Raw genomic sequence first — 173619 nt, 5'->3', positions numbered from 1 at the left:
GGCGCATCCACACACGCTATGATCGCTGCGCGCATGCCTTCATGTCAGCAATATGCATCGCCGCAACCGTCATCTTCTGGCTCAATCAATGAGTCCTGACCCTAAGGTAGAGGCAGGCGACCATCATGCAATCAGCAGGCGGCGGCACATTCGATGGTCCAGCAGTAGCCGAGTCACCTCCCCCATTCCACCAACCCCCGCCCCCGCTCGACCAACGCCTGTCTCCCGCTTGCATTCCGGCGTAATCTCCGGTTCAAGCGCTCCCAGCTAAGCACGGGGCAATTGCGCCGCATCCGCGGGCGCTTGCCTTCAACTTTCGGGAGACACCATGAAAGCCCCTATCCTGGCCACCACCGGCCTCGCACTGATCCTCGCCGGCTGCTCCACCTATGCGCAGGAGGCTCCGCAGGCCGAAGCCAGCGCGCCTGCCGCAACCGCAATTCCGCAGGCCACCGGCTATTTCGCGCAGCCGAGCGACCTGCCGATGCTCGCGCCCGACTTTACCAAGATCGCGGACAGCGACTACCTGCCCGCCTTCGAGCAGGCGATGGCGATCCACAAGGCGGAGGTCGAGGCGATCAAGGCCGACACTTCCGCGCCCACGTTCGAGAACACCATCGTCGCGCTCGAGACCTCGGGCCAGATGCTGAACCGCGTCGCGGCGGTGTTCTTCGCGCTGTCGGGGGCCAACACCAACGATACGCTCGACGCGGTCGATGCCGAGATCGGCCCCAAGCTCGCCGCGCATTCGGACTCGATCACGCTCGACCCGGTGCTCTTCGCGCGGGTCAAGGCGGTGTACGACAAGCGCGCCGCCATGACGATGACGCCGGAAGACGCCAAGCTGCTCGAGGAAACCTATGACGGCATGGTCCACGCCGGCGCGCTGCTGACCGATGCGCAGAAGGATCAGGTCAAGGCGATCAACACCGAGCTTTCCTCGCTCACCACCGAATTCGGCCAGAAGGTGCGGCAAGCGACTGTCGACAACGCGCTGGTGGTCGACACCCGCGGCGAGCTCGCCGGGCTGAGCGACAGCGAAATCGATGCCGCTGCCAAGCTCGCGACCGACAAGGGCATGCCGGGCAAGTTCGCCCTCGCCTTGCAGAACACCACCCAGCAGCCCGCGCTCCCCAGCCTCGAGAACCGCGCCACGCGCGAAAAACTGTTCACGCTGAGCCACGACCGTGCGGTGATGGGCGACAAGAACGACACCCGCGTGCTGCTCGCCAAGATCGCCACGCTGCGCGCGCGCAAGGCCGCGCTGTTCGGCGCGCCAGACTGGGCGACCTACGCCATGTGGGACCGGATGGCGAAGAACCCGAAGACCGCGCTCGACTTCATGGAGGCGATGGTCCCCGCGCTGGCCGAAACCCAGCGCCGCGAAGCCGCGCTGCTGAACACCAAGATCGAGGAAGAGGGCGGCGATTTCGAGGTCAAGCCGTGGGACTGGTATCGCTACGCCGAGATGGTCCGCAAGGAGAAGTACGACCTCGACGAAAATGCGGTGAAGCCCTATTTCGAGATCAACCGCGTGCTGGAAGACGGCGTGTTCTACGCCGCCAACCAGCTTTATGGCCTGAGCTTCAAGAAGCGCACCGACCTGCCGGTGTATCATCCCGACGTGACCACCTATACTGTGTACGACCGCGACGGCAGCGAGCTCGGCATCTTCTATTTCGATCCCTACCAGCGGCCGAGCAAGCGTGGCGGGGCGTGGATGTCGAACTTCGTCGACCAGAGCCATCTGTATGGCACCAAGCCGGTGATCTACAACGTGCTCAACATCCCCAAGGCGGCCGACGGCGAGCCGCAGCTGGTCGCCTTCGACCAGGTCGAAACGATGTTCCACGAATTCGGCCATGCGCTGCACGGCTTCTTCGCCGACCAGAAATACGCTTCGCTCTCGGGTACTGCGACGGCGCGCGACTTCGTCGAATATCCGAGCCAGGTCAACGAGATGTGGGCGACCTATCCCTCGGTGCTGCAGAACTATGCCAAGCATTACCAGACCGGCGAGACCATCCCGATGGAGCTGGTGACCAAGTTCCAGCAGGCGGCGAAGTTCAACCAGGGTTACGACTTCGGCGAGGTGGTCGAAGCCGCGCTGCTCGACATGAAGTGGCACGCGCTCACGCCGGCACAAGCCGCCGCGATCGACACGCCTGAGGAAGTCGACGCGTTCGAGCGCAAGTCGCTCGAGGAGCTGGGGCTGGAGATCGACCTGGTGCCGCCGCGCTATCGCAGCAGCTATTTCAACCACATCTTCTCCGACCCGGCGGGCTACAGCTCGGGGTATTACTCGTACCTGTGGACCGAGATGCTCGACCGCGACAGCCGCAAGTGGTTCATGGACAACGGCGGGCTGACCCGTGCCAACGGCGACCACTACCGCGCCACCGTGCTCAGCCGCGGCGGGACGATGGACTATTTCGACATGTTCCAGAAGTTCGCCGGGCGCAGACCCGACGTCGGCCCGATGCTCAAAGCGCGCGGGCTGACAGATGGCGGCGAGTAAGCCTTAGCCAATCGAGCAAGGAAGGCCGGGAGCAATCCCGGCCTTTTTTGTGAGTTAGCGGGTCACGAGCGCGCGGCGACCGGGCTTGCCGATCCACTCGGCATCGACCTGCCACACTGCGCGCAACAGGTCCGGCGTCAGCGCAGCCGCCGGCGCGCTGTCCGCCACCACCCGACCGCGATCGAGCACCACGACGCGCTGCGCATGGTTCATCGCCAGCGCGAGGTCGTGCACCACGACCACCACCCCGGCCCCGCTCGCCGCCTGCGCCGCAAGCTGCGCGAGCAGCCGCGCCTGATGCGCGAGATCGAGCGCGGCGAAGGGCTCGTCGGCGAGTATCCAGCGCGGGTCCCCGGCAATCACCCGGGCAAGCAGCGCCCGCGCGCGCTCGCCGCCCGACAGCTGCGACACCGGGCGCTCGGCCAGCGCTTCCAGATCGAGCGCGGCCAGCGCCGCTTCGACCTGCGCGTTGCCGCGATCGCGATGCGGCAGGCGGCCCAGCGCGACGAGGCTGCGCACCGCAACATCCCACGCGATCTCGGCATCCTGCGGCAGGTAGCCGATCGCCTTCGCCCGCTCGCGCGGGTGGAGTGTGTCGAGCGCCTCGCCTTCCAGCATCACCCTCCCCGCCTCGGGCCGCAGCAGGCCTGCGAGCACCTGCAGCAGCGTCGACTTGCCCGCGCCGTTGGGTCCGCAGATCGCTGTGATGCAGGCCGGTTCGATCGCCGTCGACACATCGCGCAGTCGCGTACCGATGGTGATGCCCTCCGCGCGCAGCATCACGCCAACCCCCGCCGCATCCGCAGCAGCAGCCAGAGGAAGAACGGCGCGCCGATCAGGCTGAGCGCGATACCCAGCCGCAGCTCGGTGACCAGCGGCAGCACGCGCACCACGCTGTCCGCCACCAGCACCAGCAATGCGCCAGCGAGCGCGCTCGGCAGCAGCAGCTGCGACGGTCGGCGGTCGGTCAGCGGGCGCACGAGGTGCGGCACGATCAGTCCGACGAAGCCGATGATTCCCGCCACCGCGACCCCGCTCCCCACGGTGAGCCCGATCCCGCCGATCAGCATCCACAGCACTCTCCGCTCGTCCATACCCAGCGAGCGCGCGGCGCTATCTCCGAGGATAAGCGCGTCGAGATCGCGCCCGAGCAGCGCCAGCAGGCCGATCCCGGCCAGCGTCAGCGGCGCAGCCACCCCCACGTCGCACCAGCTGCGGTCGGTCAGCGCACCCATCAGCCAGCCAACGATCTCGCTCATCGCGAAGGCATTGGGTGCCATCGAAATCGCGAGGCTGGTGAGCGTTCCGGCGAGGCTGGCGATCATCAGTCCGGCGAGCGTGAACAGCGCGATGCCCTTGGGCCCATTGGCGGTCCGCCCCGCGATCAGCGCCAGTAGCGCCATCGCCCCGCCCGCGCCGATCAGTGCCATCAGCGGCAGTGCCCAGGCGCTGGCGGCATAGCCCAGCCAGAAGCTCGCCACCGCCCCCAGCGCCGCGCCCGGCGCGATGCCGAACAGCCCCGGATCGGCCAGCGGATTGCGCAAATAGCCCTGCATCGCCGCCCCCGCCGCCCCCAGCCCCGCGCCGATCACCAGCGCCAGCACGCTGCGCGGCAGCCGCAGCTCGGCGAGGATCAGCGCGGCGTTGGGGGTGCTGGCGGGGTCGATCCACACGCGGCCTGCAAGCAGCGAAAGCGGGAAGGCTACGGCGATCAGGCCGAGGAGGATGAGCGTGGCGCGGGTCATGTCCTTCGAGACGCTCCCTCGGCTTTCAGCCTCGGTCGCTCCTCAGGATGAGCGGCGTTGACTGAATCCAACCGCTCGTCCTGAGGAGGGTGCGAGGACGCAGTTCGAGCGCCCGTCTCGAAGGATCGGCGCACCTCCCTCAGCCGGTCCATCGCGCGGATGATCGTCGGGCCGCCGCAATAGAGCAGCGCGGGATCGAGCCGTTCGACCCTCATGCCCGGCAACGAAGCAAGCGCCGGATGCTGCTGCGAGCGTTCCTGCCCGGCAACCAGCAGCAGATGCGGCGGGCTGGCGAGCACCTGCTCGAGCGAAAGGTAATCCGCCTGCCCCATGCCGATCGCCGCGCTATGGCTGGCGAAGCCCGCTCGGCGCAGCAGTTCGCTGACGAGCGCGCCATCGCCCGGCACGATACCGCCGGGTTGCCACAGGACGGCAGAAACAGGCGGCGAGCCACTCCTGGGTTCTGCCGCCTGTTCGATCCGCTGCGCGAGGCGCTCGGCCTGCTCCGGCTTGCCCGCCAGCGCGCCGATCGCCCGCACTTGTGCCACGCTGTCGTCGACGGTCGAAGCGATGCCGAAGGTTTCCACCCGCACGTCCAGATCCTCGAAGGCCTTGCGCGTGGCAGGGGCGAGGAAGCTGCTCGCCACCACAATATCCGGATCGAGCGCGAGGACCTCCTCCACCGTCCCGCCGGTGGCACGGAAGTGGCGCGCCTGTGCCAAGTCCATCGACGTCGCGGACGGGTCCTGGCTGTAGTGCGATATCGCTAGCAGCTGCTCGGGACCGGCGATCTCCGCCAGCACCGCATCGGTGCAGGGGTTGAGGCTGACGATGGTGGGGTGTTCGGACGTCGCCTCTTCTTTGGCAGAGGACACGCTGCATCCAGCCAGGGTCATTGCCGCGAAAGCGTGGATCCAGAGTGCGAGCAGTGCGCAGGTCACCCTGGATCCCCGCCTGCGCGGGGACGACATGGCAATGGGGCCGAGCACTAGAGCCCCGTCCTGATCCCCACGAACACCCCGCGTCCCGGCGAGGCGTAGCCTGCGGCGGTCTGGTACCCTGCGTCGGTGACGTTCTCGATCCGCGCGAAGATATCGAGCGTGCGCTGCGTATCCTCGTCGATCATCAGCAATGGCTTCGTCGCGCGGACGTCGATCACCACGTAATCGTCGAGCGGCACGGTATTGGCGGCATTGTCGAATGCGTCGGAAACGAAGCGCATCTCCGCGCCCAGCGTCGGGGTGAATTCCGAACCCGGATCGAATTCGACGTCGGCGGACAGCGTCAGCGCGTGATCCGGGCGGCGCGCCAGCACCTTACCGCGGTTCGCCGATCCCGCGGTGCGGTTCTCGGTATCGATGAAGGCATAGGCGGCGCGCAATTGCAGCACCTCGCCCAGCGTCTTGCCTGCTTCGAGCTCGAACCCCTGCGCGCGTGTACGCCCGACATTGTCATAGGTGCCGAAGGGGCGATCGGTGCAGATGCCGCCCGTCACGCCGAAGCAGGAGACGAAATCGATCAGATTCTCGTTGTCCCGCCGGAACAGGGTGATGCCTACATAATCGAGCCATGCCCGACCGCTGTAGGTCAGGCCGATATCAAAGCTCGTGCTCCTCTCGGGCCGCAGCGTCTCGTTGCCGAAATCGCTGAACAGCTGGAACAGGGTCGGCGCCTTGAAGCCTTCGCCCACGCTGGCCTTCAGGCGCAGGTCGTCGGCCACTTCATAGCTCAGGTCCGCACCGAAGCTGGTCGCACTGCCGAACCGGGCATGATCGTCGAACCGCGCCCCGGCATGGGCGGACAGTCCGCCGAATTCGATCCCAAGCTGGGTGTAGGCCCCGAAGATGCGCGTGTCGTTCCCGGCATCGAACAGCGTCCGGTATTCGAGCCACTCGTGCTCGGCCCCGAAATTGACCAGCAGCGGGCCGATCGGGCGCCATTCGCCCTTGACATCGATCCGGTCGGATCGCCCGTCGCTGGTGAAGCTCGGCCCGAAAGCGGGATCGACATTGTCGCGCGCGGTGTCGGCGAATGAGTAGGTCGCGCGGACGAATAGCGGGCCATTGTCGTAGGTTGCGCCTGCTGCGGCGGAGAGCTGGCGGGTGTCCTGGTATTCTGCCGTGTCGGCCAAGGCGAAGGCGGGGGCCGGGAAACCATCCAGCTCCAGCCGCCCTTCGGCATAGCGCGCCTGCGTGAAGAGTTCGAGCGCGTAGGACAGGTAGAGCCTGCCCTGCCCGTTGACCGCCCACTGCTCGAATCCGTCGGCCTCGGTGCCGTTTGCCGCCGCCGAAAAGCCGTCGGTGGTGAAGTAGCTGCCAGAAAGGCCGACGAAGCCGGTATCGCCCGACAGGCCTCCGCTGACCGCAAGGCTGACGGTATCGCGCGCGCCATATTCGGCACTGGCAGAAAGCGCGCTCGACGCCCTGGTCGAGGCAACCAGCACCCCGCCGATTGCGTCCGACCCCCATACCGTGCTGTTCGATCCGCGCAGCAGCTCGACCTTCTCTAGATTGCCGGTGAGCAGGTTTCCGAAATCGAACCCGCCCCCGGGCGCCGCCGGATCGGATAGACGCACGCCGTCGATCAGGGTGAGCAACTGCTCTGCCTCCGCACCGCGCACGCGCACGCCGGTAAAGCTCCCCGTGCCGCCATTGCGGGCGATGGTCACCCCCGGCGCACGCTGGAGCACGCGAGTGAGATCGGCTCCCTGCACTGCGGCGATTTCTTCAGGGCCGAAGACGGTGACGGATTGCCCGGTATCCTCCACTTCGATCCGCGTGCCGGTAGCAGTTACGGTGATCTCCGCTTCGTTGATCCGGGTGCCATTGCAAAGGCAGAACTGCTCGTCCTCAACAGCATCCTGTGCCCAGCCAGGGCCAGCAATCGCCGCAAAGGAAACACCTATAAACAGATATTTACGCATCAAACCTCCTGTCACAAGCGAAGTCGCTCATGACGGAAGCGAGCGCCACGCATTCGGCGCTCTCCCATCTGCCCCCGGTGCACCCCGCCCGCTGGCTCGAACGACCGTCACCGGCAGGTCTCCTGGCTCCCGGATCGCTGGTCTGGCCCCGCCTTCCCGCCCGCCCAGATGGCGCGCAGTGGCGTATCGGAGCCGACCTCCCCGGTCACAGTTGCGGGGGCAGCGCAGGTATCGCACCTGCTTCCCTCTTAGGCCCGCCTGCGCGGGCACCCATGACGTGACTGAGCGCATAACCGCCCGTCCAGCTTTCCGCAAGTGCACCGGCGCTTAACCGATCCTTGACCATGCGGCTTAACCGCCGTTTGCGGCCTGTGCCGCTAAGGGACGGCCCCGAGCGAAAGCATCGCGCGATGTGAGGTTTCGCGATACGCGCTGCTAGCGCGCCGGGTTGCTCGGCGGAACCACCGAAGGATGCCCTTGACCCGAACCCCTGCCTCGATCTGCAAGCCCGCCCAGCCGCACCGCGGTCGGCGCATTCTTGCGCTGGCGGCGGCAGTCGCGGTCCCGGCCTTTGCCGCTCCGGGCGACTGGAGCCCATTTCGCGATAGCACCGCAGAATCCGCGCTGGCCGGCAGCGCCAAGGCGATGCCGTTCGAAACCGCAGGCGAGAGTTTCCCCGGGTCGGCGTTCTACTATCTCGAGGACGAGCCGCAACTGGCATATGACTTCGAACAGCGCGAGACGCCGCTGTTCGACATTTCCGGCACCGGCGATCTGGCCGCGTCAGAGGAACTGATCGCAAGCCGCGCCGGGCCTGCTGCGCGCGCCTTCATGGGCGGCGGCAGCGGGATGGACCGCGCCCGTGCGCTCCAGTGCATGACGCAGGCAATCTACTACGAGGCGGCGAGTGAGGCGATCGGCGGGCAGCGCGCGGTGGCGCAGGTTGTGCTCAACCGCGTCGCGCACCCGAGCTACCCCAACAGCGTATGCGGCGTGGTGTTCCAGGGCAGCGAGCGGGTGACTGGCTGCCAGTTCAGCTTCACCTGCGACGGATCGCTGGCGCGTCGGCCAAGCGCGGCGGCATGGGCGCGCGCGCGGATGGTCGCTGCCGATGCGCTGGCCGGGCAGGTCTATGCCCCGGTCGGCCTCGCAACGCACTACCACACGATCTGGATCTATCCCTATTGGGCACCCAGCCTCGATCCCGTCGGCACGATCGGTGCGCACCGCTTCTATCGCTGGAAGGGCAATGCCGGGAAGCCGGGAGCGTTCATCTCGGCCTATTCGGGCAACGAGCCTGTGGCGGCGCCCAAGCCGCGCAGCGCCAGCGCATCGGCGAGCGACCCGGCGGACCCGATTTCGCTCGCCCGCACCTTCGAGGAAGCCAGGGCCAAGGCCGAAGCCGAGGCACGCAAGGCCGGCATCCCGCCGCGCGCGGCGGCCCCCGCCTATGCGCCTGCCGTCCAGCAGCGCGGCGGCGACCGGGTGTTCACCGCAGAGAACCTGCCCGACGCCAGCGGCGTCAAGCCCGAATATGCCAATTCGGGCCGCTGGATCAACGAGCCGGGCAAGCCTGCAAGCGGGAATGGCAACACCGGCCAATAGGTTAACCGGCGTGAAACCTTGAAATCACACCAAGGCTTAGGCGCAGGCGGGTAGTCAGGCTGCAACACCTCTTCCCCAGCTGCAGGAGTCTTCATTGATGACGGTCCACTTCGCCGCCGCCCGTTCTCCGCTTCGCTCACCGGTGGCGCGTATCCTCGCCCGTCGCCCGCTCGGCGCGGCGGCGAATGACAATGGCGAGGCGGGACTGAGCGACAATCTGCTCCATGCAGCGCTGCGCCACTTTGCCGAGCATGGTCTTCGCGCTGCGCAGGTCGCGCGCAAGGAAGCCGAAAACGCCTTCTTCGCAGGCGACAGCGAAAGTTACCAGTGGTGGCTCGGCGTTTGCCGCACGCTCGACCGTCGCATGGCGGAAGAATGCGCCCGCAGCGACAAACCCCGGATCGCCTGAACCCCTGCCCTGCTCTCCGACCCTGACCCCGTTGCATTTCGCGCGCGGCTAGGCACAAAATCATGGATTGTCATCGGCTTGCCGAACCAAGGGTTTGGTAAGTTTCGCGTTAACCGGACGCGAACCTATTCGCACTAGTCCGGGCACATGGCACGAAAGGCTCTTGCCGGGAGGATGCTGCGCAGCCTCTCGCGTCTTTGGCGAGACGATGCGCAGACCGAACAGGTCCGGCGCATTCTCGTGCGCACCCTCTATACCCAGCCCGCCAGCCTCGCGATCGGGGCCTTCAACGGGGTCGTATCCACGCTGCTTGTCGCGATGCTGAGCGGTTCGCAGGCGCTCTCGATCTGCTGCGGCGTGCTGACGATGATCGCCATCGCCAGAGTCACCGCAGCCGTCGGCCTTTCGCCCGATGACGAATTGCAAAGCACCAAGCGGCTCGAACTGATCTACGAGGCCGGGGCGTTCAGCTACGCATTCCTGCTCGGCCTGATCGCCGCGCTGACGCTGCTGCTCGAAGTCGGAGCGGAGCTCGAAGTGCTGATGATGGCTAATGCGATGTGTTACGGTGTCGGCATCTGCGCCCGCAATGCCGGCCGGCCCACCATCGCGCTGGGCCAACTGACGCTCGTAACGCTCCCGATCCTTGTCGCCTGCATCTACATCGCCTCGTTGCCCTACCTCTTCCTTGCCGTGACCATGATCCTGCTGCTGCCGGCAATGGCGTCGATCACCCTCAACGTGTTCAAGGTGCTGCGCGATTCGATTGCAGCGGCGGAAGCGAGCCAGCTTATGGCAGAGCAGATGCGGACCCTGGCGCGCACCGACGTCGTGACCGGACTGATCAACCGGGCAGGCCTCAACCAGGATATCGTCGACAAGATGATGGCCCTGCCCGACGGCCAGACGCTGGCGCTGTTCTGGATGGACCTCGACCGGTTCAAGGAAGTCAATGACCTGCTCGGCCATCCGGTAGGCGACAGGGTCCTGCTGGAAACCGCAAACCGGCTCAAGGAAGTCGTGCCGCCCGGTGCCACCGTCGCCCGGTTCGGCGGCGACGAGTTCATCGTCATCGCCGAGGTCGAGGACCGCAAGGCGAGCGAACGTCTCGCGAGCGAGATCCATGCCGAGATCATGCGGCCGATGCGGATCAATGGCGAAAGGATGGAGGTCGGTGCCTCGATCGGTGTCGCGCTGATGCCCGAAGACGGGATCGATGCCGACACTTTGATGCAGAGCGCCGATCTTGCACTCTACCATGCCAAGGTCAATGGACGGAAGCAGACCCGCTTCTATGACGCGACCATGAGCCGCGATCTGGTGCGCCGCCGCGAGATCGAGGCCGAGCTCCGCGCGGCCATCCTAAAGGACGAGCTGTCGATCTTCTTCCAGCCGATCGTCGATCTCGAAACCGGCAAGATCCGCTCTTTCGAGGCGCTGGTCCGTTGGTTCCACCCGCGCAAGGGCGAACTGAAACCCGACGAATTCATCCCGGTGGCCGAGGAAACCGGGGTGATCGTAACGCTTGGCAACTGGATCACCGCGCGCGCCGCCAAAGCCGCAGCCCAGTGGCCGGATGACGTGACGCTGGCGGTCAATCTATCGCCGTTGCAGATTCGTGCGCCCGGCGCCTCGCTCGGTATCCTCAACGCATTGCGCGAAGCCAAGCTGCCGCCACACCGGCTCGAACTCGAAGTGACCGAGAGCCTGTTCCTCGACGATCATGCTGCGACCGAAGCCTTCATTGCCGACCTTACCGAAGCGGGCGTGAAGTTCGCGCTCGACGATTTCGGGACCGGCTATTCCTCGCTCGCCTACATTCACAAATATCCCTTCAGCAAGGTCAAGATCGACCGCAGCTTCGTGTCCGGACCCGATGTCGGGGCCAAGAGCGATGCGATCATCCGCGCGGTGGCCGAACTCGGCTCCAAGCTGGAAATGGATATCGTGGCGGAAGGGATCGAGACGATCGAACAGGTCCGCGTCGTGCGCGAGGCGGGTTGTACGCTCGGCCAAGGCTACCATTTCAGCCGCGCGGTGCCGGATTATCTCGCCACCATGCTACTGGCGCAGGAACGGAGTGACGGGGACGAGCAGCGCGCGACGGCATGACGGATTTCCACTGCAGTCCGGTGACTGAACAACACCTCGCCTCCCGCTTATTGCAATTGCGAACTATTATCAGATATAGTTGACAAGTCGGTGCTTTTGCCGGTTGCAATCGCCTCGACTCAGGCCTAGTCCGCTTCCCATCACCGGGCGCGGCTTCCTCGCGGGATGCGGGCGTGCGCCTTTCCGGTTCGGCATTGCGGTCCCGCGCGATTGGAAGGACGGATTTCCCATGGCCAAGAACACTGGACGCAAGAAGATCGCGCTGATCGGCGCCGGCAATATCGGCGGCTCGCTCGCCCACCTCGCGGCATTGAAGGGGCTGGGCGACATCGTCCTGTTCGACGTGGTCGAGGGCGTGCCGCAGGGCAAGGCGCTCGACCTCAGCCAGTGCGGCCCGGTAGAAGGCTTCGACGCGAAGATCACCGGCTCGAACGACTATGCAGATATCGCCGGTGCGGACGTCGTGATCGTCACCGCAGGCGTCGCGCGCAAGCCCGGCATGAGCCGCGACGACCTGCTCGGCATCAACCTCAAGGTGATGAAGGCGGTCGGCGAAGGCATCAAGGCCAACTGCCCCGACGCCTTCGTGATCTGCATCACCAACCCGCTCGACGCGATGGTCTGGGCGCTGCGCGAATTCTCCGGCCTGCCGCACAACAAAGTCGTCGGCATGGCAGGCGTGCTCGACAGCGCGCGCTTCGCGACCTTCCTCGCATGGGAATTCGGTGTCAGCGTGAAGGACGTCAACGCCTTCGTGCTCGGTGGCCATGGCGATACCATGGTGCCGGTTCTGAGCTACTCCACCATCAGCGGCATCCCGGTGCATGACCTCGCCAAGATCAAGGGTGTCGACGCCGGTCGTCTGGATGAAATCGTCAAGCGCACCCGCGGCGGCGGCGGCGAGATCGTCGCCCTGCTCGGTACCGGCTCGGCCTATTACGCGCCCGCCACCAGCGCGATCGCCATGGCCGAAGCCTATCTCGGCGACCAGAAGCGTATCCTGCCTTGTGCGGCCTATGTCGAAGGCAAATACGGCCTCGACGGGCTCTATGTCGGCGTGCCCTGCGTGATCGGCAAGGACGGCATCGAAGAGGTTATCGAGATCGAACTGTCGGACGAGGAGAAGAGCAACCTCAAGGTCTCGACCGACGCGGTCGAGGAACTGCTGGTGGCGTGCAAGGGGCTGGATGGCAGCCTTGCGTAACTGGCTTGCCCTTGTTGCTCTTTGCGCTGTGGCCGCCCCGGCCACGGCGCAGGACAACGATGCCGCTGCGCAGCTCGAAGCGGCCATGTCCGCGCACTCGAACGTGGCCGACCTGCTCGATGCCGTGAAAGACTGCACCGCCGAGACAGTCGGTGCGCAGAACCCCGGCGCAGACGCGCTCAAAGCGAAGGGCTGGGCCAAGCTGACTGACAAGCAGCTTAATCTCGAACGCAGTGACCCGGCCTCGCGCAGCCTCGCCTATGTCCGGCGTAACGTTTCGCTGTTCGTGACACGGCATCCGGGCGGCACGACCTGCCGGATACTGGCGTTTCTCGATACGGACACGGACCGTTCCGGCCTGACGACGGGTTTGCAGCAGGACTTGGGCTTTTCTGTGATGACGCGGTCGAGCAAGTTCGCCCTCAGAAATCCCACCGTCAGCGAGGATATGCTCGCTCAGTTCTATGAGACGAAAGCGCATCTGGTCCGGGTCAAATTCGAACCTGAAAGCGCCGCGCTCGGTGTGAACATCGTCGTGGGCCCAAACCTTTAGATTTCAATTCAGCCGATTTTTAGTGTTCATGCTCCGGAGACAATCATGTCCATCCTCGTAAACAAAGACACCAAGGTCATCACCCAGGGGATGACCGGTGAAACCGGCACTCTCCACGCCGGCGCTCTCGGTTGACATGAATCCGAGGCGATCCTATTTTACACATATCCTGTGTAAATGTGGGCACGAACCATGACCAAGAACATTACCCTGGCGGTTGATGCAGACCTTCTGGCACGATTTCGCGTGCTCGCGGCCGAGCGCAAGACGACGGTGAATGCACTGGTGCGCCAGCATATGGCTGAAGCCGTTGGGCTGGAAGCGCGGCGCAGCGCAGCAATCGCCCGGATGCTCGAGCTGGGCAATCAGAGTACTGCGCAAATCGATATGAGCAAGTGGGACCGCGAATCCAGCTATGCTCGCGGCAGCAAGGCATAGACTGTGGCGGAACGCTTTCTCGATACCAACGTCCTGCTTTATGCAGCAGCGCAGCAGGCGGCGGCAGCCGATTCGGGCAAACACCAGCAGGCACTCAACCTGATTGGCGAAGGTGGCTTTGCGATCTCGGCGCAGGTTCTTCAGGAATTTTACGTCAATGCGACCAGGCTCAAGCCGCAGCCGCTGCACCCGTCCGAAGCCAAGGAGTGGGTTGATCTGCTCGGCGCGCTCGAGTGTGTCGCGGTCGATCACCGGCTCGTCAGTGAGGGCGTCCAGATTTCGCAGCTCTATCAGACTTCCTACTGGGACGGCGCGATCATCGCCGCCGCCCATGCCGCAGGTGCAACTGCACTTTACAGCGAAGACCTAAATCACGGCCAGGTCTACGGCGACGTAACAGTCATCAATCCCTTTAAATCCTCAACGCATTGATCGGCAGAAAACTATGTCCATCCTCGTAAACAAAGACACCAAGGTCATCACCCAGGGGATGACCGGTGAAACCGGCACGTTCCACACCCAGCAGGCGCTCGTCTATGGCACACAGATGGTTGCGGGTGTGACGCCGGGCAAAGGCGGCACGACGCATATCGACCTGCCGGTCTACGACACCGTGGCCGAAGCGAAGCACGCCACCGGCGCGACCGCGACCTGCATTTATGTGCCGCCACCTTTCGCCGCGGACTCGATCCTCGAAGCGATCGATGCGGAGATGGAACTGATCGTCACGATCACCGAAGGCATCCCGGTGCTCGACATGGTGCGTGTCAAGCGCGCGCTCTCGGGCTCGAAGTCGCGGCTGATCGGCCCCAACTGCCCCGGCGTGCTGACCCCCGGCGAATGCAAGATCGGCATCATGCCGGGTTCGATCTTCAAGCAGGGTTCGGTCGGCGTCGTCTCGCGTTCGGGAACGCTGACCTATGAAGCCGTCCACCAGACCACCATGGTCGGTCTCGGCCAAACCACCGCGGTCGGGATCGGCGGCGACCCGGTCAACGGCACAAACTTCATCGACGTGCTCGAGCTGTTCCTCGCCGACGACGAAACCAAGTCGATCATCATGATCGGCGAAATCGGCGGCAGCGCGGAAGAAGAAGCCGCCGAATTCATCGCCCACAAGGCAAGGCAGGGCATTTCGAAGCCGATGGTCGGCTTTATCGCCGGGCGTACCGCCCCTCCGGGCCGCCGCATGGGCCACGCCGGCGCAATCGTCAGCGGCGGCCAGGGCGGCGCGGAAGACAAGATCGCGGCGATGGAAAAGGCCGGCATTCGCGTCTCCCCCTCCCCCAGCGAGCTCGGCACCACGCTCGACGCGCTGCTCAAAGAACTGGCGTAACCCCCCAACCTCTCCTCCCCTGGAAGGCCTGACATGGGCAACGAACACCACACCTTCATCCCCGAGCTGATGGACCAGGAAGGCCCGCAGCCCGGCCCGAGCTGGGCCAACCCCGGCTGGCTGGCCTCGGTCGCGGACAGCGAGGCGGATCTGACCGCCGCGCTCGACCCGACCACGATGAAGCTCGCGGTCGAGAAGGCTGCAGCCTCTGCTGGCAAGGCGATGAGCCGCGCCGATATCGAGGTTGCGGCGGGCGATTCAATCCGCGCCATGCTGCTGGTGCGCCTCTATCGCGTGCGCGGCCACCTAGCGGCAAATCTCGACCCGCTCGGCCTGTCGCACCGCAAGGAGCCGGAAGATCTCCAGCTCGCATGGCACGGTTTCGCCGGGCAGGAGGCCAAGGAGGTCTATGTCGGCGGCGTGTTCGGTTACGAATGGGTCAGTCTCGGCGAGCTCTACCGCGTGCTGCGGCAGACCTATTGCGGCCACGTCGGCCTCGAATACATGCATATCTCGGACACCGAGGAACGCCGGTTCCTGCAGGAACGCTTCGAGACTCCGGAAGAGACGATCCGCTTCACCCCCGAAGGCAAAAAGGCGATCCTGCAGGCGGTGATCCGCGGCGAGGAATACGAGAACTTCCTCGGCAGGAAATACGTCGGCACCAAGCGCTTCGGCCTCGACGGCGGCGAAGCGATGATCCCCGCGCTCGAAGCGGTGATCAAGTACGGCGGCGCGAACGGCGTGCGCGAGATCATTTACGGCATGGCGCATCGCGGGCGATTGAACGTGCTCGCCAATGTGATGCACAAACCCTACCGAGTGATCTTCCACGAATTTTCTGGCGGTAGTGCCAACCCCGACGATGTCGGCGGATCGGGCGACGTGAAATACCACCTCGGCACCAGCACCGACCGCGAATTCGACGGGATTTCGGTGCATATGAGCCTCGTCCCCAACCCCTCGCATCTCGAGACGGTCGATCCGGTGGTTCTCGGCAAGGCGCGAGCGCAGCAGGCAATCCGCGACGATCTCGACGATCACGCGCAAGTGCTGCCGGTGCTGATCCACGGCGATGCAGCTTTCGCCGGACAGGGCGTGGTGTGGGAAAGCCTCAGCCTCACCGGCATCAACGGCTACAACACCGGCGGCTGCCTGCATTTCATCATCAACAACCAGATCGGCTTCACCACCGCGCCCAAGTTCTCGCGCGGGTCGCCCTATCCGTCCGATGTGGCGAAAGGCGTCCAGGCACCGATCGTCCACGTGAACGGCGACGATCCCGAAGCGGTGACCTTCGCCTGCAAGCTGGCGGTCGATTACCGCCAGACCTTCAAGCGCGACATCGTGATCGACATGTGGTGCTATCGCCGCTTCGGCCACAACGAGGGCGACGAACCCAAGTTCACCCAGCCGGTGATGTACAACGCGATCGGCAAGCACAAGAAGGTCAGCTATCTCTACGCCGACAAGCTGATCGGGGAAGGCGTGATCGAGCCGGGCACCGCGCCGCAGTTGCGCGAGGAATTCGCCGCCCATCTGCAGGAGGAATTCGACGCGGCGAAGAGCTACAAGCCCAACCATGCCGACTGGTTCGGCGGGCGCTGGGCTGGGCTCAACAAGCCTGCCGATCCCGAACACGCGCGGCGCAACGTCGATACCGCGATCCCCAAAAAGCTGTTCGACAGCCTCGGCCGCACGCTCACAACGGTGCCCGCAGACCTGACAATCCACAAGACGCTCGGCCGCGTGCTCGATGCCAAGCGCGAGATGTTCGACAGCGGCACCGGCTTCGACTGGGCAACCGCCGAAGCGCTCGCTTTCGGCAGCCTCGTGTCCGAAGGCTACGGGGTGCGCCTCTCGGGCCAGGATTCGGGGCGCGGCACCTTCAGCCAGCGCCACGCCTGCTGGATCGACCAGACCACCGAGCGCAAGTACATCCCGCTGTGCCAGCTGCCGCATGGCAAGTTCGAGGTATACGACAGCCCGCTGAGCGAATACGGCGTGCTCGGGTTCGAATACGGCTTCGCGATGGCTGACCCCAAGACGCTGGTGCTGTGGGAAGCGCAGTTCGGTGATTTCGCCAACGGCGCCCAGATCATCATCGACCAGTATATCGCCGCCGCCGAAGCCAAGTGGCTGCGCGCCAACGGCCTCGTGCTGCTGCTGCCGCATGGCTACGAGGGACAGGGGCCGGAACACAGTTCGGCGCGCCTCGAACGTTTCCTGCAGTTGTGCGCGAACGACAATATCCAGGTGCTCAACATCACCACCCCGGCGAACTACTTCCACGTGCTCCGCCGGCAGATGCTGCGCCCGTTCCGCAAGCCGATGGTCATAATGACCCCCAAGTCGCTGCTGCGCCACCCGCGCGCGAAGAGCGATGCGGCGGAGTTCCAGGGCGATCATCACTTCATGCGGATCAAGTCCGACACGACCGACATCGCGGACGAAAAGGTCCGCCGCCTCGTGCTGTGTTCGGGCAAGGTCGCCTACGACCTGATCGAAAGGCGCGACGCGGAAGGGATCGACGATGTGTCAATCGTCCGCATCGAGCAGCTCTACCCCTTCCCAGGCGAGGCGCTCGCGGCCCGGCTCGCGAAAATGACCGGTCTCGAACAGGTCGTCTGGTGTCAGGAAGAACCGAAGAACAATGGCGCGTGGTTCTTCGTCGAGAGCCAGATCGAACAATCGCTGGCCGATGCCGGGCATGGGGGGATGCGCCCGCGCTATGCCGGTCGCGATGCCTCGGCTTCGCCCGCCACCGGGCTCGCCAGCCGTCACGCCGAACAGCAGGAAGCACTCGTCGCCGATGCGCTCGGGATTGCCGGCACCCCTACCCCATCAAGCAAAAAGAAGGCCTGAGGAACCAGTTATGGCCACCGAAATCAAAGTCCCCGCACTCGGCGAGTCGGTTACCGAAGGTACCATCGGCGAATGGCTCAAGCAGCCGGGCGATACCGTCGCGGTCGACGAACCCATCGTCAGCCTTGAGACTGACAAGGTTGCGGTCGAAGTCCCCTCGCCGGTTGCAGGCGTTGTCGGTGAACTGCGCGCAGCGGTCGGCGACACAGTCGAAGTCGGCGCTGTGATCGCGACGGTCGAGGACGGCGTTGCCGCCGGCGAAGCCACCAAGGTCGAACCGCGCGAGGCTCCGGCCCCGGCTCCCGCCGCGCCCGAAAGCGGTGACGGCGCGCAGACGCTAAGCCCCGCGGTGCGCCGTGCGGTGCTCGAACACGGGGTCGATCCCTCGACCATCAAGGGCAGCGGCAAGGACGGTCGCCTGACCAAGGAAGACGTCGTCGCCGCTGCCAAGGCCAAGAGCGCCAGCCCTGCCCCCGCCGCGACGGCCGAAACCTCCCCGGCACCTGCCCCCGCTGAAACAGGCGGCGCGCGGCGCGAGGAACGGGTCAAGATGACGCGGATGCGCCAGACCATCGCCAAGCGGCTGAAGGGCGCGCAGGAAAACGCCGCACTGCTGACCACTTTCAACGATGTCGACATGTCGGCGGTGATCGAGGCGCGCGAAAAGTACAAGGACCTGTTCGCCAAGAAGCACGATATCCGCCTCGGGTTCATGGGCTTTTTCGCCAAGGCGAGCTGCCTTGCACTGAAGGACGTTCCGAGCGTCAACGCCTATATCGAGGACGACGAGATCGTCTATCACGACTATGTCGATATCTCGGTCGCGGTCTCGGCCCCCAATGGCCTCGTCGTGCCCGTGATCCGCGATGCACAGGACAAGGGCTTTGCAAGGATCGAGAAGGACATCGCCGATTTCGGCAAGCGGGCCAAGGACGGCACGCTGACGATGGACGACATGAAGGGCGGCACCTTCACCATTTCCAACGGCGGGGTGTTCGGATCGCTCATGTCGACCCCGATCATCAACCCGCCGCAGAGCGCGGTGCTCGGCCTGCACCGGATCGAGGACAGGCCGGTGGTGCGCGACGGCGAGATCGTCATCCGCCCGATGATGTATATCGCATTGAGCTACGACCACCGACTGATCGACGGACGCGAAGCGGTCACCGCACTCAAGATCATCAAGGAAGCGATCGAGGATCCAACCCGGATGCTGATCGATCTGTAAGGGAGCAAGGACATGACCCGTACCCTTTTCATTGCTATCGCACCCATCGCCCTGCTCGCCGGTTGCAGCGCTGCGGAAGAAGCCGGCAACGAGGCCTTCGACACCAACTTTCTGAGTTCGTGCAAGAGCTCCGGCTCGGCATCGGGCGCGCCGCAGGAAGTCATCGACAGCTATTGCGGCTGCGCGCTCGACAAGATCAACGAGCAATATTCGGGCAGCGAGAAGCTCAACCTCTCACCCGAGAATGTGCAACCAATCATGGCCCAATGCCTCGCCGAGGTGCAGAAGAATGGCTGATTACGATTACGACGTCCTTGTTATCGGTGCCGGTCCCGGCGGCTATGTCGCGGCGATCCGCGCGGCGCAGCTGGGGCTGAAGACCGCCTGTGCGGAAGGCCGGGATACGCTCGGCGGCACGTGCCTCAACGTCGGCTGTATCCCGTCGAAGGCGATGCTCCATGCGTCGGAGTATTTCGATGCGGCGGCCAACGGCACCATGGCGAGTATGGGCATCGACGTTAGCCCCAAGCTCAATCTCGAGAAGATGCACGGCCAGCGCCTCGACGCGGTCGATGGCCTGACCAAGGGCATCGAGTTCCTGTTCAAGAAGAACAAGGTCGACTGGAAGAAGGGTTACGCCAGCTTCGTTGATGCGCACACGGTAAAGGTCGGCGACGAAACCGTCACGGCGAAAGACATCGTCATCGCCACCGGTTCGTCGGTCACCCCGTTACCGGGGGTCGAGGTCGACAACGACAAGCAGGTGGTGGTCGACTCCACCGGTGCGCTGGAACTCAAGGCTGTGCCCAAGAAGATGGTCGTGATCGGCGGCGGCGTGATCGGGCTGGAGCTTGGCTCGGTCTGGCGGCGGCTCGGTGCGGAAGTCATCTGCGTCGAATTCCTCGACCAGATCCTGCCAGGCATGGACGGCGATGTGCGCAAGGAAGCGAACCGCATCTTCAAGAAACAGGGCATCGAATTCAGGCTTTCCACCAAGGTCACCGGTGTGACGGTCAAGGGCAAGAAAGCGACTCTCACTCTCGAACCGGCGGCAGGTGGTGCCAGCGAAACGCTCGAAGCCGATTGCGTGCTCGTCTCGATCGGTCGCCGCCCCAACACCGACGGGCTGGGCCTCGAGAACATCGGTCTCGCCACCAACCAGCGCGGCCAGATCGAGACGGATCATGAATTCCGCACCAGCGTGGCGGGCGTGCGCGCGATTGGCGACGTGATTCCCGGCCCGATGCTGGCGCACAAGGCCGAGGATGAAGGCATCGCCGTGGCAGAATGGATCGCGGGCGAGACCGGCATCGTGAACCACGATGTCATCCCCAGCGTGGTCTACACCCTGCCGGAAATCGCCGGGGTCGGCCTGACCACCGAGCAGGCGATCGAAAAGGCGGGCGGCGACAAGGCCAAGGTCAAGGTCAGCAAGTTCCCCATGGCCGCCAACAGCCGCGCCAAGACCAACCACGAGCCCGACGGCTTCGTGAAGGTCATCGCCGACGCCGAAACCGACCGCGTGCTGGGCGTCTGGGCGATTGCCACCGTGGCCGGAACGATGATCGCGGAGGCCTGCGTGGCAATGGAATTCGGCGCGACGAGCGAGGACATCGCTTACACCTGCCATGCCCACCCGACCCACGCCGAGGCGCTGAAAGAAGCAGCGATGGGCGTGCGGGGCAAGCCGATCCACATTTGATGCGGGCGCGGTGAACGGGATCGCCAGCGGCCGGGGAATCTGCGCCGGTGTGCTGGCGTTGCCGGTTGCGGCATTGCTTGCGTTTCTTGCGCTGGCGGGTGCGCCCGGGCAATATCTGCTGACCGATGCGGTCGCACTGGGCATTGCGCTGGCATGGATTGCCCTCGGGCGCATGCCGCAATCGGACCTCGCCGCGCGCATTCTCCTCGGCGCGCTTATACTCCTGCTGTTCGTTCCTCTGCTCACCGGCCCCCAGATCAACGGCATCGCCCGCTGGCTGCCGCTGGGGCCGGTCCAGCTGCATGCCGGAATGCTGGCGTTCCCCGCCATCGCGGTGCTCGCCGCGCGCGAGCCGCGCTGGGCACCAGCGATCCTGCTCGCCGCGCTTGCCGCAGCCCTGCTCCAGCCGGACGGCGGGACCGCCTTTGCAATCACCTTTTCTGCCGTGGGTCTCTACCATGTGACCGGCAACTGGCGAGTCGCCGTGGTGTGCATCGTCGCCTTCTTTGCGGCGCTGGTGGCAACGATCAATGGCGAGCTGGCCCCGCAGGAATTCGTCGAGCGGGTGTTCCAGACCGCCTTTGCTATCCAGCCGATCATCGCGCTCACCCTCGCGCTTGCGCTCGCGGCTTCCTTTGCGCTGATGCTTTTCGCCATCCCTCATAACCGGCCCGCGCGCTTTGCGCTGGCTGGCGCCTTGTTCGGCTTCTTCATCATAGCGCTGATGAACACCTATCCCTTCCCGTTGATCGGCCACGGTGCCGCCTCTATCCTCGGCTTCGGCTTCGCCTTGGGCCTCGTTCGAAAGGAAGCGCCATGACCCCTCGCCCGTTCCACCTCGCCTTTCCGGTCCACGATCTGGACCGGGCACGGCATTTCTGGGGCGAGATCATGGGCTGCCCCGAAGGGCGGCACAGCGAGCGCTGGATCGACTTCGATTTTTGCGGGCACCAGATCGTGGCGCATCTCGCGCCCGACAGCGGCGACCGCACCAGCAACCCGGTCGATGGCAAGGAGGTGCCGGTGCCGCACTTCGGCATCATCCTCGAAATGGATGACTGGAAGGCGCTGGCAAAGCGGCTGACCGATGCGGGGGTGGCGTTCCAGATCGAGCCGCATATCCGTTTCGAGGGCCAGGTCGGCGAGCAGGCGACGATGTTCTTCCGCGACCCGAGCGGCAATGCGATCGAGATGAAGGCCTTTGCCGACGATGCGATGATCTTCGCGCAGGAATAGCTTGCCTCTCGCCCACCGCGTGGCACTCTGCCGCGTAAGGGGAGAGGACCATGGCATATCCGAAACTGACCGACGAGCCGGGTGCGCTCGAAGTCGCTGCACAGCTGCGCGACGGCGCGCTGTCGCCGCTCGAAGCGGTCGATGCGGCGATCGCGCGGATCGAAGCGCTCGATGGGCCGCTCAATGCGGTGGTGGTGCGCGATTTCGACCGTGCGCGCGACATCGCGAAGGCGATGGACGGGCTCGATATCCGTGCCGACCAGCCGCTGTTCGGCGTGCCGATGACGGTCAAGGAGAGCTTCAACGTCGCCGGCCTGCCGACCACCTTCGGCCATCTCGAGTACAAGGACAATATGGCGGCGAGCGATTCAACCGTCGTCGCAAAACTCCGGCGCGCAGGCGCAATCATTCTCGGCAAGACCAACGTTCCGCCCGATCTGGCCGACCTGCAGAGCAACAACCCGGTCTATGGCCGGACCAACAACCCGCACGATCCCACACGCGTCGCGGGGGGCTCTTCGGGCGGATCGGCGGTCGCACTGGCGAGCGGGATGGTGCCTGCTGAATACGGCAGCGACATCGGCAGTTCGATCCGCAACCCGGCGCATTTCAATGGCGTTTTCGGCCACAAGCCGAGCTTCGGCCTCGTGTCGCGGCGGGGGCATGCGCATCCGGCGGCGGGCGGGCAGGATGTCCACGATGGGCCGCTGTCGGTGACCGGGCCGCTGGCGCGCAGCGCGGACGATCTCGCAATGCTGCTCGAAGTGACCGCGACACTACCGCTCGGTCGGAAAGGCAAGAGGCTCGATCAATGCCGCTTTCTCGCCGTGCTGGAACATCCGGTGAGTGAAGTGGACCAGGCGGTACTCGGGCCGATCGAGGGTGCGATTTCGGCGCTGGAGGCTGCGGGCGCAAAGGTCGATCGGGCGAGCGATCTCGTGCCCGATCTCGCCGAACAACACGCCAACTACCTGCGCCTGCTCAATGTCGCGATGGCGCGCGGGCGGCCTGCGCCGGGCGGCGAGCCGATGCTGGTGTCCGACTATTACCTGCTGCTCGATACACAGGCGCGCAACCGCTACGCCTGGGCGCGGCTGTTTGAACGCTACGACTTCGTGCTGGCCCCGCCGCTGCCCTTTCTCGCCTACAAGCACGATGCCACGCCGCTGGCGCAGCGCAAGATCGCCATCAACGGCGCGGAGCACGACTTCGCCGATGCGCTGGCGTGGGCCGGGATCGCGACCTTCCCCGACCTCCCCTCCACCGTGGTCCCCGTCGGGGGCACCGACGGCCTGCCGTGCGGGATCCAGGTGATGGGGCCGATGTGGGGCGACTACGACTGCATTGCCGCCGCCGGGGGGATTGCCCGCATCCTGCACGGCGGCTAGGCGCGCGCGCATGGCAAAACAGAGCATGATGCAGCGCTTCGCCAAGTGGCATATCTGGCTCGGCTGGCTGGTCGGGGCGCCGATCCTGATGTGGCTGGTGACCGGCCTGTTCATGGTCGCCAAGCCGATCGAGGAGGTGCGCGGCAACCATCTGCGCGTCGAGGCGAAAGAGCAGGCGCTCAGCCTGCCCGGCGGCGCGGCTCCGACCACCGGGCCGATCCGCGAGATGCGCGCCTTTATGCAGCACGGCCGGGCGATAAGCCGGGTCGAGATGATGGATGGTTCAGTCCGGCGCTACGACCTTGCGACAGGAGAACGGATTGCGCCGCTCGATGCGCTCGCCGCGCGCAGCATTGCGGAGACGGAAATCAAGGGCGGCGACCGGGTGGCGAGCGTCACCCTGTTCGAAGCCGATGAGGTTCCGTTCGATTTCCGCAAGCCGATGCCGGTGTGGCAGGTGGTGCTGGAGGACGGGGCGCATGTCTATATCGGGCGCGACACGGGCGAGATCGAGGCGGTGCGCACCCGCTGGTGGCGCGCCTTCGATGTCATGTGGGGCCTCCACATCATGGACCTGCAGACCCGCGAGGATACGTCGCACCCGATCCTGATCCTGTTCGCCTTCCTCGGCTCCATCGGCGCACTGATCGGCTGTGTCCTGATGTTCCGCCGGCGCAAGGCGCGCGCTGCTACCGGTGCCTGAGGCAGTACTCACCCCGGTGCTCGACTGGCTCGACATCCTCGGGGTGGCGATCTTCGCGCTGTCGGGCGCGCTGCTCGCCGCAAAGGAGCGGCAGACCTTCGTCACCATGGGCTTCTTCGCGCTGGTCACCGGCGTCGGCGGAGGCACGGTGCGCGACCTGCTGATCGACGCGCCGGTGTTCTGGATCAGCGACCCGTGGATCGCGGCGGTCTGCCTCGGCACCGCGCTGATCGCGTGGATCACTCCCACGCGCTGGTGGGAGGGCAAGCTGCTCGACTATGCCGACGGGGTCGGGCTGACCGCCTATGCCGTGCTCGGCAGTGCGAAGGCGCTGAGTTACGGGGTACAGCCGGTCCCGGCGATCCTGATGGGGATCATCACCGGCACCGTGGGCGGGATCATCCGCGACGTGGTCGCCGGGCGTCCCTCGATCATCATGCGGCCCGAGCTATATGTCACCGCCGCCGCGTTGTCGGCCAGCCTGTGTGTCGCCGGAAGCGTTACCGAACTGCCGAACTGGGCCGTGTGGAGCGTCGCGACGCTGGCGGGACTAGCCCTGCGCAGCGCCGCGATCCGCTACAATCTCGCGCTCCCTTCATACCGCGAAGGGCGCAAGGGGCTGGAGATCGACGAGGGCTGAGCGGTCCTAATAGCCGTCGTAACCGTCGCCGCTTTCATACTCGCCTTCGACCGGCCCACCGGGATAGGCGGGCTGCGCGTCGTCCGCGCGATAGTCGGTCCGCTCTGCCCGGCGGCGGGCTTCGGCGTATTCCTCGTCGCTCCATTGGCCGTCCTCGGCCTGACCTGCGGAGGCTTGGTCGCCCGAGTAATAGACATCGGCAATGCGCCCGTTCTGGTCGATGCGGCATTCAAAGCCATCGCCATTGTAAAGGCGGCCCGAAACGACCCAGCCGTCACCGGTGCGCGCAACATTGCCGACTTCGTCGACCCTTACGTCACGCTCGATTTCGGCCAGGCACATGTCGACCGCGCGGTCGATGCTCGCACCGCCGTTGCTCGAGCGGTAGCTGTTCTCGCGGTTCTCGCGATAGCGATAGTCGTCACGCGTCCGATCGCGGCGGTCGTTGTCGTCCGAAGCAGCGCTGGCGATAGCCGCGATACCGCCGAGGATCAGCACACCTGCGAGGATGTCCCCTCCGTCGATCCGGTCGCGGTGCCGCCAGCGGCGATGCCGCTCGACATTTGTGCCATCGGCGTCCCACTGGGCGACGTTTGCCTGCGCAACACGGCTCTTGCCATACGAAACCGGCAGATCGGCGGCGAGCACAGGGCTGACAGCCATTGCAAGAGACGCCACAAGGGCAGCGCCGGCCGAAACTCTCTTGATGCGGATCATGATCAATCCCCCGTCACGGAGCGAGGGCTCGCTCCGACTTTGCAAGGGCTAGGCGGCCCAGGATTTATTGGTCCTGAACCGCCCTTCCCCGTTGCGATACCCGAAGGGCATCAGCGATCAGCGCAGGCCGCGAATGCCGCTATAGCTGAGATCGACCACCCGGCTACGCTCGAAGTCGCAAGTGAAGCGGCCGCTGTCGTTGTTGTAGCCGCGATCGTAATTGCCGTAGCGGTCATAACGATCGTAGCGGTTGTACTGGCGGTTGTACGAACCCCAGCCACGCGTATCATCGACCACCAGGCGGCCCTTCACTTCATAGCCGCGGCGCTTGGAGTCGACATCGCGGATCTCGGTGACATTCGCGTTGCGATAGCCGGCGCGGCGCGCGTCGTTCTCGACCGCCGCGACGCAGCGCTCCACCGCAGTGCGCGGGTTGTCGTAGCCGTTGTAATAGCCGCCGTTGTTGTAGCCGCCATTGTAATAGCCGCCGCCGCGATAGCCGTTGCGGTCGCGATTGTTGCCCGACGAGAGGATCGCGGCGATCCCGCCGATGATGATCGCACCGGCAATCACATCGCCGGCATCGATGCCGCGATCGCGGTCGCGGTCGCGGGCGACGGCGGGGGTTGCGGAAGCCAGCACCATCGCACCTGCGGCGACGGTCCCGGCAAGAGCTTTGGACAGGGTTTTCATGACTGACGTTCCTTGCATTCGGCCGGTGCACTTCGCTCCGACTACGATGCCTTTCTAAGGGAACGTCACTGCCCCGAAGCTGAATTGCTGCGACAGCGAATGTTCATGAAAACGATCATTTTCCTGAACATCGCAATATGTTGGATAGATTACCGAATTGCGAACCGAACGCCTTCGGTAGCTGCAAAACCTGTCATTCAGAGAGGCTCGCGAGCACGTCCCGCGTGAACGCAGCAATATCGAATCGCGCGCCGACCGGATCCTCGCCGCGACGCACGATCACCACGTCGCGACTCGGCACGATCACCACATATTGCCCGCGATTTCCGAAGGCGGCGAAAGTGTCGGGCGGCACGCCTTCGGACTTGTTGAGCAACCAGAACCCCGCGCCATAGCCGAACGCGCCCTCGGGCTGTGGGCCGGAGGGGGCGGAGACGTACTCGACCCAGCCTTCCGGGAGGATCCGGGTGCCGTCGAGCAGCTCGCCATCGTCGAGATAGAGCTGGCCGAACTTCGCCAGATCGCGCGCAGTGGTCCACACCTGGCTGGAGAGGATGTAGTTCCCCTGCCAATCCGTCTCGGCGACGGTGTGATCCATCCCGAGCGCCTCGAACAGCGCAGCGGGGGGGTGCGCCGCGAAGGTCCCTTCGATGGCCTGCACTGCCGCCAGCGTGTCGTTGTTGGCATAGCGATAGGTAGTGCCGGGGCGGTGGATCAGCGGCCAATCGAGCGCCACCTCGTCGACCGCTGCTCCGCCCCAATAGAGCGGATCGGTCCGGTTCCCCGGCGTGTCCGAATAGCGACCCGACGCCATGCGCAGCGCGTTGTCGATCGAAATCGCCCGACGCGGATCGTCGTCGCCTGCCCCCAGATAGGACGAGGCATAAACCTCCGCCTCCCCGCGGTGGACCGCCGCGCCGACCAGCGTTGCGGCGATGCTCTTGGCCACCGACCATGTGCGTTGCGGGGTCGAGGCATTGAATCCGGCGGCGTATTGTTCGGCCACGCCATCCCCGCGCTTCACCAGCACGGCGGTCGTTCGCGTGCCCACTCCGTAGCTGTCGCCAAAGGCGCCTTCGAAGGGAACCGAGAGCTTGCGCGAAAGGTAAAGGCCAACTCGTTCGCTCCCCCAACCACCGAAGATTTCGGGCTGATCGCCAAACTCGCTTCGCGTGTCAGGCATAGCATCCTCGGGCGCGACAGCCCACGGCTGCGTGAATCCAAGCGGCTGCGCGTAACAGCCGCGTCCTTCCTCGTAGGTTGCGACGCGCGGCTGCACATTGCCTTCGGCCCAGGTCACATGCACGCTGCGGAGTTGCCGTCCGGCTGGATCGTGCAAGATCTGGTACTCGAGATCGGGCACGATCGCGTCGAGCGGCGGCTGGATGCCGGTGAGTTCCCACTGCTCGACACTTTCGGGGGTGCGGGTCGTCCCGTTTGCTTGCGCGTTGGCGATGGCGCTGCACAGCATCATTGCCTTGTAGCCCGCCGCCAGCGCGCGGTCGTATCGGGCATCGAGCTGTTCCTGTTCGCTCTGGGCAAGCACAGGAGCGGAAGCGAAGAGCAGCGCAGCGGCTGCGAGAGGGCGAGCGATCATGCGCGCGAGTTAGGCCGCCTTCGCGAGCGGTGTCAAAGCCTCGCTGGCGCAGCCGTGGACTTCCTCCAGCGTGTGGACGATGCCGAGCTTCGCCATGTCGGCCTCGAACTCGTGGAGCCCAAGCATCCCGGCGCAGACATGCGCGCCCGGTTCCGGCGCCCATCCATCGCGAAACCGGCGTATCATCGCCAGCGCTGCCAGCACAGGCACGTTTGGCCCGCGATTGGCGTCGGCCCGCAGGGTCCAGCGCGCCTCGATCGGTCGCCCTGCCCCGTCTTCGCCGCGCGCAAGCACCGTCATTGCTCCTTTGTCCGAGCCGAAGGGCAGGAACAGGCGCGAGACCGCCAGCATCGCCTTGGCGAAAGGCCGCAAGCTCGCGAGCCAGCCAAGCCGCACCGGTTGCGCGCACAGGGCCAGCCCGCAATGCAGGATGCCGAGCTCGAGCCCCGCAAAGAACTCGGCCGAGCGGCGCGGGCGATAGCGCCGGACCAGAAGGTCCTGTTCGGGCGTATCGCACACGCTCGCCCAGCGCCTGCCGATGCCGACGATCTCCTCCCGGTGAGTCATGCCCCACCCCGGCACCTCCTGCCAACCGCCCTCGCGGAACACGCGCACGGGCTTGCCGACATAGGACAGGATCGCCTCGACCACCGACAGCCCGCGCGGTGCTCGGTTGCCGGGGTAGATGCCTATCCGGATATCGTCGATCCCGCGCCAGCCGGAAGTCATCCGGTCGAGCACCGCATGGCTCAGCGCCGGGATCGAGCTGGCCCCCGTAACCAGCGACACGCCGCAACGCTTCGCAGCATCGTCGAACGCTGGGAAGTCGGCCACGAACTGCCGCCCGTCGGCGAGGTCGACATAGGGCGTTTTCGAGGCCAGCGCGGCGACGATCACCTGCGCCTGGCTCGCCTGGAAGGGCCCCGCTGCATCGATCACCAGATCGAACGGCGCGAGGTGTTTGGGGTCGACGGCGTTGCGGTCGAGTTGCAGGACCGCCGGGCGTGGTGCGAGCCCGGCCGCGACCGCTTCCAGCTTCGCCACGGTCCGCCCCGCCAGTGTCAGTTCAACCCCCGGCTCGTCCGCCGCGAGCCGGGCCAGCCGGCTGCCGAACACGCCGCTGCCGCCGATGATAAGGACGCGAAACGGGTCACTCATCGCAAAACTCCGCATGTTGGATCACCAGCGCCCCGAACAGCGGGTGGTCGAGCCTCAGATCGAAGGCGAAGCGCCCATGCCCGAGGTCGCGGTGCGTCACCGTGGTGCGCCCCGGCCCCAACCAGTGGGGGATGCGCATCCGCCTTCTGCCGAGCCGGAGGAAATAGTGATCGCTGCGAAACACCAGAGCGGTCGGGTCCGCCTCGACCCGCAGAGCCATTCCGATGCCGCGCCCGAGATACTCCTCCAGCCCGGTCGGGCCGGAAAACTGCTTGGCGCTGTTGATCGTCTGCGGAAAGCCGCTGTCGCGCGCATAGATCCGCGTCCAACATTGTCCGCCGCTGGGCACATGCTCGCTGACATTGACCAGCGCGGCCTGCCTGCCGCCACTTTCCAGCGGTAGCGGCGCACCAATCAGACGGCAGACATGCGCCAGCCACCATCCCAACCGCGAGTGGCGCGTTTCGAGCACCTCGCCGCGATAGACGGCACATTGCCCTGCACCGAGGCGCTTGGCGAAACGGGCTTGCACCCTAGCGGGCAACCGCGCCCAGTCCATCTCTCCGACAAGCCGGCGAAATCGCAGGTCAATGGTGTCCGGATCGCGAAGGATCTCCCCAGGTGGGGGTGCCAGCTGCAACCTTGCCAATTTCGCGCCCATGCCCCGCTCCTGTGCTTGCGGATCTACCGAGTTTCGCGCGCCCGACTATTATTTCTGTCAAAACAGAAATTAGGCTCATGGCTTTGGCAGTCAAGCAAAAAAAGGGCCGCGGGGTTTCCCCTGCGGCCCAATTTGCATCGGCTAGCCGAAGTCGCTCAGGCGTCTTCGTATTCGTCGTCGTTCTGCACCGGGCCCGAATCCTGGCCCTTGGCATCGACATCGCGGTCGACCAGCTCGATCACCGCCATCGGCGCCGCGTCGCTTCCGCGATAGCCGGCCTTGATGATCCGGGTGTAGCCGCCTTCACGGTCGGCGTAGCGATCGGCCAGTACGTCGAACAGCTTCTTGAGCTGGGTCTCGTCCTGCAGCTTCGACATGGCGAGGCGGCGGTTCGACAGGCCGCCACGCTTCGCCAGCGAGATCAGCTTCTCGACATAGGGGCGCAGTTCCTTGGCCTTCGGAACCGTGGTCATGATCTGCTCGTGCTTGATCAGCGAAGCAGCCATGTTGCGGAACAGGGCGTTGCGATGGCCGGTCTTGCGACCGAGTTTGCGCTGTCTGATACCGTGACGCATAATTCATTCCTTCGTTCGAAAAGGGCCCGTGTGAGGTAGCCCAATGCTGGTCGAACACGGGGCCGACCTTCCCTTTCCGTCATCCCGGCGAAAGCCAGGATCGCTTCCCGCTTGCGTTCTGCCTGCGGCAGGCGGACCCAGCTTGCGCTGGGACGACGCAATTCATCAGCCGAGAAGTTCCTGTTCGAGCTTCTTGGCCATTTCCTCGATGTTTTCCGGCGGCCAGCCGGGGATGTCCATGCCGAGGCGCAGGCCCATGCTCGAAAGCACTTCCTTGATTTCGTTGAGCGACTTGCGGCCGAAGTTCGGCGTGCGCAGCATCTCGGCTTCGGTCTTCTGGACCAGGTCGCCGATGTAGATGATGTTGTCGTTCTTGAGGCAGTTGGCCGAACGGACCGATAGTTCCAGCTCGTCGACCTTCTTGAGGAGGTAGCGGTTGAGCTGATTGGCGTCGTCTTCCTGCGGAGCGACCGCCTGGCCGATCATCGCCGAAGTCGGCTGCGGAACGCCGTCTTCGAAGTGGACGAACAGGGTCAGCTGGTCCTGCAGAATGCGCGCGGCATAGGCCACGGCATCTTCCGGCGTCACCGTGCCGTCGGTTTCCACCGTCAGGCTCAGCTTGTCGAAATCAAGCTCCTGCCCGACGCGGGCGTTTTCGACCTTGTGGCTCACCTGCTTGATCGGCGAATAAAGCGAGTCGACCGGAATCAGGCCGATCGGCGCGTCGATCGGGCGGTTCTGCACCGCGGGAACGTAACCCTTGCCGACGTCGGCGGTCAGTTCCATGTTAAAATTCGCGCCTTCGTCGAGGTGGCAGATCACCAGATCCTTGTTCATCACCTCGATATCGCCCGAAACGGCGATATCACCGGCCTTCACTTCGGCCGGGCCAGTGGCGGAAAGCTGGAGGCGCTTGGGGCCCTCGCCTTCCATCTTGAGCGCGATCTGCTTCACGTTGAGCACGATGTCGGTCACGTCTTCGCGCACGCCGGCGAGCGAGCTGAATTCGTGCAGCACGTTCTCGATCCGGATCGAGGTGATCGCGGCACCCTGCAGCGACGACAGCAGAACGCGGCGCAGCGCATTGCCCAGCGTCAGGCCGTAGCCGCGCTCGAGCGGCTCCGCGACGAAGGTGGCCTTGCGCGACTTGTCGCTGCCGTCCTTCAGTTCGAGAGCGTTGGGCTTCTTGAGTTCCTGCCAGTTCTTGGTGTTGACGGCCATGGATATCCCCTGGGGTTCAAATGCGTTTGGGACCGGCGCCGGATGGCGTCCGATCCCTGGAAGGTCGGCGGCGGGACCGGGCCCAGCCGCCGGGCAGGCAATCAGACGCGGCGGCGCTTCGAGGGCCGGACCCCGTTGTGCGGGATCGGCGTGACGTCGCGGATCGAAGTGATCGTGAAGCCGACGGCCTGAAGCGCGCGGAGTGCGCTTTCGCGGCCCGAGCCGGGGCCCTTGACCTCGACTTCGAGCGTCCGGACGCCGTGTTCGGCGGCCTTCTTGCCTGCGTCGTCGGCTGCGACCTGGGCAGCATAGGGAGTCGACTTGCGGCTGCCCTTGAAGCCCATCATCCCGGCGCTGGACCAGCTGATCGCGTTGCCCTGTGCGTCGGTGATGGTGATCATGGTGTTGTTGAAGCTGGCGTTTACGTGCGCGACACCGCTCGTGATGTTTTTCTTGTCGCGCCGCCTGATACGGCCGGGTTCGCGTGCCATGGTATCGGTATCCTGTTCTTAAGAAGTGGGTGGAAGCGAAGCTGCGAGAGTTCGCTTACTTCTTCTTGCCGGCGATCGGCTTGGCCTTGCCCTTGCGGGTGCGGGCGTTTGTGTGGGTGCGCTGGCCGCGAACGGGCAGGCCGTTCCGGTGGCGCAGGCCACGATAGGACCTGAGGTCCATCAGCCGCTTGATGTTCATCGCGGTTTCACGGCGAAGGTCACCTTCGACCATGTGGTCGGCGTCGATCGCTTCGCGGATCTGCACGACTTCGGAGTCGGTCAGGTCCTGCATCCGGCGGGCATGATCGATGCCCAGCTTGTCGGCGATCTCGACGGCCTTGGTGCGGCCGATACCGTGAATGTAGGTGAGCGCGATGATAACGCGCTTGTTGGTGGGGAGGTTTACCCCGGCAATACGAGCCACTTACTTCTCCATGCTCCACAGGGATCCGGGCAGGTGCCCTTCCCTATCTCATCGCTCAAACAATCGGCAGCTCCGGCAAGGCCTTACGGCAAAAAGCCCGGATGGCGCGCATAGTGGCTGCCGCCTGCCGGACCCGTCCGAAACTGTCGAATGAGCGGCGCGCTTACGGTGATTCGCCGCCTGCGTCAACCGTCTAAGCGCACACAACCAGCGACGCCGCCCATATGGGTAGCGAGCCGGTGGTTGCCAAGGGTTTTACACCAGCTTTTGCGCTTGTCAAAACCCCGGTCGCATCACCGGCTCCCCATCCCCTCAGCGTGTCAGACGACCCCGAAGGCCAGCATCGCATCAGCGACTTTCTTGAAGCCAGCGATATTCGCGCCTTTCACATAGTCGATATAATCGCCGTCGCGCTTGCCGTATTCCTCGCAGCGCGCGTGGATGCCGGCCATGATGTCCTTGAGCATCTGCTGGAGTTCTTCCTCCTTCCACGACCGGCGCTCGGAGTTCTGGCTCATTTCGAGGCCCGAAACCGCGACCCCGCCGGCGTTCGATGCCTTGCCCGGCGCGTAAAGCAGCTTGGCATCGCGGAAGACGTGCACCCCTTCGAGGTCGGTCGGCATATTCGCCCCTTCGCTCACCGCGATACAGCCATTGGCCACCAACTGGCGGGCATCCTCGCCGAGCAACTCGTTCTGCGTGGCGCAAGGCAGCGCGACATCGCATTTGACGCCCCAGGGAGTCTTGCCTTCGTGGAACGTCGCGCCCTTGAACTCGTCGACATAATCACTGATCCGTCCGCGACGATGGGTCTTGTGCGCCTTTACCCAGTCGATCTTCTCCTGGGTGATCCCGTCGGGATCGTGGATGAATCCGCCAGAATCCGACAGGGTCAGCACCTTGCCGCCCAGCTGGACGATCTTTTCCGCCGCATGGGTCGCGACGTTGCCCGAGCCCGAAATCACTGCGGTCTTGCCGTGCAGATCCTGGTCCCTCGTCGCGAGCATGTTTTCGAGGAAATAGACCGCGCCATAACCGGTCGCTTCGGTGCGGATCAGCGAGCCGCCCCACTCCAGACCCTTGCCGGTCAATACGCCGGTGAAGTTGTTGGTGATGCGCTTGTACTGACCGAACATGTAGCCGATCTCGCGCCCGCCGACGCCGATGTCGCCCGCCGGCACGTCGATGTCGGCGCCGATGTGGCGATAGAGTTCGGTCATGAAGCTCTGGCAGAAGCGCATGATCTCGCGCACGCTCTTGCCCTTGGGGTTGAAATTCGATCCGCCCTTGCCCCCGCCCATCGGCAGGCCGGTCAGCGCGTTCTTGAAGGTCTGCTCGAAAGCGAGGAACTTGAGCACGCTTTCGGTCACGCTGGGGTGGAAGCGGATCCCGCCCTTGTAGGGGCCGATCGCGTTGTTGTTCTGCACCCGCCAGCCGCGCTGCACGCGGATGTTGCCGGCATCGTCCTCCCAGCACACGCGGAAGCTGACCACCCGGTCGGGCTCGGCGATGCGGCGCAGGATCTGCGCTTCGTGATACTGTTCCTTGTCCTCGATGAACTCGAAGATGTCTTCGGCCACTTCCTGCACGGCCTGGACGAATTCGGGTTGATGCGGATTGCGCTTGTTCACGCCTTCCATGAAGCGCGGCAAGTCAACGTGACGGTCGTATACGGATGCCAAAGTCGTCCCCTCCTAGATAAGCAGGTGGACATCATGTCCGTGCCCGCTGAAAAATCGGCGACCGCTCACGGGCGAAATGTCTGGGCCAGCCCCGACTCACGCTCTCGCTATGGCGCGCACCCTAGCGACGAATCGCAGCGCGCCAAGCCCTTGTTTTGGGGCTCGAGCTATTCGATGTCGCCGAAAGCCTCGTCGACCGAAATCCGGTCAGACTTATCCTCCGCTTCCGGCACTTCCCCGACCGGCTTCTCGCCGTCCGCATCCTTGGCCTCGGCCCCGTCGCTCTTTTCCTCGACCTCGTCGTCCGGCTTGTCTTCGGGCATATCGACCCGTCCCAGTCCCTCGGCGAGATGGTCGAGCTGCTGGCTCATCACCCCGTCTACCGCCTTGGCAATTACCGGGGTTTCAAACCGCATGAACCCGCCGACGGCGTATTCGAATGCGATCAGCGTCCCCTTGTCGGTCTTCGACAGCGCGATCGTCAGCACACCGTCCACCGGTTCGCTCTGCAACGGGCCGAGCCCGCCACGCATCCGCAGCACGAGATCGGGCGTCGCATTGAGCACCACCATGTGCTGGACGCTGCCGTCGAGTCCGATGCTGGTCTTGCTGTCTTCGGCCGGGATGCGCTCGCAGAAGCAGCCGCCGCCCTGCGGTACAATCGACATATTGGCCGCATCGCCCGACCAGGTGTGGGCATCGTCCCACCAATCGCCGGGCGATATCAGCTTGAGCCAGGTCGTGCGCAGGTCCGCCTTGACCACCGCGACATCGCGGGTGACGAAAGCCCCTTCGCGTTCGGAAACGACCTTGGCGGTGGCGGGCGCAGCGAATGCTGCAGCTGCAGAGGCGGCTGCGAGAACGAGTTTTTTCATGACGATCCCTTTCACCCGCGCTCTATCCCATGGTCGGGCGGACTTGCAAAGGGGCTGCGGGTCAGGATGCGAGGATCGCGTCGATCGCGTCGCCAACCTCGTCGATCAAGGCCATGCCATCGACCCGGGTGACGATCCCACGCGCTTCGTAGAGCGGCAGGATCGGCGCGGTCTTGGCACGGTATTCGGCCATCCGGTTGCGTACGGTTTCCTCGTTGTCGTCGGGGCGGCGCTTGAACTCGGTCACGCCGCAATTGTCGCACACGCCCTCGACCGTCGGCGGATTGGCGGTGTCGTGATAAAGCGCGCCGCAATTCGCGCAGGAAAAGCGCCCGGTGATGCGTTCGACCAGCGCGTCTTCATCGACTTCGAGCTCGATCACATGGTCGAGCTTGCGGCCGTGCTGGCCGAGGATTTCGTCGAGCGAGTGCGCTTGCGCCTCGGTCCGCGGATAACCGTCGAAGATTGCGCCGACACTCTCGCCCATCGCGGCCAGCTCGTCGCTGATCAGGGCCGACACGATTGCGTCCGACACCAGATCGCCGCGCTCCATCACCGCCTTGGCTTCGAGCCCGACCGGTGTCTGCGCCTTGACCGCCGCGCGTAACATGTCGCCGGTGGAAAGCTGCTTCATCGTGTGCCGTTCGACCAGGTTCGCCGACTGTGTACCTTTGCCTGCACCCGGCGGACCCAACAGGATGATATTCACGGCTTGCTCCCCAACCCTTACCTGTCGCGCAATCAGCGCATCCGGCCCTTCAATTTGGCTTTCTTGATCAGGTCGCCATACTGGTGGGCCAGCAAATGCGACTGGATCTGGCTGATGGTATCCACCGTCACGTTCACCACGATCAGCAGGCTGGTACCGCCGAGGAAGATCGGGATGCTCAGTTCGGCGATGACATACTCGGGCAGGATACACACGATCGTGAGGTAGATCGCCCCGATCACGGTGATGCGCGTGAGCACGTAATCGAGATATTCTGCGGTGCGCTTGCCCGGCCGGATACCCGGAATGAAGCCGCCATTCTTCTTCAGGTTATCGGCTGTCTCTTCCGGATTGAACACCACGGCGGTGTAGAAGAAACAGAAGAAGATGATCCCGATGCCATACAGCAAGAGATAGAGCGGCTGGCCGTGGCCAAGATACTGCAGCACCTGCTGCAGGATCGCCCCGCCGCCGCTGTTGGTATCGATCGAGTTACCTGCGAACTGGGTGATCGTCAGCGGCAGCAGCAGCAGCGAGCTGGCGAAGATCGGCGGGATCACGCCGGCGGTGTTGAGCTTGAGCGGCAGGTGCGAGCGGTCGGCCTGCATCATGCCGCGCGCGCTCGCGCGCTTGGGATACTGGATCAGCAAGCGGCGCTGCGCGCGCTCCATGAAGCAGATGACCAGGATCAGCCCGACGATCATCAGCAGGAAGCCGACGAGGATGCCGGCATTGAGCTGGCCGCCGCGGCCCTGTTCGAAGATGTTGGTGGCAAAGGTCGGGAACTGCGCGACGATGCCTGCCATGATGATCAGCGACACGCCATTGCCGATGCCCCGGCTGGTGATCTGCTCGCCGAGCCATAGCAGGAACATGGTCCCGCCGACGAGGCTGATGACGGCTCCGGCGCGGAACATGTAACCCGGGTCGACAACCGCTTGCAGCCCGCTCGAAGCCGCGAAACTCTCGAGACCGGCCGCGAGGAACCAGCCCTGGATCGCGCACAGGAACACCGTACCGTAGCGGGTATACTGGTTGAGCTTCTGCCGCCCCGAGGCGCCTTCCTTCTTCAGCGCGCCCAAAGTCGGGTGGAGTGATGCAGCCAGCTGCACCACGATCGACGCGGTGATGTAGGGCATCACGCCCAGCGCGATCAGGCTCATCCGCTCGAGGCTGCCACCGGTGAAGGTGTTGAACATGTCGAGGATGCCGCCGCGCGCCTGACCGGTCAGGTCCTGGAGCGCCAGCGGGTTGATGCCCGGCAGCGGCACGAAGCTGAGGAAGCGGAACACGATCAGCGCACCGATGGTGAACCAGATACGGTTCTTCAGCTCGGTCGCTTTGGAGAAGTTTGCGAAGCTCAAAGTGCTTGCAATGTTGTCGGCGCGTGATGCCATCGGAACGTTCGATACCCTAGGATTGCGCCGGTCCCTCCCGGCTCAGGAAGGATAGATAGGGAGCGGAGGGTACGATGTCGAACCCCCGCCCCCCGTTTTTGTCGATTACTTGGCCTTGGCTGCCTTGTTGGCGGCAGCGCGGGCGGCCTTCTTTTCGTGCTCGGGCGCGCCGCGATCGATCACCTCGACCGAACCGCCGGCCTTTTCGACCGCTTCGATCGCGCCCTTCGAGGCACCGGCGACGACGAACTTGACCTTGGCGGTCAGTTCACCCTTGGCCAGCAGGCGCACGCCGTCCTTGCCGCCACGGGCGAGGCCCGCAGCTTTGAGCGCGGCGTGGTCGACGTCCTTCTTGGCGTCGAGCTTCTTCGCGTCGATGAACTTCTGGATCATGCCCAGGTTCACTTCGGCATAGTCCTTGCCGAACGGGTTGTTGAAGCCGCGCTTCGGCAGGCGCATGTGGAGCGGCATCTGGCCGCCTTCGAAGCCCTTGATAGAGACGCCTTCGCGGCTCTTCTGGCCCTTCTGGCCGCGTCCGCCGGTCTTGCCCTTGCCCGAGCCAATGCCCCGGGCAATCCGCATGCGACCCTTGCGGGCGCCTTCGTTGTCACGAATGTCGTTCAGTTTCATGTTCTTGCACTCGCTGTAGTTGACCCCCGTGAAAACGGAGGCCCAGTTGCTATGCCCAAGGACGCTCGCGCTCGTCGCCCTGGATTCCCGCCTTCGCGAGAATGACGGGGAAGGACGAACTCCCTCCCGCCACAGTCAATCAGTCGACGATCGCCACCAGATGAGGGACCTTGGCGATCGCGCCGCGCACTTCGGGGGTGTCCTGGCGGGTCACCACCTTGTGCATCTTGTTGAGGCCCAGCCCGATCAGGATCTTGCGCTGGCTCTCGGGGCGGCGGATCGGCGAACCGATCTGCTTATAGGTGATGGTTTTCTGCTCGGCCATCTGTCTTACTCCGCAATCGCGGCAGCGTCGGCTTCCGCCTCGGCTTCGCTCGCGCCACCACGGCCGAGAAGGTCGGCGACCTTCTTGCCGCGACGCTGGGCGACCGACTTCGGCGAAGTCTGGTCCTGCAAAGCGTCGAAAGTGGCGCGGATCATGTTGTAGGGGTTCGACGTACCGACCGACTTGGTCACCACGTCGGCTACGCCCAGGCTCTCGAACACGGCGCGCATCGGACCGCCAGCGATGATGCCGGTACCCGGAGGCGCACTGCGCACGGTGACCTTGCCGGCGCCGAAGCGGCCATTGCCGTCATGGTGCAGCGTACGGCCTTCCTTGAGCGGAACGCGGATCATCTTCTTGCGCGCGGCTGCGGTTGCCTTGGTGATGGCTTCCGGCACTTCGCGCGCCTTGCCATGGCCGAAGCCGACCCGGCCCGAGCCGTCGCCCACCACGACCAGCGCTGCGAAGCCGAAGCGCTTGCCGCCCTTCACCGTCTTCGAGACGCGGTTGATGTGGACGAGCTTCTCGATGATGCCGTCGTCTTCTTCCTCGCGCTTGCCGCGACGATCGTCACGGCCGCCACGACCACGCCCGCGGCCGCCTTCGCCACGCTCGCCGCCACGGCCACCGCGGCCACGGCGCGGCTCGCTCGGATCGCCCGATCCGGCCGACTGCGTCTCGGCAGCTTCCGAAGGGGTCTCGGCAACCGCCGGGGTTTCGACAGCGGGGGCCGCCTCGGCGGCTGCTGCTTCAACCTTGGCTTCGGTCGCTTCGACTTCTGCCGGAACTGCGGTCGCCGCTTCGGCTTCCGGGTTCTGGTTTTCGGTGTTTTCGTTCTCGGGCATCATCAGAACTCCAGCCCGCCTTCGCGGGCGGCATCGGCCAGCGCCTTGACGCGGCCATGGAACAGGAACCCGCCGCGATCGAACACGACAGAGGTTACGCCGGCCTTCTTGGCGGCAGCGGCGATGTCCTTGCCGACCTGGGTCGCAGCATCGACATTGGCACCCGACGCCTTGCCACCAAGCGTCGAGGCGGCAGCGACAGTGCGGCCGTCCTTGTCGTTGATGATCTGGGCATAGATGTGCTTGCCGGTCCGGTGGATCGAAAGGCGCGGCTTGCCACCAGCGCGGCTCTTGAGAGCGGTGCGGACGCGGCGGCGGCGGCGTTCAAAGAGAGAAAGCTTTGCCATCTTACTTCTTCTTCCCTTCCTTGCGGAAGATATACTCGCCGCGATAGGCGATGCCCTTGCCCTTGTACGGCTCGGGCTTGCGCCAGCGGCGGATCTCGGCGGCGAACTGGCCGACGGCCTGTTTGTCGATGCCCGAGATTTCGATCGTGGTCTGGTCCGGGGTCTTCACCTCGAGGCCTTCGGGCACATCGAGATCGACATCATGCGAATAGCCGAGCTGAAGCTTGAGCTTCTTGCCCTGCGCATTCGCACGGTAACCGACGCCCTTGATGTCGAGCACCTTGGAGAAACCGTCGGTGACGCCTTCGACCAGGTTCGAGACCAGCGTACGCTGCATGCCCCAGTGGTTGCGGGCGGCGCGCGTGTCGTTGGCCGGCTTGACCGAGATGACGCCGTCTTCGAGCTTGTACTCGATCAGGTCGCTGAGCCCGAGCGAGAGAGTGCCCTTGGGCCCCTTCACCAACAGGGTGCGATCTTCGATCTTGGCCTCGACCCCGCTCGGGATCGCGACCGGAACTTTTCCGATGCGGCTCATCAGAACACCTCCGCCAGCACTTCGCCGCCGACGTTCTGGGTGCGCGCTTCGGCATCCGAAAGCACGCCCTTCGGCGTCGAGACGATGGTGATGCCGAGGCCATTGCGCACTACCGGCAGTTCCTTGGAACCCGAGTAGACGCGGCGGCCAGGCTTGGAGACGCGGGCAACGTGCTTGATTGCAGGTTCGCCTTCGAAATACTTCAGTTCGATCCGCAGCGCGGGGTGCTTGCCCGAAGCGTCTTCGCTGAAGCCACGGATGTAGCCTTCGCGCTGGAGCACTTCGAGAACATTTGCACGCAGCTTGCTGGCGGGCGAGAGGACGCTGTCCTTCTTCGCGCGCTGGCCGTTGCGGATACGGGTGAGCATATCACCCAGGGGATCGGTCAAAGCCATCTATCGATTCCTCACCAGCTCGACTTGGTCAGGCCCGGGATCATGCCCCGGGTGCCAAGCTGACGCAGTTCGATACGGTTGATACCGAACTTGCGATAATAGCCGCGCGGGCGGCCGGTGGTGGCGCAGCGGTTGCGCACGCGGGTGGGATTCCCGTTGCGCGGGATCTCCGCCATCTTCAGGCGCGCGATCAGACGCTCGCCCTCGTCGAGCGATTCGTCATCGGCAATCGCCTTCAGCTTGGCGTATTTCGCCGCGTACTTCAGAACCAGCTTCTTGCGACGCTCGTTCTTGTTGATGGAACTCAGTTTCGCCATTGGACTTAAGCTCTCTTCCTAGCGGCGGCTCACGCCGCCTCCTTCTCTGCGGCTTCATCGGCCGGGAACGGGAAACCGAACAGGCGCAGCAATTCGCGTGCTTCCTCGTCGGTCTTCGCGGTGGTGGTGACGATGATGTCCATGCCACGCACCTTGTCGATCTTGTCGTAGCTGATCTCGGGGAAGATGATCTGCTCCTTGATACCCATGGCATAGTTGCCACGGCCATCGAACGACTTGGGGTTCAGGCCACGAAAGTCGCGAATGCGCGGCATCGCAACCGTCACCAGACGATCGAGGAATTCGAACATGCGTTCACGGCGCAGGTTGACCTTGCAACCGATCGGCATGCCGTCGCGCAGCTTGAACTGGGCGATAGATTTCTTGGCCTTGGTGATGACCGGCTTCTGGCCGGCGATCAGCGCCATTTCCTCGGCGGCCGTCTGGACCTTCTTCTTGTCCTGGCTGGCTTCGCCCACGCCCATGTTGAGCGTGATCTTCTCCAGCTTCGGGACCTGGAGACGGTTCGTGTAGCCGAACTTCTCGGTCATCGCCTTGACGATCTCGTCGTCGTAGCGCTTCTTCATGCGAGGCGTGTAATCAGCCATCGATGGTCTCCCCGGACTTGACCGCAACGCGGACCTTCTTGCCGTCCTTCTGTTCGAAACGGACGCGGGTCGGCTTGCCATCCTTCGGATCTGCCACGGCCACCTTCGAGATGTGCATCGGCGCGGCGAAGCGATCGATGCCACCCTGCGGGTTGCCCTGGGTCGGCTTGCGGTGACGGGTCGCGACGTTGACGCCTTCGACCACGACCTTGGCATCCTTCGGCATGACCTTGGTCACGGTGCCGGTCTTACCCTTGTCCTTGCCGGACAGGACGACGACGCTGTCACCCTTCTTGATCTTCGCGGCAGCCATCACAGCACCTCCGGAGCGAGCGAAATGATCTTCATGAAGCCGCGCCCGCGCAGCTCGCGAACCACCGGGCCGAAGATACGGGTGCCGATCGGCTCCTCGTTCTTGTTGACCAGCACGGCTGCGTTGCTGTCGAAGCGGATCACGCTGCCATCGGGACGACGGACGTCCTTCTTGGTGCGCACGATCACCGCGCGGTGAACGTCGCCCTTCTTCACGCGGGCGCGCGGCTGGGCTTCCTTGACGGAAACCACGATCACGTCGCCGACGGACGCAGTCCGGCGCTTTGACCCGCCCAGCACCTTGATGCACTGGACGCGCTTTGCGCCGCTGTTGTCCGCGACGTCGAGATTGGATTGCATCTGGATCATCGATCCGGTTCCTTCTCACTGGCTTGCCGAGACGCCCAGATCACCTGGTGCCCGGCAGTTCCTAATCGCTTGCTTCAGTTACCCGCGGCCTGGACATCGAGGTCGGCTTCGACAGCCACGCCCTTCGATGCCTGCACACGGTCGATGACGGCCCAGGTCTTGGTCTTGGAGATCGGTTTGGTCTCCTCGATCCGGACTGTGTCGCCCACGGTGTATTCGTTCTTCTCGTCGTGCGCGTGATACTTCTTCGAACGGCGGATGATCTTCCCGTAAAGCGGGTGCTTCACCTTGCGTTCGACCTTCACGGTCACGGTCTTGTCGGTCTTGTCGGAGGTGACGGTCCCGATCAGGATACGTTTCGGCATCGTATGCTCCTTAAGCCTTGGCAGAAGCCGCAGCGCGCTCGGTCTGCAGAGTCTTGATCTGCGCAATCGAGCGGCGGACTTGCCTGATCCGCGCCGGGGCTTCCAACTGGTTGGTCGCCGCCTGGAAGCGGAGGTTGAACTGTTCGCGCTTCAGTTCGACGAGCTGCTCCGAAAGCTGATCGTCGGTCTTGGTGCGGAGGTCTTCCACGGTGGTCTTGTTCTTCTGGGCCATCTATCAGCCCTCCAGGTGCGAGGTGTCGCCGAGACGGGCAACGACCTTGGTCTTGATGGGAAGCTTCATCGCGGCGCGCTCGAACGCGGTCGCGGCGACCGGACCCGGCACACCGTCGAGTTCGAACAGGATGCGGCCCGGCTTGACCCGTGCAGCCCAATATTCGATCGAGCCCTTGCCCTTGCCCTGACGGACTTCGGCCGGCTTCTTCGACACAGGCACGTCGGGGAACACGCGGATCCACAGGCGGCCCTGGCGCTTGATGGCGCGGGTGATCGCACGGCGGGCGGCCTCGATCTGGCGGGCGGTGATCCGCTCCGGCTCGAGCGCCTTGAGACCGTACGAGCCGAAGTTCAGCGTCGTGCCGCCCTTCGCGTCGCCCTTGATCCGGCCCTTGAAAGCCTTGCGGAACTTGGTTTTCTTCGGTTGCAGCATGGTTCTTTCCTAATCCTGCAATCAGCGCGCCGGACGGACGCCGGAAGTTTGCGCTTCCATCATCAGTCGGTCTTGCGCGGTCGGATCATGCGCGAGGATTTCGCCCTTGAAGATCCAGCACTTGATGCCGATGATGCCATAGGCAGTCAGCGCTTCGGCTTCGGCGTAATCGACGTTCGCACGCAGCGTGTGGAGCGGAACGCGGCCTTCGCGGTACCATTCGACGCGGGCGATTTCAGCGCCGCCGAGACGGCCGCCGCAGACGATCTTGATGCCTTCGGCGCCAAGACGCAGGGCCGACTGCACCGCGCGCTTCATCGCACGACGGAACGCAACGCGGCGGATCAACTGGTCCGCGATGCCCTGGGCGACGAGCTTGGCGTCGATTTCCGGCTTGCGGATCTCGACGATGTTCAGCTTCACTTCGCTGTCGGTCATCGAAGCCAGCTTCGAACGCAGCTTCTCGATGTCCGCGCCCTTCTTGCCGATGATCACGCCGGGGCGTGCGGCATAGATGGACACGCGGCACAGCTTGGCCGGGCGCTCGATCACCACCTTGGAAATCGCTGCCTGGGGCAGGCTTTCCATGATGTACTTGCGGATCGTAATGTCTTCCTTGAGCAGCTTGGCATAGTCGCGCCCTTCGGCGTACCAGCGGCTGTCCCAGGTGCGGTTGATCTGCAGGCGCAGACCGATCGGATTGCTCTTCTGACCCATCTTACGCCTCTTCCTGCTCGCGCACCACGATCCGCAGCCGACTGAACGGCTTGAGGATGCGGGTCGACTTGCCGCGACCGCGCACGTGGAAACGCTTCATGGTAATCGACTTGCCGACCGAAGCTTCCGCCACGACCAGTGCGTCGACATCCAGATTGTGGTTGTTCTCCGCATTGGCGATCGCCGACGCGAGGACCTTGCTGGCGTCCCTCGCCATCGCCTTCTTGGAGAAGGACAGGATGTTCAGCGCGTCCTCGGCCTTCTTGCCGCGGATCAGTGCGGCCACGAGGTTCAGCTTCTGCGCCGAACCACGGATCGTGGTGCCGACGGCCAGCGCCTCGTTTTCGCCGACGCGACGGGGAGATTTTGCCTTGCCCATTACCGCTTGCCCTTCTTGTCGGCGACGTGACCCGGGAAGAACCGCGTCGGTGCGAATTCGCCGAGCTTGTGGCCGACCATCTCTTCCGAGACGGAGACCGGGATGAATTTGTGGCCGTTGTAGACGTTGAACGTCAGGCCGACGAATTGCGGCAGAATCGTCGAACGGCGCGACCAGGTCTTGATCGGCTTGGTGTTGTTCGTTTCCTGCGCGTCTTCTGCCTTCTTCAGCAGGCTGAGTTCGACGAACGGACCTTTCCAGACGGAGCGTGCCATGTCCGGTTACCTCTTCTTCTTCGCGTGACGCGAACGGATGATCATCTTGTCGGTCGCCTTGTTGTTGCGGGTCCGAGCGCCCTTGGTCGGCTTGCCCCATGGCGTGACCGGGTGACGGCCGCCCGAGGTCTTGCCTTCACCACCGCCGTGCGGGTGATCGACCGGGTTCTTGGCCACACCGCGGGTCAGCGGGCGGCGGCCCTTCCAGCGGGTGCGACCGGCTTTGCCGAAGTTCTGGTTCTGGTTGTCGGGGTTCGACACCGCGCCAACCGTACCCATGCAATCGGCGCGCAGGTAACGCTGCTCGCCGCTGTTGAGGCGCACGATCACCATCCCGCGGTCGCGACCGACGAGCTGGACGTAGGCGCCGGCCGAACGGGCGATCTGGCCGCCCTTGCCCGGCTTCATTTCGACGTTGTGGCAGATCGTGCCGACCGGCATCTGCCCCAGCAACATCGCGTTGCCCGGCTTGGTGTCGGTCTTCTCGCCTGCGATCACCTTGTCGCCGACAGCGAGACGCTGCGGGGCGATGATGTAGGCCAGTTCATCGTCGGCATACTTGATGAGCGCGATGAAGGCCGTGCGGTTGGGATCGTATTCGATCCGTTCCACGGTGCCTTCGACGTCCCACTTCCGGCGCTTGAAGTCGATGAAGCGGTACTTCTGCTTGTGACCGCCGGCGATGCCACGCGAAGTGACATGACCCTTGTTGTTGCGGCCACCGGTCTTGCGCTTGCCTTCGGTCAGCGACTTGACCGGCTTGCCCTTGTACAGGCCGGACTTGTCGACGAGGATCAGGCCGCGGCGCGCCGGGCTGGTCGGTTTGTAATTCTTGAGTGCCATGATCTATTCCTGCCCTCAGAGACCGCTGGTGACGTCGATCGAGTCACCCTCGGCCAGCGTTACGACCGCCTTCTTGAGGTCGGTGCGCTTGTAGGGCTTGCCCTTCCAGCGCTTGGTCTTGCCTTTCACCACGATCGTGTTCACGCCAGTGACCTTGACGCCGAACAGCGCTTCGACCGCATCCTTGATCTGCGGCTTGGTCGCGTCGTTCGCCACCTTGAACACCACGGCGTTGTGCTCCGACGCCAGAGTGCTCTTTTCCGTGATGTGCGGCGCAACGATCACGTCATAGTGACGCGCGTCGATTTCCTGCTTCTTAGCCATTGAAACGGGCCTCCAGCTTTTCCACCGCGTCCTTCGTCAGGACCAGCGTGTCGTGCTTCAGGATGTCGTATACGTTGGCGCCCGTCGCCGGCATGACGTTGATGCCGGGCAGGTTGCTCGAAGCCTTCTTGAAACCTTCGTTCACTGCGTCGCCATCGATGAAGAGCACCTTGCCGCTCCAGCCGTTCTTGCCGAAGGTCGCTGCGAGCGCCTTGGTCTTGGCATCCGTGAGCTCGAGGCTGTCGACGACGATCAGGCCGTCCTTCGCCTTGCTCGACAGGGCCATCTTGAGGCCGAGCGCACGGATCTTCTTGTTGAGCGACGGATTGAAGTCGCGCTTGCGGGCACCGTGGGCCTTGCCGCCACCGATGAAGATCGGAGCTGCACGGTCACCGTGACGCGCACCGCCGCCACCCTTCTGGCGACCGAACTTCTTGCCGGTGCGGGCAACGTCGGCACGTTCGCGGGTCGGACGGGCCGTCGCGCGGCGCTTTTCGAGCTGCCACGTGACGACGCGGTGCAGGATATCGGCGCGCGGCTCGACACCGAACACGGCATCGTTGAGCTCGACATCACCGGCGGCCTTGCCGTCGATTTTCTGGACCTTGACCTTCACGATCAGGACTCCTTGCTCTCACCGTCGGTCGCGGCATCGGCCTGACCTTCGGTGGTGGTTTCGACTTCGGCGCCCGCTTCCTGGGTCTTCAGCAGTTCTTCCTGCTGAGCTGCATCGACCTGCTCATGCACTTCGTGCTCGGCAGCAGCTTCGACGAGACCGGGAGCGGCTTCCTCATGCTCGGGAGCGGTGCTCTTCTTCTCGAGGATCGCGCCGGGGAACGGCACGCCTTCGGGAAGCGGCAGTTTGACCGCATCGCGCACGACGAGCCAGGCGTTCTTGTGACCGGGCACCGAGCCCTTCACGAAGATCAGGCCGCGGGTCGCGTCGGTACGGACGACTTCGAGGTTTTGCTGGGTGCGCTGACGGTCACCCATATGGCCGGCCATCTTCTTGTTCTTGAAGACCTTGCCCGGATCCTGGTTCTGACCGGTCGAGCCGTGGGCGCGGTGGCTGATCGAGACACCGTGCGACGCGCGCATGCCCCCGAAACCCCAGCGCTTCATCGCACCGGCAAAACCCTTGCCCTGCGTGTGGCCGGTGATGTCGACCTTCTGGCCGGCGACGAAATGCTCTGCCGAGATGGTCGAACCGACCGGCATCAGCCCGTCTTCGTCCGACACGCGGAATTCCGCGACCTTCATCTTCAGCGGCACTTCAGCCTTGGCGAAATGTTCGCGTTGCGGCTTGTTGACATTCTTCTGCTTGGCCACGCCCGAACCGACCTGCAGCGCGAAGTAACCATCGCGGTCTGCGGTGCGGTGGGACACGACCTGGCAATCTTCCAGGGCGAGGACGGTCACGGGAACGTGACGTCCATCTTCCTGAAACAGGCGGGTCATCCCGACTTTCTTTGCGATCACGCCGGTGCGCATCGTCAAAACTCCTAACACAGAGGCACAACGGGCCCATCCCGAGGTGCTTGCCAGCCCAGTTTTAGATGCGTCGCCCCGTCCGGGCTGAATGCTCGTGCAGCCGGAATGGCTGCCTGAGCGAGACGGGGGACGCAGACCCGGATCAGATCCGGCGGTATCCCAAGTTTTGAAAACCCGGAGGTTTTCGAAACGCAGCCCTCGCAAAAGCGGGGGCCTGGTGCCGCCAGTGGCGGACTTGAAATCTTGCCCGGCGGTTTAACGTCCAACCAGGAGGACGGCGATCCCAGCCTTCGCTGGGATGACGAAATTAAGCCAGCTTAATCTCGACGTTCACGCCCGCAGCGAGATCGAGCTTCATCAGCGCGTCCACGGTCTGGGCGTTGGGCTGCACGATATCGAGCAGCCGCTTGTAGGTGCGCACCTCGAACTGCTCGCGCGACTTCTTGTCGATGTGCGGGCCACGGTTCACGGTGAACTTCTCGATCCTCGTCGGCATCGGAATGGGACCCCGGATCAGCGCGCCGGTGCGGCGAGCGGTGTCTGCGATTTCGCCAGTTGCCTGGTCGAGAACGCGGTGATCGAACGCCTTGAGGCGAATGCGAATGTTCTGGGCTTCCATGTCCGTATACCGATGAGAAAGAGCAAACAAAAATCAGCCGCCCCGCCCCCTCCCGTCTCCGAGGGAGAGCGGGGCTGCTGACCGATTTTTTTCCGAAGCTAGTCCGGCCAGGGGAGCGAATCCCCTTGCTTGGCCGGCCCTATATTACTTCGTGATCTTGCTGACAACCCCCGAACCGACGGTGCGGCCACCTTCGCGGATTGCGAAGCGCAGACCTTCGTCCATCGCGATCGGAGCGATCAGCTTGACCGAGATCGTGACGTTGTCGCCCGGCATGACCATTTCGGTGCCCTCGGGGAGGATCACTTCACCGGTCACGTCGGTGGTGCGGAAGTAGAACTGCGGGCGGTAGTTGGCGAAGAACGGCGTGTGACGGCCGCCTTCGTCCTTCGACAGCACGTAGACTTCGGCGCTGAATTCGGTGTGCGGCGTAACCGAACCCGGCTTCGCGAGCACCTGGCCACGCTCGACGTCTTCACGCGCGATACCGCGAATGAGCGCGCCGACGTTGTCGCCCGCTTCACCGCGGTCGAGCAGCTTGCGGAACATTTCGACGCCGGTAACGGTCGTCTTCTGGGTGTCCTTGATGCCGATGATTTCGACTTCGTCGCCGACGTTCACAACGCCGGTTTCGATGCGGCCGGTCACAACCGTACCGCGACCCGAGATCGAGAACACGTCTTCGATCGGCATCAGGAAGTTCTTGTCGACCGGACGGTCGGGCTGCGGAATGTAGTCATCGACAGCCTTCATCAGTTCCATGATCGAGTTGGCGCCGATAGCCTCGTCGCGGCCTTCCAGCGCGGCAAGCGCCGAACCCTTGACCACCGGAATGTCGTCACCCGGGAAGTCATACATCGAAAGCAGCTCGCGGATTTCGAGTTCGACGAGCTCGAGCAGCTCTTCGTCGTCGACCTGGTCGACCTTGTTCATGTAGACGACCAGTGCGGGAACGCCGACCTGGCGCGCAAGCAGGATGTGCTCGCGGGTCTGCGGCATCGGGCCGTCAGCTGCGTTCACGACCAGGATCGCGCCGTCCATCTGGGCAGCACCGGTGATCATGTTCTTCACGTAGTCGGCGTGGCCCGGGCAATCGACGTGCGCATAGTGGCGCGCGTCGGTTTCATATTCGACGTGTGCGGTCGAAATGGTGATGCCGCGCTCGCGCTCTTCCGGAGCCTTGTCGATGTTGGCGAAATCCACGGCTTCGCCGCCGTGTGCTTCGGCCATAACCTTGGTGATCGCCGCAGTCAGCGTGGTCTTGCCATGGTCGACGTGACCGATGGTGCCGATGTTGCAGTGCGGCTTGTTCCGCTCGAATTTTGCCTTTGCCATTTTTCGGGTAACCTTCTCGTGTTCAATTCAATAAATGTGGGATCAGGGGGAGGCACCCGCTGAATCAGGCGCCGCCCCTAGACTCATCGCCTGCCTTAGGCAAGCTTCTCCTTGACTTCGGCCGCCACATTCGCCGGAACTTCGTCGTAGTGGCTGAACTGCATCGTGTACTGCGCGCGGCCCTGGGTGAACGAGCGCAGTTCGTTGACGTAGCCGAACATGTTGGCCAGCGGCACCATCGCCTCGACCGCCTGGGCATTACCGCGCGTGTCGGTGCCCTGGATCTGGCCACGACGGCTGTTGATGTCGCCGATGACGTCGCCAAGGTAATCCTCGGGAGTCACCACCTCGACCTTCATGATCGGTTCGAGCAGCTTGATACCGGCCTTCTGCGCGGCTTCGCGCATCGCACCGCGACCGGCGATCTCGAACGCGATCGCGCTCGAGTCGACGTCGTGGTACTTGCCGTCGATCAGACGGATGCCGAAGTCGATGATCGGGAAGCCGACCAGGTAACCGCTCTCGGCCTGCTCGCGCATGCCCTTTTCGATCGCCGGGATGTATTCGCGCGGGATGTTGCCGCCCTTGATCTGGTCGTCGAACGCGATGCCCGCGCCGCGCTCACCGGGGGTGACCACGACTTTGACTTCGCCGAACTGACCCGAACCACCCGATTGCTTCTTGTGGGTGTAGGTCACTTCGACTTCGCGTGCGAGATATTCGCGGTACGCCACCTGCGGTGCACCGACGTTGGCCTCGACCTTGAACTCGCGCTTCATCCGGTCGACCAGGATGTCGAGGTGGAGCTCGCCCATGCCCTTGATGATCGTCTGACCCGATTCGTGGTCGGTCGAAACGCGGAACGAGGGATCCTCGGCGGCCAGGCGGTTGAGGGCAACGCCCATCTTCTCCTGGTCGGCCTTGGTCTTGGGTTCCACCGACAATTCGATCACCGGCTCGGGGAATTCCATCCGCTCGAGAATGATCGGATGCGCCATATCGCACAGCGTGTCGCCGGTGGTGGTGTCCTTCATGCCCGCCAGAGCGACGATATCGCCGGCAAATGCCTCATCGATGTCTTCGCGGTTGTTGGAATGCATCAGCAGCATGCGGCCGATCTTTTCCTTCTTGTCCTTCACCGAGTTCAGGACCTGGCCCTTGGCCAGCTTGCCCGAATAGATGCGAGTGAAGGTCAGCGAGCCGACAAACGGATCGTTCATGATCTTGAACGCGAGCGCGGCAAACGGCTCGTCGTCCGACGACGGACGGGTTTCCTCGACATCGCTGTCGGGCAGCACGCCCTTGATCGCGGGAACGTCGAGCGGCGACGGCATGTAGTCGACCACTGCGTCGAGCAGCGGCTGCACGCCCTTGTTCTTGAACGCCGAACCGCACAGCACCGGAACGAACGCGCGCTCCATCGTGCCTTTGCGGATCAGTTTCTTGAGCGTTGCCGCATCGGGCGCTTCGCCGGTCTCAAGATAGGCTTCCATCGCGTCGTCGTCCTGCTCGACGGCAGTCTCGACCAGCTTTTCGCGATATTCGGCAGCCTTGTCGGCAAGGTCGGCGGGGATATCGATGAACTCGTACTTCGCGCCGAGGTCTTCCGCCTGCCACACGATGCCGCGCATGTTGACGAGATCGACCACACCCTTGAGGTCGCTCTCCGCGCCGATCGGGAGATAAAGGACCAGCGGGGTCGCGCCGAGGCGGTCGATGATCGACTGGACGCAGTAATAGAAGTCTGCGCCGGTGCGGTCGAGCTTGTTGATGAAGCACATCCGCGGCACGCCGTACTTGTCGGCCTGGCGCCACACGGTTTCGGACTGCGGCTCCACACCGGCGACGCCGTCGAACACGGCCACGGCACCGTCGAGCACGCGCAAGCTGCGTTCGACTTCGATGGTGAAGTCGACGTGGCCGGGGGTGTCGATGATGTTGATGCGGTGCTTCGGCTGGTCCGCGCGCAGCGCTTCGGGGTCCGAGCGCGGATCCATCGCCGGGTCTTCGGCGGTCCAGAAGGTGGTGGTCGCCGCCGAGGTGATGGTGATCCCGCGTTCCTGCTCCTGCTCCATCCAGTCCATCGTCGCGGCGCCGTCATGGACTTCGCCGATCTTGTAGGACTTGCCGGTGTAATAGAGGATACGCTCGGTCGTGGTGGTCTTGCCGGCATCGATGTGCGCCATGATGCCGATATTGCGGTACCGCTCCAGCGGGTATTCGCGGGCCATGTTCAATTCCTCAGTGTGCGGGGTGGGCGAAACGCTCGCGCCCCATATGGTGCGTAATGTGACCGGTTAAAGACGGCCCGCCCCGCAAGCGAGGCAGGCCGCCTGTCCCCATCTTACCAGCGGTAGTGGCTGAACGCGCGGTTGGCGTCGGCCATGCGGTGCGTGTCTTCGCGCTTCTTGACCGCGTTGCCGCGGTTGTTGGCCGCATCCATCAGCTCGCCCGACAGGCGGGCGGCCATGGTGGTTTCGGCGCGGCCGCGCGCGGCGGTGATCAGCCAGCGGATCGCCAGCGCCTGGGCGCGCTCGGTGCGCACCTCGACCGGCACCTGGTAGGTCGCACCGCCGACACGGCGGCTGCGGACTTCGACCTGCGGCTTCACATTGTTCAGCGCATCGTGGAACAGCTGGATCGGATCGGCCTTGGCCTTGGCCTCGACGGTTTCGAGCGCGCCATAGACGATGCGTTCGGCAACCGACTTCTTCCCGTCGAGCATGAGGTTGTTCATGAACTTCGACAGCACCTGATCACCGAACTTGGGATCAGGCAGGATTTCCCGCTTCTCGGGACGACGACGACGTGACATAATTCGTAACTCCTTCGGAGTGGCCGCTCACATCCGTGAGCGTCCTTGCGGCTCCGGCCCGCTCCCCCACCCGGCCACCCAAATCCTACCTTCGCAGGGGTAGCCGGGTGGGGGAACGTGCCAGATCCGCGCCTAACCCATCATTTGGGCCGCTTGGCGCCGTATTTCGAACGGCTCTTGCGGCGGTCCTTCACACCCTGCGTGTCGAGCACGCCGCGCAGCACGTGGTAACGCACGCCCGGCAAGTCGCGCACACGGCCGCCGCGGATCAGCACGACGCTGTGTTCCTGCAGGTTGTGGCCTTCGCCCGGGATGTAGGAAATGACTTCGCGCTGGTTGGTCAGGCGGACCTTGGCAACCTTGCGCAGAGCGGAGTTCGGTTTCTTCGGCGTCGTGGTATAGACGCGGGTGCAGACACCGCGCTTCTGCGGGTTCTGCTCCATCGCAGGGACCTTGGACTTGGCCTTCTGCGGAACGCGGCCCTTGCGGACCAGCTGGTTGATCGTTGGCATCGAGTCTCTTTCTCTTCACCGTATGTGTGGCATCACGATGCAGGGTGGAGAGATTGAAGGTCGTGCTGCCGTCATCCCCGCGGAGGCGGGGACCCAGCGAGAAAAAGGAACCGCCGAAGGCGGCAACCTCGCACGAGCCTGAAACACTCCACCCGGCACGAACACCGGGTTACTTTGACGGCTGCCACCGAAGGTTCCGCCCCACCCCGCTCATCCTGAGGAGCCCGAAGCCGGAGGCAGAGGGCGTCTCGAAGGACCGGAGCGAACAGGCGCAACCCCAATAGAAAAGAGCCACATCGCATCAGCGACTGGCCCCCGGGACATGACCGGCAATGTTCAGCTCTATTGACCGAGGAGGAAGCAAGCTGCCCCTTCGGCTGGCGCGCCCTTAGGGGGATTCGCCCGGGGGGTCAAGGGCATCTTGCGGCGCTGAAGACAGCTGGCGCAGGTGTTCGGCAACAGCCAAATCGAGGTTCTGGTAGAGGTAAGGTCCGACGTGGTACTGCGTTACGTTGCCGAGGCTTATTCCCGGCAAGGAGGCACCCCCACCCTCGGTGGCAGCCGCGTGCAGCGCGCCGCCTTCATCCTCCCACGATTCGACCACCGGATCGGCCGATTCTCCGGCATAGCGGCCATATATGATCGTCTCGGTCCTTCCTGCGGCACCTTCGTCGGCCGGATCTTCGCGAGTCTTGCGCAATCGGCGGACTTCCTCGGCATAACGCGAAACCTTGGCAAAATGGTCGTCGCGCTCGGCGGCGTTCCCTGCGATGCCGGCTTTCATTACCGCAACCTGATGTGCGTGTAGCAATTCGTTGAGGTCCATCGCCGTTTCCTTGTTTTCACTTTGCGTCCCGGACGCACCTTTTGTCGATGCATCCGGGCGCAACTTCACGGATCAGCCCTGTTGTTGGGCGGCCTGTTCCTTCTGGCCCTGCTCCATCTGGCGCAGGTTTACCGCATGTGCTGCGGAACCGTCGACCTGCTTGGTCTCGTATTCCCAGCGCTGTCCGGACTTGGGCTCAGCGCCTTCCATCTGGAGGTCCGCCTTGGCAAAGTTCAGGGCATCACCGCCCTTTTCGGGAGTGATCGTCCCGCTGCCCTTGCCGTTGTCATAGTTCTTGATCTTGCCGAAATGGGCCATGATGGTTGTCCTTCTGTGTCGCGCAGGCGACCGGTAGCGGCCGCTTGTGCGCGGTGACTAAAAGGCGAAATGGAAAGAAGGGAGGGCAACTGGCCCTCGGGACCGTCGATCGCGACTGGTAGCTGATCCTGAGGTGGGGATGATCGCCCATTTTACAATGCCGCTTGCCTGCTGATGAGACGAACGGAACGTGGGCGCACATCCCCTTGCCCTGTGCTATTAGCTGAGCCGACAGCATGGACCCCGGCACGCGCCCCCTCCCCCCGGTCATCCACACCGCGCTCGCGGACGGGCAGCCGGTGTGCCTGCGCCGGATCAGGCCCGACTGGGTGAACGAGCGGCTGCTCGACGTCGACAGCGATACGCACCTCGCGTGGGGCGCAATCGCCGGCAGCCACACGGCGGGCGAGCGGCCCCCATGCGGACAAACGCGCTGCGACGGGGAGGCGATCGGCGCGGTCCACGCCTTCCGCCGCGAGGACGACCCGGACTGCGCCGAGTTCTCGGTCGCGGTGCTCGACGAGTGGCACAACCGGGGCGTCGGCCGCCTGCTAACCGCGACGCTCCTGCTGGAGGCGCAGGCCGAGGGCATCACCGAATTCCACGTCGACACGCTGGGCGAAAACCGCGGCGCAATCGCGTTTGCGCAAAGCCTGGGCGCGACGCCGAGCGGCGGCGACGGCCTGACGCGCAGTTTCACGCTGGAGGTGGAAGAAGCGCTGCGGCGGCTGCGGGAGGTGGGGGAGCCGGAGGGGCTAAGGGCGGTGTTTGGGGGGTGATCGGGATTGGGGCGTTCAAGCAATTCTGTTTGTTAGGGGCTGCGGCACTCGACCCAATCGCGGCATAATGACAGGGTTACATTGACGGCAGCTTCCGAACGATTCACCCCGCCCCGCTCATCCTGAGGAGCCCGAAGCCGAAGGCAGTGGGCGTCTCGAAGGACCGGAGTGAACAGGCCCAACCCCAATAGAAGAGAACCACATCGCATCAGTGACTGGCCACCGAGACATAGCCGGCAATGTTCAGCTCTATTGACCGAGGTGGACCATGCGCGTCGCTTCGATTGGCGCGACCTCAGGGGGATTCGGGTGGGGGGGGTTCAAGTGTTGCCGAGATGCGCACACGGGTGTGGACGTCATCAACCATGTCTACTTGAATGACCGTCGATTTTTCACGATAAGCCCTTCAGTGGACGTTCTTAGGGTAATGGGGGCATCAGCGACTAGCTTGGGGAAATCTAGTCTCACTCGAATCATCGCAAATCAGCCGCTTGCAAGCGCGCTCGTTGCCGGATTCCTGATTCAAATTTTCACGATAGTATTAACGCCGTGGGATAAAATGCCACCCATACAAATTGGCGTGATACTGTTTGTTTTCTTAACATTATTGTCAGTATCGATTCACATCTATAGATACTCATCATTGCTTGATCGTCTAAAAGTCGCTCACGTTCGTCGCATTTTCGCTAAAGACTATCTTTCTGGCGGACGAATAGGTCGCCAATACCAATATCTCGTTTTAAAAGGACTCCGATCAGCGAGACAGCTCCTCGGGGAACCAGGTAACTCTAGATCCAACTGGACAACCTATTCCTTTGATCGCTGCATCGCCATTGCATTGATTTACCCCTTACTGAGCGCGCTGATCGCATGGTGTGTCGATAGTCAGTCAATAGGTAGCCTTGGCAAGGCTCTCGGCCTTCCAATCGACGCTCCACTATGGAAAAGACTGATCTTTATCTTAACTCTGGCGCTACCCGCTTTGTTAGCACTACTTAAACCGCCGAAGCATGATAACCGAAGAACGGCTCAGACCACCGATTCAAAATCATCACGTGATCCAAGGCATCTAACAAATGAAGAACTTGAAGAAAGAGCCGAGACTTTAGTTCAAATATTCGCGGTCTTTTTCATAATCTGCATTGAAATTCTAATATTTACTGCAGTTTTGGGGTTCAGTTTTAGAGCAATTTCTCTTATTCTTATCATCCAGTTCATGACTATCACTGTAGCATTGTCGAGATCGATTGCCTTCGGCGTTGGCTCTGCCTTGTTCTGTGTAGCCGTCACCTACTCCCTCGTAGTCTCTGGCTTTACAGTCGGACCTAATGCATCGCCGTATGCACCACCATTCCTTGTAGGATTAGTCATACTTCTGATTTCTTGTGTTGCGTACAATTCAATGAGCTTGAATTCAAGGCTACTGCGTCTATTGATTGTGATAATTGGCGTCTCTGGCATTTCTATTTTCCTAATTCTATTCCCTTACCTTGTCTTCACTGACCCTGAATTGACCAACAGTGACTTATCTCTCGTTTTTCTTCTTCCAATATTGACATATATAAATGGCTTCTTCGATTGGATATCTATTGGCATCACTCGCTATCTTGTGAGAGCTGGCATTATGAGAAACTCGATTTGGGCAATAGGATTTGGTATTTTAGATGTATTTCTAGGCCTGTTTGTACTTATCGGTCTTTGTGTTGCAATTATATTATCTAGTGCGTTTTTGCTTACGCTTGGCGCACCAAATCCCTCAAGCAATTCGTTCGAGATCGATACGATCCTAGCGGACCTGCGTAACCAGCCAAGTAGCCAAAGTACGCAGAGTTACTGGGCCTACTGGATCGTATTTTCATCGCTTATCCCCAGCATGGTGAACCTAAGTGTCGCAAGCTTTTCGATTATTCGAGGGAACAGGATTTTTAAGCAAACGACCGAGACAGAGAAGATTTTTCAAAATGGAGATATCGATAAGAATGGAGTATTCGCGATCGTAAGATTATCGCTGGTAGTATCTGTTAGTTTATTTATGTCGATGTTATTTTTCCTGTTTGCTGCGTGGTTTGTATTTGAGTACATACTGCCAAGTTATGGAAGCGTTTTGATCTCCGTAATCGATATCTTTACGCCTTAGATCGCGTGATATTATTAGAGAGTTGCACGCGTAATCTCCTCTTGCTGCTCCGGCGAACGCTAAGCGAGAGCCTGCCGGGATTGCCTAGTGTTAGGCCCAACGATTGTCGCTTTGTTGCGCTTTGGCCTGTTCGCTCATCCTTGCCAGAGGGAAACCAATTTCCCACACGCAAAGACTCCGCAGTCAGCTTTCATGCTATGACCCAACAGTCCCCTCCCCCGACCCTCCGAGTCATTGTTTTGCCATCAATCGCCGGGCGGCAGGCATCTGCCCGCCTTGGCTTCCTCGAATAGGCTCGGGCGCGCGGTCGTGCTTGCCTCGCCTGCGGCTCGGTAATCCCGCCAGCTAGAAACCATTTTCCTACATTGCCGGAATGTGCATTTTAGGCATAGTCATGAGCGACCACCCCCCTCTCCCCACCCGCAAGACCCCCCGCCAGGCCACCTCTGCCGTCGCGCATGTCGCGCCGGAGCCCGAGGACGACGATCCTCTCCTCGCCTTTGCGCCCTATTGCCACACTGCGCCGCGGCGGAATTCCATCACGCCCGATCTCCAGCGCCGCTTCATCTCCACCCTCGCCGCCACCGGCATCGTCAAGCAGGCGGCGAAGTCCATCGGGCGCAGTCTCGAGGCGCTGTACAAGATGCGCCACCGGCCCGGGGCGGAGGGCTTTGCGGCGGCGTGGGATGCGGCGCTCGAGCGCGGGGTGCAGCGGCTGGAGGACTGTGCGCGCACCCTTTCGGCCTACCGCTTCGCTACTTGAGGCCGGACGCGCGATTTCTCTCGGTTAAGACAGTGTTCCACTTGTTCCACTTCCTCGGCGGCATCGCCCTCAAGCAGCGAAGCGGTAGGGCAAAATGGACGCACAAGCCGGACAACAAACTCCTGCGCTTCCTGCTCCAGCACCGGCTGTCCGCGCGCAATGGCCCCGAGGCCGAGAAGCCGACCGCCGCGATCTATCGCCGCGCGTCGGAGGCGGCGATGGCGGACGCCCAGGCCTTCATCGCCGAGCAGCAGGATCTCGAGGGCGACGCGCTGTTCGCGCTGCTGGAGCATATGGTCGAGAACCGGCTGGCCGGGCGATCCTATGTCTTCGGCCTCGATTTCAGGGGCTCGCTGCGGGAGGTGGCGGAGGATTTGCGCGCCCGCAAGGCGCTCGCCCTGGCCGGTGCGGCGGACACGGCGGCCGATGCAGAAGAATAGCCGTCAGGCGGTGAGGAACCCCACCAGCGCCTTTACCTTCTTCTGCCGCCATTGCGGCAGCGGGGCGACCAGCCAGTAGGCGCGGTCCATACGGGAGCAAGCAAACAGGAAGGGGATGCGAGATTGGTAGCGGAGGAGGGATATTCCGAGGCAGAATAACCACCTGATTTTATGTCCATATTGTCAGTTTCGTACTGAGAATACCCACACCGATACCCCCGACTTTTGGATAGTTCGACGGTTTGTGCCCTAACTGAGGTGAGGCAATGGGCTGGGTAGCCGGACTGAGTTACACGCGCCCCTCCAGCCCAGCCTGACTGCCTACGATATCGAATGCATTCTCGACGATCATGCTCTTCTCCCCGCAGACCATCTTGCGGCGTCCGAGCTCGAGAGGAAACGAGCGGAGACCGTGACGCAGCTTTCGAGCGTCCCCCCGTTGGTCTTCACATCTACTTCGACGAGTTACCACGACCACAATCGGAAGCCTGAAACCCTGCTCGCATACTGACGAGGGAAGTCATTGACGAACAGCGAACCGGATCTGTTACACCATTGCCGCACGGTCTCGTGGCTAATGTTGATCCCTCCCCCGGCCATGACCTGTTATGCATTTCGCAAACTCAGCCGAAAGCAGACGAACATCGTCCCGCCTATGTTTTTGATCTGCGATGAGGGTGAATTGCTGAAAAGTGCTGTCAGATATTCTTGAGCCTGGCTTGCCGTACAACTCGCCCATCAGCCGAGCTCCGCTTGCTGGCGCGAATGCACTGGTAACGATACCGCAATGGCGTTCTTGCTCGTTTTCAAAAATACGGTATGCTCGAATCATTGAGTGCACAAACTGCACCGAGCGGGAGAGAGCAGCATGGCATGGGATTTCGAGACCGATCCCGAGTTTCAGGAGAAGCTCGACTGGATGGAAGAGTTTGTCAGCACAAAGGTCGAACCCTTGGGCCTGCTGGGCATTCATCCATATGATGTGAAAAATCCCCGCCGCAACGAACTCGTTCGCCCTTTGCAGCAGGAAGTAAAGGACAAGGGCTTGTGGGCTTGCCACCTCGGCCCCGAGCTGGGCGGCCAGGGCTACGGCCAGGTCAAGCTAGGGCTAATGAACGAAATTCTCGGCGGCGCAACCTTCGCGCCGATCGTGTTCGGATGCCAGGCGCCAGACACGGGCAATGCCGAGATCATTGCGCATTATGGCACTCCGGAACAGAAAGAGCGGTATCTCGAGCCTCTCCTCGACAACCAGATCGTTTCCGCATTCTCCATGACTGAGCCGCAAGGCGGTTCGGACCCGACCAATTTTGTCACCAGAGCCGAGCTGGATGGCAATCACTGGAAGATCAATGGCGAGAAGTGGTTCTCGACCAACGGCAAATGGGCGGACTTTCTGATCGTCATGGCTGTGACCGATCCTGACGCCCCGCGGCATCAGCGGATGAGCATGTTCATCGTGCCGGTCGACACGCCCGGCGTGGAGATCATGCGCAATGTCGGCGTCTATGGACAGAGCGATGGTTCCGAAAGCTACGTTCGCTACACCGACGTACGCGTCCCGGCCGATCACTTGCTGGGAGAGCAGGGAGGAGCTTTCGCTATCTCGCAGACCCGTCTCGGCGGCGGACGGGTTCACCACGCCATGCGCACAGTCGGCAATTGCAGGCGCTTGCTCGACGCGATGAGCCGCCGTGCTGTCAGCCGGAAGACTCGCACCGGCGCCATTGCCGATTACCAGTCTGTGCAAATGCAGGTTGCCGACAGCTACATCGAGCTTGAGCAGTTCAAGCTGTTCGTCCTGAAGACAGCGTGGATGATCGACAAGTATCACGACTACAGGAAGGTCAGGAAGGACATCGCCGCGATCAAGGCGCTGATGCCCAAGGTCTATCACGACATTGCCCATCGCTGCATCCACATTCACGGTTCGCTGGGTGTTTCCAACGAAATGCCGTTTGTCGGCAGCCTGATCGGGTCAATGGTGATGGGCATCGCCGATGGCCCAACGGAAGTGCACAAGGTTACCGTCGCGAAGCAGCATCTGCGCGCCTACAGCGACGTCGCGGATCCGATGTTCCCGGACTATTCGCTGCTTGAACGGCGCGCGAGAGCGAAGGAAATGTATGCTCCGGTCGACGAACTCGCCGCAGCAGTGGAGGCTGCAGAGTGACCGCGCAGCCTGCGACGGCGGAAAGCATTCCTCCCCTCACCCTTGGCACGCGCCTGTCCTATGGCACAGGCGCCATCGCCAACGGTGTAAAGAATGCCGCTTTCTCCACCTATCTCCTGCTGTTCTACAACCAGGTTCTGGGCGTTCCTGCCAGTATCGTTTCCGGCGCGATTGCCCTCACCTTGCTGGTCGATGCCGTTGCCGATCCCTTCATCGGACGTTGGTCTGACGTAACCCGGTCGCGCATCGGGCGCAGGCACCCCTTCATCCTCGGATCAGCCCTTCCCACCGCCTTCTTCTTCGTCCTGGCATGGTTTCCGCCATCCGGCCTGAGCGACTTGGAGATGGGCGTGTGGATCTTCGTTCTCGCCTCCCTCACCCGCATGTCGATCAGCGCATTCGAGATCCCCTCGAGCGCGATGACCCCGGAACTGACCGAGGACTATGCAGACCGGACCAGACTTTTCGGGCTGAGGTACTGGTTCGGCTATGCCGGGACGTTCGGCTTCACGGCTTTCTCGCTAGCGGTGTTTTTCGTTGCCACGCCGGAGTACGAGCAAGGTCAGCTCAATCCCGAAGGTTACGTCAAATTCGCGTGGCTGGGCGGTGCGCTGATCTTTCTCGCCATCCTTGTGTGTGCGCTCGGCACCCTGAAGCGGGTCCCCTACATGCGCCAACGGGACGAGTTAGGCGAAGGCGCAAGCCCACCTTCACACCTGAAGGAAATGTTCGGCGCGTTCCGAAATCGCGGCTTCCTGTCGATTTTCAGCTTTGGCGTGCTCAAATACACCGCCATCGGCCTGTACGCCGCGACAACGCTGTATTTCGGCACCTACGTGTTCAAACTGCAGGCAGGCCAGCTCGCCCTGCTGACTTTCGACAGTCTGGTCGCCGCCACGATTGCTGCCCCGCTGGCACCGAAATTTTCTGCCCTGCTCGGCAAACGCAACACGTCCATGATCATGGCAGTCGGCGGCATCCTGCTCGGGCTGTCGCCGCTGATCCTGACATATTTCGATGCATTTTTCCGTCCCGGCGATCCGATGCTCGTGCCGACACTGTTCGTCATCGGTGCAGTCTATGGCGCGATGATAGCCATCTCGCTCATCAACACGTCATCGATGCTGGCAGACGTGGTGGAAGACCACGCCGTGCGAACGGGCCAGCACACCGCCGGCGTTTTCTTCGCTGCATCCAGCTTCATGCAGCAATGCTCCGCCGGTCTGGGCATCCTGATTGCGGGAATCGTGCTGGAGCTTTCGCAATTTCCGACCAAGGTCGCGGTCTCGGAAGTGACGACTGCGATGGAGAAGAGCCTGCTGCTCCACTACATTCCCGCATCCGCCGGACTGTGGATCCTCGGAGCCCTTTGCCTGCTTTTCTATCCCATTACCGAGGCCTCACACCGCGCCAACCTTGCGCGCCTGCGGGCAAGAGAAGCGCAAGCCCGGGAACAGGTCATCAGGGACGGGGCCTTCGGCTCGCCTGCGAGATAACGATCGATGTTAACAGACCCTTCCGCACCCAAGCTCGGTTTCCTTACCAAGCTGCTCTATGGCAGCGGCTCGATCGGATACGGCATCAAGGATGTCGCGTTCCGCTCGTTCCTGCTGCTCTATTACAATCAGGTCGTGGGCGTTCGGGCAGAGCTCGTATCGCTTGCCATTCTGGTGGCGCTGGTCGTCGACGCCATTTCAGATCCGATCGTTGGTCAATGGTCCGATAATATCCGCACACGCTGGGGCAGGCGACACCCGCTGATGTTGGCATCGGCCATCCCGGCCGCAGGGAGCATGCTGTTCCTGTTTCTGCCGCCCGCGGGCATGACGGACACGCAGACCTTCTGGTACATTCTGGTCGTCGGCTGCTGCGTGCGCACATTCATCACATTTTTCGAGATACCGAGCTCGGCGCTCGCCCCGGAGCTCACAAGCGATTACGACGAGCGCACTTCGGTGGCGAGTTACCGCTACTTCTTCGCCTATCTCGGTGGGGTCGGCATGGCGTTTCTTACGCTGCTGGTTTTCCTGGCGCCGACGGATGAATACCCCGTCGGGCAGCTCAATCCCGGTGGCTACCAGACGTTTGCCATCGTCGGTGCAGCACTGATGTTTGCCGCCATCCTGATCTCGAGCCTGGGCACATTGCACCGGGTCAAATACTTCAAGATGCCGCCCCCGCCCGCCAAGATCGGTGCTGTGGCGACGCTGAAGCAGATGGGCAGCACCTTTTCCAACAAGGGCTTCCTGGCGATCCTCGCCTTCGGTGTCCTCAAGTACACCTCGGTCGGGATGACATCGGCGCTGAACATCTACTTCGGAACATACTTCTTTGAATTCAGTTCGGCGCAATTGGCCATCCTCACCATCGATTCCCTGGTGGGGGCCTTCCTCGCGTTGTTCTTCGCACCTTTCGTTTCGAAGAAATTCGGCAAGCGGAACGCTGCCTTCGGGCTCGCGATCATTGCGGTGTGTTTCGCCAGTGCGCCCTACCTGCTGCGCTTTGCCGGCCTGTTGTTCGAAAACGGCGATCCGCGGCTTGTCGCAGCGGTCTTCTTCTTCTCCATGCTGTTCCAGCTCTGCGGGGTTTCGTCTGCTGTCCTGACCCACGCCATGATCGGCGACATTGTCGAGGAGAGCCAGCTGCGAACAGGACGACGGTCGGAGGGCCTGTTCTACGCGGCAAATACCCTGATGCAGAAATCCACTTCGGGCCTTGGCGTATTTGCGGCCGGGATGCTCGTTGCCTTCGTCGGGATCGATCCGGGTTCGGATCCCCGAACCCTGGACCCTGAGATCCCTCGAATGCTGGCCCTGGTGTACGTGCCGGCGCTCATTGTCCTTTATGTTGGCGGGGCAGGCTTGCTCTTCGCTTACCGGATCGACCGGGCCAGCCATGAGGCCAACGTTGCAGAGCTTGCCCGTCGCGAACGGCAGAGTGCTGCCATTGCCGAGCAGGTTCCCGACCCGGCGGAATAGCCTGCCGGCCATCCACACAGCCAAAACCGACAGACGTTCAAGGAGCAGACAATGGCAACCGTTTCCCAGACCGACGCCGATAGCGGTGTCGATGCATTCCGCGAGGAGGTCCGCACTTTCGTCAGGGAGCATTTCCCGCAGGAGTTGAAAGGCAAGTCGCTGGCAATGGGCGGCGTCGAAATCGGCGGAGCGGAGACCCCCGACCAGAAGGCTTGGCGCAAAGCGATCGGACAGCGAGGCTGGGGCACGCCTACGTGGCCCAAGGAATACGGCGGCGGTGGCCTGAACCGCAAGCAGGCGGCCATTCTCAACGAGGAGCTTGCCCGCGCCGGTGCCTACAATCCAATCGGCGGAATGGGCGTTTTAATGTTCGGCCCGACATTGCTGGAATATGGCAACGAGGCACAGAAGAAAGAGCACATTCCGCCAATCTGTCGCGGTGAGATTCGCTGGTGTCAGGGCTATTCCGAACCCAACGCGGGCTCCGACCTCGCCAATCTGCAGACATTCGCGGAGGACAAGGGCGACCACTATCTCGTCAATGGCCAGAAGACATGGACCAGCGGCGGGCAATGGGCGCACAAGTGCTTCGCCATCGTCCGCACCGATCGCAGCGACAAGCACAACGGCATATCCTTCCTGCTGATCGACATGGACAGCCCCGGAGTCGAAGTGCGTCCGATCACGATGATCAGCGGCACCAGCCCGTTCTGCGAAACCTTCTTCACCAATGTGAAAGTGCCCAAGGAAAACCTGGTCGGGAAAGAGGGTCAAGGCTGGACCATCGGCAAGCGTCTGCTCCAGCACGAGCGCACCAATATCTCCGGCGCCGGAGCCGGGCGCGGCGGCCCTAGCCTGTCCGATCTGGCGAAGAAGCACAGCCAGGTGGACAGCAACGGGAAGCTGGCCGACCAAGTGCTGCGCGACAGGATTGCCGACGTTGAAATCCGCTGGTCAAGCTTCCTGCTGACCGCCCGCCGCGCGGTCGAGGAGAGCAAGGCGCAGGGCGGCGTGTCGGAAATCAGCTCCGCGCTCAAGAAACTCGGGACCAAGCTCGGCCAGGAACGGGCGGAACTGGCAATCGAGATCATGGGCAAGCAGGGACTTGGCTGGGAAGGTGACGGCTTCACCGGACCCGAACTCGCCGGTGTGCGCGCCTGGCTCTACGGCAAGGCGACTACGATCTACGGCGGATCGACCGAGATCCAGAACAACATCATCGCCAAACGCGTGCTCGGCATGCTCGACCACCAGTAAACGCGCGAAGGAGTTAGACACATGGCAGTTCTGAACGAAGAACAGGAAATGCTGCGCGACATGGCGCGCGAATGGGCGGCGAATGAAAGCCCGGTCACCGAATTCCGCAAGGTCCGCGCAAGCGGCGCTCCAGAGGCATTTGATCGCGCTGCCTATGCCGCGATGACCGAAATGGGTTGGGCAGGCATCGTAATTCCCGAGGAGCATGGCGGCAGCGACTTCGGTTTCCTGTCGGCCGGTCTCGTGGTTGAGGAACTCGGCAAGACGCTTACTGCCACCCCGATAGTGATGAACACCATCGCCGCCAGCGCGATCGTACTGGGCGGGAACGACGAACAGAAAGCCGCATGGCTGCCAAGGCTGGCTAGCGGAGCGGCTATCGGTACGCTGGCGATTGACGAGGGGGCGAAGCATGATCCCGCTGCCATCGCAACGCAAGTGACCGATGGCAAGCTGAGCGGAACCAAGGCCTTCGTTCCCGAAGCACATGGTGCCGACCTGTTCGTAGTGGCTGCGAAAGACGGCCTCTATTTGGTCGAAAAGGGTGACGGTGTTTCGCTCACCACCCGCAATCTGACCGACCAGCGGAGCCATGCGGATCTCACTTTCGACGGCGCTAAAGCTCAGAAGCTGGCGAACGGCGGCGAAAGCCTGCTCGACGATGTGCTCGATCGTGCCCGGGTCCTCGTCGCGGCGGAAATGCTGGGCATGGCGCAGGCGGTGTTCGAAACCACGCTCGACTATCTCAAGCAGCGCGTGCAGTTCAACCAGGTCTTGGCCACCTTCCAGGCATTGCAGCATCGTATGGCCGACATGTTTGCGGATCTCGCGCAAATGCGCTCGGCGGTTGAAGCCGGCTTGCAGGCTATCGACAGTGGGTTCGGAATTGCCCGGGCCGCGACTGTCGCCAAGGCCGAGGCAAACCGGGTCATGCACAAGCTGTCCAACGAAGGTATCCAATTGCACGGCGGTATCGGCATGACCGATGAATACGATGTCGGTTTTTACCTGAAACGCTCCCGCGTGCTGGAAGCCACTTGGGGCAGCACAAGCTACCTTCGGGATCGGTTTGCCGCCATCGGCGGCTATTGACCCATTGGATCCGCTCGAGGATCCCGATGGTCTCGCTCCGGCCAGCGCACAGCAACTTGCGCTGGCCGAACATGCACGCTTCGTCGATGAAAACCTGAAACGGAACTATCGCGCCAACTTCATCCATGGCGTTCTGGGCATGACCGGGTTCCGCCTGATTTACGCCCCCACCATTATCCCGGCCTATCTCCTCCTGCTTACAGGCAGCACCGCGGCAGTGGGCCTCGGAGCGGCACTGCTTCAGCTGGGAGCGACGATCAGCCCGATCGCCAGCGGATCCCGCATCGAACACCGCAGCCACATTCTGCCATATGCCATCCGGGTAGGCTCGCTGATGCGGCTCATGATCCTGTGTCTTGCCCTGTCTGGATGGTTCCTCACCGGCAACCTGTTGCTCGCCGCCACATTCGTCAGCTTCCTGCTTCTGGGCTTCTTCACGGGAGCACAACGGGTCGCCTTCCAGATGCTCATGAGCAAGCTGATCCCGATCCGCCAGCGCGGTCGGCTGCAGGGCTACCGGAATTTTGCCGGCGGATTGATTGCGGCAGTCCTTGCATGGGCTGCGGGGAATTACCTGATCGCCGACAAGTGGCTCGGCAACGGGTACGCTACTACCTTCCTGTTTGCCTTCCTCCTGACAAGTGCCGGCCTCGTCGTCCTCAAGACCATGATCCGCGAACCTGCCGCACCGATCTCGCGGCCGCAAATGCCGATCCTACAGCGCGTCAGAGAATTCCCGATCCTGCTGCAGAACAGGGGCTTTGCCGCCTTCCTTCTGGTCCAGTGTTTCTCGACCATGGCGCGGGTCGGCGCACCGTTCTGGACCGTCTATGCCGGATCACGCCTTGGGCTGGATGGTGCTCTTATCGGCGGCCTGAGCTTCGTCTTCCTGGGGTCTGACACCGTTTCGAACGTCATCTGGGGCCCGCTTGGCGACCGGTTCGGCTTCAAATTGATCTATGTTCTTGCTCTCGTCAGTTCGATCTCGGGCACCGTCCTGCTCATTCTGGGCAGCACCGCAACGCCAATCTACGCGGCTTTCATCCTGCTGGGAGTAGGCGGGTCGGGCTGGATGCTGGCTTCGACCACAATGGTGCTCGAGTTTGGTTCAAGCGAGGACACACCCATGCGCCTCGCCTTTGTGACCACCGCTGAAGGGGCGATCGCCGCGATCGGCCCGATACTGGCAGGGCTGCTTGTCGCGGCCTACGGCTTCTTGCCACTGTTCGTCATTGCGCTGACCGCGCTGCTGGCGGCATTCCTTGTTCTGATCGTGAGGGTCCGGGAGCCGCGGAACCACGCAGCGCCCTAGCCACCTTGCGATCAGTTTTCGGTCAGGAATCCTTCCGACAGCGCCGAAGCATAAGTGCGGATGGCGAGTTCGCTGTCGTCGAAACGCGCCGCCCAGCGCCGCGCCTCATACGCTCCGTTGAGCGTCGACATGATTATCTGGCTCGCGACGAGCGGATCGATCGGCCGGATGGAGCCATCGGCTACGCCATCGATCAACATTCCGGCGAAACGCCTTGCCAGCCGGTTTGATCGCATTACCACATCGACCTTGTGGTCGTTTTCCAGCGCCTGGAGAGCTGTGGTGCGGAGCAGTGGCATTTCATCGAAGAACTGCACATCCAGCAATTCACGCAATACGCTGGCCAGCCGCGTCCAGTAGTCCCCTGACGCGCGCTGACCGGCCATCTGCGTAGCGGACAGTCGATCATAACTTTTCTGAAAGCACGCCAAGACAAGATCGTCCTTGGCTTCGTGATGGTGATAGAAGCTGCCCTTGGTGACATTGAGCGCCTCAGCGATCCGGTTCACCGATGCCCCCCGATAGCCGCGCTCGTTGATCATGATGGTCGCCGCGCGGAGGAAATCCTCGTTATGGCTGGCTTCGTCGTTGCTGGTGGTGCGCCAGACACGATCGGAAAGTTCGAAAGGCAACCATTCGCCCCTTTTGGCAGGGAGGCCATACGCCAGGATGTCAAACATCCGCTCTTCGACTCTCGGGAAATCGAGCACCGAATAGCGCAGGGACCAGACAGGCCACCACATCATGGCTTCGAGGAGGATATGCGCTCGCGCCGAGTAAAGCGCTCGCCTCTCAGATGACTGCAGATCGCCAAAAAAACTCCGCACCGTATCGACCACGCCTCGGTAACGGCTTGTGAGCTTCTCCTGGTTTTCCTCTCCCAGCGTACGGATCTCGGACAGGGCCGTGATCAGTCCTCGTTCTCCGCGTCTGATCCGTTCGCGCAGCGCGATATGCTGGGCAATATACTTACGCAGCCTCGCTTCGGGCGTGGGCTCCGCCAGAGCCGTCTGCGCCATGTGCTCCATCAGATCGAGCGTTGCTTCATACACCGCAACGATGAGCGCATCCTTGCGCGGAAAGTAATAGGTGACGCTGGTGGCGTTGAGGCCGATGGCGCGGGCTACTTCGGAAAGAGTGGTCGCCTGGACTCCGACCTGGCTGATCAGGACGGATGCGGCATGCACGATCGCATCCCGCTTCTCGCCAAAGCGCTTGGTCCCTGTTTCATTCCCCGCCATCGCTCCCCCCTTAGCAACCAATCTTCCGCCTATCGAGTGATGCCGCGCGGCAATCCCCTGCCCTCAGAAGAAGCCTGCAAGGTCCTTCTTCAGGATCTTGCCGTTGGCGTTCCGCGGCAACGTGTCCTTTGAGAAGGCTATTCGAACAGGCACCTTGAACCTGGCCAATCGTGCGCCAACCCAGGCTTGCAGTTCTCCCTCGGTCGCCGTCGTTCCGGGAGCGAGGTGGACGACGGCAGCCGGCTCTTCTCCCAGTTGCTTGTGCGGCAGCCCGACAAGAGCGGCGTCGGTCACTGCCGGGTGATCGTAAAGGGCGTTCTCGACTTCGGAGGAATAAATGTTTTCTCCACCCCGGATGATCATGTCCTTGGCGCGGTCGGCGATGTAGCAGAAGCCCTCCTCGTCGATCCGGGCGAGGTCGCCGGTGCGGACCCAGCCGTTGATGAAGGTCTCCGCGGTTGCTTCGGGATTGTTCCAGTAACCCTTCACGACCATCGGGCCGCGCGCCCACAGTTCGCCGATCTCGCCGTTCGTCAGCTCACGCGTACCATCTTCGCTCATGATCTTGATGTCAGCTACGGCAACCGGAGGTCCGCAACTGTCGGGACGATTGAGATAGTCCTCACTTGAATGCCCGGTGACGGTGGCCATCGTCTCGGTCATGCCCCAGCCATTGCTAGGCAGCGCACCGAACTCTTCACGGATTTTGCGGACAAGTTCCGGGGCAGACGGTGCACCGCCATAGCCAATCGCTTCGATGCTGGAGAGATCGTAATTCTTGCGTTCGGGATGCTCGATCAGCTGCCAGGCGATGGTCGGAACGCCGCCGGTCGAGTTCACTTTTTCCCTCTCGATGATTTGGAAAGCCTCGACCGGATCCCATTTGTGCATGAAAATCATGGTGTTGCCGGCCGCAACATTGCCCATGAGCCCCGCCGAACAGGCCGTCACGTGGAACAGCGGGATGACCGTAAGGCCCACTTTCTGCTTGGGATCCGGCAGCGGTTCACCACGCCGCATGAAAGCACACGCGGCATTGAAGGCGCTCGAGAAGATATTGGTGCACAGGTTGCGGTGTGTGCCGAGGGCACCCTTCGGTTTGCCGGTCGTGCCGCTGGTATAGAAGATCGTGGCATCGTCTTCCGGCCCGATCTCCACCTCGGGCAGCTCACGTGCTGGAAGTTCTGCATAGTCAGGGGGCGTGCCGATGACGTCCTCCAGCGCGATAGCGCCCTCCAAATGCTCCGTCCCGCGGCAGACGAACGCCGTGTTCAGGTCGGGGCAGCTGGCACGGTGCGGCAAGACGCGTTCCCACCGTTCTTCGTCACAAATCAGCGCCTTCGTGCCTGAATTGGCGAGTCCGAAGGCAAGCTCGTCGCCGGTCCACCAGGCATTCAGAGGGACGCAGATCGCGCCGATGGTAATCGCGGCAAAGAATGCCACGGGCCATTCGGGGAGGTTGCGCATTGCAATCGCAACCCGGTCACCCTTTTTCACACCGCGCGCCTGCAGTTCGTGCGCCAGCGTTGCCACCGCCCGGAACCAGGCATCAAAGGTCACCCGTTCGTCCTGATAGATCGTGAAGACGCGGTCCCCGTGCGTCCGCCCCAGCAGGGTAATAGCTCGCAGGTTGGGCGGGGCGTTCTTCCATACGCGGGTCGGCACGCCGCGGATGTCGATGGTTTCCATCTCGAAGCGTTCGCCGGGGGCAGTAAGCACCTGCCTGCAATATTCGCGCGTGACGACTGGCCAGCCCTCGGGCGGTGTCCAGCCGATCATCGAAGCGAGATCGGGTTTTGCCGAGGCCATGGTCAGAGCACCTCAAACAGGCCGGCCGCACCCATGCCGCCGCCAACGCACATTGTGACCACGACATATCTGACGCCCCGCCGCCTGCCCTCGATCAGCGCGTGCCCGACGCACCGCGCACCGGTCATGCCGAAGGGGTGCCCGATCGATATCGAGCCGCCATTTACGTTCAGGCGCTCATCCGGGATGCCGAGCTTGTCGCGGCAGTACAGCACCTGCACCGCAAAGGCTTCGTTGATCTCCCACAGGCCGATGTCGCCAATCGACAAGTCGAACCGCTTGAGCAGCTTGGGGATGGCGAAAACCGGGCCAATGCCCATTTCATCGGGCTTGGTCCCGGCGACTGCCATGCCGAGATAGCGGCCCAACGGTGCCAGATCGCGTTGTTGCGCCACAGCGGCTTCCATCATCACACAGGCCGATGAACCGTCGGCAAGCTGGCTCGCGTTCCCTGCGGTGACTGTGTAGCCCTCGCCCATCACCGGAGCGAGCGAGGCAAGTCCCTCAAGCGTCGTGTCGGGACGGTTGCAATCATCCATGTCGATGGTGACTTCGCGCTGCGACACTTCACCCGTCGCCTTGTCGGTCACGTTCATGGTGGTGCTGACCGCGACGATCTCGTCATTGAACTTGCCTGCGGCCTGGGCCGCGGCAGTGCGTTGCTGGGACTGGAGCGAGTATTCGTCCTGCGCTTCGCGGCTGATTCCATAGCGTTTGGCCACCACCTCCGCTGTGCCAATCATCGGCATGAAGATATCCGGATGCATCTTCAGCAGTTCTTCATCGCGTACCGGCGGCGTACCTCCACCCGTACGCAGTGCGCTGATGGATTCGATCCCGCCGGCAATGCAGATATCCATCCGGTCGACGATGATCTGTTTCGCCGCTGTCGCGATAGCCATCACGCCGGAAGAACACTGACGATCGATTGTCATTCCCGCGATGTCGACCGGCAGACCTGCGCGAAGGGCAATCTGGCGGCCCATGTTGAAGCCTTGCGCCCCGCCCTGGCTCGCCGCCCCCATGATGACGTCATCGATCTCGCTGCCGTCGAGCCCCGCCCCGCCAATGACCGCCTCGACCGACCACGATCCCAGTTGGACCGGATGGGTGGCGTTGAAGGCGCCGCGGATCGACTTGGCTAGCGGAGTACGTGCGGTTGATACAATGACGGCGTCGCGCATGTCTTGATTTTCCTCTTCCCTCGGGCTCTGCCCTGATTCTCGTTGGTCGCAATTAAGCCAGATCGGTCCCTTCTAGGCAAGCCTGACATTCGCGTTTTTGAAACACTGGTATGAGGATTGAATTTGCGAAATACTGCTCTATCGTCAGCCTTCAGAACTGACGGTATGCTGAGAGGAGCTTTAGAATCATGACTTCCCCTATTCGCACCGAGCGCCATGGCGATGTCCTGGTGATCATTTCCGACAACCCGCCGGTCAATGCGCTGGGACAGGCGGTGCGCGCAGGCCTCGCCACAGGCGTGGAACAGGCGCTGGGTGATGACAGCATCAGGGCGGTAGTGATCCGCTGCGACGGGCGGACCTTCTTCGCCGGCGCGGACATCACCGAGTTCGGCAAGGCACCACAAAGCCCTAGCCTGCCTGAAGCGCTCGACAAACTTGAAGCCAGCGACAAGCCGGTGGTTGCAGCCATCCACGGCACGGCGCTGGGCGGCGGCTGCGAAGTGGCGCTGGCCTGTCACTACCGCGTCGCTGTGCCGAGCGCCAAGATCGGCCTGCCCGAGGTGAAGCTCGGCCTCATTCCTGGTGCTGCAGGCACGCAGCGCCTGCCACGCCTCGTCGGGGCCGAAGCCGCCCTGCCGCTGGTCGCAGTAGGCGATCCGATTTCCGCGAAGAAGGCGCAGGCTATTGGCCTCATCGACGAGATCGTCGGCGAAGACAGCTTGGAGGCAGATGCGATCGCCTTTGCCCGCAGCAAGATCGGCCAGGCTGTTTCGCGCTCCAGCGAAGGCACGGCCAACGAGGACGGCATCCGCAATCCCGATATCTTCGACCAGTTCCGCGCCCAGAACGGCCGCAAGATGCGCGGCTTCGATGCGCCCAACGCCGCTGTCGCAGCGGTCAAGGCAGCGGGCGAGCTGTCCTATGCCGACGGGGTGAAGAAGGAGCGCGAGTTGTTCATGCAACTCATGAACGGCACCCAGTCGAAGGCGATGCGGCACTACTTCTTCGCCGAGCGCGCCGCCAACAAGATCAATGATGTGCCCGCCGATACTCCGCTGATTCCGATCAACAAGGTTGGAGTTATTGGCGCGGGCACCATGGGCGGCGGAATCGCGATGAACTTCCTGTCCGCCGGGATCCCGGTCACAATCCTCGAGATGCAGCAGGAAGCGCTCGACCGCGGCACCAGTGTCATACGCAAGAACTACGAGAACACCGCCAAGCGTGGCCGCATGACTATGGAGCAGGTCGAGGGCGCGATGGGCCTGCTCACCTCGACACTCGACTATGCCGATCTCGCCGATTGCGACTTGGTGATCGAAGCGGTGTACGAGAACATGGATGTGAAGAAGCAGGTCTTCGCCAAGCTCGACGAGGTGGTGAAGCAAGGCGCGATCCTCGCCTCCAACACCAGCTATCTCAATGTCGACGAGATCGCGACCGCGACGCAGCGCCCGGGCTATGTCCTCGGCCTGCATTTCTTTTCGCCCGCCAATGTCATGAAGCTGCTGGAGATCGTTCGCGGCGCCAACACCCGTGACGATGTGCTCGCGACATCGATGAAGCTGGCGAAGAAGATCGGCAAGGTCGCGGCCGTTTCAGGCGTTTGCCCCGGTTTCATCGGCAACCGGATGCTGTCCCAGCGACAGGCACAGGCCAACAAGCTGATCATGGAAGGCGCGAACTATTGGGACGTCGATGATGTGCTGCTGGAGTTCGGCTTTCCCATGGGGCCATTCCAGATGGGGGATCTTGCGGGCATCGACATCGGTTGGCACCGCGATCCCAGCAAGGTCACGACAGTCCGAGAAGCCCTATGTGCGGCGGGCCGCTTCGGTCAGAAGAATGGCAAGGGCTTCTATGACTATGACGAGGCGCGCAACCGCACGCCATCAGACGAAGTGAAGCAGATCATCGCCGATTTCGCTGCCCGCGAAGGCAATGCGCAGCGCGACATCAGCAAGGACGAAATCCGCGAGCGGCTGCTCTATCCGATGGTCAACGAAGGCGCGAAGATCCTCGAAGAGAAGATGGCCCAGCGTGCCAGCGACATCGATGTGGTGTGGATCAACGGCTACGGCTGGCCGCTCTACACCGGCGGACCGATGTTCTGGGCCACGACTGTCGGGCTCGACGCCGTCGTCGCCGGGCTGGAAAAGCACGGCTTGCCGGCAAGTCATTACCTTCGCCAGAAGGCGGATGCCGGCAACGGCTTCGACTAAAGCCGCTGGGAACGATCAAGCGAAGGGCCGCTGCTCGATCCGAGCAGCGGCCCTTTTTGCAAACGAAGCCTGTTACTTGGAGGGAAGCAAGCGGATCGACTTCTCCGGGTCGTCAACCAGCCGCGGTTCCACGTCCAGCTCCATCACCATGCGCTTGGTTTGGGTATAGGCCTGCCAATCCGGCAAAAGAGCACTCGACGGCTTGCCGGTCTTGGCGAAGGCGATCCAGGCGTCGCTCATCATCTGCGCCATCATGGCAGCGCCCTCATCCGAGCCCACGAGAGCGGTGCTCTCCGCTGCGTTGTCGAACATGAGCGGTATGTCGAGCGTGTGCGGCGACCGCAGGATCCCGCCGCCGACGGGGGTCTCCCACGTCAGACGGTAGACATACACAGGCGCCGTAGCAGTTCGCGATTGCTGGTCGGCCAATAGATAGGTGCCCCGCACAAAGCGCGTCCCCATGGCCATGCTGGCGATATCAGTCGGCGAATAGTCAGGATACATCGCGCGATAGGCGTCGACCGCCGCTGCAACCTCTTCGCCCAGCATTGCAGCCATGCCCTTCAGGCCAGCCTCATCGATACGGCCGAACCACGGCTGCGAGGCAACAAACAGCGTCATTTCCGTCTTGTTGTAACCGATCAGGACGGGGATATCGGATGACTGCTCTGGCGCGCGCGGCAGGAATGGATCCCGCGGAACAATCGTCCCATCCGCGATCGGGCCGAATTGCGGCCCCCTGCCCATCGCAGAGGATGCCGGTGTGACCTTGCGCACCGCATCGACGATCTGGTCGGCGCGGACGGTCTTGAGATCTTCAACCGTTTCCACGCCTGATGCGGTGAGAATCGCTGCCGCGTACTCGGCAGCGTCCGCCGGCTTGCCGCTGTAGACACCAGGGCCGGACTGGATGACCGCCTTATGGAACAACCCATCGGCAGACGGCATGGCCAAAAGGTGGCTGACCTTGGAACCGCCGCCGCTTTCGCCCATGATCGTCACATTGCTCGGGTCGCCTCCGAACGCAGCGATATTGTCACGCACCCACTCAAGCGATCTCACGAGGTCGAGATTGCCGACATTGCCGGAAGCGGCATAGTCTGGCCCGAACTGTGCAGCCAGATTGAGGTAGCCGAAAGCGTTGAGGCGGTGATTGACTGTGACAACCACAACGTCGCCCTTTTCGGCCAGGTTGCGGCCGTTATAAGCTGGCCAGCCTCCCGAACCATAAGCATATCCGCCGCCGTGGAACCAGACCATGACAGGTCGCTTGCCGCCATCACCGGCAGCAGGAGTCCAGACATTGAGAAACAGACAATCCTCATTGTCGATCTTGGCTTCGGTCGCGGTCGGGAAAATGCCCTGGATGCCGCGCGTCAGGTCACTCTCGTTCGGGCCGCTGGCGCTATAGAGCTGCATGCAAGGCGCGCCATAGCCGGTGGCATCGGCAGTTCCGTCCCAACTCTCGGCCGGGACCGGCGGCATGAAGCGCAAGTCACCAACCGGGGGCGCGGCGTAGCGAATGCCGAGGAAGGCATCGATGCCGTTTTGCTTCAGACCCTGAACACTTCCGCTATCGGTTTTGACGACGGTCGTGGCTTGTTGCGCGGCGGCGATCGAACCCGTGCAAAAAGCGCCAAGAGCAACAATCCAGGCCAGGCTGCGAAGTAACTGCATGTTCTCGGTTCCTCGAATTGAAGAAGGAGGGGGACCGGAATGCCAAATCGGCATGCCAGCCCCCCTGGAAGTTGAGACGGCCGGATCGATGGACCGCCTCACTCGCTTCCGGGAGAGTCAGAAGCGAACTCTGGTTCCCAGCTTGAATGTCCGGCCGAGGGCGCTGCCGATGAACGGATCATAGCTGTACTCCAGCCGTGCTGCGGGCGGATCTTCGTCAAAGATATTCTCGATCCCGCCAGTGAGGGTCAGGTCCAGTCCGGCGGTGTCGAGGTCGATCGAGAAGAGAAGATCCTGCTGAGTGTAGCTGCCAACCTCACGGCCGAAGTCTGTAGGTCCGAACTCAGGAGTCGATGCGCAGGGCCCGTTCTCCGGGCACCGGTTGTCGGTCACCCCATCGATATACTGCACGTTGTAGGTCGCCGTGACCGGACCGAAGCCCAGGCTGAGGTACGCATTGCCACGCCATGGAGAGACGGTGCCCGGAGCCCTGTCGTAGTTCGCAAACCCGACTGCGTCATATCCCTGGCTGAATGTCAGCCCGTTGAAAACGAAGTCGGAGAATTCATACTCGAGCACGTGTGTGGCGTTTGCACCGGCATCGACCGAGATGTTGCCAAACTCGTTCGAGTAATTGATGCCAAAGTCCAAACCACGCAGCGTGACGTCCGGGCCGTTGACCGTCTGCGTCTGGATACGGGATATGTCCAGACCGATGGTGCTCGAATTGCAGACCCCGCCCTGAAACACAACGAACTGGGTAAAGGGGCTCGCGCAATTGACCGATTGCTGGCCGTTCGTCCCCCCTGGCGCAACCTGCGCCGCGATTGCCTGAATCGGCAGGTTGGCAAAACGCCCCTTGAACTCATAGGTCCAGTAGTCAGCCGTTATCGTGAAACCGCCGGCTTCGAGAATCGCACCGGCATTGTAGGTCAGGGCCGTTTCAGGCTTCAAGTCCGGATTGCCGATCGTGTCGGTCGCCTTGAAGTTGTTGCCCAGCACATTGATGCCCGCAACCGCACTGGTTCCGCTGGTGGTAAGATCGCCCGGCAAAGGTCCGCGGAAGGTATCGCCCACCGACCCGCGGAGAGCGAGCCAATCGGTCACCTGCCACCGCACCGAAACCTTCGGATTGATTGTCGAACCGACGTTGCCGCCGTAGTCTTCGTAGCGAATGGCACCGTTGATCTCGAGCCCGTCGAACGGTTCGATCTGCGCTTCGGCAAAAACCGCATAAACGCTCTGCGAAAGATTGGCCGTGGGATACTGACCCAGGAATATGAAAGCGCCGACCGGGAAGTTGGTGTCGGTCGAGCTGTCGAGGCACGAACGGTCGTTTTCGATGGCGCATGGATACGCATCAGGATCACTGAACCTGTTCAATGGGCGAGAGACGAAGGTGCTATCGCGATATTGCGCGCCGACAGCATAAGATACAGGAATCCCAAGTTCGAATTCCCCGCTGACCACGAAGTCTACGACGAACAGTTCTTCGTGCGCTTTGGTGCCGTTCTCTGCACGCATCCATTCGATGACACTCGGGTTGTTCTCCGTGCCCGGGATGAAGTTGGGATTGGCAGCGCCGGTGATCGGATTCTCCGGGCGTGAGTTGACGAACGGATTGAACCATTGGCAGCCATTGGCCCCGGCCACGGTCCCGCTACAACCCTCGCCGCCGAAGCCGTTCAATGCGCGTTGCAGGCGATCGCCGATGATGTCGTAGGAAAATGCCCGACGCGAACTGCGCAGGAACGTTGAGTAGAGTTCCGCCTTGAGATTGGGACCGAATTCCTTTTCAAATCCGGCCGTTACCCGCCAGGCATCGTTAAAGGCGCCCCCTTCACCCGCGCCCTCTTCGTCGAGCGGGTTGCCGGTCAAGGCAAAAGGACGGAAGAACAGGATACTGGCGTAGTTCGCCAGATAGGCTGGATTGCCCGGTGCGAACGTCTGCGCAAGGAACGGGTTGAAGCCCGGGTTGGCGCGGGGCACGAAGAAGGCCTGCGACGTCCCGGGTCCGCGCGGACCCTGCGTTGGTGGGTAACTCGGCGAGTAGCCAAGTTCCGGTACTTCGGTATGGGAATAGAGCGCATCGGCGATGAAACGCAGGCTGTCGCTCAGATCAACGTCCAGTTGCGCATAGGCCTGATACCTGTCTTCCTTCTCGATGAGATTGACGAAAGGAATGTAGGTGTACCGGCATACGGGAAAGTTCGACGCGCCAGACGGGAAGGTTCCATTGAGCCCACCCAGCGCTGAGCATGAATCGGCCAGGCGACCATCGACAGCGAGGCCGAGCGTCGTTCCGGCAGGCCCTTGCGTAATTGAGCCGCGCTTTGGAATATAGGTTCCCACATCCGATAGAAACGACCAACCGGAGGGATTCACGGCATAGGGCTGGACGGTGAAATCGCGCTCGCCGGTGTCCAGTTCGCTGCGGTGCTGATAGCCGAAGCCGACCATGATATTGGCCGCACCGAAATCCTTACCTGCCAGGATGCTGGCCTGCCAGTTTCCATCGGATCCCTTCACGAACTGGTAGTTGCCGCCGATTTCGACGCCGTCGAAATTCTTCCGTGTAACGAAGTTGGCGACCCCTGCGATCGCATCAGAACCATAGGTTGTCGATGCACCGTCCTTGAGTACTTCTACCCTTTCCAGCGCAAACATCGGCACGAGGTTGGTGTCTGCAGCGCCATCGCCGGGCTCGTTGAAGAAACGCCTACCGTTCATCAAGACCAGCGTGCGCTCGCGTCCCAAGCTACGAAGGTTGATAGAACCTACGCCCTGACTGCCACCGGCAGCATACTGATTTGATTCACCGAGTGTAATCCCTACCGAAGGAAGGCTCCGCACCAATTCGAGAGGGCTGTCGATGCCGCGCTGCGCCAACTCGTCGGCGCTGTAGACTTCCACGGGGAGAGATCCGTCCTCGGTCTGCCCGCGAATATAGGTTCCGGTGACGACGATGACCTCTTTCTCGTCGATTTCAGCGTCCTGCGCCAAGGCCGGACTTCCCGCCGCTGTGAGAAGGGGAACAGCCAGTGTCGAGCTGAGCAGATAACGGGTCTTCGATTGCATAGGTCCTCTCCCTTGTGTCTGGCGCCTTCTCGGCGGTCTGCATTTTCAGTCTTTGGACGGTCCGTCGGGGTACTCCCTGCCGTCAGCCATCTCAGGCCCACTCGTTGTAAATCGCGCTGTTTCGCCCTTGAGGTACGGCTGCCAGGTGAAGCCATCCGCGCACTCGATGGTGCGGGAACCCGGAACCAGCTTGGCGAAGGCAACCCAGCAGGAGTTCACCTGCAGCGCGACGGCACGATCGTCGGTGTCGGCCTTGGCACCGCCCCAACTCGATTGATCGATCGAGTCGAACGCAAACATCAACTCTGCCGAGTGGATCGGGCCCTTGGTCCATTCGGCTTCGCGAAAGGCAGGGACGTGTTCGAACCGGTAGAGGAAGGCGGGGGCGCCCTCGTCGCCAGCGAGTTCGGCAAAGGTTCGTGCAGCCGCAAATCCTCCCTCACCCTGGTTCGCACCCACCAAGATGGGCACGTCGAATTCCTTGCCAGCACGCAAGGCAGCAACTGTCGAGCTTGGCTTCCATTTCGGATCTGAGGTGAAGAAGAAGCCTGCTCGCAGCTCCTTTGAAGCAGCAAAGGTCTGCGCGGAGATGTTGCGCAGGTCATCGGCAGAAGCATCAAGTCCGATGCCGATAGTTTCGAGCGCCTCTCTCGCTATACGACTTGCTTCGACCGGAGCGCGATCAGGCAGGAGGAGACTACCCGACTGGACGATAGCCTTGTCGAACAGTCCCTCGGCAGCAGGGAGCGACAGCAAGTTGGTCACGATCCCTCCACCAGCAGACTGGCCAGCAATCGTCACATTTTCAGGATTGCCGCCAAATGCCGCAATGTTGTCGCGCACCCATTGAAGGGCTGCGACGCTGTCGTGCAGCGCATAGTTTCCCTGCGGTTCGCCTTCGCGGCCAGCTTCAAGGACTGGATGGACGAAGTTCGCCAGCGCACCCAGACGATAGTTTACCCCGACGGTAATCACACCCTGCCGCGCGTTGGCGGTACCGTCATACGAACCGAGGTGACCCGCGCCGAGAAAGAACGCCCCGCCATGGAACCAGACCATGACCGGAGCATCGCGCACGCCCTCTGGTGCATAGATCGTCAGGTAGAGGCAGTCTTCCGACTGTGCCCCATTGACGCCGCCGAAGTTGGCAACCGTGCTGTCGGTGTCGACAGGCTGCACACACGGAGGCTCATGCGCACTTGCAGCCCGGACCCCGGGCCACTCGGCAACAGGTTGTGGGGCGCGCCATCTCAGCTCTCCGGTCGGCGCAGCAGCATAGGGCACACCGCGAAACACAAGCACGCCGTTCTCGCGCGAACCGGCCAAGGTGCCGTTTTCCACCTCTGCCAGAACCTGGTCGATCTCGGCCGGCATCTGAGCTTGCGCGCCAGCAGGCAGCAAGACCGAGATCAACGCAAAAATACCGGCTGCGCGCTGGCACCGCATCGCAATATCCTCCTCTTCCCGACTCCGAGGTATATCGAAGTTTACGATCTAACAAGAAGTGATTTTGAAAATCCGGTATGAAAGCGAAACCTTTTGCCCGATCCCCTTGGCGCGCAGGTGGTGGACAGGCCCTTGCTGTCGGGGCTAACGGGCAAACATGGAGTTGACGCGCGAACAGCTATTTCGACAGGTGTGGTCCGAACCGATGGGTAAAGTCGCCTCCCGGTACGGGCTTACCGGGAACGGTTTGGCCAAGATCTGCGATCGCCTGAACATTCCGCGCCCACCCCGCGCGCACTGGACCCGCGCCAGCGAGGTTCGCCACCAACCGCCGGACCTGCCTCCTCCTCCAACAGGGCTGAGCGAGGAAGTGGTTCTCGGCCAGAGGCAGTCACGACAATCTCCGGGACGGCGGACGCGTCTCGACAGTGATAGCCGACGTCGACAAATCCTGGCTGCGGCAGCCCGCATCGCCATCGAAGACGGTTTGAGTGCGCTCAATATCCGTTCACTGGCCCAGGATGTGGGGATCAGCGAGACACAGGTTCACAATTGCGTCGGCAGCCGCACTGACCTCTTGCTCACCATGGCGCGCGAGGAGATCGCGAAGCTCGAGAGCAGCCGGCGGGAACGCGTTTCCCGCAATATGGATCGACACACCAAGATAGTGCTTTCGACGATCGGGTATCTCCATGAAGCTGCCGAACGCGGCCCTTTGCTGCAAATGCTTTTGCGGGTCCCCGAGATCAAGCTCGCGCTGCGCGAAGAGCGAGAAATCACTGCCAGGAGTGCGCGCGAGCCGATCCTTCGCCAACTCACGGCGAGGAGTGGCATGGACATCGCGTCTGCGCGGGCTGCTACGACCGCATTGACTGCGGTTTCGCTCAAGGCGGGCGGGATTGTGGCGGGCAAGCGCGCACCGTTCGCAATGGTGGAGCAGACGTGCCTGGCAGTGGTGATGGCGGGTGTAGCGGCGATCGACAAGAAACTGCACCGCACCTGACATATCTGGGGTCAATGCACCTCGTAAGCGTCGATCGCGCTGCCAATGAGCATCGCGCTAGTCTCCTGCGCGATCTCGATCTCCAGTTTCCCACTGCGGACCATGCGTGCAAGCGACTCAGGGATTGCAGCTATCAGTTCCAACAGCACAAACGCCTCCCTCGGTCGCAAGGCCAGCGCATCGACCGCATGTCGCGAAAGGTTGCGCAATATCCGTCTGAACTTGCGGGAATTGGCCGCGCTCAGCGGGTTGTCCTGGTTGCGCTCGCGCAAGACGAGATAGCCCAATTGCCCGCCCGTCGCGAGATGATCGAGATAGGCGGCAAAGAGCCGGGTCAGTCGTTCTCGAAACGATGAGTCATCGTTGATGAGCCTGACAATCGCACGGTCGATCGCCTCCGCCTCTTCGGCGAACAATTCATCAATGATCTGGGCAACACTGTCGAAATAAACATAGACGAGGCTACGGCTGACGCTCAGCTCGTCGGCAATATCATTGAGCGAAATGTTCAGCGACCCGGTGGCCAGGATCAGGCGCCGTGTCGCCTCGAGCAATTGCTCGCGCCGCCCCTCTTCCTTCGCCTCCAGCTTCATGGCCGCGTTATCCATCCGCCCCGCCCGAAAGACAAGCGATGAGAAGATTCTATCTCGCTTTATCTCACTATTTGTTTGACCGTCAGAACAAGGTTCTGCACCCTTGTGGCAATGTCTGAGGGAGAGTGGACTTGCCGGATGTCGATGGATTCTCACGACGGGCGATGTTGTCCGGGTCGGCAACGCTGGTTGCAGGCGCTGCCATTGCGACGGGCTCGACCGCGATCGCTCAACGCGACACTGGCAATGGCAATGCCAATGGCGAGAGTGCCGCAGAGCCCGGCGCCGAATGGCATCCGGTCATGCCGGCGCTGACCAAATACATCGCGTCGGCCACCTCCCATCGGGTGCCCGGCGATATTCGTGAACGGGCGCGCTTGCATATTCTCGATACCTTGGCATCCATTATCGCCTGCCAATCACTCGAAGCTGCGAGGCTGGGCAGGCAGTATGCTGTGGCCATGGGCGGCGCCGGGGAAAGCCCGATCCTCGCATCACAGCAAACGGCCACCGCCATCGATGCGGTCTTTGCCTCGGCGATGACAGCGCATGCGGCTGAGATTAACGACTTTATTCCTTCGGCCTACGTCCAGCCTGGTCCTGCGATCGTTAGCGCAGCTATGGAAACAGCGCGCAGCCAGCGTCGTAGCGGCTCTGATCTGATCGGCGCGATCATCGTTGGATACGAAATCGCCGGCCGCCTTCCCAAGGCAATCGGAACGCGCAATCTCTACATGGCCGGGCTGGCCAATCACGGTGTTGCTCCGACCTTCGGAACCGCCGCCGCGGTCGCGCCGCTGCTTGGTCTGGAGAGCAACCAGGTCAATCACATGCTAGCCTATTGTGCGCAGATGGCATCGGGTTCGTGGCAGTGGCTGCTCGATGTCCGGCATATCGAGAAGGCTTTCGTGTTTGCCGGCATGGGGGCCCGCAATGGCATGCAGGCAGCGCATATGGCCCGGCTCGGCTTCACCGGCGTCCCCGACAGCTTCGACAATGAGAACGGCTGGTTCCGTTGGCGGGCGTTCCAAGGTGAAGGCAAGAACCACGCTTCGCTTGTCGAAGGCTTGAACGAACGATGGGAGCTCTCGCTGGCTGCGATGAAGCGCTATCCAGTCGGGGGACCAACCCAGCCGGCAGTGCGGGCGCTGCTTGACCTGCGCCAAACCGTACGGCCCGACCAAGTCGAAAGCATTCTCGTCGCCATGCCGGGCGAAGCGGCGACTTTCGAGCGGGCAAACATGCCGGCGCTGAACATCCCGTACCTTGCTGCGATCATCATGCTCGACGGCAGGCTCGATTTTGTCGACGCGCAGTCACTCGACCGCCAGGCGAACGACACAAATGCTGCAGCGTTTGCGCGCCGGGTCACGGTGGTCCGCGATGCAGCGCAGGAAATGGGTGAAGGCGAGGACCGCACCGAAAGTGCTCGCGTCACCATCGTGTTGAAGAACGGCACAAGCAAGGAACGCTACGTCCCCTATGTGCCCGGTTTTCCGACCCACCCACTGAGCAAGTCAGAGGTCGAGGAGAAAGCGCGAGAGCTGGTGGTACCTGTTCTCGGCGCGGAAAAAGCTAGCAGGCTCATCGCTCTTTGCGACAGTCTCGACGCCGCAGCCAATATCGATCCGCTGGTGGACCTGATGAGGTTTGGGGATGGATGAAGCAGGGGCGGCCGCAGCCGCCCCATTGCTGGTCACTATTCGGCAGCGACCGCCACTGCCGCATGTTCGCGAAACATCATGTGATCGTAGTTGGTGCGGAAGAACATATCCTGCACCTCGTCGTCGAACCCTGCGAGCGAAGCCTCGAACTTGCCGAGAGGGTCCTTGGTGCCTTCGGGATGCGGATAATCGCTGGAGAACATGTAGAGCTCCGGCGAGCTATCCCTGATCATTCGACCGACATCTTCGTTCGGGAACGGCGTGAAACGCACCGCCCGCTTGATGTATTCCGACGGCATCAGGTCAAGCGCTTGCAGATAGGGGTCGGTCCGGTTGAACGAATGCCAGCCGTGGTCGAGCATGCGCAAGAATTCGGGCACCCATCCGGCACCGCTTTCGATCACCCCACCGCGCAGGCCGGGGAAGCTCTGGAAGACACCGTCATAAATCATGGCTGTCAGAAATTCCTGCGGCGCATACCAGAGACACAGGAAGTCGGGGAATCGCAGGTTCTCGCCCCCGCCATGCAGATCAGGGGCCCGTTCGCGACCGTTGTTCTTGAACTTGCCCGGCTGGGTCTTCGTGCCCGGGCCGATGTGCAGCATGAAGGGGATCTGGCGGTCCTGCAGCAATTGCCAGAACGGATCGAAGTCCGGATGGCCCGGACTCTTGTTGCCAGCAGGCCCAGCAGAAAACATCACAGCCGCAGCGCCCCGTTCGATCGCGAACCGCGCTTCTTCCAGCGCCCGCTGCGGATCGTCGAGCGGAGCAAAGGCAACACATTCGAGACGCGGATCCGCATCGCAGAAATCCTGCTGCGCGCGATTGAGTGCGCGCGCGGCGGCATAACGCTGGTCGTCGGTCGCAGCCCGGGTGATGGCACCCAGACCGAAGGTCGGGAAAACCAGCTGGCTCTGGAAGCCAAGCCAGTCGAGCGCTTCGATCCGTTCTTCCTTGTCGAACCCGCCGTAACCGAGCCAGCCCTTCGCCCCTTCGATAGGATTTTCGAGCGCCTTGGCCCTCGCCTCGGGATCGCTCTTCCGCGCCTTGGCCATGTCGATCATTTTGGTGATCCGTTCGCCGCCCTCTCGCTTGGAATACACCTCCGAATACATCTCCTTGTATTCCCCTTCCAGATAAGGCGCGAGCCAGTTCTGGGTTTCCATCGTGTGTGCATCGGCATCATTGACGACGCGGCCGCGGGTGTAGGTCATTTTCGAATCTCCCATGAACTCGACATCCTTCATTATCTCTATTTGTTAGACTGTCAATCAGCGCAACGGGGTCCGCTCTCAAACACGCTATTCCCATCGCCTGAATTTTGGGTATGTGATGCATGTGAGGAGGAATCTACCATAGTAGAACTTGCAGAATTGTTGTCACCGGAGCGTCGTGCGACCGGAGAATGGGTCGGCCAGCCCGGTCCGGCGATAGGGCCGCGCCTGTTCGGAGGACAGGCCATAGGCCAGGCATTGATGGCTGCCGCTGGCGAAGAATGCGAGGACCGCCTCGCCCATTCGCTGCACGCCCATTTCCTGCGTGCCGGGGCAGCCTCTGTCCCGATCGAGTATGTCGTCACCACACTGGCGGAAGGTCGCAGCTTCGCCACGCGAAGAGTCGATGCCCGGCAAGATGAAACGATGATCTTCAGCATGACCACATCGTTCCACGCAGCCGAGCCAGGGTTCGCCCATGCCGTGGCCCCACCCTTCGACCTCGATATAGACACTGCGCGAGCGTCGCTCGATAGCTGGGTGGAGCACAATGTCGAAGCGGGAAGGTCGCCAATCCTCGACCGGCTCCGGCACCGCCCGATCGAAATCGTCCCGCTCGATCCGGGGTCACTGTTCGGCACCAGGCCGCGCGAACCGCAGATCGGCAGCTGGATGCGAATGCGGGATCGAACTGGGGCAGGACCGGTCTTGCAACGCGCCCTGCTCGCCTATGCATCTGACATGATGTTCCTGCGCAACGCGATGCTTCCGCATGGGATCAGGCCGGGCAGCAGCAGCGTTCAAGCCGCCAGCCTCGATCACGCAATCTGGTTCCACGAGAACCCTGATTTCGACCAGTGGCACCTGTTTGCCACCGGCAGCCCGTGGGCCGGGCACGCCCGTGGCCTCAACCAGGGTCACTTTTTTGACCAACAGGGGAAACTTATCGCGACGGTCACTCAAGAAAGCCTGATGCGTCCTCGGGGTGACGCGCTTGATCGTGTCGTGGCGCAGGTTCCGCCAGCGTGATCCAGAGTAGCGGCCCATTCGCCGATCTCGATGGCCTCGCCCTGCAGGCGTGGCTGGGCGAGACGCTTGGTCGTTCGTTCGAGGTAACCGCGATCGGGAAATTTACCGGTGGGCAGTCGAACCCGACGTATCGCGTCGACACTGACGACGGGCCGATGGTGTTGCGACGCAAGCCCTTCGGCAACCTGTTGCCTTCGGCCCATGCGATCGAACGCGAGTATCGCCTGATCGGTGCGCTCCACCCGACGCCGGTCCCGGTCGCGAAACCGATTGCGCTGTGCGAGCACAGCGATGTGATCGGCGCGCCCTTCTACCTTATGGAGATGGTCGAGGGTCGGACCTTCTGGAACGGAGCCTTGCCAGACTGCGACGGTACTGAGCGCCGCGCCATATATCGCGGCATGATCGAAACGCTCGCCAGCCTCCATGCTGTCGATCCGCATGACGTCGGCCTCGGCGACTATGGAGCGCCGGGAAACTATTTCGCGCGCCAGGTCGGTCGTTGGACGAAGCAATACCGCGCATCGCAGACCGAAGAGATCCCCGAGGTTGAAAGACTGATCGAATGGCTCCCCGCAACGGTGCCCGCGCAGGAACGCGTTTCGATCATCCATGGTGACTTCCGCATCGACAACATGATCCATGCACCGGATCGTCCTGCCATCCGCGCGATAATCGACTGGGAATTGTCCACGCTCGGCGACCCGCTGGCAGACTTCGCCTACCTCGCCATGAACTGGGCCATGCCGCATGGCGAACGCGGCGCGCAACTTGGCGGACTTGATCTGCGGAGGCTCGGCATACCGACGCTGGAGGAAGTGACGGCACAGTACTGCAGCCTGACCGGTCGAACGTCGATCCCCGATCTCAACTGGTATTTTGCCTACAACCTGTTCCGGCTCGTCGGGATCATCCAGGGTATCCGCAAGCGCGCGCTCGATGGCAATGCATCGAACGCGAATGCGGTGGCCACCGGTAGCCGCATCGTGCCGCTGGCCAAAGAGGCCTGTGCCTTTGCCGAACGGGCCAAGGTGTGAGGAATTGGAGGAGAGACCGATGTCGCTATTCGATCTGACCGGAAAGGTCGCCATCATTACGGGATCCAGCAAGGGGATCGGGAAGGCCATCGCCGAGGAGCTGGCAGCGCATGGCGCACGCGTGGTAATCTCCAGCCGCAAGCAAGAAGTTTGCGACAAAGTTGCCGCCGGCATCAATGCCGCGCACGGCGAGGGTCGAGCGATCGCTTTAGCCGCCAACATTTCCGACAAGGCGCAACTGGCATATCTGTTTGCGCGCACCAGGGCCGAGTTTAGTCCAGTCGACATCCTGATCTGCAACGCTGCGAGCAACCCCTACTACGGTTCGATGGACGGCATCGAGGACGATCAGTTCCGCAAGGTGTTGGACAACAATGTCCTGTCCAACCATTGGCTGATCCAGCACGCCCTGCCCGACATGCGAGCGAAGGGTGATGGAGCCATTGTGATCGTCAGTTCCATCGGGGGTTTGCGCGGTTCGCCAACCATCGGCGCCTACAACGTCTCCAAGGCGGCAGACTTCCAGCTGGTGCGCAACTATGCAGTCGAGAACGGCCAGCACGGTGTCCGCGTCAACGCCATCGCGCCCGGGCTGGTGAAGACGGACTTTGCCAGGGCCCTTTGGGAAAACCCCGAGGCGCTCGAGGCAACCGAAGCACGGCTCCCGATGCGCAGGATCGGTGAGCCGCGGGATATTGCCGGGGCCGCGGTCTATCTCGCCTCCCCTGCCTCTCGCTGGACAACCGGGCAGATGCTGGTCGTGGACGGTGGAGCGACGATATGAGCGGGCGCCTGAGCAGCAAGACCGCCATCATCACCGGTGCAGCCTCTGGCATTGGCAGGGCGAGCGCGTTGTTGTTCGCACGCGAAGGGGCCAATCTATTGGCATTTGACCGCGCAGATGCCGTTCACGAAGTCGCCGGACAAATCAACGCCTCAGGCGGGCATGCTGTGGCAATGACGGGTGACGCCGGGGATGAAGCCGATATCAAAGCGCTGGTGGCAAGGGCCAAGTCCACCTTCGGTGCGCTGCATGTCATGTTCGCCAATGCCGGCATCACCGGCGGCGTCCGTGGTGGCTTCTTCGACGCGACGCCGGAACATTGGGCGGAAGTGCTGCGCATCAACCTGATCGGCCCCTTCCTGGCCGTGAAACATGCCGCGCCGCTGATAGAAGCAAGCGGAGGCGGGGCGATCGTTTGCACGGCCTCGGTCGCCGGGCTTCGCTCAGGGGCAGGACCGGCGCAGTATTCGGCCAGCAAGGCCGGCGTCATCAATCTTGTCCAGACCGCAGCGCAACAGCTTGCAGGGACCGGGGTCAGGGTCAATGCCGTGCTGCCGGGCCTCACTGAAACCGGCATGACCAAGCCGATGTATGATGGCGCAAGAGCGGCCGGCAAAGAGCACAAGATCGGCCAGCTCAACCCCATGCTGCGCGGCGGAAAGCCGGAGGAAATCGCGGCGGTAGCGCTCTTCCTCGCCAGCAACGAAGCGAGCTACGTCAACGGCCAGGCGCTGGCGGTCGATGGTGGCCTGTCGAGCTCGCATCCGACATCGCGCCCGCCCGGCGATCCCAACCGACCCAGTTCATGAGGCAGAAAATGACCGACCAAGCCAGCCCGGCCCTCTTCACCTTCGTCAAGCTGACCGTCACCGATATCGACCGCATGACGCAGTTCTTTGTCGACGGCTTTGGCATGACCCACGCCGATACTGTCGATACGCCCGAATTCCGCGAGCACATGCTGGCGGGCAAGCAGGGTTCCGCGACCGTCGTGCTGTTCCACTGGAAGGATGGCCGCCCCATCGAAATGGGAAATGGCTGGGGCCCACTCGGCATGATTACGCGTGACGTCGACCGCGATATTGCGCGCGCCGTGAAAGCCGGCGCGACCCGGCGGGGCGAAACGATCCAGTTCGGCCCGGCCCGAATAGCCTTCGTGAAAACGCCGGAGGGCCACGAAATCGAGATGATGCAGATGGCCTAGCGCGTCATGAGTCGGCTCATGCCGGCCCATGACTGACTGGCAAAGCGCCAGACATGCAACGCGATCTGACTACTGCGAACGGCCTTCCGGCAAGAGGCGTTGCAACAGTTCGCGTTCGGCCTTGTCCGGATCAACCACCACTTGCGGCTGCAAGTCGAAGATCATGGTAGCCCTGTTCCCAACGCCGTAGGCCGGCCACAGCGGCAGGGCTGGCGTATTAGGATTGCCTGTCCGGGCAAATGCAATCCACGCATCGGCCATCAGGACTGCCATTCGCTTCGTCGCGGGTGTTTCAGGTCCCGTGAAGCTGATCGAGCGCGCGACATTGTCGAAGACAAAAGCGATGTCGAGCGCATGGGGCGTTTGCAGCCGCCCGCCTTCTACCGGGGTCTTCCAGTCCAGCCGGTACATATAGACCGGCGCAGGCTGGGCGCCCTTTCGCTCTGCTTGCAACAGCGCCGTCCCGCGATAGTTGCGGAAGGTTGCAACCTGGAAGAAGACATCGCTGGCATCATAGCCGGGATGGGCGGCCCGCATGCCGTCAATGACGGCCTGGATGTTCTCCTTGTCGACATACTCAGCAAGCTTGGCCGGCAATTCCTCCCAGCCGAGCGAGAAGTTACCCGGTTGCCCGAGGCCACCCTGCAAACGCATCTCGTTGTTGTTGGTCCCGACCAGCAAGGGGATGTTCGCAGAGACCGGTGTGGCATCAGGGGTATAGGGATGGCGCGTCAGTGACCGGCCATCGACCACCGGCCGAAAGAACGCGGCCCGGCTGCGTGAGGCCATCATTGCCTTGACCAGATCTTCCATCGGCATGGCGGCAAGTTCATCGACCGACTGCACCTTGGCAGTGTTCATCAAATCCTTCGCCAGGCCTGTCGCCAGTCGCGGATCGAACCCCGCCAGGGACATCGAGCCTGATTGCGCGATAGCACGGTGGAACAGCCCCTGCGCATCTTCCATGGCCATAAGGGTCGCGACCTTGGCCGCCCCGCCGGACTCGCCAAAGATCGTAACATTGCCGGCATCGCCGCCGATCGCCTGGGCATGGCTCTGCACCCATTGCAGAGCTTGCACGATATCGAGGCTGCCCAGGTTTCCGGCATCGGCATATTTGGGATCGTCGGTCAGGCCCGCGAGGTAGCTGTAGCCAAAGCCGTTGAGCCGGTGATTGAGCGTGACGACAACCACATCGCCGCGTTCAGCGAGGCGCGAGCCATCATATCCATTGCTCGAACCCGATCCGGTCACATAGCCACCGCCATGCAGCCACACCATGATCGGTCTCTTCTTCCCATCCCCTAGTCCGCGCGTCCAAACATTGAGGAACAGGCAGTCCTCGCTCATGCCAACCGAATTGACCCAAGATGCGAAGACCGGAATGTCTTCCGATGGCCGCTGGGGGCATTCGCTGCCGAATTGCGTACCATCGGCGACCCCCGTCCATGCCGCTGGTTCGATTGCCCGTTGGAACCGGCGCCCTTGCGTCGATGCGGCGTAGCGGATGCCCCTGAAGACCGCGACGCTCTTGCTGTCGCCCTCGCGCTTTCCGCGTACAGCGCCATATTTCGTCGACAAGACAGGATCGACCGACAGAGCGAGGTCAGGCGAACCGCCGGGCGACGCGGTCGAACATGCGACCAGGGCCATGGCAGCGACCGCAAACAGCCCGGCCATCATGCGTTTTTTCATCAGAAATCCTCTTTCAGTCATGCGAATAATAGGGGTGGCCGGCCAGGTCCCGCGGGCGCACACCTCTGGCCCAGGCAGTGCGGCCGACAACGAACTCGTCATCGGAACTATCGGTTGGCGTCAGGCCGGATGCCGCGAAGGCGGCACGCATGGCCTTGCGCGCCTTCGCGTCGAGGGTCGGTATCGCGCCTTCGGGCGCGTGCGGATCGATTGGCAGGAGGCCGCCATTGCCGCCCCCTAGCCATTGGTAATAGCGATTGTGCTGCCAGGGATGCGCACCCATGCGGATCACCGGTGCCTGGACGGCAAAGAAGTGCGAGAGGACCGGCTCTATCCGGACCGCCAGCCTGTCGAGCGCAGCGAAATCGCCGCGTGCCGACGCCTCGAGAATGCTGTTGCCGAGCTGTTCTTGCGGCGTCTGGATCGCCTCCGCATTCCATTGCCCGCTCCAGGCAATCCGCACCTCCCTCGCCAGCAGCGGCAGGAAGTCGAGGTTGACCGGGCCGATCGACAGGCGATCCCCCAGCCGCTGTGCCAGCTGGAAGGTCGAAGTCAGCGAAACCGGCTGCGACACCTTGACTGCGACGGTGTTGGGCAGATCCGCGATGCGGTCATAAACGTCCAGGGGTTGGCCCGCGGGTCCGAGGCCCGGGAAGCTGCGCCGACCTGTTGCGGCGTAGAGCATTACGGGCAGTTCAGTGGCGCGGATGCGACGGGCCATCAGGTCATAGAGCGCGGCCGCATCGAAGCCAGCGGGATAGGTCGATGCCAGAAGCACCAGGTCGACCCCAAGCCGCTCAAGTCGGGCCAGCTGTGCCCGGTCAGTCTCCGGATCGCGCCCTGCAACCATGCCATGCACCGGCAACTTGCCTGCCGCCTCGTCAATGACGATGCGGTACAGCTCCTCCCATCTAGGATCCTCCGGCAGCGTCCAATTGATCATCGGCATGGTACCGGCAAACCCCTGCGCGAGCGCGTGGCGGACATCATGCCGGATGGCCTCTTCATCCAGTGTCCGACCGTCGGGCAGGAAACTCGGCAGGAACAGGCTCATCAGTCCGTGGAGGTTGTCGCGTGCCCATTTGCGCTGCGACGTGCTGGCGTCCGGCCACTTGCGCTCAACCTGGATTTCCAGGGCTGCACCGAGCCCGCTTGCCGACGCGCCGGTCATGGCAGCCGCTCCGTAGAAGAGCTGTCGGCGGGTCGCCGAAGAACGTAACAAGGGACTGGTCTCCTTTCTGGCATCAGCAAGCGAGTTCGTTGCAGCTCAGCGTACGAGCGAACCCGGAATTCGAATCGCCAGTTGGCGTTGGCCAGTCGATTCGACAGGGCAGTCTCGAGCCATAGCGATCCCTCGCTTCCTCCTTCGATGCCATCATGGCCGATCATTCCATACCCATTTATCGAAAAAGGGTTTAACACGGTCGCACAATTGGTTCTAGTGCCAACGCAACACAAGCCGAATGTTTCGGCCAGTACCGGGGAGAGAGACATGATGACACGCAGAACTGCCATTGCCGCCGGGATCGCTACCGGTGTGGCTAGTCTGGCTGGCCCGGCCTTCGGCAGCAGCATGTTCCCGGTGGTGGAAACCGCGCAGGGCAAGCTGCGCGGCATGACGTCTGGCGGCGTCCAGATCTTCCGAGGCATTTCCTATGCTGCCAGCACAGCCGGAGCGAACCGCTTTATGCCCCCTCAGCCTGTCGAGCCTTGGGGCGGCGTTCGCGACGCGCTTCACTGGTCAGAGGTCGCCCCGCAATTTCCGGGCGATCGGCGCTCGACATATGCCGATCTGATCATGGTCGACCGCAATCCCTCCGGAATGGGCGAGGACATGCTGTCCCTCAATCTCTGGACGCCGGGTTCCGACCACAATGCCAAGCGCCCGGTTATCGTGGTCCTCCATGGGGGCGGTTTCTATTCGGGTTCCGGGAACTCTGTCGGCATGGATGGAGAGCAGATGGCCCGGTTCACCGACAGCGTGGTGATTGCCGTCAATCATCGGCTCGGCGCCTTCGGCTTCCTGCACCTCGCCGAGTTTGGCGGAGAAGATTTTGCCACTTCCGGCACTGTGGGGATGCAGGACATCGTGGCCGCACTCGGTTGGGTGCGCGAGAATGTCTCGGCCTTCGGCGGTGATCCCGAGCGCGTGCTGGTTTTCGGCCAATCCGGCGGCGGAGCCAAGACCAGCGTCCTGATGGCCATGCCCGACGCGCGAGGCCGCTTCCAGCGCGCCGGAGTCATGAGCGGCTCGGCACTGCGCATGATGCCCGCCGAACTCGCTTCCGCCACGGCCAAACGCTTGCTCGACCTATTGGAGATCGCACCCGGCGACGTGCGCAAGCTGCAGGAAGTCCCGTGGGTGACCCTGCTCGAAGCACAGGCCAAGCTGGAAGCAGCCTACAGAGCCGAGGGCGAGGCCCCCGGGGCGTTTGCGCCGGTCGTGGATGGGATCACTTTGCCACGACATCCGTGGGATCCGGATGCACCGGCCATCTCGTCCAATATCCCGATGATCGTGTCGACCGTCCTCGATGAACGCTCGTACCGTATGGGCGATTTCGACATGACCGAAGAGGGTTTCGTTGCCTTCGCACGCGAGCGCCTGGGCGACCGCGCAGAGGACGCCGTCGCAGCCTACCGCGAGGAAGATCCGGGCGCCAAGCCATTCCTGCTTGCAGCCCGGCTCGATTCCGACCGGACTTTCCGCAAGGGCGCATTCACGCAAGCAGAGCGCAAGGCAGCACAGGGCGACGCTTCGGTCTGGACCTACCTCTGGACGTCGCCCAGTCCGGCGGCTGACGGACAGTTCGGCGCGGTGCACGGCATCGACGTCGCTCCCAGCCTCTACAACACTCGTGGAGCCTTGAACGGATCGAGCCGTGAAGCGGTCAAACTCGCAGCTGCAATCGCCTCGTCATGGGCTGCATTCGCCGCCAATGGCGATCCGGCCAATGATCGCGTTCCCGTGTGGCCAGCCTACACGCAGGACAGCCGCAATACGCTGATCTTCGGCGAGGAGATTGCAGTTCGATCCGATCCTCGCGCGCAATTCCGTCGGTTCTGGTGACATTTCCACGGGCGCGGGCAGAATGATCGCAATTCGTCCTTCATCTGCGCAGCTGCCTTTTACCTGATCGCAGCTCAGGCAACGAGGCTGTGCCATTGAGCCAACAAGGCAGGGCGGTAAGTTGACGACTGGCGGGTAGCGCTCGCAATTTTGATCCCTCGCTCCTTTCAGATCGCATGCCATCGGAAACGGATTTCCCGCTGAAGCCCAAATACTGATCGCCATCGGTGCGACGGCATCCCGTTTAATCTTCGATTGCTTGCAAAATATCTCGATCCATCAATAATAATGTGTGCCCAGCGCACGACATTTGGCAGTTTTACAGTCTTGTACGACTTGTCTCTAGTATAGTTTCGCTCAGACGAGTGGATCATTTAGGCGACATATCTGCCCGGAGCATCTCCGTCGGTTGATCTTCGCTCTCCTTTTCCGCCACTAATGTTTAGACCTGAAGGCTTCCTCTTCGTTTGCTTAAGCTCGGCCAGCCAATGGGCGCAGGTTTGCTTTCATAGCTTCTGCAACTGCGCCGGGACGACTGGAATTAGCGCGCTAAGATGCCACTTCAGGAGAGAAAGTGCTGCCCTCCTTGCCCGCGAACCCTTGCTAATGTTCGGATCCTCAGGCGGGACTCGAACTCCAAGCAAGCTCAGGGACTTCTCCCCTCCGGACCTTTTCTCAATTTGCCACCGTCAGGGAGCAAGTACTTGATACACAGTATCTTTTGGACAATCACCTGATTGAGCCAATCGGTTGTATCGTCGCTAATGGCGCTGGCCGGAAATACCCCCAAAATACCCCCACAGACCCTCCGGCTTCATGTGGACACGTGCGGACTTATGCGAACGTATGCGGATAGCATGTGGTAGCGTATTCTCTCTGAGAACAGCATCTTAGGCCAGATTTTCGTACGTATACGGACCCACGCGAACCCATACGGACGCCAATTTCTGGTAGCGGAGGAGGGACTTGAACCCCCGACACCCGGATTATGATTCAGATTATCCGCCCGCTCATACCTGTTCATGTTGACCGAAAACGCATTAAAATCAGGGCAGTTTTCTAGCTGGTGGTATCATGGATGCGGATGCTTGCTCATTCCATCTCACCCCGCCCGGTGCCAAATCGGTGCCGAAAAGCTAGGAGGCTTCCATGCCCAACGTTGCACTTACCGACGCTGGCATTCGGGGGCTCGCTCTCCCGCTGACCGGCACACTCACCTACTGGGACGCAAGCCTGAAAGGGTTCGGCGTTCGGGTATCACCAAAGGGAACGAAAACCTTCATCGCGCTAGTCGGGAGCGGGCAGCGCCACAAGATCGGTCGCTACCCACTCATCGGCCTTTCGATGGCGCGAGACGAAGCGAGGAAGCTACTCGCTAAAAAGACACTCGGCACCTACGAGAAGCCCAACACGACGACTTGGGACACCGCGATCGAGAGGTATCTCAAAGCCTGTTCGGAGAAGAACCGTCCGAGCACAGTCAGCGAGTACCGACGCCACTTGGCCCGGTTCCCGTTCAAAGAGCGGCGCCTTGAGCGGATCAGAAAGCGTGATGTCGCAGAGGAGCTGGAGAAAATCCCGGCCAAAGGCGAACGGGCTCACGCTCTGACAGCGGTCAAAATCTTCTTCTCTTGGTGTGCAGCGCAGGGCCTCATCGATGCATCCCCTGTCTCTGCCCTCAAATCCCCGCCACAGCGTCAAAAACAGGCCCTACGAGCCCTATCTGAGGCGGAGCTGAAAGAGGTATTGGGGAATGCTCTCAACCACCCCTACCCGTTCGGCCCGATTGTTGCACTCCTTGCTCTTACCGGCCAACGTCGCAACGAGATTGCGAGCCTCAAATGGGAGAACCTGACAGTTGGGACGATGACGATCCCCGCCGAGGCTGCAAAGAACCACTTGGCGCATACGTTCCCCTTCGGGAGCCTGGTTCGGCAAGTCTTGGACGGCTTGCCCGACAAAGGATCGGCTTATTTGTTTCCGGCCAGCCGGGAGCACGTACGCACGAAACCGACGACCGTCTTCAACGGATGGGGCAAGGCTAAGGCAGCGTTCGACACCAAGCTTGTAGGGGTTGAACCGTACAAGCTGCACGACTTGCGCCGCACGTTCGCCACCACGCTACAGCGCCTCGGGGTTCCACTTGAGGTGCGAGAGAAGTTGCTCAACCACATATCAGGGAGCCAGGCGGGCGTCGCTGGCGTCTACAACGTCTACGGCTACGAAGCCGAGATGAAGGACGCTATGGCCAAGTACGACGCATATCTGGTACAGCTACTGCGCTCGGGCAATACTCGGGCACATCGCGATGTGCTCCTTTCTAAGGAGTCTCGTGATGAAGTTGCTAAGCAAGAAGGAGGTGCGCTCGAAGGTTCTTTATAGCCCCGCACATATCGCCCGCCTCGAAGCGGCCGGACAATTCCCCAAGCGGGTACGTCTTGGTCCCGGAAGGGTCGGATGGGTAGACGAGGAAATAGAGGACTGGATTCGTAAGCGCATCGCCGTCCGCGACGCACACACCGGCCCTTAAAAGGGCCAGGAGGACCAGCGAAGTAATTCGCTGGTCCTTTTCGTCGATCCACCAAATCAGAACATCAACTATTGTCGGATCGGAAATTCAACCGCAGAGGTAAACAAACGTACCGTGTAAAGTACTTGCAATTACTCCTGGGGTTTCCATATCAATTTCATCCCTAATCCACTTATCGTCACTACCCATCAACAGTACATTTTTACTTTCAAGCCTCCAAAATGCCTTTGGTCCATTTGGATGGAATTCAACAGTTCCATCGCTATTAAAAGTGATTGCAACCCCATCGCAATCGCCTTTTTCTTGCGCCCATTTGCCCACCAGCCTCTCTTTGTAAGCTTTAAGCGGGTCAACAGGAGGCGTCTGCTTCTGACCGTACGCCCACTCCGTAGTGCATGAAGCTAAAGTCGGCCGGGCATGGAGGACCAATGTGCTAATTCGCCAATCTTGGCGCACAATCCGCCAGACTCCAGACCTGAGCTCGAAAACCACAGTTCCCAAGGGTGAAGAATTCGAAGTCCAGTCACGCCAGGCAAACGTTTGTCCGTGCCGTCCAGCGCTTTTGTAGCGCTCGGCATTAGCCGACCAAATCACCCGATACCGGGCAGTTACGCCATTTAGACGATCAGCATCGCTGACGCCCCCAAAGGCCTCGGTGCGATATGTGACCCGCTCGGCCACGCCCATTTCGCCGGGCAGCTCGCCGCGAAATCGCGCACCATCGGGGCACTGGATGAAGCGTTTTGCATGCTCCTCAGAAATTGCGTTTCGCAATCCCGGCGGAGCATTTTGGGCAGTAGCAGTGCCCGTCAGAGGGCTGATCCAAATCGAAAGCAGCGCGGAGAGGGCAAGCGCCGTTCTTAGCAGAGCCTGAAAAGCCATCAATGCACCCTCCCGCATTCGCTAGTTGTCAATACGCACAGGCCTGCCGCTCCGGGAAAACACTCATATCGGTACCGTTTTTCTAGTTCAAAACCAGGTGAGCAAGAGCGGCATGGTGGGTAAACATACACCTACCTATCCTGTATGCATACGCAGAATATAGCGCCGACCGTACCGTACCGTCTCATTCCTACTCTTCCGCACCACTGTTCGTCGGGCTCACGCCACGACCCCATGCAATTCAATCCCTCTCGGGAACGCCGCCTTTTCCTATCGGACAAAGGACGCCTTCAAATTGCATGGGGTCGTGGCGCTCCGCTACCAACGACGAACAGTGGGCGGCACCGTTCGCTTGCGAAGCAAGCACGCTGGCACCTTCCCACCTGACCACTGTCCGATACAAAGCTCAAAGAACCTGCCCGCCCTCCCTGTCCTAAAGGACGCCCGTCGCAAAAAAATTCAACGCGACCATACCGGCACACTCCGGCGCATAGCGCCTCACACCGCACCATACCGAACGGTGACAGCCGCCATATTGTTTGAGATCAGGTGCCGTCGGCAATTGGCCGACCAACCCAAGGAGGTTGCCTATAAACTAACAAAATCAATTATGGCCTTAAACATGTGTGCGATGCGGAAGACCCACGTTCAGGAGCGGTCTTACGAGCGCGAAGAAGGAAAATATTCGGTAGAGATAACCCGTCGCGGAAAGCCGGTGAGCGAACTCAAAGCAGATCGCGTTACGGTCGAAGAGCGGGTGATGGAGTGGACCGGCGCAAGCCACATCCACGCTTGGTTCGTGAAGAATGTGCAGAACGGAAAGGACGACTCGAGTTTCTACCCCGTCTCGACGGGCAAACTGGAGGAACTTCTGAGCGTCTGCGAACGCGTTCTCAGTGCCTCGTACCTGGTACCGGAAAAGATGTTTGCGAAGAGGATCGATGCTTGGCCACGACCAACCCAGGATGATCTACGAAATCCGCGGAAGGTCCTCAAAAGTATCGACACGGCTCACAAATTTCTGCCGATACCACGCACCGGCTACAGCGACGCTGACGCAGATTACGACGAGGTATACCTCAACGCAGTGGAGGAAACTCGTACCTGGATATTGCGCATGATCGCGGACCGTGGAGAGGGAATGCACGGCGAGATCCATTACTGCGGCGGACGGTACGTGCGCTTCGACTAGCGAAGCGGCTCCGCAGGGTTCGCCTACCGAAATTCTGACTTCGACTGCATGCCGCCGACGAGCCCCACGCCGCGCACCAAAGCCCTGACATAGTCGGCAATTCCTTGCCCAGACGGACAGGCGGGCTGCATCACCGAGAGGAGGTGCAGCCCAAGGGCTTACAATGGCAAGGGATGTACCTTCGTTTCGTGGGTGGCGGGAGCAACCCTACACGAGGCGAGGCTCTACTCTCCCCACCCCATGCCAAATGCCCTCATCATCGGCTCCGACAAAGAGCCAATTTTCGACCATCTTCCAGACCGCTTCCTATTCATCGACGACGGGACGCTCATCGACCGCGTGGAGCTCCCACCGCGCCGGGCTGTCATCAATTTTGACCCGCTCAAGCATTCCTTCAATCCCCTCAAAGGGATGAGCTACCAGAAGGCGCGACAATTCTGGGACGTTCTCAAATCCGCATTTCCCGAAGGTGAGAATACGCTGACGAAGGCGGCGGCCGAGTTGCAGATACTGCGCGCGCTGACGGACCATCCCCGAAGCCTCTCGACACTTATTCCAGACACCAAGGACACCCAGTACGCGCACCAGCTCATCGCCAAACTGCTGCTTTCGCCTGTCCTTGAGCGTGTCCTTTGTCGCCCGACCAATTTGTCTTTTAAGGGCACGATCTTGGCACGGCTCGATCGCGCGACGCTTGGTGATTTTGATGCTTTCGTGATCGCCAACCTTCTCATCTCGCAATATCCGGGACCAGTCGTGCTACCGGACTTCGGCTTCTACCAATGCCGGTTTCATTCCGCCCTGTTGCGTCAAAATCGCCTGATAGCCGGAGTCAATTCATTTGATGAAGTGCCAGCTTGGAAACAGCGCTTGCTGCTCGTCGATACTAAAATCCCCAGCCACTGCACCCCCGACGATGCCAAGCTCTTGGCCATCTATGCCGGGATTCCACCGGGTACCAACAAATACAATACATTCATCGAGGAGAGCATTACTTGAGACCTCAGGCGACACGGGAGGTCTTATGCAACTGAGGATCAAGCGGAGCCAACGCGATGGTGGGCTGACCAAAAGCACGGCGATATTCTGCCTGGACGCCCGCGCGGAGTTCACACCTCAAGAGAGGAATGACCTTCGTCGTTACAAGCTTCAAAATTTGGTGATCTACAATAGCGAAGCGGCGAAAGGCTACTTGGACAGGGGCTCCTCGTCAGAAGACGGCTCGGTACGGGGATCGCTCAAAAACCTCGCTTTCTCCGCCCTCGCTTCAATGCGCCTCAATATCACGGTAGCCAGCCTCGAACGGGGCCAGCACGTCGAGTGCAAAAGTCTCGACGAGGTGCTTGCTTGCGAAGAGGCATTGCACCAAGCCTGCAACAATCTGCGCGGCTATCTGGATGTCGTTGCAACGTTCGACGGGCGGGAAGTCGTCGTGGCCTTTGAAAGCGGCGAGGAGCCGAAGGCGATTGCACAATCGACACCGCTTCGCCCGGCTGAGCCTCCGTCGACCCATCCGACCCATGTTTCGCTTCCTGCACCAGATCCCGTCGCGCCGCCTCAAGAGCCAATGGAGCCAGCTGAGCCGACGGAACCTCCAATCAATTACACCAAGGCCGTCGCTGACGACCTCGGCGGCGAGTTCCGCAAAGCTTTCCTGAATCCGGACGGGAGCACGAGGCTTGAAAGAGTCATCCCAATTGTGCTCATCGCCTTGGTGTTCATCTTTCTTGCGCAATACAGCTCTTGAGCACTTACACCCCACTCTTTCGACGGTTTTTCGGCAACGAGCGATCGCGCGAGTTGCAGGAGGTCCGAGACCTATACCATTGGGTGAAAGCGGCACAGGACCGCTCCACAAGCACTCCAGAGGAACTTATCGATCTTATCGCTTGGTCAGTTCGCGACGAGACCGGAAAGGATGCGCCCGCCCCCCTTCTGAAAGCTGTGAAGAAGCTCGTCACGTCCGATACCCACATCTGGAACCTGCCGCCGCCAGCTTTTGAACGAATGTCGGTTGCCGAGCTCGTCGAGTATCGAAGCCTCCTTCACCAGAAGCAGTACTTCCTCCAAAACATTGAAGAGCTGGAAGAGCTTCAGTACGTGATCGCGCGAAACCTCACTCTCGGGCTCGCACAGCGTCTCCCGGAAACCGAGGCACCCTCCCCCTTCACTATCCCCCTGATCTTCGCGCTCGAAAATCCCAGGGATGCAGTTGACCGGATCGCGCCTACACTCGCAGATGGATTTGACCGTGGCTTGTTTGCTGAAGTTTCCCGCAAGCTGTATCGCAATCTGTGTCGCGCTTCCGGTCGCGACCCCGAGGATGAGCGCAGTCGCAAGCCGCTAATAGGCCCGGATGAAAGCCCGCTTCCGCTTGCCGAGCTCGTCGAGACATACTTCAAGGGAACGCCGTTTCAAGACCTTCTGCTTTCGCCGGTACCGCTCAAGCTCAGGGCCGAGGATCGCTTCAATCATTGGCATGTCGTTGGCGGTACCGGTGCCGGCAAGACTACCCTGATTGAAAACCTGATCTTGCACGACCTGAAGAGTGAAGACCGACCTGCGCTTGTGGTCATTGACCCGCACGGCGACTTAATTCGAAAGCTCACTCACGCTGACCTTGGGCTCGAGGACCGGCTCATTCTCATTGACCCACGCGACACAAAGTTTCCGGTCGCGCTCAATCCGTTTGCGGTGAACCGGGAGCGCCTGGCCACCTATGACGAATCCACCCGCGAGCAAGTCACCGCAGGGGTCATTCAGACATTCGGCTACCTATTCAGCGGCCTCACCAATCTCACGCTCACCGGCAAGCAGGAGGTCTTTTTCCGCTATGTGACGAGGCTGATGCTCTCGCTTCCCGACACTATGGGCCGCAACGCCACGATCCTGGACATGTTGCACCTGATGTCGAACCCAGCGCCGTACGAGGAAGCGATCGAGCAGTTGCCCGAGATACCACGTGAGTTTTTCCGCACCGACTTCAAAACCAAAACGTTCGAAGGTACCAAGGAGCAAATTCGCTACCGCCTTCAAGCCATTATCGAGAACCCGACCATGGCGCGGCTTTTTACCGCGCCCGAGACCAAGGTCGACTTTTTCACGGAGCTGAACCGCGGTGCGGTGATCCTGGTCGACACCGCGAAAGATTTCCTGAAAGAAGGTTCGAGCGTGTTCGGGAAGCTCCTAATCTCGCTCATTCTTCAAGCGATTCTGGAGCGTGCCGCCATACCGGAAGGACAGCGTAAACCTGCCTTCATCTCTATCGATGAAGCCGGGAGCTTCTTCTCCCAGAACATCGACGACCTGTTGACCGAGGCACGTAAATACAAGGCCGGATTGCTGCTGGCGCACCAGTATCTTGACCAAGCCACAGGCAGCCTCAGGTCTTCTTTTGCGGCCAACACCGGAATCAAATTCGCATCGGGACTGTCCGCTAACGACGCCCGGCAGATGGCCCCCGACATGCGAACGACGCCCGATTTCATCCTCGCCCAGCCACGCCTTCAGTTTGCCGCGCATATTCGCCACGTGACGCCCGGTGCTGTCAGCATTCCGGTTGAGCCGGTACGTTCGTTGCCGCAGCTCGATCAATCTGCTCGTGAGGAACTCCTACGGCGCAATCGGGAGCGGGTTTCGCTTGCCACCAGCGTGCAAGCAATTCCAAACCCACAATCGAGCGATTCCAAACCAGACCCAGCGGACGACTGGGTGGACTATTGAAATTTTTGGGCGCGCCATCCGGCCGCATGTCGCACCCTGCTGTTCCACACCGTTTCATGCGAAACGGTTACGGCGCAATTTGGCGCGGTATCCTTATTTCATGGCTACCGATACCCAAGGAAGGCGACTCAGGTTCGCGCCGCCTGCGCCCAAGGAAAACGAGGCTGTCATCCCTCAGGAGGCCGACCTTGCCGCCTGGGCGGCGATATCTCGGCACGGCCCTTTGCCGATCACGTATCTCGCTCAATTCGGCGAGCCTCGCAATCGCGCTAACCTCCAGCGCCGCTACACCCGCTTTTACCATCAAGGCTGGCTCACGCGGCCTGCCCGCCAATATGCGAGCTTCCATGCACGCTACAGCCCGCTTGTCTACGACTTGGCCCCGAAGGCGCAGGCGCTTCTCGGCAAGCAGGCCTGTGCCGTGGCCCCGTCTCGATCCGCTCCGTTCGTTCACCAGCTCATGCAGGCGTGTTTCACCGCATCACTTGAACTGACCGCACCTAAGCGTGGCTTCCGGTTTGTCCCGCGCGATGAGTTGCTTGCTCACCCGAAATGCCGTCAACGCTCCCTAACCCTTCAGTTGGCCGCGACGAAGCTCACACCCGACGACTTGTTTGCCATCGAGCGACCCGACGGCAAGAAGCGCATTTTCTTCCTCGAGGTCGACCGCAATACAGAGAGCATTGAGCGTTCGGTTTCCGGCTACAACACGTGGAGCAAGAAGGTTGCTGCCTATGATGAAATGTTTCGCTTGAAGCGCCACACCGAGGCCTGGGGCTTTCCGGCCGCCAGTGTCCTGATCGTCACCACCAACGATCGCCACGCTGAAAATCTGCGAAGCTACATCGAGAAAAAGAGCCCAGCCGCTGATCGCTTCATCTATGCTTTCGAAGAGACGTTTGGCGCAAACTGGAGGGTACCGAAGGCCTTGCTCGCATCCGCCGATATGGTGCTGTAGCTGACGCACGAACCTCTCCGTGAAGAGAGGCTCCCGCGCAGTTATGGCCTAACGAGCGGAACCCGCTCGCCCCTCTATGATAGCAGAAAAAAGCCCCCGCAACGTGCGAGGGCTTTCGGGCGTTTAGTCCTTGTTGTCGAACAGTACGAGCTCGCCCATGACGGCGATATTCGGCCGCAACTTCACGCTGATGCCGATCGCCTTGTCGCTTTCGAAGCGCCAGCCTGCGCCGATGTCTGAGTAAAAGCGGTCGCCGTTCTGGCCTTCTTCCGCCGTGCAGACCCGATAGTCGGGTTTCCTTCCAGCCATGATGGACCTCCTTTGATTGTGTCCACCTTCATTGAAGCACGACCGCGCGCCCTCACCCGGTACCCGTGGGGATAGCGGCGCAATGCCGGTGATACACTGAAAGCAGTCAGCTCTTTGAAAGGAGGCCGAAATGCCCGGATTCATCGATTTTGCGGCCGTCAAAGAGGCCGTCAGCTTTGCCCAAGCCGTTTCACTCTTGGATTTGCCACTCAAACGCCAGGGCAACCAATGGCGGGGACCGTGTCCCCGTTGCCAGCAAGGAGGCGACCGTGCGCTTGTCGTCACCGAGGGCCGAGGCTTCTTTTGCTTCTCGGAGAAGAAGGGCGGCGACGTGATTTCACTTGCCGCTCACATCCTCGACATACCGGCGAAAGATGCAGCCGCAGAATTGGCGGAGCTTGCCGGTCTGACCGACAGGACAAGTCAAGGGACAAATCCCCGTACAAGTCGCACCGTTCCGGAGAGCGAGGGGGTGGAGGGCAGTAAGCTCTCCCCCCTGAGCTATCTCGATCACGAGCATGAGATGGTGATCGCGCTCGGTTTTGATTCGGCGTTCTGCGAGGAGCATGGCATTGGCTACGCGCCGCGCGGCGTTGTCAGGGGCTCTATTGCCATTCCGCTTCGCAGTGATCGAGGCGCATTGCTTGGCTACATCGGCGTGCAGGATATCACCTACCTTCCCGCCGATTTCCAAACCTCGAACGTCGTGCCTTTAAAGAGGCCGGCGTGAATGAGCGGCGAAGCTTCCTGATCTACTACGCCCGGGTTTGTCTTCGGGAAGCTCGGTCTCGCAGGAAGCGCGACCCACGCTTCGCCAGGACACTGGCAGCATGGGCCGCCAAGGCAAGGCGCGAAGCCGCGGCTATCGATGTCCGGCCACGCCAGGGCGACCTGTTCGACTATTGAGCCCCGCCACCGTGCGGGGCTCTTCTTCGTGGTAGGCTAAGCGAGGCTCTGCTGCACTTCGTGTGATACGTTCGGCTGGCAATCCTTGCCTGGGAAGCTGATTGGAGGGGAGAGCTCGCTCACCACTCACCTTCGCCCAAGTACGCCACTCGACACTAAGCGCACCAACCGAAGACGGGCAAACCGTCAGAGCGCATTTCCGGACGAGCCACACCTATCCCCCAGCCATACGCGCTGGGGGTTTTTCTCGTGAGACAATGATGGAGGAGCACTTTGAAAGGAGCCTCACCATGACACTAATGTTGCACGCGGGCGCAGAGCCCGTCGACTACGGCGATCTTGCCGCTTTGCCCATTCCCGAAGCTACGCAAACCCATGTTCCCATCGCTCACCAGGCAGTGGTGGACATGGTGAAGTACAGCCTCGGCTTCTACGGCCACCAGATCGTCGAGGAACACTTCGGCGTCACTCCCGACGGCATGCGCTTTTTCGGCGTCTTGTCGCTTCTGAGCGAGGACGGTGACTATTGCGACTCTGTCGGCCTGCGCAACAGCCACGACAAGCGCTTTCCGATCGGCATCAGCTTCGGCTCACGCGTCTTCGTCTGCGACAATCTCGCATTTGCTGGCGATCACGTTATCCGTCGCAAGCACACCAAAAATGCAAAGTTTGCGCTACCGTCGCTCGTTGCAGAGGTGGTCGAACCGCTGCACCAGCACCGGGCTGCCCAGGCTGACACGTTTCTCATGTACCGGCGCTCGCCGTTGTCGGCCAAGCAAGCTGATCACGCAATCCTTCGCCTGTTCCGCGAGAACGTCATCAACGTCCAACGCATCGACGACGTATTGCGGGCGTATGAGAATCCGCCGCATGACTGGGGGGACGCAACTGCCTACCGGCTTTTCAACGCAGTCACCCACTCGCTCGCTGGCCGCATCATGGAGACGCCGTCAATTACGGCGAAGCTTCACGCGGTTATCGACGACATCTGCGAGGACGCATTCTGGGATCGTGCTCGTGCGCCGATCCAGGAACAACCGCTCTTGCCGATGCTGGCATGACCAAAGGCTCCCCTTCTGGGGAGCCTTTTTCTCTGTCATTTGCGAGCCAAATGTATTGCTGGCAGAGATCGCCGCAAAAGTGCTCATGTTTCTCGGCACTAAAAAAGGATGCTCCGCGGTGGCCGTCATCGATGTGTTTTTCGACGCCAGTGAGATGAATGGGTACACGTCAGTTGCTGGCCTCATTTTCCGCAAGAAGCACCTCAGGACCTTTGAACGAGGCTGGTCGGCTATGCTCAGGAAGTATGGCCTAAGTCACTTCCACATGACTGATTGCAACGCGGCCCAAGGAGAGTTCAGAGGCTGGTGCCGCGAAAAGCGGGACGCGTGCGCGCGCGAAGCAATCGACCTCCTTGTTTCATACCCGCTCAAGGGCATCGCCTTCACCATCAAAAATCAAGATTTTGACGAGGTAATCACGTCAGAGGGCTTAATGCCAAACGCAGTAACGTTGGGAGTGTGGGCTTCGCTCTTCGCCGTTCGCAGTTGGGCAGACAACAGCGACTCCGAAGCTCGCATCTCTTACTTTTTTGAGTCCGGCGACGAAGAGCAGAGGTCAGTCAATAACCTACTAAACTCTATTGCCGAAGATCCGGTTAGACGTTCAAACGCCCGCTACCGACGCCATGCCTTTGTTTCAAAGATCAGCTCGTTTGCTGCGCAGGCCTCTGACATTCTCGCTTGGCATGCGGCGAAGTACGCACCACGGCGCGAAACCGGAGAGCGCATGCGCGGTGATTTCAATGCAATCGTTACGAAGCTTAGCGTGTCTGATGACTACCATGACCGCAATTGGCTTATGCAACTGCTGGAGATCAGCAGGAAGCATGCAGGCGAAGACGGTAACCGCCTTGCCCAGACGGCCTTTCTATACAACCGCTCTAACGCTCGGCAGATGGAGCGTAAGTTCCTCGAGATTTGGACGGAAGCTCGATAGCTTTCTTTGCTGACTCTTTGTCGGACCTGAGTGCATCACGCCTACGTTGTGGTATAGTGAAGCCCTATGAATACCAAAACGCAGTATCGTGAATATCGAGACGAGGTGAGCAAGGACGCCGCCAAGGCGCTTGCGTTCTTCTTCCTCGGCGTGCCATCGGCGCTCTTCGTCCTCGCTTGGCTAATCCTCTAAACGCTTATGGCCGCTCAAAAGAGCACCGAAAAAAGTACCAAAAAGCGCGGCAATCCACAGAACCTCGTGGCTCCATGGAAGCCGGGGCAAAGCGGTAATCCTAAAGGGAGGCGTCTCGGGCAGCGGGACCGCAAGACCGTCATCATGGAAGCGCTTCGCCGCATCGCCGAGAAGAAGAAGATGACACCCGAGGAGGTCGAGGAGGCGCTTCAGGCGGCCGGCCTCGACAAGGCGCTCAAAGGAAGCTTCATGCATTTCAAGGAAATCAGCGACGGGCTCTACGGCCCCATTACGAACAAGGTCGACCTCACCAGCGGTGGCCGCACAATCGCCGATCTAATCACCATCGCCAATGGCAAGGCCAAGCCAGGAGCAGACGCTACAAGCTAGATTCCGGGACGACCCCGCCTTCTTCCACCTTGAGGTACTGGGCCACGAGCCTTGGGAGAAGCAGCTCGAAATCAGCCTTTCCATACGCGACAATCGCAACACCGCGATCCGCAGCAACAACGGTTCAGGCAAGACCTACCACATGGCCAGGGAAGCGCTTCGCTTCCTCTACGCGTACGGCCCCGATGCCGTCGTCATCAACACCGCACCCACGTGGACGCAGATTGAAAACCAGTTCTGGCGTAACCTTCGCGACGCTTATCAGAAGGCGCGCTACCCGCTCGGTGGCAACCTCCTCAAGACCAAGCTCGACATCGACGAGACGTGGTTTGCGCTTGGCATCGCCAACGACGAAAACAACATGGAGGCGTTCCAAGGCTGGCACGCCAAGAACATCCTCGTCATATTCGACGAAGCTTCTGGCATCAGTCCCAAGATCTATGAAGCTGCGCTCGGTGCCATGGCGGGTGGCTCGATTGTCCGCTTCGTCCTTATCGGCAACCCGACCCAGAACAGCGGTCCATTCTTCGACGCCTTCCGCGACCCGACCTTCAGCAAAATCCACATAAGCGCGTTTGATACGCCCAACGTCAAAGCGAAGAAGCAGGTGCTGCCCGGTCTGGTGACCTGGGACTTCGTCGAAGAGGTTCGCAAAAAGTACGGCGAAGACAGCGACGTTTACCGCGTGCGTGTTCTTGGCGAGTTCCCTCGCCGCGCGTCCGACACGCTCATTTCCATCGATGCGGTGGAGTACGCCTTTGGCGCTGACCGCGAGCTTCAGAATCAAGATGATGAGGCAATCGGCCTCGACCCTGCGCGCTTCGGTGACGACGACAGCGCCTTCGTCTTCAGGAAGGGGAACGCGGCGCGTGTGCTTGAGGTCATAAACGGCAACGACACCATGCAGCTAGCCGGAAAGGCGGCGCGCTACCTGCGGGAATTCCCCAACGCCTCGATCTACATCGACATCATCGGCCTGGGTGCCGGTATATTCGACCGTCTACGAGAACAGCCTGACATTGCTGGCCGGGTGCTGGGGGTGAACGTGGCCGGCAAGGCGCGGGATGAAAAAGAGTTCGTCAATATCAGGGTGGAGAGCTGGTCCAACGTTCGGGATTGGCTACGTGACGCGATCCTCGAGAAGCACGACGGCTTCTACGAGCTCGCGCAGCCCAAGTACAAAATTAACTCGGCCGGGAAGCTTCAGCTCGAAAGCAAGGAGGATATGAAAAAGCGAGGCGTGCCGTCGCCGAACGTGGGGGACGCACTCGCTCTTACACTTTCACGAGCGACCGAGGGTGAAAACATTGGTATCGCTTGGCTGCATTAGTCTTGGGGTTCCAGTTTCACCTCTAGGCGGCGCACTTCTCGAGCCAGGCCGGGCCAGCTTAGTATGACGCGAGAGTCCCGTGCAGGCCCGACGAAATCAAGAATGCGGGGACGTTTCATCGGGGCGAGCTTTTCCAGATGAGACGTCGTTATTGCAGGAGCGACAAGCGTCGCCTCGAACTGAATCGGTCCAAAACGGACTTGAACGCCAACATTGCTGTTTTTCGCGGCGTCTATCAGAGGGCCAACTGAGATATGGCCGCGTTCGACAAGTCCTAAGTTGGAAGCAATCCAAAAGCCCGCCTGATCCGGTAGAGTGCCAGTCGTGAGCGAGGTCACCAGCTCGTCCAACGGAAACGAGCAAGTGTCGCGAAGAAGCCCACCGTCTGCGGCAGCGATGCCGCCAAAGTGGATGCCAGCAAGCAATTTATAGAGCCACAGCTCCATGCCATCGCCGCTTATTAGGCTATGCAGCACTCGACCAGAATGACGACTTCCCAGAGCGTAGTCACACGCCTCAATTATTGCGTTGAAGGTCCGCAATCCAAATTGATCGATTGGTGCCAGTGCATTGTTGTGACGCTCGCATAAAACAGTCGCCGTGAGAGCCGATGCAGGGAAAGTCTCCTTCTCGCCCTTCACCTGCCAAGGCATTCCGGTCACCAATAGCTTATCAAAGCGCCTTAAGATTGCTTCGGAAATGTAGTGCTCTCGGCTCTTCGCAGTCGAGCAGTTTCTGGTCCGAGCCATGTAGCATTTTGGGTGAGCGTGCCCAGTTATCTCACCCGGAGGTTCGAGACTGGGAATCTTGACGTAGGGCAGCTTGCCTGGAGCTGTCCGACAGCAGTCCCTGAAGGTATATCCACTCGAACATGGGCAGCTATCTGCCTCCCCCCAAGGAAACGTGTACCTGTCTGCGCGAGCCCTAGTCATATACAACCTATGCCTCGGTTCTTCGGCAACACCAACCCGTGAGAAAATCACAAATTAGGGGAAGCGCGTGGCGTATAATTGAGCCATGAATCCCCTCACCTCGCTGCTTCGAAGCTTCGGCTCGAAGAAGGCAGCGTCAGACGATTATCCCGGCACGTGGATACCTGTTGGAGGTTCGGCTGACGGTATCAACCAGCGGAACCTGCTAGAAGCTAACAAAGAATGGGTTTTCATAGCCATCGACAAGGTGGCTACTGCCGTCGCGAGCATCCGCTTCAAGGTGATGCGCTATCAGCGCAACGGCGACGATCAGGAGGTCTTTGACGGCCCCCTGTATGACTTCCTTGAAGCTCCCGGCACTGACTTCACCGGCAAGGACTTCATCTACCTCAACACCGTCTACAAGGAGCTCGCAGGTAATGCGTTCTGGGAGCGCGCCAAGGGCCAGAAGGTGCAGCCGCTCATCCCAACCCGAGTCGCGCCGATCTTAAGCGGCGGCAAGGTTGTGGCGCTCAAGTACAGCGACGGAGCAGAGCAACGCACGATTCAGCTGAAAGAAGTGCTGCACGATCGCTACATCGACCCTGCCCGCCCTCATTGGGGTGTGGGCAAGCTTCAGAAGATTGCTCGCTGGGTGGACACAAGTTCGTACCTGGGTGAGTTCCTTTCTCGCTTCTTCGTCAATGGCGCGACCTTCGGCGGCTTCATCGAGACTGAGGAAGAGACCGAGCAGCGTATCAAACTCATCAAGCTGGGTCTCGCCAATGACCACGTGGGCGTCGCCAATGCGCACAAGCTTGGCGTGCTCCCAAAGGGCAGCAAGTTCTCCAAGGTCACGGCCAACATGGCTGAGATGGAGCTTGGCGCGACCGATGACCGCTACCGGGACAAGATCCTCTCCGCATTCGGCATCCCTAAGACGCTGGTTGGCCTATCCACCGAGGTCAATCGCGCCACGGCAGAGGCGAGTGAGTACATTTTCGCCAAGTACACGGTGAAGCCAGTCGCTGACGACCTGGTGGAGTTCCTGAACGTCAATGTAGCCCCTACCTTCGACCCGACAGGCCGGTTCTATTTTGCCTACGATGAGTTCGTGCCGGTCAATCAGGAGCTCCAACTCAAGGAGCGCGAGGTAGCGCTCAACAAGCAGCCGTACATGACGGTGAACGAGGTCCGCGCGAGCGTGGGCCTTCCAAAAGTTGAAGGCGGCGACACGATCTATAGCTCACCTGGAACACCTCTTGGCGAGCCCGTGATTGCCCCTGCCCTGCCCGCCGCAAACGACGATGAACCAGAAGACCCCAAGAAGACAGCACCGGCGAGGGTGCGCAGAGCAGCCAAGCAGGAACGCGTATGGGAACGGCTAGCCGAGAAGGCGGTCGAAATCGCTTCAGCGCATCACGATCCTGACGCGGAGAGCCACAAGAGCTTTGTTGCTCGCGTGGAGGACCACGAGAAACTGATCGCCGACAAAGTGCGCGACTTCAACAATCGCCAAGAGCGCGAGGTCACGCAGAACCTCAAGCAGATCACCAAGGACGTGAAGAAGGGCGACCTCTTCGAGATGGAGCGTGAGGTGTCTGTGCTGGTTGACTTCGTCGGCCCGATGCTCCGCGGCTTGCTACTGGAACAGGCGCTAGCAGAGTTCGCGACCGTTGCTGATTTCCCACTCGATTTTTATCAGGCCGACCCGAGCATCACTCGCATAGTCGACCTCGCCGCACGGCGTCTCGCCAAGAGCTACAACAACACCACGGCCAAATTGCTCGCCAAGGCTTTGAACGACGGGCTCGCTGGCGGTGAAGACCTAACCCAGCTCACGGAGCGGGTGCGCGGTGTCTACGATTTCTCGAACACCTACCGCGCCGCAGCGGTTGCCAAGACCGAGGCCTTTTACATCGCCAACAAGGGAAGCTTGGAAGCCTACCGCCAGTCAGGCGTCGTCAAATCGATCCGTTGGTACACCGCCGAGGATGAGCGCGTTTGCCCATGGTGCGGTCCGCAGCACGGCAGGGTCGTCGCAACAAATAAGCCATTCTTTAAAAAGGGTGAGGTGCTGACTGCCGACGGCAAGGAACTGACGCTCGATTACCGAACAATCGACGTGCCGCCGCTTCATACGAACTGCAGGTGCTTCATTCGGCCGGAGTTCATCGAAGTCTAGCGTGGAATTGCGCCTGTATAATCAACCGCATGAAGTACCCACTCAAGAGCATCGGGGAGGAGCTGGCAGCGAGGATAGCCGAGCGCTTTGCTTCCCCCGAAGTTCGTGCCCTGCTCGAAGAGACTAAGGCTGCACCGGACAGCGATACCGGCACTTTCGAAGTCGTCATCACCACCGAAAATCTTGACCGCTATCAGGAAGTTATCAAGCTCGATGGCTGGGACCTCACCCACTACCTAGCCAACCCCGTCGTTCTTTGGGGCCACGACCACAATCGCCTAATTGGAATCGCCACAAGCGTCGAGATTGCCGACGGCAAGATGGTCGCCAAGGGAAAGTTTGCACCGACCGAGGAAGGCCAGGAAAAGCGCCGCCTCTACGATCTAGGCTTCCTTAAAGCGACGAGTGTCGGCTTTATCGAGAAGGAGCGTGAGGGCAACCTCATCACAAAGGCTGAGCTACTTGAGTTCAGCTTCGTTTCCGTACCTGCGAACCCCTACGCCCTATCGCTGGCGATGGAGAAGGAGCTCAACGTCAACGACCTCGTAACCAAGGGCATCATGTTCGTGGAAAAGGACGCCGAGGAGGCACCAGAATCCCCTGAGACAGCGCCGGAAGGCGAGCATGAGCCTGAGGACATTCCCGATGCAGAAACGCAATCTGAAGAGCTAGAGGAGCCTCAGGAGCGCAGTTTGAGTACCAAGCAGATAGCGTCGGTCATTGACGGCCTGAAATCGGCAATCGTCGCCTTAGAAGCACTCGGCACAAAGGCCGGGGAGCCTGAGGGTGATGAGGAGCCGACTGGCGACGAGGGTGAGACGGAAGACGAGCGAGCTTATCGCGACTTTTCCGAGAAGCGCCGCGTTCTCCAGCACGCTTCAACCATTCTTGGCGACGTATTAGCAGAAGCGCGCCAGGTTAAGGACGCACGCAAAGCGGCCTAGTTCTGCACCCCCTAATTTACCCAATACATGAATGAAGAACTCAAAGGTGAGTTCAAGACGATGGTCGACGAGGCCATCAAGTCGAACCTCGAAGAAATCGTCGGCAAGGAGGTAGCTGAGAAGGTCCAGGAGACCGTCTCACGCGTCCGCCTTCAGAGCGCAATCGAGGGCCGCGACATCACCGGCCTTGATGCTGAGACGAAGACAAACTTCCTCAGTGATATCCGCGCGATCGCGCACGGCCAGAAGGCTGCGTACCTCGAATCGAGCGACCAGACCGGTGGCTACCTCGTTCCTACCGAGGTTCACGCCGGCATCCTCCGCATTGCGGAAACGGTCGGTCTCGTTTCACGTGACGCGCGTCGTTGGGCGATGGGCTCAGATGCACTCGAAATTCCGCGCTTCACCGGCGCGGCAATGCAGGGTGAGTATGTTGGTGAGGACGATGAAGGCGACGAGACGCAGAGCGATCTCGGCGTTGCTCGCCTCCACGCGAAGACGTGGATGCTCATCTTCCGCATCGGCAATACGCTTCTCGCAGACGCCAATGTGTCCGTTGCTGACTGGCTTATGGCCATGGCGGCAGAGGGCATGGCGTACCGACTCGACCGTGAAGGCTTTATGGGCGGCACCTACGCAGGCTCGCCGTTCGTCGGCCTTCTTGGCTCAGGCGATGTGACCACGCAGACCCTCGCATCCGGTGCCACCGGATTTGAGGATGTGAGTGTTGAAGAAGCTTCAACCGCGATCGGCAGCCTTCCAACGGCAGCCCTTGGCGATGCAGCCTTCTACTTCCACCCAACCGTGTGGGCGAAGCTTCGCTCGCAGAAGAGCGGCGACAACTACGTCTACGGCCAGAGCAACCTTGCGACATTCCGTCGCGAGAGCGGCATCCAGGCTGTTGGCGAAGTCCTCGGCTATCCGGTGTTCACCACGCCGGTACTCCCTGCGTACTCGGCAAGCGCCATCAGCACCAAGTTCGGCGTATTCGGAAACCTCAAGCTCGCACTTGCTTGGGGCGATCGTGGGCCGATGGAAGTGGCAAAGTCCGATTCAGCAACGGTCGGCGGCAAGTCCGTCTTCCGCGCTAATCAGACCGCCATGCGCTTCACGCACCGCCATGCCGTGACGCTTCAGCTTCCAGCCGCAGCAGTCGTGCTCAAGACAGCCGCTTCCTAGCCTATGAGCGTCTACCGAACGAACGTAGCGCTCTTGGTGAATGGTGACCGGGTCGAAAAAGGCACCGAAGTGGAGCTATCCGATGAAAAAGCAGCGGGTTTCGACCCAGTCGACCTTTCGCCGGTGTCAGGAGTTCCGACCCCTGCCGAAGAGCCCGAAGAGGTTGTGTCCCTTGAGGACATGAACCTAGCGCAGCTGAAAGACCGCGCGAAGGAGCTTGGTTTGTCTACTGGCGGCAGCAAGGCTGACCTCCAGGAGCGCATCCAACTCCACCTTGACGGCAATGCCGACGAGGACGCTGCCGAAGAGCCCGAAGAGGGCACCGAAGGCGCTTAGCAATTAATCCGTTCCCCCTATGCGAAAGCTATACGACAATGTGAAAGTGCTCGCCTCGCTCGTGCCAGCGGTTCGCACCGCCGACGCCAACGGCACAGGCATCGACACGCAGGGCTACACCGACGCGATGCTTGTAGTGTCTGCCGGTGACATCGATCTCGCCGATGCCAATGAAACCTACGTCATCGAGCTAGAGGAGTCTGACGACAACTCGACGTTCGTAGACGTGGCCAGCATCAGCGTGACGATCACGGCTGATAACCAAGTGGGCGTTGCTCGCATCCCGGAGCTGAACGTAACGCGAAAGCGCTACCTCCGCGCCGTGCTCAATGTGAGCGGCACCACGCCGTCGTTCCCAGGCAACGCAATCTTCCTCCTCGGAGGTGGAGCGGCAGGCCCAGTGAACAGCGACTAGTCGTTGTCCCCCAGAGCCTCCGACCCACGTCGGGGGCTCACCGGGTACAATGAACCCAATCCCCTATGTACGGCGACGCACTCACAACCAAGGAACGGATCAAAGACCGGCTACAGATCACGGCAACGTCGTTCGATACCGTGCTTGACCGCCTTATTCTCTCCGTCACGGCCCGCATCGAGCAAATGTGCGGTCGCAGATTCATCCAAGGCACCTATACCCACGAGCTTCACGATGGCTCCGACAGCTATGGCACCCGCCGAACCTTCCTGATCGTCAAGAATGCGCCCGTTCAGACAGTCAGCGCCCTTCAGTACAACGCCGGCTCCAACAGCTCGCCCAACTGGCTAGCGGTCAACGAGGATTACTACCACACCGACCGAGACGCTGGCATCATCTACGTCCCAGGAGGCCTTCCCCGAGGCTTCCAAAATGTCCGCGTAACCTATACCGGCGGCTTCAGCGGCTACTCAATCGGCGTCAATAATTTCTGGTTCTTCAATATCACGCCGACCGGGACGGTCGATGGCAGCAACCTCACCTTCACCCTGCCCGAGGATGCCACTCAGGTAATCGTTTACGCCGATGGAATGCGTGAGGCGGCGTCCAACGTCACATTTGTACCGGGCAGCGCGAGCTTCACTCTTGCCGCAGGCCGAGCCCCAACCAGCACTATTGCCGCAGATTACCTGCGCGAGAACGCCGCAGAGGACTCTGACCTGTATCTTCCAGCTGACCTCACCGAGATGTGCGAAGAGGCCGTCGTTCGCATCTTCAAGCGGCGCGACAGCGAGGGCAGGCTGAGCGAGACATTCCAAGAGAGCAGCATCACTTGGAGCCGCAGCATCTTTACCGACGAGGATTTGCGCACCATCCGTAACTACCGTCGCGGCTACAACCTATGATCAACGTCTCCGTACAGGTTCAGAACCTCGACACCCTCCGCGCCAACTTCCGCAGGGCACCAGCAACGACGCTCAAATACCTTGCCGCAGCGACCAAGGCATCTATCTTCGAAGTGGAGAAGCAAGCGGTCGATCGCAACTTTCAGTTCAAGACACCCCGCGCCATGCGCACCGGCTACCTGGCGCTTTCCTTTGGGTATGGCCGTCAGTTTGCAAACGGCGGCCTGCGTGGCACCATTGGCCCTACCGCCCACTACTCCCCCTACGTCTATTTCGGAGCGCGGGGTGGACAGCCTAATCCGTTTATGGATCGCATTGCGAAGAAGGCCGAGCCGGAGGTCAACAAGCACTTCGAGACGGCGGTGAACAAGATTGTCAGCGAACTTGCCGACGTATGAGCGCCACTGCGATTAAGGAAGCAATTAAGGCTAACCTGGACGAGCTGGTGACGGCTGAGACGCTTTCAGGCTGCTCTACCTCAGACCTCAAAAAAGACCCTCTTGCGGGCGATATTCCGGCCTTCCCCTGGGCCTTCCTCATGCCGCCATCGATCGAGAGCGAGGCGCTAGATAACCGCACTAATCTGCGCACCTACAACTACGACATCATGATCCTTTGGAACGCTGAAGACGTAGAAGACGCTACGACCGTCGAAGAGGGCATGGAAGCCGTCATGCAGGAGTTCGACAACGACCCGACGCTCTCAGGCACCGCGATGGGCGGGGTTCTTCCGGTTTCATCGGCACCTCAGCCCTTCCAGCACAGCGGGCGCGACCTCATCATGGCAGTGGTGCAGATTCAGGCCAAGCAGCATGTATCACTGAGCTTCTAGTTAAACTGCATTTCCGTTGGAGAACGGAACTAGCTTTTGGTATCTCGGTCTAGTCAATTGCGAGTGGCAACGATGGATTACCGAGAGCTGCAAAACCGAGTAGAGCGTTTGAGCTCCATGGCCGCAACGGCAATCAACAGCGGGCGCGGAGATTGGCGCGCAATCTGGTCTGATCTGAAAGAAGTCGACCAAGCTTTCCGACATGTCCACTTTCCTGATCGCGACTTACGTCAGAGTCTTAGAGACATTGTGCAGAACACCGCCTCTGCCCTGAAGGCGCAGCGCGCGCGTTACGAGGAGGAGCGTTCCAAAAGGAACTCGCGCTATGAAAAATTAGGCGAGACATCTGCTAACCATTTGTCAAAGATACAGCGTTTGGTCGACGCCGCAGCGCCCACAGACGAGGGTTCGTATATGTTAGCTGAAACCTTCGCGACACTTGGTGCAAATCTGGTTGTCCGAGGAGCCTTGAATCTGGTGTTCGGCGAAACCGACGAGGCGAAGTTAGCCCTTCAGCAACGCAACGAACTCCTGAGGGAAGCTGGTACTTATTTCCGTGACAGTAAGGATGAGATGCTTGGTAAGGACAAGGCTGCGGCGCACCACCTGATTACCGAGGCAAGAAGCTCAGTGAATGCTGATTGGGAAAAGTGGAAGGAGTTGCAAACGCGAGCTTATCAGGCTCGACAAGAGCAACGTGGGGAGCGGGCAGAGAAGCAACGCCACTGGGAAGAGCGTCAGCAACAATGGAAGGTGGGTCAGCAAGAATTTTTAGATAAACTTAACGCAGCTCTCGACCGTAAACGAGACCAACTGGCCCATCAGCAGAGCCACCTAGCGAATTTATACGAGAAGCGCGGTGATGCATGGAGCGAGAGCTATAAGGACAAAGTTGATGATTGGATTTGCGAGGCGAAGGATCGCATCGACAGCCTCGATGCTGCGATCGACGACATAGCGGAAAAAATTTCAGAAGTTGAGGAGAAACTTCGCGGCAGCTAAGCATGCGGAATTCAAATGCTATACTTCGCACATGGCAACACAGAAGCCGAAGCGGATTCCCGCGACTGACCGGAGTATGGCACCTGCACCAAACGACACCCAGGTCTTCTTCTTCCCAAAGCGAAATCCGCCCGTGTCTATCCGCGCAACATCCCGCGAGGAAGCAGAGCGCCAGCTCGCTGCTGAGGAACCCACCTTAGAAACCCCTAACCCCGAGGAGAATGACTAAATTCTTAGGCCGCTTGGCCGACATTGGCATCGCAAAGGAAGCCGTTCGAGGTACCGCTGAAACAAGTGCGACCTTCTACCTTCCCAAGACGTCACTCACGCTTGACGACGGCATCGAGCAGGCCATCGACGAGAGCTCCAACGGGGTTATCGAGGACTCAGTCGGTGCAGCCGTCACCGGCAAATTCGCCGAAGGGGAGATCGAGGGCAATATCTACGACAAGTCGTTCGGCTTACTTCTCCTGGCTTGCCTTGGCTCGGTTTCGACATCTGGCCCCTCAGAAAGCACCGTCTACACCCACGCATTTTCCGTCCTACAAAGCGCTCAGCACCCTGCCCTGACGCTGTTTCTCGACGATCCCAATCAGGACTATAAATACCCGCTCGCCATTCTGGAATCACTCAACATCGACGTGATGATTGGTGCGTACGCGAAGTACACCGCCGCATTCCGCTCGAAGGTGGGCACGACCGCAACCCTCACGCCGTCATACAGCACCGAGAACCACTTCCTCCCGCAGCATGGCAGCCTGAAAATCGCAACCAATCTGGCTGGCCTCGGCGCAGCATCCGCCATCGACGTCCGCTCAGTAAAACTTTCCTTCAACAAGAACATCGAGGATGATCGAAAGCTCGGCTCACTCGATCAGGCGGACATCCTCAACAAGCAGTTCTCAGTGGAAGGCTCGGTTGAGCTCGTCTTCAACGACAACACCTTCAAGACGGACATGCTTGCTGACACCGCCAAGGCCATGCGCCTTCGGCTCACCAATTCCGACGTGACCATCGGAAGCAGCCTCAACCCTCAGCTCACTATCGATCTCGCTAAGGCCAAGTTCTCGAAGTTCGAGCGCAGCTACGGCAATGACGACATTGTCACCGCGACAACCGACTTCAAAGGCTTTTACAGCGTGGCCGACACGGAGATGGTCAGCGCGGAGCTTATCAATACCCAATCTAGCTACTAGCCTATGGATCGCACCACTCAGACAATTACAATCGGCGAACACACTTTCGTCGCAAAATCCTACGCCACTGCCCGCGAAGCGCAGATGGTTCGTCAGGCACTCTTCAAAGGCAACCGAGTTGAGATGTCGGGCGAAGTTCCGAAGATCAGCGAGTTCAACACTGAATCGCAGTTCGAAATGACGCAAGAGCTCATTCGGCAGATGGTGGTCTCGATGGACGGCTCTACCGAAAACCTAGTCGACCGCTGCCTCGACCTTCCAAGCAGTGAGTTCGATGAGCTGATCGACGGGCTGGACGCGATCGTTTCAAAAAAAAAGAGCTAGCGGAATCGGTCGACTTGTACAGCCGCGGCCGAGCCGACCCGCTCATGCAGATGGTCGCAATCATGCAGGAGTTCGGGTGGACGTACGACGAGTACATGAACGCACCGAACTACGTTCTGACAGCAATCCGCGAGAAGCTCCAGCGAGACCGAAAGGAGGAGGAATTAGCAGCTAAGCGCGCCCGCCGTGGCAAATAAAGAAGCAAAACTGCAAATTGTCGTTGATGCCCAGAACCGCACTCAGGGCACCTTTGCCGCACTCGGCAAGAACCTCGACGCCGTAGCCAAAAAGACCCAGGCTACCCGTGATGGCATGATGGCCGTCGGTACTGCCGGCACAGTTGCATTTGCCGGACTTGCGCTCCTTACCAAGGGGGCAATTCGAGCTGGCGTCGATTTTGAGCAGACACGCATAGCCTTTGAAACCATGCTCGGCTCAGCTGAGCAGGCTCAGAAAACGCTCGCAGAACTTTCCCAATTCGCCGCCCGTACTCCATTTGAGCTTGGCCAGCTTGAAGAGGCTTCCAAGCGTCTCCTTGCATACGGAACTTCCGCAGATGATTTGATTCCGACGCTCAAAATGCTGGGCGACATCACCGCTGGCGTGGGAATGGACAAACTCCCTCAGCTGATCCTCGCGTTCGGCCAAGTGCAGGCTGCCACAAAACTTACAGGAGCAGAGCTTCGCCAATTCTCGGAAGCTGGCGTGCCGCTCCTTGGCGCGCTCGCGGACGAGCTAGGCAAGACCGAGGCTCAGATCATTCAGATGGTCTCAGAAGGCAGTGTCGGGTTTGAACAGGTGAAATCCGCTCTCGCAGGGCTTTCCGGCGAAGGAGGCAAGTTTTTCAACCTTATGGAGGCACAGTCGGCATCGCTCGGCGGCATGTGGAGCAACCTTCGAGACCAAGTCGCACTGACAGCGCGAACGATCGGAACCGAGCTGATGCCGTATCTCAAGCCATTGGTCGATCAGCTCATTCTGGTTGCTCAGTCAGTGGGCAACTTTGCGAAGGAGCACCCGAAGCTTACCGCTGTGCTCCTCATCGGTGCCCTTGCATTCACGGCGCTTATGGCAGCGCTCTTACCAATCGCCGTGGCGCTTCCAGGTTTGATTGTGATGTGGGGCTTGCTGACAGGTGCCATGGCTGGCCCCGCGCTCATTGCAGCGGCAGTCGTTGCAGCTATCGCGAGCATCGGTGTCGCACTCTATTACCTTAACCAGGCCAATCTCAACACTGCCGCAGGCTGGCAGGACGTGTGGCTGGGCATCAAGATCATTGCCGCTGAACAGGCGAATGCGGTGATTGGCATCGTTGAGAGCATGATCAATTTCGTACTGAGCGGGGTCAACAAGGCGATTGAGGCCATCAACAAGGTGATCCGGCTCGCCAACAAGGTTCCCGGTATAAACCTGAAGAGCATTAGGAGCATCGACGCTGTTGACCTCGGCGGCATCGACGTGGGCTCCATCTTCTCAAAAGACCTAGCAGGGCGCAGCACAGTGCCCCAGCAGAACACCGTCGTCATGCAAGGCAACACCTTCCTCTCCGCCGATATTGCAGAGCAGATTGGCGATTTAATCATGGGCAAATTAAAGCTGTCATCACAGCTCTAAGCTATGGCGCTCACCGTCGAGATCGCTGGCGTCGATCGCACCGCAGGCGTCGTGTTTCGCGAAGGCACACCCCGCAAATCCGAGAACCTGAACCAGAAGACCGACAGCTTTGAGTTTCGGGTGCGGAAGTACGGCAGCCTGACCTATGTCCCCACGCTCGGCCAGGAGGTGATTGTCGAACGCAACGGCACTACCATCTTTGGAGGTGTGATCGTCCGCATCACCGAAACGCTGAAGTCTGCCCAGATCCTCGAATATGCCGTCTCCTGCAACGACTACTCCCAGTACCTCAAACGCGAGCTGGTGACGGAGCGCTACGAAGGAGAAACCGTCGGCAGCATCATCGCCGACATCATCGCGAACTACACCACCGACGGCTTCACGACCGTAAACGTCGTTGGCGGCCAAGAGATCGGCAGCATTGCCTTCAGTCGCCTCAACGTCGCAGACTGCCTTCAGAAGCTGGCCGACACCCTCTCCTACGTCTGGTACGTCGACTACGACCGCGACATCCATTTCTTCCCTAAGAACACCGAGACCGGCCCCGCCCTTTCCGACACCTCGGGCAATTTCATTTACGATAGTTTGGAGATTGTCGAAGACCTCTCCCAGGTTCGAAACGTCATTCTTGTGCAGGGCGGCGAACAGATAAGCGCGACACCCCGTACCGAGCATTTCAGCGGAGATGGCACCCGCGCGCAATTCGCATTGGCCAACAAATTCGACAAGCTTCCGACCATTACCGTGGGCGGCGTGGGGCAGACGGTGGGCGTCGAGTATCTGGACGACGACACTTTGTTTGACTGCATGTGGAGCTTCAACGAGAAGTACGTTCGCTTCACGTCAGGCAACATTCCCGGCAGCGGCACCAACAACATCGAGGTAGCCGGAACGTACCTCTTTCCGATTGTCGTCAACGTTCCGAACCTTGCCTCAATTGCCGAGTTTGGCCGCTACGAGTTTGCGATCACCGATACCAGCATCCGCAGCCAGTCCGAGGCCATCGACCGCGCAATCGCCGAGCTCAAAAGCTACCAGAACGAGCTCTATGAGGGCTCGTTCCGAACATACGATGACGGCTTCAGGAGCGGCCAAGTCATCGAAATTGTTTCAGCGCAACGCAGCAAGAATATCGAGGTCTTGGTGCAGAGTGTGAACGCCGTAGTGCGCGATCCGCTCGGCAATCAGCTTGATTATCAGGTTCGCTTCGCCACACTTAAAAGCATCGGCATCATCGAATACCTTCAAGGGCAACTGCGCTCGAAGGAGGTTATCGTCGACGATCAGGAGACGCTGCTCAACTTCTTTGGGCTAGCTGATGAGACAAGCCTAGACGACACGCTTGCGGCACCAATGACATCGACCGGGCCGTACGTGTGGGGCGGGTTTAATTGGGGGTACGGCGTGTGGCAGTAGAATTGTGGTGCTAGAATGCAGTCATGGAGACCCGTCTTCAAACCATCAACAACGATACCGTACTTGAGATTACCGAGACTGCTCCGAGGAAGCGCCGACTGTCACAGAAAACCCTTGAACGCGAGCGCGACAATCTCACTCAATCGATCACTCGATTCCGAGCGCTGCTAACCCAGGTCGAAGCCGACCTTGCGCGTATAACCTCCGCCAAAAATGCAAGAGATAAGAAATAACGAGCAAGGCCGCGTAGCTGGCACCCTGACAATACGCCGGTTTAGGGACGGCAAGGAGGTCTCCGTACACGGGCCATTTCATAACCGCGTCGTAAGCAGCGACGGCTACGGCCGGAACCTCATTGCCAGGCAGCTAGCAGGCGACGCCACCTATGCCCTCGCCATCGACAGCGCGAGCCTTGGCGACAACAGCACCGCCGCCAGCGACGGCCAGACTGACCTGTTGAACCCGCTTGTTCAGGACATCCCGCTCACCAATGCCTCGGCGGTCGGAAGCATGGTGACGGTGGACGTGTTCATCGCGGACGCGAACCTACCCAACGACACCTATGAGGAGTTTGGGCTGTTCTGCGACGGGCGGATGCTTAGTCGCGTCGTAATTTCTCCAGCCTATACGAAAGTATCGGGGGAAGACACGCTGTTCGCTTACGAGCTAAATATCTCCGCTTAAATATGGCTATTCAAACTGGACAGTCAGTCGAAGCTAGCGATTTTGTTTTCGAAACTTGTCGTGTCTACCAGACATCAGGCGTCAGCTTAAGTGGCGGAGTTGCGATCCCGTTCCAAGCCGAACATTTTGATACGGACTCGATGCATGACAACTCGACGAACAACACCCGTATCACGTTCAATACGGCAGGATTCTATGCCATTGGTGGCTCTCTCTATCTCTCGACAACTGACGCCGGTCGGGTTGGAATTCGACTAAACGGTTCTACCGACTTAGCTTCGAACTACTTCACGACATCATCGGGTCTGGCTGCTGGATCGGTGACCACTTTTCACGAGTTTCAGATTGGCGACTATATTGAACTCGTGGGTACCTCTAACGGAACATCTAGCGGGGACACCAGAACCAACTTCTGGGCAGTGAAGATTGGCTTCGGAAGTTAGACGACAATGCGAAACTTCCGCCATCTCACCCGGGCAGAAATCGCAGACATGATCGCGGCGGTACAAGGCGGCGAGACGCAAGCCAATGTCGCACGCCGCTACTCCGTCGACCACTCGACCGTCAGCTATCACCTTCACAAATACGAAAACTCCTACCCTGAGCAAGGCGGCGTCTACGCCGTGATCCGCGCACAGGCGCGCAAGGCGTGTTCTCATCCCTCCACCCGCTGCACCCTATGCGGCCACATGGCCGATCTGATTTTCCGCGAAGACAAGGCTACGATCGCCACGCTTACAAAGCAGCTCGCCGAGGCTCGCTCCCGCCTTCGCGTCGCTGGTCTACCCGTGGAATGAGGCAAGCTATACTTTTTTCATGAAACTACGCCGTCTCGTGACCGTCGCGGCCACCGCGGCACTGGTCCTATCCGTCGCACTGGCGGCCACCCCAGCCCACTCCCAAGTCATTTCGCCCGCTCGCGGCGGCACTGGCACGAGCACGATCCCGAGCCTCGGCCAGCTCCTTGTTGGGCAGGGCAACGGGACGTACGCACCTCAAGCGACTTCAACGCTCGGCATTCAGTCGGGCGGTGGCACTTGGGGCTCTATTACGGGGATACTAGGCGACCAGACTGACCTTCAAGACGAGCTTGATGGCAAGTACGACGCTGGCAACCCACTGGGATTCATTTCAGGCATAGCTTGGGGCGATATTGGTGGGCTGATAACTGACCAGACAGACCTTCGAAGTGTGCTTGATGGGAAGCTTCCCGGCATCCTCGACCCCCCAACCGCGAACATCTTCGTGGGCTCAGGCAGTGGTGGTTCCTTTGGCGCAACCGACGAAAACAATGTTGGCATTGGAACCAACTCCCTCGACGCACTCAACAACAGCAACGCTGACGGAAACTTTGGACTTGGCCTGAACGCACTCACTGCTCTTACCAGTGGCGACAACAACCTAGCTTTTGGTACGAACGCAGGAGCCGCGCTCACCACTGGTGGCTCAAACGTACTTTTAGGAAATGAGGCTGGACTAAGCCTGACGACCACGCAGTCTAACGTATTTATCGGCGACGCAGCAGGTAGGCTTAATACCAAGTCTGGTTCGGTTATCATTGGCCGCCAAGCAAACTATCTTGGAGACTTAAACGGCGGTGTGGCCATCGGCTTCCAGGCAGGCTCCAACAACACATCGGTACGCAACGTCTTCCTCGGGGGTTCTAGCGGTATTGGAAACACTGGATTTGACAACGTGTATGTGGGCGACCTCTCCGGTGGTACTAGCGCCGGAAACGCTCGACTTAACGTAGTAGTGGGCTCAGGCTCAGGTGGCGCACTTACCACTGGTTTTGACAACCTCTTTGCAGGCTACCGAGCCGGAAACATCACCACCACAGGCAGCAACCTAATCATGCTTGGTCAGGACACCAACGCGTCGTCTGCAACTGCTTCAAACGAACTCAACATTGGGAACACCCTGTACGGCAGCCTAAGCACAGGCCGTATTGGCATCGGCACCTCTTCTCCCCAGTACCGCCTTTCCGTTGTCTCAGACTCCGACACCAACATATTCCAGCTCTACGACTCTGACGGCAACTGCCTTCAAAACCCGGAAAGCGGCGCAATCACCACTTCATGTTCTTCCGATCAGAAACTAAAGGCGAACATCCGAGACTCGTCTCGCTCTGCCACTGGGTACCTCAACGGATTCCGCATCCGCGACTACGAAGTGCGCACCAATGGGGAAACCCGAACAGGTGTCATCGCACAAGAGGTTGCCTTGACGCACCCGGAGCTCGTCCAAACCATCAGCCTGCCTGTGTACGGCACCACGACACGTGAGAAACTTGTTTCTTCAGTTGACGAAAAGGGCCGAGCAACCCTCGCCCCTGTGTCCGAACCCGTGCAAATCGGCACCTCGACCACGCAATTTGTGACCCTCCCAAGCACATGGGAGCTCGTGAAAGCGATACAGGAGCTTGATGCTCGTGTCACCGCACTTGAGGCTCAAAAGGTTGCCGCCGAAGATCGCGCAGACACGTCAGAAAACCGAGCCGCAGGTGCCGGTGCTTTGCTTCTCGCTGGCCTCGCCGCGCATTTTGTTAATCGGAAGTCGAATGCTGCCGCCTAGCTATGCCAACCTCAGCAGCAGTCAAAGAAGCTCTGCACGACGCCAAGCTCTCTGAGCTCGAGAAAAACGCGCTCGGCCTTTCCATCCGCTTTGACAGACATCTTGAAATCTACGCCCAAAACGGCAAGGAGCTAGCAGCGCTCAAGGTGGCGGTCTCACAGGTGCAGGAGACCATGCAGGAGGTCTCTACCGCTCTTCAGAGCCTTGGTGCGCACTACGTCACGAACGATCGCTTCCTGCCCGTTAAGTCGATCGCCTACGGTATAATCGGGACGTGTGGGATCGCCACGCTTGGAGCATTGCTCACCCTCGTCATCAAATAAATGAACCTCACCAAGCCGAAATTTCTCATAGTCAGCGACCAGAAGTGGGTGTTGAAAAAGCTGCCCGTCGTGAGGAACATTCTCTCTGAATGTCCCCAGCTGGCCGACGTTGAGCTCGTGTACGATTATCGCCGCCTCACCCCAAAGGTGAGCAAGGGTCGCATAGAGCAAGAGTGGTTTCAGGAGCACATTTCCCGGCAGGCAATCCTAGACGGATATCTGGGAGCAGTGTTCGTTGCTTCGCTCGCTCAGGCAAAGCGATGGAAACTCAAAAGCGGACTGCGCGGATCTCATTTCAGCGACGGCGATGGCTTCATCGAAGCCTGGGCGGCCGCCAACAGCAGCTCCGTCGTTCGCTTCAAGGATAAAAGTCGCCGCGACCTACTCCCGAAAGTCATATGCCACGAGCTCGGCCACGGCTTCACGGAGCTAGGGCTCACCGAGCTCGAGGTTCACGACTTCGATTACCAGACCAGCATCAACAATATCGACGGGTTTTATCGCGAGCTTCGTCTCGGCGATGAGCGCCCTAGCCTGCTCAAGCGCCTAATGTTCCGCCTCCAAGTGCTGCTCGACATTGTTCGCTCACCCAATCCCTAGCCTATGATCATCTACATCGCCGCTCTGCTCGCTATTTTCGTCCCTTTGCTTCTTGCCCTCAAAACACCCCGCAAGCCCACTGAACCATCGCCCCAGCCCCGTGAAACGGGCGTGAAACCCCCTTCCCTACCGCCTGCAACACCGGAGCCTGTCACCATTCCGGAGAGCGAGGTTGTTGCTTCCGAGCCTAAGCCAATCCCGCCATCGCCCCGAGAGGTTTTGTATCAGGTTGCCTTCACCTCACTCGGCCGCCGCATGGGTCTCGACACGAACATTCCCAAGGAAGTGAACTGTGCCAACGCCATCACCCACGTAATGACGCTTGCTGGCGTGAAGGGACTACCAGGCAAAGGCATCCCCGGCACTTCGACGCTGTACGACTGGCTGCGCAAAAGCGTCGAGTTTGAGAAGGCGGCAGCCCCGCAATTCGGGGACATAATAATCTACCCCACCGGCATGGGAAATGGTGAGGTACGCAACGGCCATGTCTTCATCGCTGGCAAGCATCAGCTTATGAGCAACAACTCAGCGACAGGCCGGTGGGACAACCACTGGGAGAACCTGGCCGAAGCCGACGCCTTCTACACCAAGAAGGGCGGCATCCCGCGTTTCTGCTTCCGGTGGATTGGCGGCTGATACAATTTCAGCATGAGCAACACATACATCGCTGCCCTAGTCGCCCTTCTCTCAGGCCTTGCTCCATTGCTCGGTTTTGAGGTCGCTGACAGCGCAGCCCTCACCAGCATTATCACGAACACCGTCACCGTCGTCGCCGGCATCTGGGCCATCTATGGCCGCGTCCGCATTGGCGATATCAGTTGGACGGGTTTCAGGAAACGCTAGCTTGCGGAGGCGCGTCTTGCGGTTCCGCCGCGAGGCTTGCCTCACGGAAAGCGGGTCATTCAGGTCGATCATCTGCGTACTCCCAGGTTGAGGAGCGCGACAGAACGACGCGCTCGGGAGTAAGCACCGGTTGACCACATGATTATCAGATTGAGGGACACAATGGGCTCCTATGAGATTGGGAGCCATCCCCTCTAAACACATCTCACGCGGTTTGAATCGTTTCGCGGTCAACCGTCGGCAACCACACGCGCGTGCATCACGCCGCCGATATTGACGTACTCCACCCGCGGCTTCGGCTTCGCTGACATGCGGTACCAATAGATCGAACGGTTATCCTCATCTCTGCGCCCGGAAATCTCGCACCCTTTGTTGCGCAGATCATTCACGCGGCTCGCGATCCTCGCGGTGCCTAAGTGGTCGCCGCCGTACACGACCTGCTGGATTTCTGGAGTTGAGTGCCAAGCGCCATCGGCCAAGAGACGGCGAAGCTTTTCGGCTTGGCTAGGCTTCTTCATAAGGTGGTGCGGTAGCTGTCCTGGTATTTCTCCCAAGAGCCGGTGAGGATGGCCCGATTGACCTCCCTTAGATCGACGCCGAGCTTATCGGCGCAGACAGACGACGAAAACTTCAGATCGTTTTCGCGGCTATCCACCACCATCTGAAACTGCCCAAGCGTCAGACTGTCAGCCTTAGACTCGCCTCGATAAGGTTGTTCTTCCACCTCGGTGTCCACGAGCGGAGCCGCACCGCCGGTCGAACATGTTCGACGAGAATGTCCAGGCCTTCCGCAGCTACCGCATCGTCGGGCTGGCTTTTCTGATTTTGGCTGACGTGCTGAACTTGGAAGGACCGCCGCGATTGGCTCCTCTTCAGGTTCGGACTCGGTATCGGCTTCGTCAGGGATGGCAGCTAGCAGCTCAGCAATGATTTCGTCGGGGGTTAGCTCGCGCTGGAAGACAATGTTGCCGTCATCATCGAGCAGCGTGAAACTACCAGCATAATTCATATTCCAAAGGTTGGATCGATAATCGCCCACTCCATCAGCATGCCAATGATTCCCACTATCACCGCCACCTGGATTACAAGCACGGCGGCGCTTAGGATGCGCTCACGCCGCTCACGGACATGCCGAGGAACGCGTCGCTCGTAGTCGAAGATTGAAGGTTTCATAGGCGGCAATGGCAGGGGAGATAGCGCCCGGTTGGCTGATAATCTTCGTCCCGAATTTCGACTTGGCCAGCGTCGAAACAGTGCTGGCATTTCGCAAACGTGAGCACATCATCGACTAGGTTTTCGCCGGTCGTGACGAGTGTCTTGAGTGTTTTCATACGATTGATTTTTGAGTGTTGATAAGGGCCTGAACACGAGCCTTCCCGGCCACGTGCTTCTTTGTAGCGTCGGCAACCAGCTCGTCGTGAACCTGTCGCATTCGCTCAACCTCTTCCGGTCCGTAAAGCGTGAGCGTGTTCACAATGTCTCGCACCTTTGCGACCACCTCGCGTTCCGCTTCCTCATAGCGAGCGATCTCTTCAACCAACTCGTCGCGTGTTGCTGTGATGACGAAGAAGTCGAGTGGAGCTGGAAAATCCGGGTGGTAGAACACGTGGTGGAGCTTGCGCAGCTTCGGGTTTACGATGAAGTAATGGAGGCGTTGCTCCTCATATCCGGCTGTGTTTTTCGGGATGCTACGGGTGTACAGCGCTTCCACATGCTTCGTGGAAAGAAGGCACTTCACCTCCACCGCCTCCGTCTTGCAGATCACACCATCAGGCGAAATGGCTAAGCGCGTATCGTCGTCGCTTTCCCAGCCAACGAGGCTCGCATCGACCTTCTTGCCGGTCTCTTTGGCAAAGCGTGCGAGCGCAACGGGTTCGAGCCGGTGTCCGCGTTCAAGCACTTGAGAGGCCGATAGGTCGCCTTCAGCAATAGCGGCTGAGCCGATGATGCTTTCAGCGGCAATGCGCCATACCTCAGCCTTGGTAGCGCCATCGCGCAGATTGACGGCGTCCTTCACACGCGAGCCGGTCAGCTTGCCGAGCCGCCAGTTCATCCAAGCCTCTTGGCTGTCGAATGCCCGGACTTTCATACACTATTGGATTGTGGCTTCCGCCTCGCTCGTAATTATCGACTTCACGCGCTCCATATCGTCTTTTAGCGCATTCTTTGCGTCGCCCGGAATGTCTGCCCACAGCTTCTCCAGGGCCTCCATTGTGAGGCAGGACTGGAGCTGTAGGCGAAGGTCATCGATATCGTGCGCAGTCGTGTGAACAGGTGCTTCTGGCTTTTGAAACTCCTCTTCCACAAAGCTTTGCGCAAGCTCCTCAGGGCACGCTTTGCGGTAGGCGTGCATCTCAGCAACCTTCGCGATCATAGTGAGCGGCTTCGACTTCCAGAGGTTTGCGCTAGTGGTGTACTCCTTGAAGAATACCTTCGCACTGAACTCTCCGATATCCTGGCCTACGCGGCGCTTGACCGTGACGGAGCAGGAGAGTGGCGAGGTTCCATCGGCGGCCATCTCGTAGGTCGGCTCAGATACCCCGATCACGCCGCTCCTCATCCCGATCTTCCGGGAGTAGTCGATCGAGGTAACGAGGCTGTACGTCCCGCCGTAGGGGATCGCATACACGTCCTTTTTGAGGAAATCCGGAAATTGGAAGCCGCGGAGCATTCCCTCCAACAGGGCTCGCTTCATGGTCGCTTCGTCCAGCCCCTTGAATGTCGTGTCGAGCAATGCCTTCACGGTTTCAGGGTGGGCTAGTTGGCGGGTAATTTCTGCTTTGACGACGGCCACGGTGCTCCCTTCTTGATTTTTGGTTTCAGTCATAGATGGTATCAGTGCGCGCCGCCCACGAGGCCCAACGGACCACGATCCTTATGAGTTCGAGGAAAGGTCCCCACGAACGGCGCGCACGGCATAAGGATGATTTGTAATCACTCCGAGGAGGGAGGCGGGAGGCGGGAGACAGGGAGGTGGTTCAAACCTTGAATCCCCCGCTTCCCTCTTCCGAGGTAGTCCCACTATAGCACGCTGTTTAACGTGCCAGCGTTGGGGTGGGGATAGCGTGCTAGGCGCGTGCCAGACCGCGTTATTATTCCGGCATGAAACCTACAAAAGCGCAGGGTGGGAAGCCCACCCGCATCAACATCAAGATCAGCATGAAGGCCTACAGGAAGCTGTCCGCGATAGCGAAGAAGGAAGGCCGCACGATCCTTTCGGTAATCGACGTAATTATTGCTGCGTAGCGCTCGGCGTCAACGTTACAGTGGCCTACGATGGCTTATCGGCACGTCTTCCAGAGAAAAGTCCTTCCAATAATCCGAGGAAGAAACCAACAGCCAACTCAACCATGCCCGGGATGTTGTAGCCAGCTACGTTGAGATTCCAATCGGCTGACCAGGCCCAGTACGACATGCCTGCGAGCAGAACTACAGCGAGAGCAGAGCTGCCCCAACGTACGGTTTCTCTGCGGGCAAAAGTTTCACTTATGACCCCACCCGCGATCATTGAGGCGAGCGGCGCTACCAACCCACAGAGGCCGAGCCAAAAACTCGTCTGCCACATTGCCATAACGCCAGTAACGAGAACGAAAAGACTGAAAGCAGATGTTAGAAATCCCATGACTGCCCTCCATGCTTGGTTGTCCCCACTGTCCCCAGCCTTTTCCCAGTTGTCGAGCATGCCCATATGATAAGGTGGGGATATGCAGAACTGTATACGGGATTTCAGTGCTACACTGATGGCCAAGGGATTCGTCCCCGAGGTCACTTATACTGACTGCATCCAAAAGACCGCGAGCGCTTAGGCGTGCGCGGTTTTTTGGTGTCCTGGGGGTATAACCGGGGGACGTAAATATGCCGGTTCCAGCGCGGGCTGCCCAAGCCGACACACAGGGTCAAACTCAACGGGAAAGTCCGCGTCTCTTTTCTTCCGCACGGCGGGGGAAAGGGGGCGCGACCCAAATCTAACAAGAAAATCATTCAGGAATGAATGCATTAAGATCAAAAGCATGGAGGGAATCAGCTCAACGTATTTGAATAAATTCCGGCCGGCCGCTGAGAAAATTGCGGGTATGCCGAGGTGTAGCCGTGATGAGCAACTCGACATCTACCTTGCCCGCCTCAACGCCTCGCGGATCAAAGATGGGTTCCCGAAACTTACCCATGCCCGCGTAGCGAAGATGCTAGAAGGGGTGCCGGATGGTCGCCTTCATGCTCTGTACCAAAAGTGCGAAACCTACCGAAAGTTCGGATCGGGTCTCAAGCATCAGCTCACCACAAGAAGTTGGCGAGCCCCAAATGAGGCATGACAATACGCTTCGAGACGATGCCTCCAAGCACCAATCACATTTACGGCCGAGGCAGTCGCGGTGTGTACATGTTTGAGAGCGTACGGCAGGCCAAGGACGCGATCGGCTGGGAAGCCAGGAGCCAGTACCACGGCGAACCCTTGGAAGGCCCCTTGGCTGTCAAAATTGACCTCTATTGGCCGGATCGCCGGAAGCACGACATCGACAACATCAAAGTGCTTCTGGACGCGCTCACGGGCATTCTCTGGGTCGATGATGGGCAGATTGTCGAGCTTTCCCTTACCAAGCGATACGACAAGGAAAATCCGGGTGTGATGCTGGGGTTTGGGGCAAGCCGCTTTTAGAACGCAATCGCATCGAATTTAAGCGGACTTTAGATTTCAGCCGTTCCTGCGATAAGGCCTGATCAGGTCGAATCGAACGGGGAACATAGATGCCACTACCTCTCGTCGAGGCGAAGCACTTCAATGCCAATGCACAGCTACCCTACGGCCTTCAGGTCGACCACATTCGAGAGGGCATGAACTCATTTCTCGACTTTCTAGGCTTCATCAATGACTCTCTCGCAACACGTGAGCTTCAGTCGTTTGAGTCAATGCTCATGCCTGCAAACTTCAGCAGCATAGTAGGCGAGTACATGTCGAGCGCGATCCCGCGTCACTGCCCCTCCATTTCGAAAAATCAGTATCACAATGGGCATCCGGATCTGGTCCCAACGGGAATGTACCCGGGCAACTCATCGCAATACGGCCACGAGGGAATCGAGATCAAAGGCAGTCGCTACCTGAAGGGCTGGCAAGGCCACAACGCCGAGGAATCTTTCCTCTTAGTGTTTTGCTATGAGGCCAACCGCCCGGCCGACGAACAAAAGGGAGTCGCACCCTTCCCCTTCCGGTACTTGTTGGTGTGCGGCGCAAAGCTAGAAGCAAGTGATTGGCAGTTCGCGGGCCGGTCTGAGACTAGCCGCCGAACCATCACCGCAACGATCAAGCGGTCTGGCTACGATAAGATGATGACGAACTGGATTTACAAGGCGCCCTTGGGCGGACTCTTAGGATAGCTCCGATAGCCGTGGAATCCCGGCTTTTGCCAAGTTGAAATACTCCGCATCGCGCTCGACGCCGACACTTTGATAACCAACGGCCACCGCCGCCGCTATCGTCGAGCCGCCTCCCATGAACGGATCAAGCACCGTTCCTTTACCAAGGGGGAGAGAGGCGCGCACAAGTTGCCGCATCAGATCCTGCGGCTTAAGGGACGGGTGGTTTGAAATAGCACGCTCTTGAGGTCTTGTAGGGCTTGAGCGGATCACGTCACCAAATGGCAAGTCTCCAGAGATACGCCGCAGCCCACCGGTGCCATACTTCCTAAGGTTGTCGTGAACCCGGCCTTCACAGGGCTTCCGGAACAAGCCCCAAGGCTCCCACTGGGATTTCGGCATTACCGAGACATCGGGGAACTCTTTTTCCGCAGACTTCGGCCTATCGCCCCCACGCAGGGTCTGCACTAGGCGGATAATCTCCCCCCGCTTTTCGAAGCCGGCCTCGATCATCGGGATATAGACGACGTGGGAAAGGAGCGGATTTGTAGCAATCATCACGTGGCCGCCGGGCGCGAGAATGTGCATGGCTGCAGTCGCGAACTTCTCGAAAAACTCCTGCAACTTAGTCAGGTCCGAATCAGTCAACACGGTGAACCGGGGAAGCGGTGCTCGACCGGCTGGCGGTATGCGCCAGATGCCACCCTTGTTCCCGTTCCTGAGCTTTTTGGTCTCGCTTTCAGTGTATTCCTTGAGGCCATACGGAGGATCAGTAACGATAGCATGCACAGAACCCTGAGGCTGTTCATTCATCCACTCGAATGCGTCCGCGTTGAATATCTGGTACTCGGCACGTGTGCGCGATCGCTCCTGCGACACGTCGCCAAACAGACCCAACGGCCCAAGAATTTCAGTACGGCTCATGACGCTCCCAGCGGAACAATAAGAGAACTCCTGAGGTAGGCGAACCCGGACTCAGTAGCAAGCTTAGAGCTGCCGTGATAACGATCCCCAGATGTCGCGCAACTGGCCTCACCCGAGCTTCCCCGATAAGCCTGTCACCAAGATTGAGGTGGCGGCCGTTACGTTGCTGATTTTCGGAGGTATGGTCGGGTTTGCGTGCCAAATCGGTGCCAGCAGAAGCGTAATCGATTGGCTCATCTCGATAACCATTTGAGATGTTTGGTAGCGGAGGAGGGACTTGAACCCCCGACACCCGGATTATGATTCCGGTGCTCTAACCAGCTGAGCTACTCCGCCCCAAAAGGCACGCTGCGAGGCCTATGGCCCGCCTGCGAGCGGCGCATTTAGGGCCGGTGCCCTTCGCGGTCAACACCCGTTTGCGGCGCGGCAGCGGAGTTCATGCATCCTGCGCGGCGTTGGCGTTCATGCGGACGATCTTTGCCGCCAGACCGCGGTTGAGGGCATGGTCGAAGGCGCGCTGCAATTCGGGCATGGTCCGGGTCATTTCAGCCAGCGCATCGCGGTCGAAGCGCGCAATGCGCATGGATTCGGCCACGACGACGGTGGCGGTAGCGTCGTCGCCGAGAATGGCGCTCATCTCGCCGAGGAAATCGCCCTTGGTGCAAGTGCCGACCATGCTACCGCCAACCTCGATGCGGCCGGTTCCCGAAGCGACGTAGATGAGCGGCGGACCGCGTTCGCCCTGCCGCATCAGAACCTCCCCCACCGGTGCGTCGCGCCATTCGAGCAGGTCGCGCAGGCGGCGCTGCCGGTCGGGTTCCTCGACCTTGAGCACATGCTCGAGCAGCTCTCGCTCCTCCTCGCGCAGCGCATGGGTACGGATGCGAAGATGCAGTCGCGCAAGCTGAGCGCCGTTGATCAGCAGGAATGCCCCTGCCAGCCAGACCCACGGGCCTTCAACATCGCCCAAGGAGAAATAGGCGATCGCTGCTCCACCTGCGGCGAGCGCGATCCAGCGCAACAAGCGGATGGAGGTCGGCACCATCGCCGCAACCAGCAATATGGCACCCAGCAGCGCGAGATTTTCAGCCATGTCCCCTCCTTGCGTCACGCCCTTCAAGCACCCTTCATGCCCTGCCTTGGCCGCGAAAGGCAAATTCGCGCACCGCCTCCCATGGTCCGCCACAATAGCGGTACAGCCCGAGCCCGCGAAATGTGAAGCGGAGCGGCGCAAAGTCTTTCGAGAGTTCCGACTGCAGTGCCTTGGCATCGACCGCCGAGACCTTGTTCTGAACGGTCACATGCAGGCGCGGCCTGTGCTGGTCCTGCGCCGTCAGCATCCCGTGGAAATGGTCCGCGATCCGGCTGCGAAGCCGCGCTATTCCTTCGCATTCGATCGCACGAGCCGTGCCCCGGCCAAGCGTCATCACGCGGTCGAGCGTCGCTTCGACCGGTGCCACTTCGCCCGCGATCCGACGAAACAGACCTTGAACCTCTTCCTCGCATTGCGGGGGCAGCGCGTGGAACAGCGTGACATGCGCGTCGAGATAGTTGCGCTCCGGCGAGAAATGCGTCCGGCGCAGGGCAGTGGCCCATGCGGCGAGGTCTTTCGGCAGCAAAGCCGTGACGATCAGCGGAGCGGTGCTGCCACCCGGGGTCACATCTCGCCGCGTTGGCGCCGCAGTGCGCGCCAGCGCTCGACCGCTGCCTCGTGCGCGCCGAGATCGGTGTTGAACTCATGCCCGCCGGTCCCGTCGGCAACCATGTAGAGCGCATCGGTCTTCGCCGGGTTGAGCACCGCCTCGATGCTTTCGCGCCCCGGATTGGTGATCGGACCCTTGGGCAGGCCGGGCATGGAATAGGTGTTGTAGTCGTTGATCGCTGCGATCTCCGACTTGCGGATGCGGCGGCCGAGCGGCTTGCCCTGAGTGATCGGGTAGATGATCGTCGGGTCGGCCTGGAGGAACATGCCCTTCTTCACCCGGTTCGAATAGAGCCCCGCCACCATCCTGCGCTCGGACGGAACGCCGGTTTCCTTCTCGACGATCGAGGCAAGGATCACCGCATCGCGCACATTGTCGACTGCGATGCCCGGCACTCGCTTCGGCCAGGCCTCGGCAAGGAAGTTCTGCATCGCCGCCTGCATCCGCGCGAGCACTTTCGCTCGGTCCTCCCCGCGCTCGAAATCGTAGGTATCGGGCAGCACCGAGCCTTCGACCGGGACGGGAATCTCGCCAGTCAGCAGCGGCTCGGCCATCAGTTTCTCGTAGACGAGGATCGACGGCATGCCTTCGGGGATGGTGACGAAGCGCCGGATGACGTCGCCGGTCTGGAACGCGGTCAGCATATCGGACTGGCTCATCCCGGCCTTCAGCTCGAATTCGCCCGCCTGGACCGGATCGCCGCCACCGAAGATCTTGGCACGCAGCAGGAAAGCGCTGGCCGAGGCGATATGGCCCTTTGCCTCCAGCTCTCCCGCGACCGAAGTCAACGATGAGCCCGAAGGCACCACGAAATTGACGTCCTGCTCGACTTCCGCCGCGCCGTACCAGCCGTAGGCGAACCAGCCTGCGGCGAGCAGGCCGAGGAGGATCAACACGCCGACAATGCGCCGCAAACCGCGCGCCATGATCAGTCGACCTTCTTCATCACCAGCGATGCATTGGTACCGCCGAAGCCGAAGCTGTTGTTCAGCACCGCCTTCACCTCGCGCTGCTTGGCGGTGTGCGGGACCAGGTCGACACCCTCCGTACCTTCGTCCGGATCGTCGAGGTTGAGCGTCGGCGGCACGATCTGATCGCGAATCGCGAGGATGCAGAAGATCGATTCCACCGCGCCTGCACCGCCCAGCAAATGGCCGATCGCCGATTTGGTCGAGCTCATCGAGGCTCCGCCAAGGTCATCGCCGAACACGCGCTTGGCTGCACCCAGCTCGATCGTGTCGGCCATGGTCGAGGTGCCATGCGCGTTGATGTAGTCGATATCCGACGGCTCCATGCCCGCCTTGCGCAGCGCCATCCGCATCGAGAGTTCGGCGCCCTTGCCTTCGGGGTGCGGCGCGGTGACATGATAGGCATCGCCCGACAGGCCGTAGCCGACCACCTCGGCGTAGATCTTTGCGCCGCGCGCCTTGGCGTGCTCGTATTCCTCGAGCACAACCACGCCCGCGCCCTCGCCCATGACGAAGCCGTCGCGGCCCTTGTCATAGGGGCGGCTCGCCTCGGTCGGGCGGTCGTTGAAACTCATGTTGAGCGCGCGCGCCTGCGCGAAGCCTGCAACGCCGAGCGGGTTGACGGTCGATTCCGCGCCGCCGGCGAGCATCACATCGGCATCGCCGTCCTTGATCATCCGCGCGGCATCGCCGATCGAATGCGCGCCGGTGGAACAGGCGGTGACGACCGCATGGTTCGGACCCATCAGACCGTATTTGATCGACACCTGCCCGCTGATCAGGTTGATCAGGCGACCGTGCACGAAGTGCGGCGAAACCCGGCCCGGACCGCGTTCGTGCAGCACGATCGATTCGCTCTCGATCCCCGGCAGTCCGCCGATCCCCGAACCGATCGAGCAGCCGGTGCGCAGCTTGAGATCGTCGTCCATGTCGACAAGACCTGCGTCTTCCAGCGCCTGACCTGCCGCATCGATACCGTAGATGATGAAGGGATCGACCTGACGCTGGACCTTGTGGTCGACGCGCCTGTCCGGATCGAAACCGTATTCATGGTCCGCCGGCTTGACCTCGCAGGCGATCTTGCACTTGTGATCGGCGGTATCGAAGCGGGTGATCGGCCCTGCCCCGCTCTTGCCGGCGATGAGGTTATTCCACGTGGTTTCGACGTCACCGCCCAGCGGGGTGACAAGGCCAAGTCCGGTAACGACGACGCGGCGCATGCAATTCTCCGTCAAAATGCAACAGGCCCGGCCCGCATCCGGGTCGGGCCTGTCTGGTCCCGCCTGCACTCAGGCGAGCACGGCGGGAACGGGCCAATCAGCCTTTGTGCTCTTCGATGTACTTGGTCGCATCGCCAACTGTGGCGATCTTCTCGGCTGCGTCATCGGGGATTTCCACGCCGAACTCTTCCTCGAAAGCCATCACCAGCTCGACGATGTCGAGGCTGTCTGCGCCAAGATCATCGATGAAGCTGGCTTCCTGGGTGACCTTGTCGGCTTCGACGCCAAGATGCTCGACGACAATCTTCTGCACGCGGTCGGCGGTATCGCTCATAAATTCCCTCTTGAACCTGGGGTTGAAACTTTCCCTGTCGCCCTAATGAACGGCGGGGCACTGCGCAAGAGGCAGTCCGTGTTTTGCGCGATGGGGAGATAGGTGCACAGAACGGGAATTCAATCGCCGGACAACAACCGTGACAGCCGCCGAAACTCGTCAGCGCCCGACCGGGAGGGCGTCTGCCGGCGTGACGATGATGACGACGCGGCGGTTCTGCGTGCGCCCGGTTTCGCTATCGTTGGATTCGATCGGATCGGATTCGCCCAATCCGTCGACCCGCATCCGCGTCAGGTCCATTCCCCCGGCAATCAGCGCATCGCGGACCGCTTCGGCGCGCGAGCGCGAGAGCCGGACGTTATACTCATCCTCGCCGACCGCATCGGTGTGCCCGACGATGCCCGCTCCATAAATCTCGGCATCCAGCAACTGCTTGGAAAGCCCCGCCAGCATTGTGGCCGTCTCGGGGACGATGCCCGCGCTGTCGAACCCGAACAAGACCCGGTTGCTGATTCCGAGTTCATAGCCGGAACCGACGGGCCTGAACCCGGCCCCCTCGAGCACCTCGATCTGCCGCGCGCTGAAACCCACCCGCTCAGGCATGGTGACGCATGCGGCCAGGCTGACAAGCAAGGGAACGGCAAAAGCCATCCGAACGAAATTGCGGCGTTGCTCAGCGACCATTGATCCTCCCTTTGGCTTCATACATGCGCTGATCGGCCAGATGGACCAGTGTGGCAGTGTTGGTTCCGTCGTCGGGGAAAACGGCATGCCCGACACTGAGCAAAAGCGTGGCTGCATTTTGCATTGCCAGCACAAAAGGCTCGCGCATCGCATCGTCGATCCGCGCCACCACCTGCCCGACTTCGTCACCAGCGATCCCCTCGAGGATGATGGCAAACTCGTCTCCACCGAGGCGGAACACGGCATCCTTCGCGCGCACGCACTGGCGCAGACGATCTGCGATCGAGCAGAGCGTCATATCTCCCACGAAGTGACCGAACCGGTCGTTGATCTGCTTGAAACCGTTGCTGTCGAGATAGAGGATTGCCAGCTTCGAACCCGTGATCGTCGCCCGCTCGATGGCCTTGTCGAGCACCACGGCAAAACCATTGCGGTTGCCCAGCCCGGTCAGCGGGTCATGGCTTGCCTGATAGGCCAGTTCGGCGTTCTCCGTGACGAGTCTTTCGTGCCACCGCTTGAGTTCGGCGAACAAGCCGTTGAACCCGCTGGCCAGACGATCGATCTCTGCGAGGCCATAGGGCGCCACCCGGAGTGAGAAATCGCGCTTCTCCCGCACCTCGTCCGCCACGCTCGCGATCCGGTTGAGCGGCGCGACGACCTCTTCCTGCAAGCGGCGCGCGAAAATGCGCGTCGCGATCAGGGTCACGCCTAGTGCGCATACCGCGATGATCAGCCCCGACCACGCCAGCGACAGGATCGATGCAGCGCTCGGCATCGCCCTCACGGTCCCGATCCGCTCTCCGTCGACCATGATCGCGGCGACCTCCGGCTCGGGCCACAGGATGGAGGACACCGCATCGTCGAGCCAGCCGCTGGCCTGTTCGTCCTGCGACCAGCGGGCGAAGACTCTTCCTTTCGCATCCAGGACTTCGACCTTGCGCACAGTGCGATCAACGATGGTCTGCGACATGACTTTCTCGGCAGCCTGGGTGTCCCCGAAGAACAACGCGGGTTCGACCGAATAGCTGATGACATTGGTCATCAGGCGGACATTCTCGAGCGCTTGTCCGCGCAGCATGACGATTCCGCTCACGGTCAGGCTGGCAGCGGCCAGCAGCACCGCGAATAGGATCATCCGCAAGTGCCCTTTCGCGAGTAATGCGCGCAGGGTGGCGCCGCCTTCCGTTGTGGTGCTTTCCGTCGTCATGCCGGGTCCTGCTCGCCCATGCGCAGCACGCGCGGATCGATCCTGACACCCGAGCGCGAAAGCGCGTCGAGATTCATCCGGAATGACAGGGAATCGGCCTGGAACAACAGGCAGATGCTCGCATTGCTGCGACACGCAGGGTCGTTCTCTGCGATCACGAGCACGGGCTGGCCTTTCAGCCCCGCCGTGACCGCTCTTTGCTCCTGCATCGAAAGGCGCCCCAGATAGGCAACGTTGCAGCCGCTTGCTGCGACCGTCGAAATGGACACCTTCTTGACCGACAGAGTCTTTTCACCCGAGATTCGCTTCGAGACGAGCCGGTCGGCGAATTCCGCCGGTCCGACGAGACAGACGTCAATCTTGCTCGGCTTCTGCGGCCAAGTCGAATAGACGATGATCGAGGAAACGAGCTTCGCCACCACCGGCGAGTAGGGCTCCGCCTCGTTGCCCAGCGGCAGCCCCACCTCGGTCAACGGCGCGGCATTCGCCAGTGAAGCTCCTGCCGCAAGGTTGATCAGAAGTGGATGCACCCGAATTCCGAACCCGTTGTAAATCTTTCCGACATCTAAGCGCCTTTCACGAGGCTTGGCAACCATTGCCCGCTATCGACAGCGCCGCTGGCGTTAGCCCCTCTCAGCTTGCGCGGGGCTGCTCCACCGTGCGGATATGCACGTCGCGCAGCTGCTTCGGCCCGACTTCGCTCGGTGCGCCCATCATCAGGTCCTGTGCCTTCTGGTTCAGCGGGAAAGCAATCACCTCACGGATGTTCGGCTCGTCCGCCAGCAGCATCACGATCCGGTCGATCCCCGGTGCGGAGCCACCGTGCGGCGGCGCACCGAGCTTGAACGCTTCCAGCATTCCGCCGAAGTTCGCCTCGACGTCGGCTTGGCTGTAGCCGGCGATCTCGAACGCCTTGTACATGATGTCCGGGCGGTGGTTCCGGATCGCGCCGCTCGACAGTTCGTAGCCGTTGCACACGATGTCGTACTGCCATGCCTTGATCGTCAGCGGATCCTGCGTTTCGAGCGCCTCCATCTCCCCCTGCGGCATCGAGAAGGGGTTGTGGCTGAAATCGACCTTCTTGGTTTCCTCGTCATACTCATACATCGGGAAGTCGACGATCCAGCAGAACTTGAAACAGCCTTCCTCGATCAGCCCCAGCTCTTCCGCCACCCGGGTGCGCGCGGCACCGGCCAGTTTGGCCGCGTCCTTTTCCTTGCCCGCGGCGAAGAACAGCCCGTCGTTCTCGCCCAGACCCAGTTCGGCATAGAGCTTCTCCATGCCTTCGGTGCCGTGGTTCTTGGCGATCGGACCACCGAACTCGCCGCCCTTGCGGGTGACGTAGCCGAGCCCGGCGAAGCCTTCCTTGCGCGCCCAGTCGTTCATGTCGTCGAAGAATTTGCGGCTCTTTTCGTGGGTGTTTGGAGCGGGAACCACGCGCACGCGGCCGCCGGTGCCGACGATCTTCTCGAACAGGCCGAAGCCGCTGGTCGTGAAGTGTTCGGTCACGTCGCTGATCACCAGCGGATTGCGCAGGTCGGGCTTGTCGGTGCCGTATTTGAGCATCGACTCGGCATAGGGAATGCGCGGGAAAGTGCCCGCCGGGGTCACGCTCTTGCCGCCTGAGAATTCCTCGAACACGCCCGCCAGCACCGGCTCGATTGCCTGGAACACATCTTCCTGCGTGACGAAGCTCATCTCGAAGTCGAGCTGGTAGAATTCGGGGCTGCGGTCGGCGCGCAGGTCTTCGTCGCGGAAGCAGGGGGCGATCTGGAAATAGCGGTCGAAGCCCGCCACCATCAGCAGCTGCTTGAACATCTGCGGCGCTTGCGGCAGCGCATAGAAGCGGCCCGGGTGAAGGCGGCTGGGCACGAGATAGTCGCGCGCGCCCTCGGGGCTCGACGCGCCGAGGATCGGGGTCTGGAATTCGGTGAAGCCCTGCTCCTGCATCCGGCGGCGCAGGCTGGATATAACCTGGCTGCGCAGCAAGATGTTGCGGTGCAGGCGCTCTCGCCGCAAGTCGACAAAGCGGTACTTGAGCCGGATCTCCTCCGGATAGTCTTCCGCCGAATTGACGATCAGCGGCAGTTCCTCCGCCCGGCTCAGGACGGTCACCGAACGCGCGAACACCTCGATCGCACCGGTCGGAAGGTTCGGGTTCACCGCCGCCGCATCGCGCGCCTTGACCGCGCCGTCGATGGTGACAACCGATTCCAGCTTCAGCTTTTCCAGCACCGGCAGCGCTTCGCTGTCGCTGTCCGCCACCACCTGGGTGATGCCGTAATGGTCGCGCAGGTCGACGAACAGCACGCCCCCGTGGTCGCGCTTGTTGTGCACCCAGCCGGAAAGGCGGACGGTATCGCCGACATTTTCCGTGGTCAGCGCAGCGCAGTTGTGGGTACGATAGGCGTGCATCTAATATCTTTCCATTTTCGGAGCTATGGCGCTAAGGGCGCGCGCGGCGCACCGAAGGCTCGGCATCGCGCGCGCTAACAGGGGAAGCAGCCGGTTTTGTCAAGCCGATGCGCCCCTTGGGGATGAACCCGGGAGGCGGTACTCCGCCCGCATACAGAAGATAGAAATGAAAATACACGACCTGATTACCAAGACCGCAGAGCTGGAAGCGCTCTGCACCCGCCTCGCCCAATCGGATTTCGTCTGCGTGGACACCGAGTTCATGCGCGAGAACACCTATTGGCCCGAGCTGTGCCTGATCCAGATCGGCAACGAGGAAGAGGCCGCTGCGGTCGATCCGCTGGCCGAAGGGCTCGACCTCAAACCGCTGTGGGACCTGCTGACCGACAACGAAGACGTGCTCAAGGTCTTCCACGCCGGTGGGCAGGATGTCGAGATCATCTACAATTTTACCCAGCGCACGCCGCATCCGATCTTCGACACCCAGATCGCGATGATGGCAATCAGCCAGTCCGAACAGATCGGCTATGCCAACCTGGTCGAAAGCTGGCTCGGCCTGACGATCGACAAGGGCGCACGTTTCACCGACTGGGGCCGCCGCCCGCTGACCGACCGGCAGATCGAATACGCCATCGGCGACGTGACCCATCTGGCGACGATTTTTCCCAAGATCCTCAAGAAGCTGATCAAGACCGGGCGCGGCGGCTGGCTCGATGCCGAGATGGAAAAGCTTGCCGATCCGGAGAATTACCGCACCGATCCCGACAAGGCGTGGCTGCGCATCCGCCAGGCCGGGCGCAATCCGCAGGTGCTCGGACGGCTGAAAGCGCTCGCCGCATGGCGCGAGAGCGAGGCGCAGCACAAGGATATCCCGCGCGGTCGCATCATGCGCGACGAAACACTGGCCGACATCGCCAGCCACCCGCCGAAGAAGCAGGCCGACCTGATCAAGGTGCGCGGGCTGTCGACGGCGTGGAAGGACAACGACATCGGCAAACGGCTGATGAAGGTACTTGAAAAGGCCGAGCCGCTCGACAAGTCGGAGATGCCCGAAAAGACCAGCCGCGGCGCGCCGCTGGGCAAGGAAGGTGCGCTGGTAGCCGACTTGCTGAAGCTTCTGCTCAAGATCCGCGCGCGCGAAATCGACGTTGCCAGCCGCCTGCTGACCCGCTCGGACGAGATGGAAGCCCTCGCCGCCGGCTTGCGCGACTTGGCCGTGCTGCAAGGCTGGCGCTACGAAATCTTTGGCCGCGACGCGCTGGACCTAGTCGAGGGCAAACTGGCGTTCGCGGTAAAGAAGGGCAAGCTGACGATGACCCACGTCGACGATGTGCCGACCGGCGTGATCGAAGCGGAAGCGGCGGAGTAGTCCCGACCACGTGAGCACTTACCTCCCCACCATCAAGCAGCTGCAGTATCTCGTCGCGCTGCATGAGCACGGCCATTTCGGGCGTGCGGCGGAGGCGAGCTTCGTGTCGCAGTCGACGCTGTCGGCTGGAATTCGCGAGCTGGAGACCTTGCTTGGCGTAACGCTGGTCGAGCGGAGCAAGCGGGTGGTCCGCTTCACCCCGCTGGGGGAGCAGGTGGTGGCCAAGGCGCACCGGCTGTTGCGCGAGGCGGAGGAGCTGAGCGAGCTTGTCCAGGCGAGCGGCAAGCCCTTGTCGGGCGAACTGCGGATGAGCGTCATCCCGACGATCGCGCCCTTCATGCTGCCGCGGATACTGCCGCGGCTGCGCCGGGAACGGCCCAGCCTGAAGCTTTTCCTGCGCGAGGAAACCAGCAACGATGCGGTAGAATCGCTTCACCACGGCCGCGTCGATTGCGTGTTGCTGGCCCTGCCGTTCGCGACTGGTGAGGTCGAGGTGGCGCATATTGCCGACGACCGGCTGTTCGTCGCATTCCCCAAGAACGACCCGCGCGATCCGCCTGCGGTCATCCCGCCCAACATGATCGATGAGGGCAGGCTCCTACTGCTCGAAGACGGTCACTGCCTGCGCGACCATTCGCTGGCCGCGTGCAACCGGCCCGAACTGCGCGCCAGCGCCACGATGATCGGCACCAGCCTGCACACGCTGGTGCAACTGGTCGACAACGGCCTCGGCCTGACCATGCTGCCCGAAATGGCGCTCGATGCGGGAATCCTCAATGGAACCAGCGTGGTGGCCCGCCCGCTCAAATCCGCCAATGCCCAGCGCGAGATCGCACTGATCTGGCGCAAGAACTCGCCGCGTGGTGAGGAATTCGAGCTTCTGGCGGAGGAGTTGCGTGCTGGCTGACACCGGTAGGGCGCGGCCTGATTCACTATTTCTTGGTAAACTTGAGCCTAAACATCAATCCGTTTGAAGAAAAACGGGGGTCGCATCCATGCGTTCGTACAATCGTTTCGACACCGATCAGGAGATCGAATGCAAGGTCCGCAGGCAGAAAGGCATCGTTCGCCTTTACAATCTGTCATGCGGGGGCTGCATGATCGAGTCCGACAACGCTGAGCTCGACACGGGTACAGAGATCATGGTCCGGCTGGGCCCGAAAACCATCATTCCCGGCCGGGTAGTGTGGCGGAGCGAGAAGAACGCCGGGATCAAGTTCGCAACACCGGTGCATCAGAAGGTCGTCCAGCACTACGGCTATACACCGAACGAGGAATTCGACCGCTACGATGCACGCGATCGCTTCGGTCTGCCGATCTCGGTCTGATTTGCGGCCCGTCGGGGCTCAATCCATGTGCTTGAGGCCGACCCGCAGGTAGTCCCAACCCGTAATCAAGGTCAGGATCGCTGCGCCCCACAGGCTGGCGAGACCGACCAGATGGATCCAATGTTCGGTGACCATGCGGTTCGCCTCGACGATACTCTCCGGCGGCGGGCCGTGCACCGCACCTCCGAAGATCAGCGCGCCCAATGCCAGCAGTTGCAGCGTCGTCTTCCATTTCGCGAGCCGGGTGACCGGCACCGAGACCTGCAGCCCGGCGAGGAATTCGCGCAGGCCCGATACGGCGATTTCGCGCATCAGGATGATCAGCCCGGCGATCACGTGGAGGTCCCCCACATAAGGTCCGCGCAGGTATCCCTGCGCCGTCAGCACGAGGATGACAGCCGCCACCATGATCTTGTCGGCGATCGGATCGAGGAAGATGCCGAGCTTCGAGACCGCGCCGCTCGACCGGGCGAGATAGCCGTCGAAATAGTCGGTGATCCCCATCAGGCTGTAGAGCACGAACGCCAGTGCATAGCCCAGCTTCCAGTCCGGCCACCACAGCAGCGCGGCGAGCAGCGGAATGGTGACGATGCGAGACAAGGTCAGGATATTGGGCAGCGACAGCATGACCGCCTCCTAGCCCAAGCCTGCGAGCGGCAAAAGCACCCTTCTTCGCTTGTTCCCTGCACGGATTGCGCTAGACCCCTCGCATTGCGACGCAGGCTGCAGACGGGGCTCCATGACTACATCGACGCATCTGTTGCGCCGCAGGCGGTTCCTGCCGCTGTTCGTCACCCAGCTGTTCAACGCCTTCAACGACAATCTCTACAAGACCGCGATGGTGCTGTTCGTGGTCTACAGCGTCTACAATTCCGAAGCCGATGAATCGATGTTCAGCGGCATCGCCTCGGTGGTGTTCATCCTGCCGTTCTGCCTGTTTTCCGGTTTGGCGGGGCAATTGGCCGACACCCGAGATAAGGCCAGCATCATCCGGATAGTGAAAATTTGCGAAATCGGGCTAATGTGTATCGGAGCTGTCGGGCTCTACCTCGCGTGGCAGGGCATCATGGTCCACAATGTCGCCATTCCGGTGATGCTGTTCGCCCTGTTTCTTGCCGCGGTCCAATCGACGTTCCTCGGTCCGATCAAATACGCGATCCTGCCGCAGCACTTGAAGAAGGAGGAGGTCCTGTCGGGTACCGGACTGGTCGAGGCCGGGACCTATATCGCCATTCTTGCCGGAACGATTCTGGCTGGCTGGATCCCGGTGCAATGGGCCATCATCGGAATTCTCGCGACGGCGGTGATCGGCTATCTTGTCAGCCGCCAGATACCTGATGCCCCGCCCATCGGGCATCAGGAATTGCACCTCCCGCTGCTCGAGCCGTTCTGGAAGGAAACGAAGAATCCGCTGTTGAAATACGGCGCGTTGCTGCCGGTCGCGATTGGCGATCAGGTCCTGATGTCGTGGCGCCTGGTGCGCGAGACGATGCACAATCGCGAGGTCTATTTCGCGATCCTCGCAATCAGCTTTTTCTGGACCATCGGCGCGGTGTTGTTCATCCAGTTCCCTCCTCTCGCAAAGAACCAGCTTTCGGCCAGCCCGCAGGTAGCGAGTCTGTTTCTGGTGGTGTTTTCGGTCGGCATCGCGATCGGTTCGGTCGCGATCAACGCGCTGCTCAAAGGCAAGGTGTCGGCCCGCTATTCTCCCCCTTCGGTGATCATCATGGGTTTTTTCGTGATCGGGTTCTATCTGGTCGCACGCCTGTGGACCGCGGATCAGGGCGGAGTCTTGCTTGAAGTCGATGAGTTCATCCTCCAGCCGCTCGCCATACCGCTCCTGTCGATGCTGCTCGGTATTGCGGTGGCCGGCGGCTGCTTCGTCGTACCGCTCTACGCCTTTTTGACCACCCGCGTTCCCAGCGACCGCGCGGCACGCACCGTTGCCGCCAACAACATCGTCAATTCGATTGCCATGGTGCTGGGCTCGGTACTCGCCATCGGCGTCACCGCGATCGGGGTGGGGATCAACGAACAACTGCTGATGAGCGCAGGCATGTGCCTGGTATCGGCGTGGCTGGGACGCAAGCTTTACAACGCGGAGCGCGATGCCGCTGCGTGTGCCCAGGCCTCCTGATCAGGCAAAGAAGATCGAGACTGCCACAAAGCATCCGATGTAGGCGGTCAGGAAGCCGCGCCAATCTTCCTTCGAGAGGCGCAGCTTCGCGCGCGCAGCTTTGGGTTTCGCTCCCGCGCGGATATGCGGGGGCAGCGAGGCCAGGAACGGGTGGCCTGCAGCTTCATCGGTAAGAACCAGCGATCGTCTCATCCGGCAGGGGTTAACCTGCCGCTAACCATCGCGCATCATCCCAATTCGATGCGTCTAGCGGTGGGACATTAAGCCTGTTGGTTCATCCAATCGATCAGGCCTCGCTCATGGCAATGATATGATTCCACTCGCTTTCGCGAATCTCGCACACCGACAATCGCATCAGCTTGATCAGCTCGATTTCGGCCAGAGCGGGATCGGCCTTGATTTGTTTCAGGGTCACCGGTCTCGCCAGCTTGCGAACCGGCTTGACCTTGACCGCCGCCCATTTGCCGTCCGGGTCGGTCGGGTCGGGTATGCCGGCGACCGAAATCTCGCAAATGCCGACAATCTCCAGACCGATGTTCGAATGGTAGAAGAAGGCCTGATCGCCAACTGCCATCGCCGCGAGATTGTTGCGCGCACGATAATTGCGCACTCCGTCCCACGTACCTTCAGCCTCTGTCACAAGATCGTCCCAACCGTAGACATCGGGTTCCGATTTCATCAGCCAGTAACGGGGCATCGGTTCTTGCTTTCGGTCAAGGGGAACAGCTCGGCGGCCCGATAGCCCTGCGCGCAGCGCAAGGCTACCCCCCACGCCCCGTGTGTGAAGTTAACGGCTTCTTCAGCGACTTTCGCCATGGAGGGCTTGAAGGGCAACAGGGGGACCGGTCTGTGGCCAAGACCATCATGCCAGATTCCGAAGCGAAAGTATCCGATAGCCTGCGCACCGTTCGCCGACGGATCGAGCGCGATATAGTGGGATTCGGGGTAGTGATTGCCGCGATTCTGATGTTTGTCGGAACCGGCGGTTCGGTCCTTCCGCAGATCGCCCGCAGCTGGCTGTATAACGAAAGCGGACCGGACTATCTGCTCGTCAACGCCCTGTTGCTCAACATTGCGCTGATCGTCTTCGGGCTGCGCCGCTACCGCGAACTGATTGCCGAAATCGACGAACGTCGTCATGCAGAAGAGCTGGCGAAACGCCTGGCGGAAACCGATCCGCTGACCGGGTGTCTCAACCGCCGCAGCATAGCTCCAGCAACCGACCGGCTGATTGCCAACCACTCGGGCAATCACGATGCCGTGGCGTTCCTGATGATCGACATCGACAATTTCAAACAGGTCAACGATCTCAACGGGCACAAGGTCGGCGACGCTCTGCTGCAGGGTACTGCCGAGCGGATGCGCGCGCTGCTCCCGGACGGAGGCTTGCTGGCTCGCCTGGGCGGTGACGAGTTTGCCTGCGTGGTGCCGTTCGACACCCGTTCGCCCGACAGCGTGGATCAATTGGCCGACCGGCTGATCGACAGCATCTCCCGCCCCTACCCGATTGGAAGCCTCTCGATCGAAGCGACGATATCGGTCGGGGTCGCGACCACCGCCAATCTCGGTTCGATCGATCCGGCCAGCAAGACTTTCGGCGAGAGCCTGCTGCACCGCGCGGACATCGCGATGTATCATGCCAAGAACCAGGGCAAGAACCGGCACGCCTGGTTCGAGCCCGAGATGGAACGCAAGCTGCGCTACCGTCACGACATGGAAGCCGGCATCCGCACTGGCATCGCGAATCGCGAGTTTCTGCCCTTCTATGAGCAGCAGATCGATATCGAGACCGGCATGATAGTCGGCTTCGAGATGCTTGCGCGCTGGCGCTCGGAGCAGCATGGCGTCGTCAGCCCCGAGATATTCATCCCGATTGCCGAGGAAATCGGCCTGATAGGTGCGGTTTCCGAACAAATCATCGAGCAGGCCTTCGAAGATGCGAAGGAATGGGCACCCGAGCTGACGCTTTCGGTCAACATCTCGCCAATCCAGCTGCGTGATCCGTGGTTTGCACAAAAGATGCTCAAACTGCTTGTGGCGCACAATTTCCCGCCGCAGCGGCTCGAGATCGAGATTACCGAGAGCTGTCTGCACGAGAACCTCGGCCAGGTGCGCTCGATGATGGCGAGCCTCAAGAACCAGGGCATCCGGATCAGCCTCGACGACTTCGGCACCGGCTATTCGAGCCTTGCCCAGCTTCGCTCTCTCCCGTTCGACCGCCTCAAGATCGACCGCAGCTTCGTCGGCGAACTCAGCAGAGAAAACGCCAATGAGAAGCTGATCGATGCGATCATCTCGCTCGGTGACGGGCTGGACCTGCCGATCACTGCGGAAGGGATCGAGGACAACAAGATTCTTCAGGCCCTGCGTGCCAAGGGCCGGATGAAGGGACAGGGCTATCTTTACGGGCGACCGGAGGAGGCCCATGCGGTGCGCGAACGGCTCGGCGCTCTGGGGTTGCTCAAGCTGGACAGCAATCGAGCGGAATCCCACTCTCGTAATGGCGCTGACGAAGCGTCGGTCGAAGAGCCCAGGCAGCGTCAGGCGTGACGCGCTCCTAGACGCGCCCCTAGACGCGCCCCTAGACGCAGGGCCGTCCAGTCCATAGATGCGGCACAAGATGCGCATTCCCTTCATCAAGATGCATGGTCTCGGCAACGATTTCGTCGTGCTCGACGCGCGTGCCGATGCGTTGCCGGAAATGACCAGGGCCAAGGCCAAGGCGCTGGCGGATCGCAACACCGGGATCGGCTGCGACCAGCTGATCCTGCTCCAACCTGCGACCGATGGCTCCTTGGCCGATTTCCGGATGCGCATCTTCAACCACGATGGCGGCGAGGTCGAGGCCTGCGGCAACGCCTCGCGCGCGGTTGCGCTGTTGCATGGCACTTCGGCGCGGGTCGAGACCGCAAGCGGGACGATTTCACTCACCCCAAGCGAGGGTGGAGCGAGTGTCGATATGGGTGCCCCGCGATTCGACTGGGATGCGATCCCACTCGACCAACCGCTCGACACCATGCACATGCCGGTCGGCTGGGAAGCGCTCGAAGCGCCCGATGCGGTCAATGTCGGCAACCCGCATGTGGTGTTTTTCGTCGATGATGAGCACACAGTCGAACTCGACCGGCTCGGGCCACTCATCGAGCACGATCCGCTGTTCCCCGACCGGGTGAACGTCAATGTCGCCAGCGTAAGCAGCGGAGCAATAAGCCTGCGCGTGTGGGAACGCGGGGCGGGCCTCACCCGCGCTTGCGGGACCGGAGCCTGCGCCACAGCCGTCGCGGCAATCCGACGCAAGCTCGTTACCTCGCCTGTTGCCGTCCATCTGCCCGGTGGAACGCTGACCATCGACTGGCATCCCGGCGGCACGATCACCATGAGCGGCCCCGCGCAGGAGAGCTTTCGCGGCAGCTTCGAATGGGATGACTTCGGATGAACGCGCCTGTCGCGGTGCCGCAAGTGATCTCGCTCGGTTGCCGGCTCAATATCTCGGAGAGCGAACGCATCCGCGACATGCTGGCGGGCGAGGACAACCTCGTGGTGATCAACAGCTGCGCGGTGACCGGGGAAGCTGTCCGCCAGACCCGGCAAGCGATCCGCCGTGCCCGCCGCGCGCACCCCGATGCGCGCCTTCTGGTGACCGGCTGCGCCGCCGATATCGAGCGCGAACAACTCGCCGCCATGCCGGAAGTCGACGGGCTAGTCGCCAACACCTCGAAGCTCGACCCGCGCGCGTGGAACGTACCCGAACGCGCCCCGCTCCGCCCCACCTCGCGCACCCGCGCCTTCGTCACCGTGCAGAACGGGTGCGACCACAGCTGCACCTTCTGCGTCATCCCGCAAGGACGCGGGCCGAGCCGCTCGCTGAGCGTTGCCGAAGTGCTGCGCGAGGTGGAGAGGCATGTGGAACAAGGCGCACCCGAGGTCGTGCTGACCGGAGTGGATGTCACCAGCTGGGGGCATGACCTTCCCGGCCGGCCCGCGCTCGGCAGCATGGTCCTCGCCATCCTCGAGGCCTTCCCGCAACTGCCGCGCCTGCGCATGTCCTCGCTCGACGGGATCGAGATCGATCCGCTGCTTGAGGAGCTTTTCGCGCAGGAGCCGCGCGTGATGCCGCACCTGCATCTCTCGTTGCAGCATGGGAACGACCTGATCCTCAAGCGCATGAAGCGTCGCCACAGCCGGGCGGACGCCATCGCGCTGGTCGAACGGCTGAAGGCGCGCCGGCCAGACATCGCCATCGGCGCCGATCTGATCGCGGGCTTCCCGACCGAAGACGAGGCGATGCATGCGGAGAACCGCGCGATCATAGCCGCGCTCGATATCGTCCACGGGCATATCTTCCCCTATTCGCCGCGACCCGACACGCCCGCAGCGCGCATGCCGCAGGTGGCGCGCGAAGCTGTCAAGCGCCGCGCCGCTGAATTGCGCGCCGATGTGGCAATCCAGCGCGCAAGCTGGCTCGACGGAATGCTTGGCCGGTCGATGGGCGTCCTCGCCGAGCGCGACGGAACGGGCTATGCCCCGAACTTCGCCCGCGTCGCCTTGCCCGAGGGCACCCCAGCGGGCAGCATCGTCGCCATCACGCCGCAGACCGTCGAGGAAGGCCTCCTGATATGAGCGAGACAAGCTGGAAAGATCGCTTGTTCGGCGGCTTCCGCAAGACTTCCGAGCGATTGTCGGAAAACCTTGCCGCGCCGATCACCGGGGTGGTCGGGACGGCAAAGCTCGACAATGCGACGCTCGACACGGTCGAGGACGCGCTGATCATGTCCGACCTCGGCCCGTCAGCCGCTGCGCGCATCCGCGCCAAGCTAACGGAGAAGCGCTTCGGCCTAAGCATCACCGAGCGAGAGCTCAAGGAAGCGGTGGCGGAAGAGATCGCCGAAATCCTCCGCCCGGTGGCGAAACCAATCGAGATCACTGCCTTCCCGCGCCCGCAGGTCATCCTCGTGATCGGGGTCAACGGCAGCGGCAAGACCACAACCATCGCCAAACTGGCGCACTGGTTCAAGGAAGACGACTATGGCGTGATGCTGGCAGCGGGCGACACTTTCCGCGCTGCCGCGATCGGCCAGCTCGCGACCTGGGCCGGGCGAATCGACGTGCCGATCGTACGCGGCCCCGAAGGCGGCGATCCCGCGAGCATCGTGTTCGACGCAGTCAAGGCCGCGACCGAACAAGGTATCGACGCGCTGGTGGTCGACACTGCCGGCCGGTTGCAGAACAAGCGCGAGCTGATGGACGAGCTGGCCAAGATCCGCAAAGTTCTCGGCCGACTCAACCCCGAGGCCCCGCATGACGTAGTGCTGGTGCTCGACGCGACCAACGGTCAGAACGCGCTCGCCCAGATCGACGTGTTCAAGGAAGTCGCCGGTGTCACCGGACTTATCATGACCAAGCTCGATGGTACCGCTCGCGGCGGGATACTGGTTGCGGCCGCCGAGCAATACGGCCTGCCAATCCACGCGATCGGCGTGGGCGAGAAGATCGACGATTTGCGCCCGTTCGACCCCGATCTGGTCGCACGGGTGATTGCGGGAGTTGCATAAGAGTGGCCGACCAAGCGAAACCGAACAAGCAGGGCTCCGGCTGGCTCAACGTCGCGGTCGACTATGGCCCGTTGCTGGTGTTCCTCGCGGCTTACAAATACTTTGCGCCCGAGGAATCCGAGGCGATCGCCGAGATCGCCGCGGTGATCAAGGGCACCTTCGCCTTCATCGTCGCAGCCGTTGTCGCGCTGGTGGTTTCAAAATGGCGGCTGGGCAAGGTCTCGCCGATGCTGTGGTTCTCCACCGCGCTGATCGTCGGTTTCGGCAGCCTGACTATCTTCTTCGGCGATCCGGTGTTCGTCCAGCTCAAGCCGACGATTATCTATCTCGCCTTCGGTGTGGTGTTGCTGGTCGCCTACTTCTGGAAGCGAAAGGCACTGCTGCGCGTCCTGCTCGAGGCCGCATTCGAGGGGCTGAGCGATAAAGGCTGGCTCAAGCTGTCGCGCAACTGGGGATTTTTCTTCCTGTTCCTCGCCGGGTTGAACGAGGCCCTGCGCTATCTCTACAATGTCGAGAACGGTAGCTTCGAGACCTGGCTGTGGGCCAAGTTCTGGGTGTTCATGCCGCTCACTTTCCTGTTCACCTTCTCGCAGATCCCGATGCTGCTGAAGCACGGGCTGGCGATCGAAGAGAAGGACGAGGTGCTGAAGGAAGAACCGCCGACGGGGTGAGGCGGTCCTTCGAGACGCTCGGCACTTCGACAAGCTCAGGACCTCGCTCCTCAGGATGAGCGGGATTGGGGGGCGGACTGCGCGATGCTCAATTCTCCGCTCATCCTGAGGAGCGAAGACGCAGTCTGAGCGTCTCGAAGGACCGTCGAACCCGCAACGCACGCTCAGTCGACGGTGACGTTCTGCTTTACGAAGTAGGTCTCGTCGAAGCCCATGGCGGTGAAGGCGATCCAGCGCTCGGCATTGCGGTACCGGTCGGGCTCGCGCGCAGCGGAAGTGGCGAGAACGCCGGTCGCGCTGAGCTTTCCCTCGAACGGTTCGCACTCCTGCGAGAGGATCGCATCGTACATCGGCTGGGTGACGTGATAATAGGCGTCGAATTCGGGCGGCAACGGCTTCGGCAGGCTGGCGTGCTGGCGCTCCCAGATCGGCCATAGCGGTGCGAGCAGCTTCTCCGCGTCGACCGCCTTCGCGCACTGGAACACGCGCTCGCCCTGTGCGGTGTCCACCTCCAGCGCATCGGACATGACCCCGAAGTAATCGCGCCAATCGCCGGTCAACTCCAGCTCCGCCGGATCCACGGCCTGCAGAGCCGGCTCTTCACGCTCATTGCAGCCTGCGACCGTCAGGATCGCCACAAGCGCGAGCGAGGCACGCAACAGGCTCAAATCCGCACCTGACTCCCCAGTTCGACCACCCGGTTGGTCGGCAGGCGGAAGAACTCCATCGCGGTGGCCGAATTGCGCAGCATCCAGGCGAAGATCTTCTCGCGCCAGATCGGCATGCCCGGCTTGTCGCTCGGCAGCAGAGTCTGGCGGCTGAGGAAGAAGCTGGTCTGCATCATGTCGAACTTGCCGCCGCAGCGTTCCATCTGCTTCAGGCCTTCGGGAACATCGGTTTCCTGCATGAAGCCATAATGCAGGATGGCGCGGAAGAAGCCGTCGCCCAGATCGTGGATTTCGCACCGCTCGCTTTCGGGCACACTGGGCACATCGGCAATTTGCACGGTCAGGATCACCACCCGTTCGTGCAGCACCTTGTTGTGCTTGATGTTGTGCAGCAATGCCGAAGGCACGCCGCCGGTCGCCGAAGCCATAAAGATCGCGGTGCCCGGCACCCGCACCGCGCTGTTCTTGGCCGATTTGGCGAAGACCTCGATCGGCAGCGCGACTTCGGTCATCCGGTCGCGCATCAGCTTGCGCCCGCGCGCCCAGGTGGTGAGCAATGTGAAGGCGATCACCCCGACGACCAGCGGGAACCAGCCGCCCGAGGGCACCTTGGGCAGGTTGGCGGCGAAATAGGCCCCGTCGACGAGCACGAAGAGCAGGAACACCGGCAAGGCATACCACCAGCGCCACTTCCACACCGCCACCAGCAGCACGCCCATCAGCAGCGTGTCGATGAACATCGCGCCGGTAACCGCGATGCCATAGGCCGAGGCCAGGTTGGACGAGGAACCGAAGCCGAGCACCAGCAGGATCACCGAGATCATCAGCGCGTAGTTGACGAAGGGGATATAGATCTGGCCGCTCTCGGACGCGCTGGTGTGCTGGGTCGACAGGCGCGGAATGAAGCCCAGCTGTATCGCCTGATGGGTGATCGAGAACGCCCCCGAAATCACCGCCTGACTGGCGATGAAGGTCGCACAGGTCGCGAGGATCACCAGCGGCAGCTGCAACGCGACCGGTGCCATATTGTAGAACGGACTCTGCATGACGGCAGCGGTTTCGGCCGGGTCGAGCGCGGCGATCATCGCGCCCTGCCCGAAATAGTTGAGCAGCAGGCACGGCATGACGAAGCCGAACCACGACAGCCGCATCGGGCCGCGCCCGAAATGTCCCATATCGGAATAGAGCGCCTCCGCCCCGGTCACCGCGAGGACGACCGAACCCAGCGCGAGGAAGGCGATCCACCCGTCGGTGATGAAGAACTGCACCGCGTACCACGGGTTCAGCGCCTGCAGGATATAGGGGTTCTGCGCGATATGGATCGTGCCGAGCACTGCGATGGTCACGAAATAGACGATCATCACCGGCGCGAAAAGCTTGCCCACGGTTGCCGTGCCGCGCTTCTGGATCAGGAACAGGAAGACGAGCAGGACCAGCGCGATCGGGATGACCAGCGGTTCGAGTCCGGCGTTGACCACAGTGAGGCCTTCCACCGCCGAGAGGACCGAAATCGCCGGGGTGATCATGCTGTCGCCGTAGAAAAGCGCGGTGGCGAATACGCCGAGCAGCACGGTTATCCAGCCGTATTTCGAACCGCCGATATGACGCGTGAGCATGGCGACCAGCGCCAGTGTGCCCCCCTGCCCCTTGTTATCCGCGCGCATCAGGATGCTGACATACTGGATCGAGACGATCAGCGTCATCGACCAGAAGATCAGGCTGACCACGCCGTAGATATGCAGCTTGTCGATTGCGAGACTGTGCTCGCCGAGGAAAGTTTCGCGGAACGCGTAGAGCGGGCTGGTGCCGATATCGCCGAACACGACGCCCACCGCGCCGATTGCCAGCGCTGTCTTCGAAGCCGCGCGCCCGTGGCCGTGACCGGGGCCCTCACCTTCTGTAGGTTCGATGGATTGGGAAGACGCGTCGCTCATCGCACCGCTGGCCCCGCTATTCTGCGCCCGAAGCGGCCCGATTGCCGCCCGAAAGGTGGCGGCCACTAGCACCGCGCCCGGTATGCTGCAACAGGGCGTTGCGCGGTGTCACATCGCCCCTTGCGCGAGCATCTCGTCGAGCCGGTCAAGCTGGCCCTGCATATTCTCGCGCCAGGGCGCATCCTCGGGCGCATTCTCGAGGATCTCCGCCCAGATCGCGCGGGTTTGCTGCGGCTGATTGGCGTTGAGCATCGAAACGCCGTAAAAATAGGCCGCCGCAGGATGACCCGGTGCCGCCTGGTCGGCGCGCGAATAGGCGAACATTGCCGCCGGGGTCGGATTGCCGTCGGCATGCTCGACCAGCGCATTGCCCAGCGCAACCCACGCCTCGGCATCCTTCGGATTGCGTTCGACCGCGCCGCGCAGGAGCTTGGCCGCATCCGAGAAACGGCCGGAGCGGGAGAAGGCATCGGCCGTCACCACCAGGTTGGCCGGTTGCCGATCCTTGCCGAATAGGTCGCGACGCGCCTCGATCATCGCGAAATTGCTCTCGTTCGCCTCCGGCACGCGGTCCTTGGGCGCGGCGGGCAGATCGGGCGAGCCTTGCAGCGCGTAACCCGTCAGCCCGAACATCAACGCCGCACCGAACAGCGTCCACCCGCTGCGCGGCAATTTGAGCACGAAGGCCGCGACGAGGAAGACAATCGCCGCCAGCGCGAGGATAGGGACCCAGGTCATGTGGCGGCACCCTTTTTGCGACCAATGCGTCGCCACAGCAGCAACCCGGCGACCAGCGCCAGGATCAAGGGGATAGCGAACAGCGGCCAGGTCGTCTCGCTGATCTTGGGATCGTAGCTGACATAATCGCCATAACGATCGATCAGCCATGCGCGGATCGCCTCGGGCTCCTCGCCGGCGGCAATGCGGCTGCGGACCTGGTGCCGCATGTCGCCCGCCATAGGCGCATCGCTATCGGCGATCGACTGGCTCTGGCACTTGAGGCAACGCAGCGTCTCCATCAGCGCCTGCGCCTGCTCTTCCTGCCCAGGATCGTCGAGCTGTTGGTAGGCATAGGGTGCGGGCGGCATGCTGTCCTGGGCATGAGCCGTGGCGGTCAAAGCCAGGATGCTGAGGAGGGCGGCAATGAGACACTTCATTCCCCCGCCTCCCGCAGTTTGTCGAGCAGCACCGGCACGTCGCCAGGGCGGATATCGCCGATATGCTGGTAGGTGATCTTCCCCTCGCCATCGATCACGAAGGTTTCGGGCACGCCGGATGAACCGATCTCGAGCTGGACTTCGGACAGGTCGTCCGCCCCGATACGGACGTAGGGATTGCCGTAACTGGCAAGGAACCGCGCAACATCTTCGGGCCGGTCGCGGATCGCAATCCCGACGATTTCCACCCCGCTCGCCTGCAACCGTTCGAGCTGCGGCGCCTCGGAGATGCACGGTATGCACCAGCTCGCCCAGATGTTGAGCAATTTCGGATTGCCGTCGGTGAAGTCGGCGGTCGCGGCACCCGGCAGCGAGGCAAATGCAGGGCGCAGGTCGAACTGCGGCAGCTGCTCGCCCACCATCGCGCTTTCGACGAACTCGTCCTTCGGTTGGCTTAGCTGGTAGGCGGCAAGACCCACGAACAGCGAGAAGATTCCCAGTGGGACAAACAACCGCCAGCGGCTCATGCTACCGCCTCCCCGCTGCGCAGCTCGCGCCGCCGCAGCGCCCGGCGACGCTTCAGGTCTGTTGCCAAACGACCGATCAGCGACAAGAGCCCGCCCAAGGCGACCAGCATCCCGCCGTACCAGATGAAGGTGACGAACGGCTTCCACCACAACCGCAACTGCCACCGGCCATCTTCCGCCTGGTTGCCGATCACCGCATAGAGCTGCCCATTCCAGCGGGTCGCCAGCTGGCTTTCGTTCGTTTCCTGCGGCGGGGCCCAGAAATTGCGCGACTGAGGGTCGAGAACAACTTCCTTCCCGCCATCGTAGCGGGCGATCACATGCCCTTCGATCGCGGTCCAGTTGGGGCCGGCGACCGGCACGACGCCTTCCAGCTTCACATCCCATGGCCCGACCTGCGTGGTATCGCCAATGCTGACCGCTGCGAGCTTTTCTTCCGAGAACGCCGATTCGCTCGCCATCCCGAACAGCGCGACAGCGATGCCGAAGTGCGCCACCACCATGCCCCAGGTGGCCAGCGGAACCCGCAGCAGGTTGCGCCCGCGCAAAGGCAGGAAAGCGGCAATCGCGAGCCCGGCCGCAATCGCAAGGCCGAGATCGGCGAGCAGCGAATAGGCCCCCAGCAGCACGACCACGGCAAGCGTCGCCAGCATCACCACGGCGACGCCGACCAAGGGCAACCGGATGCGCGTCAGATTGTCCTGCCGCCAGCGCAGCAGTGGCCCCACCGCCATCACCAGCAACATCGGCAGGGTGAAGATCGCCCCGACCGGATTGAAGTAAGGCGGCCCGACCGAAACCCTGACATCGAACGCCTCGGTCGCCAAGGGATAGAGCGTGCCGAGCAGCACGATCCCCAGAATCGCGCTGAGCATGACATTGTTGAACACCAGCGCGCCTTCGCGGCTGGTCAGCTTGAACCGCTCGCCCTCGGAAATGCTATTCGCGCGCAGAGCGAACAGCGCCAGAGCACCGCCGATGTAAAGCGACAGCAGGACCAGGATGAAACTCCCGCGTTCGGGGTCCACCGCAAAGGCATGGACGCTGGTCAGGATCCCCGAACGGACGAGGAAAGTGCCGAGCATCGACATCGAAAAGGCGATCACCCCGAGCATGATGGTCCAGGTCCGCAAGGCATCGCGCGCGGCGAGCACGCTGACCGAATGAAGCAGGGCGGTCGCAGCCAGCCACGGCATCAGCGAGGCGTTTTCAACCGGGTCCCAGAACCACCAGCCCCCCCAGCCGAGCTCGTAATAGGCCCAGTAACTGCCTGCGGTGATGCCGAGCGTAAGGAAAACCCACGCCCCGAGCACCCAGGGCCGCATCGCGCGCGCGAAATCGGGGGTGACACTCTTTGTCACCAGCGCACCCACCGCAAAGCTGAAAGCGACCGAAAGGCCGACATAGCCGAAATAGAGCGTCGGCGGGTGGAACGCCAAGCCGATGTCCTGCAAGAGCGGGTTGAGGCCGTTTCCTTCGACCGCAGGAATGGGCAGCCGCTCGAACGGGTTCGAACTCATCAGGATGAAGGCATAGAACCCGATTGCGACGAAGCCTTGTGCTGCAAGTGTCGCCAGCAGGGTTTTCTCGGCCAGCCGACGTTCGACCAGCGCGATCAATCCGCCTGCCAGCGCCATCACGGTGACCCACAACAGCATCGAGCCTTCGTGATTGCCCCAAGCTCCCGAGAGCTTGAAGATCAGCGGCTTGGCCGAATGCGAATTGGCCGCGACCAGCTTGACCGAAAGGTCGGTGGCAATGAACAGCCACAGCAAAGCCACGAAGGAGAGGCCCGCCAAGACCCCCTGCGCAATTGCGGAGGTACGGACGACCGACGCAAGCTCACCCTGCCCACGCACCGCGAGAACGCCGCCAACGAGTTGCAGCACCGCAAGCGCAGCCGCGAGCCACAGGGCGGCAAGACCGATCTCTGCAATCATGGTGCGCCGGGTGCCTTTGCCGCTGTGCCTTCGATGGTCTCGGCAACCACCTGTTTGCGCTGGTGTTCGGTCATTTCTTCCAGCTCACGCGGAACGTAGTTCTCGTCATGCTTGGCCAGAAGGTTGTCGGCCACGAAGGTCCCGTCGGCACTCAGCCGGCCTTCCGCCACCACCCCTGAGCCTTCGACGAAGAGATCGGGCAGGATTCCTGCGAACCGCACCGGCACCGTCTGCTCGCCGTCGCCGACGATGAATTCGACCGTCACCCCGTCGGGCAGGGTCTTGAGCGTGCCTGCCTGAACCATCCCGCCGAGCCGCACCGCCTGGCCGACATCGGGCGGGCTTTCGACCATCTGTTTGGGAACGTAGAAGAAACTCGCCTGATTGCGCAGGGCATAGACCGCGAGCAGGCTTGCGCCGATCAATGCAACGAGCGCGATGACAATAAGGACCAGACGCTGGTGTTTGGCTTTCATGGCGCTCCGCTACCTTGCTTTCGCATCGTCACGTCGTCGCTCTGCCCGACGCATGTCGATCCACGCCCACAGCGTGACCGCGACGATGGCGACCAGCCCTACGGCATAGGCGGCGATCACGAAATCCCACTGGTCGAGATTTTCACGCAAGAGCTTCATCCCCCATCGCCTTGCGCCGCAGGCGTGCATCGGCCTGGATATCGGCCAGCAGCGCGCGCATCCGCGCCAGCACGATCCCGCCGAACAACAGCGAGAAGCCTAGCACCGCAATCGCCAGCGGCACGAGGAAGGCGGGATCGATCGCGCTCTTGCCCATGGTGATGCTGGGCGGCTGATGGAGCGAGTTCCACCACACCACCGAACGGTTGATGATCGGAATGTTGACCGCGCCGACGAGCCCGAAGATCGCCGGGATGCGGCTCGACCCGCCTTCGCGCGCAACCGACTGGGCGAGCGCGATATAGCCGAAATAGAGGAACAGCAGCACCAGCATGCTGGTCAGTCGCCCGTCCCACACCCACCAAGTGCCCCAGGTGGGCCGCCCCCAGATCGATCCGGTGGCGAGGCAGACGGCCGTAAACACTGCACCCGGCACCGCCGCCGCACGCGCGGCGAGGCTGGCCAGCGGATGGCGCCAGACGAGGAACACCAGGCTCGAGATTGCGATCGCGGTCCAGCCGCCCATGCCGAGCCATGCGGCGGGCACATGGATGAACAGGATGCGCACCGTGTCGCCCATCAGCCGGTCGGGGGGCACGTTGAACAGGCCCCACCACAGCGCAACCGCCGACAAGACGATGCCGCTCACGAAGAGGAGCGGCGTCAGCCAGTTGGCAATCGACAAGAAACGTTTTGGATTGGCAAAGCCGTGCATCGAAGGTCCCGTTCACCCGGTTGTGGCAGGGACGCTTCGCGCTAGCAAGGGGCTGAATCAGCGTCCGATCAGCTTTTGCGCCATCCGGTCGGCGACCAGGTCGGGCGAGACGCCCGTCGCATCGCTCTGCCGCCAGATTTCCTCCAGCCGCTCAGGGATCTGGGCAATCCGCTTGCGCACCTCATTGATGTCGCACGGGGCGCTGTCGCGCTTGCACAGATACTCCATCGCGACGCTGATGATCCCGCCCGCATTGATTACGTAGTCAGGCGCATAAAGTATGCCGCGCGCGGCCAGCTTCTCGCCATGGCCCGCGCGGGCGAGCTGGTTGTTCGCCCCGCCTGCGACGATCGGCGCTTCGAGCCGGGCGATGCCCTCGTCGTCGAGGATCGCGCCGAGCGCATTGGGGCTAAACACGTCGCAGGCGACGCTCATGATCGCATCGGCCGCGACGAATTCGCCACCGAGCTCGTCAGCCAGTGCATTGGCACGATCTTCGTTGATGTCGGACAGCGTAAGCTTCGCGCCGTCCTTGGCCAGCAGCCGGGCGACCCCGCCGCCGACGCTGCCGGTGCCCTGGATCGCGACATGCACGCCTTCGACGGAGGCTTTACCCAGTTTGTGACGAACGGCCGCCCTTATCCCGTGATAGATGCCCATCGCGGTGAACGGCCCGGGATCTCCACCGGCGGCCCCTTCGCCCTGCACCGGCAGGCCCGAGACATGCGCGGTGCGCTGCGACACCGCCACCATGTCCGCCTCACTGATGCCGACGTCTTCCGCCGTCACGTAGCGGCCGCCAAGAGCCTCGACAGCATCGCCGAAAGCGGCGAGCATTGCAGGGGTCTTGGCGCGGTCCTGGCCCGCCAGAATCACTGCCTTGCCGCCGCCCATCGGGAGGCCCGCCATCGCGTTCTTGTAGCTCATCCCGCGGCTCAGGCGCAGCGCGTCGCGCATCGCGTCCTTGGGTTCGGCATAATGCCAGAAGCGGGTGCCGCCCGCTCCGGGGCCGAGATGGGTCGAATGGAGCGCAATGATCGCAGTCAGGCCCGATGCACGGTCATGCACCAGCTGCACCAGCTCGTGATCGTCGTAATCCGCTTCGGTCCAGAATGCCATCATCTCGCGTGCCCCGCTCGTCGCGCGTTGTGGAGGGCGTCACAGGAGAGAAAATGGGGCGATCGACGGGGTTTGAACCCGCGACCTCCGGTACCACAAACCGGCGCTCTAACCAACTGAGCTACGATCGCCACATACCCCTGAAAAGCCGTGTGAGGCGGGGCTGTTACGCCCATGTCCAGCGCCGTCAAGGGCTCCCGAACGCGGGCGCGAGCCTGTTGCACAGAGCGCGGTGCATGTGAAGCGAAAACTTGTTTGCATCTGCATCTGCGCAACTTTGTTTCTCCGGTTGCGGCCACGGACCGAAACGCTAGGTACGGGCCATGGCACTTCCGGGCGAATCTTCTGCCGAGCGGCTGGCGCAATATGGCGGCGTCCAGAGGCTGCCCTTTCCAAAGTTGGAGCTGTTCCAGCGCAAGCGGTTCCTCGATCCGGCGCTGTGCGACCGGCTGATCGAGCTGATCGAGGCCGACCGCCGCCCGTCGACGCTCGCCGACCATGACGGCGACCATTACTTCCGCACCAGCGAAACCTGCGACCTCGATCCCGCACATCCCGCGGTGCAGCAGGTCGAAGCCGCGCTATTCGAATTGAACGGTATCGACTCCGCGCATGGGGAGCAAATGCAGGGCCAGCGCTACGATGTCGGGCAGGAATTCAAGGCGCATTGCGACTGGTTCAACCCGCACGGGCAGGATAGGGAGAAATATTGCAGCGTTGCCGGTCAGCGCACCTGGACCTTCATGATCTATCTCAACGACGTGCCGGCCGGCGGCGCCACACGCTTCACCACGGTGAAGAAGAGCTTCCAGCCGGAAACCGGCAAGCTGATCTGCTGGAACAACCGCAAGCCCGACCTGTCTGGTAACGTCAACACGATGCATCACGGGATGAAGGTGCGCCGAGGTATGAAATACGTGATCACCAAATGGTACCGTGAGAAGCCGTGGGGATGAACAGGGGCATCGAATTGGCTGCCGCTCAGCCGGTGTGATTGAGTTCAGCTCGAACCCGTCTGACAACGAAAAAGGGCGACCCCGTCAGGCCGCCCTTCTCCGGCAGTCCGAAGACCGCCAAGCTTGTTCGAAACGCTTATTTCTTGAGGCTGAGGCCGCCGAAGCGCTTGTTGAAGGCTGCGACGCGGCCGCCTTCCTGCAGCTGCTGGCGACCGCCGGTCCATGCCGGATGGCTGGTCGGGTCGATTTCGAGCGTCAGCGTGTCGCCTTCCTTGCCCCAGGTCGAGCGCGTCTGATACTCGGTGCCATCGGTCATCTTGACCGTGATCATGTGATAGTCGGGATGCCCTTCGGCTTTCATCTCAAGTCTCCGTAGCTTCGGAACGGTTCCGACCGGTCCAGCTGTGGGTGGGAAAGCGGCGCGTTTAGTGAGCACCGCGGCATTTGGCAAGTGCTGTCTAGGCGGAGGGAGGATCGGCGATCATCGCGGTGAACTCGCACTCGCTTGTCACCTTGCCTTCGACGCTGGCCTTGCCCTTGAATTTGTAGACCCGGCTGCGCTTCTGGAGGAATTCCACCTCCAGATCGAGCAGGCAGCCGGGCAGCACCGGAGCGCGGAACTTGGCCGCGTCGATCCCCATGAAGAACACCAGCTTGCCGGTGCCCGCCAGCTCGAGCGTCTCGATCCCGAGTATCGCAGCGGCTTGCGCCATCGCCTCGATCTGCAGCACGCCGGGCATGATCGGCGCGCCGGGGAAATGGCCCTGGAAGAATTCCTCGTTGAACGAGACCGCCTTCACTGCATGAATCCGCTCGCCGAGCTCGATCGACTTGACGCGATCAACCAGCAGCAGCGGATAGCGGTGCGGCAGGGCCTTGAGGATCCGGTGGATGTCGTAAGCGGCCATTCCGGCGTCCGGATCGCTCATTGCCCTGCCCCTGCCACGCGTCGCCTTAGCGGCCCGAAGGCTGCTGCTGGGTCTGCTGTTGCGCGGCCTGTGCGGCCTGACGCTGGGCGATCCCGACGATGATCTGCTGGATCGCCTGATGCGTTTCCACCGTCTGGCGGCGCGGCTGCCAGTTGGCCGGCGGAGTCGTCGAAACCGTCGGCACCAAAGTGTTCAGAGCTGCAACGATCTTCTGCGTTACATCCACGCCATCGACAGAATACTGGAGCGCGGCCGGTTCTACCATGATCTGGATGCCGTTGCTGGTGATGACCTGACTTTGCGCCTCGCCATAGCGCATCAGAAGCTGCTCGACGACGTAGTATTCGGCGATCGCGATCGGGGCGAGCAGCGTCTGCAACTGCTGTTCCTTGGCTTCGATCTGCCCGGTCACACCGGGGTTCGCGTCCCACTCCGCCTGGTCGACTTCGCGGTCGCCATTGGTGTTGAGGCTGAGCTGGAGGTTGTTGATCTCGGTCCGCAGTGTGTTGATCTGCTGGCGCTGATTGGCATTGGCGGTGTTGATCGCCTGATAGCCCGACTGAAGCGCGGAAGCCTGCACCAACGCAGCCTCGGGGCTGCTGGTGGCGATGCCGTTGACCTGCGCCACAGCGGGGGTCGCAAGGATCGGTGCCGTAGCGGCGAGCGAAAGACCGGCCAGAAGAACCGGCTTGAGAAGCATTTTCATCAGAATTGGGTACCTACGTTGAAAGAGAAAACCTTGGTATCGTCGCCCTCGACCTTCTTCAGGATCTGGGCGAAATCGATACGGAACGGCCCGAACGGCGAGTTCCAGTTGACCCCGATGCCGACGGAAATGCGCGGGCTGGCGGAGTCGCCCAGGAAAGTTTCCTGGAACGCGGGGATATTGCGGTTGAGCGGTGCACAAGGGCCACCGGTACAGACCGACGGATCGGTCGTTATCCCCGTCTGGTTCGGCCGGTTGTCGATATAGAGCAGGTTGCCGTTGGCGTCCTTGATCTGGAAGTTAAGGCCGCCCGGGAACGGGCTCTGCTGCAGTGCCGGCCGGTCTACATTGAACAACGCGCCAACATCCATCCAGATCGACGGGCGCAGGCCCAACTCGGACGCTCCCGTTCCCAGCGGGATTTCCAGCTCTGCGCGACCCAGATAATAGGCTTCGCCACCGATCGCATCATCGGAGATCTGGTTGCGGTCGGTCACGATCAGCGGCAGCGGATTTTGCGGGTCGGGGCTGTCCGGATCGGCGATGATCGGCTGGCGCAGCACGCGGGGACCCACGCCGCGAATGTCGAAACCTCGGATCTGCGGCTCGCCGAGGAAGAAGCGGTCGGTCAGACGGATCGGGTCACCGCCGATGCTGTTGATGACCCCGCCTTCTGCGGTCATCGAGAAGATGAAATTGTTGAAGACGTTCCAGTATCGTGCGGCCTTGGCCCGGTTGCGGACATACTGCACATCCCCGCCAAGTCCGGCGAACTCGGTAGTCAGCGAGACAGCAAGCCCGCGCGTCGGACGAAAGCGGCTGTCGGTGTTGTCATAGGCGAGTGTCGCGCCGAGGATCGAGCTAGTGCGCTTCCCGATCGCTTCGCACAGGAATCGGCCGGCCAGCAAAGGCTCGCAGGCATCGACACCGTCCTGATCGAGATCGGCAAAGAACTGGGTCCGGTCGACCGAGACATCATCGTAGTTGAAGGTATAGCTGCCCACCAGCGAGAGGTATTCCGACAACGGCACGCCAACCCGGAGCGAGGCACCGGTCGTCGACTGTTCATACGTCGTATTGCGGTCGCGGTTACCGAAATTGGGGCTGTTGTAATCCTGCCGGTAGATATCCACCCCTGCGGAAATGTTGCGGTCGAACACATAGGGTTCGGTAAAGCTGACCCGGGCCGACTTGGAGAAACGCGAATAGTTGACGCTCGCGCCCACCGTTTGCCCGCGTCCGCGGAAGTTGCGCTGACGGATCGAAGCGGCGAGGATGAAGCTTTCGATCGACGAGAAGCCGGCCGACAGCTGCAGTTCACCCGTCGGTTGCTCCTCGACATTGGCCTCGAGCACGATCCGGTCGGGGCGGCTGCCCGGCTTTTGCTCGATCTCGAAATTTTCCTGGAAGAAGCCGAGCGACTTGATCCGGTTCGATGACCGCTTGACCCCGATCGAGTTGAACGCGTCGCCTTCCGCCAGACGGAATTCGCGGCGGAGGACCTTGTCCTGCGTCAGCGTGTTGCCGTTGACGTCGACCCGCTCGACATAGACCCGGGGGGCTTCGCGCAGGACGAAGTTGATCCCCATGGTGAGATCGTCCTTGCTACGGCGGAATTCGGGTTCGATATCGGCGAAGGCGTAGCCGAAGGTCCCGGCGAGCTCGGTCAGCTGCTCCACCGTATCTTCTACCGCCTTGGCATCGTACCAGTCACCCTGCTTCATCGGCAGCTGCGCGGCGAGGCGCACATCGTCGAAGTCGCGGATTTCGCTGTCGACCGAGACTTCGCCGAATTTGTAGCGCTCGCCCTCTTCCACCACGTATGTGATGATGAAGTCCTGCTTGTCCGGAGTCAGCTCGGCAACGGCCGAGACCACGCGGAAATCGGCATAACCCTGGGTCAGGTAGAACTGGCGCAGTTTCTGCTGGTCGAACGCCAGACGGTCAGGGTCGTAGCTGGTGTTCGAGCTGAAGAAGCTGGTGAAGCGCGCCTGCTTGGTGACCATTTCGCCGCGCAGGTCGCCGTCGGAGAACACCTCGTTGCCGATGATGTTGATCTGGCGGACTTTCGACTTGGGCCCCTCGCTGATCTCGTAGACGATATCGACGCGATTCTGGCTCAGCTGGACGATCTTGGGTTCGACCACCGCGGCGAAGCGGCCCTGCCGCTTGTATAGTTCGATGATCCGCTGGGTATCGGCGCGGACCTTCGACCGGGTGTAGATCTGGCGCGGCGCGAGCTTGATTTCGGGAACGATCTTGTCGTTCTTGATCCGCTTGTTGCCTTCGAGGATAATGCGGTTGATCACCGGGTTCTCGACAATCTCGATCACGACATTGCCGCCGTCGTTGCGGACGGTGGCGGTCGAGAATAGCTCGGTCGCGTAGAGATCCTTGATCGCCTGGTCGGCTGCGGCCTGAGTATAAACGTCTCCGACCCGCAGGCGGACGTAGCTGACGATGGTTTCCGGCTCGAGACGCTGGGCGCCCGCGACGGCGATCGTCTGGATCGTCTGGCCTTGCGCTTGCGACGACGGAACGGGCGAAGCGTCGTCCTGCGCCATCGCCTGGGCGGGCAGCCCGGCCAGCATCGTCGTCCCCAACAGTGCCAGCGCCAGCCGGCGACCTGATTTCACATTCACGTCGCCAGCCATATCCCGTCCAGATGTAGTCACGGTCATACCGTCCAATCCAAAATTTCCGTCCTGCCCGGCCCGATTTCCACCGGGCAAAGGCGCGATGCCGCCCTCTGCCCGATGCAATGCCCCCAATCAAGCCAAGTCGGGACCCAACCCCCGCGTTTTGTCCCTGTCGGCGCTATCCGCCGAACCACGGCAAGGAAAGCACATCATTGACCGTAACGAACACCATCAGCACGAGCACGAGCGCGATACCGGTGCGGTATGCAATCTCGGTGCCGCGCGGACCGACCGGTTTGCGCCGGATTGCCTCCGCCGCGTAGAAAGCCAGGTGCCCGCCGTCGAGCGCCGGGATTGGCAAGAGGTTGATGAACGCCAAGTTAAGCGAGATCATCGCGATGAACAGCGCAAAGGCCTCGGGCCCGAGGCTGAGCTGCTCGCCGGAATATTTGGCGATCTTGACCGGCCCGCCGAGTTCCTTGACCGAGCGCTGCCCGGTCACGATCTGCTTGATGCCGGTGACCATCAATTTCATGGTCTCGATGCACTGGCCGGTCGCGAGAACGACCGATTCCCCGAGCCCGACCGGTTCGTACCTGCGTTCGGTCTGCCGACCCTCGATGCCGATCAATCCGATTTTGGACGTATTGCCGAAGCGGTCTTTCAGCTCGAACGGGCGTGAAGTGACGTCGAAATCGAGCCGTTCGCCCGCCCGGTCGACCGTGACGGTGATCTCCTTGCCCGGATTGAGCCAGATCGTCTGCTGGGTCTGTCGGTAGTCGATCATCGGCTCACCATCGATCGCGATGATCCGGTCACCAATCCTGATCCCCGCCTCGCGCGCGGGCGACACTTCGGATAGGGCAGCAATGTAGTTTTCCTCCGCCGGATCGGCGGGTACGGGTTTGCCGTAAGCGAGGAAGAACGCCGCGAGAATGCCGATCGCGACAAGCAGGTTGGTCGCCGGCCCCGCGAACACGATCAGCGCGCGCTGCCACAGCGGCTTGTGATGGAAGCTGTCGCCGCGTTCTTCGGGCGGGATCTTGTCGAGTTCGTCGGGGTGCGGGATGCTCGCCGGGTCCATGTCGCCCTTGAACTGGACGTATCCACCGAGCGGCAGTGCGGAGAGTTTCCACCTTGTGCCGCGCTTGTCGGTCCAGCCCGCCAGTTCTTTGCCGAAACCGACCGAGAACGACTCCGCCTTCACGCCGAACCAGCGGCCGACGAGATAGTGGCCCAGCTCGTGAACAGTGACCAGCGGGCCCAGCACCAGCAGGAACCCGACAATCCACATCCACCACGGAACGGATTCAATCAATTCAGGCGACCTCCAGCAATTCGCGCGCCCTTGCCCTTGCCGCGTGATCGATGTGGAGCACATCGTCAAGCGTGGCCGGGGCCGGCGGGTGATTGCCTTGTTGCAGAATGGTCTCGACGCTTAGCGCGATTCGAGTGAACGGAATGTGACCGGCAAGGAATGCGGCGACCGCGATCTCGTTGGCGGCATTGAGGATCGCGGGAGCCGAACCGCCTTCGCTGATCGCTTCGCGGCACAGGCGCGTGGCGGGAAACACCGCCTCGTTCGGGGATTCGAAGGTCAACTGACCGATGGCCGGCAGATCGAGCGGGGCCATAGGCGTATCCATCCGTTGCGGCCAAGCAAGGCAGGATGCGATCGGCACGCGCATGTCGGACGGGCCGAGCTGCGCCAGGGTGGACCCGTCGCGATATTCGACCATCGAATGGATTATGCTCTGCGGGTGGACCACGATCTCGATCCGGTCGAGCCCCACTGGAAACAGGTGATGGGCCTCGATCAGTTCGAGACCCTTGTTGAACATGGTGGCGGAATCGATGGTGATCTTGGCACCCATGTCCCAGTTCGGATGCTTGAGCGCCTGTTCCCGCGTGACCGTGGACAGTTGCTGCGGGGTGAAAGTCCGGAACGGCCCTCCGCTGGCGGTCAGGATGATGCGCCGGACATCCTCGATCCGGTTGCCCGCGAGGCACTGGAAGATCGCATTGTGCTCGGAATCGGTCGGCAGCAAGGTCGCCCCGTGCCGCTCCACTGCGGCCTTCAGAATGTCGCCCGCCGAAACCAGCGCTTCCTTGTTGGCCAGCGCGATGGTGCCGCCCTGCTCGATTGCCGCCATCACCGGCGCAAGGCCGGCGCAACCGACAATCGACGCCACGGTCAGATCGACCGGACGCGATGCGGCTTCGCACAGCGCCTGGGCCCCGCCTGCGCTCTCGATGCCCGAACCCGCAAGCGCATCGCGCAGCTCGGCGAGGCAGCTCTCGTCCCCCACCACTGCGATCTCGGCACCGAATTCGCGCGCGAGCTTCGCCAGTTCCTGCGCCGAACAGTTGGCGGTCAGCGCCACGACCCGCCAGCCATCGCGGTTGCGCCGGATCAGGTCGAGCGTCGAAGCGCCGACCGATCCGGTCGCGCCGAGGATGGAGATCGAGCGGGTCACGGATGCGCTCATGGGTGCAGGGCCCACAGCGGGAACGCAGCAATCGCCACCGGCAGCATCCCGTCGATCCGGTCGAGCACCCCGCCGTGGCCGGGGATGAGGCTGGAGCTGTCTTTCACCCCTGCCCGCCGCTTGAGCCAGCTTTCGAAGAAATCCCCGCACTGCGCGAGCACAGCGAGAACCGCACCGATGGCAAATGCGATGAACAGCATGGGCCGCATGACGAACTCGCCGGTATTGTAGACGAATGCCGCGGCGGCAACCAATCCTGCCAGCGTTGCCCCGCCGATCAGTCCGGCCCAGGTCTTCGACGGGCTGATACGGGGCGCAATCTTGGGGCCCCCGATGGTGCGGCCGCTGAAATATGCGCCGGTGTCGGTCGCCACCACCACCGCGATGACTCCGAGCAGCACTGCGGCGGGCAGGTTGGCCAGCGACATCCCGGCCAGCCCGACGTAGATCGCTCCGCCGAGGAGTCCGATCGTGCGGCCCGCCCCGGCAGCGAACCCCTTGCGCACCAGCGCCGCCAGCTCGACGAAGCAGGTCGCGGCGACGGCGACGACGAACACGAACCAGACGAAGCCGCCGAGCCACAATGCCACGCCGGTAATTGCCAGCATGACGATCGCAGACATTGTCCGCACGCCGAGGTCGGATGTTCTATTCGCGGCCTTGTCAGTCATCTCTGGCCGCCCGTCTCGTCATGCTGAACTCGTTTCAGCATCCATGGTGCCAAACTGCATTGTCCTCGCAGATCGAGAAATGGACCCTGAAACGAGTTCAGGGTGACGGCGGTTGAGATCATTGGTCCCAATTGTGTATTACCGTCCGCCAAAGCGGCGCTCCCGTGCGGCGAAATCGTCGAGCGCCTGTTTGAGGTGTTCGACGGCAAAATCCGGCCACAGCGTATCGACGAACAGCATTTCGGCGTAGGCGCTTTGCCATAGCAGGAAGTTCGACAAGCGGATCTCGCCGCTGGTGCGGATCAGCAGGTCGAGCGGCGGCAGGTCGGCGGTGTCGAGATTGGCCGCGATGCTCGCTTCGGTCACCTCACCCTGCGCCGCCGCACTTGCCGCCGCGCGGGCGATTTCCTGCTGCGAGCCGTAGTTGAGCGCCACCGCGACGGTGTGCCTGCCCTTGCTGGTGCGTTCGAGCGCGTCTTCCAGCATGTTGACGATATCGGGCGCGAGCGCGCGCCAGTCGCCGATGATCCTGAGCTTTACATCGTTGGCGACGAATTCATCGAGGTCCGATTTGATGAACTGGCGCATCAGGTTCATCAGGTCGTCGACCTCCTCCTCCTCGCGTTTCCAGTTCTCGCTGCTGAAGGCGTAGAGCGTCAGGCATTCCAGGCCGAGATCGCCGCTCCCGCGCACCAGCTCGCGCAGGGCCTCGACCCCGCGCTTGTGACCCATCGCGCGCGGCAGCATCCGTCGCTTGGCCCAGCGGCCGTTGCCGTCCATGATAATGGCGACGTGGCGGGCGACTTTGTCGTTCATAGCCCCTCCCGTTGTTCCATCGGAACAGCTTCGCTTCCAGGGGAGGGGTTGGGGTGGGGGCTGTCAGGAGAGTATGGGCCTTTACAACCCCCACCCCCGGCCCCTCCCCTGAAGGGGAGGGGAGTCCTCACTGGGTCAGGATTTCCTTTTCCTTGGCCGCCGCCGCATCGTCGCATTCGGCGACGTATTTGTCGGTCAGCTTCTGGACGTCATCCTCCGACCGCTTGCGATCGTCTTCGGAGATTTCCTTCTTCTTCTCGTCGTCCTTCAAGGCTTCCATCCCGTCGCGGCGGACGTTGCGGATGGCGATCTTGGCCTGCTCCGCATACTTGCCCGCCAGCTTGGCAAGATCGCGGCGGCGCTCTTCGGTCAGGTCGGGCATCGGCAGACGCAGGGTCTGGCCGTCGATGATCGGGTTGAGACCCAGATTGGCATGCGCGATGCCCTTTTCAGCCGCGCTGACATTGGCCTTGTCCCACACCTGCACGCTGAGCATCCGCGGTTCGGGCGCAGAGACCGTCGCAATCTGGTTCAATGGCATCATCGAGCCGTAAACCTCGACCACCACCGGATCGAGCAGGCTGGTGTTGGCTCGCCCAGTGCGCAGGCCGGAAAGATCGCCCTTGAGGCTCTCGACCGCGCCCTGCATCCTGCGCTCGATATCGCTCTTTTCATACTTTGCCATAATCAGGCTTCCTCTTGCACTATCGTCTGGACGCCCTGCCCTGACAGCACACGGGCGAGATTGCCCTTTTCGCGGATCGAGAAGACCACGATCGGGATGCTGTTGTCGCGGCAAAGCGCGACGGCGGAGGCGTCCATCACCTTGAGATTGCTTGCCAGCACGCGGTCGTAACTGACGGTTTCGTAACGCTTGGCGTCGGGGTTCTTCTTGGGGTCGCTGTCATAGACCCCGTCGACGCTGGTACCCTTGAACAGCGCGTCGCATTTCATCTCCGCCGCGCGCAACGCAGCGCCGGAATCGGTGGTGAAATAGGGCGCACCGACACCGGCAGCGAAAATCACCACGCGGCCTTTTTCGAGATGACGTTCGGCGCGGCGACGGATGACCGGCTCGCACACCGCGTCCATCTGGATCGCCGACTGGACACGCGTCTGCACGCCGAGCTGCTCGAGCGCGTTCTGCATCGCCAGCGCGTTCATCACCGTCGCCAGCATGCCCATGTAATCGGCCTGCGCCCGGTCCATCCCCTGTGCCGCCCCGGCCATGCCGCGGAAGATATTGCCTCCGCCGATGACCAGACAGATTTCGAGGCCGTTGTCCTTCGCCGCCTTCACTTCCGCCGCCAGCTCGGCCACGAAGGCCGGGTCGATCCCGAACTGCTGGTCGCCCATCAGCACTTCGCCCGACAGTTTCAGGAGAATACGCTTGTATTGCGAATACGGCATGGGCGAGAAGAATCCGTCGGGGGTTGCGCGATGCCGGGTTCCTTAGCGACAAAGCCAAAACAGGCAAAGGGAAAGGGGTAGGGCAATGCGGAAGTTGGGTCTCGCAGTGTTGGTGGTGGCACTCGTTGCGGTGGTGAGCCTGTTCCTGTTCCAGCGCCAACTGGGCGAACGGCTGTTCGAACGGGCGGTGGCGCAGCGCATCGGCGCCGAGCCGACCGGCTTCGGCGATGCGCTGAGCGTGGGCCTGTGCGGCACCGGTTCCCCCCTGCCCAACCCCGACCGAGCAGGTCCATGCAACGTGATCATCGCGGGAGAGCATGTGTTCGTGGTCGATATGGGTGAAGGCGGCGCGCGCAATCTCAACCTGATGGGGATCGACCCGGGCCGGGTCAAGGCGGTGTTCCTGACCCATTTCCATTCCGATCATATCGATGGCATGGGCCCGCTCGCGCTGCTCCACTGGACCGGCGCGAACGATGACCAGCCGCTACCGGTCTATGGTCCCGATGGGGTCCAGCAGGTCATCGACGGCTTCAATCAGGCCTACCAGACCGACAAAGGCTATCGGGTGGCGCACCATGGCGAGACGATCGTCCCGCCGACCGGCGGCGGGTTCCGTGCCATATCGTTCCCCCTGCCGGTCGGGTCGCAAACCGTGTTCGAGCAGGACGGTTTGCGGGTCACCGCCTTCCCGGTGCAGCACAATCCGGTGAGTCCTGCTGTCGGCTACCGGTTCGACTACAAAGGGCGCTCGATAGTCATCAGCGGCGACACCGCGCGATCGGCCAGCCTCGAAGCAGCGGCGAAGGGTGCCGACCTGCTGGTCCACGAGGCACTCCAGCCCAATCTGGTCAAGGCGATGACCTTGGCGCTCGACGATGCCGGGAACCCGAATACCGCGCAGATCACGCGCGACATCCTCGACTACCATGCCTCGCCCGAAGATGCCGCGAAGAGTGCAAAAGCCGCGGGAGTGACACAGCTCGTGCTGAGCCACCTCGTGCCGCCGATCCCGAGTGAGTTCTTCTATCCCGCCTTCCTCGGCGACGCCGCGGAATTTTTCGATGGAGCAATTACCGTGGGCGAGGACGGGATGATCTTCACCCTCCCCGCCGATAGCGACGCGATCGAGCTGAGCGAGAGGCTGTGAGGAAGCGGAGCAGGTTGGCGCTCGCCGCTCTGGCGATACTGGCGATATCCGGAGGCAAGGCCTGGTCGGACACCATGCGCAGCCCGGTGGTCGAACGGACCAGCGTGGCGCTCAAGGGCCTGCCCGCCGGGAGCGCGCCGCTCACCATCGCGCTGATCAGCGATATCCACGTCGCCGGGCCGGACATGCCGCCCGAGCGGCTGGAGCGGATCGTCGGGGAGATCAATGCGCTTGAGCCCGATCTCGTGCTGATCGCGGGCGACCTCGTCAGCGAGAAACGCACCGCGACGCATATCTACACACCCGAGGAGATCGTCGCCCCGCTCGGCAAGATTGATGCGCCGCTGGGCGTTGTGGTGGCTCCGGGCAATCACGATCACTGGTTCGACTGGCCCGGCCTCGAGGCGGAACTGCGCCAGCGCGGCATAGCGGTCCTGGCCAACGACGCCGGAAAGTTCGGGCCACTGGTGGTGGGCGGTCTGGATGATGCCTATACCGGTCGCGACGACCTGCCCGCGACACTTGCGGCGATGGACCGGTTGCGAGGCGCGCGGATCCTGTTGAGCCACAGCCCCGACCCGTTTCCCAACGTCCCCAATTCGGTGCCGCTGGTGCTCGCGGGCCATACGCATTGCGGCCAGATCGCCTACCCGTGGGGCGGCGCGCCCGCGACGATGTCGGACTATGGCGACCGGTATTCTTGCGGGCGGGTCGATGAAGCGGGCAAGGTTCTGGTGGTGGGCGCAGGTCTCGGCACCAGCCTGCTCCCGCTGCGGCTGTTTACCCAGCCGCAGGTGTGGCTGGTGACGCTGGAGCCTCAGGCCGCGCGCGCGGTGAGATAGGCGTTTCGCCTGCGATCGGCGGATTCGCGGCCGGCGGGAAAGGGTATCGTCTGCCCATATCTGGACCGCCATCGTGCGGGAGTTCCTGCAGTGGAGGAAACAATCATTTTCCTACATCCCCCTCCGCTGCTAGCTTTCTTGCTGCTCTTTGAAATCGTGACGCAATTCCACAACGACCTCACTCAGCGCGGTGTATGGTTTTGGTGTCGCCTTAGTGTCGCCTTTCGCCGTTCCACGACAAACCTATCCCGCAGAATCATGCGCCTCCGCGCCGACTTTATGCTACAAGTGCACAAGCCCTATGCCGACGCCTGCCCCTCCCTTCCCGTCGAGGCACCCTTCGGTCATCCACGCCGCGCTCGCGGGCGGGCAGCAGGTGTGCCTGCGCCGGATCACCCCGGCCGACGAGGGGCTGATGCGCGAGGGGATTGCGCGCATGTCCCCCCAATCGCGCTACCTGCGGTTCTTCTCCGGGATGAAGGCCCCGCCCGACTGGGTGATCGAGCGGCTGCTCGACGTGGACGGCGATACGCACCTTGCCTGGGGTGCGATCGCCAGCGACCATGCGCCGGGCGAGCGGCCGCGCTGCCAGGGAATCGCGATCGGAGCGGTCCACGCCTTTCGCCGCGAGGACGACCCGGACTGCGCCGAGTTCTCGGTCGCAGTGCTCGATGATTGGCACAGCCGGGGCGTGGGCCGGCTTCTCACCGCCACGCTGCTGCTGGAGGCGCAGGCGGAGGGCATTGCCACCTTCCATGTCGACACGCTGGCCGAGAACCGCGGCGCGATCGAGTTCACCCGCGCGCTCGGCGGGACTGCCGGCACGGGCGACGGCTATTCGCGCAGCTTCACGCTGGAAGTGGGGGAAGCGCTGACCAGGTTGCGCGAAGAATGCCAGCCGGAGGGGCTGCGCGCGGTGTTCGCCGCGTTTGCTGCGTGAGGCGCGACATAACCGCCCCTCCAACCCCTCGCTTCGCGAGCGATCCCCCGCCCCATTTCGCCTGCTGCGACGCGAGGAGGAACTATGCCGTCAGGAACTCGACCAGAGACTTCACCTTCTTCTGCCGCCATTGCGGCAGCGGGGCGACCAGCCAATAGGCGCGGCGGCCTTCGTCCGGCCCCTCCAGCACCGCCACCTTGCCGCGCTCGACCGATTCCTCGACCAGCAGCCACGGCAGGATCGCCTTGCCCATGCCCGCGACTGCGCTCGACAGCGCCTGTCCGGCGTTGGAGACCTGCACCGTGGGCTCAGCCCCCTCGGGCAGCGGGGCGCCGGGCCAGTCGATCCACTCGTCGGGCGCGCCTTCCTTGGCCACCACCACGCGGCGCGCGGGCGCGAGTTCGACTCCCTCCAGCTCGCCCGGGCCGTCGACCAGGCGGATCGCCATGTCGAGGTTCGCCTCGGTGAAGTCGGCGTGTTCGTTCTCGACCAGCTGGAAGCGGATGCCGGGGTGGGCGGCGCGGTATGCGGCCAGCCGGGGCGCGAGCCACTGGGCATAGAATTCCCGCGGGGCGGCGATGGTGTAGCGGTCGCTGGCCTGCCCGGCCTGCATCGACTGGACCGATTCCTCGAACTTGAGGAAGCCTTCGCGCAGCGCATCAAGGCCGGCATTGCCTTCCTCGGTCAGTTCCAGCCCCTTGCTGGTGCGGCGGAACAGCACGGTGCCGAGGTGATCCTCCAGCGCGCGGATCTGCTGGCCGACCGCGGCGGGCGTCACCGCCAGCTCGTCCGCCGCGCGGGTGAAGCTGAGGTGCCGCGCGGCGGCATCGTAGACGCGCAGGGCGTTGAGGGGCAAATGGGTGCGCTTCATCGGGTGCGCGGTGTAGGCGGCGACGCGCTGCAGCGCAACATCGGATGCTCGGGAGAACCGGGACGAGACAGTTGAGCGACCGGGCGTATTGCC

General features: G+C 61.6%; 183 protein-coding genes, 2 tRNA genes, 1 pseudogene and 1 riboswitch. Of the genes and pseudogenes, 87 read left to right on the top strand and 99 right to left on the bottom strand.

Features of this window, described 5'->3' with window-relative positions; all coding sequences use genetic code 11:
* A pseudogene (locus tag NSO95_RS06520) lies at positions 1–92 on the top strand (IS5/IS1182 family transposase); the annotation flags it as partial.
* 236 nt (positions 93–328) lie between these two features.
* Positions 329–2518, top strand: coding sequence for a M3 family metallopeptidase (locus NSO95_RS06515; protein WP_257595353.1), 2190 nt, complete (start codon positions 329–331; stop codon positions 2516–2518).
* Positions 2519–2572: 54 nt separating this feature from the next.
* Here NSO95_RS06515 and NSO95_RS06510 read toward each other — a convergent pair whose 3' ends face one another.
* From NSO95_RS06510 to NSO95_RS06495, 4 genes are read right to left on the bottom strand one after another with little or no spacing between them, the layout of a single operon-like run.
* On the bottom strand, positions 2573–3298 hold the full coding sequence (locus tag NSO95_RS06510) for an ABC transporter ATP-binding protein (protein WP_257595352.1): 726 nt from the start codon (positions 3296–3298) through the stop codon (positions 2573–2575).
* Positions 3298–4263 carry a FecCD family ABC transporter permease gene (locus NSO95_RS06505; protein WP_257595351.1) on the bottom strand — a complete coding sequence of 322 codons (966 nt, stop codon included), beginning with the start codon at positions 4261–4263 and terminating at the stop codon, positions 3298–3300. Before NSO95_RS06505 ends, NSO95_RS06510 begins: the two co-directional genes overlap by 1 nt.
* Positions 4260–5204: an ABC transporter substrate-binding protein gene (locus NSO95_RS06500; protein ID WP_257595350.1), complete on the bottom strand. Its 945-nt coding sequence runs from the start codon at positions 5202–5204 to the stop codon at positions 4260–4262. Before NSO95_RS06500 ends, NSO95_RS06505 begins: the two co-directional genes overlap by 4 nt.
* A 47-nt stretch (positions 5205–5251) precedes the next feature.
* Complete coding sequence (locus NSO95_RS06495) at positions 5252–7186, bottom strand: TonB-dependent receptor plug domain-containing protein (RefSeq protein ID WP_257595349.1); 1935 nt, start codon at positions 7184–7186, stop codon at positions 5252–5254.
* 95 nt (positions 7187–7281) lie between these two features.
* A riboswitch (cobalamin riboswitch) is annotated at positions 7282–7475 on the bottom strand.
* Positions 7476–7663: 188 nt separating this feature from the next.
* Between NSO95_RS06495 and NSO95_RS06490 the strand changes: the two genes are divergently transcribed.
* From NSO95_RS06490 to NSO95_RS06410, 17 genes are all read left to right on the top strand, one after another.
* Positions 7664–8791, top strand: coding sequence for a cell wall hydrolase (locus NSO95_RS06490; protein WP_257595348.1), 1128 nt, complete (start codon positions 7664–7666; stop codon positions 8789–8791).
* A 97-nt stretch (positions 8792–8888) separates the two neighbouring features.
* Positions 8889–9200, top strand: coding sequence for a hypothetical protein (locus tag NSO95_RS06485; RefSeq protein WP_257595347.1), 312 nt, complete (start codon positions 8889–8891; stop codon positions 9198–9200).
* Between the two features lie 147 nt (positions 9201–9347).
* Positions 9348–11312: a putative bifunctional diguanylate cyclase/phosphodiesterase gene (locus NSO95_RS06480; protein ID WP_257595346.1), complete on the top strand. Its 1965-nt coding sequence runs from the start codon at positions 9348–9350 to the stop codon at positions 11310–11312.
* Positions 11313–11541: 229 nt separating this feature from the next.
* Positions 11542–12516: a malate dehydrogenase gene (gene mdh, locus NSO95_RS06475; RefSeq protein ID WP_257595345.1), complete on the top strand. Its 975-nt coding sequence runs from the start codon at positions 11542–11544 to the stop codon at positions 12514–12516.
* A 28-nt stretch (positions 12517–12544) separates the two neighbouring features.
* Complete coding sequence (locus NSO95_RS06470) at positions 12545–13069, top strand: hypothetical protein (RefSeq protein ID WP_257595344.1); 525 nt, start codon at positions 12545–12547, stop codon at positions 13067–13069.
* Between the two features lie 192 nt (positions 13070–13261).
* On the top strand, positions 13262–13507 hold the full coding sequence (locus NSO95_RS06465) for a hypothetical protein (protein ID WP_257595343.1): 246 nt from the start codon (positions 13262–13264) through the stop codon (positions 13505–13507).
* A gap of 3 nt (positions 13508–13510) precedes the next feature.
* Positions 13511–13939 carry a PIN domain-containing protein gene (locus NSO95_RS06460; RefSeq protein WP_257595342.1) on the top strand — a complete coding sequence of 143 codons (429 nt, stop codon included), beginning with the start codon at positions 13511–13513 and terminating at the stop codon, positions 13937–13939.
* 13 nt (positions 13940–13952) lie between these two features.
* Entirely contained in the window at positions 13953–14843 is an 891-nt protein-coding gene (gene sucD, locus NSO95_RS06455; protein ID WP_257595341.1) for a succinate--CoA ligase subunit alpha, read from the top strand.
* A 33-nt stretch (positions 14844–14876) separates the two neighbouring features.
* Positions 14877–17708: a 2-oxoglutarate dehydrogenase E1 component gene (locus NSO95_RS06450; RefSeq protein WP_257595340.1), complete on the top strand. Its 2832-nt coding sequence runs from the start codon at positions 14877–14879 to the stop codon at positions 17706–17708.
* A 10-nt stretch (positions 17709–17718) separates the two neighbouring features.
* Positions 17719–18936, top strand: a complete 1218-nt coding sequence (gene odhB, locus NSO95_RS06445; protein WP_257595339.1) for a 2-oxoglutarate dehydrogenase complex dihydrolipoyllysine-residue succinyltransferase — start codon at positions 17719–17721, stop codon at positions 18934–18936.
* Between the two features lie 12 nt (positions 18937–18948).
* The gene (locus NSO95_RS06440) at positions 18949–19233 is read left to right on the top strand and encodes a hypothetical protein (RefSeq protein WP_257595338.1); all 285 of its coding nucleotides are present in this window, start codon (positions 18949–18951) and stop codon (positions 19231–19233) included.
* Positions 19226–20638: a dihydrolipoyl dehydrogenase gene (gene lpdA / locus NSO95_RS06435; RefSeq protein ID WP_257595337.1), complete on the top strand. Its 1413-nt coding sequence runs from the start codon at positions 19226–19228 to the stop codon at positions 20636–20638. The genes NSO95_RS06440 and lpdA overlap by 8 nt, the downstream gene beginning before the upstream one ends.
* 10 nt (positions 20639–20648) lie before the next feature.
* Positions 20649–21458 (top strand): hypothetical protein, encoded by an 810-nt coding sequence (locus tag NSO95_RS06430; RefSeq protein ID WP_257595336.1) that lies wholly within the window; start codon positions 20649–20651, stop codon positions 21456–21458.
* Positions 21455–21874 carry a VOC family protein gene (locus tag NSO95_RS06425; RefSeq protein WP_257595335.1) on the top strand — a complete coding sequence of 140 codons (420 nt, stop codon included), beginning with the start codon at positions 21455–21457 and terminating at the stop codon, positions 21872–21874. Before NSO95_RS06430 ends, NSO95_RS06425 begins: the two co-directional genes overlap by 4 nt.
* Positions 21875–21924: 50 nt before the next feature.
* A complete protein-coding gene (locus NSO95_RS06420; protein ID WP_257595334.1) occupies positions 21925–23262 on the top strand; it encodes an amidase family protein in 1338 nt (445 codons plus the stop codon).
* 10 nt (positions 23263–23272) lie between these two features.
* On the top strand, positions 23273–23965 hold the full coding sequence (locus tag NSO95_RS06415; RefSeq protein ID WP_257595333.1) for a PepSY domain-containing protein: 693 nt from the start codon (positions 23273–23275) through the stop codon (positions 23963–23965).
* Positions 23958–24605: a trimeric intracellular cation channel family protein gene (locus NSO95_RS06410; protein WP_257595332.1), complete on the top strand. Its 648-nt coding sequence runs from the start codon at positions 23958–23960 to the stop codon at positions 24603–24605. The genes NSO95_RS06415 and NSO95_RS06410 overlap by 8 nt, the downstream gene beginning before the upstream one ends.
* Positions 24606–24611: 6 nt before the next feature.
* Here NSO95_RS06410 and NSO95_RS06405 read toward each other — a convergent pair whose 3' ends face one another.
* From NSO95_RS06405 to NSO95_RS06210, 40 genes are all read right to left on the bottom strand, one after another.
* The gene (locus tag NSO95_RS06405; RefSeq protein WP_257595331.1) at positions 24612–25268 is read right to left on the bottom strand and encodes a hypothetical protein; all 657 of its coding nucleotides are present in this window, start codon (positions 25266–25268) and stop codon (positions 24612–24614) included.
* Between the two features lie 171 nt (positions 25269–25439).
* Complete coding sequence (locus NSO95_RS06400; protein WP_257595330.1) at positions 25440–26015, bottom strand: hypothetical protein; 576 nt, start codon at positions 26013–26015, stop codon at positions 25440–25442.
* Between the two features lie 193 nt (positions 26016–26208).
* Positions 26209–27612, bottom strand: a complete 1404-nt coding sequence (locus NSO95_RS06395; protein ID WP_257595329.1) for a serine hydrolase domain-containing protein — start codon at positions 27610–27612, stop codon at positions 26209–26211.
* Between the two features lie 9 nt (positions 27613–27621).
* Positions 27622–28770 carry a saccharopine dehydrogenase family protein gene (locus NSO95_RS06390; protein ID WP_257595328.1) on the bottom strand — a complete coding sequence of 383 codons (1149 nt, stop codon included), beginning with the start codon at positions 28768–28770 and terminating at the stop codon, positions 27622–27624.
* Positions 28763–29302, bottom strand: coding sequence for a DUF4166 domain-containing protein (locus NSO95_RS06385; RefSeq protein WP_257595327.1), 540 nt, complete (start codon positions 29300–29302; stop codon positions 28763–28765). The genes NSO95_RS06390 and NSO95_RS06385 overlap by 8 nt, the downstream gene beginning before the upstream one ends.
* A gap of 284 nt (positions 29303–29586) precedes the next feature.
* Positions 29587–30006 carry a 50S ribosomal protein L17 gene (rplQ, locus tag NSO95_RS06380; protein WP_257595326.1) on the bottom strand — a complete coding sequence of 140 codons (420 nt, stop codon included), beginning with the start codon at positions 30004–30006 and terminating at the stop codon, positions 29587–29589.
* Positions 30007–30171: 165 nt separating this feature from the next.
* Complete coding sequence (locus NSO95_RS06375; protein WP_257595325.1) at positions 30172–31227, bottom strand: DNA-directed RNA polymerase subunit alpha; 1056 nt, start codon at positions 31225–31227, stop codon at positions 30172–30174.
* A gap of 101 nt (positions 31228–31328) precedes the next feature.
* The gene (gene rpsK, locus NSO95_RS06370; RefSeq protein ID WP_257595324.1) at positions 31329–31718 is read right to left on the bottom strand and encodes a 30S ribosomal protein S11; all 390 of its coding nucleotides are present in this window, start codon (positions 31716–31718) and stop codon (positions 31329–31331) included.
* Positions 31719–31773: 55 nt separating this feature from the next.
* The gene (gene rpsM, locus NSO95_RS06365) at positions 31774–32142 is read right to left on the bottom strand and encodes a 30S ribosomal protein S13 (protein WP_257595323.1); all 369 of its coding nucleotides are present in this window, start codon (positions 32140–32142) and stop codon (positions 31774–31776) included.
* A 320-nt stretch (positions 32143–32462) separates the two neighbouring features.
* On the bottom strand, positions 32463–33782 hold the full coding sequence (gdhA, locus tag NSO95_RS06360) for an NADP-specific glutamate dehydrogenase (RefSeq protein ID WP_257595322.1): 1320 nt from the start codon (positions 33780–33782) through the stop codon (positions 32463–32465).
* Positions 33783–33991: 209 nt separating this feature from the next.
* A complete protein-coding gene (locus NSO95_RS06355) occupies positions 33992–34699 on the bottom strand; it encodes an SRPBCC family protein (protein WP_257595321.1) in 708 nt (235 codons plus the stop codon).
* Between the two features lie 61 nt (positions 34700–34760).
* Positions 34761–35408 (bottom strand): adenylate kinase, encoded by a 648-nt coding sequence (locus NSO95_RS06350; RefSeq protein WP_257595320.1) that lies wholly within the window; start codon positions 35406–35408, stop codon positions 34761–34763.
* 32 nt (positions 35409–35440) lie between these two features.
* A complete protein-coding gene (secY, locus tag NSO95_RS06345; protein ID WP_257595319.1) occupies positions 35441–36805 on the bottom strand; it encodes a preprotein translocase subunit SecY in 1365 nt (454 codons plus the stop codon).
* 105 nt (positions 36806–36910) lie between these two features.
* Positions 36911–37435, bottom strand: coding sequence for a 50S ribosomal protein L15 (gene rplO / locus NSO95_RS06340; protein ID WP_257595318.1), 525 nt, complete (start codon positions 37433–37435; stop codon positions 36911–36913).
* 139 nt (positions 37436–37574) lie between these two features.
* A complete protein-coding gene (rpmD, locus tag NSO95_RS06335; RefSeq protein WP_257595317.1) occupies positions 37575–37760 on the bottom strand; it encodes a 50S ribosomal protein L30 in 186 nt (61 codons plus the stop codon).
* Positions 37761–37765: 5 nt separating this feature from the next.
* Positions 37766–38608: a 30S ribosomal protein S5 gene (gene rpsE / locus NSO95_RS06330; protein ID WP_257595316.1), complete on the bottom strand. Its 843-nt coding sequence runs from the start codon at positions 38606–38608 to the stop codon at positions 37766–37768.
* A complete protein-coding gene (rplR, locus tag NSO95_RS06325; protein WP_257595315.1) occupies positions 38608–38952 on the bottom strand; it encodes a 50S ribosomal protein L18 in 345 nt (114 codons plus the stop codon). The genes rpsE and rplR overlap by 1 nt, the downstream gene beginning before the upstream one ends.
* Position 38953: 1 nt before the next feature.
* Positions 38954–39487 (bottom strand): 50S ribosomal protein L6, encoded by a 534-nt coding sequence (gene rplF, locus NSO95_RS06320; protein ID WP_257595314.1) that lies wholly within the window; start codon positions 39485–39487, stop codon positions 38954–38956.
* Entirely contained in the window at positions 39487–39882 is a 396-nt protein-coding gene (gene rpsH / locus NSO95_RS06315; RefSeq protein WP_257595313.1) for a 30S ribosomal protein S8, read from the bottom strand. The genes rplF and rpsH overlap by 1 nt, the downstream gene beginning before the upstream one ends.
* An 11-nt stretch (positions 39883–39893) precedes the next feature.
* A complete protein-coding gene (gene rpsN, locus NSO95_RS06310) occupies positions 39894–40199 on the bottom strand; it encodes a 30S ribosomal protein S14 (RefSeq protein WP_257595312.1) in 306 nt (101 codons plus the stop codon).
* Between the two features lie 29 nt (positions 40200–40228).
* Complete coding sequence (rplE, locus tag NSO95_RS06305) at positions 40229–40807, bottom strand: 50S ribosomal protein L5 (protein WP_257595311.1); 579 nt, start codon at positions 40805–40807, stop codon at positions 40229–40231.
* The gene (rplX, locus tag NSO95_RS06300; RefSeq protein WP_257595310.1) at positions 40800–41120 is read right to left on the bottom strand and encodes a 50S ribosomal protein L24; all 321 of its coding nucleotides are present in this window, start codon (positions 41118–41120) and stop codon (positions 40800–40802) included. Before rplX ends, rplE begins: the two co-directional genes overlap by 8 nt.
* Positions 41120–41488: a 50S ribosomal protein L14 gene (gene rplN / locus NSO95_RS06295; RefSeq protein WP_061924894.1), complete on the bottom strand. Its 369-nt coding sequence runs from the start codon at positions 41486–41488 to the stop codon at positions 41120–41122. Before rplN ends, rplX begins: the two co-directional genes overlap by 1 nt.
* A 74-nt stretch (positions 41489–41562) precedes the next feature.
* Complete coding sequence (gene rpsQ, locus NSO95_RS06290; RefSeq protein ID WP_257595309.1) at positions 41563–41853, bottom strand: 30S ribosomal protein S17; 291 nt, start codon at positions 41851–41853, stop codon at positions 41563–41565.
* Positions 41854–41863: 10 nt separating this feature from the next.
* Positions 41864–42085, bottom strand: a complete 222-nt coding sequence (gene rpmC / locus NSO95_RS06285) for a 50S ribosomal protein L29 (RefSeq protein WP_257595308.1) — start codon at positions 42083–42085, stop codon at positions 41864–41866.
* 3 nt (positions 42086–42088) lie between these two features.
* Positions 42089–42520 carry a 50S ribosomal protein L16 gene (gene rplP / locus NSO95_RS06280; RefSeq protein WP_257595307.1) on the bottom strand — a complete coding sequence of 144 codons (432 nt, stop codon included), beginning with the start codon at positions 42518–42520 and terminating at the stop codon, positions 42089–42091.
* Between the two features lie 21 nt (positions 42521–42541).
* Complete coding sequence (rpsC, locus tag NSO95_RS06275) at positions 42542–43237, bottom strand: 30S ribosomal protein S3 (RefSeq protein ID WP_257595306.1); 696 nt, start codon at positions 43235–43237, stop codon at positions 42542–42544.
* Position 43238: 1 nt separating this feature from the next.
* The gene (rplV, locus tag NSO95_RS06270) at positions 43239–43616 is read right to left on the bottom strand and encodes a 50S ribosomal protein L22 (RefSeq protein ID WP_257595305.1); all 378 of its coding nucleotides are present in this window, start codon (positions 43614–43616) and stop codon (positions 43239–43241) included.
* Complete coding sequence (gene rpsS / locus NSO95_RS06265; RefSeq protein ID WP_257595304.1) at positions 43616–43891, bottom strand: 30S ribosomal protein S19; 276 nt, start codon at positions 43889–43891, stop codon at positions 43616–43618. Before rpsS ends, rplV begins: the two co-directional genes overlap by 1 nt.
* 6 nt (positions 43892–43897) lie before the next feature.
* The gene (rplB, locus tag NSO95_RS06260) at positions 43898–44734 is read right to left on the bottom strand and encodes a 50S ribosomal protein L2 (RefSeq protein ID WP_257595303.1); all 837 of its coding nucleotides are present in this window, start codon (positions 44732–44734) and stop codon (positions 43898–43900) included.
* A 15-nt stretch (positions 44735–44749) separates the two neighbouring features.
* Positions 44750–45058 (bottom strand): 50S ribosomal protein L23, encoded by a 309-nt coding sequence (locus NSO95_RS06255; protein ID WP_257595302.1) that lies wholly within the window; start codon positions 45056–45058, stop codon positions 44750–44752.
* A complete protein-coding gene (gene rplD / locus NSO95_RS06250) occupies positions 45051–45674 on the bottom strand; it encodes a 50S ribosomal protein L4 (protein ID WP_257595301.1) in 624 nt (207 codons plus the stop codon). Before rplD ends, NSO95_RS06255 begins: the two co-directional genes overlap by 8 nt.
* Before the next feature lie 2 nt (positions 45675–45676).
* On the bottom strand, positions 45677–46549 hold the full coding sequence (gene rplC, locus NSO95_RS06245; RefSeq protein WP_257595375.1) for a 50S ribosomal protein L3: 873 nt from the start codon (positions 46547–46549) through the stop codon (positions 45677–45679).
* Positions 46550–46856: 307 nt separating this feature from the next.
* Positions 46857–47168 (bottom strand): 30S ribosomal protein S10, encoded by a 312-nt coding sequence (rpsJ, locus tag NSO95_RS06240; protein ID WP_006831877.1) that lies wholly within the window; start codon positions 47166–47168, stop codon positions 46857–46859.
* Positions 47169–47312: 144 nt separating this feature from the next.
* Positions 47313–48503, bottom strand: coding sequence for an elongation factor Tu (gene tuf, locus NSO95_RS06235; RefSeq protein ID WP_257595300.1), 1191 nt, complete (start codon positions 48501–48503; stop codon positions 47313–47315).
* 95 nt (positions 48504–48598) lie between these two features.
* Positions 48599–50734, bottom strand: a complete 2136-nt coding sequence (fusA, locus tag NSO95_RS06230) for an elongation factor G (protein WP_257595299.1) — start codon at positions 50732–50734, stop codon at positions 48599–48601.
* Between the two features lie 113 nt (positions 50735–50847).
* Complete coding sequence (gene rpsG, locus NSO95_RS06225; RefSeq protein ID WP_257595298.1) at positions 50848–51318, bottom strand: 30S ribosomal protein S7; 471 nt, start codon at positions 51316–51318, stop codon at positions 50848–50850.
* Positions 51319–51458: 140 nt separating this feature from the next.
* Complete coding sequence (rpsL, locus tag NSO95_RS06220; protein WP_054118152.1) at positions 51459–51830, bottom strand: 30S ribosomal protein S12; 372 nt, start codon at positions 51828–51830, stop codon at positions 51459–51461.
* A gap of 388 nt (positions 51831–52218) precedes the next feature.
* Positions 52219–52614, bottom strand: coding sequence for a hypothetical protein (locus NSO95_RS06215; protein WP_257595297.1), 396 nt, complete (start codon positions 52612–52614; stop codon positions 52219–52221).
* Positions 52615–52728: 114 nt separating this feature from the next.
* Complete coding sequence (locus NSO95_RS06210; protein WP_257595296.1) at positions 52729–52974, bottom strand: S1 domain-containing protein; 246 nt, start codon at positions 52972–52974, stop codon at positions 52729–52731.
* A 236-nt stretch (positions 52975–53210) separates the two neighbouring features.
* Here NSO95_RS06210 and NSO95_RS06205 point away from each other — a divergent pair, with 236 nt between their 5' ends.
* From NSO95_RS06205 to NSO95_RS06160, 10 genes are all read left to right on the top strand, one after another.
* The gene (locus NSO95_RS06205; protein WP_257595295.1) at positions 53211–53753 is read left to right on the top strand and encodes a GNAT family N-acetyltransferase; all 543 of its coding nucleotides are present in this window, start codon (positions 53211–53213) and stop codon (positions 53751–53753) included.
* A gap of 349 nt (positions 53754–54102) precedes the next feature.
* A complete protein-coding gene (locus NSO95_RS06200; protein WP_257595294.1) occupies positions 54103–55890 on the top strand; it encodes a hypothetical protein in 1788 nt (595 codons plus the stop codon).
* 394 nt (positions 55891–56284) lie between these two features.
* Positions 56285–56653, top strand: a complete 369-nt coding sequence (locus NSO95_RS06195) for a hypothetical protein (RefSeq protein ID WP_257595293.1) — start codon at positions 56285–56287, stop codon at positions 56651–56653.
* 32 nt (positions 56654–56685) lie between these two features.
* Complete coding sequence (locus tag NSO95_RS06190) at positions 56686–57093, top strand: hypothetical protein (RefSeq protein ID WP_257595292.1); 408 nt, start codon at positions 56686–56688, stop codon at positions 57091–57093.
* Between the two features lie 919 nt (positions 57094–58012).
* Positions 58013–59266, top strand: coding sequence for an acyl-CoA dehydrogenase family protein (locus NSO95_RS06185; RefSeq protein ID WP_366518996.1), 1254 nt, complete (start codon positions 58013–58015; stop codon positions 59264–59266).
* Entirely contained in the window at positions 59263–60762 is a 1500-nt protein-coding gene (locus NSO95_RS06180) for an MFS transporter (RefSeq protein ID WP_257595290.1), read from the top strand. Before NSO95_RS06185 ends, NSO95_RS06180 begins: the two co-directional genes overlap by 4 nt.
* Before the next feature lie 6 nt (positions 60763–60768).
* Complete coding sequence (locus tag NSO95_RS06175) at positions 60769–62244, top strand: MFS transporter (RefSeq protein ID WP_257595289.1); 1476 nt, start codon at positions 60769–60771, stop codon at positions 62242–62244.
* Between the two features lie 51 nt (positions 62245–62295).
* The gene (locus NSO95_RS06170; protein ID WP_257595288.1) at positions 62296–63501 is read left to right on the top strand and encodes an acyl-CoA dehydrogenase family protein; all 1206 of its coding nucleotides are present in this window, start codon (positions 62296–62298) and stop codon (positions 63499–63501) included.
* Between the two features lie 21 nt (positions 63502–63522).
* Positions 63523–64593 carry an acyl-CoA dehydrogenase family protein gene (locus NSO95_RS06165; protein ID WP_257595287.1) on the top strand — a complete coding sequence of 357 codons (1071 nt, stop codon included), beginning with the start codon at positions 63523–63525 and terminating at the stop codon, positions 64591–64593.
* Positions 64571–65905, top strand: coding sequence for an MFS transporter (locus tag NSO95_RS06160; RefSeq protein WP_257595286.1), 1335 nt, complete (start codon positions 64571–64573; stop codon positions 65903–65905). The genes NSO95_RS06165 and NSO95_RS06160 overlap by 23 nt, the downstream gene beginning before the upstream one ends.
* 11 nt (positions 65906–65916) lie before the next feature.
* Here NSO95_RS06160 and NSO95_RS06155 read toward each other — a convergent pair whose 3' ends face one another.
* The 3 genes from NSO95_RS06155 to NSO95_RS06145 all read right to left on the bottom strand — a co-directional run bounded on the left by NSO95_RS06155 (position 65917) and on the right by NSO95_RS06145 (position 70139).
* Positions 65917–67146 carry a TetR/AcrR family transcriptional regulator gene (locus NSO95_RS06155; protein WP_257595285.1) on the bottom strand — a complete coding sequence of 410 codons (1230 nt, stop codon included), beginning with the start codon at positions 67144–67146 and terminating at the stop codon, positions 65917–65919.
* 63 nt (positions 67147–67209) lie between these two features.
* Positions 67210–68925, bottom strand: a complete 1716-nt coding sequence (locus NSO95_RS06150; protein ID WP_257595374.1) for a class I adenylate-forming enzyme family protein — start codon at positions 68923–68925, stop codon at positions 67210–67212.
* A gap of 32 nt (positions 68926–68957) precedes the next feature.
* Complete coding sequence (locus NSO95_RS06145; RefSeq protein WP_257595284.1) at positions 68958–70139, bottom strand: acetyl-CoA C-acyltransferase; 1182 nt, start codon at positions 70137–70139, stop codon at positions 68958–68960.
* Positions 70140–70327: 188 nt separating this feature from the next.
* On the opposite strand from NSO95_RS06145, the gene NSO95_RS06140 reads away from it, so the two are divergent.
* Positions 70328–72364, top strand: a complete 2037-nt coding sequence (locus tag NSO95_RS06140) for a 3-hydroxyacyl-CoA dehydrogenase NAD-binding domain-containing protein (RefSeq protein WP_257595283.1) — start codon at positions 70328–70330, stop codon at positions 72362–72364.
* Positions 72365–72436: 72 nt separating this feature from the next.
* Here the strand turns inward: NSO95_RS06140 and NSO95_RS06135 are convergent, their stop codons facing one another.
* From NSO95_RS06135 to NSO95_RS06125, 3 genes are all read right to left on the bottom strand, one after another.
* Positions 72437–74041 (bottom strand): carboxylesterase/lipase family protein, encoded by a 1605-nt coding sequence (locus NSO95_RS06135; RefSeq protein ID WP_257595282.1) that lies wholly within the window; start codon positions 74039–74041, stop codon positions 72437–72439.
* A gap of 117 nt (positions 74042–74158) precedes the next feature.
* The gene (locus tag NSO95_RS06130; protein WP_257595281.1) at positions 74159–77119 is read right to left on the bottom strand and encodes a TonB-dependent receptor domain-containing protein; all 2961 of its coding nucleotides are present in this window, start codon (positions 77117–77119) and stop codon (positions 74159–74161) included.
* Positions 77120–77164: 45 nt separating this feature from the next.
* Entirely contained in the window at positions 77165–78565 is a 1401-nt protein-coding gene (locus tag NSO95_RS06125) for a carboxylesterase/lipase family protein (protein ID WP_257595280.1), read from the bottom strand.
* Positions 78566–78722: 157 nt separating this feature from the next.
* Here NSO95_RS06125 and NSO95_RS06120 point away from each other — a divergent pair, with 157 nt between their 5' ends.
* The gene (locus NSO95_RS06120; RefSeq protein ID WP_257595279.1) at positions 78723–79568 is read left to right on the top strand and encodes a TetR/AcrR family transcriptional regulator; all 846 of its coding nucleotides are present in this window, start codon (positions 78723–78725) and stop codon (positions 79566–79568) included.
* An 11-nt stretch (positions 79569–79579) separates the two neighbouring features.
* On the opposite strand, the gene NSO95_RS06115 is transcribed toward NSO95_RS06120, so the two are convergent.
* On the bottom strand, positions 79580–80161 hold the full coding sequence (locus NSO95_RS06115; RefSeq protein WP_257595278.1) for a TetR/AcrR family transcriptional regulator: 582 nt from the start codon (positions 80159–80161) through the stop codon (positions 79580–79582).
* Positions 80162–80292: 131 nt separating this feature from the next.
* Between NSO95_RS06115 and NSO95_RS06110 the strand changes: the two genes are divergently transcribed.
* Positions 80293–81825: an MmgE/PrpD family protein gene (locus NSO95_RS06110; RefSeq protein ID WP_257595277.1), complete on the top strand. Its 1533-nt coding sequence runs from the start codon at positions 80293–80295 to the stop codon at positions 81823–81825.
* A gap of 35 nt (positions 81826–81860) precedes the next feature.
* Here the strand turns inward: NSO95_RS06110 and NSO95_RS06105 are convergent, their stop codons facing one another.
* A complete protein-coding gene (locus tag NSO95_RS06105) occupies positions 81861–83039 on the bottom strand; it encodes an amidohydrolase family protein (RefSeq protein WP_257595276.1) in 1179 nt (392 codons plus the stop codon).
* 159 nt (positions 83040–83198) lie between these two features.
* On the opposite strand from NSO95_RS06105, the gene NSO95_RS06100 reads away from it, so the two are divergent.
* From NSO95_RS06100 to NSO95_RS06080, 5 genes are read left to right on the top strand one after another with little or no spacing between them, the layout of a single operon-like run.
* Positions 83199–84068 (top strand): acyl-CoA thioesterase, encoded by an 870-nt coding sequence (locus NSO95_RS06100; protein ID WP_366518997.1) that lies wholly within the window; start codon positions 83199–83201, stop codon positions 84066–84068.
* Positions 84065–85105, top strand: a complete 1041-nt coding sequence (locus NSO95_RS06095; protein ID WP_436278022.1) for a phosphotransferase family protein — start codon at positions 84065–84067, stop codon at positions 85103–85105. The genes NSO95_RS06100 and NSO95_RS06095 overlap by 4 nt, the downstream gene beginning before the upstream one ends.
* Before the next feature lie 19 nt (positions 85106–85124).
* On the top strand, positions 85125–85889 hold the full coding sequence (locus tag NSO95_RS06090; protein WP_257595273.1) for an SDR family NAD(P)-dependent oxidoreductase: 765 nt from the start codon (positions 85125–85127) through the stop codon (positions 85887–85889).
* Positions 85886–86698: an SDR family NAD(P)-dependent oxidoreductase gene (locus NSO95_RS06085; protein ID WP_257595272.1), complete on the top strand. Its 813-nt coding sequence runs from the start codon at positions 85886–85888 to the stop codon at positions 86696–86698. The genes NSO95_RS06090 and NSO95_RS06085 overlap by 4 nt, the downstream gene beginning before the upstream one ends.
* Positions 86699–86706: 8 nt before the next feature.
* Positions 86707–87093 carry a VOC family protein gene (locus NSO95_RS06080; RefSeq protein WP_257595271.1) on the top strand — a complete coding sequence of 129 codons (387 nt, stop codon included), beginning with the start codon at positions 86707–86709 and terminating at the stop codon, positions 87091–87093.
* A gap of 69 nt (positions 87094–87162) precedes the next feature.
* Here the strand turns inward: NSO95_RS06080 and NSO95_RS06075 are convergent, their stop codons facing one another.
* Both NSO95_RS06075 and NSO95_RS06070 read right to left on the bottom strand, forming a co-directional pair.
* A complete protein-coding gene (locus NSO95_RS06075) occupies positions 87163–88788 on the bottom strand; it encodes a carboxylesterase/lipase family protein (RefSeq protein ID WP_257595270.1) in 1626 nt (541 codons plus the stop codon).
* Positions 88789–88801: 13 nt separating this feature from the next.
* The gene (locus NSO95_RS06070) at positions 88802–89959 is read right to left on the bottom strand and encodes a dihydrodipicolinate synthase family protein (protein WP_257595269.1); all 1158 of its coding nucleotides are present in this window, start codon (positions 89957–89959) and stop codon (positions 88802–88804) included.
* Between the two features lie 324 nt (positions 89960–90283).
* On the opposite strand from NSO95_RS06070, the gene NSO95_RS06065 reads away from it, so the two are divergent.
* From NSO95_RS06065 to NSO95_RS15340, 3 genes are all read left to right on the top strand, one after another.
* Complete coding sequence (locus NSO95_RS06065; RefSeq protein ID WP_257595268.1) at positions 90284–91858, top strand: carboxylesterase/lipase family protein; 1575 nt, start codon at positions 90284–90286, stop codon at positions 91856–91858.
* A gap of 1149 nt (positions 91859–93007) precedes the next feature.
* Positions 93008–94240: a tyrosine-type recombinase/integrase gene (locus tag NSO95_RS06060; RefSeq protein ID WP_257595267.1), complete on the top strand. Its 1233-nt coding sequence runs from the start codon at positions 93008–93010 to the stop codon at positions 94238–94240.
* Positions 94167–94388 (top strand): helix-turn-helix transcriptional regulator, encoded by a 222-nt coding sequence (locus tag NSO95_RS15340; RefSeq protein WP_366518995.1) that lies wholly within the window; start codon positions 94167–94169, stop codon positions 94386–94388. The genes NSO95_RS06060 and NSO95_RS15340 overlap by 74 nt, the downstream gene beginning before the upstream one ends.
* 87 nt (positions 94389–94475) lie before the next feature.
* On the opposite strand, the gene NSO95_RS06055 is transcribed toward NSO95_RS15340, so the two are convergent.
* Positions 94476–95270 carry a hypothetical protein gene (locus NSO95_RS06055; RefSeq protein WP_257595266.1) on the bottom strand — a complete coding sequence of 265 codons (795 nt, stop codon included), beginning with the start codon at positions 95268–95270 and terminating at the stop codon, positions 94476–94478.
* A gap of 562 nt (positions 95271–95832) precedes the next feature.
* On the opposite strand from NSO95_RS06055, the gene NSO95_RS06050 reads away from it, so the two are divergent.
* The 5 genes from NSO95_RS06050 (at position 95833) to NSO95_RS06030 (ending at position 101143) form a co-directional block, all read left to right on the top strand.
* The gene (locus NSO95_RS06050) at positions 95833–96462 is read left to right on the top strand and encodes a hypothetical protein (protein WP_257595265.1); all 630 of its coding nucleotides are present in this window, start codon (positions 95833–95835) and stop codon (positions 96460–96462) included.
* Between the two features lie 240 nt (positions 96463–96702).
* A complete protein-coding gene (locus NSO95_RS06045) occupies positions 96703–97461 on the top strand; it encodes a hypothetical protein (protein ID WP_257595263.1) in 759 nt (252 codons plus the stop codon).
* A 25-nt stretch (positions 97462–97486) separates the two neighbouring features.
* A complete protein-coding gene (locus NSO95_RS06040) occupies positions 97487–98209 on the top strand; it encodes a hypothetical protein (protein WP_257595262.1) in 723 nt (240 codons plus the stop codon).
* Complete coding sequence (locus NSO95_RS06035) at positions 98206–100185, top strand: type IV secretory system conjugative DNA transfer family protein (protein WP_257595261.1); 1980 nt, start codon at positions 98206–98208, stop codon at positions 100183–100185. The genes NSO95_RS06040 and NSO95_RS06035 overlap by 4 nt, the downstream gene beginning before the upstream one ends.
* Positions 100186–100285: 100 nt before the next feature.
* Entirely contained in the window at positions 100286–101143 is an 858-nt protein-coding gene (locus NSO95_RS06030; protein ID WP_257595260.1) for a replication-relaxation family protein, read from the top strand.
* 123 nt (positions 101144–101266) lie between these two features.
* On the opposite strand, the gene NSO95_RS06025 is transcribed toward NSO95_RS06030, so the two are convergent.
* Positions 101267–101452: a hypothetical protein gene (locus NSO95_RS06025; RefSeq protein WP_257595259.1), complete on the bottom strand. Its 186-nt coding sequence runs from the start codon at positions 101450–101452 to the stop codon at positions 101267–101269.
* 130 nt (positions 101453–101582) lie between these two features.
* On the opposite strand from NSO95_RS06025, the gene NSO95_RS06020 reads away from it, so the two are divergent.
* From NSO95_RS06020 to NSO95_RS05995, 6 genes are all read left to right on the top strand, one after another.
* Entirely contained in the window at positions 101583–102182 is a 600-nt protein-coding gene (locus NSO95_RS06020) for a CHC2 zinc finger domain-containing protein (RefSeq protein ID WP_257595258.1), read from the top strand.
* Between the two features lie 466 nt (positions 102183–102648).
* The gene (locus tag NSO95_RS06015) at positions 102649–103419 is read left to right on the top strand and encodes a DUF932 domain-containing protein (RefSeq protein ID WP_257595257.1); all 771 of its coding nucleotides are present in this window, start codon (positions 102649–102651) and stop codon (positions 103417–103419) included.
* Positions 103420–103474: 55 nt separating this feature from the next.
* Positions 103475–104356, top strand: a complete 882-nt coding sequence (locus tag NSO95_RS06010; protein WP_257595256.1) for a hypothetical protein — start codon at positions 103475–103477, stop codon at positions 104354–104356.
* A gap of 66 nt (positions 104357–104422) precedes the next feature.
* Positions 104423–104548, top strand: a complete 126-nt coding sequence (locus tag NSO95_RS06005; protein WP_257595255.1) for a hypothetical protein — start codon at positions 104423–104425, stop codon at positions 104546–104548.
* A 6-nt stretch (positions 104549–104554) separates the two neighbouring features.
* Complete coding sequence (locus NSO95_RS06000) at positions 104555–104938, top strand: DUF5681 domain-containing protein (RefSeq protein ID WP_257595253.1); 384 nt, start codon at positions 104555–104557, stop codon at positions 104936–104938.
* Positions 104901–106268 (top strand): terminase large subunit domain-containing protein, encoded by a 1368-nt coding sequence (locus NSO95_RS05995; RefSeq protein ID WP_257595252.1) that lies wholly within the window; start codon positions 104901–104903, stop codon positions 106266–106268. The genes NSO95_RS06000 and NSO95_RS05995 overlap by 38 nt, the downstream gene beginning before the upstream one ends.
* Here the strand turns inward: NSO95_RS05995 and NSO95_RS05990 are convergent.
* Entirely contained in the window at positions 106265–106930 is a 666-nt protein-coding gene (locus NSO95_RS05990) for a hypothetical protein (RefSeq protein ID WP_257595251.1), read from the bottom strand. The genes NSO95_RS05995 and NSO95_RS05990 overlap by 4 nt on opposite strands.
* A 355-nt stretch (positions 106931–107285) precedes the next feature.
* Here NSO95_RS05990 and NSO95_RS05985 point away from each other — a divergent pair, with 355 nt between their 5' ends.
* From NSO95_RS05985 to NSO95_RS05890, 20 genes are all read left to right on the top strand, one after another.
* Positions 107286–109364 carry a phage portal protein gene (locus NSO95_RS05985; RefSeq protein ID WP_257595250.1) on the top strand — a complete coding sequence of 693 codons (2079 nt, stop codon included), beginning with the start codon at positions 107286–107288 and terminating at the stop codon, positions 109362–109364.
* A gap of 29 nt (positions 109365–109393) precedes the next feature.
* Complete coding sequence (locus NSO95_RS05980; protein WP_257595249.1) at positions 109394–110308, top strand: HK97 family phage prohead protease; 915 nt, start codon at positions 109394–109396, stop codon at positions 110306–110308.
* A gap of 27 nt (positions 110309–110335) precedes the next feature.
* Positions 110336–111487, top strand: coding sequence for a phage major capsid protein (locus tag NSO95_RS05975; RefSeq protein WP_257595248.1), 1152 nt, complete (start codon positions 110336–110338; stop codon positions 111485–111487).
* A 3-nt stretch (positions 111488–111490) separates the two neighbouring features.
* Positions 111491–111823: an SAP domain-containing protein gene (locus NSO95_RS05970; protein WP_257595247.1), complete on the top strand. Its 333-nt coding sequence runs from the start codon at positions 111491–111493 to the stop codon at positions 111821–111823.
* Positions 111824–111869: 46 nt separating this feature from the next.
* A complete protein-coding gene (locus NSO95_RS05965) occupies positions 111870–112238 on the top strand; it encodes a hypothetical protein (RefSeq protein ID WP_257595246.1) in 369 nt (122 codons plus the stop codon).
* Between the two features lie 65 nt (positions 112239–112303).
* A complete protein-coding gene (locus NSO95_RS05960; RefSeq protein WP_257595245.1) occupies positions 112304–113143 on the top strand; it encodes a hypothetical protein in 840 nt (279 codons plus the stop codon).
* Positions 113140–113541 carry an HK97-gp10 family putative phage morphogenesis protein gene (locus NSO95_RS05955; protein WP_257595244.1) on the top strand — a complete coding sequence of 134 codons (402 nt, stop codon included), beginning with the start codon at positions 113140–113142 and terminating at the stop codon, positions 113539–113541. Before NSO95_RS05960 ends, NSO95_RS05955 begins: the two co-directional genes overlap by 4 nt.
* The gene (locus NSO95_RS05950; protein WP_257595243.1) at positions 113538–113975 is read left to right on the top strand and encodes a hypothetical protein; all 438 of its coding nucleotides are present in this window, start codon (positions 113538–113540) and stop codon (positions 113973–113975) included. Before NSO95_RS05955 ends, NSO95_RS05950 begins: the two co-directional genes overlap by 4 nt.
* A 72-nt stretch (positions 113976–114047) precedes the next feature.
* The gene (locus NSO95_RS05945) at positions 114048–114977 is read left to right on the top strand and encodes a hypothetical protein (RefSeq protein ID WP_257595242.1); all 930 of its coding nucleotides are present in this window, start codon (positions 114048–114050) and stop codon (positions 114975–114977) included.
* Between the two features lie 221 nt (positions 114978–115198).
* Positions 115199–116173 carry a phage tail tube protein gene (locus NSO95_RS05940; RefSeq protein WP_257595241.1) on the top strand — a complete coding sequence of 325 codons (975 nt, stop codon included), beginning with the start codon at positions 115199–115201 and terminating at the stop codon, positions 116171–116173.
* A 3-nt stretch (positions 116174–116176) separates the two neighbouring features.
* Complete coding sequence (locus NSO95_RS05935) at positions 116177–116497, top strand: hypothetical protein (RefSeq protein WP_257595240.1); 321 nt, start codon at positions 116177–116179, stop codon at positions 116495–116497.
* Positions 116498–116683: 186 nt separating this feature from the next.
* The gene (locus tag NSO95_RS05930; protein WP_257595239.1) at positions 116684–118111 is read left to right on the top strand and encodes a tape measure protein; all 1428 of its coding nucleotides are present in this window, start codon (positions 116684–116686) and stop codon (positions 118109–118111) included.
* Positions 118112–118114: 3 nt separating this feature from the next.
* On the top strand, positions 118115–119527 hold the full coding sequence (locus NSO95_RS05925) for a hypothetical protein (protein ID WP_257595238.1): 1413 nt from the start codon (positions 118115–118117) through the stop codon (positions 119525–119527).
* Between the two features lie 213 nt (positions 119528–119740).
* On the top strand, positions 119741–120211 hold the full coding sequence (locus NSO95_RS05920; protein WP_257595237.1) for a hypothetical protein: 471 nt from the start codon (positions 119741–119743) through the stop codon (positions 120209–120211).
* Between the two features lie 2 nt (positions 120212–120213).
* On the top strand, positions 120214–120654 hold the full coding sequence (locus tag NSO95_RS05915; RefSeq protein WP_257595236.1) for a hypothetical protein: 441 nt from the start codon (positions 120214–120216) through the stop codon (positions 120652–120654).
* Positions 120655–120702: 48 nt separating this feature from the next.
* Positions 120703–121008 (top strand): hypothetical protein, encoded by a 306-nt coding sequence (locus NSO95_RS05910; protein WP_257595235.1) that lies wholly within the window; start codon positions 120703–120705, stop codon positions 121006–121008.
* A 19-nt stretch (positions 121009–121027) separates the two neighbouring features.
* Complete coding sequence (locus NSO95_RS05905; protein ID WP_257595234.1) at positions 121028–122785, top strand: tail fiber domain-containing protein; 1758 nt, start codon at positions 121028–121030, stop codon at positions 122783–122785.
* Between the two features lie 2 nt (positions 122786–122787).
* Positions 122788–123108 (top strand): hypothetical protein, encoded by a 321-nt coding sequence (locus NSO95_RS05900; protein ID WP_257595233.1) that lies wholly within the window; start codon positions 122788–122790, stop codon positions 123106–123108.
* Positions 123109–123708 (top strand): hypothetical protein, encoded by a 600-nt coding sequence (locus NSO95_RS05895; protein WP_257595232.1) that lies wholly within the window; start codon positions 123109–123111, stop codon positions 123706–123708.
* A 3-nt stretch (positions 123709–123711) separates the two neighbouring features.
* Complete coding sequence (locus NSO95_RS05890; protein WP_257595231.1) at positions 123712–124344, top strand: hypothetical protein; 633 nt, start codon at positions 123712–123714, stop codon at positions 124342–124344.
* Positions 124345–124395: 51 nt separating this feature from the next.
* Here the strand turns inward: NSO95_RS05890 and NSO95_RS05885 are convergent, their stop codons facing one another.
* The 5 genes from NSO95_RS05885 to NSO95_RS05865 form a co-directional block, all read right to left on the bottom strand.
* Entirely contained in the window at positions 124396–124623 is a 228-nt protein-coding gene (locus NSO95_RS05885; RefSeq protein WP_257595230.1) for a hypothetical protein, read from the bottom strand.
* Between the two features lie 158 nt (positions 124624–124781).
* Positions 124782–125069 (bottom strand): hypothetical protein, encoded by a 288-nt coding sequence (locus tag NSO95_RS05880; protein ID WP_257595229.1) that lies wholly within the window; start codon positions 125067–125069, stop codon positions 124782–124784.
* The gene (locus NSO95_RS05875; protein ID WP_257595228.1) at positions 125066–125560 is read right to left on the bottom strand and encodes a hypothetical protein; all 495 of its coding nucleotides are present in this window, start codon (positions 125558–125560) and stop codon (positions 125066–125068) included. The genes NSO95_RS05880 and NSO95_RS05875 overlap by 4 nt, the downstream gene beginning before the upstream one ends.
* Before the next feature lie 318 nt (positions 125561–125878).
* A complete protein-coding gene (locus NSO95_RS05870; RefSeq protein ID WP_257595227.1) occupies positions 125879–126604 on the bottom strand; it encodes a YqaJ viral recombinase family protein in 726 nt (241 codons plus the stop codon).
* Between the two features lie 39 nt (positions 126605–126643).
* Positions 126644–127378 (bottom strand): recombinase RecT, encoded by a 735-nt coding sequence (locus NSO95_RS05865; RefSeq protein ID WP_257595226.1) that lies wholly within the window; start codon positions 127376–127378, stop codon positions 126644–126646.
* Positions 127379–127653: 275 nt separating this feature from the next.
* On the opposite strand from NSO95_RS05865, the gene NSO95_RS05860 reads away from it, so the two are divergent.
* On the top strand, positions 127654–127797 hold the full coding sequence (locus NSO95_RS05860) for a hypothetical protein (RefSeq protein WP_257595225.1): 144 nt from the start codon (positions 127654–127656) through the stop codon (positions 127795–127797).
* 25 nt (positions 127798–127822) lie between these two features.
* Here the strand turns inward: NSO95_RS05860 and NSO95_RS05855 are convergent, their stop codons facing one another.
* A complete protein-coding gene (locus tag NSO95_RS05855) occupies positions 127823–128299 on the bottom strand; it encodes a hypothetical protein (protein ID WP_257595224.1) in 477 nt (158 codons plus the stop codon).
* A 558-nt stretch (positions 128300–128857) separates the two neighbouring features.
* Between NSO95_RS05855 and NSO95_RS05850 the strand changes: the two genes are divergently transcribed.
* Positions 128858–129205: a RusA family crossover junction endodeoxyribonuclease gene (locus NSO95_RS05850; RefSeq protein ID WP_366518994.1), complete on the top strand. Its 348-nt coding sequence runs from the start codon at positions 128858–128860 to the stop codon at positions 129203–129205.
* Between the two features lie 89 nt (positions 129206–129294).
* Positions 129295–129921: a hypothetical protein gene (locus NSO95_RS05845; protein WP_257595223.1), complete on the top strand. Its 627-nt coding sequence runs from the start codon at positions 129295–129297 to the stop codon at positions 129919–129921.
* Here the strand turns inward: NSO95_RS05845 and NSO95_RS05840 are convergent.
* The 11 genes from NSO95_RS05840 to aspS form a co-directional block, all read right to left on the bottom strand.
* A complete protein-coding gene (locus NSO95_RS05840) occupies positions 129913–130824 on the bottom strand; it encodes a DNA-methyltransferase (RefSeq protein WP_257595222.1) in 912 nt (303 codons plus the stop codon). The genes NSO95_RS05845 and NSO95_RS05840 overlap by 9 nt on opposite strands.
* A 259-nt stretch (positions 130825–131083) precedes the next feature.
* Positions 131084–131160 (bottom strand) — tRNA-Met (locus NSO95_RS05835).
* Positions 131161–131260: 100 nt separating this feature from the next.
* Positions 131261–131917 (bottom strand): Crp/Fnr family transcriptional regulator, encoded by a 657-nt coding sequence (locus tag NSO95_RS05830; RefSeq protein ID WP_257595221.1) that lies wholly within the window; start codon positions 131915–131917, stop codon positions 131261–131263.
* A gap of 34 nt (positions 131918–131951) precedes the next feature.
* Complete coding sequence (locus NSO95_RS05825) at positions 131952–132485, bottom strand: 2'-5' RNA ligase family protein (protein WP_257595220.1); 534 nt, start codon at positions 132483–132485, stop codon at positions 131952–131954.
* Entirely contained in the window at positions 132482–133453 is a 972-nt protein-coding gene (mltG, locus tag NSO95_RS05820; protein ID WP_257595219.1) for an endolytic transglycosylase MltG, read from the bottom strand. Before mltG ends, NSO95_RS05825 begins: the two co-directional genes overlap by 4 nt.
* Positions 133454–133455: 2 nt before the next feature.
* Positions 133456–134715 carry a beta-ketoacyl-ACP synthase II gene (gene fabF / locus NSO95_RS05815; RefSeq protein ID WP_257595218.1) on the bottom strand — a complete coding sequence of 420 codons (1260 nt, stop codon included), beginning with the start codon at positions 134713–134715 and terminating at the stop codon, positions 133456–133458.
* 97 nt (positions 134716–134812) lie between these two features.
* Positions 134813–135049 carry an acyl carrier protein gene (locus NSO95_RS05810; RefSeq protein ID WP_057883643.1) on the bottom strand — a complete coding sequence of 79 codons (237 nt, stop codon included), beginning with the start codon at positions 135047–135049 and terminating at the stop codon, positions 134813–134815.
* A 159-nt stretch (positions 135050–135208) separates the two neighbouring features.
* Positions 135209–135700 carry an outer membrane lipoprotein YfiB gene (gene yfiB, locus NSO95_RS05805; protein ID WP_257595217.1) on the bottom strand — a complete coding sequence of 164 codons (492 nt, stop codon included), beginning with the start codon at positions 135698–135700 and terminating at the stop codon, positions 135209–135211.
* Between the two features lie 22 nt (positions 135701–135722).
* Complete coding sequence (gene dgcN, locus NSO95_RS05800; protein ID WP_494546239.1) at positions 135723–136940, bottom strand: diguanylate cyclase DgcN/YfiN; 1218 nt, start codon at positions 136938–136940, stop codon at positions 135723–135725.
* A complete protein-coding gene (yfiR, locus tag NSO95_RS05795) occupies positions 136937–137404 on the bottom strand; it encodes a regulatory sequestration protein YfiR (protein ID WP_257595371.1) in 468 nt (155 codons plus the stop codon). The genes dgcN and yfiR overlap by 4 nt, the downstream gene beginning before the upstream one ends.
* Positions 137405–137573: 169 nt before the next feature.
* Positions 137574–139355 carry an aspartate--tRNA ligase gene (gene aspS / locus NSO95_RS05790; RefSeq protein ID WP_257595214.1) on the bottom strand — a complete coding sequence of 594 codons (1782 nt, stop codon included), beginning with the start codon at positions 139353–139355 and terminating at the stop codon, positions 137574–137576.
* Positions 139356–139521: 166 nt separating this feature from the next.
* Between aspS and rnd the strand changes: the two genes are divergently transcribed.
* The 3 genes from rnd to NSO95_RS05775 all read left to right on the top strand — a co-directional run bounded on the left by rnd (position 139522) and on the right by NSO95_RS05775 (position 142052).
* Positions 139522–140724: a ribonuclease D gene (gene rnd / locus NSO95_RS05785; protein WP_257595213.1), complete on the top strand. Its 1203-nt coding sequence runs from the start codon at positions 139522–139524 to the stop codon at positions 140722–140724.
* Between the two features lie 10 nt (positions 140725–140734).
* Positions 140735–141631, top strand: coding sequence for a hydrogen peroxide-inducible genes activator (locus NSO95_RS05780; protein WP_257595212.1), 897 nt, complete (start codon positions 140735–140737; stop codon positions 141629–141631).
* Between the two features lie 88 nt (positions 141632–141719).
* Positions 141720–142052 (top strand): PilZ domain-containing protein, encoded by a 333-nt coding sequence (locus NSO95_RS05775; protein WP_257595211.1) that lies wholly within the window; start codon positions 141720–141722, stop codon positions 142050–142052.
* 18 nt (positions 142053–142070) lie between these two features.
* Here the strand turns inward: NSO95_RS05775 and pgsA are convergent, their stop codons facing one another.
* The gene (gene pgsA / locus NSO95_RS05770; protein WP_257595210.1) at positions 142071–142679 is read right to left on the bottom strand and encodes a CDP-diacylglycerol--glycerol-3-phosphate 3-phosphatidyltransferase; all 609 of its coding nucleotides are present in this window, start codon (positions 142677–142679) and stop codon (positions 142071–142073) included.
* A 112-nt stretch (positions 142680–142791) separates the two neighbouring features.
* Between pgsA and NSO95_RS05765 the strand changes: the two genes are divergently transcribed.
* Positions 142792–144189, top strand: a complete 1398-nt coding sequence (locus NSO95_RS05765) for an MFS transporter (RefSeq protein WP_257595209.1) — start codon at positions 142792–142794, stop codon at positions 144187–144189.
* Here the strand turns inward: NSO95_RS05765 and NSO95_RS05760 are convergent, their stop codons facing one another.
* On the bottom strand, positions 144190–144381 hold the full coding sequence (locus NSO95_RS05760; protein ID WP_257595208.1) for a hypothetical protein: 192 nt from the start codon (positions 144379–144381) through the stop codon (positions 144190–144192).
* A gap of 94 nt (positions 144382–144475) precedes the next feature.
* Positions 144476–144886 carry an EVE domain-containing protein gene (locus tag NSO95_RS05755; RefSeq protein WP_257595207.1) on the bottom strand — a complete coding sequence of 137 codons (411 nt, stop codon included), beginning with the start codon at positions 144884–144886 and terminating at the stop codon, positions 144476–144478.
* A 152-nt stretch (positions 144887–145038) separates the two neighbouring features.
* Between NSO95_RS05755 and NSO95_RS05750 the strand changes: the two genes are divergently transcribed.
* The 5 genes from NSO95_RS05750 (at position 145039) to NSO95_RS05730 (ending at position 150412) form a co-directional block, all read left to right on the top strand.
* Positions 145039–146739 carry a putative bifunctional diguanylate cyclase/phosphodiesterase gene (locus NSO95_RS05750; protein WP_257595206.1) on the top strand — a complete coding sequence of 567 codons (1701 nt, stop codon included), beginning with the start codon at positions 145039–145041 and terminating at the stop codon, positions 146737–146739.
* A gap of 70 nt (positions 146740–146809) precedes the next feature.
* Positions 146810–147625, top strand: a complete 816-nt coding sequence (gene dapF, locus NSO95_RS05745) for a diaminopimelate epimerase (RefSeq protein ID WP_257595370.1) — start codon at positions 146810–146812, stop codon at positions 147623–147625.
* Complete coding sequence (locus NSO95_RS05740; protein WP_257595205.1) at positions 147622–148809, top strand: MiaB/RimO family radical SAM methylthiotransferase; 1188 nt, start codon at positions 147622–147624, stop codon at positions 148807–148809. Before dapF ends, NSO95_RS05740 begins: the two co-directional genes overlap by 4 nt.
* Complete coding sequence (ftsY, locus tag NSO95_RS05735) at positions 148806–149741, top strand: signal recognition particle-docking protein FtsY (protein WP_257595204.1); 936 nt, start codon at positions 148806–148808, stop codon at positions 149739–149741. The genes NSO95_RS05740 and ftsY overlap by 4 nt, the downstream gene beginning before the upstream one ends.
* A 2-nt stretch (positions 149742–149743) precedes the next feature.
* Positions 149744–150412 (top strand): inner membrane-spanning protein YciB, encoded by a 669-nt coding sequence (locus tag NSO95_RS05730; RefSeq protein WP_257595203.1) that lies wholly within the window; start codon positions 149744–149746, stop codon positions 150410–150412.
* A 164-nt stretch (positions 150413–150576) separates the two neighbouring features.
* Here NSO95_RS05730 and NSO95_RS05725 read toward each other — a convergent pair whose 3' ends face one another.
* The 11 genes from NSO95_RS05725 to NSO95_RS05675 all read right to left on the bottom strand — a co-directional run bounded on the left by NSO95_RS05725 (position 150577) and on the right by NSO95_RS05675 (position 159238).
* Positions 150577–151080: a hypothetical protein gene (locus NSO95_RS05725; protein WP_257595202.1), complete on the bottom strand. Its 504-nt coding sequence runs from the start codon at positions 151078–151080 to the stop codon at positions 150577–150579.
* Positions 151077–153014, bottom strand: coding sequence for a potassium transporter Kup (locus NSO95_RS05720; protein WP_257595369.1), 1938 nt, complete (start codon positions 153012–153014; stop codon positions 151077–151079). Before NSO95_RS05720 ends, NSO95_RS05725 begins: the two co-directional genes overlap by 4 nt.
* 108 nt (positions 153015–153122) lie before the next feature.
* On the bottom strand, positions 153123–153752 hold the full coding sequence (locus tag NSO95_RS05715) for a tetratricopeptide repeat protein (RefSeq protein ID WP_257595201.1): 630 nt from the start codon (positions 153750–153752) through the stop codon (positions 153123–153125).
* Entirely contained in the window at positions 153749–154171 is a 423-nt protein-coding gene (locus tag NSO95_RS05710) for a cytochrome c-type biogenesis protein (protein WP_257595200.1), read from the bottom strand. Before NSO95_RS05710 ends, NSO95_RS05715 begins: the two co-directional genes overlap by 4 nt.
* On the bottom strand, positions 154168–154698 hold the full coding sequence (locus NSO95_RS05705; protein ID WP_257595199.1) for a DsbE family thiol:disulfide interchange protein: 531 nt from the start codon (positions 154696–154698) through the stop codon (positions 154168–154170). Before NSO95_RS05705 ends, NSO95_RS05710 begins: the two co-directional genes overlap by 4 nt.
* Entirely contained in the window at positions 154695–156638 is a 1944-nt protein-coding gene (locus tag NSO95_RS05700; RefSeq protein WP_257595198.1) for a heme lyase CcmF/NrfE family subunit, read from the bottom strand. Before NSO95_RS05700 ends, NSO95_RS05705 begins: the two co-directional genes overlap by 4 nt.
* A complete protein-coding gene (gene ccmE / locus NSO95_RS05695) occupies positions 156635–157114 on the bottom strand; it encodes a cytochrome c maturation protein CcmE (RefSeq protein ID WP_257595197.1) in 480 nt (159 codons plus the stop codon). Before ccmE ends, NSO95_RS05700 begins: the two co-directional genes overlap by 4 nt.
* A 9-nt stretch (positions 157115–157123) precedes the next feature.
* Positions 157124–157273: a heme exporter protein CcmD gene (gene ccmD, locus NSO95_RS05690; RefSeq protein WP_366518993.1), complete on the bottom strand. Its 150-nt coding sequence runs from the start codon at positions 157271–157273 to the stop codon at positions 157124–157126.
* A complete protein-coding gene (gene ccmC, locus NSO95_RS05685) occupies positions 157257–157988 on the bottom strand; it encodes a heme ABC transporter permease CcmC (RefSeq protein ID WP_257595196.1) in 732 nt (243 codons plus the stop codon). Before ccmC ends, ccmD begins: the two co-directional genes overlap by 17 nt.
* A gap of 57 nt (positions 157989–158045) precedes the next feature.
* Positions 158046–159110 (bottom strand): Leu/Phe/Val dehydrogenase, encoded by a 1065-nt coding sequence (locus NSO95_RS05680; RefSeq protein WP_257595195.1) that lies wholly within the window; start codon positions 159108–159110, stop codon positions 158046–158048.
* Positions 159111–159161: 51 nt separating this feature from the next.
* Positions 159162–159238 (bottom strand) — tRNA-His (locus NSO95_RS05675).
* Positions 159239–159430: 192 nt separating this feature from the next.
* Here NSO95_RS05675 and NSO95_RS05670 point away from each other — a divergent pair.
* Positions 159431–160063, top strand: a complete 633-nt coding sequence (locus tag NSO95_RS05670; protein WP_257595194.1) for a prolyl hydroxylase family protein — start codon at positions 159431–159433, stop codon at positions 160061–160063.
* Between the two features lie 136 nt (positions 160064–160199).
* Here the strand turns inward: NSO95_RS05670 and rpmE are convergent, their stop codons facing one another.
* The 10 genes from rpmE to pyrH all read right to left on the bottom strand — a co-directional run bounded on the left by rpmE (position 160200) and on the right by pyrH (position 169723).
* Complete coding sequence (rpmE, locus tag NSO95_RS05665) at positions 160200–160424, bottom strand: 50S ribosomal protein L31 (protein WP_257595193.1); 225 nt, start codon at positions 160422–160424, stop codon at positions 160200–160202.
* 97 nt (positions 160425–160521) lie between these two features.
* Positions 160522–160992: a 3-hydroxyacyl-ACP dehydratase FabZ gene (fabZ, locus tag NSO95_RS05660; RefSeq protein WP_257595192.1), complete on the bottom strand. Its 471-nt coding sequence runs from the start codon at positions 160990–160992 to the stop codon at positions 160522–160524.
* 25 nt (positions 160993–161017) lie between these two features.
* The gene (locus NSO95_RS05655) at positions 161018–161698 is read right to left on the bottom strand and encodes an OmpH family outer membrane protein (protein WP_257595191.1); all 681 of its coding nucleotides are present in this window, start codon (positions 161696–161698) and stop codon (positions 161018–161020) included.
* Positions 161698–164352: an outer membrane protein assembly factor BamA gene (bamA, locus tag NSO95_RS05650; protein ID WP_257595190.1), complete on the bottom strand. Its 2655-nt coding sequence runs from the start codon at positions 164350–164352 to the stop codon at positions 161698–161700. Before bamA ends, NSO95_RS05655 begins: the two co-directional genes overlap by 1 nt.
* A 163-nt stretch (positions 164353–164515) precedes the next feature.
* The gene (gene rseP, locus NSO95_RS05645) at positions 164516–165631 is read right to left on the bottom strand and encodes an RIP metalloprotease RseP (protein ID WP_257595367.1); all 1116 of its coding nucleotides are present in this window, start codon (positions 165629–165631) and stop codon (positions 164516–164518) included.
* Positions 165632–165656: 25 nt separating this feature from the next.
* The gene (dxr, locus tag NSO95_RS05640; protein WP_257595189.1) at positions 165657–166826 is read right to left on the bottom strand and encodes a 1-deoxy-D-xylulose-5-phosphate reductoisomerase; all 1170 of its coding nucleotides are present in this window, start codon (positions 166824–166826) and stop codon (positions 165657–165659) included.
* Positions 166823–167449 carry a phosphatidate cytidylyltransferase gene (locus tag NSO95_RS05635; protein WP_257595188.1) on the bottom strand — a complete coding sequence of 209 codons (627 nt, stop codon included), beginning with the start codon at positions 167447–167449 and terminating at the stop codon, positions 166823–166825. Before NSO95_RS05635 ends, dxr begins: the two co-directional genes overlap by 4 nt.
* Positions 167450–167635: 186 nt before the next feature.
* Positions 167636–168313, bottom strand: a complete 678-nt coding sequence (gene uppS / locus NSO95_RS05630) for a polyprenyl diphosphate synthase (protein WP_257595187.1) — start codon at positions 168311–168313, stop codon at positions 167636–167638.
* A gap of 127 nt (positions 168314–168440) precedes the next feature.
* Positions 168441–168998, bottom strand: coding sequence for a ribosome recycling factor (gene frr, locus NSO95_RS05625; protein ID WP_257595186.1), 558 nt, complete (start codon positions 168996–168998; stop codon positions 168441–168443).
* A 2-nt stretch (positions 168999–169000) separates the two neighbouring features.
* Complete coding sequence (gene pyrH, locus NSO95_RS05620; protein WP_257595185.1) at positions 169001–169723, bottom strand: UMP kinase; 723 nt, start codon at positions 169721–169723, stop codon at positions 169001–169003.
* Positions 169724–169808: 85 nt separating this feature from the next.
* Between pyrH and NSO95_RS05615 the strand changes: the two genes are divergently transcribed.
* From NSO95_RS05615 to NSO95_RS05605, 3 genes are all read left to right on the top strand, one after another.
* Positions 169809–170873, top strand: coding sequence for an MBL fold metallo-hydrolase (locus NSO95_RS05615; protein WP_257595184.1), 1065 nt, complete (start codon positions 169809–169811; stop codon positions 170871–170873).
* 14 nt (positions 170874–170887) lie between these two features.
* The gene (locus NSO95_RS05610; RefSeq protein WP_257595183.1) at positions 170888–171715 is read left to right on the top strand and encodes a metallophosphoesterase; all 828 of its coding nucleotides are present in this window, start codon (positions 170888–170890) and stop codon (positions 171713–171715) included.
* Between the two features lie 301 nt (positions 171716–172016).
* Positions 172017–172655: a GNAT family N-acetyltransferase gene (locus tag NSO95_RS05605; protein ID WP_257595182.1), complete on the top strand. Its 639-nt coding sequence runs from the start codon at positions 172017–172019 to the stop codon at positions 172653–172655.
* A gap of 82 nt (positions 172656–172737) precedes the next feature.
* Here the strand turns inward: NSO95_RS05605 and NSO95_RS05600 are convergent, their stop codons facing one another.
* On the bottom strand, positions 172738–173526 hold the full coding sequence (locus NSO95_RS05600; protein WP_257595181.1) for a LysR substrate-binding domain-containing protein: 789 nt from the start codon (positions 173524–173526) through the stop codon (positions 172738–172740).
* Between the last annotated feature and the right edge of the window lie 93 nt (positions 173527–173619).

This window comes from Parerythrobacter lacustris (assembly GCF_024626475.1).
GTDB lineage: Bacteria > Pseudomonadota > Alphaproteobacteria > Sphingomonadales > Sphingomonadaceae > Parerythrobacter_A > Parerythrobacter_A lacustris.
Note: the sequence above shows the minus strand (reverse complement) of the source record. Positions and strands in the feature narration are given on the sequence as shown.

Coding starts and splice junctions, on each gene's coding strand:
- ccmC (WP_257595196.1), bottom strand. CDS start 157,988: ATGCACGGCTTTGCCAATCCAAAACGTTTCTTGTCGATTGCCAACTGG.
- dxr (WP_257595189.1), bottom strand. CDS start 166,826: ATGAGCGCATCCGTGACCCGCTCGATCTCCATCCTCGGCGCGACCGGA.
- NSO95_RS05765 (WP_257595209.1), top strand. CDS start 142,792: ATGACTACATCGACGCATCTGTTGCGCCGCAGGCGGTTCCTGCCGCTG.
- rplE (WP_257595311.1), bottom strand. CDS start 40,807: ATGGCTGATTACACGCCTCGCATGAAGAAGCGCTACGACGACGAGATC.
- NSO95_RS06485 (WP_257595347.1), top strand. CDS start 8,889: ATGACGGTCCACTTCGCCGCCGCCCGTTCTCCGCTTCGCTCACCGGTG.
- uppS (WP_257595187.1), bottom strand. CDS start 168,313: ATGAACGACAAAGTCGCCCGCCACGTCGCCATTATCATGGACGGCAAC.
- dgcN (WP_494546239.1), bottom strand. CDS start 136,940: ATGACGACGGAAAGCACCACAACGGAAGGCGGCGCCACCCTGCGCGCA.
- rpmE (WP_257595193.1), bottom strand. CDS start 160,424: ATGAAAGCCGAAGGGCATCCCGACTATCACATGATCACGGTCAAGATG.
- NSO95_RS05850 (WP_366518994.1), top strand. CDS start 128,858: ATGACAATACGCTTCGAGACGATGCCTCCAAGCACCAATCACATTTAC.
- NSO95_RS05975 (WP_257595248.1), top strand. CDS start 110,336: ATGAATGAAGAACTCAAAGGTGAGTTCAAGACGATGGTCGACGAGGCC.
- NSO95_RS05710 (WP_257595200.1), bottom strand. CDS start 154,171: ATGAAGTGTCTCATTGCCGCCCTCCTCAGCATCCTGGCTTTGACCGCC.
- NSO95_RS05960 (WP_257595245.1), top strand. CDS start 112,304: ATGTACGGCGACGCACTCACAACCAAGGAACGGATCAAAGACCGGCTA.
- NSO95_RS06165 (WP_257595287.1), top strand. CDS start 63,523: ATGGCAGTTCTGAACGAAGAACAGGAAATGCTGCGCGACATGGCGCGC.
- NSO95_RS05910 (WP_257595235.1), top strand. CDS start 120,703: ATGATCGCGGCGGTACAAGGCGGCGAGACGCAAGCCAATGTCGCACGC.
- NSO95_RS06505 (WP_257595351.1), bottom strand. CDS start 4,263: ATGACCCGCGCCACGCTCATCCTCCTCGGCCTGATCGCCGTAGCCTTC.
- NSO95_RS05755 (WP_257595207.1), bottom strand. CDS start 144,886: ATGCCCCGTTACTGGCTGATGAAATCGGAACCCGATGTCTACGGTTGG.
- NSO95_RS05670 (WP_257595194.1), top strand. CDS start 159,431: ATGGCACTTCCGGGCGAATCTTCTGCCGAGCGGCTGGCGCAATATGGC.
- rpsS (WP_257595304.1), bottom strand. CDS start 43,891: ATGGCACGCTCCGTCTGGAAAGGTCCGTTCGTCGAACTCAGCCTGCTG.
- rpsL (WP_054118152.1), bottom strand. CDS start 51,830: ATGCCAACGATCAACCAGCTGGTCCGCAAGGGCCGCGTTCCGCAGAAG.
- NSO95_RS06175 (WP_257595289.1), top strand. CDS start 60,769: ATGTTAACAGACCCTTCCGCACCCAAGCTCGGTTTCCTTACCAAGCTG.
- NSO95_RS06085 (WP_257595272.1), top strand. CDS start 85,886: ATGAGCGGGCGCCTGAGCAGCAAGACCGCCATCATCACCGGTGCAGCC.
- NSO95_RS05995 (WP_257595252.1), top strand. CDS start 104,901: ATGGCAAGGCCAAGCCAGGAGCAGACGCTACAAGCTAGATTCCGGGAC.
- rpmD (WP_257595317.1), bottom strand. CDS start 37,760: ATGGCCGAGCAGAAAACCATCACCTATAAGCAGATCGGTTCGCCGATC.
- rplO (WP_257595318.1), bottom strand. CDS start 37,435: ATGAAACTGAACGACATTCGTGACAACGAAGGCGCCCGCAAGGGTCGC.
- NSO95_RS06080 (WP_257595271.1), top strand. CDS start 86,707: ATGACCGACCAAGCCAGCCCGGCCCTCTTCACCTTCGTCAAGCTGACC.
- NSO95_RS06070 (WP_257595269.1), bottom strand. CDS start 89,959: ATGACCGGCGCGTCGGCAAGCGGGCTCGGTGCAGCCCTGGAAATCCAG.
- NSO95_RS05895 (WP_257595232.1), top strand. CDS start 123,109: ATGAACCTCACCAAGCCGAAATTTCTCATAGTCAGCGACCAGAAGTGG.
- NSO95_RS05915 (WP_257595236.1), top strand. CDS start 120,214: ATGGCTATTCAAACTGGACAGTCAGTCGAAGCTAGCGATTTTGTTTTC.
- rpsH (WP_257595313.1), bottom strand. CDS start 39,882: ATGGCTTTGACCGATCCCCTGGGTGATATGCTCACCCGTATCCGCAAC.
- gdhA (WP_257595322.1), bottom strand. CDS start 33,782: ATGGAAGGCGTGAACAAGCGCAATCCGCATCAACCCGAATTCGTCCAG.
- NSO95_RS06040 (WP_257595262.1), top strand. CDS start 97,487: ATGCAACTGAGGATCAAGCGGAGCCAACGCGATGGTGGGCTGACCAAA.
- tuf (WP_257595300.1), bottom strand. CDS start 48,503: ATGGCAAAGGCAAAATTCGAGCGGAACAAGCCGCACTGCAACATCGGC.
- NSO95_RS06030 (WP_257595260.1), top strand. CDS start 100,286: ATGGCTACCGATACCCAAGGAAGGCGACTCAGGTTCGCGCCGCCTGCG.
- NSO95_RS05885 (WP_257595230.1), bottom strand. CDS start 124,623: ATGATCGACCTGAATGACCCGCTTTCCGTGAGGCAAGCCTCGCGGCGG.
- NSO95_RS06020 (WP_257595258.1), top strand. CDS start 101,583: ATGCCCGGATTCATCGATTTTGCGGCCGTCAAAGAGGCCGTCAGCTTT.
- fusA (WP_257595299.1), bottom strand. CDS start 50,734: ATGGCCCGCGAATACCCGCTGGAGCGGTACCGCAATATCGGCATCATG.
- NSO95_RS05880 (WP_257595229.1), bottom strand. CDS start 125,069: ATGAAGAAGCCTAGCCAAGCCGAAAAGCTTCGCCGTCTCTTGGCCGAT.
- NSO95_RS05985 (WP_257595250.1), top strand. CDS start 107,286: ATGAATCCCCTCACCTCGCTGCTTCGAAGCTTCGGCTCGAAGAAGGCA.
- NSO95_RS06065 (WP_257595268.1), top strand. CDS start 90,284: ATGACACGCAGAACTGCCATTGCCGCCGGGATCGCTACCGGTGTGGCT.
- NSO95_RS06195 (WP_257595293.1), top strand. CDS start 56,285: ATGAGCGACCACCCCCCTCTCCCCACCCGCAAGACCCCCCGCCAGGCC.
- odhB (WP_257595339.1), top strand. CDS start 17,719: ATGGCCACCGAAATCAAAGTCCCCGCACTCGGCGAGTCGGTTACCGAA.
- NSO95_RS06480 (WP_257595346.1), top strand. CDS start 9,348: ATGGCACGAAAGGCTCTTGCCGGGAGGATGCTGCGCAGCCTCTCGCGT.
- NSO95_RS06515 (WP_257595353.1), top strand. CDS start 329: ATGAAAGCCCCTATCCTGGCCACCACCGGCCTCGCACTGATCCTCGCC.
- NSO95_RS05615 (WP_257595184.1), top strand. CDS start 169,809: ATGCGGAAGTTGGGTCTCGCAGTGTTGGTGGTGGCACTCGTTGCGGTG.
- ccmE (WP_257595197.1), bottom strand. CDS start 157,114: ATGAAAGCCAAACACCAGCGTCTGGTCCTTATTGTCATCGCGCTCGTT.
- NSO95_RS05905 (WP_257595234.1), top strand. CDS start 121,028: ATGAAACTACGCCGTCTCGTGACCGTCGCGGCCACCGCGGCACTGGTC.
- NSO95_RS06400 (WP_257595330.1), bottom strand. CDS start 26,015: ATGAAAACCCTGTCCAAAGCTCTTGCCGGGACCGTCGCCGCAGGTGCG.
- NSO95_RS05900 (WP_257595233.1), top strand. CDS start 122,788: ATGCCAACCTCAGCAGCAGTCAAAGAAGCTCTGCACGACGCCAAGCTC.
- NSO95_RS05870 (WP_257595227.1), bottom strand. CDS start 126,604: ATGAACTGGCGGCTCGGCAAGCTGACCGGCTCGCGTGTGAAGGACGCC.
- NSO95_RS06025 (WP_257595259.1), bottom strand. CDS start 101,452: ATGGCTGGAAGGAAACCCGACTATCGGGTCTGCACGGCGGAAGAAGGC.
- frr (WP_257595186.1), bottom strand. CDS start 168,998: ATGGCAAAGTATGAAAAGAGCGATATCGAGCGCAGGATGCAGGGCGCG.
- NSO95_RS06135 (WP_257595282.1), bottom strand. CDS start 74,041: ATGCAGTTACTTCGCAGCCTGGCCTGGATTGTTGCTCTTGGCGCTTTT.
- rpsJ (WP_006831877.1), bottom strand. CDS start 47,168: ATGGAAGCCCAGAACATTCGCATTCGCCTCAAGGCGTTCGATCACCGC.
- NSO95_RS05705 (WP_257595199.1), bottom strand. CDS start 154,698: ATGAGCCGCTGGCGGTTGTTTGTCCCACTGGGAATCTTCTCGCTGTTC.
- NSO95_RS06425 (WP_257595335.1), top strand. CDS start 21,455: ATGACCCCTCGCCCGTTCCACCTCGCCTTTCCGGTCCACGATCTGGAC.
- sucD (WP_257595341.1), top strand. CDS start 13,953: ATGTCCATCCTCGTAAACAAAGACACCAAGGTCATCACCCAGGGGATG.
- NSO95_RS06005 (WP_257595255.1), top strand. CDS start 104,423: ATGAATACCAAAACGCAGTATCGTGAATATCGAGACGAGGTGAGCAAG.
- NSO95_RS06000 (WP_257595253.1), top strand. CDS start 104,555: ATGGCCGCTCAAAAGAGCACCGAAAAAAGTACCAAAAAGCGCGGCAAT.
- NSO95_RS06375 (WP_257595325.1), bottom strand. CDS start 31,227: ATGGCCGTCAACACCAAGAACTGGCAGGAACTCAAGAAGCCCAACGCT.
- NSO95_RS06390 (WP_257595328.1), bottom strand. CDS start 28,770: ATGAGTGACCCGTTTCGCGTCCTTATCATCGGCGGCAGCGGCGTGTTC.
- NSO95_RS06415 (WP_257595333.1), top strand. CDS start 23,273: ATGGCAAAACAGAGCATGATGCAGCGCTTCGCCAAGTGGCATATCTGG.
- NSO95_RS06105 (WP_257595276.1), bottom strand. CDS start 83,039: ATGACCTACACCCGCGGCCGCGTCGTCAATGATGCCGATGCACACACG.
- yfiB (WP_257595217.1), bottom strand. CDS start 135,700: ATGGCTTTTGCCGTTCCCTTGCTTGTCAGCCTGGCCGCATGCGTCACC.
- NSO95_RS05865 (WP_257595226.1), bottom strand. CDS start 127,378: ATGACTGAAACCAAAAATCAAGAAGGGAGCACCGTGGCCGTCGTCAAA.
- rplN (WP_061924894.1), bottom strand. CDS start 41,488: ATGATCCAGATGCAATCCAATCTCGACGTCGCGGACAACAGCGGCGCA.
- NSO95_RS05680 (WP_257595195.1), bottom strand. CDS start 159,110: ATGATGGCATTCTGGACCGAAGCGGATTACGACGATCACGAGCTGGTG.
- lpdA (WP_257595337.1), top strand. CDS start 19,226: ATGGCTGATTACGATTACGACGTCCTTGTTATCGGTGCCGGTCCCGGC.
- NSO95_RS06130 (WP_257595281.1), bottom strand. CDS start 77,119: ATGCAATCGAAGACCCGTTATCTGCTCAGCTCGACACTGGCTGTTCCC.
- NSO95_RS15340 (WP_366518995.1), top strand. CDS start 94,167: ATGTGCTCCTTTCTAAGGAGTCTCGTGATGAAGTTGCTAAGCAAGAAG.
- NSO95_RS05635 (WP_257595188.1), bottom strand. CDS start 167,449: ATGTCTGCGATCGTCATGCTGGCAATTACCGGCGTGGCATTGTGGCTC.
- NSO95_RS05700 (WP_257595198.1), bottom strand. CDS start 156,638: ATGATTGCAGAGATCGGTCTTGCCGCCCTGTGGCTCGCGGCTGCGCTT.
- NSO95_RS06465 (WP_257595343.1), top strand. CDS start 13,262: ATGACCAAGAACATTACCCTGGCGGTTGATGCAGACCTTCTGGCACGA.
- ftsY (WP_257595204.1), top strand. CDS start 148,806: ATGAGCGAGACAAGCTGGAAAGATCGCTTGTTCGGCGGCTTCCGCAAG.
- NSO95_RS06155 (WP_257595285.1), bottom strand. CDS start 67,146: ATGGCGGGGAATGAAACAGGGACCAAGCGCTTTGGCGAGAAGCGGGAT.
- rplX (WP_257595310.1), bottom strand. CDS start 41,120: ATGGCTGCCGCGAAGATCAAGAAGGGTGACAGCGTCGTCGTCCTGTCC.
- rnd (WP_257595213.1), top strand. CDS start 139,522: ATGAAAATACACGACCTGATTACCAAGACCGCAGAGCTGGAAGCGCTC.
- aspS (WP_257595214.1), bottom strand. CDS start 139,355: ATGCACGCCTATCGTACCCACAACTGCGCTGCGCTGACCACGGAAAAT.
- NSO95_RS05810 (WP_057883643.1), bottom strand. CDS start 135,049: ATGAGCGATACCGCCGACCGCGTGCAGAAGATTGTCGTCGAGCATCTT.
- rpsQ (WP_257595309.1), bottom strand. CDS start 41,853: ATGCCGAAACGTATCCTGATCGGGACCGTCACCTCCGACAAGACCGAC.
- NSO95_RS05980 (WP_257595249.1), top strand. CDS start 109,394: ATGAAGTACCCACTCAAGAGCATCGGGGAGGAGCTGGCAGCGAGGATA.
- NSO95_RS06120 (WP_257595279.1), top strand. CDS start 78,723: ATGGAGTTGACGCGCGAACAGCTATTTCGACAGGTGTGGTCCGAACCG.
- NSO95_RS05655 (WP_257595191.1), bottom strand. CDS start 161,698: ATGAAAATGCTTCTCAAGCCGGTTCTTCTGGCCGGTCTTTCGCTCGCC.
- NSO95_RS06210 (WP_257595296.1), bottom strand. CDS start 52,974: ATGGCCCATTTCGGCAAGATCAAGAACTATGACAACGGCAAGGGCAGC.
- rpsC (WP_257595306.1), bottom strand. CDS start 43,237: ATGGGTCAGAAGAGCAATCCGATCGGTCTGCGCCTGCAGATCAACCGC.
- rplF (WP_257595314.1), bottom strand. CDS start 39,487: ATGAGCCGCATCGGAAAAGTTCCGGTCGCGATCCCGAGCGGGGTCGAG.
- NSO95_RS06060 (WP_257595267.1), top strand. CDS start 93,008: ATGCCCAACGTTGCACTTACCGACGCTGGCATTCGGGGGCTCGCTCTC.
- NSO95_RS05970 (WP_257595247.1), top strand. CDS start 111,491: ATGAGCGTCTACCGAACGAACGTAGCGCTCTTGGTGAATGGTGACCGG.
- NSO95_RS06090 (WP_257595273.1), top strand. CDS start 85,125: ATGTCGCTATTCGATCTGACCGGAAAGGTCGCCATCATTACGGGATCC.
- NSO95_RS05740 (WP_257595205.1), top strand. CDS start 147,622: ATGAACGCGCCTGTCGCGGTGCCGCAAGTGATCTCGCTCGGTTGCCGG.
- NSO95_RS05775 (WP_257595211.1), top strand. CDS start 141,720: ATGCGTTCGTACAATCGTTTCGACACCGATCAGGAGATCGAATGCAAG.
- NSO95_RS05860 (WP_257595225.1), top strand. CDS start 127,654: ATGAAACCTACAAAAGCGCAGGGTGGGAAGCCCACCCGCATCAACATC.
- NSO95_RS06055 (WP_257595266.1), bottom strand. CDS start 95,270: ATGGCTTTTCAGGCTCTGCTAAGAACGGCGCTTGCCCTCTCCGCGCTG.
- NSO95_RS05875 (WP_257595228.1), bottom strand. CDS start 125,560: ATGAATTATGCTGGTAGTTTCACGCTGCTCGATGATGACGGCAACATT.
- NSO95_RS05720 (WP_257595369.1), bottom strand. CDS start 153,014: ATGAGCGACGCGTCTTCCCAATCCATCGAACCTACAGAAGGTGAGGGC.
- bamA (WP_257595190.1), bottom strand. CDS start 164,352: ATGGCTGGCGACGTGAATGTGAAATCAGGTCGCCGGCTGGCGCTGGCA.
- NSO95_RS05845 (WP_257595223.1), top strand. CDS start 129,295: ATGCCACTACCTCTCGTCGAGGCGAAGCACTTCAATGCCAATGCACAG.
- NSO95_RS06125 (WP_257595280.1), bottom strand. CDS start 78,565: ATGCGGTGCCAGCGCGCAGCCGGTATTTTTGCGTTGATCTCGGTCTTG.
- NSO95_RS06355 (WP_257595321.1), bottom strand. CDS start 34,699: ATGAAAAAACTCGTTCTCGCAGCCGCCTCTGCAGCTGCAGCATTCGCT.
- NSO95_RS05950 (WP_257595243.1), top strand. CDS start 113,538: ATGAGCGCCACTGCGATTAAGGAAGCAATTAAGGCTAACCTGGACGAG.
- NSO95_RS06015 (WP_257595257.1), top strand. CDS start 102,649: ATGACACTAATGTTGCACGCGGGCGCAGAGCCCGTCGACTACGGCGAT.
- rpsN (WP_257595312.1), bottom strand. CDS start 40,199: ATGGCGAAACTGAGTTCCATCAACAAGAACGAGCGTCGCAAGAAGCTG.
- rplC (WP_257595375.1), bottom strand. CDS start 46,549: ATGCGCACCGGCGTGATCGCAAAGAAAGTCGGGATGACCCGCCTGTTT.
- NSO95_RS06440 (WP_257595338.1), top strand. CDS start 18,949: ATGACCCGTACCCTTTTCATTGCTATCGCACCCATCGCCCTGCTCGCC.
- NSO95_RS05715 (WP_257595201.1), bottom strand. CDS start 153,752: ATGACCTGGGTCCCTATCCTCGCGCTGGCGGCGATTGTCTTCCTCGTC.
- NSO95_RS06450 (WP_257595340.1), top strand. CDS start 14,877: ATGGGCAACGAACACCACACCTTCATCCCCGAGCTGATGGACCAGGAA.
- NSO95_RS05890 (WP_257595231.1), top strand. CDS start 123,712: ATGATCATCTACATCGCCGCTCTGCTCGCTATTTTCGTCCCTTTGCTT.
- NSO95_RS06205 (WP_257595295.1), top strand. CDS start 53,211: ATGGACCCCGGCACGCGCCCCCTCCCCCCGGTCATCCACACCGCGCTC.
- NSO95_RS06075 (WP_257595270.1), bottom strand. CDS start 88,788: ATGAAAAAACGCATGATGGCCGGGCTGTTTGCGGTCGCTGCCATGGCC.
- NSO95_RS05940 (WP_257595241.1), top strand. CDS start 115,199: ATGACTAAATTCTTAGGCCGCTTGGCCGACATTGGCATCGCAAAGGAA.
- NSO95_RS06170 (WP_257595288.1), top strand. CDS start 62,296: ATGGCAACCGTTTCCCAGACCGACGCCGATAGCGGTGTCGATGCATTC.
- rplP (WP_257595307.1), bottom strand. CDS start 42,520: ATGCTGCAACCGAAGAAAACCAAGTTCCGCAAGGCTTTCAAGGGCCGG.
- NSO95_RS05840 (WP_257595222.1), bottom strand. CDS start 130,824: ATGAGCCGTACTGAAATTCTTGGGCCGTTGGGTCTGTTTGGCGACGTG.
- dapF (WP_257595370.1), top strand. CDS start 146,810: ATGCGCATTCCCTTCATCAAGATGCATGGTCTCGGCAACGATTTCGTC.
- rplR (WP_257595315.1), bottom strand. CDS start 38,952: ATGGCAAAGCTTTCTCTCTTTGAACGCCGCCGCCGCCGCGTCCGCACC.
- rseP (WP_257595367.1), bottom strand. CDS start 165,631: ATGTGGATTGTCGGGTTCCTGCTGGTGCTGGGCCCGCTGGTCACTGTT.
- NSO95_RS05600 (WP_257595181.1), bottom strand. CDS start 173,526: ATGAAGCGCACCCATTTGCCCCTCAACGCCCTGCGCGTCTACGATGCC.
- mdh (WP_257595345.1), top strand. CDS start 11,542: ATGGCCAAGAACACTGGACGCAAGAAGATCGCGCTGATCGGCGCCGGC.
- ccmD (WP_366518993.1), bottom strand. CDS start 157,273: ATGAAGCTCTTGCGTGAAAATCTCGACCAGTGGGATTTCGTGATCGCC.
- rplQ (WP_257595326.1), bottom strand. CDS start 30,006: ATGCGTCACGGTATCAGACAGCGCAAACTCGGTCGCAAGACCGGCCAT.
- rplV (WP_257595305.1), bottom strand. CDS start 43,616: ATGGGCAAGGCAAAATCTCCCCGTCGCGTCGGCGAAAACGAGGCGCTG.
- rpsE (WP_257595316.1), bottom strand. CDS start 38,608: ATGATGCCCGAGAACGAAAACACCGAAAACCAGAACCCGGAAGCCGAA.
- NSO95_RS05605 (WP_257595182.1), top strand. CDS start 172,017: ATGCCGACGCCTGCCCCTCCCTTCCCGTCGAGGCACCCTTCGGTCATC.
- rpsG (WP_257595298.1), bottom strand. CDS start 51,318: ATGTCACGTCGTCGTCGTCCCGAGAAGCGGGAAATCCTGCCTGATCCC.
- NSO95_RS05955 (WP_257595244.1), top strand. CDS start 113,140: ATGATCAACGTCTCCGTACAGGTTCAGAACCTCGACACCCTCCGCGCC.
- NSO95_RS06395 (WP_257595329.1), bottom strand. CDS start 27,612: ATGATCGCTCGCCCTCTCGCAGCCGCTGCGCTGCTCTTCGCTTCCGCT.
- pyrH (WP_257595185.1), bottom strand. CDS start 169,723: ATGCCGTATTCGCAATACAAGCGTATTCTCCTGAAACTGTCGGGCGAA.
- NSO95_RS05830 (WP_257595221.1), bottom strand. CDS start 131,917: ATGGCTGAAAATCTCGCGCTGCTGGGTGCCATATTGCTGGTTGCGGCG.
- NSO95_RS06185 (WP_366518996.1), top strand. CDS start 58,013: ATGGAAGAGTTTGTCAGCACAAAGGTCGAACCCTTGGGCCTGCTGGGC.
- NSO95_RS06115 (WP_257595278.1), bottom strand. CDS start 80,161: ATGAAGCTGGAGGCGAAGGAAGAGGGGCGGCGCGAGCAATTGCTCGAG.
- NSO95_RS05920 (WP_257595237.1), top strand. CDS start 119,741: ATGCAAGAGATAAGAAATAACGAGCAAGGCCGCGTAGCTGGCACCCTG.
- pgsA (WP_257595210.1), bottom strand. CDS start 142,679: ATGCTGTCGCTGCCCAATATCCTGACCTTGTCTCGCATCGTCACCATT.
- NSO95_RS05945 (WP_257595242.1), top strand. CDS start 114,048: ATGGATTACCGAGAGCTGCAAAACCGAGTAGAGCGTTTGAGCTCCATG.
- NSO95_RS05925 (WP_257595238.1), top strand. CDS start 118,115: ATGGCGCTCACCGTCGAGATCGCTGGCGTCGATCGCACCGCAGGCGTC.
- NSO95_RS06495 (WP_257595349.1), bottom strand. CDS start 7,186: ATGCGTAAATATCTGTTTATAGGTGTTTCCTTTGCGGCGATTGCTGGC.
- NSO95_RS06510 (WP_257595352.1), bottom strand. CDS start 3,298: ATGCTGCGCGCGGAGGGCATCACCATCGGTACGCGACTGCGCGATGTG.
- NSO95_RS06420 (WP_257595334.1), top strand. CDS start 21,925: ATGGCATATCCGAAACTGACCGACGAGCCGGGTGCGCTCGAAGTCGCT.
- rpsK (WP_257595324.1), bottom strand. CDS start 31,718: ATGGCACGCGAACCCGGCCGTATCAGGCGGCGCGACAAGAAAAACATC.
- mltG (WP_257595219.1), bottom strand. CDS start 133,453: ATGGCGCGCGGTTTGCGGCGCATTGTCGGCGTGTTGATCCTCCTCGGC.
- NSO95_RS05935 (WP_257595240.1), top strand. CDS start 116,177: ATGGATCGCACCACTCAGACAATTACAATCGGCGAACACACTTTCGTC.
- rplB (WP_257595303.1), bottom strand. CDS start 44,734: ATGGCACTCAAGAATTACAAACCGACCAGCCCGGCGCGCCGCGGCCTG.
- rpmC (WP_257595308.1), bottom strand. CDS start 42,085: ATGGCCCAGAAGAACAAGACCACCGTGGAAGACCTCCGCACCAAGACC.
- NSO95_RS06145 (WP_257595284.1), bottom strand. CDS start 70,139: ATGCGCGACGCCGTCATTGTATCAACCGCACGTACTCCGCTAGCCAAG.
- fabF (WP_257595218.1), bottom strand. CDS start 134,715: ATGCGCCGCGTCGTCGTTACCGGACTTGGCCTTGTCACCCCGCTGGGC.
- NSO95_RS06405 (WP_257595331.1), bottom strand. CDS start 25,268: ATGGCTGTCAGCCCTGTGCTCGCCGCCGATCTGCCGGTTTCGTATGGC.
- NSO95_RS06255 (WP_257595302.1), bottom strand. CDS start 45,058: ATGGCTAAGAAGCAGGAAATCGACGCGCGTCACTATGACGTGATCGTT.
- secY (WP_257595319.1), bottom strand. CDS start 36,805: ATGGCATCACGCGCCGACAACATTGCAAGCACTTTGAGCTTCGCAAAC.
- NSO95_RS06045 (WP_257595263.1), top strand. CDS start 96,703: ATGCCAAATGCCCTCATCATCGGCTCCGACAAAGAGCCAATTTTCGAC.
- NSO95_RS06150 (WP_257595374.1), bottom strand. CDS start 68,925: ATGATCGGCTGGACACCGCCCGAGGGCTGGCCAGTCGTCACGCGCGAA.
- NSO95_RS06215 (WP_257595297.1), bottom strand. CDS start 52,614: ATGAAAGCCGGCATCGCAGGGAACGCCGCCGAGCGCGACGACCATTTT.
- NSO95_RS06140 (WP_257595283.1), top strand. CDS start 70,328: ATGACTTCCCCTATTCGCACCGAGCGCCATGGCGATGTCCTGGTGATC.
- fabZ (WP_257595192.1), bottom strand. CDS start 160,992: ATGAGCGATCCGGACGCCGGAATGGCCGCTTACGACATCCACCGGATC.
- NSO95_RS05760 (WP_257595208.1), bottom strand. CDS start 144,381: ATGAGACGATCGCTGGTTCTTACCGATGAAGCTGCAGGCCACCCGTTC.